General features: G+C 62.7%; 201 protein-coding genes and 4 pseudogenes (1 of these 205 only partly in view). 145 read left to right on the forward strand and 60 right to left on the reverse strand.

Annotation, left to right across the window (positions count from 1 at the left end; all coding sequences use genetic code 11):
* The 6 genes from N2602_RS08525 to N2602_RS08550 all read right to left on the reverse strand — a co-directional run.
* Window positions 1-572, reverse strand: the beginning of a protein-coding gene (locus N2602_RS08525) for an HlyD family type I secretion periplasmic adaptor subunit (protein WP_172788185.1). 901 nt of this gene lie to the left of the window's left edge; only the first 572 of its 1473 coding nucleotides appear in the window; it begins with the start codon at window positions 570-572; the stop codon falls past the left edge of the window.
* Window positions 569-2305 carry a type I secretion system permease/ATPase gene (locus tag N2602_RS08530; RefSeq protein ID WP_260382338.1) on the reverse strand — a complete coding sequence of 579 codons (1737 nt, stop codon included), beginning with the start codon at window positions 2303-2305 and terminating at the stop codon, window positions 569-571. Before N2602_RS08530 ends, N2602_RS08525 begins: the two co-directional genes overlap by 4 nt.
* A 136-nt stretch (window positions 2306-2441) precedes the next feature.
* The gene (locus N2602_RS08535; protein WP_035705682.1) at window positions 2442-2900 is read right to left on the reverse strand and encodes a hypothetical protein; all 459 of its coding nucleotides are present in this window, start codon (window positions 2898-2900) and stop codon (window positions 2442-2444) included.
* 251 nt (window positions 2901-3151) lie between these two features.
* Window positions 3152-4456, reverse strand: coding sequence for a hypothetical protein (locus N2602_RS08540; RefSeq protein WP_260382339.1), 1305 nt, complete (start codon window positions 4454-4456; stop codon window positions 3152-3154).
* 605 nt (window positions 4457-5061) lie between these two features.
* Window positions 5062-9399, reverse strand: a complete 4338-nt coding sequence (locus N2602_RS08545; RefSeq protein WP_260382340.1) for an NACHT domain-containing NTPase — start codon at window positions 9397-9399, stop codon at window positions 5062-5064.
* 1091 nt (window positions 9400-10490) lie between these two features.
* A complete protein-coding gene (locus tag N2602_RS08550; protein ID WP_260382341.1) occupies window positions 10491-10799 on the reverse strand; it encodes a pyocin activator PrtN family protein in 309 nt (102 codons plus the stop codon).
* 336 nt (window positions 10800-11135) lie between these two features.
* Here N2602_RS08550 and N2602_RS08555 point away from each other — a divergent pair, with 336 nt between their 5' ends.
* From N2602_RS08555 to N2602_RS08580, 6 genes are all read left to right on the forward strand, one after another.
* Window positions 11136-12407 (forward strand): DNA repair exonuclease, encoded by a 1272-nt coding sequence (locus tag N2602_RS08555; protein ID WP_260382342.1) that lies wholly within the window; start codon window positions 11136-11138, stop codon window positions 12405-12407.
* A 3-nt stretch (window positions 12408-12410) separates the two neighbouring features.
* Window positions 12411-15953 carry a YhaN family protein gene (locus N2602_RS08560; protein WP_260382343.1) on the forward strand — a complete coding sequence of 1181 codons (3543 nt, stop codon included), beginning with the start codon at window positions 12411-12413 and terminating at the stop codon, window positions 15951-15953.
* 530 nt (window positions 15954-16483) lie between these two features.
* The gene (locus tag N2602_RS08565) at window positions 16484-17464 is read left to right on the forward strand and encodes a hypothetical protein (RefSeq protein WP_260382344.1); all 981 of its coding nucleotides are present in this window, start codon (window positions 16484-16486) and stop codon (window positions 17462-17464) included.
* A gap of 281 nt (window positions 17465-17745) precedes the next feature.
* The gene (locus N2602_RS08570) at window positions 17746-19374 is read left to right on the forward strand and encodes a hypothetical protein (protein WP_260382345.1); all 1629 of its coding nucleotides are present in this window, start codon (window positions 17746-17748) and stop codon (window positions 19372-19374) included.
* Between the two features lie 179 nt (window positions 19375-19553).
* Entirely contained in the window at window positions 19554-22295 is a 2742-nt protein-coding gene (locus N2602_RS08575) for an AAA family ATPase (protein ID WP_260382346.1), read from the forward strand.
* Between the two features lie 299 nt (window positions 22296-22594).
* On the forward strand, window positions 22595-23653 hold the full coding sequence (locus N2602_RS08580) for a hypothetical protein (protein ID WP_260382347.1): 1059 nt from the start codon (window positions 22595-22597) through the stop codon (window positions 23651-23653).
* A 209-nt stretch (window positions 23654-23862) separates the two neighbouring features.
* Here N2602_RS08580 and N2602_RS08585 read toward each other — a convergent pair whose 3' ends face one another.
* The 9 genes and pseudogenes from N2602_RS08585 to N2602_RS08625 all read right to left on the reverse strand — a co-directional run bounded on the left by N2602_RS08585 (window position 23863) and on the right by N2602_RS08625 (window position 31396).
* On the reverse strand, window positions 23863-25623 hold the full coding sequence (locus N2602_RS08585) for a type ISP restriction/modification enzyme (protein WP_260382348.1): 1761 nt from the start codon (window positions 25621-25623) through the stop codon (window positions 23863-23865).
* Window positions 25620-26729, reverse strand: coding sequence for an N-6 DNA methylase (locus tag N2602_RS08590; protein ID WP_260382349.1), 1110 nt, complete (start codon window positions 26727-26729; stop codon window positions 25620-25622). Before N2602_RS08590 ends, N2602_RS08585 begins: the two co-directional genes overlap by 4 nt.
* A 153-nt stretch (window positions 26730-26882) precedes the next feature.
* Window positions 26883-27698 carry a restriction endonuclease gene (locus N2602_RS08595; RefSeq protein ID WP_260382350.1) on the reverse strand — a complete coding sequence of 272 codons (816 nt, stop codon included), beginning with the start codon at window positions 27696-27698 and terminating at the stop codon, window positions 26883-26885.
* Window positions 27695-28408, reverse strand: a complete 714-nt coding sequence (locus N2602_RS08600) for an RES family NAD+ phosphorylase (protein WP_260382351.1) — start codon at window positions 28406-28408, stop codon at window positions 27695-27697. Before N2602_RS08600 ends, N2602_RS08595 begins: the two co-directional genes overlap by 4 nt.
* Entirely contained in the window at window positions 28405-28851 is a 447-nt protein-coding gene (locus N2602_RS08605; RefSeq protein ID WP_260382352.1) for an MbcA/ParS/Xre antitoxin family protein, read from the reverse strand. Before N2602_RS08605 ends, N2602_RS08600 begins: the two co-directional genes overlap by 4 nt.
* Before the next feature lie 653 nt (window positions 28852-29504).
* Window positions 29505-29714: pseudogene (locus tag N2602_RS08610) on the reverse strand (DNA polymerase IV); the annotation flags it as partial.
* A 62-nt stretch (window positions 29715-29776) separates the two neighbouring features.
* Window positions 29777-30502: an SOS response-associated peptidase gene (locus N2602_RS08615; RefSeq protein ID WP_260382353.1), complete on the reverse strand. Its 726-nt coding sequence runs from the start codon at window positions 30500-30502 to the stop codon at window positions 29777-29779.
* A gap of 3 nt (window positions 30503-30505) precedes the next feature.
* A complete protein-coding gene (locus N2602_RS08620; protein ID WP_260382354.1) occupies window positions 30506-30955 on the reverse strand; it encodes a hypothetical protein in 450 nt (149 codons plus the stop codon).
* A gap of 45 nt (window positions 30956-31000) precedes the next feature.
* Window positions 31001-31396, reverse strand: coding sequence for a hypothetical protein (locus tag N2602_RS08625; protein ID WP_260382355.1), 396 nt, complete (start codon window positions 31394-31396; stop codon window positions 31001-31003).
* A 144-nt stretch (window positions 31397-31540) separates the two neighbouring features.
* On the opposite strand from N2602_RS08625, the gene N2602_RS08630 reads away from it, so the two are divergent.
* The 3 genes from N2602_RS08630 (at window position 31541) to N2602_RS08640 (ending at window position 33662) form a co-directional block, all read left to right on the forward strand.
* Window positions 31541-32473, forward strand: coding sequence for a Ku protein (locus N2602_RS08630; protein ID WP_260382356.1), 933 nt, complete (start codon window positions 31541-31543; stop codon window positions 32471-32473).
* 224 nt (window positions 32474-32697) lie between these two features.
* The gene (locus tag N2602_RS08635) at window positions 32698-33201 is read left to right on the forward strand and encodes an NUDIX domain-containing protein (RefSeq protein ID WP_260382357.1); all 504 of its coding nucleotides are present in this window, start codon (window positions 32698-32700) and stop codon (window positions 33199-33201) included.
* Window positions 33198-33662, forward strand: coding sequence for a metallophosphoesterase family protein (locus tag N2602_RS08640; protein WP_260383629.1), 465 nt, complete (start codon window positions 33198-33200; stop codon window positions 33660-33662). Before N2602_RS08635 ends, N2602_RS08640 begins: the two co-directional genes overlap by 4 nt.
* A 54-nt stretch (window positions 33663-33716) precedes the next feature.
* Here N2602_RS08640 and ligD read toward each other — a convergent pair whose 3' ends face one another.
* Window positions 33717-34664, reverse strand: coding sequence for a non-homologous end-joining DNA ligase (gene ligD / locus N2602_RS08645; protein WP_260382358.1), 948 nt, complete (start codon window positions 34662-34664; stop codon window positions 33717-33719).
* Between the two features lie 245 nt (window positions 34665-34909).
* On the opposite strand from ligD, the gene N2602_RS08650 reads away from it, so the two are divergent.
* The gene (locus N2602_RS08650; protein WP_260382359.1) at window positions 34910-35098 is read left to right on the forward strand and encodes a DUF3606 domain-containing protein; all 189 of its coding nucleotides are present in this window, start codon (window positions 34910-34912) and stop codon (window positions 35096-35098) included.
* A 25-nt stretch (window positions 35099-35123) separates the two neighbouring features.
* On the opposite strand, the gene N2602_RS08655 is transcribed toward N2602_RS08650, so the two are convergent.
* Entirely contained in the window at window positions 35124-35402 is a 279-nt protein-coding gene (locus tag N2602_RS08655; RefSeq protein ID WP_260382360.1) for a hypothetical protein, read from the reverse strand.
* Between the two features lie 1394 nt (window positions 35403-36796).
* Here N2602_RS08655 and N2602_RS08660 point away from each other — a divergent pair.
* The 7 genes and pseudogenes from N2602_RS08660 (at window position 36797) to N2602_RS08690 (ending at window position 48292) form a co-directional block, all read left to right on the forward strand.
* On the forward strand, window positions 36797-37759 hold the full coding sequence (locus N2602_RS08660) for an ArdC family protein (RefSeq protein ID WP_260382361.1): 963 nt from the start codon (window positions 36797-36799) through the stop codon (window positions 37757-37759).
* A 105-nt stretch (window positions 37760-37864) separates the two neighbouring features.
* Window positions 37865-39981 (forward strand): annotated as a pseudogene (locus N2602_RS08665) (ParB/RepB/Spo0J family partition protein).
* A 183-nt stretch (window positions 39982-40164) separates the two neighbouring features.
* Window positions 40165-44487, forward strand: a complete 4323-nt coding sequence (locus N2602_RS08670) for a bifunctional class I SAM-dependent methyltransferase/DEAD/DEAH box helicase (protein WP_260382362.1) — start codon at window positions 40165-40167, stop codon at window positions 44485-44487.
* The gene (locus N2602_RS08675; RefSeq protein ID WP_260382363.1) at window positions 44487-45548 is read left to right on the forward strand and encodes a toprim domain-containing protein; all 1062 of its coding nucleotides are present in this window, start codon (window positions 44487-44489) and stop codon (window positions 45546-45548) included. Before N2602_RS08670 ends, N2602_RS08675 begins: the two co-directional genes overlap by 1 nt.
* A gap of 331 nt (window positions 45549-45879) precedes the next feature.
* Window positions 45880-46803, forward strand: coding sequence for a DUF2493 domain-containing protein (locus N2602_RS08680; protein ID WP_260382364.1), 924 nt, complete (start codon window positions 45880-45882; stop codon window positions 46801-46803).
* Between the two features lie 141 nt (window positions 46804-46944).
* On the forward strand, window positions 46945-47394 hold the full coding sequence (locus N2602_RS08685) for a hypothetical protein (protein ID WP_260382365.1): 450 nt from the start codon (window positions 46945-46947) through the stop codon (window positions 47392-47394).
* A gap of 577 nt (window positions 47395-47971) precedes the next feature.
* Window positions 47972-48292 carry a DUF736 domain-containing protein gene (locus N2602_RS08690; RefSeq protein ID WP_260382366.1) on the forward strand — a complete coding sequence of 107 codons (321 nt, stop codon included), beginning with the start codon at window positions 47972-47974 and terminating at the stop codon, window positions 48290-48292.
* Window positions 48293-48385: 93 nt separating this feature from the next.
* Here the strand turns inward: N2602_RS08690 and N2602_RS08695 are convergent, their stop codons facing one another.
* The gene (locus N2602_RS08695; RefSeq protein ID WP_260382367.1) at window positions 48386-49153 is read right to left on the reverse strand and encodes a hypothetical protein; all 768 of its coding nucleotides are present in this window, start codon (window positions 49151-49153) and stop codon (window positions 48386-48388) included.
* A gap of 6 nt (window positions 49154-49159) precedes the next feature.
* Window positions 49160-50233 carry an MBL fold metallo-hydrolase gene (locus N2602_RS08700; protein ID WP_260382368.1) on the reverse strand — a complete coding sequence of 358 codons (1074 nt, stop codon included), beginning with the start codon at window positions 50231-50233 and terminating at the stop codon, window positions 49160-49162.
* Between the two features lie 150 nt (window positions 50234-50383).
* Between N2602_RS08700 and N2602_RS08705 the strand changes: the two genes are divergently transcribed.
* On the forward strand, window positions 50384-51109 hold the full coding sequence (locus tag N2602_RS08705) for a hypothetical protein (protein ID WP_260382369.1): 726 nt from the start codon (window positions 50384-50386) through the stop codon (window positions 51107-51109).
* 114 nt (window positions 51110-51223) lie between these two features.
* The gene (locus N2602_RS08710) at window positions 51224-52348 is read left to right on the forward strand and encodes an XRE family transcriptional regulator (protein WP_260382370.1); all 1125 of its coding nucleotides are present in this window, start codon (window positions 51224-51226) and stop codon (window positions 52346-52348) included.
* Between the two features lie 130 nt (window positions 52349-52478).
* Here N2602_RS08710 and N2602_RS08715 read toward each other — a convergent pair whose 3' ends face one another.
* Window positions 52479-52730 carry a helix-turn-helix domain-containing protein gene (locus N2602_RS08715; protein ID WP_260382371.1) on the reverse strand — a complete coding sequence of 84 codons (252 nt, stop codon included), beginning with the start codon at window positions 52728-52730 and terminating at the stop codon, window positions 52479-52481.
* A 162-nt stretch (window positions 52731-52892) separates the two neighbouring features.
* On the opposite strand from N2602_RS08715, the gene N2602_RS08720 reads away from it, so the two are divergent.
* The 23 genes from N2602_RS08720 to N2602_RS08830 all read left to right on the forward strand — a co-directional run bounded on the left by N2602_RS08720 (window position 52893) and on the right by N2602_RS08830 (window position 73493).
* Window positions 52893-53165, forward strand: coding sequence for a DUF2285 domain-containing protein (locus N2602_RS08720; protein WP_260382372.1), 273 nt, complete (start codon window positions 52893-52895; stop codon window positions 53163-53165).
* A gap of 166 nt (window positions 53166-53331) precedes the next feature.
* The gene (locus N2602_RS08725; RefSeq protein ID WP_260382373.1) at window positions 53332-53526 is read left to right on the forward strand and encodes a transcriptional regulator domain-containing protein; all 195 of its coding nucleotides are present in this window, start codon (window positions 53332-53334) and stop codon (window positions 53524-53526) included.
* A gap of 166 nt (window positions 53527-53692) precedes the next feature.
* A complete protein-coding gene (locus N2602_RS08730; RefSeq protein WP_260382374.1) occupies window positions 53693-54103 on the forward strand; it encodes a DUF2285 domain-containing protein in 411 nt (136 codons plus the stop codon).
* A 133-nt stretch (window positions 54104-54236) separates the two neighbouring features.
* Window positions 54237-54518: an AlpA family transcriptional regulator gene (locus N2602_RS08735; RefSeq protein WP_260382375.1), complete on the forward strand. Its 282-nt coding sequence runs from the start codon at window positions 54237-54239 to the stop codon at window positions 54516-54518.
* Between the two features lie 22 nt (window positions 54519-54540).
* Window positions 54541-55422, forward strand: a complete 882-nt coding sequence (locus N2602_RS08740; RefSeq protein WP_260382376.1) for a replication initiator protein A — start codon at window positions 54541-54543, stop codon at window positions 55420-55422.
* Window positions 55423-55711: 289 nt separating this feature from the next.
* Window positions 55712-56176: a DUF2840 domain-containing protein gene (locus tag N2602_RS08745; RefSeq protein ID WP_260382377.1), complete on the forward strand. Its 465-nt coding sequence runs from the start codon at window positions 55712-55714 to the stop codon at window positions 56174-56176.
* Entirely contained in the window at window positions 56173-56685 is a 513-nt protein-coding gene (locus N2602_RS08750; RefSeq protein WP_260382378.1) for a S26 family signal peptidase, read from the forward strand. Before N2602_RS08745 ends, N2602_RS08750 begins: the two co-directional genes overlap by 4 nt.
* 155 nt (window positions 56686-56840) lie before the next feature.
* A complete protein-coding gene (locus N2602_RS08755) occupies window positions 56841-57563 on the forward strand; it encodes a lytic transglycosylase domain-containing protein (RefSeq protein ID WP_260382379.1) in 723 nt (240 codons plus the stop codon).
* Between the two features lie 500 nt (window positions 57564-58063).
* The gene (locus N2602_RS08760) at window positions 58064-59827 is read left to right on the forward strand and encodes a DUF3363 domain-containing protein (protein WP_260382380.1); all 1764 of its coding nucleotides are present in this window, start codon (window positions 58064-58066) and stop codon (window positions 59825-59827) included.
* 36 nt (window positions 59828-59863) lie between these two features.
* Window positions 59864-61849 carry a conjugal transfer protein TraG gene (locus N2602_RS08765; RefSeq protein WP_260382381.1) on the forward strand — a complete coding sequence of 662 codons (1986 nt, stop codon included), beginning with the start codon at window positions 59864-59866 and terminating at the stop codon, window positions 61847-61849.
* Between the two features lie 6 nt (window positions 61850-61855).
* Complete coding sequence (locus N2602_RS08770) at window positions 61856-62278, forward strand: CopG family transcriptional regulator (protein WP_260382382.1); 423 nt, start codon at window positions 61856-61858, stop codon at window positions 62276-62278.
* 135 nt (window positions 62279-62413) lie between these two features.
* The gene (locus N2602_RS08775) at window positions 62414-63724 is read left to right on the forward strand and encodes a nitrate/nitrite transporter (RefSeq protein WP_260382383.1); all 1311 of its coding nucleotides are present in this window, start codon (window positions 62414-62416) and stop codon (window positions 63722-63724) included.
* A 226-nt stretch (window positions 63725-63950) separates the two neighbouring features.
* Window positions 63951-64865: a P-type conjugative transfer ATPase TrbB gene (gene trbB, locus N2602_RS08780; protein WP_260383630.1), complete on the forward strand. Its 915-nt coding sequence runs from the start codon at window positions 63951-63953 to the stop codon at window positions 64863-64865.
* Between the two features lies 1 nt (window position 64866).
* Window positions 64867-65190 carry a TrbC/VirB2 family protein gene (locus N2602_RS08785; protein ID WP_260382384.1) on the forward strand — a complete coding sequence of 108 codons (324 nt, stop codon included), beginning with the start codon at window positions 64867-64869 and terminating at the stop codon, window positions 65188-65190.
* Complete coding sequence (locus N2602_RS08790; RefSeq protein WP_260382385.1) at window positions 65190-65453, forward strand: VirB3 family type IV secretion system protein; 264 nt, start codon at window positions 65190-65192, stop codon at window positions 65451-65453. The genes N2602_RS08785 and N2602_RS08790 overlap by 1 nt, the downstream gene beginning before the upstream one ends.
* Window positions 65454-65462: 9 nt before the next feature.
* Window positions 65463-67904, forward strand: coding sequence for a conjugal transfer protein TrbE (gene trbE / locus N2602_RS08795; RefSeq protein WP_260382386.1), 2442 nt, complete (start codon window positions 65463-65465; stop codon window positions 67902-67904).
* Window positions 67901-68629 (forward strand): P-type conjugative transfer protein TrbJ, encoded by a 729-nt coding sequence (gene trbJ, locus N2602_RS08800; protein ID WP_260382387.1) that lies wholly within the window; start codon window positions 67901-67903, stop codon window positions 68627-68629. Before trbE ends, trbJ begins: the two co-directional genes overlap by 4 nt.
* A complete protein-coding gene (trbK-alt, locus tag N2602_RS08805) occupies window positions 68629-69000 on the forward strand; it encodes a putative entry exclusion protein TrbK-alt (protein WP_128263969.1) in 372 nt (123 codons plus the stop codon). Before trbJ ends, trbK-alt begins: the two co-directional genes overlap by 1 nt.
* Window positions 68997-70226, forward strand: coding sequence for a P-type conjugative transfer protein TrbL (gene trbL, locus N2602_RS08810; protein WP_260382388.1), 1230 nt, complete (start codon window positions 68997-68999; stop codon window positions 70224-70226). The genes trbK-alt and trbL overlap by 4 nt, the downstream gene beginning before the upstream one ends.
* Before the next feature lie 98 nt (window positions 70227-70324).
* The gene (gene trbF, locus N2602_RS08815; RefSeq protein WP_260382389.1) at window positions 70325-71008 is read left to right on the forward strand and encodes a conjugal transfer protein TrbF; all 684 of its coding nucleotides are present in this window, start codon (window positions 70325-70327) and stop codon (window positions 71006-71008) included.
* Window positions 71005-72039, forward strand: a complete 1035-nt coding sequence (gene trbG, locus N2602_RS08820; RefSeq protein ID WP_260382390.1) for a P-type conjugative transfer protein TrbG — start codon at window positions 71005-71007, stop codon at window positions 72037-72039. The genes trbF and trbG overlap by 4 nt, the downstream gene beginning before the upstream one ends.
* Window positions 72036-73241 carry a TrbI/VirB10 family protein gene (locus N2602_RS08825; RefSeq protein ID WP_260382391.1) on the forward strand — a complete coding sequence of 402 codons (1206 nt, stop codon included), beginning with the start codon at window positions 72036-72038 and terminating at the stop codon, window positions 73239-73241. The genes trbG and N2602_RS08825 overlap by 4 nt, the downstream gene beginning before the upstream one ends.
* 3 nt (window positions 73242-73244) lie before the next feature.
* Window positions 73245-73493, forward strand: coding sequence for a DUF2274 domain-containing protein (locus tag N2602_RS08830; RefSeq protein ID WP_128263965.1), 249 nt, complete (start codon window positions 73245-73247; stop codon window positions 73491-73493).
* A 1420-nt stretch (window positions 73494-74913) separates the two neighbouring features.
* Here the strand turns inward: N2602_RS08830 and N2602_RS08835 are convergent.
* Window positions 74914-76033: pseudogene (locus tag N2602_RS08835) on the reverse strand (IS630 family transposase).
* 93 nt (window positions 76034-76126) lie between these two features.
* Here N2602_RS08835 and N2602_RS08840 point away from each other — a divergent pair.
* Window positions 76127-76486 (forward strand): annotated as a pseudogene (locus tag N2602_RS08840) (transporter substrate-binding domain-containing protein); the annotation flags it as partial.
* A 94-nt stretch (window positions 76487-76580) separates the two neighbouring features.
* On the opposite strand, the gene N2602_RS08845 reads toward N2602_RS08840, so the two are convergent.
* Entirely contained in the window at window positions 76581-77477 is an 897-nt protein-coding gene (locus N2602_RS08845) for a LysR substrate-binding domain-containing protein (protein WP_260382392.1), read from the reverse strand.
* A 109-nt stretch (window positions 77478-77586) separates the two neighbouring features.
* Between N2602_RS08845 and N2602_RS08850 the strand changes: the two genes are divergently transcribed.
* The 5 genes from N2602_RS08850 (at window position 77587) to N2602_RS08870 (ending at window position 83307) form a co-directional block, all read left to right on the forward strand.
* A complete protein-coding gene (locus N2602_RS08850) occupies window positions 77587-78336 on the forward strand; it encodes an SDR family NAD(P)-dependent oxidoreductase (protein WP_260383631.1) in 750 nt (249 codons plus the stop codon).
* A 23-nt stretch (window positions 78337-78359) separates the two neighbouring features.
* The gene (locus N2602_RS08855) at window positions 78360-79211 is read left to right on the forward strand and encodes a transketolase (protein ID WP_128263963.1); all 852 of its coding nucleotides are present in this window, start codon (window positions 78360-78362) and stop codon (window positions 79209-79211) included.
* Window positions 79208-80218, forward strand: a complete 1011-nt coding sequence (locus tag N2602_RS08860) for a transketolase family protein (protein ID WP_260382393.1) — start codon at window positions 79208-79210, stop codon at window positions 80216-80218. Before N2602_RS08855 ends, N2602_RS08860 begins: the two co-directional genes overlap by 4 nt.
* 165 nt (window positions 80219-80383) lie before the next feature.
* On the forward strand, window positions 80384-81409 hold the full coding sequence (locus N2602_RS08865) for a TRAP transporter substrate-binding protein (protein WP_260382394.1): 1026 nt from the start codon (window positions 80384-80386) through the stop codon (window positions 81407-81409).
* A 35-nt stretch (window positions 81410-81444) separates the two neighbouring features.
* Window positions 81445-83307 (forward strand): TRAP transporter large permease subunit, encoded by a 1863-nt coding sequence (locus N2602_RS08870; RefSeq protein ID WP_260383632.1) that lies wholly within the window; start codon window positions 81445-81447, stop codon window positions 83305-83307.
* A gap of 44 nt (window positions 83308-83351) precedes the next feature.
* On the opposite strand, the gene N2602_RS08875 is transcribed toward N2602_RS08870, so the two are convergent.
* The 6 genes from N2602_RS08875 to N2602_RS08900 all read right to left on the reverse strand — a co-directional run bounded on the left by N2602_RS08875 (window position 83352) and on the right by N2602_RS08900 (window position 88836).
* Window positions 83352-84242, reverse strand: coding sequence for an SMP-30/gluconolactonase/LRE family protein (locus N2602_RS08875; RefSeq protein WP_260382395.1), 891 nt, complete (start codon window positions 84240-84242; stop codon window positions 83352-83354).
* A gap of 37 nt (window positions 84243-84279) precedes the next feature.
* Entirely contained in the window at window positions 84280-85383 is a 1104-nt protein-coding gene (locus tag N2602_RS08880) for an ABC transporter ATP-binding protein (RefSeq protein WP_260382396.1), read from the reverse strand.
* Between the two features lie 10 nt (window positions 85384-85393).
* Window positions 85394-86233 (reverse strand): carbohydrate ABC transporter permease, encoded by an 840-nt coding sequence (locus tag N2602_RS08885; RefSeq protein ID WP_260382397.1) that lies wholly within the window; start codon window positions 86231-86233, stop codon window positions 85394-85396.
* The gene (locus N2602_RS08890) at window positions 86230-87117 is read right to left on the reverse strand and encodes a carbohydrate ABC transporter permease (protein WP_260382398.1); all 888 of its coding nucleotides are present in this window, start codon (window positions 87115-87117) and stop codon (window positions 86230-86232) included. Before N2602_RS08890 ends, N2602_RS08885 begins: the two co-directional genes overlap by 4 nt.
* A 61-nt stretch (window positions 87118-87178) precedes the next feature.
* The gene (locus N2602_RS08895) at window positions 87179-88615 is read right to left on the reverse strand and encodes a sugar ABC transporter substrate-binding protein (protein WP_260382399.1); all 1437 of its coding nucleotides are present in this window, start codon (window positions 88613-88615) and stop codon (window positions 87179-87181) included.
* Between the two features lie 44 nt (window positions 88616-88659).
* Window positions 88660-88836 (reverse strand): hypothetical protein, encoded by a 177-nt coding sequence (locus N2602_RS08900; protein WP_157286332.1) that lies wholly within the window; start codon window positions 88834-88836, stop codon window positions 88660-88662.
* Between the two features lie 652 nt (window positions 88837-89488).
* Between N2602_RS08900 and N2602_RS08905 the strand changes: the two genes are divergently transcribed.
* Window positions 89489-90934, forward strand: coding sequence for an IS4 family transposase (locus N2602_RS08905; RefSeq protein WP_260382400.1), 1446 nt, complete (start codon window positions 89489-89491; stop codon window positions 90932-90934).
* Window positions 90935-90971: 37 nt separating this feature from the next.
* On the opposite strand, the gene N2602_RS08910 is transcribed toward N2602_RS08905, so the two are convergent.
* Both N2602_RS08910 and N2602_RS08915 read right to left on the reverse strand, forming a co-directional pair.
* On the reverse strand, window positions 90972-91562 hold the full coding sequence (locus N2602_RS08910) for a hypothetical protein (RefSeq protein ID WP_260382401.1): 591 nt from the start codon (window positions 91560-91562) through the stop codon (window positions 90972-90974).
* A gap of 363 nt (window positions 91563-91925) precedes the next feature.
* Entirely contained in the window at window positions 91926-92552 is a 627-nt protein-coding gene (locus N2602_RS08915; RefSeq protein WP_128263953.1) for a LysE family translocator, read from the reverse strand.
* A 250-nt stretch (window positions 92553-92802) separates the two neighbouring features.
* Here N2602_RS08915 and N2602_RS08920 point away from each other — a divergent pair, with 250 nt between their 5' ends.
* Window positions 92803-93066, forward strand: a complete 264-nt coding sequence (locus N2602_RS08920; protein ID WP_133408717.1) for a hypothetical protein — start codon at window positions 92803-92805, stop codon at window positions 93064-93066.
* A 937-nt stretch (window positions 93067-94003) separates the two neighbouring features.
* On the opposite strand, the gene N2602_RS08925 is transcribed toward N2602_RS08920, so the two are convergent.
* Complete coding sequence (locus N2602_RS08925) at window positions 94004-95209, reverse strand: IS481 family transposase (RefSeq protein ID WP_260379387.1); 1206 nt, start codon at window positions 95207-95209, stop codon at window positions 94004-94006.
* A 204-nt stretch (window positions 95210-95413) separates the two neighbouring features.
* Between N2602_RS08925 and N2602_RS08930 the strand changes: the two genes are divergently transcribed.
* Window positions 95414-95815: a VOC family protein gene (locus N2602_RS08930; RefSeq protein WP_172789671.1), complete on the forward strand. Its 402-nt coding sequence runs from the start codon at window positions 95414-95416 to the stop codon at window positions 95813-95815.
* Here N2602_RS08930 and N2602_RS08935 read toward each other — a convergent pair.
* Entirely contained in the window at window positions 95798-96664 is an 867-nt protein-coding gene (locus tag N2602_RS08935; RefSeq protein WP_260382402.1) for a hypothetical protein, read from the reverse strand. The two genes, N2602_RS08930 and N2602_RS08935, sit on opposite strands and share 18 nt — an antisense overlap.
* A 53-nt stretch (window positions 96665-96717) precedes the next feature.
* A complete protein-coding gene (locus N2602_RS08940) occupies window positions 96718-96900 on the reverse strand; it encodes a hypothetical protein (protein WP_260382403.1) in 183 nt (60 codons plus the stop codon).
* A 1027-nt stretch (window positions 96901-97927) separates the two neighbouring features.
* On the opposite strand from N2602_RS08940, the gene N2602_RS08945 reads away from it, so the two are divergent.
* The 5 genes from N2602_RS08945 (at window position 97928) to N2602_RS08965 (ending at window position 104981) form a co-directional block, all read left to right on the forward strand.
* Window positions 97928-99640 carry a tetratricopeptide repeat protein gene (locus tag N2602_RS08945; RefSeq protein ID WP_260382404.1) on the forward strand — a complete coding sequence of 571 codons (1713 nt, stop codon included), beginning with the start codon at window positions 97928-97930 and terminating at the stop codon, window positions 99638-99640.
* Window positions 99641-99856: 216 nt separating this feature from the next.
* Window positions 99857-101362, forward strand: a complete 1506-nt coding sequence (locus N2602_RS08950) for a glucan biosynthesis protein G (protein ID WP_260382405.1) — start codon at window positions 99857-99859, stop codon at window positions 101360-101362.
* The gene (mdoH, locus tag N2602_RS08955) at window positions 101350-103470 is read left to right on the forward strand and encodes a glucans biosynthesis glucosyltransferase MdoH (RefSeq protein WP_260382406.1); all 2121 of its coding nucleotides are present in this window, start codon (window positions 101350-101352) and stop codon (window positions 103468-103470) included. The genes N2602_RS08950 and mdoH overlap by 13 nt, the downstream gene beginning before the upstream one ends.
* 208 nt (window positions 103471-103678) lie before the next feature.
* Window positions 103679-103987, forward strand: a complete 309-nt coding sequence (locus N2602_RS08960; RefSeq protein ID WP_212254354.1) for a hypothetical protein — start codon at window positions 103679-103681, stop codon at window positions 103985-103987.
* Window positions 103988-104450: 463 nt separating this feature from the next.
* Complete coding sequence (locus tag N2602_RS08965) at window positions 104451-104981, forward strand: hypothetical protein (RefSeq protein WP_260382407.1); 531 nt, start codon at window positions 104451-104453, stop codon at window positions 104979-104981.
* Window positions 104982-105038: 57 nt separating this feature from the next.
* On the opposite strand, the gene N2602_RS08970 is transcribed toward N2602_RS08965, so the two are convergent.
* Complete coding sequence (locus N2602_RS08970; protein WP_212254355.1) at window positions 105039-105761, reverse strand: response regulator transcription factor; 723 nt, start codon at window positions 105759-105761, stop codon at window positions 105039-105041.
* Window positions 105762-105949: 188 nt separating this feature from the next.
* On the opposite strand from N2602_RS08970, the gene N2602_RS08975 reads away from it, so the two are divergent.
* Both N2602_RS08975 and N2602_RS08980 read left to right on the forward strand, forming a co-directional pair.
* On the forward strand, window positions 105950-106849 hold the full coding sequence (locus N2602_RS08975) for a DUF3313 domain-containing protein (protein ID WP_260382408.1): 900 nt from the start codon (window positions 105950-105952) through the stop codon (window positions 106847-106849).
* Complete coding sequence (locus N2602_RS08980; protein WP_260382409.1) at window positions 106849-108213, forward strand: patatin-like phospholipase family protein; 1365 nt, start codon at window positions 106849-106851, stop codon at window positions 108211-108213. Before N2602_RS08975 ends, N2602_RS08980 begins: the two co-directional genes overlap by 1 nt.
* Window positions 108214-108243: 30 nt before the next feature.
* Here the strand turns inward: N2602_RS08980 and N2602_RS08985 are convergent, their stop codons facing one another.
* Together N2602_RS08985 and N2602_RS08990 are read right to left on the reverse strand one after the other, a co-directional pair.
* Window positions 108244-109494 carry an ATP-binding protein gene (locus N2602_RS08985; RefSeq protein ID WP_260382410.1) on the reverse strand — a complete coding sequence of 417 codons (1251 nt, stop codon included), beginning with the start codon at window positions 109492-109494 and terminating at the stop codon, window positions 108244-108246.
* Window positions 109491-110219, reverse strand: coding sequence for a response regulator (locus tag N2602_RS08990; RefSeq protein WP_260382411.1), 729 nt, complete (start codon window positions 110217-110219; stop codon window positions 109491-109493). The genes N2602_RS08985 and N2602_RS08990 overlap by 4 nt, the downstream gene beginning before the upstream one ends.
* Window positions 110220-110508: 289 nt before the next feature.
* Here N2602_RS08990 and N2602_RS08995 point away from each other — a divergent pair, with 289 nt between their 5' ends.
* From N2602_RS08995 to N2602_RS09045, 11 genes are all read left to right on the forward strand, one after another.
* Window positions 110509-111564 carry an efflux RND transporter periplasmic adaptor subunit gene (locus N2602_RS08995; protein WP_260382412.1) on the forward strand — a complete coding sequence of 352 codons (1056 nt, stop codon included), beginning with the start codon at window positions 110509-110511 and terminating at the stop codon, window positions 111562-111564.
* Window positions 111561-114665, forward strand: a complete 3105-nt coding sequence (locus N2602_RS09000; protein ID WP_260382413.1) for an efflux RND transporter permease subunit — start codon at window positions 111561-111563, stop codon at window positions 114663-114665. Before N2602_RS08995 ends, N2602_RS09000 begins: the two co-directional genes overlap by 4 nt.
* 234 nt (window positions 114666-114899) lie before the next feature.
* Entirely contained in the window at window positions 114900-115739 is an 840-nt protein-coding gene (locus N2602_RS09005; protein WP_260382414.1) for a helix-turn-helix transcriptional regulator, read from the forward strand.
* A 143-nt stretch (window positions 115740-115882) separates the two neighbouring features.
* Window positions 115883-118885, forward strand: coding sequence for a molybdopterin cofactor-binding domain-containing protein (locus tag N2602_RS09010; RefSeq protein ID WP_260382415.1), 3003 nt, complete (start codon window positions 115883-115885; stop codon window positions 118883-118885).
* Complete coding sequence (locus N2602_RS09015) at window positions 118882-119697, forward strand: xanthine dehydrogenase family protein subunit M (RefSeq protein WP_260382416.1); 816 nt, start codon at window positions 118882-118884, stop codon at window positions 119695-119697. The genes N2602_RS09010 and N2602_RS09015 overlap by 4 nt, the downstream gene beginning before the upstream one ends.
* On the forward strand, window positions 119694-120212 hold the full coding sequence (locus N2602_RS09020; protein ID WP_260382417.1) for a (2Fe-2S)-binding protein: 519 nt from the start codon (window positions 119694-119696) through the stop codon (window positions 120210-120212). Before N2602_RS09015 ends, N2602_RS09020 begins: the two co-directional genes overlap by 4 nt.
* Entirely contained in the window at window positions 120205-121749 is a 1545-nt protein-coding gene (locus tag N2602_RS09025) for an AMP-binding protein (RefSeq protein WP_260382418.1), read from the forward strand. Before N2602_RS09020 ends, N2602_RS09025 begins: the two co-directional genes overlap by 8 nt.
* A 30-nt stretch (window positions 121750-121779) precedes the next feature.
* A complete protein-coding gene (locus tag N2602_RS09030; protein WP_172789267.1) occupies window positions 121780-122586 on the forward strand; it encodes an enoyl-CoA hydratase/isomerase family protein in 807 nt (268 codons plus the stop codon).
* A 75-nt stretch (window positions 122587-122661) separates the two neighbouring features.
* Window positions 122662-123993, forward strand: a complete 1332-nt coding sequence (locus N2602_RS09035) for an MFS transporter (RefSeq protein ID WP_260382419.1) — start codon at window positions 122662-122664, stop codon at window positions 123991-123993.
* 290 nt (window positions 123994-124283) lie between these two features.
* Window positions 124284-125339 carry a sugar phosphate isomerase/epimerase gene (locus N2602_RS09040; RefSeq protein WP_260382420.1) on the forward strand — a complete coding sequence of 352 codons (1056 nt, stop codon included), beginning with the start codon at window positions 124284-124286 and terminating at the stop codon, window positions 125337-125339.
* A gap of 14 nt (window positions 125340-125353) precedes the next feature.
* On the forward strand, window positions 125354-126529 hold the full coding sequence (locus N2602_RS09045) for a Gfo/Idh/MocA family protein (RefSeq protein WP_260382421.1): 1176 nt from the start codon (window positions 125354-125356) through the stop codon (window positions 126527-126529).
* A gap of 101 nt (window positions 126530-126630) precedes the next feature.
* Here N2602_RS09045 and N2602_RS09050 read toward each other — a convergent pair whose 3' ends face one another.
* Window positions 126631-127542 carry a sigma-70 family RNA polymerase sigma factor gene (locus tag N2602_RS09050; RefSeq protein WP_409241914.1) on the reverse strand — a complete coding sequence of 304 codons (912 nt, stop codon included), beginning with the start codon at window positions 127540-127542 and terminating at the stop codon, window positions 126631-126633.
* Between the two features lie 16 nt (window positions 127543-127558).
* Entirely contained in the window at window positions 127559-127867 is a 309-nt protein-coding gene (locus N2602_RS09055; protein ID WP_260382422.1) for a hypothetical protein, read from the reverse strand.
* A gap of 175 nt (window positions 127868-128042) precedes the next feature.
* Here N2602_RS09055 and N2602_RS09060 point away from each other — a divergent pair, with 175 nt between their 5' ends.
* Entirely contained in the window at window positions 128043-129467 is a 1425-nt protein-coding gene (locus N2602_RS09060; protein WP_260382423.1) for a DHA2 family efflux MFS transporter permease subunit, read from the forward strand.
* A gap of 78 nt (window positions 129468-129545) precedes the next feature.
* On the opposite strand, the gene N2602_RS09065 is transcribed toward N2602_RS09060, so the two are convergent.
* A complete protein-coding gene (locus N2602_RS09065) occupies window positions 129546-130424 on the reverse strand; it encodes an IclR family transcriptional regulator (RefSeq protein WP_260382424.1) in 879 nt (292 codons plus the stop codon).
* A 143-nt stretch (window positions 130425-130567) separates the two neighbouring features.
* Between N2602_RS09065 and N2602_RS09070 the strand changes: the two genes are divergently transcribed.
* The 6 genes from N2602_RS09070 (at window position 130568) to N2602_RS09095 (ending at window position 136450) form a co-directional block, all read left to right on the forward strand.
* On the forward strand, window positions 130568-131185 hold the full coding sequence (locus N2602_RS09070; protein WP_260382425.1) for a flavin reductase family protein: 618 nt from the start codon (window positions 130568-130570) through the stop codon (window positions 131183-131185).
* A gap of 106 nt (window positions 131186-131291) precedes the next feature.
* Window positions 131292-132242 (forward strand): PDR/VanB family oxidoreductase, encoded by a 951-nt coding sequence (locus tag N2602_RS09075; RefSeq protein WP_260382426.1) that lies wholly within the window; start codon window positions 131292-131294, stop codon window positions 132240-132242.
* Window positions 132243-132261: 19 nt separating this feature from the next.
* Window positions 132262-133602 carry a Rieske 2Fe-2S domain-containing protein gene (locus N2602_RS09080; protein WP_260382427.1) on the forward strand — a complete coding sequence of 447 codons (1341 nt, stop codon included), beginning with the start codon at window positions 132262-132264 and terminating at the stop codon, window positions 133600-133602.
* Entirely contained in the window at window positions 133599-134075 is a 477-nt protein-coding gene (locus N2602_RS09085; protein ID WP_260382428.1) for an aromatic-ring-hydroxylating dioxygenase subunit beta, read from the forward strand. Before N2602_RS09080 ends, N2602_RS09085 begins: the two co-directional genes overlap by 4 nt.
* 7 nt (window positions 134076-134082) lie before the next feature.
* Window positions 134083-135699, forward strand: a complete 1617-nt coding sequence (locus N2602_RS09090) for an ATP-dependent acyl-CoA ligase (protein ID WP_260382429.1) — start codon at window positions 134083-134085, stop codon at window positions 135697-135699.
* Between the two features lie 22 nt (window positions 135700-135721).
* Window positions 135722-136450: an SDR family NAD(P)-dependent oxidoreductase gene (locus N2602_RS09095; protein ID WP_260382430.1), complete on the forward strand. Its 729-nt coding sequence runs from the start codon at window positions 135722-135724 to the stop codon at window positions 136448-136450.
* Between the two features lie 44 nt (window positions 136451-136494).
* On the opposite strand, the gene N2602_RS09100 is transcribed toward N2602_RS09095, so the two are convergent.
* The 4 genes from N2602_RS09100 to N2602_RS09115 all read right to left on the reverse strand — a co-directional run bounded on the left by N2602_RS09100 (window position 136495) and on the right by N2602_RS09115 (window position 141359).
* Complete coding sequence (locus tag N2602_RS09100) at window positions 136495-136977, reverse strand: MarR family winged helix-turn-helix transcriptional regulator (protein ID WP_172789279.1); 483 nt, start codon at window positions 136975-136977, stop codon at window positions 136495-136497.
* Window positions 136977-137468 (reverse strand): MarR family winged helix-turn-helix transcriptional regulator, encoded by a 492-nt coding sequence (locus tag N2602_RS09105; protein WP_172789280.1) that lies wholly within the window; start codon window positions 137466-137468, stop codon window positions 136977-136979. Before N2602_RS09105 ends, N2602_RS09100 begins: the two co-directional genes overlap by 1 nt.
* A 155-nt stretch (window positions 137469-137623) precedes the next feature.
* The gene (locus N2602_RS09110; RefSeq protein ID WP_260382431.1) at window positions 137624-139189 is read right to left on the reverse strand and encodes an indolepyruvate oxidoreductase subunit beta family protein; all 1566 of its coding nucleotides are present in this window, start codon (window positions 139187-139189) and stop codon (window positions 137624-137626) included.
* Between the two features lie 10 nt (window positions 139190-139199).
* Window positions 139200-141359, reverse strand: a complete 2160-nt coding sequence (locus tag N2602_RS09115) for an indolepyruvate ferredoxin oxidoreductase subunit alpha (protein WP_260382432.1) — start codon at window positions 141357-141359, stop codon at window positions 139200-139202.
* 147 nt (window positions 141360-141506) lie between these two features.
* Between N2602_RS09115 and N2602_RS09120 the strand changes: the two genes are divergently transcribed.
* From N2602_RS09120 to N2602_RS09160, 9 genes are all read left to right on the forward strand, one after another.
* Complete coding sequence (locus tag N2602_RS09120; RefSeq protein ID WP_260382433.1) at window positions 141507-142613, forward strand: cupin domain-containing protein; 1107 nt, start codon at window positions 141507-141509, stop codon at window positions 142611-142613.
* A 45-nt stretch (window positions 142614-142658) separates the two neighbouring features.
* Complete coding sequence (locus tag N2602_RS09125; protein ID WP_260382434.1) at window positions 142659-143567, forward strand: fumarylacetoacetate hydrolase family protein; 909 nt, start codon at window positions 142659-142661, stop codon at window positions 143565-143567.
* Complete coding sequence (locus tag N2602_RS09130; RefSeq protein ID WP_260382435.1) at window positions 143567-144004, forward strand: thioesterase family protein; 438 nt, start codon at window positions 143567-143569, stop codon at window positions 144002-144004. The genes N2602_RS09125 and N2602_RS09130 overlap by 1 nt, the downstream gene beginning before the upstream one ends.
* Window positions 144001-144702, forward strand: a complete 702-nt coding sequence (locus tag N2602_RS09135) for a hypothetical protein (RefSeq protein ID WP_260382436.1) — start codon at window positions 144001-144003, stop codon at window positions 144700-144702. Before N2602_RS09130 ends, N2602_RS09135 begins: the two co-directional genes overlap by 4 nt.
* Window positions 144703-144995: 293 nt before the next feature.
* On the forward strand, window positions 144996-146441 hold the full coding sequence (locus N2602_RS09140; RefSeq protein WP_260379597.1) for an IS1182 family transposase: 1446 nt from the start codon (window positions 144996-144998) through the stop codon (window positions 146439-146441).
* A gap of 493 nt (window positions 146442-146934) precedes the next feature.
* A complete protein-coding gene (locus tag N2602_RS09145; RefSeq protein ID WP_260382437.1) occupies window positions 146935-147912 on the forward strand; it encodes an ABC transporter substrate-binding protein in 978 nt (325 codons plus the stop codon).
* Between the two features lie 210 nt (window positions 147913-148122).
* A complete protein-coding gene (locus N2602_RS09150; protein ID WP_260382438.1) occupies window positions 148123-152871 on the forward strand; it encodes a GAF domain-containing protein in 4749 nt (1582 codons plus the stop codon).
* Window positions 152872-153036: 165 nt separating this feature from the next.
* Window positions 153037-154482 (forward strand): IS1182 family transposase, encoded by a 1446-nt coding sequence (locus N2602_RS09155; RefSeq protein ID WP_260381920.1) that lies wholly within the window; start codon window positions 153037-153039, stop codon window positions 154480-154482.
* A gap of 258 nt (window positions 154483-154740) precedes the next feature.
* The gene (locus N2602_RS09160) at window positions 154741-155712 is read left to right on the forward strand and encodes an ABC transporter substrate-binding protein (protein ID WP_260382439.1); all 972 of its coding nucleotides are present in this window, start codon (window positions 154741-154743) and stop codon (window positions 155710-155712) included.
* A 318-nt stretch (window positions 155713-156030) separates the two neighbouring features.
* Here the strand turns inward: N2602_RS09160 and N2602_RS09165 are convergent, their stop codons facing one another.
* The 4 genes from N2602_RS09165 to N2602_RS09180 are packed head-to-tail and all read right to left on the reverse strand — an operon-like array spanning window position 156031 to window position 160736.
* The gene (locus N2602_RS09165; RefSeq protein WP_172789524.1) at window positions 156031-156744 is read right to left on the reverse strand and encodes an ABC transporter ATP-binding protein; all 714 of its coding nucleotides are present in this window, start codon (window positions 156742-156744) and stop codon (window positions 156031-156033) included.
* Window positions 156741-158510 (reverse strand): ABC transporter permease subunit, encoded by a 1770-nt coding sequence (locus N2602_RS09170; protein ID WP_260382440.1) that lies wholly within the window; start codon window positions 158508-158510, stop codon window positions 156741-156743. The genes N2602_RS09165 and N2602_RS09170 overlap by 4 nt, the downstream gene beginning before the upstream one ends.
* Complete coding sequence (locus N2602_RS09175) at window positions 158507-159550, reverse strand: branched-chain amino acid ABC transporter permease (RefSeq protein WP_260382441.1); 1044 nt, start codon at window positions 159548-159550, stop codon at window positions 158507-158509. The genes N2602_RS09170 and N2602_RS09175 overlap by 4 nt, the downstream gene beginning before the upstream one ends.
* 37 nt (window positions 159551-159587) lie before the next feature.
* Window positions 159588-160736 carry an ABC transporter substrate-binding protein gene (locus N2602_RS09180; RefSeq protein WP_260382442.1) on the reverse strand — a complete coding sequence of 383 codons (1149 nt, stop codon included), beginning with the start codon at window positions 160734-160736 and terminating at the stop codon, window positions 159588-159590.
* Window positions 160737-161322: 586 nt separating this feature from the next.
* Between N2602_RS09180 and N2602_RS09185 the strand changes: the two genes are divergently transcribed.
* Genes N2602_RS09185 through N2602_RS09215 form a run of 7 tightly spaced genes read left to right on the forward strand, consistent with a single transcriptional unit; the run spans window position 161323 to window position 168703 of the window.
* A complete protein-coding gene (locus N2602_RS09185) occupies window positions 161323-162105 on the forward strand; it encodes an aspartate/glutamate racemase family protein (RefSeq protein ID WP_260382443.1) in 783 nt (260 codons plus the stop codon).
* Between the two features lie 30 nt (window positions 162106-162135).
* Entirely contained in the window at window positions 162136-162564 is a 429-nt protein-coding gene (locus N2602_RS09190) for an organic hydroperoxide resistance protein (RefSeq protein WP_311739025.1), read from the forward strand.
* A gap of 25 nt (window positions 162565-162589) precedes the next feature.
* Complete coding sequence (locus N2602_RS09195; protein WP_260382444.1) at window positions 162590-163768, forward strand: thiolase family protein; 1179 nt, start codon at window positions 162590-162592, stop codon at window positions 163766-163768.
* Window positions 163765-165006, forward strand: coding sequence for an SDR family NAD(P)-dependent oxidoreductase (locus tag N2602_RS09200; RefSeq protein ID WP_260382445.1), 1242 nt, complete (start codon window positions 163765-163767; stop codon window positions 165004-165006). Before N2602_RS09195 ends, N2602_RS09200 begins: the two co-directional genes overlap by 4 nt.
* 35 nt (window positions 165007-165041) lie before the next feature.
* Window positions 165042-165824 (forward strand): cyclase family protein, encoded by a 783-nt coding sequence (locus N2602_RS09205; RefSeq protein WP_260382446.1) that lies wholly within the window; start codon window positions 165042-165044, stop codon window positions 165822-165824.
* Window positions 165825-165879: 55 nt separating this feature from the next.
* Window positions 165880-167037 (forward strand): ABC transporter substrate-binding protein, encoded by a 1158-nt coding sequence (locus N2602_RS09210; RefSeq protein WP_260382447.1) that lies wholly within the window; start codon window positions 165880-165882, stop codon window positions 167035-167037.
* 40 nt (window positions 167038-167077) lie between these two features.
* Complete coding sequence (locus tag N2602_RS09215; protein ID WP_260382448.1) at window positions 167078-168703, forward strand: ATP-dependent acyl-CoA ligase; 1626 nt, start codon at window positions 167078-167080, stop codon at window positions 168701-168703.
* 3 nt (window positions 168704-168706) lie between these two features.
* Here N2602_RS09215 and N2602_RS09220 read toward each other — a convergent pair whose 3' ends face one another.
* Window positions 168707-169222: a MarR family winged helix-turn-helix transcriptional regulator gene (locus tag N2602_RS09220; RefSeq protein WP_212254401.1), complete on the reverse strand. Its 516-nt coding sequence runs from the start codon at window positions 169220-169222 to the stop codon at window positions 168707-168709.
* A 320-nt stretch (window positions 169223-169542) separates the two neighbouring features.
* Between N2602_RS09220 and N2602_RS09225 the strand changes: the two genes are divergently transcribed.
* The 4 genes from N2602_RS09225 (at window position 169543) to N2602_RS09240 (ending at window position 171798) form a co-directional block, all read left to right on the forward strand.
* Complete coding sequence (locus N2602_RS09225) at window positions 169543-170721, forward strand: acyl-CoA dehydrogenase family protein (RefSeq protein WP_260382449.1); 1179 nt, start codon at window positions 169543-169545, stop codon at window positions 170719-170721.
* A gap of 311 nt (window positions 170722-171032) precedes the next feature.
* Window positions 171033-171194 (forward strand): DUF2934 domain-containing protein, encoded by a 162-nt coding sequence (locus tag N2602_RS09230; RefSeq protein ID WP_081493716.1) that lies wholly within the window; start codon window positions 171033-171035, stop codon window positions 171192-171194.
* Window positions 171191-171376, forward strand: a complete 186-nt coding sequence (locus N2602_RS09235) for a hypothetical protein (RefSeq protein ID WP_172789536.1) — start codon at window positions 171191-171193, stop codon at window positions 171374-171376. The genes N2602_RS09230 and N2602_RS09235 overlap by 4 nt, the downstream gene beginning before the upstream one ends.
* Window positions 171367-171798 (forward strand): DUF2934 domain-containing protein, encoded by a 432-nt coding sequence (locus tag N2602_RS09240; protein ID WP_257187575.1) that lies wholly within the window; start codon window positions 171367-171369, stop codon window positions 171796-171798. Before N2602_RS09235 ends, N2602_RS09240 begins: the two co-directional genes overlap by 10 nt.
* Before the next feature lie 589 nt (window positions 171799-172387).
* Here N2602_RS09240 and N2602_RS09245 read toward each other — a convergent pair.
* The gene (locus N2602_RS09245) at window positions 172388-174175 is read right to left on the reverse strand and encodes a peptide ABC transporter substrate-binding protein (protein WP_172786984.1); all 1788 of its coding nucleotides are present in this window, start codon (window positions 174173-174175) and stop codon (window positions 172388-172390) included.
* A gap of 308 nt (window positions 174176-174483) precedes the next feature.
* Here N2602_RS09245 and N2602_RS09250 point away from each other — a divergent pair, with 308 nt between their 5' ends.
* The 8 genes from N2602_RS09250 to N2602_RS09285 all read left to right on the forward strand — a co-directional run bounded on the left by N2602_RS09250 (window position 174484) and on the right by N2602_RS09285 (window position 182407).
* Entirely contained in the window at window positions 174484-175278 is a 795-nt protein-coding gene (locus tag N2602_RS09250) for a MetQ/NlpA family ABC transporter substrate-binding protein (protein ID WP_260382450.1), read from the forward strand.
* Between the two features lie 174 nt (window positions 175279-175452).
* A complete protein-coding gene (locus N2602_RS09255) occupies window positions 175453-176490 on the forward strand; it encodes a putative FMN-dependent luciferase-like monooxygenase (RefSeq protein WP_260382451.1) in 1038 nt (345 codons plus the stop codon).
* Window positions 176491-176527: 37 nt separating this feature from the next.
* Entirely contained in the window at window positions 176528-177127 is a 600-nt protein-coding gene (locus tag N2602_RS09260; protein WP_172786998.1) for a CMD domain protein, read from the forward strand.
* An 11-nt stretch (window positions 177128-177138) separates the two neighbouring features.
* Entirely contained in the window at window positions 177139-177714 is a 576-nt protein-coding gene (locus N2602_RS09265) for an alkylhydroperoxidase domain protein (RefSeq protein ID WP_260382452.1), read from the forward strand.
* A 71-nt stretch (window positions 177715-177785) separates the two neighbouring features.
* Window positions 177786-178943, forward strand: a complete 1158-nt coding sequence (locus tag N2602_RS09270; RefSeq protein ID WP_212254419.1) for an ABC transporter substrate-binding protein — start codon at window positions 177786-177788, stop codon at window positions 178941-178943.
* Window positions 178944-178998: 55 nt separating this feature from the next.
* Window positions 178999-180822 carry an ABC transporter permease gene (locus N2602_RS09275; protein WP_172786979.1) on the forward strand — a complete coding sequence of 608 codons (1824 nt, stop codon included), beginning with the start codon at window positions 178999-179001 and terminating at the stop codon, window positions 180820-180822.
* Window positions 180822-181670: an ABC transporter ATP-binding protein gene (locus tag N2602_RS09280; protein WP_260382453.1), complete on the forward strand. Its 849-nt coding sequence runs from the start codon at window positions 180822-180824 to the stop codon at window positions 181668-181670. Before N2602_RS09275 ends, N2602_RS09280 begins: the two co-directional genes overlap by 1 nt.
* Entirely contained in the window at window positions 181667-182407 is a 741-nt protein-coding gene (locus N2602_RS09285; protein ID WP_260382454.1) for an ABC transporter ATP-binding protein, read from the forward strand. The genes N2602_RS09280 and N2602_RS09285 overlap by 4 nt, the downstream gene beginning before the upstream one ends.
* Before the next feature lie 259 nt (window positions 182408-182666).
* On the opposite strand, the gene N2602_RS09290 is transcribed toward N2602_RS09285, so the two are convergent.
* Complete coding sequence (locus N2602_RS09290; RefSeq protein ID WP_260382455.1) at window positions 182667-184181, reverse strand: ATP-binding protein; 1515 nt, start codon at window positions 184179-184181, stop codon at window positions 182667-182669.
* 244 nt (window positions 184182-184425) lie between these two features.
* Between N2602_RS09290 and N2602_RS09295 the strand changes: the two genes are divergently transcribed.
* Window positions 184426-185010, forward strand: a complete 585-nt coding sequence (locus N2602_RS09295) for a LysE family translocator (protein WP_172786975.1) — start codon at window positions 184426-184428, stop codon at window positions 185008-185010.
* A 24-nt stretch (window positions 185011-185034) separates the two neighbouring features.
* Here N2602_RS09295 and N2602_RS09300 read toward each other — a convergent pair whose 3' ends face one another.
* The 5 genes from N2602_RS09300 to N2602_RS09320 all read right to left on the reverse strand — a co-directional run bounded on the left by N2602_RS09300 (window position 185035) and on the right by N2602_RS09320 (window position 191447).
* Complete coding sequence (locus N2602_RS09300) at window positions 185035-186099, reverse strand: ketopantoate reductase family protein (RefSeq protein ID WP_128263912.1); 1065 nt, start codon at window positions 186097-186099, stop codon at window positions 185035-185037.
* A 1015-nt stretch (window positions 186100-187114) separates the two neighbouring features.
* Window positions 187115-187750 (reverse strand): MarR family winged helix-turn-helix transcriptional regulator, encoded by a 636-nt coding sequence (locus N2602_RS09305; protein WP_172786973.1) that lies wholly within the window; start codon window positions 187748-187750, stop codon window positions 187115-187117.
* Window positions 187751-188564: 814 nt separating this feature from the next.
* On the reverse strand, window positions 188565-189890 hold the full coding sequence (gene fliI / locus N2602_RS09310) for a flagellar protein export ATPase FliI (RefSeq protein WP_260382456.1): 1326 nt from the start codon (window positions 189888-189890) through the stop codon (window positions 188565-188567).
* Window positions 189891-189926: 36 nt separating this feature from the next.
* Complete coding sequence (flgF, locus tag N2602_RS09315) at window positions 189927-190655, reverse strand: flagellar basal-body rod protein FlgF (RefSeq protein ID WP_260382457.1); 729 nt, start codon at window positions 190653-190655, stop codon at window positions 189927-189929.
* Window positions 190656-190658: 3 nt separating this feature from the next.
* A complete protein-coding gene (locus N2602_RS09320) occupies window positions 190659-191447 on the reverse strand; it encodes a DUF1217 domain-containing protein (protein WP_260382458.1) in 789 nt (262 codons plus the stop codon).
* 142 nt (window positions 191448-191589) lie between these two features.
* On the opposite strand from N2602_RS09320, the gene motA reads away from it, so the two are divergent.
* The 37 genes from motA (at window position 191590) to N2602_RS09505 (ending at window position 222243) form a co-directional block, all read left to right on the forward strand.
* On the forward strand, window positions 191590-192486 hold the full coding sequence (gene motA / locus N2602_RS09325) for a flagellar motor stator protein MotA (protein ID WP_172786969.1): 897 nt from the start codon (window positions 191590-191592) through the stop codon (window positions 192484-192486).
* The gene (locus tag N2602_RS09330; RefSeq protein ID WP_260382459.1) at window positions 192483-193424 is read left to right on the forward strand and encodes a flagellar motor switch protein FliM; all 942 of its coding nucleotides are present in this window, start codon (window positions 192483-192485) and stop codon (window positions 193422-193424) included. Before motA ends, N2602_RS09330 begins: the two co-directional genes overlap by 4 nt.
* On the forward strand, window positions 193405-193719 hold the full coding sequence (locus N2602_RS09335) for a hypothetical protein (protein ID WP_172786967.1): 315 nt from the start codon (window positions 193405-193407) through the stop codon (window positions 193717-193719). The genes N2602_RS09330 and N2602_RS09335 overlap by 20 nt, the downstream gene beginning before the upstream one ends.
* A 75-nt stretch (window positions 193720-193794) precedes the next feature.
* Window positions 193795-194169: a flagellar motor switch protein FliN gene (gene fliN / locus N2602_RS09340; RefSeq protein ID WP_172786966.1), complete on the forward strand. Its 375-nt coding sequence runs from the start codon at window positions 193795-193797 to the stop codon at window positions 194167-194169.
* A 2-nt stretch (window positions 194170-194171) separates the two neighbouring features.
* On the forward strand, window positions 194172-195212 hold the full coding sequence (locus tag N2602_RS09345) for a flagellar motor switch protein FliG (protein WP_172786965.1): 1041 nt from the start codon (window positions 194172-194174) through the stop codon (window positions 195210-195212).
* Window positions 195213-195225: 13 nt separating this feature from the next.
* Window positions 195226-196311, forward strand: coding sequence for a flagellar biosynthesis protein FlhB (flhB, locus tag N2602_RS09350; protein ID WP_260382460.1), 1086 nt, complete (start codon window positions 195226-195228; stop codon window positions 196309-196311).
* A gap of 64 nt (window positions 196312-196375) precedes the next feature.
* Window positions 196376-196777 (forward strand): flagellar basal body rod protein FlgB, encoded by a 402-nt coding sequence (flgB, locus tag N2602_RS09355; protein ID WP_172786963.1) that lies wholly within the window; start codon window positions 196376-196378, stop codon window positions 196775-196777.
* Window positions 196778-196788: 11 nt separating this feature from the next.
* Complete coding sequence (flgC, locus tag N2602_RS09360; protein WP_172786962.1) at window positions 196789-197205, forward strand: flagellar basal body rod protein FlgC; 417 nt, start codon at window positions 196789-196791, stop codon at window positions 197203-197205.
* 2 nt (window positions 197206-197207) lie between these two features.
* Window positions 197208-197537 carry a flagellar hook-basal body complex protein FliE gene (locus N2602_RS09365; protein ID WP_172786961.1) on the forward strand — a complete coding sequence of 110 codons (330 nt, stop codon included), beginning with the start codon at window positions 197208-197210 and terminating at the stop codon, window positions 197535-197537.
* Between the two features lie 18 nt (window positions 197538-197555).
* Window positions 197556-198344: a flagellar basal-body rod protein FlgG gene (gene flgG / locus N2602_RS09370; protein ID WP_172786960.1), complete on the forward strand. Its 789-nt coding sequence runs from the start codon at window positions 197556-197558 to the stop codon at window positions 198342-198344.
* A 13-nt stretch (window positions 198345-198357) separates the two neighbouring features.
* On the forward strand, window positions 198358-198834 hold the full coding sequence (flgA, locus tag N2602_RS09375; RefSeq protein ID WP_172786959.1) for a flagellar basal body P-ring formation chaperone FlgA: 477 nt from the start codon (window positions 198358-198360) through the stop codon (window positions 198832-198834).
* Window positions 198831-199961 (forward strand): flagellar basal body P-ring protein FlgI, encoded by a 1131-nt coding sequence (gene flgI, locus N2602_RS09380; protein WP_260382461.1) that lies wholly within the window; start codon window positions 198831-198833, stop codon window positions 199959-199961. The genes flgA and flgI overlap by 4 nt, the downstream gene beginning before the upstream one ends.
* A 67-nt stretch (window positions 199962-200028) precedes the next feature.
* The gene (locus tag N2602_RS09385; RefSeq protein ID WP_172786958.1) at window positions 200029-200793 is read left to right on the forward strand and encodes a MotE family protein; all 765 of its coding nucleotides are present in this window, start codon (window positions 200029-200031) and stop codon (window positions 200791-200793) included.
* Window positions 200794-201495, forward strand: a complete 702-nt coding sequence (gene flgH, locus N2602_RS09390) for a flagellar basal body L-ring protein FlgH (protein ID WP_172786957.1) — start codon at window positions 200794-200796, stop codon at window positions 201493-201495.
* A 33-nt stretch (window positions 201496-201528) separates the two neighbouring features.
* Entirely contained in the window at window positions 201529-201972 is a 444-nt protein-coding gene (locus tag N2602_RS09395; protein WP_172786956.1) for a flagellar basal body-associated FliL family protein, read from the forward strand.
* Window positions 201969-202709, forward strand: coding sequence for a flagellar type III secretion system pore protein FliP (gene fliP, locus N2602_RS09400; RefSeq protein WP_128263897.1), 741 nt, complete (start codon window positions 201969-201971; stop codon window positions 202707-202709). The genes N2602_RS09395 and fliP overlap by 4 nt, the downstream gene beginning before the upstream one ends.
* A 263-nt stretch (window positions 202710-202972) precedes the next feature.
* Complete coding sequence (locus N2602_RS09405; protein ID WP_172786955.1) at window positions 202973-203881, forward strand: flagellin; 909 nt, start codon at window positions 202973-202975, stop codon at window positions 203879-203881.
* A gap of 274 nt (window positions 203882-204155) precedes the next feature.
* The gene (locus tag N2602_RS09410; protein ID WP_172786954.1) at window positions 204156-205070 is read left to right on the forward strand and encodes a flagellin; all 915 of its coding nucleotides are present in this window, start codon (window positions 204156-204158) and stop codon (window positions 205068-205070) included.
* A 301-nt stretch (window positions 205071-205371) separates the two neighbouring features.
* A complete protein-coding gene (fliF, locus tag N2602_RS09415; RefSeq protein ID WP_260382462.1) occupies window positions 205372-206997 on the forward strand; it encodes a flagellar basal-body MS-ring/collar protein FliF in 1626 nt (541 codons plus the stop codon).
* A complete protein-coding gene (locus tag N2602_RS09420) occupies window positions 206994-207686 on the forward strand; it encodes a hypothetical protein (protein ID WP_172786952.1) in 693 nt (230 codons plus the stop codon). The genes fliF and N2602_RS09420 overlap by 4 nt, the downstream gene beginning before the upstream one ends.
* Before the next feature lie 6 nt (window positions 207687-207692).
* Window positions 207693-209006: a MotB family protein gene (locus tag N2602_RS09425; RefSeq protein WP_260382463.1), complete on the forward strand. Its 1314-nt coding sequence runs from the start codon at window positions 207693-207695 to the stop codon at window positions 209004-209006.
* Complete coding sequence (locus N2602_RS09430; RefSeq protein WP_260382464.1) at window positions 209003-210181, forward strand: chemotaxis protein; 1179 nt, start codon at window positions 209003-209005, stop codon at window positions 210179-210181. Before N2602_RS09425 ends, N2602_RS09430 begins: the two co-directional genes overlap by 4 nt.
* Complete coding sequence (locus tag N2602_RS09435) at window positions 210178-211515, forward strand: flagellar hook-length control protein FliK (RefSeq protein ID WP_260382465.1); 1338 nt, start codon at window positions 210178-210180, stop codon at window positions 211513-211515. The genes N2602_RS09430 and N2602_RS09435 overlap by 4 nt, the downstream gene beginning before the upstream one ends.
* On the forward strand, window positions 211466-212047 hold the full coding sequence (locus N2602_RS09440; RefSeq protein WP_260382466.1) for a transglycosylase SLT domain-containing protein: 582 nt from the start codon (window positions 211466-211468) through the stop codon (window positions 212045-212047). The genes N2602_RS09435 and N2602_RS09440 overlap by 50 nt, the downstream gene beginning before the upstream one ends.
* A 90-nt stretch (window positions 212048-212137) precedes the next feature.
* Window positions 212138-213367, forward strand: a complete 1230-nt coding sequence (locus N2602_RS09445; RefSeq protein ID WP_260382467.1) for a flagellar hook protein FlgE — start codon at window positions 212138-212140, stop codon at window positions 213365-213367.
* A gap of 34 nt (window positions 213368-213401) precedes the next feature.
* Complete coding sequence (flgK, locus tag N2602_RS09450; protein ID WP_260382468.1) at window positions 213402-214877, forward strand: flagellar hook-associated protein FlgK; 1476 nt, start codon at window positions 213402-213404, stop codon at window positions 214875-214877.
* 3 nt (window positions 214878-214880) lie between these two features.
* Window positions 214881-215927, forward strand: coding sequence for a flagellar hook-associated family protein (locus N2602_RS09455; RefSeq protein WP_212254443.1), 1047 nt, complete (start codon window positions 214881-214883; stop codon window positions 215925-215927).
* Between the two features lie 55 nt (window positions 215928-215982).
* Window positions 215983-216327 carry a flagellar biosynthesis regulator FlaF gene (gene flaF, locus N2602_RS09460; protein WP_172786944.1) on the forward strand — a complete coding sequence of 115 codons (345 nt, stop codon included), beginning with the start codon at window positions 215983-215985 and terminating at the stop codon, window positions 216325-216327.
* Window positions 216327-216737, forward strand: coding sequence for a flagellar biosynthesis repressor FlbT (gene flbT / locus N2602_RS09465; protein ID WP_172786943.1), 411 nt, complete (start codon window positions 216327-216329; stop codon window positions 216735-216737). Before flaF ends, flbT begins: the two co-directional genes overlap by 1 nt.
* Window positions 216738-216752: 15 nt before the next feature.
* Complete coding sequence (gene flgD / locus N2602_RS09470; RefSeq protein WP_172786942.1) at window positions 216753-217175, forward strand: flagellar hook assembly protein FlgD; 423 nt, start codon at window positions 216753-216755, stop codon at window positions 217173-217175.
* Window positions 217172-217438 carry a flagellar biosynthesis protein FliQ gene (fliQ, locus tag N2602_RS09475; RefSeq protein WP_025034323.1) on the forward strand — a complete coding sequence of 89 codons (267 nt, stop codon included), beginning with the start codon at window positions 217172-217174 and terminating at the stop codon, window positions 217436-217438. The genes flgD and fliQ overlap by 4 nt, the downstream gene beginning before the upstream one ends.
* A 76-nt stretch (window positions 217439-217514) precedes the next feature.
* Entirely contained in the window at window positions 217515-219596 is a 2082-nt protein-coding gene (gene flhA, locus N2602_RS09480; protein WP_260382469.1) for a flagellar biosynthesis protein FlhA, read from the forward strand.
* Window positions 219593-220345 (forward strand): flagellar biosynthesis protein FliR, encoded by a 753-nt coding sequence (gene fliR / locus N2602_RS09485; protein WP_172786940.1) that lies wholly within the window; start codon window positions 219593-219595, stop codon window positions 220343-220345. Before flhA ends, fliR begins: the two co-directional genes overlap by 4 nt.
* Window positions 220346-220349: 4 nt before the next feature.
* Window positions 220350-220769, forward strand: a complete 420-nt coding sequence (locus N2602_RS09490) for a hypothetical protein (RefSeq protein ID WP_260382470.1) — start codon at window positions 220350-220352, stop codon at window positions 220767-220769.
* Window positions 220766-221248: a rod-binding protein gene (locus tag N2602_RS09495; protein WP_212254449.1), complete on the forward strand. Its 483-nt coding sequence runs from the start codon at window positions 220766-220768 to the stop codon at window positions 221246-221248. The genes N2602_RS09490 and N2602_RS09495 overlap by 4 nt, the downstream gene beginning before the upstream one ends.
* 39 nt (window positions 221249-221287) lie before the next feature.
* Window positions 221288-221788 carry a flagellar biosynthesis protein FlgN gene (locus N2602_RS09500; protein WP_260382471.1) on the forward strand — a complete coding sequence of 167 codons (501 nt, stop codon included), beginning with the start codon at window positions 221288-221290 and terminating at the stop codon, window positions 221786-221788.
* On the forward strand, window positions 221785-222243 hold the full coding sequence (locus N2602_RS09505) for a hypothetical protein (protein ID WP_212254451.1): 459 nt from the start codon (window positions 221785-221787) through the stop codon (window positions 222241-222243). Before N2602_RS09500 ends, N2602_RS09505 begins: the two co-directional genes overlap by 4 nt.
* Window positions 222244-222378: 135 nt before the next feature.
* Here the strand turns inward: N2602_RS09505 and N2602_RS09510 are convergent, their stop codons facing one another.
* Window positions 222379-223149 (reverse strand): response regulator transcription factor, encoded by a 771-nt coding sequence (locus N2602_RS09510; RefSeq protein WP_311739347.1) that lies wholly within the window; start codon window positions 223147-223149, stop codon window positions 222379-222381.
* Between the two features lie 820 nt (window positions 223150-223969).
* On the opposite strand from N2602_RS09510, the gene N2602_RS09515 reads away from it, so the two are divergent.
* Window positions 223970-224920, forward strand: coding sequence for a hypothetical protein (locus N2602_RS09515; protein WP_172786934.1), 951 nt, complete (start codon window positions 223970-223972; stop codon window positions 224918-224920).
* A 12-nt stretch (window positions 224921-224932) separates the two neighbouring features.
* Here the strand turns inward: N2602_RS09515 and N2602_RS09520 are convergent, their stop codons facing one another.
* The gene (locus N2602_RS09520) at window positions 224933-225511 is read right to left on the reverse strand and encodes a MarR family winged helix-turn-helix transcriptional regulator (RefSeq protein WP_172786933.1); all 579 of its coding nucleotides are present in this window, start codon (window positions 225509-225511) and stop codon (window positions 224933-224935) included.
* Between the two features lie 612 nt (window positions 225512-226123).
* Here N2602_RS09520 and N2602_RS09525 point away from each other — a divergent pair.
* Entirely contained in the window at window positions 226124-227011 is an 888-nt protein-coding gene (locus N2602_RS09525) for a dienelactone hydrolase family protein (RefSeq protein WP_172786932.1), read from the forward strand.
* 58 nt (window positions 227012-227069) lie between these two features.
* Here the strand turns inward: N2602_RS09525 and N2602_RS09530 are convergent, their stop codons facing one another.
* A complete protein-coding gene (locus N2602_RS09530) occupies window positions 227070-228338 on the reverse strand; it encodes a serine hydrolase (protein WP_260382473.1) in 1269 nt (422 codons plus the stop codon).
* 121 nt (window positions 228339-228459) lie between these two features.
* On the reverse strand, window positions 228460-229308 hold the full coding sequence (locus tag N2602_RS09535) for an SDR family oxidoreductase (protein WP_260382474.1): 849 nt from the start codon (window positions 229306-229308) through the stop codon (window positions 228460-228462).
* A gap of 155 nt (window positions 229309-229463) precedes the next feature.
* Between N2602_RS09535 and N2602_RS09540 the strand changes: the two genes are divergently transcribed.
* A complete protein-coding gene (locus N2602_RS09540; RefSeq protein WP_260382475.1) occupies window positions 229464-230198 on the forward strand; it encodes an HAD family hydrolase in 735 nt (244 codons plus the stop codon).
* A gap of 46 nt (window positions 230199-230244) precedes the next feature.
* On the opposite strand, the gene N2602_RS09545 is transcribed toward N2602_RS09540, so the two are convergent.
* Window positions 230245-230652: a nuclear transport factor 2 family protein gene (locus N2602_RS09545; RefSeq protein ID WP_212254458.1), complete on the reverse strand. Its 408-nt coding sequence runs from the start codon at window positions 230650-230652 to the stop codon at window positions 230245-230247.
* Between the last annotated feature and the right edge of the window lie 34 nt (window positions 230653-230686).

The raw sequence follows: 230686 nt of genomic DNA on the forward strand, positions 1-230686 counted from the left end.
CCGCTCTGCCTGCTGTCCTGTTCCAGCGCGTCCGGAATTGCGATCCTCTCGAATCTCTGCTGCTCGGCCTGAAGCCGAGCGGCACGAGCAGCTGCATCCCACAATTGGCCTTGAAGGCTCTGCACCTCCGAGCTCGCCCGGGTGTCCTCCAGCGCGATCAGCGTTTGGCCGCTGCGCACGATGTCGCCATCCGAAACCAGGATCTTGCTGACGATACCGCCTTCCAGATGCTGGATCGTCTTGCGACTCGATTCCGATTCCACGACGCCGGACGCGATCGCGGCGCTTTCGAGAGGCGCGAGGCTCGCCCATGTACCAAGCCCCAGCATGAAGCAGAGCACCAGCAGATTGCCCGCGACGGTGATAGCGCGAAGCCTTCCGCGTGGCGAGGTCGGCGTAGGCGTCGAGCACCATGGAAATTCCAGAGGCTCGAAATCGTCGATTGCGGTTACCACGACGCCAGATCGTCGGGTCGGCGTGGGGCGCGACGGCCCTCGTACGAACCGGTCCCAGATCATGGGAAGTCTGGCGACGGCAGGATGCTTCCAGATGGTGAGAGAATTCCAGATCATGGCGCAACCTGTGAAGTAACCTGGGGTCGGCTCAGGTGCCGTTCAAAGATGTCCTCGCTGTCGCCGAACGCGGCGACCGCACCGTCTTCCATGATGGCAATCTTGTCCGTGGCGGCGAGGAGACCCATCCTGTGAGTGACGACGACAAGGATGACGCCCGCGAGCTTCATGCGCTCGATGGCATCCAGGAGCATTCGCTCGCCCCCGTAGTCGAGGCTGGCGTTGGGTTCGTCGAGAACGATGAGGCGTGGACTGCCGAAAAATGCGCGGGCAAGACCGAGGCGCTGCCGATACCCGCGTGAGAAGATGGTTTCACTGTGAACCACCGTGTCGTAACCCTGCGGCAGGCGCATGATCGCCCCATGGATTCCGGCGAGCTTGGCCGCTTCGACGACCTTTTGCCGGTCCGCATCTTCAAGGCGTGCGATGATGTCGTTGATGGTGTCGCCGATCAGATTGATGTCCTGGGGGAGATATCCGAGGCCGTCGCCGTTTCGGGTCTCGCGAAGCAGCGAGACGTCGGTATTGTCGAGGAGAACACGGCCATGCGTCGGCATCGACAGCCCGGCGATCACCTGGCCGAGCAAGGACTTGCCTGACCCGGACGGACCGATAATGCCAAGGCATTCTCCGGGCATGAGGCTGAAGGAGACGCCGTTCAGCAGAAGATGATCGGTCCCGGCAAGCCACACGGCCACATTGTCGACGACGAGGCCAGTTCGCGCCAGCGGCGGGAAAACCCCCGCGCTCTCCTGCCGGGTGACGGGGAATGCGGCGAGAAGCGCGCCGAGCCGCTGACAGGCGCTCACGGCCGTCACGAGTGATTTCCAGCCTGCGACCGCACTTTCGACCGGTGCGAGCGCCCGGCTGAACATCAGCGTAGAAGCAAAGATGATTGCCGGACTTTTGCCGTGATCGAGGACGAGCCACGCGGCAGCCCCCATGATCAAGACCTGCGACAGCGCGCGAACCGGCTTGGCGACGAGAGAAACGATCTCGCCTCGCCGGAGCGCCACATCGTGCTCTCTGCGCGCGTGCTGCGCGTCACGGTGGATCATGCGCGCGGCGCTATCGAACATTCCCATGGCGCGGATCATGTGGATGTTGCCCGCGGCAGTCTGAAGGCGACCGTAGCTTCTGGAGAGCGCGGCGCCGGACCTGAGCAAAACGTCTTCCGTGACCAGCTCTCCGGCGACCGTGAGTGCGAACAGGAAGGCGACGCAGCAGGCGCCCACCACGCCAAGCAGGGGATGGATCAGAACGAGGACAAGGAGGAACAAGGGCGCCCAGAGCGCGTCGAACAGCATCGTACATGAGCCGGACTCGACGAACTGGCGCAGCACGGTGAGGTCCCGATATGCGCCCGACGCTTGCGTCCAATCGCTGCGAAACGCCGATTCGAGGCCGGCCGAAAGCACGCAGGGACGAAGGCGATCGTCGAGCCAGGCGCCGAGGCGTCCAAGGACGGCGCGCCGCAATGCATCGAACACGCCGCCGACGACCACTGTGATCGCGACGATGAGCGTGAGCAGGAGCAACGTGTCGCCGCTCCGGCTCGACAACACCCGGTCGTAGATCTGAAGAAGATAGATGGAGGGCGCAAACAGTAGCAGATTGTAACTGCAGCTATATGCGAATACGAGACCTAGCGGTCCCACGCAGGACCGGAGGGCTGTGTGCAGTGGCGTCCGGATCTGCGGCAGGATGGGCAACCGAATGGGCGGCATCAGCATGATCGTCACCGCCTGAAATCGAGGTCCGGCGCACTTGAGGTCAACGCAATCCGGCAAACGCATCGGTAGATCTTTGGCGCGAAATCCGGGACCGGCGGCCGCGGCAGCCGGTCCCGCCAGTCGGACGAGCGGCTCGTCAGAGCGTGTCGAGATGGAAGGTCACTCCGCCACCCCATGCGAAGTTGCCGTCTCCGCCATCGCCGCCGATGCCGGCGACAACTTCCTGGTGCTGGTCCACCGCGAGCTTGTTGATCTGGGTGGCATCCGTATTAGCGTAGACCTTGGAAGTATCGTAGCCGCTGTAGGACTTCTGGCTGCCGTTCGACTCGGCGTCTCCGCCATGAGCCTTGGAGAACACCGAGGCCTTGGCGTTGGCGCCGCCGGCATCCCAATCCGCGGTCTGCTTGACGTGATCGCCGGTGCTCACGTGCACGTCGGCGCCTTCCGCCTTGTTGGTCGGATCGTAGTTGACAGTCGGCTTGCTGATGATGGCTCCCTTGAAAGTACCGTCGCCGCCATTTCCGGCACTTTGACCACCGGTGTCGATCGATTTGACCTTGATCGTATCCGAGATGTTGATTGCCTTTGGCATCATTTGAGGCCTCCGTCGTTTTGTTGGCTGTCGTGCAACATCCATCCCGATCAGGCGGACGCGCACGGCAAGTCTGATCCGCCCGTGCGCGGGAGCGATAGATGTCAAATCGAACATCATCCGGTTTGGTGGGCCTACCTACGAAAGTACGACATTTCGTCAGGGGAGGGCGCCTCTGCGCGGGATTTGCATGCGGCGAGTGGCGAGGCCGCGTGCCGCGATGCGATCGGCCATGTGAGCGATGCGACGTTTCGCTACGCCACCAGGTGAAGATCCGACAGGAGATGCGCGGCATCGCCACCTGGCGCGAGGTTGCCGTAGCCGCCGTCTCCGCCAACGCCGGCGATCTGGGTCGCACTCTGGTCGATGTGCACGTTGTTGACCTGATCGGCCACGGCCGTCGAATGTGGACCTGCGATTGCTATGTTGATGGGTGCATAGATCGCGACGCTGACGTCGATCAGACTGCCCGCAAAATAACCGTTGCCGCCATTGCCTGCGCTGTTCGAACCGGTCTCGATCGTATCGGACCCGCCCCACAGATGATGGGAGAGAAGGCTTGCATGGCCGCCCGCTGCGGCGTTGTCGTTGCCGCCGTGCCCGCCAATGCCGGCGATCTGAACCGCGGATTGATCCACGGAGACATCGTTTATCTGGACCGCGTAAGCACTGGAGCCATAGCCCGCGATTGCGATGTTGATCGGGTTGTACACGACAAACGAGGTATGGACGAGTTCCCCGTAGAACATGCCGTCACCGCCATTGCCGGCCTGGCCTCCGCCCGTTTGAACGTCAAAGACGCTCGATCCCCAGCTGGGGTCGAGCGTGATGACGCTGCCGCCGGCGGCCACATTGCCATGTCCGCCACTTCCGCCGACGCCCGCGATCTGCGTGGCCGATTGGTCGATGTCGACCGTGTTCGACTGACTTGCATGTGCAGTGCCGCCCGAGCTCGCCAACGCGATATTGATCGGATGATAGATCACCACGGGAGCGTCCACGATCGCACCCGAGAAATGGCCGCTGCCGCCGTTTCCGGCGCTGTTGTCGCCACTCGCAATCACGCCGGAGCCTGAAAACGTACCGATGCTCCCACCCGCTGCAATGTTGTCATTGCCGCCATGGCCGCCGACGCCGGCCATTTGAAAAGCGGATTGATCGACATTCAGATCGTTGGACTGGTTGGCCAGGGCGACCGAGCCGTATCCCGCGCTGATCGAAATGTTGATCGGTTCGTAGATCAACAGGGACGCGTGAATGATACCTCCGTAAAAATGGCCATCCCCGCCGTTCCCTGCCGTGTTCGCCCCACTCTCGACCGAAGCAATGCCCTTCTCGGCAAAGGATGCGCCGGCAGCAGGCTTCGTGGACGAAACATCCAGGCCTTCTGCGGCGTGGTTGCCGGCGTGGCCGCCCATCTCGCCCCCCGATTGGGGATGTTTGGATTGAACCGGGTCGGAGTCTTTATGCTGGGTATGCGCGCTCGCGGCGTATGCTCCAGGACCGGCAAACGGGCCGGGACGATGGACCAGGGCGTCACCGCCGACCGGGTCAGCCATGAACGGAGCTCTGGGTGCAGGGCCCAATTCGCCCGCGCCATCGTACCCATCGTGGTGATGAGAGGCGTGATGCAGCCGGATTGCATCCGACATCCGCGTAAAATCCATCGTAGCCTCCCTCATCGCAATCGCTCCACGCGATCGGACGGGTTCTGCACTCCGGAGAGAATGTCGTCCCGGGAAGGTCGAATGCCCAGCCGTCAGTTCGGATATAGCGCTCGTCCGGCAGCCGCAACATCGGCTACATCCGTTCGGGTGCGGTTACAGCCTTTGCATCAATTCCCCCGGGTCCGCGCACTCATCTCGCCTGCGGCCAAAATGAATCCGGCGCATTGCCGGAATTGAACCGTATTGCGACCTGGGTCGCGGCCAAAGATCGTGTCGCCCGCTTCAGCGGAAGTGGAGTGCTTGCCGCGGCCCGGCAAAGGATCGATTTATTGGTGGGCCCGGCAGGACTCGAACCTGCAACCAGACCGTAATGAGCGACGGGATATTGGTCAGCCTAGTTATTTTGCTGTGCTGTGTTTGGTTTCGATCGCGCTTGTTGTGGTTCATTCAGATTGCTTCTGGTGCGAAACTGGTGCGGTGGGGCGGTACCGCAGCCGCTAACGGATGACCGGCCAGCGCTGTCCCGAAGAGATATCGGGGTGACGTGGTTCGTCATCAATCCGGCCATGCTCATCGCGGAGCTCCTCGATCTCAACCAGGCACGCTTCCGCCAGTCGCGATTGCGGGCCGTTTGCCAACGCAAGCTTGAACAAGTCTCGGCGAAGCTCGGCGAGCGATACACTGAACTCCTCATAGGCGTCCGCGCTCAAGTCTTTGACAGGACGGCGCTTAAGCGCGGCGTTGCGTACGGCATTGGCGAGGCCTCCATCGTAAGGCCGGTGGTCGGCCGCGTAACCTTGCAACAGCGCGCGGATAACGCGCGCGTCGGCGAGCTCGACGAGCGCCGATTTGAGGATTGATTTTGCCCGCCCTGCGTTCAAGCCCTCATAGCTTCGCAGCATGTCTTGCTTGAGCACCGGGTATTCCCTCCCGAGGTGCGCGAGCTGTCTCGACAGGTGAAAGGAGTCAACACCACCGGCGTTGCCCAGCTCACCGTCGCAGAGGAGCTCCAGAAGGGTCTGGCCCGATTTCTCGGTGCCGACTTTAATCACGGCCTGCGCCCAATCATGTCGGGCCAGAAATCGGGGATCGCGGCGCGCGAGTGCGAGGAGGACATCGAGGGCACCCTCGTGCGCGCTCTTCGCGAGCGCCGACAGCAGGCGATCCAACGAGCTTGGATAACTGTATTGCTGGGGCAGCCGGTCAAGCACGCCAAGCACGGCCTCGGGATGGTCCGAGAGCGCGAACAGCTCGATCCAATTCATAAGCTCGCCGCGATTCTCCGTCAGACGCCACGGCTCGGTCTTTCCGGACTCAAGCAATTCGTCGAATCCAGCGACGATGATGTCGGACCGAATGACTTCGCCGGTCATCGCGCTCGCGATGAGCAGCCGCTGCTTCGCTGCGTAGGGCACGGGAAGGGCAAGCAGGTTGTCAATCTCGGCGCGCTTCGAGCCGTGCGGCAAGGCGAGCCCCACGACTGCGAGAGCGATGGCATGCAGTTGGATGCTGGATTCTGCTTCGTTGGTCCCGATAGACCTTGCGACGTTAAAGATAGCTTCTGCGTCCTCGCACGTCGGAAGTGTTTCCGGCGCCTCGCGGCGTTGTTTCTCAAGTTGCTTGGTGCGGGAATAGTCCTGCGCGAAAGCAGCGATAGGCGCTTTTCTTGATGGATGCTTGCGGTTCCATATCTCCAAGAGAGCGCCAGCTGCTTGCACCCCGAAGCGCAAATCCGGCAGATACTCCTTCAGGGTGGCGACCACGGCGTCGTTTCCGATTGCGACGAAGGCACTTCGGTATCCCTGCGTGTGGTCATGCGTTACGTCAGGCGAGGTGGGACCGCGATGAGGCGCTCTTGCGCGCTCCTCGCGTGCCTGTGCCCAGTCACTCAGGTCACGCTCCAACATCTGGCGCAATCCAGTAACTAATTGCGGATTGGGAAAACGGGCCACGGCCAGGGACACCGCAGCGAGTTGATGCCGGTTGGCTTGTGGCGCTTTCAGTAGCGTGTCCATCCACCGCTGAAGGGTCGTAGTCATGGCAGAACGTATCTCTTGGCCAATGTCGGGCCGTTCCTCGTCTCCGCCGCGCGAGCTGTGAGAGTAGTAGTAGTGCAGACGCTCAGCGAGAAACTCTATACGGACTGGATCATCAGTCTTCGCGCGTTCCAAAAGCGCCGTGAGAAACGAATCTTGGCGCGACGCATCGATGGCAGCCCACCATCGACCGTGCTCCTCGCCTTCACCCTGCTGTTCAGCACGTCCCCAAGTGTTGGGATTGCGTAGATAGGCTTGGTGCAGCTCAAAAAGCCGATCAATCGCCGCGCCGATGGTTTTGGGGCCGGCGACCACGAAGGCTACTCGCGTCACAACGTAAGGGACGCCAGAATCGAGCAGCGCTTCGACGACGGGACCCTCGTCGAGGGCGTCGCCGCCGGCCAGATATTCGCGCGCTAGGTACGGTAAGTCCAAGCGCGCGGTGATGCGGCGCTGAATCGCTCTTCGCACCGCCGCGGGATAGGAGGCCTGCGCCTCGTAGAGAGCACGCGTTGCCGCGTCGTCTTGTATGGGAAAGTTAGCAGCCGCGATGCTTTCCTCGATCTGAGTTTCGGTTTTGGCATCCTTGACCGGACGCGCGGTGAGGTTCCGGAGGCGGTTCACGGGATCGGTTTCCGCTTCGATCTGCATCCGTCGAATCCCTTCGAGCTTTTCGTTCTGTTTTGGATCAGCAACCTTGTCTGGATATTTGGCTCGAGCCGCAAGTTCCCAGACTTCGTCGGACGCAGTTTGCAGAATTTCCGTCACCATCCGGTCAGCGCGCCGGAATTGCAGCGCCTGGAGTACTTCGAGCACCGCATCCGAGCTTGGATCGGCCTTCGCGACACGCACAGCCAGCTCCATGCCATCGAAGCCGCCATACATCGCGATTTCCGCCACGACATGCTTGCGCGTTTCCAGCGGCAAGGCCGCGAGCCTTTGCTCGGCGCCGTCGCCCAAGACCGACGGCCGGAAGCGGGGGGGCGACCGCACGGCCGCCAGATAGACCTGTTGGTCGGGATTTGAAATCAGCGGCCAGATCTGCGGCGCGAAATCCGGCCGTCCGGTCGTCATCATGAGCCGCGCCGCGCGGTCCACTGTGCCAGCCGTGTGCCAACGCGCCGCGAAGGCCCTCGTTTCGGCACCGATGAGCGCCCAAACCTCGGGTGATGAGCGGAAGATGATTTCGGCAGCTAGCATCGGATCGATCCCGAGCGTTTCGCGGATCGCAGCCGCGACCGCCTGCACGCCCGTAGCGTTCTCGCGCGATAACCGCTCACAGGCGAATAGGACCGATTCCTCCCAAGCGGGCCAGTTCAAAATCTCCTCCCGAAGCTCCGTTCGCGTCTCCGCATCGCCATTCGCCGCAGCGCGAATAATTCGGCCGACATCGAGCGAAGCGTACCATTCCTGGAATTGCTGGTGCTGGAACGAAATGCCGCCGGAAGAGGCGCGGATCAGGAGGTGGCTGCTTACTAGAACTTCGATTGCAGTCGCAGGCTGCGGCGGGTTTGTGAACTGCCCTGCTGCGGTCAATTGCGCACCGACGTTCGCGATGACACGGTTGGCGGATGTGTCCGAGATCACCGTATTCGCGACGCGGTTTGCCTCGACGCCAAGGCCAGTCAACATGTTACTGTGAAAGCCGAGCAGTTCCTTTTGCAGGATCGCCGCCTTTTCGGGCTCCTCTTCGTGCTGCGTAACGAACAGTCGCAAGACTTCTTCCTTCGTCTGCGGGAATCTTACGCTCGGCGTGCTGCGAAGGAGCGCTGTCAGGTAGAGCGGGATGGTCACGAGATCGCGCACGCCCGATGTGCGCCAGGCCTGATCCAGCAGCGCTTCGCCTTCCTGGCCCCGTAATGCCCGCGCCAGTTCGAGTTGCTGGCTCTCGGAAAGCGGCTCCACTTCAAAGACTGCGCCGGAAATCGGCAGGAGATGCCGCCGCGTCCCGACCACTATGCCGAGCAGCGGGTAGTCGCGCCTCAGCGCTTTCAATAGACGCGTCGCGGCGACCCGCGCGGCCGGATCGAGTTCGTTCCATCCGTCCAGCAGCAGCGCAAAACGGCCGTGATAGGCAAGCTGCATGAAATGCTGCGCGCGAAACGTCCCGAAAGCGTTGCGTCGCGTGAGGAAGGTGAAAAAATCCTCGCGGCGGTCAGACCATTCGCCCAAGGGTACCAGTCCCGGGACCACGTCGCCAGCCTCAACAAGCGTTTCAGCCAGTTGGACCAGTGTCGTCGTCTTGCCCGTGCCAGGCGGCGCGACGAGATTCAAAGTTTCAGCGGCATCGAGGCCATTGGCCAGGCCTTTCATCATCACTGCGTGCGCACTTCCTCCGCTGCTGCGGAGTGTCAGGTTGAGCGACATGGCATGGGATGGCCATTCTTTCGTGTTTCGGAAAGTGACGATGTCGCGCCGGGCGGCAGGCAGCATGCGCGTCAGCACCGCGTCGAGCTGGTCTTCCTGCGGCAATGCTAGCGAGAGGAGGAACGCGCGGTCTTCCTCGTCGAGTTCGACGACGAGCACCGGGCGACGATAAGTTCCCGGCGCGGCGGTCGCTATGTCACGAAGTGCGCGCGCTTCCGCGTCCTGCTTCCACTTGCGCAATAGATCGACCCGGAAGCGCGCCTCATCGGTGTCGATCAGCTTGGCGCAGAGTTCGCACAGCCAGATACCATTGCTCGCAGCGCGGCGCTCCTCTGGCGTCAAGGAGGCGTCGTATCGTTTAGCGCCCGGTCCGGCCGCCGCGGCCGTGATATGCGCCGCCTCTCCGACATTGACGGACTTATCTTCGACCACTGCCGGACCTGAAGTCGGGCGTAGGCACTCCGGATTGGAACAGCGGTGACCCGCCCGGCTTGCCAGGGTTCGGATCGTTGTAGCTCGGAATTCGTCGCGTTTCGTCATTTCAAAACAAAAATGCAGTTTCGAAAGGCTAAAGCCTCAGATCGGAGACAGATGTCCTGCCTCCCGAAGCGCACGACGTCGAGGAGGAAAAGACCAGGAGTAGCCGAGCGCCGATCGCCGGCGGTCGATCGACGGCGTACTCCAGATCGTCGGCGCTCGCGCCGTTCATGCGCCTCCGCCTTTATGGAGGCCGTCGATCTGCACGTACCGCTCGCGGGTTCTCGACCGGTCAAAAGGCCGTTCCGGTGAGGTAAGTCCAGCCCGTTGCATCAAGTCTTAATGCGAAATTGTCGCCGAATCTACGATCACGCAGAGAAATCGTAGGCAGATCCGAAGCCGGAGAAGTTTGCGGACTGCTGGACCTCCACTCGGATCGATGAAGGCAGGCATTTCTGGTGTGGTGACCAATACGCTAGAAGGAAACGCAAGCTAACCCATTGATCTGCGAGTGGGCCCGGCAGGACTCGAACCTGCAACCAGACCGTTATGAGCGACGGACTATCGATCAGGTTCTCTGATTTTGCTGCGTTTTCGTTTGATTTTGATTGCGTTCGTTGTGGTCTGTTCACGTCGTTTCTGGTGCGAAACTGGTGCGGTCAGTGAGATTTAGGTAGGCATTTCACACTTGGCACGTTAGGGCCACAGTCTGTCCCATGATGGATTGGACCGGGACATCGCAAAAAGCAAAGCATCATCAGCACTTAAGCCGCAGCTCGATCGAGCATGTCGTACCAAATGTAGTACTGCCACCGCTCGGAGCTCGACGAGAAGGTGTCGTCGCGCGCCGGCGTCTGCCCTGCGGCTATAGCGTAGCGCGACGCACCTGCGCGCCGCAGTAGGCGATATGCGTCTGCGTCGGCGCGTGCAACGGTCTGCACGATCCATTCAGCTCGGACCTTTAGCGTGCGTCGTGGGCGAAGGCGCGCGCGAGTTTTAAGCAACTCGCCTGAGGGCACCAAATAAGACAGATGCGGGTTCGCCGCCTAGGTCGTCAAAGCTGCCATTTCTTTTCTGGCTACCTCGACTCTAGCATCAAGGTATTTGGCTAAATCCAGAAGGTGGATGCCTTTGGCGCATTTCTGGCTTGCTTCCATTCGTACCAGAGGGATGGCTATTTCGCCTGCGCTGATCTTCTGCACCAGCTTGGTTGGATTCAGGTGTGAGAAGTAATCCCGACATACATCTTCAATGGGGATGATGGCCTTATCTCGGTGCTCAAGGTCAACGAGCTGTACAGCTGGTTCAACGCTTGGCAGTTCATGGAGCGGTGCGGTTTCACCGATGCCGATCATAAGGACGGCTTGGAAAATGAAAGCGTGGAATAGCCATTAGCGCTTTCTCGGCGTCATGTGCTTCTTGAAGCTCGACGATCCCGGCTAATACAGACCCAAAGGACCTAGCCTTGACGGCAGGGGTAACACGCCTCTCAAACCCGCGTGGCTCCGTTTACGAGAGTCCGGCCGGGCGCCGGTGCGTCCACGGTCATGACCTCCAAGCTAGGTCGCCGGAAACTCCCGCCTTTCCGGTCATGGGCCTCAACTCTGGGGAAAAGGACACAGTTATCCACACCCATTGCGAGAACTTTATTTTCATGTTTTGTTCTCGGTGGTGATTCGAACGGGGCGAGGATGAGTTCCTTCCAATTTATTCATACCGGGGATATCCACCTCGACAGCCCTCTGAAAGGGGTGAGCGGCCAGGAGGGGGCTGCCGCCGAGCGCATCCGGACGGCAACCAGAACCGCTTTCGAAGATCTCGTTTCCGGGGCGATTGAAGAGCAGGTCGCCTTCATGATCATCGCCGGTGATCTTTATGACGGCGACTGGCGCGATTTTCAGACAGGTCTCTTTTTCGTCCGGCAGATGGGGCGTCTTCGCGCAGCGAACATCCCCGTATTCGTGCTCCACGGCAATCACGATGCCGAAAGCCAGATCACCCGGCGGCTCACCGTGCCGGACAACGTGCAGGTCTTCGGCTATCGGAAGCCGCAAACGTTTGAGCTGGAAGGATGCCGCGTCGCGCTGCATGGCCAAAGCTTCAGAGTGCCGGCGACAACAGACAATCTCGCGGCGGCTTATCCTCCGCCGCTCAAAGGCTGCTTCAACATCGGCGTGTTGCATACTGCGCTTGGAGGCGTGAATGGACCTCACCAGAATTACGCGCCGTGCAGCCTCGATGAGCTCGTGAACAAGGGCTATGATTATTGGGCGTTGGCGCATGTGCATCAGGCCAGCGTTCTGCACGAGAATCCTCATGTCGTTTTCTGCGGCAACCTGCAGGGCCGGCATATTCGCGAAACAGGTCCAAAGTCAGCTTACCTGAATACCGTTCAGGACGGCGTTCTGCAAAGCATTGAGCCGCTTCACACCGACGTCGTGCGCTGGGCGCAGATCGATGTGCCGGTCGGCGCGTGCGCGCAGTTTGGCGACGTCGTCGATGAAATCAAAAACAAGATTGATGCAGCCACGAGAAACGCAGAGGGGCGGCTGCTGGCATGCCGCATCCAGTTGACGGGTGCGAGCGCTCTCCATGGCGAGTTGCTGGCGTCAGAGACCCAGCTGCTGGCCGAGGCGCGGGCCGCTTCCCTGGCGCTCGGCGAAGAGATTGCGTGGATCGCGAGCGTGACGAATGCGACGCAGCCAGCATCGACAATGTCGGGAGCGATGAATCAGGAAGCTCTCAATGATCTGAACGTCTTGCTGTCGCAGGCAGCCGGCGATTCTGAATTGCAGGCTCAGATAGCGAATGAACTGGGCGAACTCATCCGCAAGCTTCCGCATGACGCTGCGCTCGATGTGGACGATACGCTTCTGCTGGCCGCCATCAACAAGGATTTTGCCGTGGTGATCGATCAGGCCGGCGCGTATCTAAACGCACGCCTGAGTGCAGGGAGGCGCTGAACAATGCGTTTGCGTTCTCTTGATCTCATTCGCTACGGCAATTTCACCGACCGGACGCTCGCTTTTCCGTCAGGCGGGCCGGATTTTCATATCGTGTACGGTGAGAACGAGGCTGGGAAATCGACGACAATGTCGGCGATTGAAGATTTGCTGTTCGGAATCCCCGGTCAGTCTCCTCGCAACTTTCTTCATGAAAACGCTGCACTTCGGATCGGTGCGACGTTGGAGCACGATGCGAATACGCTCGCCATCCGGCGTCGCAAGGGCAATAAAGATACCATCCTGGGATGGGACGATCTGCCCTTGAGCACAGGCGACGGGACGCTTGGGCCGCTGCTCGGAGGGATTGATCGCGCCTATTATTGCAGGATGTTCTGTCTCGATCATGAGCGCCTGCGCGTCGGCGGGCGTGACATTATCCAGGCCAAGGACGATGTCGGCGCCACCTTGTTCGCGGCCGGGGCAGGCGTGTCGGGACTTCGCGGCCGCCTTGCAGCGATGCAGGAAGAGGCCGAAGGGCTCTGGGCCAGCCGCAAAGCAGGGCATCGAAAATATTACCAGGCCGAAGACCGCCTCAAGGATGCGGAAACCGCCTTGCGGCAGCACACCGTGACGGCAAGCAAATGGCAGGAACTGAAATCGGCCTTCGATGATGCGCGCGAGCGCTGCGCCAGCATTGAAAAGGAGATTGAAGGTCAGGTTACTGAACTCGCCAAAATCGCGCGCATCCGGCGCGTTTATCGCGCCGTGCGGCGTTTGGCGGAAATCGAGCGTGACATCGCCGGGCTTGGCGGTGTTGCGGTTCTTCCCGCCGGCGCGGCGAGCGAATTCGAGAAAGCGGCCTCCGATAACGCCGCCGCAGAAGTGCGCATCAGCGCGTTTGGCGAACAGATCGCGGCCATCGGCGTGGAGTGCGATGGCCTGGTTATCGATGACAATCTCCTTCAGCACGGACCGGAAATAGAGCGGCTTTACGAACGCCGCATCCAGATAGCGTCGGGCAGGGCGGACCTGCCAAAGCGGCGCGCGGATCTTGCGGCTTCAGAAGAGGCGCTGAAACGCCTGGCCACCGAACTGGAATGGATGGCTCCAACAGTCGAGGATTTGATCGCCCGGATTCCCGTGCGCGCCAAGGTCTCGGTTGTCCGTGGGTTGTTGACCGCGCGCGGCAGCCGTTTCACGGCGGTGGGAAACGCACGGAAAGCGGTCGAGGACGCGCTTGAGAAGGTAGAAGATATTCGTGTCCGTATCGAATCGGTGGGCGCCGCGCAGGATGTTTCGGCGCTCGCGGGCGTCGTGAAATCCATCCGCGCCCTCGGTGACCTGGATGCGCGTCTGCAGGCGGCCGAAAGAGAGCGGCGGGACGCCAATGATCTCTGTCAGGAGCAAATGGCGACGATGAATCCCGCGGTTGCAGATGAGGCGCGTTTGCGCGCAATGCGGCCGCCGGTCAACGCAACAGTCAAAGCGCACCGTGATGCCGCCCGCGAATTGGAACGTCGCATCCATAGCCGCGAGGCGGCAATCCGTGAATCCGCCCGGATGGTCGAGAACAATCGCAAAGCTTACCTCCGGCTTGTCTCGGATGAAGGGATCGTGTCCGCAGGCGAGCTGACGAAATTGCGGGAGCTTCGTGATGCCGGCTGGTCCATCATAAAGCGGAAGCACATTGAGAACGTCGCCGTGCCGGATGCCGACGAACAGGCCTTCACGAAGGGCGGTTCCCTGCTGAGCGTATTTGAGGCGAGCATCGGCCATGCCGACGGAGCTGCCGATCAACGGTTTGAGAATGCGCAATCGACGGCCGAGGCGATGGTGTTGGCCCGGCAGATTACTGAACAGGAAGACGGACTGCACGCGCAAAAAGAAGAGCTGGAAGCGCTAACCCGGGAGCAGTCTGGACTGGCCGCTGCATGGGTGGGCATGTGGACCGGTGTTACGGACACGCCATCGACCCCGGATGAAATGCTCGAATGGATCGATGCAAGGACAGTGTTGCTTGGCCAGATCGCCAAGCGCGACGCTGCCCTCCGGTCGTCGGCATTGCTGCAGCAGGAGATTGCGGACGCCAGGAAGCAGCTTGTTGGCATACTGCAGGATCCTGCGGTTGCCGCCGCCGCAGAAAGCCTGCCGCTCAACGGCATTCTGACGACGGCGGAGCTGCGCATCCGGACGCAGGAAGCGATTGCGCAAAAGCGCGCCGAGCTCGAGCTTGAGCAACGCAAGATCAAGGCTGACGCGGAGCGCAAGAGCAAGGCCCTCGAAAGCGCCGAGAAAGAGCAGCGCGAGTGGGAAAAAGAATGGAAGGAGGCCTTGGCCGCGCTGAACTTGTCGGGCGAGGCGGCGGTCGAGACCATACAAGGCCAGATCGAAGCTCTGGAACAGATGCGCGACGTCGCTGCAAAAATTGCCGACCTGCAGCATGAGCGTATCGGCAAGATCGAGCGGGATATTACAGCATTTGAAAGCGAGGTAGCGAGACTCGCCGGGTCCGTAGCAACGGATTTGGCAGGCGCAGATGCTGACGACGTTGTCATCAAAATGCAGGCGCGGCTGGATGACGCGAAGCAAAGCCAGGCAACGCTCGGTGAGAAGAAAGCGGCCATCCACGGCCTTCAAAAGAAATTAGAGGAACGCGACAAGTCGAGAGAAGCCGCGCAGGAAATTATCCTGAAGCTGCAACAGGCGGCTTGCGTGACGCTCGATGCGTTGCGCGCAGCCATAAGGCAATCCGATTTGCTGCGCGGGCTTAAGGATGAACAAGCAAGCCTGCATATGACGCTCGAAGCGGACGGTGATGGTCTTGGCATTGACGCTCTTGCAGAGGAGTGCCGCAACAGCGACCTGGATCAGGCGGCGGCTCGCGAACAGACGCTAACGCAATCCCTGAAGGATCAAAGACAGCGCCAGCTTGAGGCCATCCAGCAGCGCAACGACGCGGCGCGCGCTTTCGAAGCACTTGGCGGCGACGCTGCCGCTGCAAAGGCCGCGTCCGACCGTCAGGCAGCGCTCGCGGATATGAGAGACGCCGCCAGCCAATATGCCCGTGTGCGCTCGGCATCGCTCATCCTGCAATGGGCGATCGAACGCTTCCGCCGAGAAAAGCAGGCGCCGCTGCTTAAGCGTGCGGGGGAGCTGTTTTCTATCCTGACCGGCGGATCCTTTGAGAGGCTCGCGCTCGAGTACGACGAGAAAGACGTTCCTCATCTCGCAGGTGTTCGGCGCGACGGGAGCGTAGTGGGGGTTTCCGGCCTCAGTGAGGGCACGGCCGATCAGTTGTTCTTGGCCCTTCGCGTCGCCGCCGTCGAAGAGTATCTCGCCCATGCCGGGTCAGCGCCGTTCATCGCTGATGATCTGTTTATCAATTATGACGATGAGCGCGCTGCTGCCGGGTTCAAAGTACTGCGCGAGCTCTCGGAAAAAACGCAGGTGCTGTTCTTTACCCACCATCAACACCTGATTGACGTGGCCCGCACTGCGTTCGGCGGGAATGTGTCGACAGCCGTGCTCGAGCATCACGATGATCCCCTGAAAAACGTGGCATAGCGTTCCTGCGATCAGTCGCGCAAAGACCGGCAATAGGATTCGATGTCGCTACCGTCTCCTCCTTGTTGGTCAGGGTCGCATCGGGTGATGCAGCCTTGGCCCTCGCCGAGAGCGGGATGTGCAAGCCGCAAGAAGAATCTGCGGAGTTTGGCGCGGGCGCAGGCGAAGCCGAGCCACGGAGAGCAGATTGTTCTTGGCGGCGCGCCGACGGGGGCAGCGACCGCGACGGGCGGTCATGAAAAGGCCTGCGGATTACGCGCCGGAAGGCGTAAGCGCTGGGCCGGTGAAATGGCACCCGTAGGAGCGTCAGCATAGCGCCGCCCGGAGTGGGGGCGCGGGACCGATTGCAGCCGCGAAACCGGCCTCCGCGAGCGGCTCGATATTCCCTTGCGAGAGGGATCGTCACCGGACCTCGGCGCCTTCGCTTCTTAGCATCCCCGAGCTGAATGCCAAAGTAATGAAAGCATCTGAATTCGCTTGTTCAATCCTTGATGCCGGAGTGCTAATTTCCCTCTATGTCAGAACCCACAGTGACACGCGCAAAAATCTCGAAGCTTGAGCTGGTATTTCCGCCGGTCTCCAACCAGGAAGCTGTGTGGTTCAGGGACGTCCCGGAAGTTGAGGAAATACTGCGGCAGAGTGACTTCTATATCATTGGCGGCCGACCGGAGATCAAGCTCAGCGATTTCCAGAGAGACGACGAAGAGGCCACTTTGAGTTTTGACGTCTCGGTCGAGGGTGGCCCTTCCGATCACGTGCTGCTGCGCATCAAAGACCTGCCCGGTATCGAGGAGGCCGACCCCGATAATTTATATATCGAGCTTGGCCCTAAATTCGTCCGTTTCTGGGATGGCCCCGTAAAGCAGGACGGCTCGGAAGTGCTGGAATGGTTCACCACTGAGAAGTTGCTTTGGAGCCGCGCGCATGAGTGGCCTGGAATCGAGGGGCTTGACCGGCACGCTGAGCTTGCGGTGTACGATCTTCTCTACGTTGGTATTGCCAAAACAGGGGATAGTTTCGATCGACTGATCGACAAGGGTCATCATGCGCGAACAGCGATTTTGGCCAATGAGCCTCAACGATTTCCCGGCGCGCGTGTCTCTGACGAGACGTATTTGTTTTTGTTCCGGACCGAGTCGCTCGTCATGCAAACCTTCGAGCCAGAACACGATTTTCAGGATAGCGACTTCGAGGATAATCTTGACCGAAAGCAGGTTGTAGCGGACGCCGAAAAAGCATTCGTGAGCATGCTTAAACCTGATTACAACAAGGTTCGGTTCGCTCGATACCCAAAAGGCTCCGATGGGCTCTACGGAGCTGGCTTCCTGCGCTACGGGTATCTCGTCAACGAAGACGTGACCTTCAACACGGCGCACGGCAGGGTGCGGGGCGCGCGTGATCCTCAGGGGTTTATTTCCAACGCGGCGGATTTCATTTTCGTGGACGGCGATGACGTCCGCCTTATGGTTTCCGGCGTGGACTTTCCAACCCAACCCTCGCGAACTCCTTGAGCGCTGAGGTACCATGCTCCTTTGCAGCGCCCGCAATGAGCGGTCCGATCAAATGGCACTCGCAAGAGTGTCGGCATAGCGCCGCCGTCAGGGGAATCGAGGGCAGCCCCGAGACGCAACGGGTAGCCTGGAGAGCGCAGGCGAGTAGAGCCCGGTCGGCAATACCGGCGCGCGTAAATTGAGAAGGGAAAAGAATACACGAATATCGATGGACCAGAAGCCGCGTGATATACTGGCGGTTGTGGATCGACTCAACCCAGGCCTGTGCGGATGTGACGGCGATGCGTTTCAGGAATCTTGAAAGCTACAGGAGCAGCGGGGCCGGCAGCGACATGCAACTCGCTATACCCTTACCTAGAACGCCGGATGGTCGGGTCTATCGCTATTCGCCCAACGAAAACGCGCATCCGCGGCATTTCCTGCTCGGCGGCCGCGTGGAAGGCGTTACCCTGCCGGAGGCGCCCACACCGCGCATGACCCATGCGCCGGGCACGCCGGGGACTATCTGCCCTTACAGCGGCGTAAAGGCCGAAGACGGTGCCTTCACGCACCCTGACGATATTGCGGCCGCGAAGGAAGTCGTTGCGCATGCCGCCGCGGCCGACGTCGCTGAAGTCTTTCACGGCATGTTCGCCGATTTAGGACGCAAGTTCGCGGGCAGTAAATTCGTCAAGATCAAACCGGGTCCGAAACCGCATCCCAAGCCCAGGCCCCGTTTTGCTCGACGCGATTTGCTGCGCGATTTGATCTGCGACGAATGCGGGCGCGACTACGGCGTCTTCGCAATCTCGCTGTTCTGTCCGGATTGCGGCGCGCCCAACATTCATCTGCACTTCGCGCGCGAGGCGACGCTCGTGCGGGAGCAGGTGGAACTTGCCGGCAAGCTGGACGCAGGCGCGGACGAGCTTGCCTACCGGCTGCTCGGCAATGCGCATGAAGATGTGCTCACGGCTTTCGAGGCGACGCTCAAGACGGTCTACCTTTACAAGCTCACCACGCGGCCCGCCGACGCGCCCGAGGTAAAGCCACCGGGAAATGCCTTTCAGAATATCGAGAGGGGCCGAAAGCGCTTTTCCGAATTCGATTTCGATCCGTTCGGGGCATTGAGCGCCGACGCGCTCGCGGTGCTGACGCTCAATATCCAAAAGCGCCATGTGATCGGGCATAATCTGGGTGTCGCCGATGCGGCTTTCGCGGAGCACGCGACGGATGCGCGCCTCGGCGAGACGGTGCCCTTGGTTGGCGAGGACATTCTCCAGTTCGCGGATATCTGCAAGACGATGATCGACCATATCGATGCGTGGCTCGCGAACGGCGTGTCGCCGCCGGGCCATGGGTCGCTGCCTGCCAGGCCGATTGTAGCGCCGCAAGCAAAGGAGCCGGCCGCATTGACGGTCGGCCAGCTGGGCAAGCTCGCGGTCAGCATCGGATTGTGGGTGTCGGAACGCTCCAAGAAAGGTTTCGATGATTTCATCGCCGAAGAAGATCTGAGGAAGGCTTTTCCGGACTCGACCATCGACGCTTTGGCGTTCGCGGTGGCGGAGCTTGCCAAGGACGGTTATCTGCGGACGAGCGCGGTGATTTCAAAGCGGATTCCACGCATGCGCACTACAGCCGAGCTGTTCATCACTTTCGATCCGCATGCCGTGAAGACCGACCCGGCATCGGATGTGGTCGTAATCGTTGATCTCGCGCTAACGAAAAGCGACACGGTCGGCGTCGAGGAATTGCACGCTGCGACCGGATGGCCGCTGCGCCGCTTCAATCCGGCCTTTGCCTATATGATCTCCCAGATCAACGAGCGGCGCGTGTTGGGGGGAGGGACCAACGATTACCCGGCCCGGGGCTTCTTCCTGATGGACGAGGACCGGGTGGATCTCAAGCGTTTCGCCGACCGCTTGCGGGGCTGACAGCAGATGCGGTTCTTTTTACCGGGGTCGTCATTCCAGTAGAACGTGGGCGGACCTCCTTCCAGTTGAAAAAACAGTCGTCGACAGTTGTGTCAACGACGCCCGCAGATTGCGGTCAGAGATGAAGACTGAGCCGCAAAGCGGCAGCCAATATTGATAAGAAATTTTGGGAGAAGGGCATGGCCCCAAGCGGAAAAAAATTCGAGTTTACCGAGCACGGGGTATTTGAAGCGAACATCGCGGCGTTCTTCGGGCACATGGCACAGGAGGACGCCGCGCTTGCCGGAGAACTGCAGTCCCACTTCAAAGCGTTGTCGCAGGGCACATACAGCCAGCAGGACATTCTGAACGGCTTGTTCGCCGCTGCCGGAAAGCCATCGCAGCCGCAAACCGCGAACCCGGTTTCAGGCGCCGCTAGCGGCCAAGGGGCGGCACCGGCCGCTGCTTTGCCGTCCGCAACCGGCTGGTTGCTTGAAGGACTTTCGATCGAAGGCTTTCGCGGCATTAACAATCAAGGCAAGCCGCTCGAGCTGAAGTTTCATACCGACAAGGTCAATAGCATCTCGGCGGTAAACGGGGTGGGCAAGAGCTCTGTCTACGATGCGGTCCGATATGCGATATGCGGTGCGGTAGCGTGGCTTGAAGACTTGCCCGCAAGCGAACGGGGCCCCGACTACTATCTAAACAAATTCAACTCATCCGGGTTGGCGACGATCACGCTCAAGCTGATCGCCGAGCCGGGCGGCCAGCAAGTAGCCATCACGGTGAAGCGGGACGCGCAAGGTAATCGCACCGTCTCGTCGGCGCCGGCGGCAGATGCCGAAGGCATTCTGCGATCGCTCAATCGCGAATTTGTTCTTCTGGACGGGCACACGTTTCAAAGCTTCATTTCAGCAAAACCCCTGGATCGGGGCCGGACGTTCTCGGGTCTGCTTGGTCTCGCCCAATACAGTGTAATGCGCCAGTCACTTGCGGCTGTCGCGAACACGCGGGCCTTTAACAACCATTTCGCGGTAGCAGAACATGCGCAGCTTCGCGGCCGCGAGGAGAAGGCAGCGGCCGATGCGCGCGCCGCCATTGCGGCCGACTATGCAGTGTTGGTAGGGCAGCCTTTGGCAGCCCTCAATGGAGCGGCAGCACAGGCGAAGTGTCACCATGCTCTGGAGCAGATCGGTCCTCTGAAGCCGCTCTGCGAGAACAAAGCTTTTCACGACATTGACATTAACGCCTGCATTGAGGCGGTGAAGGCGGCCGAGGGAGGGCCTAAGCGGGACCGCCTGAGCGAATGCATTCGCGAGCGGGCGGATCTAAAGAAGCTCAATGTCGAAGCGCCGAAACCCGAGCGTGCGGCAGTGCTTGTGGCCCTGGCAAAGGCACGCGATCAGGCGCTCGCTGAAACCGCAGGCGACGTCATGCTGACCCTGTTTCAGGCCGGGCAAAAGGCGCTTGGCTTGCCGGAATGGAGTGATCCCACGCTGTGCCCGCTTTGCGATCAGAAGGGCTCGCACGATCTGAAGGCGCATATCGCTTCCAAGCTTTCCCAATTCGATGCATTGGAGCAGGCAGGAACGGCGATTGCAAAAGAATGGGGCGAAGCCGGCTGGTCCGATCTTGGCGATCTTGAATCTAAGTTGGAGGAGGGCGCCGATAATCGGCTGATTGCGAAGCTGAAGGCGCGCGCGGAAAAAGGCGATATCACCTCTAACGACGCGGAGAGCCTCACGGAGTGGCTGAAAACGTTGCGCTCACGGGCCGACCAGAAAGAGCAGAGCCTGGCTGCCGAACAAGCCGATCTTGAGAAGGAACTGCCGCCGTCCTCCGTCGAGGTCACGCGCAAAGTCGAGGCGGCTCGTCGCCTCCAGGCCAATTGGAACAAGCTTGCCGAGGCTGAAAAAGCCGCGGGGCTGGAGCAAGGGCGGGAGGCGTTGGTCACGCAGGTGAAGCGCTTTCTTGATTCTGCTTCCAATTGCTTCGGCGCCGCGGAAGGCGCTCTCAGCAAGGCGCGGTTGGCCGCCGTCGAGCCGGTTTTCAGGGCGTACTTCGACAAGCTCTCGTTCTTCGGTGTCGTTCCGACGGTGGCTAAACGCGCCAACAGCGAGGACCTTCAAATCGCGCTCGCGGACTTCCACGGGCTGCAGAATCTTTCGCCGCAGGCGTTGCTTTCGGAGAGCTTCCGCAACGCGTTCGCGATTTCTCTCTATCTCGCGGCCGCCTCTCTTTATGGCGGGCTTCCGAAGTTCATCGTGCTTGACGACGTGACCTCAAGCTTTGATGCGGGTCATCAGAATTTCCTCGTTGAGCTGCTCAGGACGTCTTTCGCCCGTCCGGCGAACCCATCCGGCCTGCAGGTCATCCTGCTAAGCCACGACACCATGCTGGAGAAGCTGTTCAACAAGCACAGCAATACAGGGACCTGGTGGCATCAGCGGCTCGAAGGCGTTCCGCAAATCGCGGTTCTGCCGCAGGCCGGCGCCGTCAACAAGGTGCGCGATCAGACGATCTCGATGCTGCAGGCAGGGCAGGTGGATTTTGCCAAAGAGGGCGTGCGGCAATATCTGGAATACCGCCTTAGCGATCTCATCAGCCGCCTGCGCATCCCGGTGCCTGTCGACGTCGCGTTCAACGACAACAAACAGCTTGCGCATGAATTTCTGCAGGCTATCGAGGCGGCCGTCAAACTGCATCAAGCTGCCAATTCTCTCGTGCTCGATGCTACTCAAATCGCCGGGCTGAATGCCAACATGGCAACCATCGTTGGTAATTTCCTCAGTCACTGGGGGACGGGGCAAACGCTCAGTTTTTCGGGTCCATCGCTTCTGGGCGTAATGCAGTCGATCGATCAGTACTGTGAGTGCTTCAGATACGAGCCGAGTCCTGGTGCGCCGCGGCAGTTCTACAAATCATTGCACCAGCGAAGCTAAAGTGGCGGAGGATGGCAGATGAATATTGTGATCAAGGGTAATTTCCTTGGAAATCGCTCTTCTCAGCCGGGTGGGGTATTGAAGGGCTTTCTGAGGCGGGGAGTCCCGGCGGAAACCTGCACGTCCAGTTTTGGGCTAACGCTGTGTTTGGCCGCTCATTCAACTTAAATGCGACGGCGGCTACGCGCCCTTGAAATCGGCCGTTGAGGCCATCTTTTCGCAAGGCTTAAAGCCTGTCATTGGTTTACGCGGCTACAACTGCCGCCCAAAGCGGGCATTGGCGTGGAAAGTGACGACGCATGGGTTCGATGAAGGACCTCCAGATCGAGATCATGGGGCTGACGCAGGATTGGCACGAGCTGATCAGGCGAATTCTGAGTCAAGATAAAGTCGGTGCGGCCTACGTCATGCGACCGGACGAGGCGCCCGACGATGAGGAAAGATGGAACGAGCTCCGGCTTGTACCAGACCTAGTCTTTACACCGGCGGGTAAGAGCGAGCCGCTCGCCGTCGAGTTCAAGATGTACCGCTGGCAGAGCGAATGGCAACGGCGGCTGCGGGAAGCCGTAGTCCACATGCAGGAGATACTGGCGCAAGGACGTTATCAGCGAGGGATAATCATCCTCTCGTTCGACGTCGATGACCAAACCCTTGCTGCGACGCGATCGCGGGTAGCGGGAGCCATCGACATCTGGACTCTGCAGCACCTTCGCGAGCTCGCCGGCGAGGATAAAACGCTTGCCGAGCAGCTCGACGAACTTGCCGGCGACACAGCAATGGACACGCGTTCGATTGCACCGCGGGCCGAAACTCAAGTTCTCGCGAAGGGTACGGCGATCGCCGGCATTTTGCGGGCGACGCTTGCTGGTACGCATGGGTGGCAGGCGTTCGAACGCACATGCGCAGATGCGGTAAAGTTCCTATTCGGTCGGGAATTGCATCGGTCCACGTCCCAGAAGCGCAGCGGAGAAGGCCTGCATCGTATGGATCTGATCTGCCGCATTAGGTCGGAGGGGAACTCCTTTTGGTCAATGATCGCTCCCGATTTTTCGACACGCTACGTCGTCTTCGACGCCAAGAACTATGAGGCACCGGTCGGTCAGAACGAGATCGAGCTGACAAAGAAATATCTCTTGAGGGGCGGGCTTCGAACGGTAGCGATCATCCTCGCCCGCGAAGGGGCCTCGGCTCAGGCGAGGATCGCCGCCGAGCAAGCATTGCGCGAAGATCAAAAGCTGATCCTTGTGATCAGCATGGCCGAACTTTGCGCCATGTTGGAAGGAGCTGATGCCGGAGATCCGCCTGAGAATGTAATGTTCGAGAAGGTCGACGACATGCTGATGGGAATGGGGCGCTGATCTGTTCAGCGGAGCGAATCGCCACGATCGCCTGCTGCGGGGTGCTGTCGATCATTCGCGTTAAGCATCATTGGTGCGAAACGAGGTGTATGGCGCAACCTACAAATACGCACTTCCACAATAGCTGGACCTAACGTACTGAAATATAGAGAATATTTGCAGAGTGATAATATAGATTACGACAAGTCAGCCGGGCCGTGGGTGCTGGCCTATGAGTCCGTACCGCGTGCCGTGCTCATGATGGGGATTGCGGGGCGGTCCAGTTCTCGCATCGTAGTTACGATCTTCATCGTTTCGAGGCTTACGGTCGTCACGCGTCCCAACAACTCGATCATCGCTTCCTTGTGTGCGGCGAAGCGGTAAGAGTCGAACTTTTCACGGATCACGGGATCGCGTGGGGTTTTTTCCTTGTGCTGGTCAAGTACCCAATCAATGGCTGACCTGTTGCCAAGCACATACTCCCATGCCTGTGCTGGAATGCCGCTCAATGTCGTCTCGGTGTCCACGACAACGGTTCCGGCTTCGTGGTTGGACCTCAGGATTGCGCGAGGCTCGAGCTTCGCAGCTCGTGCCTTTTTGTCCGGTACGTCGACCCTGCCCAGCGTGTGTGGGTGTGCAGTTTCGAAATTTAGATGGAGATCCATCAACGCCTGGCCCCATTCTGCCCATGTCCAAAAATCGGGATAGAAAGGGATTCGAGCGAACTCACGCTTGAGATTGGATGCATACGAGGAGCGGTAGACCGGATCGTGGAGCACTGCGTACACATAGTGAAAGATAGCGTCCTTGGTGATGGGGCGCTTTCGCCTTCCTTTGCCCTTCTCGTAGTGATCGCTGAAGCGATTGAGCGACCAGTCCGTTATGTTGTCGATGCGTTCACCGTCAAAATATCGGAACCGGGCGACCTGCTGATAAGCGTCAATCGCTGCGCCGAAGTGCAGGTCCGCGGGTCCATCGACAGCCAGAACACAGTAGTTCGACCTGGATGCGACATCGCTAAAGCATATCGCGACGTTGGTTTGCCCTACCGGAAAGAACGCTTCCGATAAGCCTGGTCTGTCGATATAAAGTTCGGACAAGTAGAGCCACACAGGCGAAAACGGCCGATAGCTCGTCTTGCGAATCCTACCTTGGTCAAACGACTCTGCTGCGCCGCTCTTCTTGCGCCGCTTCAGGGTCTCCGACCACTTGATGGTGGTGGGGAATTGGTCGTCTTCTACGGGTTTGCGATACTCGGCTGCGAGTAGCCGCACCTTTGATGTAAGCGTCTGCCTATCTTCGTCGTACAGCCACTCGTCTCGATTCGTGGATATTCCGAGCGAGTATTGCTTAAAAATAGCGCGATCTTTTCCGCGGTTGTTGGTTGCCTTGGTCTCCTTGTCCGCCACAGGCAGGAACGACTCAAAGTCGTTTTCGTTCTGATTGATCCAGGTGTGATGCTTGTCAGGAACGATCTCTTCGAAATCGATTGTGTCGATGCGGTTGTTTGCGAGGAAGGCAAGCTTGTCTTCAGCGAGGTCCTCTTCACCGCGTCGCGCATAGCGTATGACGCAGCCCTTGCGCCCTTTGCGCCGGACGAAGAACGATATGGCGACGCCGGTCTGGATTCCGAAAACGTTATGGATGGTGCCGGATAGGCGCGGGTTAGCGCGGATGTCTCCACCAAGATCAACGATCCATATCTCGTTGAATTCCTGGGCAACCACCTTGCGAAAACCGTCGAACGTACGACGATCGATGAAGCTCCGGTTGGTGATGAATGCGATGATTCCGTCGCCATTGATGTCGAGGCGATCGGATGCCCATCGGAAGAAGCGGGCATACATATCGTATACCTTCGTCTTCTGTGCTTCCGATGCCTTGATGTAAGAGGCTTTGATCAGCTCGTCGATCTTCGGATATTCGCGGTTCTTGTTGTTGTCGTTTTCGTTCTGCTGATTGGCATTATAGGGCGGATTGCCGATGATCACGGAGATTTTACGGGCATTCTGCCGCTTGACAGGTTGGCCACATAGTAGGGGAGGATGGCGACCTCGTTTGCGTGCAGCTCTTCGGCGTACTTGTATGCAAGCTTCTTCTTGTCTCCGCGAAAGTGGTCGATCAATTCCGTGATGAAGGTTCCTGTTCCGGTGGCTGGATCGAGGATTTCAACGTTGCGATCGATCAGGCCTCGTTCGAAGTGTTTGATACAAAGCCACTCTGCGCCTTGGATCATGAAGCGCACGATTTCGTTGGGTGTGTAGACGACGCCAAGGCGATCGGCCGCCTTCGCGTTGTAGACTTTATAGAAGTTCTCGTAGATGACCTTGAGGAAGGTTTGTTTCTCGGCGTGGCTGGTGATTTGGGCCGCGGAAGAACGAATGGCCGCATAGTATGGATCTAGTGCGCGCAACGTCTGTTTCTTGAGCCCGCCGGTGAAGAATGTACCTTCCAGAGCGTAGAGCTCCTTGGCGATGTTGTTGTGCGTGTGGAAATCACTCTCATCGAAGACTTTGGCGAAGATCTCTTCTGTCAGGACGTGTTGGATAAGCATCTCACGCACGTCGGCGGTGCCGACCAACGTGTTGATCGTTTCCTGGGCATGCTTGAGGAATTTCGCTTCTGCCGCCTGATAAGCTGCGTTGGACTTGTGCGCATCATCGATTTTTGAGCGTAATGCGCCGAGTACGGCAGGCAGGTCGATCTTGAACTGCTCAACGGCGCGGCGGAATTCAGCGATCTCCTGTCGCTCATAGCTAAAGAAGAGGCCCATTAGCTTTTCAAAGCGAGGGGCATCTGCCATCTCGCAGCGCATGATCTCCTGGCGGTTCTGGATCAGAACAGCCTTTCGGCTGTCCTCGAAGATGATGTTGTCTTGAGGATATCCCTTACGCTTCTTCTTCTCGATCTCGGCATCGAGGTCGTCAGAAGTGTCCTTGGCTTCCCAATAGCCGAAGGGGACGCGAATTTCATGCAACAGGGCGCCGTCGACATAGCAACGATCCTTGGCAGGCGTGATGTGCTCGTGTTCTGCGATGAAGACCAGGTCGTGCTGCCGGCCCCATTGCTTGAGAAGGTCCTTGAATGCCTCGCGCACCACCGACTCCCTGGTGGCGCCTGATACGGAGCGTATCCGGTCAAGATTACTCAAATAATTCTGAATTAGAAACTGACTCAAATCGTGTCCCCCAGCCGGTTCGAGCGTACCAGTGCTGCAGAAGCGCACCAAGCTTCATAGTCGTTTATTATGTTAATAGCCCCGCTGCGGAGGCATCGGCGCATCGAGCTCCTCGACGATTGCGTCGGCAGGCTGTCCGCGCGTGAGCGGGTTGACCGCGCGCAATTCGTCGAGGCCGATCCTGCCGTAATGTTTGAGCAGCGCCAGCAATTCTCGATAGCCGGCCGCCTCACGCACCTCCTGCGGTACCGGCAAGCCGCGTCCATCCAGTTCTGTTACATCGAACGGAAGCGGCGGCAGTGGGGGAGCATTGCCGAGCAGGCGAAGATAGGGCGAAAAATGCATCAGCATAATGCCGGCGAACGCATAACGCTCCCATACGGCGTCATAGGCCGCACGCTCTTCATCGTTGGCCAACAAGTGATAGCCCGGCTGGCCGAGTGGCTCGTAGTAGACATTGAAATTGCCGATCGCATCTTCAATGTCGCGGCAACGCCGCGCGATCCACTTGTCGAAGTAGCGTTCCTGGAACTGTTCGAAGGTCAGCAGTTCGACATTGGTCGCGTTCGCCGCCTCTATTGCGCCCATCTGGAAGCCGACGCGGGAGATGATATAGCCGCGGTTCGCACCGGTCTCGTCCATCACCGTGCGAAACGCATGGACCTTCTCGCGAGGCACGTTGGTGCGCCAGTCCTTGCATTCGCACACGATCTTGCTGCGGATGCCTTCGATGGTCTCCTCTGCCAGCACGTCAAGATCGACCGATCCGCGTGGCAAAGGAACGTTGACCTGCTGCTGTACGGTCATGCCACACTCGCGAAGGATGTCTGCGACTGCGTTTTCGAGATCCCGCCAGCCGTTGGGCGTAACGCGTGTGATGAGGGTCATGGCCGTGACCCCTGCTCGACATTTGTAATCTTCAGGACGCGCACGTCACCGCGGGCATCCCACCGGTTTTCATAATGGTCCGCCTGTGTGACGGGCAGGCGGACTTGCGAGGGCTTGTAGACACAGACGTTGATGCCCTCCGGGTCACGCACGCTGTCATAGACAATACCGTTCGCCCCCTCGCCGGATTTGGGCCAGCGAAGGGCAACGCCGAGCGCCTGGGACTGGACGTAATCCTCCGCGTCATACAGCTCGGGACGTTCCTGGCGGAGGCCGCGCACGTCGATCAGGGTGCAATCGATGCGCGCGACAAGGCTGCGCATCTGGATACTTGATGGGAACGCGCCCTCGGAAAGTTTTAGCCGGCGCGTGCTGTGGTGGACGGTTTCGGCAATGGCGGTGTCAACGTCCGTTGCTGCGTACCAGGCGCCCAGACGCCCGTCGGTGAAACGTCCACCGGCAGGATCGGCGTGAAGGAACGCGCCCATGACGAGCGTCGCGCCGGCCCCCTGTACGATTTCATCAGGCGGGAGGAGATTGAGACGGCCGGCGATGATGCCCAGCCGGTCGTTTGTCGCTGACTCAAGAAGGAAGGCGACCGCGATCTCGTCCTTGTCCTGGGTCAGGTCGTCGAACACGCCGACAGGCGGATAACGGCTGGCGATGAGGCGGTGCGTCGTGGCGCGGACGCGGGACGTAGTCTCCGTCATTTCATGCCGCGCCACGCGTCGATGTAACGGCGCACTGCGTAGAGATCGTCGATGCTGCCCTGCAATGCTCGGTCGAGCGGAGAACGCCCGCCGAAGGGCAGGTCACGGTTGGGGCTTGTGAACCATCGGTTCGCGCTCGCCTCGTCCGCGAAGAGCAGCTTGAGGCCCTTGTGAATTCCAAGAACCAGGGAAATCCGCTCCAGCTGGTCGCGGCTGAGCGTGCCGATCTTGCCGCCCTGCCAGTTGTGATAAGTCGGACGGGAGATGTCGCCAAGCAAGGCACGGCGCTGATCGACGGCCAATTTCCAGAGGTCAGCCAGCCTGAAGAACATGCGCACGGCAGCCGGGGACATCCGTTCCCGGACCTTCACGTCCCGAAGCGCATCCGGGGCCAGAACGCCGGGCGCTGACGTGGGAAGCTCGAAGTCGGTGTGGGCGCTCATTATTATGTATATATCTATAGATGGTATCTAATTATAGACATAGCAGCGCGCCGCTGTCAAATTTGGTTCGGAAGGGGGGCGAAAGACCGGCCGCGCCGGGAGGGCAGCCGAAAACGGCCGTTCAGGCCGCTTTTGGGCTGGTTCGCAGGGGCTCAGGCAGCCAGGTCGTTTCGGAAACCAGCTGGGACGCACGAGTGGCGAGCTCGGCCTTCTTGAGCTTTTCAAGCGCAGGCGCATGCGAACCAGTGGCTTCGTCAACCGCCGCGAGCTGCGCGTCCGGCTGACACGGCCGAAGTAGTTGTCGGCCCCGGGGACGAACCAGCTGCGCATGTTGAACGACAGCGCTCTCGCGAGTGGGCCTTCATGCGCCGTCGCGCCAACGCCTATCCGCAAGAGGCTCACGCTGACACCGGCAATAAACGCGAGCACGTCCAGGAGTTCGTCGTGGCTGCGTTCAAGACACCAATCCCACAGATCGGCGGGATCGGAGGGAAGGCTAGCCGCAAGCTCAGTGCGCTTTTCTTCGATGGACGTGAGCCCGGTGGAACGGTCGGGCGTAGCCATCACACGGTCCAACGCAGGAACATGCACCGAAACGTGCAGCACACTCGACTCGCCGCCATGCGGATAGAGTGCCTGAAGCGTCAGCGTGTATAGACCTCGAAGCGCGGCTTCACGAAAATCAGGTCCGGACACTGGCGCTTTGCCGTCACCGACGGCATCGCCGATCTGACGCCGAACTTCCGGGCTTCGTAACTCGCGGCGGCGACGACACGGCGCTCGCGCGATCCGCCTACCGCGACCGGCTTGCCGCGGAGGTCCGGATTATCCCGCTGCTCGACCGATACGTAGAATGCATCCATGTCAACGTGGATGATCTTGCGCTGGCGGGGCGGGCCCGATCCCTGATCGTCGTCTTCGTCCGTCACGCCGGCGGCCCGGCCGGGTCTTCCTTGAGGCCGCGGGCGACGATCCGTAGCGAGCCATCCGGCAGGGGCCGCTGCAGCTTCAAGGCCTCGTCTAGAGGAGCGGTCATCCAGGTCTCGACTTCATCCGGCGTCGTAAGGATCACCGGCATCGCCTTCGGGTGGATGGCGCCGACTTCGGCGTTCGGCTCCGTCGTGAGGAAGGCGTAGAGGTCGTTCGTGGTCTCGCCTTCCTTGACCTTCCGGACGGATGTCCAGTTAGTCCAGATGCCGGCGAAGCAGGCGAGGGAACGAGTCTCATCGAGCGCGAACCAGATATCACCGCCCTCAGGCTTGTTGAACTCGCTGAACGAGTTGAATGGCACGACGCAGCGATGCTCGGGGCCGAGCCAGCGGGCCCAGTGTTTGCTCTTCACGTTGCGGATGTTGGTTGTGCCACCGTCCGGCTCCATTCTGAGCAATTCCTTGAAATCGACCGTCTTGCCCTTGGCCTGCAGCTTTTCGGCTCGTTTCTTCGTGGCGTCCATGAGTGCCTTCGATGACGATGGCATGCCCCACCGCGCCGTGGCGAGCTCGCGGCCCTCGGCCCCGTTGCGCACGATCGGTGCCTGATAGTCCGGAAACACGCCGGGCATGGGAGCCAGATTGCCCACGTATCGGTTCACGACGCGAAACAGCGCGCTGATCGCGGCCTGGTTTGTCGTGATCGAATAAAGATTGCACATCAGTCAGGCTTCGGTTCGAGGGTGACGAGGCTGCCAAGCCAGTTGTAGCAGAGTCGCAGACGGACGCCGGCCCGCCTTGGCGCATTTGCGGCAGCATAGCCGGCTGGCGAGATCATGCACGAAGGTGGTTGGCGGCTGCTTCATCGCCGCAAGGTCGACGTCGCTCGGCGTCTTGCAGCGCGTGCACCTGATCTCGAGCCAAGGGAAGCCTCCATTCACAGCCTGGTCGATGCTGGGCGACGGATCGATCGGTTCGCCGACGCTCCACATGCGCTCATTCCAGCTTTCGCAAAGCAACCTGTCGGCTTGCTGGATCATGGCCTTGCCTTTGGCGCGCAACTCCGCCGATTGGGCAGCAAGCATGTTGGCCATCGCGCGTGCCTTGCCGAGCTCTTTTGCCAGAGCCTTGCGATCGCCGCCCGACAACGGCGTAGGGTGATACTTCGGGGCCATCCGGATATCCAGGCGCTAAGGGTTCGGAACGGCAATCCGGAGCGGTTACGGCGCCTCGAACGCCGGCCAGCACCCGTCTTCCTCATGCCTGCCGGTGCGCTGCTGGCAGGTGTTGTCGAGCAACCGCTGCGCCACGTCCTTCCAAAGCGCGTTCTCGCCATACAATCGGACCGCATCGGCCTTCCGGATTTCCACGGTCCGCTCGCAGCGGCGGCAGGAGATGCGCAGCACGTGACGTTGAATCTCGGAAAGACGTCGCTGCCGCCTCTCGGCTCCACTCTCGTCGGCGCGGGGGTCTTTCAGGACCGATTCCCAATATTCCGCCGGGAGTGGCGCATCCGGAGCCGCCGTGGACGGGCCCGGTCTACGGGCAGCTTCGGCGGCCAGTTTTTCCATCTGCTTTGGGGTCGGCATGCGCCAGCTCGCGGGTCGATCGGTCATTCCGAATTAGAACATAACAAGAACAAATGTCGAGTCCGCCCGAACCCTCGTCGTGAAAAAATCATCCTTTTGGAAGGGGCGCGGTGTCGGAACCAAGCCGGTCCGTTCGTCTTGAATCCGGCGTCAGTAATGGAGTTCCCCGCGATGGCCCCGCGCGCTAACTGGAAAGGCTTCCTGCGTCTTTCCCTCGTCACCTGTCCGGTAGCGCTCTATCCGGCCGCGTCGGAATCCGAAAAGGTCTCGTTCAACCAGCTGAACCGAAAGACCGGTCACCGCATCAAATACGCCAAGGTGGACGCTGATACCGGCGAGGAGGTCGACAACGAGGACATCGTCAAGGGCTACAAGGTCGATATCGATACATTCATCGAGGTGACGAAGGAGGAGCTCGAGAACGTCGCGCTGGAATCGACGCGAACGATCGAGATCGACGAATTCGTCGATCGCAGCGAGATCGATCCGCGATATCTCATTCGCCCCTATTACCTGTGTCCTGACGGCAAAGTCGGGCACGATGCCTTCGCCGTCATCCGGGAAACCATCCGCGAGATGAACAAGGTCGCGATCGGCCGTGTGGTGCTGACCAATCGCGAGCATATCATCGCGCTCGAGCCGCTTGATAAGGGGCTGATGGGCACGCTGCTGCGCTACCCCTACGAAGTCCGTTCTGCGGATGAGTATTTCGACGATATCCAGGATGTAAAAGTCACCAAGGACATGCTTGATCTCGCCAAGCACATCGTCAATCAGAAGGCGGGTCATTTCGAGCCGGACAAGTTCGAAGACCAGTACGAAACCGCCCTTATCGATCTCATCAATCAGAAGCGCGCCGGCAAGCCCATCGCCGCGAAAGCCCGTCCTCGAGGTGAGAACGTCGTGGACCTGATGGACGCGCTGCGCAAGAGCATTGGAAGAGAAGGGGCGGCCGCGACAGAGGCACCCAAGAAGTCAGGCAAAAAGCCGCGCAAGGCAGCGGCCGGGCAAAAGGAAATGCTGATGCCGATCGCAGGCAAGAAGCCGGCGAAAGAGGCCGCGGCGAAGAAACCGGCGGCCAAACCGCAGCGGAAGTCGGCTTAGGTATTGTGGCGGTGACGCCGGACGGCCGCTACTTCGTCGTCCGCGGGAGGCTTTGGCGGATGGCAAGTCTCGATCTCGGCGAGGTTTTACGAAAGGCGGTACAACGGGGGCCCGCTGCGCTACTGGCCTGTTACGAACGATCTTTGCTGTGCAACTAGCCGGTCGTCGCGCCTCAGTGCTCCTCGCCTGCTCAGCTTTGGATTGCTCGGCAAAATAGGAGCGATATGGCTGCGGTGAACAAGACTTCCAGGAGATCGACCTTGAGCGCGGGCATTCTCGCATACCGCAAGGGCGCTCGTGGGCTCGAGGTACTGCTCGTTCATCCCGGCGGTCCGTTCTGGCGCAACAAGGATGATGGCGCCTGGTCCATTCCTAAGGGTGAAATCGATGCCAATGATGCTCCGGAGATCGTCGCTCGACGGGAATTTGCCGAAGAACTCGGCCCGAGTGCTTCGATTGGTCCACTCAAGGCGCTGGGGGAAGTCCGACAGCGAGGAGGCAAGCGCGTCATCGCATTCGCCGGCGAGGGCCATTTTGACCCGGCGGCGCTGACCAGCAATACCTTCGATGTCGAATGGCCACCTCGAAGCGGTCGACGGCAGAGCTTTCCCGAAGTCGACCGCGCGGAATGGTTCGATATCGAGTTAGCGCGGACCAAGATGCTGTCCGCTCAAGTTGAGTTTCTTGATCGTCTTTTCGCGATCGCGGTTGAGAGCGTCGTGAAATAATGTTCAGGATTGGAATCATTTCGGATACGCACGGCCTGTTGAGGCCCGAGGCGGAACGAGGCCTGGCGGGCGTCGATCACATCATCCATGCCGGCGACATTGGGCGGCCCGAGATCGTCGACGCGCTTCGCGGGATCGCGCCCGTCACGGCCATTCGTGGAAACGTGGATAGTGGCGAGTGGGCTCGCGACTACCCCGATACGAAACTCGTACGTCTGGCGGGTAAGTCGATCTACGTTCTGCACGACCTGAAGACGCTGAAGGTTGATCCCGGCGCCGGCATCGACGTCATCATCTCCGGGCATTCCCACGTGCCGAAGATCGACATGGTCGGTGGCATTCTCTACCTGAATCCCGGCAGCGCGGGACCTCGCCGTTTCAAGCTGCCGATCACGTTTGCGACGCTCGAACTCACGCCTGATGGCATGCGACCGGAAATCCACGACCTTGAATGCGAGTGAGTGTCGGCCGAGGGTGCGTCAATCCTTTTTGCCGGCATTCGCCGAAGGGAAGCTCTACTTGCGCGGACGTTCTCGCTCACGCACGACGTCCTTCGCCCGCTTGTCGGACCTGAGCCCGAGGTAGACGGGCTGGCGCAGTTCGCCCTTACTCGTCCACTCCGCAAATTTGACCTCGGCAACCAACGAGGGCTTGACCCAGGTCGTGACGGCCTCGTCCTTCACTTTGGCAGGGAAGGGTGATTTCGGGGTCCTCAGCTTCATGAGCTTGGTGTGGAGGTCTTCCAGGACCTTGTGGCTAAAGCCAGTGCCAACATGTCCGATATAGCGCCATGTGTCGTCTTCCCGCACGGCGAGGACCAGGGCGCCGAAGTATGGTCTTGTACGCCTCGGCGCCGTGAAGCCCGCGATCACCACTTCCTGCCGCTTTGCTGTCTTGATCTTCAGCCAGTCCGCCGTCCGGCTTCCGGACGCATACGCGCTGTCGGCGCGCTTCGCCATGACGCCTTCCAAACCCTTCCGCTCGGCCTCGGCGAAGAATTTCGTACCGTTCGCTTTGCGGTCACGGCTGAAGGCGATCAGCCGGTGACGCGGCAAGATCGCTTTCAGCCGCTCCTTGCGGTTGAGAAGAGGCTGTTTGCGCAAGTCGACTGTGTTCTGAAACATGAGATCGAAGGCGCAATACAGGAGCTTCGCTTCATGGCGCAGCGCGTTCTGAAGCAGCTGGAAATGCGAGACGCCGTCCTTTCCGATCGCGACGAGCTCGCCGTCGATCACGGCGTCGCCCTTCACGCCCTCCAGCGCTTTGGCGACCTCGATATAGTTGCGGCTGACGATCTTGCCGTTGCGGCTGTAGAGCGAAACCTTGCCCCGCCGGATTTCCGCGATCATCCGGAAGCCATCGTACTTATCCTCGAAAACCCAGTCGGGGTCGTCGAACGGCCCGTCGGTGAGCGTAGCAAGCATTGGCTGTAAGCGCTTGGGCAGGGTCGACGTCCGGCTCATTCAAGGGCCAATCCTTCAGTGCGTGTTGCGTAATGCAGGGACGGCACCTTATCGCTCGAGGTGGCCAGGGCTGGTTCGATGAAGCCGCGGAGAAGCGCCTTGTCGCCGAAAGCTGCCGACCTATTACGCGCGAAACGCCACTGGAGAACTCTACGCTACAGCCGATTCAAATTGGCACTGTTCGAATCGTTCCGGAACCTGCGAATCCCTGTCGCGTTGCTTCCATGTCACAACAGGAGGCACCCATGGCGGAAGCGAAAAAGAGCAAGACGGCCCGTGGAAGGAAGCAGGACCGGGCGCGGGTGGCAGGCGGGCAGGACTACGAAGTGCAGTACGAGGCAAAGAAAACCGGAAGGTCGGCGCCAGCGGTGAAGAAGGCCATCAAAAAGGTCGGCAACGCGCGCAAGCGCGTGGAGAAACGGCTGGGCCGCTGAGGCGGCGAAGGGGCGGGGTCGGGGCCTAGAGCCGGTTCTCCTCGTCAGGAGGGCATTCTGGGCAGGTGTCACCAATCGAATCCAGCACGTCGCGAACCGCGGCCTCCGCTTCTTGACGAGATACGTCTGCTGGCGGATCTCGACGGGCGATGTCGAAGGCCCGCTCTCGTGCATGCGGATCGGCACGGTCTTGCATCCAACCGTGCTCCTCGCACTCGCGGATGGCGCCGGCTTCGTTCAGCACGTTGATCGCCCAACCGCGCAAGGTGCGGATCGCCGGCCGTCTCTGCTTGGTCATCAGCATTGAAAGGTTCTCCCACGCTGAGACGAATCGTTTAGTCCCGCAGACGTTCCCCATTGCTAACACACGACTGGGATTCCGGATCGTGGGATCTCGTGGTCCTTCAAAGGCCGAATTTTCCGCCCGGCCAGATGCTAGGGTGGGCAAGAACGAACAGAAGAACCGTTTTCCGATGCTTCAGACGTCCGAGCTCAGGTGGTCGCTCCTTGTCCGTTTTGCGCGTGCGGCCGTCGCCGCACCGGGCTCTCGTGAACCGAGCCGCGCAGCGTCTTGGCCTTGCGGCTTCGATCCCTCGCGCACGAGCAGTTCACGACCTTCGTGGGGGGAGAAACGAAAAACCGGACCTTTATGCAGCAGCCACCTGCACAAAGGTCCGGCCTTATCTCAGCGTGCCGCGATACCAACGGCTGCAAAGGACGCTTCATATCCTTTGGGAGGTCTCGCTTTTCATCCGGGTTGCGACCCGGAGGCGGCAATAATCAGTAGCCGACGACTACTTCTTTTTCTTTGAAGTCTTCTTTGCCACCTTCTTGGTGGCTGCCTTCGCGGTTTTCTTTGCCTTCTTCGCTTTCTTGGCCATGTCGTCCTCTGTAAGAATTGGCTCTCAGTGAACATGCCCACGCCGTGCATCGACATGCGCACGAGTGAGACGATATCACAAAAGCAAAATTGATACCAAGGAGACGTAGATCCGCATTGAGTCGCTCGCCGGAGGCACTCGCCCTCGGGCCCGCCGTCATTGCGTGCCGGCGTCGCTATCACTGCCCTTCGGGTCGGGTGCCTTGTTAACCGGTCTCGCGACTGCACTCGGTCCCGGGTCCCGCCGCTACGCGTCGTCGCTATGCTGACCTCCTGCGGGTGCATCTTTCGCCGCGTCCGCGAGTGGTCTTCGCTTTCGCTCCGCCCACAGGCCTCTCCGCCATAATTGTGAGACTCCTGTGAAAATGCCGGACGGTTCTCGTATCATTGCCTGCATCACGTTCGCTCAGGTTTTTGGCGCGTGTGGCCAGGGCCACAGCGGGCTCTCGTGAACCGAGCCGCGCAGCGTCTCGGCCTTGCGGCTTCGATCCCTCGCGCTAGAGCTTTGGTGCTCCTCGCCGGGGGCACTCGGGAAAGGGGCTCGCCTGCGGCGATCGCTATCACTGCCCCGTTCCCGGGTGCCGCTATTGAACCGGTCTCGTCGCTGCACTCGGACCCGCGTGCCCCTTCGGGTCGCTATGCTCACGCTCTCCGGGTGCCATTTCTCGAAGGCGATGCGCCCTGGCGCACGCCTGATCAGGGCCTGCGGCCCTGAGGCAGATTGCGAAGAGGCGGAGAGTAAGAGTGCAGGCTGGGTTTTTCCGTGACGGGTTACAAGCTGCGAGAGAGGCTCGCGGTGCCCGTCGCGGAGACCCGCGATGTCAAACCCTAATGCCTGCGCGCGCGCCGGGCAGGAACGCGCGAACCTCTATAACGAAATCACCGACAAGATCATCGCCGAGCTTGAGGCCGGACGCGTCCCCTGGGTTCAGCCGTGGGGTACGGCCGCGGCGAAAGCGCCGTTGGCCATGCCGAAAAACGCTTCGACCGATCGCTCGTACAGCGGGATCAACATCCTTCTGCTCTGGGGAAGCACGATCGAGCATGGTTACAGCGGTCAAAGCTGGCTCACATTCCGGCAAGCGCTGTCGCTTGGAGCGCATGTGCGTAAGGGGGAGCGCGGTACCACGGTGGTCTACGCCGACCGTTTCGTCCCGCGTGATGAGAAGCGGCGTGCCGCCGACACCGGCGACGAAGCGCAGGCCATTCCATTTCTCAAGCGATTTACCGTCTTCAACACGGACCAATGCGCCGGACTCCCCGATGAGATCGCGACCGCGGCTCCGCCACCGCCGCCAGGGCTGATCGAGCCGACGGTGGAGGCTTTGATCAAGGCCACCGGGGTCACCTTTCGGATTGGTGGCGATCGCGCATTCTACGCACCGGCCGAGGATTTCGTGCAGGTCCCGCCGCCGCAGGCCTATTTCGAACCCATCAATTGGCACCGCACGGCGTTGCATGAACTCGGTCATGCGACCGGGCATCCCTCGCGCCTCAACCGCGACCAGAGCGGGTCCTACGGTACAAAGAAATATGCCTTCGAAGAACTGGTCGCGGAGCTGAGCTCCGCGTTCAGCTGCGCGTCGCTCGGGATCGTGCCGACCGTTCGCCATGCTGACTATATCGGCTCCTGGCTCGAAGTCCTGCGTGAAGACGTCAGGGCCATCGTGCGGGCCGCCTCGCAGGCGAGCAAAGCCACGGACTATTTGCTCGGCTTCGTTCCCGGGTCCGAGGAGCCCGCGTCGCTGGATTCGGCTGTCGCCGATCATGAGGCGGCGTGATGCTTCGCCTCGTGTGGCCGCGCGAGAGTGAGAGGAGAGGAGGTTATTCGCGACGGGTTGGTGGCCGAGAGAGAGTCTCACGGCCTCCCGTCGTGGAGAGCCAAAATGACGAAAGCCGTACAAAAGATCACGCTGTCGCCTTCCCGGGACATCCCCTTCAACAAGCTCGTGCTCAGCCAGTCGAACGTTCGCCGGGTCAAGGCCGGCGTTTCAATCGAGCAGCTAGCCGAAAGCATCGCGCAGCGCACGCTTCTGCAAAGTCTGAGTGTCCGGGCCGTCGTTGATGCAGACGGCCACGAGACCGGCATGTTCGAGGTGCCGGCGGGTGGCAGGCGCTATCGCGCTCTCGAACTCCTGGTGAAACAGAAGCGGATGTCCAAGACGCAGGCGGTGCCGTGCGTCGTTCGGGAGGGGGGCATTGCCGCGGACGACTCCGTGGCAGAGAACGATGAACGGGTCGGTTTACACCCGCTCGACCAGTTTCGGGCCTTCCAGACACTCCGCGATCTCGGCATGACCGAGGAAGACGTCGCCGCCCGGCACTTCGTGAGCCCAGCAATCGTGAAGCAGCGGCTGCGGCTGGCCTCGGTGTCGCCGAAGCTGCATGAGGTCTATGCCAAGACGAAATGACTCTCGAGCAGCTCATGGCGTTCTCGGTAACGGCCGATCACACCCGCCAGGAGCAAGTCTGGGAGAATGTCAGCCGTTCGGGCTATGACGAGCCTTACCAGATCCGGCGCTTGCTCACCGAGAACACCGTGCGCGGGTCCGATCGGCGGGCCCAATTTGTGGGCCTTGATGCGTATCAGCACGCGGGTGGCGGCGTCTTAAGGGATCTGTTCGAGCACGACGACGGCGGCTGGCTTCAGGACGTCGTGCTGCTCGACCGCCTCGTAACCGAAAAGCTCAAGGCCGAGGCTGAGGCGATTGCCGCCGAAGGTTGGAAGTGGATGTCGGTCGCCGTAGAGTTCCCCTACGGTCACACCCAAGGCCTAAGAGAAATCGAGGGCAGACCTGTCGATCTCTCGCCTGAGGAGCAGGCCACCATCGACGCCCTGAACGCCGAGCAGGCCAAGCTTGAAGCCGATTATCAGGATGCCGACGAATTGCCCGACGAGGTCGATCAGCGTCTCGGCGCAATCGAGTCGGCACTGGCGGCATTCGAAGACCGGCCGATGCTTTATGATCAGTCCGAGATCGCCCGAGCCGGCGTCTTCATCAGCATCGATTCCGAAGGGCGTCTCTCCGTGGACCGGGGTTACGTCCGGCCAGAGGACGAGGTGCCGGCAGTCGATCCTGGTGCCGAGCAGAGCGCCGATGCGTCGTCGACCGAAGGTCAAGGAAGGGGCTCTTCCGTCCAGCGCTCGGTCATAGCGGTCGCAGGTAGTGCTCCTGATGCTGAAGAAGATGACGAGGACGCGGCCAGGCCTCTGCCGGATCGGCTGATTATCGAGCTGACGGCGCATCGTACGCTGGCATTGCGTGATGCGCTGGCAGAGAATCCTGCGATCGCGTTCCAGGCGGTCCTCCACAACTTCGTGCTGACGGCCTTTTACCGGTTCGCATCGTCCGGGAGCTGTCTTGAGATCGGCCTTCGCACGCCGAACTTTCCCGCTCAAGCTCCCGGGTTGAGAGAAAGCGTCTCCGCCAAGGCCGTCGAGGCGCGGCATGAGGCTTGGAAGGCACGGTTGCCGAAGAGCGAGAACGATCTCTGGGATGCTCTGACGGCTCTCAATGGTGGTGCACAGGCGTCGCTGTTCGCCCACTGTGCATCATTTGCGGTCAACGCCGTCTATGAACCGGCTAACCGCTACAATCAGGGCCGTGTCTCCGCTCACGGTGTCCGCACCCGTCTCGACCAAGCCGATGTGCTGGCGCGCGCGATCGGACTCGACATGGTGCAGGCCGGCTGGAGACCGACCGTCGACAACTATTTCGGCCGGGTCACCAAGCCTCGTATTCTCGACGCGGTGCGGGAAGGCAAAGGCGAGTCGTCGGCCCAACTGATCGACCACCCGAAGAAGGCCGACATGGCCAAGGAGGCCGAGCGTCTTCTGGATGGCTCGGGCTGGTTGCCGGAGCCGCTGCGCTTCATCGATTCCAGCCCGTCTTCGGCGGAGCCGGAAGGTGAAGCCGGCCCACTGCCAGAATTCCTCGCTGATGAAGAGGATCAGGAGAACGCCAGCGACGAGGATCCGCAACAGCTCGACGCGGCTGAGTAGCATCGCCGACCGGATGGCTGCAGCCGTCCGGCACTTGCTTGGGACCGGTGTGCAGCGCCGGTCCCCATTTTTATTGGGAGACGGCTGAGAGGGAGAGTGGGGCCGGGAAGGGTTTGGATCGCCGTGGTGTTGAGGAGAGCGCCGGGCGGTTCGACCCGTTCCTGCTCTCCGAAAGAAATCCCCATGACCGAATCTCTTGCCGGCGGCGCTGCCGCTGCGCCGCTCTCGATGAGTGCCGCTGCAACTGTCACCTCCGCTGCGGTCAGGGCTGCGCGACAGCTCTTGACCGACCTCGAACGCGGCCGACGCATCGATGCCGCCATCTTGCGCAACGCCATGGAGGTTGCTTTTGGTGCCTCCGACGCGGCCGGCGCCTGGAATTGGAAGACCGCCTACGACGCCTGCGAGGCGGCCAGCGTTCTATTCCTTCGCAAGTTCGGTCCCGCCATGCGGACCAAGGCGAGCTCAACGGCCGCGATGCTCCCGATGCTCGCGAGAGTCGCCAGTCTCCTGCCGACCCATACGCGGCGTTCCGAGGACAGCCAGGCGCTTCAACAATTCTCGACGCCGATCCCGCTGGGGCTCGCCGCATGTACCGCAGCCACGATTACACCCGCCGACTGCGTTCTGGAGCCCTCCGCGGGGACAGGCTTGCTCGCCATCTTCGCCGAGCTCGCCGGCGGCAGCCTGATATTGAACGAGTTGGCCGAACCTCGTGCGGAGTTGCTCGATCATCTGTTCGCCGGCGTTGAGGTCACGCGGTTCGACGCTGCGCAGATCAACGATCACCTCGATGGAAGTGTCGCACCGAGCGTGGTCCTGATGAACCCGCCGTTTTCGGCGCTGGCGAATGTCGATCGGCGGATGGCGGATGCGGCGCTCCGGCACATTGCTTCGGCCTTGGTGCGCCTTTGCGACGGTGGTCGTCTGGTCGTCATCACCGGCGCAAGCTTCGGGCCGGATAATCCGGCATGGCGAGATGCCTTCGTTCGCCTTCAGGAACGCGGGAGCATTGTGTTTTCTGCCGCGATTGACGGCGCTGTCTACGCGAAGCACGGGACCCAGATCGACACAAGGCTGCTTGTGATTGACGAGCAGCCCGCGGCGGACCCAAACGCCTTGCCGGACTCGCTCGGCATGGCGGGCAATGTCGCCACCTTGCTCGGCTGGGTGAGCCAACATGTGCCTCCGAGGTTGCCGATTGCCACTCCCGTCGTGATCGACGTCGCCAGGCGCCCTGCGACGTCACGATCGTTTGGCGCCTCTGCACCGCGCCTGACCTCTACTTCGGGCGGCGCCGCGTCAGAAGGCGTCGTACTTTCATACGAGACGGTCGAGTGGTCGCCGCCGGAAGGCGCCCGGCTCACCGATGCGCTCTATGAGGATTATGGATTGCAATCGATCCGTATTGCCGGCGCGCACGCGCATCCGACTAAGCTCGTGCAGTCGACCGCAATGGCATCCGTCGCACCGCCAAGGCCTTCCTATCGGCCCCACCTGCCGGGCAATCTCGTGGCGGATGGTCTCCTGTCGGACGCCCAGCTGGAGAGCGTCATCTCCGCTGGCGAAGCGCATCCCGAATTTCTCGCGGGCTCCTGGACGGTCGACGCAACCTTTGACGTCGTGGCGGCTGCGCGCGATGAGGCAGAGAATGCCGTCCGGTTTCGCCGCGGCTGGTTCTTGGGTGACGGCACCGGCGCGGGCAAGGGGCGCCAGGTCGCCGGCATCCTGCTCGACAACTGGCTCAAAGGTCGCCGGCAGGCAGTCTGGATCAGCAAGTCCGACAAGCTGATCGAGGACGCGCAGCGCGATTGGTCGTCGCTCGGCATGGAGCGGCTGCTTGTTACGCCGTTGTCGCGTTTCCGGCAGGGCACACCGATCAGGCTCTCGGAAGGCATCCTATTTACCACCTACGCTACGCTACGGACCGACGACCGCGGCGAAAAGCTTTCGCGCGTGAAGCAGATAGTCGAATGGTTGGACTCGGACTTCGACGGAGTGATCGTCTTCGACGAGAGCCACGCCATGCAGAATGCGGTCGGGGGCAAGGGCGAGCGCGGCGATCAAGCGGCGTCTCAGCAGGAGCGCGCGGGACTCCGGCTCCAGCACGCTTTGCCGAATGCGCGTGTTGTCTATGTGTCGGCAACGGGCGCCACCACGGTGCACAATCTTGCTTATGCACAGCGGCTTGGATTGTGGGGCGGTGCTGATTTCCCGTTCGCCACCAGGGCCGAATTCGTCGAGGCGATCGAGGAGGGCGGGGTCGCGGCGATGGAGGTGCTGGCGCGCGACCTCAAGGCGCTCGGGCTCTACGCGGCCCGCTCACTCTCCTACGAGGGCGTCGAGTACGAGCTCATCGAACACCAGCTCACGCCGGAGCAGGTCCGCATCTACGACGCCTATGCCGGGGCGTTCAGCATCATCCACAACAATCTCGACGCCGCGATGCGGGCCGCCAACATCACCGGTGAGACCGGAACGCTGAACGGGCAGGCTAAATCCGCAACACGATCGGCCTTCGAGAGTGCGAAGCAGCGCTTCTTCGGCCATCTCCTAACCTCGATTAAAACGCCGTCGCTGATCCGCTCGATTGAGCGCGATCTCGACGCTGGCCATGCCACAGTCATCCAGATCGTCTCCACCGGTGAAGCGCTGATGGAACGCCGGCTGGCCGAGATCCCGACTGAGGAGTGGGGCGATGTCCGTGTCGACATCACGCCGCGTGAGTATGTGCTCGACTATCTCGCCCATTCCTTCCCGGTTCAGCTCTACGAGCCCTTCACCGACCAGGAGGGCAACCTGTGCTCTCGGCCTGTCTATCGTGACGGCCAGCCGGTCGAGAGCCGGGAGGCAGTCGCTCGCCGCGACCGCTTGATCGAGAAGCTCGCCTCGCTTTCTCCGGTACCTGGCGCGCTCGACCAGGTCGTCCAGCGCTTCGGCACCGACATGGTCGCCGAAGTGACCGGCCGCTCGCGCCGCATCGTTCGCAAGGGCGACCGGCTCGTCGTCGAAAACCGGGCCGGCTCGGCCAACCTCGCGGAGACCTCGGCCTTTATGGATGACGCCAAGCGCATTTTGGTGTTCTCCGACGCCGGCGGCACCGGAAGGAGCTACCATGCCGAACTATCGGCCCGGAATCGGCGCCTGCGGGTTCATTATCTGCTCGAGTCCGGCTGGAAGGCGGACGCTGCGATCCAGGGCCTCGGCCGGACCAATCGGACCAACCAGGCGCAACCGCCGCTGTTTCGTCCCATCGCGACCGACGTGAAGGCCGAGAAGCGCTTTCTCAGCACGATTGCACGGCGGCTCGACACGTTGGGAGCCATCACGCGCGGCCAGCGCCAGACCGGGGGGCAGGGCCTGTTCCGCCCCGAGGACAATCTCGAAAGCCAGTATGGCCGTGACGCATTGCGTCAGCTCTACATGCTGCTCGCTCGCGGCAAGGTCGACGGCTGCTCGCTCGAGAGGTTCGAGGATTCGACCGGCCTGAAGCTGACCGACACCAACGGTCTCAGGGATGACCTGCCGCCGATCACGACCTTCCTGAACAGGCTGCTGGCCCTCACCATCGAGCTACAGAATGTCCTCTTCACGGCCTTCGAGCAGCTCTTGACCGCTCGGATCGAGGGCGCCGTCGCATCTGGTATCTACGACGTCGGACTGGAAACCCTCCGTGCCGAGAGCTTCGTCGTCACCGATCGGCGGACGATCTATGACCATCCGGGGACCGGCGCCGAGACCCGGCTGCTCACGGTCGCCCAGCGCCAGCGCAATCATCCGGTGAGCCTGGATGACGCTCTTGCACGTCTTTCCGATCGTCAGGCCGTCCTGCTCGTCAATGAGCGCTCGGGAAGAGCCGCCGTGCAGGTCCCTGCGACGAGCATCATGCTCGACGATGGCGAGATTGAGCGGCGCGTCCGTCTGATCCGGCCGATGGATCAGCACACGGTCCCCTTGACCACCATGGCCGAAAGTCATTGGGAGGAAGCGGATCGTCAACGCTTTACCTCGGCCTGGCTGGCGGAGCTTGCCGAGATTCCCGAGTTCACGGAAAGCACGATCCACGTTGTGGCGGGCTTGCTGCTCCCCATCTGGAAGCGGCTGCCAAACGAATCGACCCGCGTCTATCGGCTTCAGACCGACGCGGGCGAGCGCATCATCGGCCGCAAGGTTTCGGCCACGTGGGTCGCAACCGTCCTTGCGACCGACGCGCCTGCGTTGACACCGGGCGCTGCCTTTGCCGCGCTGATGGAGGGACGGACCGTCCTCGATCTTGCGGAGGGGCTCCAGCTTCGCCGCGTCCGGGTGATGGGCGCACATCGCATCGAGCTGTCGGGATTCAACGAAACGATGCGCGATCGCCTCCGTGCTTACGGCCTCTTTGGGGAGATCGTCTCCTGGAAGCTGCGGATGTTCGTGCCCACGGACGGGAGCGGCGTGGAGGTCCTGTCGAGGGTGCTCGACACCTATCCGGTTACGGGCGTCAGTGAGCGGGGAGCCGCGTGATGTCCCGCGATGCTTCCGAACTGGCACGCCGTCTCGCGCGAGAGGCTGAGGCGGTGTGCCGACACTATCTCTCCAATGGTAGGCGGGCGGGGCGGTACTGGCTGGTCGGCGACGTCCACAACACGCCGGGCCGCTCGTTGTTCGTGCGGCTGCAGGAATCGCCGAAGGGACCCGCCGGGAAATGGACCGACGCCGCGACCGGAGAACATGGTGATCTCCTCGACATCATCCGCGAAAGGCTGGCCTTGCGAGACTTTCGCGAGGTCGCCGAGGAGGCGAGGCGGTTTCTGAAGCTGCCTCGTTCAGAACTGCAATTCGCTCCGAAACCCATTCATTCAGTCGCGCCGGCCGGATCGCAGGAAGCCGCTCGTCGGCTCTTTGCGATATCAAGCCCGATTGAACGGACGCTAGCCGAGACGTACTTGCAAGGCCGCGGAATAGGCCAAATCCATCATGGTGGCAGCCTTCGTTTCCACCCGCGTTGTTACTACCGACCGGACGAACATTTACCGACCGAAACATGGCCGGCGATGATAGGCTCTGTCACGGACCTCGAGGGACTGATCACCGGCGTGCATCGCACCTGGCTAGATCCACACGGCTTCGATCGTGTGCGGCTCGGCAAGGCCCCGATCGACACGCCACGACGGGCCATGGGCGACCTGCTTGGCAACGCCGTTCGCTTCGGAGTGGTGGACGACGTGCTCGCTGCGGGCGAGGGGATCGAGACCATGCTGTCGCTGCGTTATGTACTGCCGACCTTGCCCATGACCGCTGCTCTCTCGGCCAATCACCTTTCAGCGATGTTGCTGCCGTCTGGCCTGCGACGTCTCTATATCGCCCGCGACGACGATGCCGCGGGAGATGCCGGACAGGCTATTCTCGCCCAGCGCGCGGAAGCCGTCGGCATTGAAGTGATCCCGCTGTCGCCTCGACTGGGCGACTTCAACGAAGATCTGCACATCTTCGGCCTCGAGGCCCTCCGAGCAGCGTTGCGGCTTCAACTCGTGCCAGAAGACGTCGTCCGCTTCCTGCATTCGTCGGCGGTAGCCGCGGAATAGCCCGGGCAATTCGACGGGCGTCGACAGGCCGGTCGCGGTGCGGCCACTGCCGGAAGAAGACGCGACCACGGCCTTCTAGAGGGCGATCGGACGGCAAGCGGCTCGGGCCGGCAATGGCGGCGTCCGGCTATTTTCTGCCGCGCGCCGGCAATGAGAGGACATTATTATTTATCTAGCCGGCGCGCTTTGCATCGCGAAGCAAAATAGCCGGCCTCCGCCATCCTCCGCTGCCGCTTCGGCCCTTTCGGGTTCTGGCCCGTTCCGCCCGCCGTCTGAGTGATCGCCACGAAGGCCGCGATGGGCGCGGCCGATCCGGCAAAGGATCGCCTCCATGACCGACCACGATGACATCGAACCGCCGCACGCCGCATCTGCGACCGAACACGTTCTTACCGAATTGCAGCTCTTTGGTTACCGCCCCTTCGACGACCAGCCCGATCCACGGCCGCTTCCCGAAGGTAGGATCATTACCGGTGCTGTCGCTGACATCTTCGATGCCCTGGTCGCCACGTTGAGCGAAACGCGGCTCGAGCCGGACCTCGACGATCTGCTCTGGTCGACTGTCAACCTGTTCCATCGTGCCGTCGACCGCATCGGTCGCCAACTCGACGACAACGAACAGGCGCAACAGAAGGGTCAGCGCGAGCAGGACGGCTCCGAGGTGCGATCCGTCGAACTCGAGCGCATTACGGCGGAAGGCATCACGCTGATTGAGCGCCGCAACTGCTTGGAACTCTTCCGAGACCAGGCCATCGAGCGCTTTGAGACACACACCGGCTCATTCTGGCGTCCCCGATCGGGATCGCTGGTGAACCACCGCACGCTCACCGCAGCGATGATCGACTCCCGCGACTTCGTCGCAGCCAAGCGCCGCACTGAGACCGAGGTCATGTTGCCGGCGGGCCCGAAGATCGCACTCACCGGAGGGCTCGACTTCAACGACCACCATCTTATCTGGGATCGTCTCGACAAGGTTCATGTCAAGCATCCCGACATGGTTCTGCTCCATGGCGGCTCCCCGAAGGGTGCCGAACTGATCGCATCCAAATGGGCGACGATCCGCAAGGTGCCTCAGATCGCCTTCAAGCCCGATTGGACAAAGCACGCCAAGGCGGCACCGTTTAAGCGCAACGACGCCATGCTCGAACTCCTACCGATCGGCGTCATGCACTTCCCGGGCACGGGAATTCAGGACAACCTTGCCGATAAGGCGAAGCGCCTCGGCATCCCCGTCTGGAGGTTCGGCGGCGCGTGAACGCCGTCTTCTCGACTCCGAGCCTTCGAGGCGGAATGGCTCACGCCGCAACTCCGCCTCGTTTCGGTCTCATATCCAGAGTTGCGCCGTGGTGGTGGTGGAAGGCGCAACTGGTAGATCTATGCACATGGAGCCACCACCATGCTTGCCCTTGGGCTTGTTCTCAACACACTCGGCATCGGCTTGTTCTGCTGGGCGATCTTTGCGCTCGCTGTGTATGCCCTGCCGTTTTGCGTCGCACTGAGTATCGGGGTGATGACGTTTCAGAGCGGAGCCGGCCTCGTTGGCGCGCTGCTTATTGCAACGGCCGGCGGTGCGCTGACGCTCGTCCTCATCCAGGTCGCCGTCGCTGTTACTCGGTCCTTGGCCTTGCGCATCGCGATCGCGACAGCATTCGCTGTTCCCGCCGCCGTCGCCGGCTATCATGTGGTGTTCGCCGTGTCCCATATCGGGGTGCCTTCGCTGGCTTGGCGTGAGGTCTTCGCGTGCCTCGGCGCAGTTTGCATTGGCCTTACGTCATGGACGCGCTTGATGGTTTTGGCGGAGACCCGCCCGTTGGAGCCGGGCGGGGTGGTTGAGAACCCTTCCTAAGCAGTTCTTACGGCCGCATGGCCCGAGGGATGACCGTTTCGAGCCCTTCATCGTCGAGCAGGTTCGCGTAGATCGGCGCGGCGAGCGGGGTGATCGAAACTTGAGCACGGGCGAGGCAGTCCTCTTCGGATCTCCTCGATCAAGCTTGCCGGCATTCGGCCTGGCCCACGCAGCCGCGACACGGCGATGTTATCTCGATCGGTTCTTGGGAGACGATGCCGCCCTTTGCAGGAGATTGTTTCTGTTTCCCCGCTGAATCGTTCCGGCCTCTTGTTCATCAAAGCCGAGATAGCCAGGCTTCTCCAGATATCGTGGTTCAGCACGCGGACGCACGTGGCCTCGTTGATGGCTTGATCTGGCCGAAGACCGGCTACGCCTCGATCGTCTGAGCCGCAACGCCGTTGATGCGACTTTCTTCCCCTGGGCTTCGCCCATTCCTCGCGAGACAAGAAAGTCGCCACAACGACGTCCTCCGCTGCGCTCCGGCCCGAGCGGGTGCGTCGCCGATCGTCCTCGGCCCTAGATCGCCATCGAGGCCGCGGTGGTCGCGGGCTCGAAACACAACAGGAGAAGTGACATGGCTAACATTGGTTCTTTCAAGAAGGTCGGCAACGAATTCCAGGGCGAGATCGTGACCCTGAGCCTGCAAGCCAAGGGCGTCCGCATCGTCGCCGAGACCAGCCGCTCCAACGACAACGCTCCCAGCCACCGCATCTACGTAGGCCGGGCCGAGATCGGGGCCGCCTGGTCGAAACGTTCCGAAGAAGGGCGCGACTACCTCTCGCTCAAGCTCGACGATCCCTCGTTCAACGCGCCGATCTACGCGAACCTGTTCGATGACGAAGGTGGGGAGGGCTACACCTTGCTCTGGTCGCGGCCGCGCAAAACCGGCGAGTAAGGCGCCCACCAAGCCCCGTCCGACCAAATCGGGCGGGGCTTCTAAAAGCCCGCCTACAATCTTTACGTCGTGCACCGAAGAATGCATCCGCGCTTAGGATCGATCCATCGTCGCCAACAAGACCTCAGCGTACTGCTCTGCGCCGGCCTTCACCCAGGCGTCGGTGACAGCGCAGGCCCAGGCGAGGCAAGCCAGAAGGTCAAAGATAATCGAGCCCCAGATTGCCGGATTGGCCGCCTCACGGAGCTTCGTCACGAAGGGCCGGACGTCGCCGAGAGTGTGGGGCCAGGACTCGATCTCCAGCCCTATGGACGTCAGCGAGGCAAGCAAGGCGATGACGGCGCCGAGAAGACCAAATGCCTTCATTCCTCGCATATTGCGTCGAAAGCCGTATTGGGCGTTTTCCTTGTCAACCAGCGACGCCTTCCCGCGGACATGCTCCTTCAACCATTTGATAGCCGAGGCGTAGGCTGCATCAGCCGCATCTGGGTTTGAGCGCTCAGCGGCCGGAGAAGGCAGCACCAGATTGGGAGCGTGATGCCGGAGGTAACGGTGATACCGATCTCTCGTGTGGGGATCGAGCCGGCTCGCGTGACGCAGCAGATAGGTGGTCGGCCAACCACCCCATTCTTGCAACAAGCGGAGCTCAACCCGCTTCCCGCGGCTGCGTGCGATTGAGCTCACCCAATACAACAAGCCGCATGATGTCGCGATCGTCAGCAAGGTAGAGCCGATATGGGAGGTCAGAAGTTCGGGAAACCACGCCAGCGCCGTCACCAACGGCGCGAAGATCGTCAAGAGGGCCGGAAACAGCCGCGCCTGTCGGCTGTAGCTGTCGAAAAGGTTCTTGAGGTCCTCCATGTCGGCTCAGGCCTCCTGGTCTTCCGGATAAGCCACGGGAATAGCCGCCGACCAGCCGCGGTTCGGCGCTCCCTTGTGCGTCCGCTTGCCCTGGCCTTCTGTTGTAAGCACCTTGCCACCGCGATGAATCATCGCTCGGACAACCGACTTCCGTGGATGATCCGGGTCAGCTGCAGCGGAACTGATGATTGCAGTGAAAGTGCTCGGCTGACCACTTGCGGGCAAACGTGGTCCCAGAAGCTCATCAAGAAGCTGCGTGGTTACATTGTGCCGACCCCCATGATGCGGCACCTGAAAGCGATCAATGCCGGGCAGGACAAGCCCGATATAGGGCGCATAGTCGATCACCTCTCTCAGGCCAGCCCGCCCCGTATCCCCGGTGAGCATGATGCGCTCCCCGTTGAGCAGCGCATACTGAACCACGCTCATCTCGTTCTCGGCGCTGGTGTCTGAGCCCGGAAAATATTCGTCGCCCCAAGCGGCACGCACCAGTGCCGTCGCCTGGCGTGCAGCATCGACGATGAAGCTGGTCGCCTTCGCGAGCAAGCCATCCTCGGCGCCTTCAGGCGTCTTGTTCGACTCGACGACCAGGTCCTTGAAGCGCGCCGGCGTCGGCGCCATCACATGGAAGGCGCCGATGAGCGCGCCTTGGAACGGCTCATAGATCGGGATGCCGCGCTTGATCGCAATATCTTCGAGCGCGGCGAGGTTGCTGTAAGCCGAACGAAGGCGACTGCGGAGACGGTCGACGTTGTTGTAGGTCGGAAAGCGCGGCAGCAATTCCTGGGCGTACATCCACGGCCGCAGCATCCAGAGAGCGCCGACATCGAAGCTCTCGAGCACGGACTGCAGCCCGCCGGCATGGTCGCCGTCATTGTGGGTGCAGACGACGTTGTCGATGAGGATGGGATTGCCGTAATACTTGTTGATGTGGTCGACCACCGACTGGCCGGTCTTCTGATAGCCGCCATCGACCACGTGGATGCAGGTATCCCCGCCGAGCTGATAGCGGAGGCAGATGGCGTCGCCGCTGTCTTTCGCTTCGACGTCCAAAAAATCGATCTCAAAAAAATCCGACAAAGGAACCCTCCGCGGCTGTGGACAGACGGCCGCTAGGACAGCCGCCGCGCTGCTGGGGAGAGCGTTATAGGGTATAATCGACCGATTTTTCTTGCTTTGCGCAAAATTTTTCGATCAAAATCGTGTTATGTGCAAGAATCGAGGAACCGCATGATCGCTCCCCTTCGCCTCCGGCTGCGCCGCGTGTTGCCGAGTTCTTTGATCCTTGATCTTGAGGATCGCATCAAAGCCGATGCGCTACAGGCGCACGAAGTCGTCCGCGACGGCTTTGAAGGGCTGACGCCGGTGCGCGCCCGCGCCATCGAAGGCCAGGCCCGTTTCCGCATCTGTGAGCAGGGCTTCGAGGAAGTCTGCGCCGAGCACGGCGGCCACCTGCTCGAGGGCGGCGTCATCCCGAAGACGGATTTGCGGGTGCACCAGCCGTTCATGCGCTTTGAGCATGAAGGGCAGGGGGTCATCTTGGCGCTGGCCAGCATGCCGGAGAGCGGGATGCTGCCGGCGAAGAACAAGTCGCGCCTGGCGGGCGTGACGGTCAACTACGAGCTCTCGCTGCGACTGGATTTCGACGGCAAGGGGCCGAAGATCGGCGACATCTTTGTCACCCTGTTGGTTGCCCGCGATCGCGAACGCGCCGGCAAGATCGAGGAAATCGCGGTCGGCGTGATCGAGTCCAACTACGAGGGATTCCTTTACTACGAGGACGTAAACTCGTTCCTGGCCGGTGACGGCGATGTGGAACCGGATGCTCCGGCGCCGACGCCCATTGCGCCGCCGACGGTTGACCAACCGAAGGTTACGTTGAAGAAGGGTGTGAAACCGTTTGTGCCGCCTGAGGCACCCTCGGTCAACAATGAGGAGGGTGATGCCCAAGGCTGATTTCTCCTTCGGGCAAAAGCAACGTTCGACATTGGTGAATAAATGCGAGTAGGGACCCCCGGATTCGTGCCGGCGCGTCTGACCGAAATTCGGGCAGCGCGGCGGCTAACAAGTATGTCCGCATTGGCGCGACGTCTTGGCGTTAATTCGAGCAGCGTCACGCGCTGGGAAGACGGCACCAGCGCGCCGGACGCCGACGCCATGGCCGCGCTGACGGAGACGCTCCAGGTTCGCCGGGAATTTTTCCTTCGTCCAACCTACGAGAACGACAACGCTCTCTTCTACCGCTCGTTATCCTCGACACTTGTTCGTGACATCAATTACCAAGAGTCGCAGCTGCGATGGTTGCAGGAAATCAGCTCGATCCTGCAGCACTATGTAGACTTCCCGGCGGTCGATATTCCCGATGTGCTCGCTGGCGCAAGCTACAAGCAGCTGCGCGACGAAGATATCGAACGTATCGCACTTGATCTGCGCAGACATTGGAAGATCGGCGAGGGACCATGCACGGATATGGTCGCTTTGCTGGAACGAATCGGGGTTGTCGTCGGCTCGATTGAAATGGGCACCGCCAAGCTTGATGGCGTTTGCACCTGGTCTGCATCAGAGGGACGGCCGCATATACTCTTGGCGACCGACAAGATGTCATTTCCGCGCCGCCAGATGGATGCGGCCCACGAGCTAGCGCATGCCGTTTTGCACAGGCACGTCTCTCCCGAAGAGCTACGCAAGGACCTCAAGCAGATCGAAGTGCAGGCTTTCCGTCTCGCAAGTGCGTTCTTGTTGCCGTCGACCACTTACCCACGCGAAGTAAAGCGGCCGTCGCTCGCCGTGCTGGAGACCTTGAAGGAGCGATGGCGCGTTTCCATCAAGGCGCAGATCAAACGGCTCAAAGATCTCGAACTTATTCCCGAAGGATATGACGTCGATCTGTACAAACTCTATTCCGCCAAAGGCTGGAATCGAGAAGAGCCACTTGATTGTGCCTGGCCACTTACAGAGCCTCGCATTCTCGCAAATGCCTTGAATCTCATTGCGGATGCGGGCGTTCGGACGAAGTCTGATTTGCTTGCGGTCGAATTCACGATGTCCGCCGGCGACATCGAAAATTTGGCTTCGTTGCCCCCCGGTTGGTTTTCTGCGCCTGCGGCTGAAGTTGTTCAACTTAAAGCGCCAGCTGACCGTGAAGCGCCCTTCGAGCGAGGGCAAGGCATCGTCGTCCCCTTTGCACGGAAGTAGATCTCAGCCGATCAATGAGTAGACAGTCTCGCTAGCTCCATGTCGCGCTTCCATGCGCAACACTGGTTTTGTACCCGTCGCTAACACCTTCGAACTGTTCCGAAGCGACATAGCGACGGGTGCAAATCAATCATCGTCGTTTGCCAAGTCTTGGTCGCTCGTCTCGTACCTCATCATCGGGCAGGACTAGATCGACATGACTAACGCCCAACGTGCTGGCGAGTTCGAATAGAGTGACGACAGTTGGATTGCGACGGCCACGCTCGAGGTCACTAATGTACTGCTGGGTGAATCCGGACACTTCGGCGAATTTCTCCTGCGTGAAGCGCTTCTGCTTCCGCAGTCTTGCGAAATTCCGACCGACCAACTTGCGCATGTCCATGGGCGCAAATTGCGTCTTTACATACTAAGAGGTTTATCTCCTATAGTATGTATTCCGACCTGGCTGCTGGCCGGCTAGTCCGCAATGAGGCTAAAGTGAGACGTGCGGACGATCTCGGCCAACCAGGGAGGTTAGAATCATTCGCTGTTTGTTGGGATGCTTATGACAAAACCGCAACTGGATCCTGACGTCGCGGATGTCGCGCCGGACGAGCCGGCGCTGTCGGCTTATGACGAACAGCATGTCGTCACGTATATGCGCCTTCTGCAGGCGGAAGGTGAGGGGGCAGACTGGCGCGAAGTGGCTCGATTGATCTTGCATATGGACCCAGAGCGAGAGCCGGACCGTGCGCGGCGCGCATATCAGAGTCATCTTGCGCGCGCCAAATGGGTGACGGAGCAAGGGCGCCTCTTACGCGGCACTGGCTTGAAATAGAAGAAACTTGGCGGCCGGCGACTTGCGGGCAGAACTATTTTCTTTTGCTAACCAGTGGTCATTCTGGAGCACCACGTGGTGCCAAAGTAGGGGCTTCCTACAACCGTCTCGTTCATACCTATTGCGCCGCAATCGTTGTTAGCAGCGTGCAATGGGGACGGAAGCAATGCCTGAATTCGACTGGCGGTCGCCGGAATCCTACAAGAGCCTACAAGACGCGGAAGTCACCGACATCGCCTGGGAATGTCTCCGCCGCAACGCCGACTATCGGCGTGAGTACGAGGTGATGATTGCCAACAGTCCGAACGGCGAAGTGACCGAGGAATTCAGGAAGAAATGGGGTATCTGCTTTCGCCCATGACCCGCAGAGGTCCTTTGACGAGCAGACGATCTTTTGGGCGCCTGAGGTTCTAGCGGCGGTCGTTCCGGTCAAGGTTGTCTCGATCGCCGATCGCAGTTCAGCGTCTCGACCTCTGCTCGACCTTTCAGCAGGTCAGGTGCGGTGCGCCGCCGACGGCTGGCACGCCGTGCTGCGCATCGGTGCAGTGGATCACCGTGTCTGGTCCAAGGACCCGCCGGTGCTTGGCGCGAGATATGCAGCCGAACTGCCATTCAATGGCGATTTTGAAGCGCGCGCCTATGCCGCCCGGCGGCTCTGGCGCGTGATGAATGGACGCGCGTCCGGTCCAGCCTTTCACCAACTGTCTAAACAGCGGCGCGAGCGCCTGAGCGCCGCTATTCGCGCGCTCGATGCGCACGGCGTTGGCGGTAGCTATCGCACGACCGCCGAGGCGCTGTTCGGCAAAAAGCGGATCCCCGATCGCGCCTGGAAGACGCACGACCTGCGCAATCGAACGGTTCGCCTGGTACAGGGCGGCCTCGCTTTGGTGCGCGGAGGCTATCGCAAACTTCTTCGTCCCGGGCGCAGGCACGAATAGCCCTTCCGCCGAGGGGTATCGAAAATCGTACCCCCAATCTTCGGCATCCCCCTCCGAGGGCGTGCTTCTCCATGATGACCGCATACACGCCGACGCCGCCATTTACGGCGCGCGGTCATCCTGGAGTTCTCAAATGCCCGATCCGATGGCCGGTCTCCCCCCGCGATTCCTGCGTACACCTGAGGCCGCTCGATATCTTGGCCTGTCCGGTCGCACGCTGGAGAAGCACCGCACGTACGGTACTGGACCGACGTATCGGAAGATCGGCGGACGTGTCGTCTACGCCGTGGATGACCTGAAAGCGTGGGCTGATCGCGGCGCCAAGACGTCGACCTCCGATCCCGGCAAGGGCACCGTGCTGCCCGCCAAGAAGCAGCCAGTCCTGCGCCCGTATGCGGGCCAGGAACGTCGCTGATCGCCGTGCGAGTGCAGTGGTCATGCGGCGCAAACAGCATTCCGAGCGCGACCAGCTTGAGCTCTTTCGGGCGTTGCCCGGCGATCTCGCGCCGCGCGACGCGCAGGATCTGATGGCCTATCCGTTCTTTTCGCTGGCGAAGACCAGGCGGGTTGTGCCGATCGATTTCCGTGCGGGTGCGATCGCAATTCGGGTCGAAGCTGTGCCGGAACACGGCATGGCGACCATCTGGGATGCAGACGTTCTGATCTGGGCTGCTTCCCAGATCGTCCAAGCCCGTGACGCCGGCCTGAAGACGTCGCGCCTGATGGCTGCAACGCCTTACGAGATTCTGACGTTTGTCGGCCGCGGCACCAGCGCACGCGACTATGACCGGCTGAAGGCTGGTCTCGACCGACTTCAGTCAACGACCGTGATGACATCGATCCGCCAGCCGACAGAACGGCGGCGGCATCGCTTCTCCTGGATCAACGAGTGGAAGGAGATGGCCGATGCAAATGGTCGCCCATTTGGGCTCGAGCTGATTTTGCCGGATTGGTTCTATGCCGGTGTGATCGATGACGCGCTCGTGCTCACGATCGACCGCGCCTATTTCGATCTAACGGGCGGACTTGAGCGCTGGCTCTACCGTCTCGTGCGCAAACATGGCGGCCGCCAGGACGGCGGCTGGAGCTTTGACCTTGTGCACCTCCATGCCAAGTCCGGCATCCTCTCGCCGCTCAAGCACTTTGCTTACGACGTCCGTCAGATCGTCCAGCGCCAGACATTGCCCGGGTATCGGCTCGTGCTCACGCGCGATCCGAACGGCACCGAGCGCCTGAACTTCGCACCAACGCCTGTCGATCCCTTAACGGCACGCCTGCGTCGGCGCGGTCTCATTCGAAATTCGGAGGACAACCTGTGAATCAGCTCGTGCTATCGGGGACCGCAACCCTCGTGCTATCGGGGACCCGATCCTCGTGTTATCGGGGACCGGAATCGAGCTTAAGAGCTTGTTTCTTCGCGCTTTCCGGCCGCTCTAACTTTACTAACCAGAAATCCTTCGGATTTCTTCTAACGGAACAGACAACAAGCCCCATTGGAGGCGGCCGGCAAGGGCGGGCCATCAATCCTGCTTGCCGGCAGAAGGCGTGCCAGTCCGTCACCGCGCCCAAAGCTCACGGCTCTCCGTTCCAGCTTCAGCGAGCGGTGGCATGAGCGATCTCACCGAAGTGGAAGTGGTGTGGCTTGAGAAGCGGATCGAAAACCGGATTCGGTTCGGCCGTATCGTCAAGGAACGGAAGCTTGATCGTCACCGGCGGGTGCTGTCATTCGCAGCCGGCAGCGTCTTTGCCTTCGTCCGATGGACCTCCAACGACTTTGGCACGATCATTTCGCGGATCGATATCCTGCGCGCGGTTGCGCCTGGGCAGCGCTGCTCGACCGTCCCCTATGTGACACCCGGCGGAGAGATTCTGCTGCGCTTGTCTGGCTGGCCGAAGGTCGAGCGCGTGCTGCAAATGATCGACGCCGTCGAGGCCCTCGGCATCGAGCCCGCTGACGTCGCCCCCGATCATTGGCATCACGTTCACAACCGTCTGTCCGTCAACGAGAACCCGCGTCCGTATACCAAAGCACGCCATCAAGCCTGGCTTCACCGTCAGAGGGTGATGCGATGACGGGCCGACTGAAGACACTGGCAGCGACGTTTGGGACTGCTGCTGCGCTCAGCGCCACAATGGTCCTGGAGCCGCTTCCGCTCTACATCTGGAACGCATCCGCGAGCGTGCCGATCGGTCTCTATCGCCTGCGACCGACGGAGCACTTCCATGTCACCGAGCTGGTAGCCGTGCAGCCGCCGGAGCCGCTCGCGACCTTCCTTGACCTTAACGGCTATTTGCCGCTCGGCGTCCCTATGCTGAAGCGGGTGCTTGCCCTGCCGGGGCAGAGCGTTTGCAGAACCGGCCTCACGATTTCGGTTGATACCATCGCGGTCGGCGAGGCGAAGGATCACGACAGACGAGGCAGGCCGCTGCCGAAATGGCAGGGCTGCCGCGTTGTTGGGGAGGGCGAGCTCTTTCTCATGAACTGGCAGTCGGACGACTCTCTTGATGGCCGGTATTTTGGATTTCTTCCGGCATCGGCGGTAATCGGCCGTGTGCTCCCGGTGTGGACGTGGGAGGAGTGAACTTGCGTGTTCCACGTGTTCAGCTCGTCATTCCTCTGTGTTTCTCCGTCCCGGCCAATGCCCGCAAAGCGGTCGCGCGCAGCGGCCGTCCAGGGCGGCCGAAGGGCCGGCGCCAAGCAGCTGTACCAAGGAGCGGGGCGAGTACGACCGCATGCTTGGTTCGGCCCGGCGCGCGCATTTGGGCCTTCGCTTCGCTGCTGCTTATTTGCGCTGTGCCGTACGATGCTGCTGTCGCCGAGAGCCGAACGGTCGCGACTCGAGCGGTCACTCAAACGAGCAACCCATTCGCTGCTTTCATCGACGAAGCCTCAGAGCGCTTTTCAGTTCCGGTGAACTGGATTGGTTCAGTCATCACCATCGAAAGTGCTGGTGACGTGCACGCCAGATCGCCAAAGGGCGCAATGGGCCTGATGCAAATCATGCCGGCGACTTGGGCGGAACTTCGCGAGCGCTATAAATTCGGGAACGAGCCCTACGATCCGCGCGACAACATTCTGGCCGGCACGGCCTATCTGCGCGAACTGCTCGACCGATATGGTTCGCCTGGCGTGTTTGCCGCATACAACGCGGGACCAGTTCGGTACGAAGAGCATCTCGCGGGCGGCCCATTGCCAGACGAGACGCGAGCATATGTGGCCAAGCTTACAATTCGGCTTGGCATCGAGTTGCCTCCCAATTGGACTACCGGCCCGCAGTTATCGGCAGCTGCAACGATGTTCGTCGCGCGATCCGATCTGACAAAAGCACGCGATCGATCGCCGGTGCGCGTGCCTTCGAGCGGCGCCACGACTGCAATCTCAGTGCACGAGGTGTCGCGCATGGTCCCTCGGTCTATTGGCGTGTTCGTTCCTCGATGGGATGCGGGAGCACCACAATGATCAAGTGTGCAGGTCTGCATGCTGATGCCATACGGGCGATGCCTTCGGCCCGCGCTCTACTCGTCGCTTCGCTCCTCACCGAGCCACCCTACGGGTGTCTCGGCCCTTCGGGTAACGATCGCTATCGCAAGCGCTCGGAAACAGTGGGGCTTCGCAAGTCAACTGCCAAATCGTGGCGGCTTGTTTTGCAATGAATCGGCAACCACCCGACGTGTTCCGGCAGCCGCTGTTGGAGGATCTACTGCAATGACCCGAACTGCATTTTGTCGCAAATCGCCGCGAGTACCGAGAGGCTGTTGGCTTGGATGCAGCGACCGGGAGAACACGACGGCAGGACGGCGAGATAAAAGGGGCTCGCCGGTCGAACCGCAAGCCATTGGCATGGCTTGGGTTCTGGCGTGCCGGTCGGTCGGGGCGCGTGCCGCGCTTTGCATTTTGACGAATTCAATCAAAGGCTTTTTCGGCACCATGTGCGCTTTTGATCTTGGGGAGGCCCTGCCGTGAGCGCGGGCGACAGCGATCTGCGTGTTCGGCCCGGACGCATTCGCAGTACCCGCGCGCCGAAGCAAAAGAGCTTTATCAACCAGGTGCTGCGCGCCGCCAAGAAAGCAGGACACACGCCACGTCAGGGGGCCGCGGGCAGGCGTTCTGCGGCGTATGGACGCTCGACGTTTGGCCGCGGCAGGCTATCCTTTAGCCGCGCCAGATTGTTCAGCCCGACGCGCCGCGTTGTGGTGAAGGCGCGCGTGGTTCGTCATAAAGGGCGAATCTTCCGTTCAGCACCACTGACTGCCCATCTCTCTTACCTGAAGCGCGACGGCGTGACCCGGAGTGGTGAGCCGGCCAAGATGTTCGACGCCGGCAGCGACCGTGCCGACAGCGCGGCTTTCGCAGAACGCTGCAAGGACGACCGGCATCATTTCCGGTTCATCGTCTCGCCCGAGGAGGCAGGCGAGATGACCGACCTGAAGGCCTTCACCCGCGACCTCGCCAAGCAGATGGAGATCGATCTCGGCACGCGGCTCGATTGGATAGCCGCCGATCACTGGAATACGGACAACCCCCATATCCATCTTCTCGTTAGGGGAGTCGATCGGGAGGGAGCCGATCTCGTGATCTCCCGCGACTACATCAGCCAGGGCCTGCGCTCCCGCGCCGAGGAACTGGTCGCCATCGAACTGGGTCCGAAACCGGAGCATGAAATCCGCAATTCGCTGGAGAGGGAAATCACGGCAGAACGATGGACGCGGCTTGATCGGGAGATCCGGCTGGCAGCAGATGAGACTGGCTACATCGATCTCCGCCCCGAACATCCCAGCGGCTCCGATCCCGAGATACGGCGCCTGATGATTGGTCGCCTTCAACACCTGGAGAAGATGGGTCTTGCTGCCTCGGCCGCACCAGGCGATTGGATGGTAGGGCTTGAGGCCGAGCGTAGCTTGCGCGACCTCGGCATGCGCGGCGACATCATCAAGACCATGCACCGTGCCTTCACCGAGCGTGGGGAAGCGCGCGGCGTTGCCGACTTCGTCATCGAGGGTGGACGGCCGACAGCCCAGATTATCGGACGGCTGGTCGACCGCGGATTGCATGACGAACTGACCGGCGAGGCCTATGCCCTGATCGACGGAACAGACGGACGGGCCCACCACGTGCGCTTCCGCGGCGTCGAGGCCTTCGAACATGCACCGCCGGTCGGCGGGATCGTCGAAGTGCGACGGTTCGGTCAAGCTGGCGAGCCGAGTCCCACCGTGATGCTTGCGACCCGTTCCGATCTCGATCTCAGTGCGCAGGTCACCGCGAAAGGGGCGACCTGGCTCGACCATCGCTTGGTCGAGCGCGATCCGATGCCGATCGCCATGGGCGGATTCGGCCGCGAGGCCCGCGATGCCATGGAAGCTCGAACCGAGCATCTGATCCAGGAAGGTCTGGCACGGCGCCAGGGACAGCGCATCATCCTGCAGCGCGACCTCCTCAACACGTTGCGCCGGCGCGAGCTGGACGAGGTGGCCGCAAAGGTCTCGGCCGACACGGGGCTAGCTCATGTGGCGGCCGCGTCCGGGGAACACGTGGCAGGCACGTATCGCCAGCGGCTGACCCTCAGCTCGGGACGCTTCGCCATGATCGATAATGGGCTCGGCTTCCAGCTAGTGCCGTGGTCGCGCGCGCTCGAAAAGAGGCTCGAGCAACACGTCAGCGGCGTCGTGAAAGACGGCGGTGGCATCGAATGGGGCTTTGGCCGCAAGCGCGACCTCGGGCTCTAGCAATCTCTGCAATTCAGCTGCGGAAGGACGTTCGGGATGTCGGGAACCAAGATCCTCTGGGGACAGGTCATCGTTGTCGGCCTGATCGTCTTGCTCGCCATCTGGGGAGCAACCGAATGGACGGCCTGGCGGCTTGCCTATCAACCGGAGCTTGGGCGGCCATGGTTCAAACTCTTGGGCTTCAAGGTCTATTACCCCCCGGTCTTCTTCTGGTGGTGGTTCGTCTACGATGCCTATGCGCCTCAGGTCTTTGTTGAGGGAGCCTTCATAGCGGCGTCGGGGACCTTCGTTTCGATCGCGGTGGCGATCGGCATGTCGGTCTGGCGGGCGCGCGAGGCCAAGAACGTCGAGACCTATGGCTCGGCGCGCTGGGCCGGTGCGGAAGAGGTTCGAGCGGCCGGACTTCTCGGTCCCGATGGTGTGGTGCTCGGCAAGCTCGACCATGACTACCTCCGCCATAACGGACCGGAGCACGTCCTGTGTTTTGCGCCAACGCGATCGGGCAAAGGTGTCGGGCTCGTCGTTCCCTCGTTGCTGGCCTGGCCCGGTTCGGCCATTGTGCACGATATCAAGGGCGAGAACTGGCAGTTGACCGCCGGCTTTCGCTCTCATCACGGCCGCGTCCTGTTGTTCGATCCGACCAACCCAAAATCCTCGGCCTACAATCCGCTGCTCGAGGTCCGGCGTGGGGAGTGGGAGGTGCGCGACGTCCAGAATGTCGCCGACGTCCTGGTTGACCCCGAGGGTTCACTCGACAAACGGAACCATTGGGAGAAGACCAGTCATTCGCTCCTGGTCGGCGCCATCCTCCATGTTCTCTATGCCGAGGCGGACAAGACTTTGGCTGGCGTCGCCGCTTTTCTCTCCGACCCGAAGCGACCCATCGAGGCGACGCTGAAGGCGATGATGACCACGCGACACCTTGGCGAGCAGGGCGCTCATCCCGTGGTCGCTTCGACTGCGCGCGAACTCCTCAACAAATCGGAGAACGAACGTTCAGGCGTCCTGTCCACGGCGATGTCGTTCCTCGGGCTGTACCGCGATCCCGTCGTGGCCAAGGTGACCTGCCGATGCGATTGGCGGATCGCCGACCTGATCGCCGATCACCGACCGACGACGCTCTACCTGGTGGTGCCTCCCTCCGATATTTCGCGGACCAAGCCCCTCATCCGTCTGGTGTTGAACCAGATCGGCCGGCGCCTGACCGAGGACTTGCACGCCCGCGATCGTCGACATCGAGTCCTGATGATGCTTGACGAGTTCCCGGCGCTGGGGCGTCTCGATTTCTTCGAGTCCGCACTCGCCTTCATGGCGGGGTACGGCATCAAAAGTTTCCTGATCGCGCAATCGCTCAATCAGATCGAGAAGGCCTATGGGCCCAACAATGCGATCCTCGACAATTGTCACGTCCGAGTCAGCTTCGCGACCAATGACGAGCGAACCGCCAAACGCGTGTCCGACGCCTTGGGTACGGCGACGGAGATGCGCGCGATGAAAAACTATGCCGGGCACAGGTTGAACCCCTGGCTGGGGCACCTCATGGTCTCTCGGCAGGAGACGGCGAGACCGCTGCTGACCCCCGGCGAAGTCATGCAGCTTCCGCCGATGGACGAAATCGTGATGGTGGCAGGCACGCCACCGATCCGGGGGAAGAAGGTGCGCTACTTTGAGGATCGGCGGTTTAGCGAGCGGGTCTTGCCGCCGCCCGATCCGGCGACATCCGGTCGGTCATCGCGAACGGACGGATGGTCAACGGCCGGAACGCTGAGACCGGTGCCACTTCCAACTGACAGAGCGCAAGGAGAGGAAGACACGGCAAACAGCGGCCTTCGTCGCGAGCCCGAACTCCCCGATCACGTTGCGATCGCAAAGGAGACGACCGAGCCGACGCCGGCAGAGGAATTTGCCGTCGTTCTTGACGACGACGAGGATGCAGTCCGCCAGTCCCAGCTTATGCGTCAGCAGATGCGCGGCGTTGCCCGTCAGGTCGCCATGGACCCCTACGATGGTATGGAGCTCTGAGGCGACATGCGCGACCGGATGAACGTCTATTTCCCGCCAGAGCTTCTGAAGCAGATCTCGGATCTCGCCGACCGCAAGAAGCTTTCCCGGTCTGCGATCGTGGAAGCGGCCGTTGCTTCATTTCTGTCACCGGACGCAGCGGACAGGCGGGAAGCAGCATTCACGCGGCGCCTCGATCGGCTGTCGCGTCAGCTGCAGCGCTTGGAGCGTGATGTTGGTCTAACGGCTGAGACCTTGGCCCTCTTCATTCGCTTCTGGCTGACAATCACGCCGCCGTTGGCTAACGACGCGCAGGCGGCCGCGCAGATAAAGGGTAGGGAGCGCTTCGAAGGATTTGTCGAGGCGCTCGGACGCCGCTTGCAAAAAGGGCAAAGCTTTCTGCGCGAGATTCCAGAAGATATCCGTCAGGAACCGGCCGGCGAAACCTGACTGAGCGTTCTTGATGCGCCGACCGCGTCGGCTCTTCTTTTTCTACGCCAGCCTACGACCGCAGCAACTTAGCCGAACTGACAAAAAGCTGGACGCGCTATCCGCTCGAACGAGCCGATAGCGAAAAGGACCAGCATGCAAATCTCAATAGGATGGTGTCGAATTGCGCGCGTTTTCCTCCCCTTTGCTGCTGGATACTATCTTTCGTATCTGTTTCGAACGATCAACGCTTTGATCGGGAGTCATCTCAGCTCGGATGCCCGGCTTGGGACCGCCGACATCGGGTTGCTTACGTCAGTCTATTTCCTTGTTTTCGCAGCGGCTCAGATCCCCGTGGGCATAGTGTTGGACCGCTTTGGTCCGCGCCGAGTCCAGAGTGTTCTGCTCTTGGTCGCCGCCGCCGGCGCCGAACTGTTCGCGATATCGACCGGCTTCCTGTCACTTTTGATCGCGCGGGCGATGATCGGGCTTGGCGTGGCGGCGGCGCTGACAGCAGGACTGAAGTCCATCATCATCTGGAGTCCCAGGGAGCGAGTTGCCTTGCTGAACGGCTACATGGTCATGCTGGGCTCGCTTGGAGCGGTGACCGCTACGTCTCCCGTCGAACACCTTCTCGCCTGGATCGGCTGGCGGCAGCTCTTTGAGATCCTGGCGGCCGCTACTGGTGCGGTAGCCATTCTCATCTATGTCGTGGTGCCTGAGCGAGGCATTGTCCCATCAACAGCGCCCGCCACCCTTAGCTCCGTTTTCGGCGATCGGCGCTTCTGGCGAATGGCCCCGTTGTCGGCGACTTGCGTTGGATCGGCTTGGTCCCTGCAGGGATTGTGGGCATCGCCGTGGCTAGTGGACGTGGAGGGGTTTGACCGGGCGAGTCTTGTCAGACAGCTGTTTATGATGTCGCTTGTGCTTAGCGGCGGCGCTTGGCTGTTCGGGACGACCATCCATTGCATCGCACGAAGAGGAGGCAGGGCGGAGACGGTGTTAGCGATAGTCGCTCTGCTGTTCATCGTGGCACAAATCGCCTTGATCTTGCGCATGCCGTTGCCGTCCATTTTGCCGTGGTCCGTTGTAGCGATTGTCGGAACGGCAACCGTGGTCAGTTTCGCCATTATCGCTGATTACTATCCGCCAGAGCTTGCTGGCCGTGCCAACGGCGCCTTGAACGTTCTGCATTTCGGTTGGGCATTTCTGGCCCAATACGCGACGGGTGTGGTCCTGGAACAATGGTCCATAAATGATGGTCATAGATCCATTGTGGCCTATCAAGTCGCGTTCGGTCTCAACGTCGCACTTCAGATCGCGTCATTGGCCTGGTTCGCGCTACCTTGGCTCCAATCCGTCACTTTGCCGATGGCTTCTATTCCTTCCATCATGCCGATCGTTCCTTTCGATGCCGTCGAAGCAGGCATCTTCTGCGAGCAAACCGATGACCATACCGAGTGGTGAACTGCGCCTGCAACGAACCGATTCAGACTGACAGGCATCAATAGCCGTTCGCAGTCTTTCCTTTTGTACGCTGATCTACGATCGCTGAAAGCACTCGTTGCCTTTGATCGTTTGGTGCCTTTTCTAATCATCCCATCTGAGGACGCCCTTTGGACGTTCTCGTTCGGTGGGGTTGACGGTGACAATCTATTCCATTCAATCGGAAGCGAATTCGCGTGGCGCGCGAATGCTGCGCAGCGCGCTTGGTGCCGCGATTGCCGGCTACCTCGAAGATGAAACGATCGTCGAGGTGATGCTCAACCCAGATGGGAGGCTGTGGATCGACCGGTTGTCGAATGGCCTGATCGACACAGGCGAAACTCTGTCCGCGGCGGACGGCGAGCGCATCGTTCGCCTGGTGGCGCACCACGTAGGCGCCGAGGTGCACGCCGGCGCGCCACGTGTCTCGGCCGAGCTGCCCGGGACCGGCGAGCGCTTCGAGGGACTGTTGCCGCCGGTCGTTGCAGCTCCCGCTTTCGCTATTCGCAAGCCCGCAGTCGCCGTGTTCACGCTCGACGATTACGTTGCCAAGGGGATAATGACCTCGGAGCAGGCCCAGATCCTGAAGAACGCAGTCGCCGCACGCAAGAACATCCTCGTCGCGGGCGGGACATCGACAGGCAAGACAACGTTGACGAATGCGCTCTTGGCCGAGGTGGCCAAGACCTCTGATCGGGTCGTTCTGATTGAAGATACGCGCGAACTTCAGTGCAAGGCGCCCAATCTTGTAGCGCTACGGACCAAGGATGGCGTTGCCACGCTGTCGGACCTTGTCCGCTCCTCGCTGCGACTGCGCCCTGATCGCATTCCGGTTGGCGAGGTCCGCGGCGCGGAAGCGCTCGATCTGCTCAAGGCCTGGGGCACCGGTCACCCCGGCGGCATCGGCACGATTCATGCGGGCACCGCGCTCGGCGCGCTGCGGCGGCTCGAGCAACTCATCCAGGAAGCTGTCATCACGGTTCCACGCGCGCTGATTGCCGAGACCATCAACCTCATCGCCGTTCTTGCGGGCCGCGGCGCCGACCGCCGCCTCGCCGAGCTCGCAGCGGTCTCAGGGCTCGGGGCCGCTGGCGATTACAGCTTTTCATCAGCAGGAGACTGACATGCGTCAGCAATTTCGCTTTCTTCGAGGTGCATCGTTGGCCGCCTTCGGCGCAGTGCTTGTAGCAGCCCCGCCGGCATGGGCGGCTGGCTCGAACATGCCGTGGGAGCAACCGCTCAATCAGATTCTGCAATCGGTAGAAGGCCCGGTCGCCAAGATCATCGCCGTCATCATCATCGTTGTCACGGGGTTGACGCTTGCGTTCGGGGATTCGTCCGGTGGTTTCCGCAGGCTGATCCAGATCGTGTTCGGTCTGTCGATCGCATTTGCCGCTTCGAGCTTCTTCCTGTCGTTCTTCTCCTTCGGTGGCGGCGTGGTGATCTGATGGACGAGCAGGTCACAGGCTTTGTCGTGCCCGTTCATCGCGCACTCACCGAGCCAATCCTGATGGGCGGTGCGCCGCGGTCGGTCGCGATCGTTAATGGTACGCTTGCCGCGGCACTCGGACTTGGATTGCGGCTCTGGATCGCGGGCCTCGTCCTCTGGTTCATCGGCCACATGGCCGCCGTCTGGGCCGCCAAGCGCGATTCCGCTTTTGTCGATGTGGTGCGCCGACATCTGCGCATTCCAGGTCACCTCAACACCTGAGCCGGGGTCATGATGAATCTCGCCGAATATCGCCGTTCCAATACGCGTCTTGCCGACTTCCTGCCCTGGGCAGCACTCGTCGACGAAGGAATCATCCTGAACAAGGACGGCTCGTTCCAGAGGACAGCAAAGTTCCGGGGGCCTGACCTCGACAGCGCGGTACCGGCTGAACTCGTCGGCGTCACCGGTCGCTTGAATAATGCGTTGCGCCGTCTGGGATCTGGTTGGGCTGTATTTGTCGAAGCGCAGCGTCATTTTGCTGGGGCCTATCCTCCGAGTACATTTCCAGATGTCGCGTCCGCGCTGGTCGATGCCGAACGCAGGGCTCAGTTCGAAGAGGCCGGCGCTCACTATGAATCCAGCTTTTTCCTGACCTTCCTCTATCTGCCGCCCGAGGAGGGAGCCGCCAAGGCAGAGCGCCTGCTCTATGAGGGCCGCGATCGGACTGTTGGCGCTGACGCGCACGAGGTGCTTCGCGGGTTTATCGATCAAACGAACCGCGTGCTGCAGCTCCTCGAAGGATTCATGCCGGAATGCGCCTGGCTGGATGATCAGGACACCCTGACCTACCTGCACTCGACGATCTCGACTAAGCGTCATCGCGTTCGCGTGCCCGAAATTCCCATGTACATCGATGCGCTGTTGGCCGACCAGCCGCTGACCGGCGGCCTTGAGCCGATGCTGGGATCAGCCAACCTGCGTGTTCTGACAATCGTCGGCTTTCCGGGCGCGACGACGCCGGGAATTCTGGACGATTTGAATCGCCTGGCTGTCTCGTATCGCTGGTCGACACGCGCCATTATGCTCGACAAGACAGATGCCACGAAGCTGCTGACCAAGATTCGCCGGCAGTGGTTCGCGAAGCGAAAATCCATTGGCGCCATTCTCAAGGAGGTTATGACGAACGAGGCGTCGACGCTGCTCGATACCGATGCACACAACAAGGCGTTGGACGCCGACGCGGCGCTCCAGGAACTGGGGTCGGATCAAGTCGGACAAGCCTTTATCACAGCAACCATCACCGTCTGGGACCGCGATCCCAAAGCGGCCGATGAAAAACTCCGTCTCGTCGATAAGGTCATTCAGGGTCGCGATTTCACCTGCATGATCGAGACGGTGAACGCAGTAGAAGCCTGGCTCGGCAGTCTGCCGGGGCACGTCTACGCCAACGTACGGCAGCCACCGGTTTCGACGCTCAACCTTGCCCACATGATTCCGATGTCGGCCGTGTGGGCGGGCGAGGCGAGGGATCAGCACTTCAAGGGCCCGCCGCTCCTGTTCGGTAAGACCGAGGGATCGACCCCATTTCGATTCTCCCTCCACGTCGGCGACGTCGGCCATACCTTGGTGGTGGGACCGACCGGCGCCGGCAAATCGGTGTTGCTGGCCCTAATGGCGCTGCAGTTTCGCCGCTACCCCAACTCTCAGGTCTTTGCGTTCGATTTCGGCGGTTCGATCCGGGCGGCCGCGCTGGCCATGGACGGCGACTGGCACGATTTGGGCGGGGCCTTGTCCGACGGGGACCGAAAGCCCGTCGCGCTGCAGCCATTGGCCTGGATCGACGATCCTTCCGAGCGCGGATGGGCGACGGAATGGATCGGCGCGATCCTGGCGCGGGAGAAGATCGAGATCACCCCGGAGGTCAAGGATCACCTGTGGTCGGCGCTGACGTCACTCGCTTCGGCGCCGAGGGAGGAGCGCACCCTGACGGGCCTGTCAGTCCTCCTGCAATTGAACTCCCTGAAACGCGCGTTGCAACCTTATTGCCTCGGCGGTCCCTCCGGGCGCCTGCTCGATGCCGAATTCGAGCGGCTCGGCGGAGCCTCGGTCCAGGCGTTCGAAACCGAAGGGTTGATCGGGACGAGCGCGGCCCCGGCCGTGCTAGCCTACCTCTTCCATCGTATCGGCGATCGCCTCGACGGCCGGCCGACCCTTCTGATTGTCGATGAGGGCTGGCTTGCCCTCGACGACGAGGATTTTGCCGGCCAGCTCCGCGAATGGCTTAAGACGCTTCGGAAGAAGAACGCGTCCGTGATCTTTGCCACCCAATCGCTGTCAGACATCGATGGATCCGCGATCGCGCCCGCGATCATCGAAAGCTGCCCAACGCGTCTGTTGCTGCCGAACGAACGGGCGATCGAGCCGCAGATCACTGCCATCTATCGCCGCTTTGGCCTCAATGACCGCCAGATCGAGCTTCTGAGCCGGGCAACGCCGAAGCGCGACTACTACTGCCAGTCACGCCGCGGCAACCGGATGTTCGAACTGGGTCTTGGCGAGATTGCGCTCGCCTTCACCGCAGCCTCTTCCAAGACCGACCAGGCTGCCATCGCGCAGCTCCTCGGCGAACATGGGCCGAACGGCTTCTTACCGGCCTGGCTCCAGCACCGTGGCGTCGCCTGGGCCACCGACCTGATCCCCAATCTCGTCAATCTGGAGAAATCGCTATGAGGCGTCTTGCCGTATTGGCGACCGCTGGCACCGTCGCGCTGGTGCTTGGCGTCGTGACACCTGCACGGGCGCTGATCGTCTTCGATCCCAACAACTACGTCCAGAACGTCCTGACAGCCGCGCGGGAGCTCCAGCAGATCAACAACCAGATCACCTCGTTACAGAACGAGTCGCAAATGCTGATCAATCAGGCCAGGAATCTGTCAAACCTGCCGTACTCTTCGCTGCAGCAATTGCAATCCTCGATCCAGCGCACGCAGCAACTGCTGGCCCAGGCCCAACGCATCGCATACGACGTGCAGCAGATCGACCGGGCTTTTGCGACCAGCTATGCGCCGGTCACTGGAAGCCAATCGAGTCAGGCGTTGATCACCAACGCTCAATCGCGGTGGCAAAATTCTGTAGCCGCATTGCAGGATGCACTCCGTGTTCAGGCCGGCGTCGTCGGCAACCTCGACACCAACCGCGTCCAAACGTCAGCGCTTGTAACTTCAAGTCAGGGTGCCAGTGGCGCCTTGCAGGCAACTCAGGCCGGCAATCAGATCCTCGCGCTTCAAGCGCAACAGCTCGCTGACCTCACGGCTGCCGTGGCGGCGCAGGGCAGGGCACAAAGTCTCGAAGCGGCACAGCGCGCCTCGGCCCAGGACCAGGGGCGAGAGCAGCTTAGGCGCTTCCTGACGCCAGGACAGGGCTATCAATCCTCCAATGTGCAGATGTTCCACTGATGACCGACGTAAGGGCATTCAAGGCGCTGTCGCTGCTTACGACAATCGGCCTAGTGGCCGTCGCCGCCTGTACGATTCAGCTTCGTGGTGGAGAGGAGTCTCGGTCGTCGCCCAAGGCGGAGCAGACGACAGGGGTAACGAGCTCAGACCTCGCACGTTGCCGCAGCGTCACTTCGGAGGAACCGGCAGCCTATCAACATTGCAAGCAAGTTTGGGCCGAAAACCGGCGTCATTTCTTTGGCAGGAAAGATGGTGCGGCAGTTCCTGGCCATGATGATTCTGCCGCAACCTTGGCGCCGGCCCCAAAGGATCAGAGCCGGATGCCGCAAGGATATCCGCCCTTGGCGACACCTGACGCGAGCGAGCCATGACCGGCATGGGGATTATCGACCAGTTCCTGGAAACGTTCACGCGTTACATCGACAACGGCTTCGGGCTGTTGGGTAGCGATGTCGGATACCTCGCCACGACCCTTGCGGCGATCGACGTCACGCTTGCCGCATTGTTCTGGAGTTGGGGCACAGACGAGGACATCATCGCCCGTCTTGTCAAGAAGACGCTCTTCGTCGGCGTCTTTGCCTACCTCATCGGCAATTGGAATAGCCTGGCGCGCATCGTTTTCGAGAGCTTTGCCGGTCTCGGGCTGAAAGCGTCCGGCGCAAGCCTATCAGCGTCGGATTTCCTGCGACCGGGAAAGATCGCTCAAGTCGGACTCGATGCCGGCCGACCGTTGCTCGAGTCGATCTCGAACTTGATGGGCTATATCAGCTTCTTCGAGAATTTCGTCCAGATCGTCGTTCTCCTGTTCGCCTGGGTCGTGGTGCTGCTCGCTTTCTTCATTCTGGCGATCCAGCTCTTCGTGACCCTGATCGAGTTCAAGCTCACGACGCTCGCAGGCTTCGTCCTCATTCCCTTTGGCTTGTTTGGCAAGACTGCCTTCGCGGCAGAGCGGGTGCTGGGCAACGTTATATCTTCTGGAATCAAGGTCCTGGTCCTGGCCGTCATCGTCGGCATCGGCTCGACCTTATTCTCGCAGTTCACCGCAGGGTTCGGCGACGCGCAGCCGACTATCGAAGACGCGATGACGCTCGTCCTAGCGGCACTTTCCTTGCTGGGTCTGGGCATCTTTGGTCCCGGCATCGCAAACGGTTTGGTCTCTGGCGGACCCCAACTAGGCGCCGGTGCCGCAATTGGAACAGGCATCGCCGCAGGCGGCATTGCCGCGGCGGGTGCCGGCCTCGCCGCCGGCGGCGCCGGTCTCGCAGCAGGCGCAATGGTCAGCGCCGCGCGCGGTGGCGGCGCTGTCATCAGCGGAGCATCAGCCGCCTATCGAAGCGGCGGCCTTGCTGGCGTCGCGGAGGCGGGCGCTTCAGCTGCCATGAGCCCTTTACGTCGCGTAGCAGCTGCGCTCGGCGGAGGTAGGCAAGCGGGCGGGCAGACCGCGAGCTCCTTCGGGGAAGGGCAGCCCGACTGGGCGCGTCGCATGAGGCGCGCTCAGACCATTCGACACGGTGCATCCGCCGCTGGTCATGCGGTCCGCTCCGGTGATCACGGTGGCAGCGGCTCCTCTGTCGATTTGTCCGAAGGAGATCGCTGACGCTCAGTAAATAGGCGCTCACCACTGGCCGTGCGCGCACACGTTAAATCCAAGCACACGAGTTGAAACGACGACTTTGATCTCAGGGGCCATTATCGATGTTCAAACGACCTTCAGTTCACTACGGGCGCATGCCCGAGCCGATTACGCCTTATCAAAAGGCAGCACAGGTTTGGGACGAACGTATTGGATCGGCCCGCCTGCAAGCCAAGAACTGGCGTCTGATGGCGTTCGGCTGCTTGATGCTGTCCGCCGGCCTCGCGGGCGGACTTGTTTGGCAATCGAGCCGAGGATCGATCACGCCGTGGGTCGTCGAAGTCGATCATCTCGGTCAGGCTCAAAGGGTTGCGCCGGTCAATATAGACTATCAGCCCACTGACGCTCAGATCGCCTACCATCTGGCGCGCTTTATCGAGGATGTCAGAGGCCTTCCTGCCGACGGCATCGTTCTGCGCCAAAACTGGCTCAGGGCCTATGATTTTACGACCGATCGCGGAGCCGCTGCTCTCAACGAGTACGCGCGCAGCAATGATCCCTTTGCCAAGCTGGGCAAGGCTCAAATCTCGGTGGACGTATCGAGCGTCATTCGTGCGTCTTCAGAAAGCTTTCGGGTCGCGTGGACCCAGCGAACATACGACAACGGTTCGTTGAGTGCGACCGAGCGTTGGACAGCAATTCTCACAGTCGTGATCGAGACGCCGCGCAATGCCGAACGTCTGCGCAAGAATCCCCTTGGCGTCTACGTCCGCGCCATCAACTGGTCAAGGGAGTTGAGTCAGTGACCAAGACGCCGTCTGACATTCATTCGCAACGTTCCTTCCAGCAAAGCCGGCTCCCTTCGACTCCGCCCAAGTCTGGGACCGCCAAGCGAGCATGTCTTCACGCTCTCCTGCTTTGTGCATCGATGCTTGGTGGGTGCGCGACCTACATTCCGCCCGAGATCAGCTATGATGCTGAAGTCCCTCCGTTGCCGGCGCCGGCAGTTACTCTCGACGACAGACCACGACCGCTTCACGTGCCGCCGCTCTGGAAGCCGGCTCTCGGCGGCAGGTCCGCCGCGAAGGAAGAGCCCGAACCCGTGAGCCGGGTTGAGACGGCAAACAGCGCAGCCCGGGTTGAACCGCGCAAGCGGGGGTATTTCAACGCGGCGCAAATCTATGCCTATAGCCCGGGGGCGCTCTATCAGATTTACGCCGCGCCTGGACAGATCACGGATATCGCGCTCGAGGAAGGGGAACAGTTGACGGGATCAGGGCCCATTGCGGCCGGTGACACCGTGCGCTGGGTCGTCGGCGATACCGAGAGTGGGAGCGGGGACAAACGACGCGTCCATATCCTGGTCAAACCGACGCGCGCATCGATCGAGACCAACCTCGTCGTCAATACCGACCGGCGCACCTACCTGCTTGAGCTCCGTTCCCGCGAGCGGCCCTATATGCCATCAGTTGCCTGGTACTATCCGGAAACGTTGCGCGAACGATCGCGTGCAGTCGCCTTGAAGCCGGTCCTTCCGGAGCCGGCGCAGCGTATCTCTCGCTATGCGATCGAAGGGGACAACCCTCCCTGGCGGCCGCTTGCCGCATATGACGATGGCCGCAAGGTCTATGTCGAATTCCCGCAAGGAATCGTGCAAGGCGAAATGCCACCGCTGTTCGTGATCGGCCCTGATGGCAAGACCGAACTCGTCAACTATCGCGCCTACGGCAACGTATTGATCGTCGATCGGCTGTTCGCAGCCGCCGAACTCCGGCTCGGCGGTGAGCACCAGCAAAAGGTTAGGATTGTCAGAACCGACGGGAGGCAGCCGTCATGAACACTCGGAATGTAAACAAACACGAGCAAGCAGTTCCGCCGGAGACACAAGTGGAGCAGTCCGAGAGCTTCCGCTTGAGAGCCGAGCACCCGCGCGTGACGCGGTTGTCGCGGAAGGTCTTAGCCGGGGGGAGCGCAGTTGCGCTGCTTGTCATCGGCGTAGCGGTGCTTTGGTCGCTACAGAACAATCGCTCCCGTAATCAAGCGGCCGATGAGCTTTACAGTACCGACCACCACAATGTTGCTGACGGTATTACGACGCTGCCGAAGGACTATTCTGGCGTTCCGCGCCAACCAACCCCGCAGCTTGGTCCGCCGCTCCCGGGCGACCTCGGTCGACCGATACTTGCCGCTCAAGGGCAGTCGCCGGCGATCGGCACTGATCCGGGCCAGCAGGGCCGGGATCAAGAGACCGAGGCAGCCCGCATCAGCCATTTGTTCGCTGCGACCAATGGAGGAGCGCGTCCGCCGGCTGCGGCGATTGGAAGCGACCGAGTCGCGTCACCGAATGCAACGAGCACTGGCGAGGATGGATCTGCGCAGAACGGCCAGGACCGCAAGCTTGCCTTCGTGAACGCCTCTGTGGACCGCCGCACGGTAAGCCCTGACCGTATCGCCAGGCCCGCTTCACCATACATCGTGCAGGCTGGGACGGTGATTCCAGGGGCGCTGATTACGGGGATCCGATCGGACCTGCCAGGCCAAATTACCGCGCAGGTAACCGAGAATGTTTTCGACACGCCGACGGGTCGCTTTCTGCTTGTGCCTCAGGGGGCGCGTCTGATTGGCATCTACGATAGCCAGGTCACTTTCGGTCAGTCCCGCGTCCTGCTGGTCTGGACGCGGCTGATCATGCCGAATGGACGTTCCATCGTCCTTGACCGGCAGCCTGGTGATGACACCGCCGGCTATGCAGGTCTTGAAGACCAGGTCGACAATCACTGGAGCGAGTTGTTCAAGGCTGCCGCACTATCAACGTTTCTGGCAGTCGCGACCGAACTAGGTACCGGCTCTGACACCAACAACAACGACGGCGCAATCATTCAGGCGTTGCGGCATGGCGCCTCCGACTCTCTGAACCAGACTGGACAGCAGGTCGTACGGCGCAGCCTAAATATTCAACCTACTTTGACGGTACGACCTGGTTTCCCAGTTCGCGTTCTTGTCAACCGCGACCTCATACTTGCGCCATACGAAGGGTAATGCATGCCCAAGCTTAAAATAGGAGCCTTGCCCGACGATAGGCCGGTCAAGGTCACCACCGAGCTCTCAGCAAGAGTTCATCGAGATCTCGTCGCCTATGCAGAGGCTTTGGCACGCGAAAATGGGCAGCCCATCGATCCGCTAAAGCTGATCGCGCCTATGCTGGCGCGCTTTATGGCCTCGGACCGGGCCTTTGCAAAGGCGAGACGGGTCGGTCAGGCCCCGAGAGCCGGCGGAGACGGAACAGATTGAAGAAACGGTTCAGAGCCGGATTCTCATTGTTTTCGCGCGGGCGTGCTGCGTTGGAAAGCGAAGACCCGGTTTTTGTATCGGGGCGACGCGCCGCCGCTTACTCGAGGAGGTCGACCGACCGTCGCTCAAGCCAATCGCCGGGAGGAGAGCGCTGCGTCGTCCCGGAGTGGCGGCTCCATCGCAGCGGCCTCGATTACGCCGAGGTGAAGAAGCATTATTTCAGCGCCGCGCATCGCTTTGTGTGCGCCGAGGGCAAGGTGCGGTGCATTGTCTCAATCGTATCTCGCTCCCTTTGCGCTGATTGAGATTCATCGGGCCTTCCGCGCGCCAAATCTCGAAACGCTTGAAACTTGACTTTCTGCCCAGTGCGGCTGCGACCAAATGGCTCACTAGAATTAGCGCGTGATCTTCGGCCAATCAGAGGGCTGACCAACAACGCGCACACGCAGAGTGGCTTGATTCTAACGTAACGTCAGGATGTAGAGATCTTGCTCTTGAGCTACCCTTCGCACCCAGAGTTGTTGAGACCCAGCCCAGCGCAAATTTCAAGGACACACATACAGCAGGGGACGGAAGTGAACCGGCTTATTAAGGGGACGTCTTCGGCCGCTTGGCAGAAGGCGCGCGCTCACGAGATCTGGACTTCATGCTTCTCGCCACGTGAGAGGGTGAAGTATATCCGCCGAAATCGCTCGCAATTCGAGTTCAGCAGCTACGCCCAAATGTTCGACGTGGTGCGGCGGCGTCGGTTCAATGGTTGCGCATTGACGTTAATCCACTGGCGCAATCGACTAAGGACCACTACTTGGCGGGAGGCCGTGGTCTTCTGCATTGCTATCTGGGCGCTAATCATCTTCATCGGTGTCCGCGCCGTACAGGCTCTAGCCGGATAGTTTAGAGGAGCGAGTCTCTCAGCCGGAGAACGAATGCGCCCCCTGCGGTTCGCGGCGACGCCGCCGCCTTGATGCGATCCCTTCAACTGCTTTCCCTACGAAAAAGCAGCTGGGGCGCGTCCAGCTGTAAAGTCGGAGGCACAATGTCGGTCCGGTGAGGCCTTGATCACCAGTAAGTTTGCCCAATCGGACGGCTCCGCCGATCGACGAAATCTTGAATGAAAATCACTCGCTTGAAAGAGCTCCCGCCTACGTCGCGTAGCCATGGCCTTGCCCGGTGGTGATGGAAGCCGGTGTGCCAATATTGTTTCACCCTAAAGCCGGTGATCGCCAGTGATGATTGCCGCTGAACGGACCAGGCGCATGGGCTTCCGGCCCGGAGAGAAGATCGAGCGCGGAGCCACGGCGAGCCATTCCTTTATGATCGGGAGGAGTCGAGCATCGATGGCCAACGTGGCAAAGGCTTGAGCCGCACATAGCGGGGCCTCGACCAAGGGATCGACCTCCGAGCTCGCGATCAAGCTGAACTAGTGTCCTGAACCAGAAGTTCGCAACATCGGATCTTGCTTTGCCGGGGCATTGTAACGACAGAAGCGCTCGATGGAAGCAAGGATGTCATCGGCGGATTTGGTCCATCGGAACGGCTTGGGATCGGTGTTGTGTCGCTCGATGAACGAGGCGATATCGGCCCTGAGGGCGGCTACGCTGCGATAGACGCCGCGCCTGATCTTCTTATCGGTGAGGAGCGCAAAGAAGCGCTCGACCTGATTGAGCCATGACGAACTGGTCGGGGTCAGGTGCACATGCCATCGCGGCCTTTTAGCCAGCCATCGCCGGATCAGCGGGGTCTTGTGCGTGGCGTAGTTGTCCATGACGAGATGGACGTCGAGCCCGTGCGGCACGGCAGCCTCGATCTCGTCGAGGAACTTGCGGAATTCGGCGGCACGGTGGCGTCCGTAACACTTGCCGATGACCCGTCCGGTCGCAATGTCGAGGGCCGCAAACAGCGAGGTGGTGCCATGCCTTTTGTAGTCATGGCTCCTTCGGGCCGGCTGGCCGGGACGCATCGGCAACATCGGCTGGCTGCGGTCCAAAGCTTGTATTTGAGACTTTTCGTCCACGCACAGAACGATGGCGTGCTGCGGCGGCGAGACGTAAAGGCCGACAATGTCGCCGACCTTGGCCACAAAGTTCGGATCGGTCGAGAGCTTGAACGTCTCCATCCGATGCGGCTGGAGCCCGAAGGCCCGCCAGATGCGTTGCACCGTCGACACCGACAGGCCGCTGGCCTTCTGCCATGCCGCGGGAGCTCCAATGGGTGGCGTTCTCGGGGCAATTCTCCAGCGTTCGCACGATCACGGCTTCGATCCGGGCATCGTCAACCGTGCGCGGAGCCCCGGAACGCGGCTCATCGTGAAGCCCGGCCACGCGCTGCTCCATAAACCGACGCCGCCACTTGCCTACGGTCTGCCGGTCCAGCCCCAGCTCGGCCGCCACGTCCGTGTTCTGACCACCCTCCGCACAGGTCAGTACGATCCGGGCTCTCAGAGCCAGCGCCTGAGCCGTCTTCCGCCGCATCGTCAGCGACGCTAGTTCGGCCCGCTCATCATCGCTCAGTATCAGGGGGGCAAGTTGCCGGACCGCCATTGGAGACTCCGTCGCTGTTTGCCTCCATCCTTGGCACAGCGACACGAATCTAATGCGAATCTGTGATTGCGAACTTGTGACTCGGGACACTAGTCGGACCCGCTCACCTTCGTCGACACAGGCTCGGCCTACATGGCGGTCCAGCAGAACAAGGTGGTCGGAATCGTGGCCAACACCATGACCATCACCAAGCTCGTCAACGAATCCAAGAGCGCCGGCCAGCCGCTGAGGATGATCGAGGAGCCCATGGTGCTGCAGCCGATCGGTATCGGTATGAAGAAGGACGAGCCGGCGCTGCTCGCCAAGGTCAACGAGACGCTGCTCGCGCTCGATCAGGCGGGTGAGATCAACCAGCTGTGGGACAAGTGGCTCGGCCCGAACACCGAGTTGAAGATGACCCGCTCCGACAAGGTCGTGCCGCTCAGCGAGCTCAAGTTCACGTCGTTACCGTGAGCAGTGCCGCCGGGATCGGCGCCTCCTTCCGTCGAGACGCAGATCAGCCGTCCGCTTGTTCAGCTTCCGAGATGTTCGGTCAGACAGTTCGATCTCACCGCGACGACCCCGGCGTCTCGACTCCGAGTTGCGCTACGACCCAGTCTGCGAAAGCTCGCACCGCCGATCTCTGTCGGCTGGCGCGCGGGTAGATGAGGCGGTGACCAACATATCGAATATTGGTTGCGCGCTTCGCCAACGGAGCAACCAATCGTCCGCTGGCCAGTTCGCGTTCAGCCAGAAGCGTCGATTCCAGAGCAACCCCCAATCCCTCGGCCGCCGTCGCAATCGCCAGAAAGCTGCGATCGAATCTCATGCCGTGAAGTGCGGGAGCTTCCAATCCGTTTGCGGTAAACCATTGGTGCCACTGGACCTGTTTGACATCGGAGCGGATCAGCGTCTGATCGAGCAGATCGGCAGCCTTTTTTATCGACTTTGCGAGTGAGGGCGAGCAAAGCGGCGTGACCATCTCCTGGGCTAGAGGAACAACTTCGACACCCTCCGCACGCGATGGACCGTAGACGATGTCGACATCGAAGTCGTCGTTGCTGAAGCGCGCATATTCCGTGCTCGCAGCAAGCCGAACCTCGAGCTTCGGATAAGCGGCGAGAAATTGTGAAAGCCGTGGCGCCAGCCATTGCGCAGCAAAGCTCGGCGCGGAGTGGACGCGTACCAATTGCGGTCCGCGTGCGGCGACCTCTTCGAGCCCGCGGCGGATTTGATCGAAAGCGGCTCCGGTGTGACGCATCAGATTTTCGCCCTCAGGGGTCAGTCGCACCGAGCGCGTACTGCGTTCGAACAGAACGGTCCGAAGCGTATCCTCAAGCTTGCGGATCGCATGACTGACCGCACTCGGCGTCAGGTGAAGCTCATTCGCCGCATCACGGAAGGATCCCGTGCGGGCCGCAGCTTCAAAGACGCGAATTGCCGATATTGGGACGTTTGAAAGCATTTCATAAGTGAACCAGATTCATCGATCCGTGACAACTATGCGCTTGTCCGTTTTCGTCGCGCAGGTCATTCCTAATCTTGGCAAGCAGAATAATTTGAGGGAGGAACGGATGCTGCTCAGCGGTAAGACGGCCATCATCTCGGGCGCGGCGTCGCCGCGGGGAATCGGGCTTGCCACGGCACGGCGGTTCGCCGCTGAGGGTGCTCGGGTCGCCATCCTGGATATTGACGCCGGCGCTGCCGAGGAAGCTGCGGCTTTGCTTGGAAAGTCCCACATCGGGCTTCGGTGCGATGTTGCCGACAAATCGTCTTGCGAGCAGGCGGTCGCGAGCGTGGTCGAAGCGTTTGGGGGCATCGACATCCTGATCAACAATGCTGGAATCACCCAGCCGGTCAAGTTCCTAGACATCTCGCCGACCGATTGGGATCGCATTCAGGACGTCAATCTCAAGGGCATCCTGTTCCTTTCTCAAGCAGTAATTCCGGACATGCGCGCTCGGAAGGCCGGGTCGATTGCCTGCATGTCGTCGGTATCGGCCCAGCGCGGTGGCGGAATTTTCGGCGGCCCGCATTACTCTGCCGCCAAAGCCGGCGTTCTTGGTCTCGCCAAGGCGATGGCGCGGGAGTTCGGCCCGGACGGCATTCGTGTCAACTGCGTTACGCCCGGCCTGATCGGAACTGATATCACGTCAGGCAAGCTGACCGATGAGATGCGGGCGAAAATTCTGGAAGGCATTCCGCTCAATCGCCTCGGCACGGCGGAAGACGTCGCCGGCATCTACACCTTCCTCGCGTCTGATCTCTCCGCCTACGTCACGGGTGCCGTGATCGACGTCAATGGCGGGATGCTCATCCACTGACCCGCAAGACAAGGTCCAGTTCAATGGCAACCTCTACCAAGACGCTGACCAATACGCCTACCCTCGCGGATCGGGCGTACAACATTCGCCGCAATGCACTCCGCATGGGTGAAGTTCAAGGTCAAGGTTATATCGCGCAAGCGCTAGACATCTCCGACGTCCTTGCTGTGTCCTATTTCCATGCAATGCGCTACCGGCCCGAAGATCCGTCCTGGGAAGAGCGCGACCGCTTCCTGCTTTCAAACGGCCACTACGCCATCGCGCTTTACGCAGCTTTGATAGAGGCTGGCATCGTCCCCGAGGAGGAGCTCGAAACCTATGGCAGCGACGAAAGCCGCTTGCCAATGTCAGGCATGGCGTCCTACACGCCTGGAATGGAAATGTCGGGCGGCTCGCTCGGGCTTGGGCTCAGCATTGCAATCGGCATGGGCCTCGGGCTCAAGCGCAAGAAATCCGAGGCTCGGGTATACACCTTGTTCTCCGATGGTGAGCTTGATGAAGGCTCCGTCTGGGAGGCGATCCAGTCGGCAGGCCACTACAAGCTCGACAATCTGATCGGCATCGTCGACGTCAACAATCAGCAGGCGGACGGTCCTTCCACGCAGGTCATGGCATTCGAGCCGCTCGTCGAGAAGCTTCAGGCCTTCGGCTGGTTCGTGCAGCGTATCGACGGCAACGATCTGGAGGCGGTAATCGCAGCATTCGATAACGCCAAGTCACATCCCGAGCCAAAACCGAGGATGATCGTTGCAGACACGTTGATGGGGAAGGGAGTACCTTTCCTGGAACAGCGCGAGAAGAACCATTTCATCCGCGTCGAGCAGCACGAATGGCAGCTCGCGCTTGCGGCACTCGAAGCCGGGAGGCAGGCATGAAGACCGTCAGATCGGCACCACAACTGGGCAGGCCGCGCCTGACCACTTCGGCCATGATCGCTTCGATCGCAGCCGAGGGACAGAAGACGAAGCCGGCGCCCTTCGGGCATGCGCTGGTCGAGCTCGCTCGCACCCGCTCTGATGTGGTCGGCATGACAGCCGATCTCGGCAAATACACCGACCTGCACATCTTCGCCAAGGAATTCCCAGATCACTACTATCAGATGGGTATGGCCGAGCAGCTTCTGTTCGGAGCTGCCTCCGGCCTTGCGGCAGAAGGCTTCATGCCCTTCGCGACCACTTACGCGGTGTTCGCATCGCGTCGCGCCTACGATTTCATTCACCAGACGATCGCGGAGGAAGACCGCAACGTAAAAATCGTCTGCGCGCTGCCGGGGCTGACTTCGGGCTATGGCCCGAGCCATCAGGCCGCCGAGGATTTGGCGCTGTTTCGCGCTATGCCGAACATGACGGTGATCGATCCCTGCGATGCTCATGAAATCGCGCAACTGGTTCCCGCCATCGCGGCGCATCAGGGACCGGTCTACATGCGCCTATTGCGCGGCCAAGTGCCGGTCGTGCTGGACGAATACGGCTACAACTTCGAGCTCGGCAAGGCCAAGCTGATCCGGGACGGGAAGGATGCCCTGATCATTTCATCAGGCATCATGACGATGCGTGCGCTCGAGGCCGCACAAGCGCTGAAGAACGACAGCGTGGACGCCGCAGTGCTGCATGTTCCGACAATCAAGCCGCTCGATGCTGAGACCATCTTGCGGGAAGCCGGCAAGCCGGGCCGCCTTGTGGTGGTTGCCGAAAACCACACCGTCATCGGTGGCCTCGGTGAAGCAGTGGCCGCACTCCTCATGCGTTCAGGGATTCATCCGGCTTTCCGCCAGATTGCATTGCCTGACGAATTTCTCGACGCCGGCGCACTTCCGACCTTGCACGACCGTTACGGGATTTCCACGGCAGAGGTCGCAAGGCAGATCAAGCGGTGGCTTTAGTCTGCCGGCGCTAGGCGCCAAGCAAGCCAAGCCTCTGTGAGGACCTACGCCCGCCGCATGGTGCGGCGGCGAACGATGGCTCTTTGCCCAAACCCGAAGAGCCCGAATACCCGCGCGTCGGCGATGCAGCGGGAAGCAAATTCAAAGCAGGACCTGGAGGAACACATGACCGTCTCGAAGACAGGAAGCATCAACCGCCGTTCGTTATTGATGGCAGCCTCGGCCCTACCTCTTTGCGGGGTTCTGACCCGCCCGGCCTCTGCCGCCGAGTTCGTCTACAAGTTCGCGACGGGACAGGATCCGGCGCACCCGGTGAATGTCCGGGCGCAGGAGGCGATTGACCGCATCCGCGAAGCGACTGGCGGCCGGCTGGAGATCCGGTTGTTTCCGGCCAATCAGCTCGGCTCCGACACCGAGCTCCTGACCCAGGTTCGCAGCGGCGGAGTCGAGTTCTTCAACCAATCGTCCTCGATCCTTGCCACCCTGGTGCCCAGCGCGGGCATCGTGAATACCGGGTTCGCATTCGCCGACTACGACAGCGTATGGAAGGCCATGGACGGCGATCTCGGCACTTACATTCGGGCGCAGATTGCGAAAACGCCGATCATGGCGGTCTCGAAGGCCTGGGACAATGGCTTCCGGCAGGTGACCTCGTCCGGGCGCGAGGTGCGCACGCCGGAAGATCTGAAGAACTTCCAGATCCGCGTTCCGCCGGCGCCGCTCTTGACCTCGCTGTTCAAGGCTCTCGGGGCGGGGCCAACGCCGATCAATTTCAACGAGGTCTATTCCGCGTTGCAGACCAAGGTCGTCGATGGACAGGAGAATCCATTGCCGATCATCGCGACTGCGCGCCTCTATGAAGTGCAAAGCATGTGCAGCCTGACTGGGCACGTCTGGGACGGTTATTGGATCCTCGGCAACAAGCGCGCCTTCGAGCGTCTTCCGAAGGATGTGCAGGAAATAGTGACGCGTGAGCTCGACCGCTCCGCCATCGATCAGCGCGCCGACATCGCAAAGCTCAGCCAGTCGTTGCGAACCGATCTCTCGGCCAAGGGACTCAAGTTCATCGACGTCGATCGCGCCGCCTTCCGCCAGGCCTTGTCGAAAACTAGCTTCTATTCCGACTGGAAGGGCAAGTTCGGCGGGGAGGCGTGGTCCCAACTCGAAAAAGCCGCGGGACAGCTATCATGACCGGCATGAGCCGTACGCCGCACCTCGATGCCGGTATGGCGGCCGGCGCATCTCAAGGAGGCTTGCGCAGTTGGACAGTGAAAGCGAATGCGGTGCTCGGTCACGTCGTCGCAGTACCGGCGGCGTTACTCGTGCTGGCCGAGGTCGCGGTTCTATCCGCTGGCATTGTAGCCAGATACGTGTTCCGTTCGCCGATCGTCTGGTCGGACGAACTTGCCGGTATCCTCTTCCTCTGGCTCGCCATGTTTGGATCCGTGATTGCGTTCCAGCGGGGCGAGCATATGCGGATGACCGCCATCGTCGGGATTCTCAGGGCGGACGTTCGCGCGTTCCTGGATGTCGTGGCCGCCGCTGCATCGCTTGCATTCCTCGCGCTCGTCGTCTGGCCGGCCTATGAATTCGCGGCCGACGAGGCATTCGTGACAACGCCGGCGCTCGAGATCGTCAACAGCTGGCGCGCGGCAGCGCTACCCATCGGCATCGGACTGATGCTGGTCGCAGCGTCCCTTCGCCTCATTCGCATCGCGAGCCTGCGTAGCTTGCTGGGTTCCTTGGCCATCGTCGCAGGCATCATCGGGACGTTCGTTCTGCTGGCGCCGGTCCTGAAGCCGCTCGGCAATCTAAATCTTCTGATATTCTTCGTCTTCGTCGTCGGGGCGATGGTCTTTGCTGCCGTGCCGATCGCATTCGCATTCGGCCTTGCCACCGTCGGCTATCTCGCCCTGACCACCAGCACGCCTGACGTGGTGATGATCGGACGAATGGATGAGGGCATGAGCCACCTGATCCTGCTAGCCGTGCCGCTCTTCGTCTTTCTGGGCCTTCTCATCGAGATGACCGGGATGGCCCGCGCCATGGTCGGCTTCCTCGCGAGTATTCTGGGCCATGTGCGCGGCGGACTGCACTATGTGCTGGTCGGAGCGATGTATCTGGTTTCGGGCATTTCGGGTTCCAAGGCAGCGGACATGGCTGCTGTGGCTCCGGTGTTATTTCCCGAGATGCGGCAAAGGGGGGCCAAGCCGGGCGATCTCGTTGCGCTCCTGGCGGCGACCGGCGCGCAGACCGAAACGATCCCGCCCTCGCTCGTTCTGATCACGATCGGCTCGGTGACCGGCGTTTCGATCTCAGCGCTGTTCACCGGCGGTCTTCTTCCGGGCGTAGTCCTTGCCGTCATGCTCGCGGCCGTGGTGTGGTGGCGATATCGCCGGGAAGACCTGTCTCACGTCAAAAGGGCGACCGGACGGCAGATCGGCCGCGCCTTCGTTATCGCGGTCCCTGCCATCGCCCTGCCGTTCGTGATCCGGACCGCCGTCGTAGAAGGGGTTGCGACGGCAACGGAGGTCTCGACCATCGGCATACTATACTCGGCTTGTGCGGGTCTCTTTATCTACCGCCAGTTCGATTGGCGCCGGATCTATCCGATGCTGGTCGAAACAGCCTCGCTCTCGGGAGCGATCCTGCTCATTATCGGCGCGGCGACCGGCATGGCTTGGGCGCTTACCCAGTCTGGATTTTCTGCCTCTCTCGCGAAGATCATGACCAGCCTCCCGGGCGGGGTGCCCCTCTTCCTGGCCGTGACGATCGTGACTTTCGTGATCCTCGGCAGCGTGCTCGAAGGGATTCCGGCCATCGTCCTGTTCGGCCCGCTGCTGTTCCCGATTGCGCGGCAGGTTGGCGTGCACGATGTTCACTATGCGATGGTTGTCGTTCTCGCCATGGGCATTGGCTTGTTCGCGCCCCCGTTCGGGGTCGGCTACTATGCGGCCTGTGCCATCAGCCGCATCAACCCGGATGAAGGCATGAAACCAATCGTGGGCTACATGATCGCGCTCCTGATCGGGACACTGATTGTGGCCGCCGTGCCCTGGCTATCGATCGGATTTCTTGAGAAGCCGTAGCGATGATGTGCGATGCCTCGCGGGACAGGCCGCGAGGCTCCTCGTCAATCGAATTTAGGCAGATGCAGCGGCAGACCCTCACAGGGCACATCGATCTCCTCGACCTGGCCCTTGCCGACTTCAGTGACGCGAAGCTTCTTGCCCTCGAGCGTGAAGGCACAATTCGTTGGCTGTAGTCCGTCTAAGATCAGGCGGTCGACCACCTCTCCTCGGCGGTCTAGTACCGTGACGTTCTTCTGGTTGTACACCGTGCAATAAAGCCGGCCGTCCTTGCTGAAGGCCATTCCGTCTGGGCCCTTGAAATCGGGATTGGCATCGGGTTGCAGGACGTTGCCGAAGACCACGCGTTCCGGCGCGGTCTCGCCGAACACGTCGTATCGATAGACATCGCCAGTGAAGGATGCGTTAGCATAAAGGTGATTGTCAGGACCGAAGGCAATACCGTTGGTGAAACGGATCTTACGATCAAGGACGCGCAGCACCTTCATGGCCGCCGGATCGATCTCGTATACGCGGCCGTCCCAATCGAGGTCCCTGTAGCCGACTACAAAGGCCTGGCCATTGATGAAATCCTCGGCGGCCATGCCGGAATCTGTCATGTAGAGCAGTCCGTTCGGACCGAAGCAGAGGTCGTTCGGAAACAGAAAGCGATCGGCGCCTTCGCCCTGCATGCGTCGGATTTCGTTTCCGCTGTCATCGATGCAGATCAGCGCGCGGAGCCCGGCTTCGGCGATCCAGATCCGGCCATGGCCATCGATCGTCAGTCCGTTCGGACGACCGCCCGTTGTCCGGATCACCCTGCGGTTGCCGCGAGGGTCGAGCCGCGTGATGCAAAGGGTCGACGCCGACATTTCCGTGACATACATGGACCCGTCCGGCAGGCAAATCGGTCCCTCGGGTGCTCCAATTCCCCTCGCAAAAAGCTTCGGCGTCATTTCTGTCATCCTGTTCTCGATGTTGACCCGGCCCTTGCTATGCAATGACCAGCCCACTAGCCGGATCGATCAGGACCACGCGATTGAGGTCGATGGCGAGATCGATCCGCTCGCCATGCCTGCTGACGTCATGAGCCTGCAGCTCGGCAACCACATCCACTCCGCCTATCTTGATGGTGGTGAATGTACGGGTCCCTGTCGGCTGAATGAGATAAGCGACGGCCGAATAGGCGACCACTCCATCGCGGAGAGCTCCGCCGCCGGCCCGACTGAAATGCTGCGGACGAATGCCGACGAGAACCTGTCGCCCTTCCGCGCTGGTCAGTGACGTGGTCTTCGCGCTCGGAAGTGTCATCGTACCACCGGATTCAAACACAACCGCTGCGCCGCCGCCGTTGATCTTGAGGGTCGCTGGGATGAGGTTGATCGACGGGGAGCCGAGGAAGCCGGCCACGAAACCGGTTCGAGGCTGCTCGAATAGCTCGAGCGGAGCTCCCTGCTGCTCGATCTTCCCGTCGCGCAGCAGCACGATGCGGTCGGCGAGCGTCATCGCCTCAACCTGGTCATGGGTGACGTAGATCATCGTCGTCGTGATCTCGTGATGCAGACGCTTGATCTCAGTCCGCATCTCGTCGCGCAGCTGGGCGTCGAGATTCGAGAGCGGCTCGTCGAATAGAAACAGGTCCGCCTTGCGGACAATGGCGCGGCCGATGGCAACCCGCTGACGCTGTCCGCCGGAGAGCTGACGAGGATAGCGTTGGAGAAGACTGCCGATCCCGAGCATCTCGGCGGCTTCGCCGACCCGCTTCCTGATCTCGATCTCGGGCGTTTTGCGGGCACGCAGACCGAACGCGATGTTATCGTTGACAGTCAAATAGGGATAAAGCGCGTAGTTCTGGAATACCATGGCGATGTTCCGTTCGCGCGGGCGTAGATCGTTGACCACTGCGCCGCCGATCGTGATCGTTCCATCGTCCGGATCTTCGAGGCCGGCGATGGTGCGCAAGAGCGTGCTCTTGCCACAGCCAGACGGTCCCACGAGCACGGCGAATTCACCGTCGCCGATGGTCAGATCGAGACCTCGAACCGCGTGCACATTGCCGTAATATTTGTGCACCCCGGACAGCTTGACGTCAGCCACTCCGCTCTCCCTAACCTTTGACCGCGCCTAAGGAGATGCCGCGTACGAGATAGCGCTGCATCACCCAGACGGCCACGAAGATCGGCAAAGTTCCCAAGACAGACATGGCCGCGATCTTCCCCCAAAAATTCGATTGTCCGCCAAAATAGTGTGTCAACTGGACCGGGAAGGTGATGACCTCGGTACGTGTCAGCACGAGCGCAAAGAGAAAGTCATTCCAGGCGAATACGAAGGTGAACACCGATGTGGCCATAAGGCCGGAACGAACCATGGGGAAGACGACTTTCCAGATCACTTCCCATCGATTCAGTCCGTCGACGAGAGCGCTTTCCTCAAGCTCGAGCGGAACATCGACGATGTAACCGCGCATCATCCAGATGACGTAGGGAAGGTTGAATGCCGTGTAGAGCAGGATCAATCCGAAGAAGCCATCAACCATGCCGAAATGGACGTAGAGCAGGAATATCGGGAAGACGACCGCGATGGGTGGGATCATGCGCTGGGAGATGATCCACATCGCGAGGTTCTCACCACCGGTACCGAAGCGGGCAAGGCTGTAGGCGCAAAGTGTACCCAAAACGATTGCGATGCCGGAACTGACGCCGGCGACGATCAGGCTGTTCAGGATGGCTACAACGTCACCATCCTTGAACAGAACGTAGTAGTTCGAGAACTGGATCTGTGCAGGAACCCACAAGGGCGGCACGTGATAGATCTCGTCCGGTGTCTTGAACGAGATCATGAACAGCCAGTATACCGGAAACAGAAACAGCAGCGTCACGACGGTCGCGCCGAGATAGCGAAGGCCCAGGATGCGGACCTTTCTCGCTGGAAGTTTTCCGACTTTCATCGCGCAAGCTCCATGCGCTTGAGGACGAGAGTGGTGATGATCGTCAGCAGCGCGATTACGAGGAAGGAGATTGCGGCTGTGTAACTGATCTCGAACTGCGAAAAGCCTTGCACGTAGGTGTAGAGCGATATGGTTTCGGTCATCGAACCCGGACCGCCTTCGGTGAGGGCCCAGATGATGTCAAAGATGCGGACGAGGTCGAGGCCGCGGATCAGACAGGCAACAGCTATCACCGGCGCAATCGAAGGCAGAATGATCGCGCGAAGCACGCGGAGGTACGACGCCCCGTCGATTTCCGCAGCTTCGAGCTGCGACTGGTCCACGTTCGACAGGGCCGCAAGCAGCAGCAGGAACATGAATGGCGACCACTGCCAGACCTCGCAGATGATGATCGCCGGGTAGACGTAGGCGGGATTGACAGTCCACAAGATCCGGACCGGCTCGCCAGCGAAGAAGCTGAGGATCTGGCCTATCGGACCGAAGCGAACGTCGAACATCAACCGCCAGGTCGCTCCGGCGACAATCGGGGAAATCACGGTCGGAAGCACCAGGAGCGCGACGAAAAGTTGGCGGCCCGGCAGGCGGTCAATGAAAAGCTGCGCCATCAGAAAGCCGATCAGAAGCTCGAGGGGCAGGGCGACTGCGGTGATGATCGCAGTATGACCAAGCGATGCCCAGAGGCGGGTGTCCCTGAATAGCTCTGCATAGTTCAGCAGGCCGACAAAGGACGTGTCGTTGTCGGTCATCGTGATGCGCTGAAAGCTCACGACCAACGAGTAGATGAGTGGGAACAAGCCGACTAAAAGAAGAATGAAGATCGCGGGTGCGACGATGAGATAGGGTAGGCGGTCCTCGAGCATACGCTGACTTGTGGCAAGCGTCATCATCAATCCAGGAGACAGCGCTGCATGGGAGGAGGCGCCTCCCATGCGGCAACAAAGGCAGTTACTGTGGATAGGCGCCAGGCTTTGCCGCCCAGACCTTGTAAACGGCCCTTTGATTTTCGATGCCGACCTTCTCCGTGATGGCGTCGAATTGTTGTGCCAGGCGGTCGAGAATGGCCTTGGCATCTTCGCCCGCCCAGAGGCTGGAGATCGCCTTGGTCATTGCCTCGTCGTACTTGTCCTGTTGCAGCAGGGAGAGATCGAGCAGGCCCTTCTCACCGGATGTCTTGACGGTGTCGAGATAGGAGGGTGCATCGCGCCAGAGCGAACGATATTTCTCGCTCGCGTAGTGCGACAGGCGGAACGGGTCGCGCAGCGTATAGGGGAGCTGGACGCGCTCGAGGCTCGTCTTCTTGCTGTTCAGCCACTGGATGAACAGGTAGGCGGCTTCCTTGTTCTTGCTGGTGGCAGAGACCGCGAGGTCGAAGCCGACACCGAGTTCCGGCCGACCGAGCGGGTTGAGGGCATAGCCGACCTTGCCGGCCACCTGCGATTTTGGCACCCATTTCAGCGCCTCCTCGCCGGAGCCATAGCCTGCTGCCCAACGTCCATAGGGAGGCCAGGAGATCGTCATTGCCGTGGTGCCCTGGAGGAACGTCGCGAGATTGTCGACGAAATTCCACTGCTCCACGCCGGGCGGCATGAACTTGTTTTCCGCCAGCATCTGCTTGAACACTTTAAGGCCGACGTCACTGTTCACCGTCGCCTTCATGGTATCCGCATTGAAAAACTTGCCGCCTTCCATGCGGAAGCGTTCCTGAAACATGTACTGCGGATAGGGCGCGGTGCGAAAGAAGCCGGCGCCGTAAACCTTGGGCGCCATCTTGTCCGTGATGAACTGGCCGATCTCGTCGAACTGCTTCCAGTCTTTCGGTGGCGCCAGTTCGTAGCCGAACTTGGCCTTGAACTCGTCCTTCATCTTCGGATCTTCGAAGATGTCCTTCCGATAGTAGAGCAGCATCACGTCGCCGTCGTCCGGAAAACCGTAGATCTTGCCGTCATACTGCATCTGGTTGTCGCGGTAGGCGGCTGCAATGTCCTGCAACTCGTCGCGATAGCCGAATTTGTCGACATACTTATCGAGAGGCTCGAGTGCGCCGGCGCGTGCAAGGTCTGGCATCCAGGACGGAATGACGTTCAGCGCGTCATAAGCTCCTGCGCCCGATTTGAAATCCTGCATGATCTTGGTGAACATCTGGTCGGTAGGGACTTCGACCACCTTGACCTTTATGCCGGTGAGCTTCTCCCATTTGGGACCCGAATAGTTCAGCGGGTCGAGAGATTGGAGGCCGGCTTCCCAGACGATGCTGATCGTCGCGCCCGCATATTTCTTTGCGGCTTCGACGGCGGTGTCGGCCGCATCCTTATCGGCGGCATGCGCCGAGGCGCCGGTAAGCGCCAGCATGGCCGATGCACCAAGAAACGTCCTGAACTTCATCCCTTCTTCCTCCTCTTCTGAGCGTCCGCGGGCCGCCGGTCGGCTTAGGTGCGCTTCTCATGTGATTTTTCGCCGAGCAGCCAGCCGTGAGCGTCATCGGACGCCGTTTCGGCACGACGAGCGATCGAACAAACGGATTCAACTATGTCGAGATTTGCCGCGCGGGCCCAAAATGCCGGGTGACTTTGCGCCAACACGCCCGAAATACGCGATAGCTTCATTGAAGCGCCTGTATCCTCCCCAAAACGCTCGCAAGCTTTGATTTTGGAGCAGTCTGCGTCGTCGTGGGATGGACGGACAAATGAGAACTTTGCACGTATGGGTGATCTGGATTCACTTGTCTGTCTGCACCCGAAAGAAAGCCGGTTAGAGCATGGCCAACCCCATAGTCCGGACGCGGCTCGTGCCATGCATGGATCCAACAGGCCAGCTAAATCGATCGCCCAAGTTGCGGCGCGCTTCGAAGCCGGATTTCCACTTCGTGCGCGATGATTTAGCCGTGGGGCCGATTTCGTTCGCCGCTCAATACGCGAAGCGCTGACATCTAACCGGGCATCTATGCAAAAGCCGAGATCACGGTAATAGTGCGAAGCCGCAGACGACGGGCCACGATGGGAATCGCCCTGCAGAGACGTTGAGAAAGCGTTTGAGATTCGAACCGGCGCGCGAGCCGTCTCCGACTAGACGGATCTAACCCAGCGCCGCAGGCCTTCGATCGTGCGAAACCCGTCGGCAGCGTAGGACCAGCGATGACTCGGGATGACTCGGCTTACGATTACCCACATTCTTTGAGGTGTACTGAGCCGAAAAACTTGAGTCGCCAGAATCACTTGTGATTCTTTGATGGGCACCTGATTCGAGAAGAGGTGCTCTATGGGACTGACTTCACGCGCCCGGGATGAGAAGTCGCATCGTTTGGCGTCTGACGCGGTGACTTGGTTTGATCGTGAAGCTGCGCTGTGCGAATTCCAGGACGCTCGACTTGGCGAGAGATTTCGCATGCTGCTGAAGCAGATTGGTGGAGACATCGGACAGAGCATTCCGATGGTTTGCCAAGACTGGGCGAATACCAAGGCGGCCTATCGTTTCTTCTCCAATGAACGAGTAAGCGAGGCTGACATCCTGTCTGGTCATTTTAAATCGACGCGGGAACGTATCGCGGCTGCGAAAGGGCCTGTTCTTGTTCTGCATGATACGACCGAATTCACCTATCAAAGGGAGCGCCCGGATCTGATCGGGATGATTAAGCGCATCCCCAAAAGCAACTCTCGAAGATTGGACGGAAAACCTCAAACGTACACGACATGCGGAATATTGATGCATTCGAGCCTTGCGGTGACCCTTGAGGGGCTTCCACTGGGGCTCAGCGCCGTGAAGTTCTGGACCAGAAAGAAATTCAGAGGGGTCGCTGCGCTCAGGCGCGAGGTCAACCTGACACGGATCCCCATTGAAACCAAGGAGAGCATTCGTTGGCTGGAGAACCTCAAGCAATCCACGGAGCTTTTTGAGAAGCCATCGAAGTGCATCCATATCGGTGATCGTGAGGCCGATATTTATGAGTTGTTTTGCGCCGCCCAAGAGGTTGGCACGCATTTCGTGGTTAGGACCTGTGTCAATCGCCTGGCAGGCGATGGCGATCATACCGTTGCAACGATAATGGACGAGGTCGCGGTCAAAGGTCTCCACCGGATCGAAGTCCAGGATAGCAAGGGCAATCCAGACCAGGCTGTTCTTGAAATCCGGTATCGTAAAATCCGTATTCTGCCACCGATAGGCAAGCAGTCGCGGTATCCAGCTTTGACTTTGACAGTGATCCACGCTGATGAAAGAGGAGCGCCAAAGAACAGAAAGAAGATTGAATGGAAACTCCTGACCGATCTTCCGGTGCAATCGCGCGGGGACGCCATCGAGAAACTTGAATGGTATTCCCTGCGATGGAAGATCGAGGTCTTCCACAAGATACTTAAATCCGGCTGTAGGGCAGAGGACTCGCAACTGCGGACTGCTCAGCGATTGACGAATCTGATCTCGGTGTTCTGCATTGTGAGCTGGCGCATTTTTTGGATGACGATGCTCAATCGTTCAGCACCAAATGCCTCACCGGAATTTGCGCTGACCAAAGCTGAAATCCAATTGCTTGATCGGCTCGTCAAAGACAAGAATCCAGTCAGCAAACGAAAGACATTGTCGCATTATCTCATCAAGATCGCCAGGCTCGGCGGCTATCTCGCCCGCGCCAACGATCCGCCACCAGGGAATCTCATCATGTGGCGCGGATTATCGCGATTCATCGATATCGCAACGGGAGCGAAGCTCTGACTCAAAGATGTGGGTAATCGTAAGATGACTCGGAGGCTTACACCGTCTGGGCAGGCGCATGTGCTGGGTCGAGGTCTAGCACGGCCTTTGCACCCCGCTCTGCAACCGCTTTCAGAGTTGCCGTCCAGTCGATTTGGCGCGCGACCTGGTTTGCAAGTTTCGCAGGCCGCGGCGGCGGAGAAGATGCGTTCGCCCTCACGCCGGCAAGCAGAACGTGCTGGCCTGCGACGGCCGAGTGCTTGCCGGCATCAAGCGCTTGCTGCAGAGGCGCCCGCGCGAGCCTCGCAACAAGGCCTGTGCGCGCGCTCCCTTGGCAGCCCTCGTCGCGGAGAGCGCTGACATCCGGCTCCGCGCCCCCGCATACGAGCAGACCGGACTCTTTAAGCAGGCGACTTGGCGAGCCAACGGTCCCGTTCAACAATTTAGGCCAATTGTCGATGGAACTGTCGAAATTGATTTTCCTCGATAAATTCCGTTTCAACGGCGGGGTCAAAGATCGGGCCGGATTGTTGAAGCCATGGATTTTCAAGAATTTAACAACGGTCAGGTCAATAGTCAGCAGCGCTTCCGCGCCCTGAGGGACGCCAAAGAGGCTCCGCTGGAGCGCAGCCGTTTGATCGAGCTCCACGAAGGCTCGCAACCAGCCAGAGCCGGGCTGCGATCAAGAACACGATCATCTTCGCAACGAAGGGGGTGCCGATCATCACGATCACCGCCTTGAATACACCGCGGCTCAACACCGGCGTCCGCATCAGTTTAGACAAAGAGCGTTTGCGCTATAGTACAATCTTAGGAGAGAAAAATCTGGCTGGATCGCCTCGCAAGCTCATCCAAGTATTGCAGATGTCGTATTTTATGAGGGATCAATTTGGGCGCGCTTCGAAATCTTTTGCAATGCTGGCCCAGCTATCAACCACCATTTGCCCAGCCGCCCCGTTCTCATTTGACCGCCGAGCTAGATGAGAAGCACTACCTGAGTTATTTCGAATAGCTAGCTCGTGCGACGTGCTAGCAGCAGCGTCGCTCCCAGACCGCACATGACGGCGCCCGATGCCTGTCGCATCCTAACAACAAACGACGGGCGCTTCGCCAATCCATCTCTAGCTTTCGCAGCCCAATAGGTCACGATCAAGTCTACGCTCGTGTTGAGTGCAACCGAGATAAGGCCCAGCACGACGAACTGCTCTGCAACATTCGCCGATGGGTCGACGAACTGCGGGATGAAAGCAAGAAAGAATGCCGCCGTCTTCGGGTTGAGTGCTTCGACGACGATGCCCTCGCGAAACGCTCGACGCGCGCCGGTCGTGCGAACTTCGCCAGGTTCGACGAGACGCGCTTCGCGCCAACTTTTGATCCCCAACCAGACGAGATACAAGCCTCCCGCGATCTTCAGTACAGCAAAGGCCTCCGCGCTGGCCATGACAAGGGCTGATAAGCCGATGGCGCCCGCCAGGACGTGCACGAGGCCACCGAGGCCTAGGCCGACGCTTGACGTCAAGCCCTCAGTTCTGCCGCCCGCGAGTGTTCGTGCAACAATATAGAAGATCCCGGGTCCGGGCGTGACCGCCACCAGCAATGCTGCTGCCGAGAATAGGACGAAAGTCTGGTATCCGAACATGGCTTCTCCATATCGCATAAGGGCAAAGGAGATCTGCTCGTCTCCTTGCTACAAGGCCGGGGGTGGGCAGGGCTGCACGGCTAAGGCGTCTCGCGCTTGGCCTCGAACCTGATCATGGGGATACAACACGCGGACGACACGAAGCAACCGAGCGTTAAGGTTGTGCTTGACTGCTACGGCCTGGCCGCGAAGCTTCTGCGCGGCTTTCAATCGGGATCGCGGTACGGATCATACGATCAGTGTAGAGGATATGCCTGTCAACCTGCCGACGCACGGACATGGGCAAGGCTACGCCGACGTCAAGTTCCTGATCCCCGGGCTGGTCCAGCCGGTTGGTATCCGCAAGGTTCATACTTCGCAACTGTCCGCAATTCGCTACGCTTGCGCGGTCAGCATCGACGCCATTAACAGCCTGCCGACAACTATCGCGGAAATGACCTTGGCAATTTTGGGTGTCGCCGCGGCGGGTTCCACCGAGGCAGGCGGCGGCGCACTGATCGCCGGTCAAGAATAGCAGCAGGGACTATGCGTGGAAGGTGTCGCACAATGGGCGCAAAGATCAACAGAGCCCTGCGCTGTAGCCAAGATACCGCAACCGATTGGTTCACGCTCTCGACGCTGATTAGACGGCTCAGCGCGCCATTGATCCGGTATGTCATCTGCCGCTTCGGCTCGCTGGATCCACCGACGGCGCCACCTTCCGTCACTTCAGCCTCTCCGGCAGCTGTACGATAGTTTGCTCGGCGCACGCGACTAAGACGAGTACTCCTACGGTGCTCCTATCTTGTAGTTTTTTGCGTCTGCTCGCCTGTCGAGTTCAGAATCAATGAAATCAATGAGTTAGTAGGCGCCGTATGGTTCGAGACGCAGGGGGCGTCCACCGTCAGATCCCGACTTGAACCGATGCCAATCGGTGGTTGCGTCTTCCCGATTCGAACCTACAACCGAATTGTCTCAGCGGCCTCATCTCGGACCCGCAGTACGAGGCAGGACCCTAAGCGCGCTTGGCTTCCATTTTACACGACATTGCCCGCTTTCGTACAATCTGCGTTGGCGACCGTTAAACACTTCTCGTCAACGGCGTAAAGCAGCTTCTCGCTCAAGTCTCCCGAACTGCTTCATGCGAAGGAATGGATGAGATATCGTATGTTTTGGTGGTGTGGGGAAAAGCGGTAGCGCTCCCCCGCTACCAATCATCTCCCTGTCCAGCCCGGACACATAGGTAACAGAACGTACCTGAGACATGGGTGACAACCTCGTGCCGAACGGGTGTCGAGGGTTGCGGGGTCACTCCACGCACTCATGGCGCGGACCACTATTGCTCGGCCCGCACATTCGCCGTCAACCCCGCGCGCCAAGGGGCGCGCCCCTGCGGGCTTCGGGGGTTGACTGCTCAGTGCGGCCAAGCAAGTGGCTGCCATGCCAAGAATGAGCAAGAGTGCCTATCTCGGTCAGAGAGACGATGTCGTACCCGAGACATCGGTGACAGGCCTCGGACCAAACGGGTTGTCGAGGGGCTGCAAGGTCTTTTGCTCCAGGTCGAAGTATCCCAGGTCGTAGTGCATGAAGCTGACGAGCCAAATGCCGTCGTCGACTTCCTTGATACCGAGCTTCTGGCCGGCCAGCACGATGGAGATGTTGATTTTCTTGCGATGCAGGCAAAGGCGGCCGCAGGATGTGATGATGACGTCGCGATCGTGGAAGGGATAGGACAGTTCGGGCAGGCCATCGTAGTGGCGCGCTGAAGCGGTGTAGAGCTCGGCAGGGCACTTCATGTCGAGCGCCTCGTGGGGACGTTCCTCATTGAACTCGTGCAGGAAGCTGTCAAAGCGATCCTGCTGCTGGAGGCTGTTGAACCCAGGCGGTCTAGTCGCTTCCTTTTTGAGCGTGAGATGCATGCGCTCATGACGGCCGTTCTGTTGTGGATGGCCTGGCTTGATCCGCTCGATGGCAATGCCCAGCCGAAGCCACCACACCGACAGCTTGGAGAGATGGAACAAGGCGTTGGGGCTGGCAAAGGGCACGCCATTGTCGGAGCGGATGGCCAGCGGCAGACCGCGTTCGCGGAACAGCCGCTCGAAGGCGGTAATGGCAGGGTCTTCGCGCGTTGAGTCCAGCGCTTCACAGAGCAGCAGGAAGCGCGAGGCATGATCGCTGACGGTCAGTGGGTAACAGTACTGGCCATTGCCGAGCCTGAACTCGCCCTTGAAGTCGGCACACCACAGATCATTGGGAAGCGTGCCCTGCGACAGCGGCGTGCCGCGCGCGCGGTGGCGCGACCCGCCGCCGCGCTTGACTAGGCCATGGCGATCGAGCACCGCATGAATGGTGCTCTTGGCGGGAACCCTGACCTCGCCATCGAGCCGGCGCACCAGCAGTTCGCGGATCTTGCGGGCGCCCCAGTGCGGCTTCTCGCTCTTCAGCCGGACGATCAGGGTCTCGAGCTGCTGCGGGAGCTGGTTGGCATAGCGTATCGGCCGCCTGGAGCGGTCGCTCAACGCCTCCAGCCCGTGCTCCTTGTAGCGGTCGAAAATCTTGTAGCCGGTTTTGCGGGAGATGCCGAACTCCCGGCACACCTCGGTCATGGCTTCCCCATCTAGAAGCCGGGCGACAAATCGCAGGCGCTCTTCCATTACCGAACTCGCTTTCCACGGCATCCACACCTCCCGCAGAACAAAAGCGGAAAGTGTAACCCATGTGTCCGGTACGATTTGTCACCTATGTCTCGGGCCGCTCATCCCCAAGCTCCCATTTGATAGTTCGGTAGACCTCAGCCTGATTGCATGGCGCCGGGTCTATTTGGACGGCGCGCCGCTTGTGCCGTCTGCAAGCACGCGCCGTTACGGGGGGAGTGTGGAGACATGGTCGAAGGTCTGCCAAGCGAAGTTGAAGTCATCACGCTGTTCGTTGATGACATTGCCGCTTCGAAGGCGTTCTACGCCAAGGTCTTTGCAGCCGAGACCATCTGGGAGGATGACGTCTCGTCCGTGCTGAAATTCGGCGGCCTCTTGATCAATCTTCTCGACGCCTCTCAAGCGCCTGCGCTTGTTACGCCTTTGCCGGTTGGGCCGTCCGCCGCGGGGCCCCGCGCGATGTTGACGATCAGGGTCACGGATGTCGATGCGGTGTGCTTCGCCCTTCGGGGGATTGGTGTCGATCTGCTCAATGGCCCGATCGACCGTCCATGGGGACGGCGAACCGCATCCTTCGCCGATCCTTCAGGTCATGTCTGGGAGATCGCTCAGCTAATCGGGCGGACTTAGGGCGCAGGACGGGATAGCCCTTGCCAAACCCGTCATACCTCGTCCGAGCATAGAAGCTTGATGGATTTCGCTTCGCTCTATCCATCCCACGAGGTGCCGATGCCAGCATTGTATTTTGTGGTCGACCCGACAAAGAGGCCACGTGTGAGACCGTAGCCCAACATCACGACGACGATCAAACCGAAGAAGGCCCAACTGAGTTTTATCCCCGGCGTCACTGTATAGCTCTTTGTGCAGGAGTGTGGTCGCTAAGCCCGTGAAGAAGCCGCCGAAGGTCTTTACGATGTTATCCGCTGCCTTGATACGGGCTTGGTTCTCTTTCGTATCCTTCACCAGCAGGATCGTGCCGAGCGCTGCAAAGAAGGAAATTCCCATAAGACCGAGCACAGCCATTGCGACGTAGGGAATGAGCGGCGCGAGTTCGGTTTTCATGCCATCGGCGGCAATCGCCGGGGTGGTAAGAAGGCTCACCTTCTGCAGGCGAAGCAGCAGATCCCGTATGGTTTCGTAACTGTGATAGAGTAGAAACATAATTCCCGCCGTTCCGCCTGTCGCCGCCATAAGCAGCATTATCTTGTTGGAGCGGGCGACTTCTTCGTCGAGTTGATCCAGTTGTCTTGCGAAATTTCGGCCGATGCTTATTTCCGCCCGCACTCGTTCTGAGTCGGAAATATCAGTTTGTGCCTCAAGCTCTTTCATCGCCTCGTCGCGCATTAGACGGTACTCGGCGAATTTGCGCTTGTATCGATCAGTCCCAGTGAGCGTTCGAAAGAAGCGCGCTGCTATGATTACGATAAGATAGCCCCAGCCCAGCAGTGCGAGTATCTGGGCAACGTCATCAATCGTCATCTGAGCTCCCACCAAATAAGAACGGGCGGCCGAAGCCGCCCGCCGTAGTCGTCTTACGCTGAGCGCTTCGAAGCGGCAGCTTGCTTACTGCCGAGGTGCGCCTTTTCCTTCAGTACTTCGTTCACCCGACCGGCGTTGATCCGGTAGTCCGCGGCGATGTCGCTCTGGACTTGGCCGCTCCAGTACCGGAGCCACACGTCGATAGCCTCGTCGAAGGTGAACTTCGTCTTCCGCACAGTTGATAGTCCTTACGTAGGGCCTATCGAGCCTTTTCTCATATGACTTTCAGTGATACTGAAATCAGACGAAGAAGGCCTCAAGGCCTCAGGGAGACACACTTCATGGAAGCCGGGTGCCTGCCAGGGTGAACCCGGTTTTCTTTCATGGTCCGCCGACTCATTCGACCGACAGCGGAACAATACCGGGATCGGAAAGACTCGACCCGAGAAATGCACAAATACTTTTACCTATCCCGCTTTTCCCCAGCCTGTTCGCCCCCGTCAACCCCTCCCCGCAAAAATATTCCCCTTTACCGAAATTCGGAAATATCGTATGTATCGCCCCATCCCGGCTCATCTTGAGGGGCGATCGCGTCGTCGTCATGTTCGTGAGCCGGGCTTGCGGTGGACGCGGCAGCGTCGGGCGCGAGAGGTGCGGGCAGGGAGGGTAGTCCCCGGTGAGCTCGCGGCCGCGCGCGGACGAACGGCGCTGCTAGGTCTCGTCTCGTCTGTAAGTTTCCGGCTTCGTCGACGGAGCGGGGAATACTGCGGCGAAATGGCGGGCCGTGCGTACGGCAAAACCGTGTGGTCCTGGCCGTCGTTGCTACGGTCAAGCTCTTGCGGATGCGGCAGTCGCGTCAACCGGCGCGGGTGCCGGTGAATTCCGCAAGGCGCGAGGGAGGCCAGAGGGAACTCGGCTCCCGGGAGAGCGCGGCATAAGCCGTCCGACCATCGCGCAGGGAAGGCCGAGTGATCGGCACCACCTGTATGCTGCTGTGCGGTTTTCTGCGTGTGCATTTTGCGCAGCAGACCGCGGGTGCGATGTCGGCACCCGGCCTTCCCTGTGCCCTCTTGGCTTTCAGAGGGACGAAACATCTGGCAAAGCTCGGGCGAAATCAGCCGCGAGGCTGCGAAGGCGTGTCTGCGATGAAAAGCGCGTGGTGGCGGCCGCACTCGGGAAGCAAGCGACCGGTTCTGTGATCACCATCACAGGCATGGCCGTCTTCCCCGTCTATACTGCCGGCTCTGAAGCAGGGTGGCGACCATGCGGAATTGGATTGCACTGGTTTTCAGTTTCTTTTTTTTCACTTTCCTGGCAGCCGCGGATCTTGCGGCCGCAGACGACCGGACAATCTGCGCGCAGCGCGGCCATGAAGACCGCATCGCCGCGTGTTCGCGGCTGATCGCAAAGAGCGGCGGGCGCGACGCCTTGGCGTTCGACAATCGCGGTGCCGAATATGGCGACAAGGGCGACTACGATCGCGCAATCTCCGATTTCAGCGAGGCCATCCGCATCGATCCGAAATACGCGCTTGCCTGGCAGCATCGCGGCGCCGCCCTGCTTCGCCGGAACGAGATGGATCGGGCCATCGCCGACCTGACCGTGTCGATCCGGCTCGATGCAAACAATCTGAACGCCTTGAACGACCGCGGCATGGCCTATGCCGCTGCAGGTGATTCCGAGCGCGCGCTTTCGGATTACAATGCAGCGATCCGCATCAATCCGAGGTTCAAGTTCGCCTACTTCAATCGAGGGCGGCTCTATGCCGGCAAGGGCGACCACACCCGGGCGATCGCCGAATACTCCGAGGTCATTCGCATTGACCCGACCTACGGTTATGCGTTCAACAATCGCGGACTGTCCTATCAGCACACCGGCCAGTCCGAGCGTGCCGTGGCCGATTTCAGCGAGGCGATCCGGCTTTTGCCGAGGACGACGCTGGCCTACAACAACCGCGGCGACATCTATCTCCTTCAGGGCAGGTACGATCAAGCCCTCGCCGATTTCAACGAGTCGCTGCGCAATGATCCGCAACATCAGAGTGCGCTGGTAAACCGCGGAATGGTGTTCGAGAAGCTGGGCGAGGTCGCAAAGGCCCGCGCCGACTTCAACGCAGCTCTGGCTGCCCCGCAGAAGTACGACAGCGCGAAATGGTCGATGGACAAGGCACGCGAACGCCTCGCCGCGCTGGACGATACGTCCATCAAGACCGTTCCCGCCACCACCACGTCGGTCATCGCGCTGCCGGGACCGTCAAGCAGAAATGACAGGCGCATCGCGCTCGTGGTCGGAAACTCCGCTTATGAGAACGTCGCAGCGCTCGCCAATCCGGCGCGCGATGCGGCGCTCGTCGCCGAAACGCTCAAGCTCACCGGATTCGATTCCGTCACGCTGCTGACCGATCTGCGCAAGGATGCGTTGACCGCGGCGCTGCGCGACTTTGCAAGGCAGGCGGAAATCGCCGACTGGGCGATGGTATATTACGCCGGTCACGGCATGGAGGTCGGCGGCGTCAACTATCTGATCCCGATCGACGCGAAGATCGCCTCCGACCGCGACGTCAGCTTCGAAGCCGTGGCGCTGGACCAGGTGTTGAACGCGGCGGAACGCGCCAAGCGGCTGCGCCTCATCGTCCTCGATGCCTGCCGCGACAATCCCTTCGCCAACCAGATGAAGCGCACCATGACGCTGGCGTCGCGTTCGGTGTCGCGCGGCCTTGCGGCGATCGAGCCCGAGGCGGGCACGCTGGTGGTGTATGCCGCCAAGGACGGAGAGATGGCGCTCGACGGAGTGGGCAGGAACAGCCCGTTCGCCACGGCGTTCGTCGACAATATGCGCAAGCCCGGTCTCGAGGTGCGCCGGTTGTTCGACGTCGTGCGTGACGACGTCATGGAGGCGACCAATCGTGCACAAAAGCCGTTCAGCTACGGATCGGTGTCGGGCCGGCAGGATTTTTACTTCGTTGCCGGGAAATGAGACCTGAGGGGCCTTCCCTGTGCCCTCCTGGCTTTCAGAGGGTGGAGTGACGAAGCAAAGCTCGGGCGAAAGTCGTCGCGAGGATGCGAAACCGTGTCGCAATCAGCCGGCGGCCTCACGCTAGCGGCGTGCGAGGGTGGAACTGGGCCGGCTGGAACTCGTGGGCGTGATGGTCGTTTGCTTGGCCGGGGCAGCAGTAGCGAGCAGGGAGAGCACGTGAACCGACGCCAGCTTGTTCAAGGGTCGGCAGCGCTGCCGGCGCTGCTGCTTGCTTCCCGACGCAGTCTGGCCGCCCCTTCGGATGACATGTTCGGGCCGTCCACCGTGAGGGACCTGGCGCGGAGGTTGGCGGGCAAGCCGTACGAGGCGCCGGACGAGAAGCTGCCGAGCGGATTGAAGGACCTGGACTACGATCAGTATCGTTCGATCCGCTTTTTGCCCGAGCGCGCGCTCTGGCGCGGCAAGAATCTTCCGTTCGAGGCGCAGTTCTTCCACCGCGGCTTCTTTTACAAGAACAGGGTCAACATCTTCGAGGTCGCGGACGGAAAGGCGTCCGAGCTCAAGTACCGCAAGGCGGACTTCTCCTTTGGCGAGAAGGTCCCGGCGTTCGAGGACATCGATCTCGGGTTCGCAGGCTTCCGCATCCACGCGCCGATGAACCGTCCCGACTATTACGACGAGGTCTGCGTCTTCCTGGGCGCGAGCTATTTCCGCGCCGTGGCCAAGGGGCAGACATACGGGCTTTCCGCCCGGGGGCTCTCGATCGATACGGGCGAAGCCAAGGGCGAGGAATTTCCGCTCTTCAAGACGTTCTGGCTCGAGCGGCCGGCGCCGGGTGCGACCTCGCTGGTGATCCATGCCCTGCTCGACAGCAAGAGCTGCGCCGCGAGCTATCGGTTCACGGTGCGGCCCGGTGAGACGACGGTCTTCGACGTCGAAATGTCGGTCTACCCGCGCGTCGAGATGCCGCGGGCCGGTCTCGCGCCCATGACCAGCATGTTCTTCTACGGTCCGAACGACCGCAACGACATCGACGATTTCCGCCCCTCAGTCCACGATTCCGATGGCCTTGGGATCTTCAATGGGAAGGGCGAGAGCCTGTGGCGGCCGCTCAGCAATCCCCGCGATCTCCAGATCAGCACCTTCCAGGATCTCAATCCGCGTGGCTTCGGGCTGATGCAGCGGGAGAGAAACTTCTTCGCCTACCAGGACATCGAATCCAGCTTCGAAAAACGCCCAAGTCTCTGGATGGAGCCGATCGGGGATTGGGGCGAGGGCGGGGTCGTGCTGTTCGAGATCCCGACCAAGGAGGAGGTCCACGACAACATCGCCGCATTCTGGCGACCGAAAAACCCGCTGCAGGCCAAGGGCGAACACAACTACACCTATCGGCTGCATTGGGGGCCGGATAGCCCGAAGCCGCATTCGCTCGCCAGATTCACGCGAAGCGGGATCGGGGCGAGGGGTGAGGACGCGCGCCTGTTCGTGCTCGATCTGCTCGGCGACAACCTCAAGGGCATCGATCCTGCCGGTGTCAAAGGCGTGGTGACGGCGGAGAAGTCCGAAGTGAAGAACATCGTCACGCAGCCCAATCCCCACACAGGTGGGTGGCGGCTCAGCTTCCAGTACCAGGTGAAAAGCGAGCCGATCGAGCTGCGGGCGTTCCTGGCCCAAGGCGACAAGCCCTTGTCGGAAATCTGGGTCTACCGATGGGCGCCCTGAGCACGGCACCGCGGCCGATGGCCGGCGATATCGCGACCCAGCGCCTGCTGCCGGGCGAGTCCCCCCTTCCGATGGCTCCCGGCGACCTCGGAAAAAACCAGGTCGCCCACCGCATTCCTGCGCCGGTTGCTCCCGCGATGGCTTGGCGGCGCGGCCTCATCGTCGTCTCGACGGCGGCGCTCACGGCGGCCGGCGGATATGAGATGTATCGCGTGCTGCAGGTCGGCGGCGTCACCGTCCTTGAAGCCATGGTGCTGGCGCTCTTCCTGGTCCTGCTCGCCTGGGTCGCCTTCTCGTTCGCCTCCGCGCTGGCCGGCTTCTTCGTGCTGCTCGTCCATCGTCCGGGCGCCTTCGCGCCGGACGCGGAGCTGCCTGCGATCGCAAGCCGCACCGCCATGCTGCTTCCCACCTACAACGAAGACCCGCACCGATTGACGGCGCGGCTCCGCGCGATCATCGAATCCCTGGAGACGACCTCGCAAGGAAGGCTGTTCGACTGGTACGTTCTGAGCGACAGCACCGATCCGGACATCTGGGTCGCCGAAGAAAAGGCGCTCCTCGCGCTGCGACAGGCGGTGGGGACGCCACGGCTGTACTATCGACACCGAGGCGAGAATACGGCGCGCAAAGCCGGGAATATCTCCGAGTGGATCACGCGGTTCGGCGGCGCGTACGATTTCATGATCGTGCTCGATGCCGACAGTCTCATGAGCGGGCAGACCATCGTCCGACTGGTCCACGCCATGGAGAGCAATCCGAGCGCCGGCCTCGTCCAGACGCTCCCCATGGTCGTCAACGCGCGCAGCCTGTTCAGCCGGGTCCAGCAATTCGCGGGCCGCCTGTACGGGCCGTTGATCGCCGCCGGCGTCGCCTGGTGGCACGGCTCCGAAGGCAATTACTGGGGCCACAACGCGATCATCCGCGTGAAGGCGTTCGCGGAATCGGCCGCGCTGCCGCAGCTGCGCGGGCGCAAGCCATTCGGCGGGCACATCCTGAGCCACGATTTCGTCGAGGCTGCGCTGATGCGGCGCGCGGGCTGGGGCATCTACATGCTGCCGACGCTCGGCGGAAGCTACGAAGAGGTGCCGCCCTCGCTGCTCGATTTCGCAGCGCGCGACCGACGCTGGTGCCAGGGCAATCTTCAGCATCTGGCTGTCGTGCCGGCGCGGGGTCTCCACTGGGTGTCGCGCCTGCACTTCATGGTGGGGATAGGGGCATATCTGACGGCACCGCTCTGGCTGCTGTTCCTCTTGCTGGGCATGCTGATCTCGTTGCAGGCCCGCTTCGTGCGGCCGGAGTATTTTCCGAAGGGTTTCTCGTTGTTTCCAACGTGGCCCGCCCAGGATCCCGTGCTCGCCATCTGGGTGTTCGTCGCCACGATGGGTCTGCTGCTGTTGCCGAAGCTGCTCAGCCTCGTCCTCGTTTGGATGCGGGGCTCGGCGAGACGCCAGTTCGGCGGCGCGTTGCGAGCCTCGGCCGGAGTTCTCGCAGAGATCATAGTTTCCGCGCTGATGGCGCCGGTGATGATGATCTTTCAGTCGATCGCGGTGGTCGAGATTCTGGCCGGCCGCGATGCCGGCTGGCAGACGCAAAGGCGCGACGACGGCACGGTGGAGCGCCGCGAACTCTATCGGAAGTACGGCATTCCAACCATGTGCGGCGTCGCGATGGCCGCAAGCGCCTACGCCGTTTCGCTGCCCCTGCTGCTTTGGATGTCGCCGGTCATCGTTGGGCTGCTGTTCGCCGTTCCCATAGGCGCGCTGACCGCCATGCCCGTCTCCGGAAGATTGTTCGTCACCCCCGAAGAACGAGAGCCGCCTCCCGTGCTGCGGCGAGCGAACGAACTGAGCGCGTCGGCGGACGTAGGGGGCAACCGCGCGTTGCTGGAGCTGCGCCAAGACCCCGCGCTCCTGGCCTTCCACCTCGCTCAGCTGCCGCCGCCTCGGCCCACCAGGCCCGACACGGTCGACGCCAACCTGGCGGTCGGACGTGCCAAGATCGATGCCAGCGAGACTTTCGAGGAGGCCGCAGAGCATCTGTCCTCGCGGGAGATCTTCTCGATCTTGAACGACGGTTCGGCGCTCTCGACCGTGTTGCAGAAGCCATGACGTTTCGGCCTGCCGGGCGCGCCCATCGGCGAGCGGCGAGCATTGGGCACGGAGCCCTTGCTTCGATGGGGCCGCCCTGCAGCGCCGCCCGCCTTTCCGCGACCGCGCTGGACTATTGCGGGCGCCTTCGAGGTGATGTTGATGCTCCGCCCCACGGAACCGGCGAGCTTGGTTCGCTGTTTGCATCCGGGAAGTACGGTGAACCGCGATGAAATGGATGCTGGTGGTTCTGGTCGGCGGCGTGACGCCGGTCAACACAGACTTGCTGTTTGACAAGTTCGCTGATTGCCTTTCGGCGGAAGAGCAGATGCGCAAGCACTATGCTGACGCTTTCGAGGCTTGGGACAAGTGGGCGGCAGTGAACATCGAGCGGCGTCGCGACTATTCCAAAGCCCGGGAGGCGCAAGCCAAGCGCTTGTTGAGCAATGTTGGAACGTGCGTGCCTCATGGTGACGGCGCCGTCGTGAAGCCGGAGGCCAGCCCTTCACCGACGCCTTCGCCCAAGCCCAGCCCATGACGAGCAAACGAAGCGACCCCGAGCATGCTGCGGGGCTGGCTCGGATGCCGAGGCCGCTTCGACGCAAGCCTGCGCGCACGCCGTGGCATCCGCGCGGCCAGGAGGACGGGGGTCCTGCTGGATTGGCGAGCAAGAGTCTATGCCAGGCAGCTGTCGCCTGATGCACCCGGTTCGACAACTCGGCCGTTCTGACATCTTTTGACTCAACATGCCGACGCGCAGAAACGTTCAGTCACACACGGCCCAATTTGGATCCAGGTGCCCGGATAACGAGCGCGGGTCCGGAGAAGGGCGGCGCTCGATTTCATCAAGATCGCACGTTCGTCGGGTGGTTCAGCTTTGCAAGAGCGGAAAGCGGGGTCTGCCGCGTCGAAGGGCCTGATGTTCGCGCTGCGGTGCGCGGTGTGCAGCTGACCAATGGACGAAGCCTGGAGCGACGATCAATGGTCTAGAAGGAGCGCAGATGATTTTCGCAATGGTAAGCGCAATGAGAAGGCTGCCAATGTGCCGGTTGAAGATGTCACGGAGCCTCGGTTTCTCGGTGCTGATGGCCGTCGCCGTCGCATCGCCTGCATTAGCGCAGGCGAGCTTCAATAGCGTCGCCGGGTCATGGTCGGGCAGTGGTTGGATGAAGCCTAAGGACGGGCCCCGGGAGCGGGTCCGCTGTAAGGTCGACTACGTTCCCAAGAGCGAAGGTCAATCCGTCAAGATGAATGTGCGCTGCGCGAGCGACGCGTACAAGATGGATCTGGGCGCTACAATCGAACAAAGCGGCTCCGAGCTTTCAGGAAACTGGTTCGAAAGCCAGTACCGCGTCGGGGGCAAGGTCTATGGGCAAAATCAGAATGGCGTGATCGATGCCCGCATCGAGGGCGACAAGATCACAGCGTTGCTCGTCGTTCGTACGAAAGGAAGCCGCCAATCCTTCGTCATGGAGTCGCCGGGAGCCTGGGTGTCCGAGGTCTCCATCGATCTTACGCGTGATGCGCGATGAAGCGAACAAAGCGCCGACATTCGCATTCAGACGACAGCCGATTGAGCGGCAACAGGCTTAGGAGTGCTCGTCCAGATAGCTGACCGTGGCCGCGAGCTGATAGCCGCCGTTGCGCACCGTCTTGAAGATGTGATTTGCGCCGCCCTCTGCAAGTTTGCGCCGCAGTCGACTGATCAGCACATCAATGGAGCGGTCTAGGACGTCTCCATCGCGCCCGCGGGTCAGATCGAGCAATTGGTCGCGAGACAGAACGCGACCGGGACGGTCGAGAAACGTCAAGAGAAGATCAAACTCCGCCCCGGTCAAATCGATCGAGTCGCCTTGCGGAGCGACCACCGACCGGGCGGACGGATCGGCGACGAACCCTTCGAAGAGGTAGCGCCCCTTCCGGCCGTGAGAGGGGCGGTCATCGTCGCCGCGTCGGAGCACAGCACGAATCCGGGCGATCAGCTCACGCGGGTTGAACGGTTTGCCGAGATAGTCGTCGGCGCCGATCTCCAGACCGATGATCCGATCCACGTCTTCCTTCAGAGCAGTGAGCAGGATGATCGGAATCCGCGACCGCGTGGACCGGAGATCGCGACAAAGATCGAGTCCAGACCCGTCCGGCAGCATCACGTCCAGCACGATCAGATCGATCTGATTCGTGGCGATCCGTTCACGTACTTCCACGCAGCGGGACGCGAGTTGAACCCGGAAGCCCTGCTCCTTGATGTAGCGAGCAAGGAGCTTGCGGATCTCTAAGTCGTCATCGACGACAAGGATTTGGGGAATGTGCATGGGCGCCGGTTTAGTCCGGTTGGAACAGGCTGAAGGGTAATATTTGTAACGAAGGCTGTCCTCAATTCGGGCTGGACATCTTTCGACACAAATGGCGGTCGGCCAGCAACATTAGGTCATCCGCAGCCAGATTCCGAGCCATGTAGCCCGTTTATCAAGAGCGCAGGGTTCACAATAAGGGGGTCTGAATGCGCTCCGCCGCCGGTCTTAACCATCCTGGTTCATATCCGTCGTTTCCGTATCAACGCCGGTGGCCGCTCGGATATTGCGCTTCGGCCCTGCTCATCCTTGCACTGTTGCCGGGTTGCGCGACCCCCGCGCTGGTCCAGGGCAACGGGCTCTCCTCTTACGAGGGATTGAAGCAGTCGGACGGAAAGATCACCAAGTCCCGTCTTCAGGTGAAGAAAGAGCAGGTAGCGGCGGCGAAGACGATCAATATCGCACCGACGGCATTCCCTGCCCACGTTACGCCTGCCCTAACCCATGAACAGCGTATCCTTGTCGCCAACACGGTAAGCCGCGCCTTGTGCATCAATTTGAGCGACAGATTCAGGGTGGTGTCGCCCGATCAACGGGCGGATTTGACCGTGCGTGCGGCCATTACGCGTGCGACGCCGACTGATGAAGTCGCCGCGGGCGTCTCGGCCGCGGCGAAGCTCGGTTCAAGCTTCGTGGATACGGCCGTTCCGATTCCGGTGCCCCGCATTCCGGTTGGGCTCGGAGACTTGTCCATCGAAGCCGAGGCCGTCGACGCCACGGGGCGACAGCAAGCCGCCATGATCTGGGGAAGAGGGGCGAACGCCTTTTTCAGCACGCCGAGAGCATCGAAAGCCAGTGACGCTTACGATCTCGCTCGGGACTTCAGCGACGATTTCGCCAAGATGCTCAATAAGGGTGAAAGTCCCTTCGAAGGCTTTAGTATCGAGATCCCGTCCTTGGAAAAGGTCGGTTCGAATATTGGTCTCGCTCCCAAGTATGCGGCGTGCGAAAGCTACGGCCGCGCTCCTGGGATCGCCGGTCTCGTCGGCGGCAAACTGGGCCTTCCTCCTGAATGGACCGATGATGGTCCAGTGGAGACACGAAAGTAGTGGCGATCAAGGACGGCCGCATCGGCAGATACAGCCTTTGCGGCTCGACCGCGAAGAACGCCATGATGATGGTCATCCGCACCATCGAGTACGGCCCCGTCATGTATGCGTCCAGATCGGCGATGCGCGTGGCCGCGCTGTTTCTGATGACCGGCCTTCTTTGCGGATGCGCCTCCATGTTCCCGCGCGATGTGGTTCCGAAACGACTGATCGACGAGGCCGAACTCGCCGGGATGCCGAACGTCCGGGTATGGGGGGATGCTCCGCCTGAGGCGCTTGCCGCCCTGTCTACGATCAAACAAATCCGGAGGAAGCCGAATGCCGCTCATGGTCGTCTCGGCCAACAACCGGATGAGCTTAACATTCTCGCAATATCTGGCGGAGGCGACAACGGTGCCTTCGGCGCCGGTCTCTTGGCCGGTTGGGGTGATGCTGGCACGAGACCTGAGTTCGATCTGGTCACCGGGGTCAGTGCCGGCGCGTTGACTGCGCCGTTCGTCTACCTGGGGCGGACCAGAGATGCGGCATTGAAAGAGGTGTTCACGAGGTACGAGCGCAGCGATATCTACGATCCCGGCGTAGTAGCGCCATTGCTCGGATCGGGCCTGGTCGACAGCTCTCCGCTCGAGAGCCTGATAGCAAAGTATGTCGATGATCAATTCCTCCGCGATATCGCGATGGAGCGGCGCAAGGGCCGAGTATTGCTCATCGGAACGACGAATTTGGACGCGCAGCGTCCGGTTCTATGGGATGTGGGACGCATAGCCATGAGCAATCATCCCCAAGTCCTCCCCCTCTTCCGGAAGATCCTGCTGGCTTCCGCTTCTGTGCCGGGTGCCTTTCCTCCCGTCCGCATCAAGGTCAGTGTTGCAGATCGGACCTACGAGGAACTGCACGTCGATGGGGGCGTGACTCAGCAGGTTTTCGTGCCGCGACCTTCGACGATCATTCGCACCGACGTCCCAACCAAGAGAGCCGCTGCACGCCTCTTCATCATCCGAAACGGAAAGATCAACCCGGAATGGGAAGCCGTAGAACCGGGCATTTTCTCTATTTCTCTGAGATCGATCTCCACCCTGATCAAGAATCAAAGCATCGGCGACCTCTATCGCATCTATGCGAAGGCCGAGATCGACGGTACCGACTTCAACCTTGCGGCAATTCCGTCGACCTTTCGAGCGACGAGGGAGACGTCGTTTGAGCAGGGATATATGCAAGCGTTGTACAGCGAAGGCTATCGTTCGGGTTTCGAGGGCTACCAGTGGATGAAGGCACCCCCGGGGATCGCGAAGAATCCGAAGCCGCTGAGTCGCGTCTCCAGTTCGGCGTCGCCCCCCGCCAGCCAGAGTGCGGAGCTTCGGTAAGTGTGTCCCGTCGCTGTGAAAGGGGACCCGTCAGTGTGGCTCCGCCGGAAGCGATTGCGCAACCGGCAGCGTCACGGTCTGAATCAGCCCCCGGAGCGATCCGTTCTGGATTTTGATGCTGCCTCCGGCGCGCTGAACGATCTCTTTCGCGATCGTCAAACCGAGTCCGGCACCATCGAACTGCTTCGTGCGCGCCCGGTCGACGCGGAAGAACGGCTCGAAAACCTGCCCGATGAGATCGGGCGGAATCCCCGGACCGTCGTCGTCGATCACAACGACGACGTCGTTCACGCTGCTTTGGACGGCGACCCGGGCCCGCTTACCATGCGTGGATGCATTTATGAGCAAATTCCTGAAGGCGCGGCTCAGGCCCGTTCGATTCGCGAGCGCGGTCGCCGCCGCAGAGCTGGTCAGGGTGATGTCGTAAGATAGCGTTCGAAGCTCGTCCACGAGGTCGGAAACGAGAATGTCCAGCCGGATCGGCTCGGGCGCCGATTTGCCGGAGTCCTCTCTCACGAGAAGTATTGCGCTGTCCGCGATCCTTTCCAGCTCGTCCATATCCTTGAGCCACATTTGGCGGTCTTCTTCATCCGCGACGAACTCGGCGCGCAGGCGCATACGGGTGATCGGTGTCCGTAAGTCATGGCCCGCTGCCGCGACGAGCCGCATTCGGCTTTCCATTGCCGCCTTCAGCCGGGAAGACAGAGAATTCAGCGCTCTGGCTGCGACCCGTACCTCCGCCGGTCCTGTCACGGCCAGTTCGGGAAGAACACCGTCCGGGCCTACGGTCTCGATCGCGCGTTCGAGAAGTACGAGGGGTTTGACCATCCGGTTCGCGAAAAAGAGAGCGACCGCCATCGTGCCCAGCGTGGTCAGCGCAAGCCAAATCAAAAGGAGATGGAAGATGCCGCCCGCGGGAGGCAAGTCAGGGATTTGCGTGACGACCCATCCTTGATCAACCGGAATGGACAGGAGAGGAAGGTCGTCCTTGCGGGACACGATGACGTCGCGGGGGATCCCGCGGGCCGTCAGAGCGGCGCGCAGCCACGTGGTGAGATTGGTTTCGACTTCACCGCCCGCAGCGGCCTGTTGAACGATGACCAATTTGGGAGCGACCTGCCCAACTCGGGTCAATAACTCTACTTGGTCGACGAGTGGACTGATTGCCTCCCGTTCGTTGGGCGGATCAAACAGGTAGACGAGAATCCCGGTCAAAATGCAGACCACCGAGATGATCACGACGGTGAGAAGGACGGCGAGTTTGGCGCGCAGGGTGTTCACGCCGGAAAGTCCTGCACCCCGACCTTCGCGACGAGTTGATAACCGCCGTTGCGAACTGTCTTGAAGAGGGGCGGCATTCCGGAAGTGTCCAGTTTGCGCCTCAACCGGCTGACGAGGACATCGATGGAGCGATCGAAGACCTCTCCTTCCCGGCCGCGCGTAAGGTCGAGGAGTTGATCCCGCGAAAGCACGCGTCCCGGTCTGTCGAGGAAGACCTGCAACAGGTCGAATTCCGCGCCGGTCAGTTCCAGGGCATTGCCCTGCGCATCGGTTACGCTGCGCAACTGAGGATCGGCCGTAAGGCCGTCGAATCGGTACTTCCTCGTTTCTTGAGATCGAAGACTTCTTTCTGAGCGGCGTCGCAAGACGGCGCGAATTCTGGCGACCAGTTCTCTCGGATTGAACGGCTTGCCGAGATAATCGTCGGCTCCCATTTCCAGACCTACGATGCGATCGACATCCTCCTTGAGCGCCGTCAGAAGGATAACGGGGATCATGTTTCGCTTCGCTCGCAAATCGCGGCAGGCGTCGAGCCCGGAGCCGTCCGGAAGCATCACATCCAGAACCACGAGATCGACCTGCTCGGCCGCAAGGCGCTCGCGCATCTCGTTGCAGCTCGATGCCAGGACGACGCGAAGCGACTGGCTTTCGATGTAGCGGGCAAGCAGCTTACGAATCTCGGGATCGTCGTCGACGACCAGGATCTGAGGAGTGTGTTCGTTCATGGATGCCCTTCACGGTGGCTCGGAAGCACGGTTTTACCGGCAAGCAGGCTCGAAAAAAGCCGGAACTCGTAACGAAAGGCGCCAAGGCACCCATCTAGCAACATTTCGACACAAATGGGCACCCGCCCGAGACGATCCGACACAAATTGTACTACGCGAGCAAACCCCACGTCCTACCCGAGCAGTCGTCGGCCGTTCGAGGAAGGTGACGGCTGGCGAGGCGTTCGGGAATCGACGGGGCGCGGAGAAGGGTGCTGATATGAAAAGAATCCATCGCGGCCTGAGGTCGATGGCGCTCATGACGTCTCTGGTCTTCCATTCTACCGTCCATGCAGAAAGTCTCTCATTCGCGATGACCGTCGTGGCCGCATCGGTCGAGAGATCGGAGGTCACCAGAACGATCACGGCGACAGGCAACGTCGTCGCGTGGCGTGAAATCCCGGTCAGCTCTGAAGCGGGTGGGCTGGCGGTGATCGAGGTCGCCGTGGATGAAGGCGACCTCGTTGCGAAGGGGCAGGTACTGGCGCGCCTCAGCCAGGATCTGACGGCTGCGGCGATATCCAAGCAGAAAGCCGCGATCGACGAACTGGAAGCGAGCCTTGCCATTGCCAGATCGGATGCTGCGCGCGCGCATTCGGTGTCCTCGGGCGTGATGAGCGCGCAAGCCATCGAGCAGCGCGAGACGCTCGTCAAGACGACCGAGGCCAAGCTGGAAGCGGCTCGTGCCCAACTCGACGAAGCAGAGGCACGGCAACGTCAGACGGTCATCATCGCTCCCGCCGCGGGAACGATCGCCTCGAGATCCGTGGCGATCGGCCAGGTGGTCCAAGCCGGGGTCGAGATGTTCCGATTGATCCAGGACGATCGCATCGAGGTCGATGCCCGCGTGGTCGAAACCGACCTGCTCGCTGCTGCCGCGGGGCAGCATGTGATGGTGCTCGGCCCCGGCGGGAAATCCGAGCATGGATCGGTCCGCCTCGTCTCGCCGTTGGTCGATCCGAAGACGCGCTTGGGTACGGTTCGTGTCGCGCTGCCAAAGGGAACGAAACTCAAGCCGGGGATGTTCGCTCGGGTCGAGATTTCGGCCGAAAGAAAACTCGCGTTGACCGTTCCCCTGAAGGCGCTGGTCTGGCGCGAAGCGAAGGCGCACGTCTTCAAGATCGGGCGCGACAGCCTGGTGTCATTGGTCGAGATCGGTATAGGCGCCAAGGAATCGGATGACGTGGAGGTCCTGCGCGGACTGGAGGCTGGAGATCGCATTGTGACCCATGGTGCAGGTCTCCTCAGTGACGGCGATTTCGTGAATGTGAAGACTGCCTCGGTCAAAGGCGGCGCGCTGCGATGAACGGCATCTCCGGTTGGGCGATCCGCAATCCTGTCGCGACCATCATTCTGTTCGTGCTGCTCACCCTTGCAGGGGCCGTCGGCTTTTCGAAGCTCCGGCTCAACAATATGCCCGACATGGACATTCCGACGGTGACCGTCAGCGTTACCTGGCCTGGAGCTGCGCCGACTGAAATCGAGGCGCAAATCACCCGATTCGTCGAGGATGGCGTCGCAGGACTTGGTACCGTCAATCGCACTCGTTCGATCGTGAACGAGGGACTGTCCATGACCATGGTCGAGTTCGCGATCGGCACCGATATCGATCGGGCGACGAACGACGTCCGGGATGCTGTCGTATCGATCCGTTCGAAGCTCCCGCAAGCAACGCTCGATCCCACGGTCCGGCGCGTGGAGGCGACGGGACAGGCGATCCTCACGTTCATCGTCGACGCTCCGATGATGGCTCCGGACGCGTTGAGCTGGTTCATAGACAACGACATCGCCAAATCCGCGCTCGCAGTCCCCGGTGTCTCCAAGATCCTCAGATCCGGCGGTGTCGATGCGGAAATCACCGTTAAGCTCGATCCCGACCGATTGCTCGCTCTGGGACTGACCGCCGCGGAAGTTTCCGACCTTGTGAGAAACCGCAACATCACTCAGCCCGGCGGTCGTGCGACGCTCGGGGGATCCGAGCAAGTCATTCGTACCGTGGGAAGCGTTCCGGACGTCGCGGCCCTGAAGGAGATGCGGCTCGCCTTCAGCGACGGCCGCAGCGTCAAGCTGTCCGAAATCGCAACCGTCGAGCGCTCATGGGCCGAACCGCGACAGAGGTCCCGGTTCAATGATCGGGAAGTCGTGGGCTTCAGCGTCTACCGCGCCGTCGGGACCGGAGAGTTTGCAGTGACCCGAGCCGTCAGGAAGCGGATGGCCGAATTCGGCGCTGCGCACGCTGGCGTTCGGATCCTGGAAGTGACGTCCTCGACCGATGCGGTGATCGAGGGATACGACGCCGCCATCGAGGCGCTCCTGTTGGGAGCGTTGCTCGCAGTTCTGGTCGTATGGATCTTCCTGCGGGATATTCGGGCGACCTTGATCTCGAGTGCTGCGCTACCCTTGTCGTTGATGCCGACCTTCGCGGTGATGTATGCGCTGAACCAATCGCTGAACAACATCACTCTTCTGGCGATTGCCCTGGTCGTCGGCATTCTTGTCGACGACGCCATCGTGGAAATCGAGAACATCGTCCGGCATATTCGGCAGTCCGGAAAGACCGTTTACGAGGCCGCCATCGATGCGGCCGACGAGATTGGCCTGGCCGTGGTCGCGACGACGTTCGCCATCATCGTGGTTTTCGCGCCGGTCGGCCTGATGCCGGGCATTCCGGGGCAGTTCTTCAAGGCTTTCTCGATCGCCGTTTGCAGTTCTGTCTTCTTCTCTCTCGTGGTCGCTCGCCTTCTTACGCCATTGATGGCGGCCTTTCTCCTGAAGACGACCGGAAAAGAGCATCCCGAGCCGGCGTGGGTGCGGTACTATGGCTTGCTGTTGACCTGGACGCTGCGCTATCGATGGATCACCATCGTCGCCGGTGTCATAGTCTTCGTCGCGTCCTTATCTCTCATTCCGTCCCTTCCGACCGACTTCATGCCAGCGGCCGATCGAAGCCGCACGATCCTCAGCGTAGAGTTGGCGCCGGGTGCGACGTTGCAGGAAACGGACGCTGCCACGCAAAGGGTCGCGTTCCTGCTGAGGGCGAGACCAGAAGTCGCTTCCGTCTATGCCGCCGTCGGAACCGAGACCTCGACGCTTTCCGGCCCGGGAGACCTGTCGACCTCGGTGGGAGAGGTCAGAAGATCGACCGTTACGATCAATCTCGTTCCGAGAGCCGAGCGAACCCTCTCCCAACAGGCGTTCGAAGCCTCGATCGGCCGTCAACTGTCGATCATTCCGGGCGTCCGGATCCGCCTCGGCGAGGACGGGTCCTCCGGCGCGAAAATCCAGATATCCTTGTTGAGCGATGATGCCGCAGCACTTGCCGATGCGGCACGCCGATTGGCCCAGGATATGCGCGCAACTCCTGGATTCCAACGCGCGAGAGTCACAAGCAGTTTCGCCAAGCCTGAGCTCCAGATAACGCCTAAGGCGGACAAGGCCGCTCTCCTCGGAGTTTCCACGACTGCGATCGCCAAGACTGTCAATATCGCCACCGTAGGCGATATCGACCAGAACCTGTCGAAGTTCAGCCTGGGCGCACGGCAGATTCCGGTTCGCATTTTGCTGAACGACGCTGCTCGCTCCGACATGGCTGGCCTGTCGATGCTGCAGGTGCCGACTTTCGAGAAGCCGGTGCCTCTGTCGTCTGTCGCCGACATCAGCTTCGGCTCAGGTCCGCTCCAGATCGAGCGGACCGATCGCACCAGAAGCGAGACGGTCGAAGCGGAATTAAGTGGCTTGACGGTCGGCGAGGCGGAAGACCTGGTCGCCCGGATGCCTTCGATCAAGCGGCTGCCGGCAGGGGTGTTTTACAAGCCTGCGGGCGATTCCGAACGCATGCAGGAGCTGTTCGACGGCTTCAAGCTCGCGGTCGGGTCGGCCATCGTTCTGCTCTTCGTCGTCCTCGCGCTGCTCTTCAACGGGTTCGTTCAGCCGGTAACCATTCTCACCGCGCTACCGCTGTCGGTCGGAGGGGCTCTCGGCTCGTTGCTGATGACGCAGATGTCGATCTCCCTGCCGGTCATGATCGGGCTGCTCATGCTCATGGGAATTGCGGCGAAGAACTCGATTCTTCTCGTCGAGTACGCGATCGTCGCCAGACGCGATGGCGGCCTTGATCGCACGCAGGCTTTGTTGGACGCGGCCCGGAAACGAGCTCGGCCGATCGTCATGACCACGATAGCGATGAGCGCCGGCATGCTGCCCATAGCTTTGGGCATGGGAGCGGATGCCGAGAGGAGGGCGCCTATGGCAATCGCCGTGATCGGGGGATTGTTCAGCTCGACCCTTCTCAGTCTGATGTACGTGCCCGCTTTTTACACGGTGATGGACGATCTCCAGCGTTGGTTGGGAAAAGTCTTTCAGGCAGACGTTGCGCGAACCGGTGAGGTCGCTCGAAGCGCGCCGTGACGTCGCGGCGTGCCGGCTTCGTGCATCAAGCGATCAAGCGCATCCGCGTCAAGGCGAGGATGCCGATCTCGCCACCGCGTTGCGGCGATCCAAGCCCGGCGGACTGCTTGCAGAGCTATGGGCGTGAACGGCTTGCATCCGTTTGCGCGCTTGGAATATGAAGTGGGTGCTGCTTATAGTGCCGCACTCGACAAGGCAGCCATTTTGCGGTGCAACGCCGGGAGGGAGGAACTGATGTCGACGGCCCTGCGCATCGCTCATGGTGCTTTCGGCAGGGTCGCGCTGCTCGACATGGATCGATCGCTGGTCCGCCACGCTCATCATCATTGCCACGTCCTGCTCAAGGTCGAGGGGGCCGATACGCAGTTCATGGTCGGCGACCAGGTCACGCCGCTGACGGACACCGCCGCCGTACTGGTCGACGGCTGGAAGCCGCATGCCTATGTGCATGACGTCAACCGTCCGCGCACCCTGATCATGGCGCTCTATATCGAGCCGGAATGGCTGAAGGAGTTCCGTCCCGGCTGGGCCGCGAGCGGCGCGCCGGGCTTTTTCGAGCGGCCCTCGGGTGAGGTGTCGCCGCGCATCCGCCAGCTCACGCTGCACCTGGCGGCCGAAATGATGGCCAATCCGGATGCGGTGCGGACCCACGAGCAGACGCTGTCGGACCTGATGATCGCGGTGATCGAGCGCTTTACGCCCTGGCGCAGCTTTCCGACCTCGATCCGCGGCATGAGCGCGGTGAGCTGCGACTGGCGCATCCGCCGCGCGATGGATGCGATGCGCGGGCAGGATTCCTATGGCAACGTCGATCAGTTCGTGAAGGGCGCAGGGCTCTCGCGCGCGCAGTTCTTCCGCCTGTTCGAGACCTCGCTCGGCGTCTCGCCAAAGATCTATCTCAACGTGGTCCGCATGGAACGTGCGCTCGACGCTGTCATGCGAGAGGACACGCCGCTCGGCGAGCTCAGCGAGCGTTTTGGCTTTCCGGAGCCGGCGCATTTCACGCGCTTCTTCCGCGACCATGCCGGCGTCAGCCCGCGCGAGTTTCGCAACGTCTCGCGTCTCGCTGGTTGAGTCTCGCGGGCTGATATTGCGCTGCACGCGCTCGAATGAGACGATTTGGTAAGTCGTGAGAGCGGGCGGTATGGCCCGCGCAGCCCCTGTCCTGACAAGTGTCACCGCCGCGTCAAAGAACGCGTCGGGAGGTATGCCGGGACATGTTGCAGGCGGTCAGATCCGCAGATCCGGGACGAGGCGATGAGCCGTGGGTCGGGCGCTCGATCGAGCGCGTCGAGGACGCCGCGTTGCTCTCCGGCCGCGGTCGCTTCATCGACGATCTCGGTGTTGCGCCCGGCACGCTGCACGCGACCATCCTGCGCTCGCCGCATGCGCATGCCGATATTCTCTCGATCGATGCTGAAGCTGCAAAACGCCTGCCGGGCGTTGCGGCGGTTCTGACCGGCAGCGATGTCAAGGCGGTCACGACAAGTCTCGTCGTCGGCGTGAAGGCGCCGGTCGAATGCTGGCCGATCGCCATGGACCGCGTGCGTTATGTCGGCGAGCCGGTTGCCGTGGTCGTCGCGACTGATCGCGCGCATGCCGAGGATGCGGCCGAGATCATCAACGTCGAATATCGACCGCGCGGCGCCGTCGTCGATCCGCTGGGTGCGCTCGCGCCTGATGCTCCCGTGCTGCATGACGGCTTTCCCGGCAATCTCGCCAGCGATCGTTCCTTCCGCTATGGCGATCCGGAAAGTGCCTTTGCGGAGGCTCTGCTTCGCTTCTCGATCGACATCCGCTATCCCCGTAATTCCTGCACGCCGGTCGAGACCTATGGCGTCATCGCCTCGCATGATGCCGGCGAGGACGCCTATGAGGTTCTCGCCAATTTCCAGGGCCCGTTCAGCATTCACACCGTGATCGCGCGGGCGCTGAAAGTGCCGGGCAACCGCCTGCGGTTGCGCACGCCGCCGGATTCCGGCGGCAGCTTCGGCGTCAAGCAAGGCGTGTTTCCCTACATCGTGCTGATCGCCGCCGCCGCGCGTATCTCGGGCCGGCCGGTGAAGTGGATCGAGGACCGGCTCGAGCATCTCACCGCATCGGTGTCGGCGACCAACCGCGCGACGACGCTGTCGGCGGCGGTGGCGGCGGATGGAAAGATCCTCGCGCTGGATTGGGACCAGGTCGAGGATTGCGGCGCGCATTTGCGCGCGCCCGAGCCGGCGACGCTCTATCGCATGCACGGCAATCTGACCGGTGCCTACGACATTCGTCACGTCAAGGTCCGCAACCGCGTCGTCGTCACCAACAAGACGCCGACCGGCCTCAACCGCGGCTTTGGCGGCCCGCAGGTCTATTTCGCGCTGGAGCGATTGGTTCAGACGATTGCGATTGGCCTCGGCCTCGATCCGCTCGATGTGATCAAGCGCAATCTGATCGGCGCTGGCGCATTTCCCTATCCTACGGCAACTGGCGCGTTACTCGACTCCGGCAATTATCAGGAAGCTGTCGCGCGCGCGGTCGAGCAGGGCCGGCTCGCGGAGCTGAAAGCGCGGCGCGACGCGGCGCGGGCGCAAGGGCGTCTCTACGGCATCGGCTTTACCGCGGTGGTCGAGCCCAGCGTCTCCAACATGGGTTACATCACGACCGTGCTGACGGCGGCCGAGCGCCGCAAGGCAGGTCCCAAGAACGGCGCGCAGGCAACCGCAACCGTCGGGCTCGATCCGGTCGGCAGCGTCACCGTGCACGTCGCCTCCGTGCCGCAGGGGCAGGGCCATCGCACCGTGCTGTCGCAGGTCGTGGCCGACGTGTTTGGTCTGCAGCCGAAGGACATCCGCGTCAACACCGAGATCGACACGGCCAAGGATGCCTGGTCGATCGCGTCCGGCAACTACGCCAGCCGCTTCGCCGCGGCCGTGGCGGGCACCGCAAAACTTGCGGCCGAGCGCGTCGCTGGCCGGCTCGCGCGCATTGCTGCGAGCCAGCTCAACGTCGAGGCCGCGGACATCGTCTTCGCAAAGGGTTTTGTGGCCTCAAAGCATAATCCCGAGAACCGGATCGCGTTCTCGCGCGTCGCTGCGCTCAGCCATTGGTCACCGGGCTCGCTCCCTGGTGATGCCGGTCAGACCATCCGCGAGACCGCGTTCTGGACGCCGCCGGAGCTGACGCCGCCCGACGATGAGGATCGCATCAACTCCTCGCTCTGCCACGGCTTCATCTTCGACTTCTGCGGCGTCGAGATCGATCCCGTCACGCTGAAGACGCGGATCGACCGCTACGTCACCATGCACGACTGCGGCACCATTTTGCATCCCGGCATGGTCAACGGCCAGATCCGCGGCGGCTTCACCCAGGCGCTCGGCGCCGCGCTCCTCGAGGAATATGCCTACGCCGAGGACGGCAGCTTCCTGACGGGAACGTTCGCCGACTATCTGCTGCCGACCACAACCGAGGTGCCGGAGCCCGAGATCTTCCACATGGAGACGCCGTCGCCATTCACGCCGCTCGGTGCCAAGGGCGTGGGCGAGGGCAATTGCATGTCGACGCCGGTGTGCCTCGCCAATGCGGTTGCGGATGCCCTCGGCGTCGCCGACATCACCTTGCCGCTGGTGCCGGCGCGGCTCGCCGAGCTGGTGCGCGGCGTCGAGCCGCCGCCTCCGGCAGGCGGCGCCACCTCGGCCCCCGTTCGTGACGGCGACAGGCGGCTGCGCGGCGAAGGACAGGCCACGGTGAAGGGCTCGCCGGAGCAGGTCTGGGCGATGCTGCTCGATCCCGCCACGCTGCAATCGGTCATTCCCGGCTGCCAGCGCGTCGACAGGGTCACCGACACGCATTTCCGCGCGGACGTCACGCTCGGCATCGGCCCCGTCACCGGCCGCTATCGCGCGGATGTCGAGCTGTTCGATCTCGACCCGCCACGTGCGGTCACCTTGCGCGGTGGGGCCACCGGCGCGCTCGGTTTCGGCAGCGCGGAGGGGCGCATCACGCTTGCGCCCGACGGCAATGGCGGAACAAGCCTGACCTACAGCTATGACGCCGCTATCGGCGGCAAGGTCGCCAGCATCGGCGGCCGTCTGCTTGATGGCGCGACACGCGTGATCATCGGCCAGTTTTTCACCGCGCTGGCCCGCAAGGCCGGCGGCGGTGGTGCTTCGGGTGGAGGCTTCTCGCTGTTCGCGCTGCTGGCAAAGGTCGCCGGCTTGTTCGGGGGGCGCCGATGAAGCCGCCCGCATTCGACTATCTCCGCGCCGAGAGCATCGGTGACGTCCTCGAAGGCCTCGCGCAGCAGGGCGGCGATGCCCGCGTCCTTGCCGGCGGCCAGTCGCTGATGGCGATGCTCAACATGCGCCTCGCCAAGCCGAAGCTGCTGATCGACATCATGCGGATCAGGGAGCTGCGCCAGATCGAGCGGAAGGGCGGTAGCATCGTCATCGGCGCCGGCGTGCGGCAGGCCGATCTCCTGGCCTGGCCTGGTCTCGCCGAGGCGCTGCCGCTCGTGGCGCTGGCGCTGCCCTGGGTCGGTCACATGCAGACCCGCAGCCGCGGCACCATCTGCGGTTCGCTCGCGCATGCCGATCCCAGTGCCGAGATGCCGCTCGCGCTGGTCGCGCTTGATGGCGAGGTGCTGTTGCACAACGCTAAACGACGCCGTCGCGTCGCGGCCAAAGATTTCTTTGCCGGCATGATGCTGACCGCGCGCGCCGATGACGAGCTGATCGAGGGCATCTCGCTGCCGGCGGTGAAGGGATTGCGCGTCGCCTTCCGCGAGGTCGCGCGCCGGCACGGCGACTTCCCCATTGTTGCCTGCGCTGCGATGAAGACGCCGACAGGCGTACGGCTCGCCGTTGGCGGCGTCGCCGATGTGCCGGTCGCGCGCGACTGGCCGCGGCTGGAAGGAGGCGCGCTCGATGATGCCCTCAATGCCTTTGCCTGGGAGCTTGGCGCGCGCGACGACGTTCACGCCACGGCGCGCTATCGCCGCGATCTCGTGCGCATGATCGGCCGCGATCTGATCGACGAGGTGCTGCAATGACGCGCCTCGAGGCAGATCGCCGCCATCCCGTCCGCTTCACGCTCAACGGCAAGCCCGTCGAGGCGGAGGCCGAGCCGCGCATGCTGCTGTCCGATTTCCTGCGTCACCAGCTGGGCGCGACCGGTACCCATGTCGGCTGCGAGCACGGCGTCTGCGGTGCCTGCACTGTCGTCGTCGACGGCATGCTGACACGGTCCTGTCTGACGCTCGCCGCGCAGGTCGATGGCTGCGAGCTCAAGACCGTCGAAGGCCTCGCACCGTCGGCCGACAGGCTCGGCGTGCTGCAGCAGGCGTTCCGTCGCAACCACGCGCTCCAGTGCGGCTTCTGCACCGCCGGCATTTTGATGTCGCTCGATCATTATCTCGCGAAGAACCCGGCGCCGACCGAGGCGGAGATCCGCGATCTCCTTAGCGGCCATATCTGCCGCTGCACCGGCTACACCCCGATCGTCCAGGCGGCGCTGGATGCCGCCGCCGAGCTTGCTTCATCCAACAAAGAGACGTCCGATGCTTGATCTCGCCAGCAGCTTCATTGCCAGCGCCGCGCGCGATCCTCACGCCATTGCCCTGGTCGACGGCGAACTCCGCCTGACCTACCGGCAATGGTACGACAGAATTTCTGCCCTCGTCGCCTCGTTCGACCGCCTTCGCCTCAAGCCCGCCGATCACGTCGTCACGTTGCTGCAGAACCGCTGGGAAGCGGCGACGCTGCACTGGGCTTGCCAGTTCGCAGGCCTCGTGATCACGCCGATCAACTGGCGCGCCAAGGCCGACGAGCTCGACTATTGCATCGAGAATGCCGAGGCCTGCGCGGTCTTCCATCAGGACATCTCCGCCGAGGCCGTGCAGGGCTCGGCGCTGGCAGGCAAGCTGCTGCGCGTGTCCGTCGATCCCGGCACGGGCGATGCAACCAGCTTCGCCGATCTGATCAGGGACCGCGTCCCCGATGCCGAGGCGCGCGTCGGAGCCGATGCCTGGTCGATCATGCTCTATACGTCAGGCACGACGTCGCGTCCCAAGGGCGTGCCGCGGCGGCATCGCGCCGAACGCGCCGCCGCGATCGCCCATGTCGCGCAAAATCTCTACGGCCGAGGTGAGCGCACGCTCGGGGTGATGCCGCTCTATCACACCATGGGCGTCCGCTCGCTGCTGGCGATGTCGTTGATCGGCGGCACGTTCATCTGCCTGCCGCGCTATGACAGTCGCCAGGCGCTGGCGCTGATCGAGAAGGAAGCGATCACCAATCTTTATCTGGTGCCGACGCTTTATCACGATCTCGTCCATCACGAGGCCTTTGCCGGGACCAACGTCTCCAGCGTGCGCAAGCTCGGCTTCGCCGGCGCGTCGATGACCGATGGCCTGCTGAAGAAGCTGAACGAGGCGTTCAAGCCAAGCCTGTTCGTCAATCACTATGGCAGCTCCGAGATCTACACCTTTACGATCGACCAGAACGCGGCCGAAAAGCCCGGCTCGGCCGGCAAGGCGGGGCTCAACCAGCACGTCAAGGTCGTGCGCATCGGCGCGAAGTCGGTGGCGGAGCTTGCCGCGGTCGGCGAGGAGGGCGAGATCATCGCCACGCTCAAAGGCGACGAGGCCTTCGAAGGCTATTGGCGCCGTCCCGAAGCGGACGCCAAGTCGTTGCGCGAAGGCTGGTATTTCACCGGCGATACCGGCTTCGTCGATCCCGACGGCGATCTGTTCGTCACCGGCCGGGTCGACGACATGATCATCACCGGCGGCGAAAACGTCTCGCCGGTCGAGATCGAGAGTTGCCTGTCGCTGCATCCAGCCGTGGACGAGGTCGCGGTCGTCGGCGTCGCGGACGAGAAATGGGGCAAGGTCGTCGCCGCCTTCGTCAAGCGCAACCGCGCGGTGTCTGAAGTCGAGCTGGAGCAGTTCTGCCGCACTTCGGGCCTTGCCAATTTCAAGCGGCCGCGCCGCTACGTCTTCGTCGACGCGATCCCGAAATCGCCGGTCGGAAAGCTGCTGCGGCGACTGCTCGTCGCCGGAGAATACGAGGCCGAGCGCCTGCCGCCGTCGGACGCGGCCTGATCATCATCCATTCAACAGAAGGAAGCACAGATGCCGTCACCCTACACATTCGCCGATCCCCGGCTCGCAAAGCTCGACGGGTTCAAGGTCGAGATCGACGAGGCGCATGAGCGCGCCGACATCATCCTGGGACGTCCACCCTACAACGTCGTGGCGATGCCGCAGCGCGACCAGCTGCGCCTGACCTTCGAGACGCTTGACGAGGATCCGCGCGTGCGCGTCATCGTCGTGCGCGGCGAGGGCGAGCACTTCTCCAGCGGCGGCAACATCGGCGGCTTCATGGCGGCGAGCCCGGAGCACGTCTCCAAGCTCGCCTGGAACATCGCGGCGCCGGCGCGTTGCGCAAAACCCGTGGTCGTGGCCAATCGCGGCTATTGCTTCGGCGTCGGTTTCGAGCTGTCGCTCGCCTGCGACTTCCGCATCGCATCCGAGACCACGCAATACGCGCTGCCGGAGCAGAAGCTCGGCCAGATCCCGGGCTCGGGCGGTTCGGCCCGCCTGCAGAAGATGGTCGGTATCACCCGCACCAAGGACATCGTGATGCGCTCCAAGCGTATCTCGGCCAAGCAGGCCTATGAGTGGGGCATCGCCACCGAATGCGTGCCGGATGCCGAGCTCGAGAAGGCGACCGACAGACTGGTGGACGAGCTCCGCACCTTCTCGCCGCTGGCGCAGCGCACGGCCAAGAAGCTGCTCAACGACACCGAGGATTCGACGCTGGCGATCGCCATCGAGCTCGAAGGCCATTGCTACAGCCGCCTGCGCCAGTCGGAGGACTTCAAGGAGGGCGTCGAGGCCTTCAACGCCAAGCGTCCGCCGAAATTCGTCGGCCGCTGATACGCGATGCAACGAACTGCCGTGGTTCGCAATGGTGCGGACCGCGGCATTACTCAAGCGGGGAGGTAGGACAAAATGGCTGAGATGGATATGCCGGCCGCGGGTGCGCAAGCATCGGCCGATAACAAGCAGATGGTCAACGCGATCATCGCATCGGTGCTCGGATGGGCGCTCGATCTGTTTGATTTGTTCATTCTGCTCTACGTGGCGCCGGTCGTCGGCGCGCTGTTCTTTCCGTCGAGCAATGCGGCGCTGTCGCTCGCCGCAGTGTACGGCTCGTTCGCCGTCACGCTCCTGATGCGGCCGCTCGGCTCGGCAGTGTTCGGGCACTATGCCGACGTGCATGGACGCAAGCAGGCGATGCTGATCGCCATTGTCGGCGTCGGCCTCAGTACCGCGGCGTTCGGCCTGCTGCCGACCATCGCGCAGGCCGGAATTATCGCGCCGATTATCTTCCTGATCCTGCGTCTGGTACAGGGTGTGTTCGTCGGCGGCGTCGTGGCCTCGACCCACACGATCGGGACGGAATCGGTGCCGGCGCAATGGCGTGGCGCGATGTCAGGCCTGGTAGGCGGCGGTGGCGCCGGCATCGGCGCGTTGCTCGCATCCTTCGTCTTCCTGATCACGTCCTCGGTCTTTCCCGGCGATGCCTTCGCCGTGTGGGGCTGGCGCTTCATGTTCTTCTCGGGGCTGCTGAGCTCGCTGCTCGGCTGGTTCATCTTCAGGAACCTCGAGGAATCGCCGTACTTCAAGGAGCTCAAGTCCCAGCAGGGCAACAAGCAGGCGAAGGTGTCGAAAGCGCCGGTCAAGGACGTGTTTTCGGGCGAGTATCGCGGCGTCCTGCTGGTCAATCTGCTCATCACCTTCGGCGGCGGCGCCGGCTACTACCTGACCTCAGGCTACCTGCCGAGCTTCCTGAAGGTAATCAACGCGGTGCCGAACCAGACCTCGTCGCTGATCCTGATGGGCGCGAGCGTCTCGGCGTTCTTCTCGGCCGTGCTGATCGGCGCGCTGAGCGACTGGATCGGCCGCAAGAAGACCTTTCTGCTGATCGGCACGCTGGCGGCCGTGCTGCTGCCGCTGTGCTATCTCAACCTCGCGGCGACCAAGGACACGACTGAGATCACGCTTCTTGCGCTCGCCATCGCCTTCATCGGCAATGCCGGCTATGCGCCGGTGCTGATCTTCCTGAACGAGCGTTTCCCGACCGCGCTGCGCGCGAGCGGCACGGGCCTGTCCTGGAACATCGGCTTCGCGCTGGGCGGCATGATGCCGACCTTCGTTTCGCTGGTGAGCGGCAGCCCGGCGCAGATCCCGATGTCGCTGGCCTGGTTTGCGGTCGGCGTCTTCGCGATTTATCTGATCGGGGCGATCGTGATCCCCGAGACCAAAGGCGACTTTCGCTGACCAAGTCGACGCGGCTACCTTGGGGCCGCGTCGATTGATCGAACTGCGGAGCGAGATGGGCCGGTTCAGTCGCAGCCGCAATGGCTCCGGCCAGTTTGGCAAACGCGCAGCCTACCGTGCGCGCGGGCGCTCGCCATCTGTTGGAGCGTAGGATCATCGGTCCCGTCGCGATATAGAGCTTCATCCCGTCGCGTAGTCCGGTATTGCTCTCTTTCTCGATGGCCGGCATCCTCGCACCCATGATGCGGAAAAGCGATCGCCAAAACGTCCAAGGCAGAAGGAGGCATTCGATGAAGATGATCAAAGGGCCTGCGATATTCCTGGCTCAGTTCGCTGCCGACTCGGCGCCGTTCAACTCGCTCGATGCGATGTGCGGATGGGCGGCATCCCTGGGCTACAAGGGGATTCAGATTCCGAGTTGGGATGGGCGGCTGTTCGACCTGAACAAGGCCTCGGAGTCTCAGACCTATGCCGACGAGGTGAAGGGCATTGCGGCTCGCCACGGCCTTGCCATCACCGAGCTTTCGACCCATCTGCAAGGCCAGCTCGTCGCCGTTCACCCGGCCTATGACGCGGCATTCGACGGCTTCGCCGCGCCGGGGGTGCGTGGCAACCCCAAGGCCCGCACGGAATGGGCCGTCGATCAGGTCAAGCGCGCCATCCTGGCGTCCAGGCGGCTCGGGCTGACTGCCCAGGCGACTTTCTCCGGCGCGCTGGCCTGGCCCTATGTCTATCCCTGGCCACAGCGTCCCGCCGGCCTGATTGAGACCGCCTTCGACGAGCTCGCCAGGCGCTGGCGGCCCATCCTCGACCATGCCGACGAGCACGGCGTCGATCTCGCCTATGAGATCCACCCCGGCGAGGACCTCCACGACGGTGTTTCCTACGAAATGTTCCTGGAGCGGGTGAACAACCATCCGCGCGCGAACCTGCTCTACGATCCCTCGCACTTCGTGCTGCAGCAGCTCGACTATCTCGACTACATCGATATCTACCATCGGCGGATCAAGGCGTTTCACGTCAAGGACGCCGAGTTCAACCCGACCGGCCGCCAGGGCGTCTATGGCGGATTCCAGAGCTGGGTCGACCGTGCCGGCCGCTTCCGCTCGCTTGGCGATGGCCAGGTCAATTTCGGCGCCATCTTCTCCAAGCTCACGCAATACGACTACGACAGCTGGGCGGTGCTCGAGTGGGAGTGTGCCCTGAAACATCCCGAGCAAGGCGCGGCCGAGGGCGCCGAGTTCATCCGAAGCCACATCATCCGGGTGACGGAGAAGGCCTTCGACGATTTCGCAGGCAGCGGCACCGACGCGGCTGCCAACCGCAAGATGCTCGGCATCTCCTGAAGAGAGGGTGCAACATGGCTATCGAAGCAAGCAATGAAACCGGCGGCCATCGTCGTATCCGCCTCGGCATGGTCGGCGGTGGCCAGGGTGCCTTCATCGGTGCCGTCCACCGCATCGCCGCGCGCATCGACGACCAGTTCGAGCTGGTCGCCGGCGCGCTCGCGTCGGATCCGGTTCGAGCCAAAGCCTCCGCAAAGGAGCTCGGTATCGCTGACGACCGTGCCTATGGCTCGTTCGAGGAGATGGCGCGGGCAGAAGCGGCGAGAGCGGATGGCATCGAGGCGGTCTCGATCGTGACGCCCAATCACTTGCACAGCCCGGTCGCGAAAGCTTTCCTTGAAGCCGGCATTCACGTCATCTGCGACAAGCCGCTGACGACAACGGTTGCCGAGGCCGAGGAACTGGTGGCGCTGGTCAGGAAGACGGGCAGGATCTTCGTCGTCACGCACAATTACACCGGCTATCCCATGGTCCGGCAAGCACGCGCGATGATCGCAAATGGCGAACTCGGCGAGATCCGTCTCGTCAAGGTCGAGTATCTGCAGGATTGGCTGACCGAGCCATTGGAAACCACCGGCCAGAAGCAGGCGGCATGGCGCACGGACCCGGCCCGGTCCGGAGCCGGCGGATGCATCGGCGACATCGGCACCCATGCCTACAATCTGGCCTGCTTCGTCACCGGGCTCGCGCTCGACGAATTGCTCGCGCAATTGTCGACCTTCGTCGAGGGGCGGCGGCTCGATGACGATGTGCAGATTCTGCTCAGGTGGAAGGGCGGCGCGAAGGGCATGCTGTGGGCGAGCCAGGTTGCCGTCGGCAACGAGAACGGGCTCACGCTGCGCGTCTACGGCAGCAAAGGCGGTCTCGAATGGGCGCAGGAGAATCCGAACCATCTCTGGTTCACGCCGTACGGCCGGCCGAAGCAGCTCCTGACGCGCGGTGGGGCCGGCACATTGGCCGACGCCGCCCGCGTTAGCCGTATCCCCTCAGGTCACCCTGAAGGCTACCTCGAAGGTTTCGCGACTATCTATGCCGAAGCAGCGCGCGCCATCCGCGCGGCACAGGCCGGCCAAAAGCCGGATCCTGAGGTGATCTTCCCAACCGTCGAGGATGGTCTGGCAGGGGTGCAGTTCATCGATGCTGCTGTGAAGTCCGCAACAAGCAAGGGCGCTTGGGTTCGGATGACGTAGCTGCAGTGCCTTGGGGGCGTGCCTTGGGGCGCGGCACCGTTGGCAACTTCAATGGCCCGCTCCGTGACTGAACCCAGTGCATCGAAACGCTGGTCGGGCTCCTAACGCCCGATCTTGTCTTGGTCGACCAGGATGTCAGCGTCTTCGGCAACGTACGAGGCATGCCTGAAGTCCCGTATCCTGGCGACTTTGCCCGACGCCCAGCCGAGCAGGATGAAGTATTTGGGCTTTGAACCGGGGATCGCCGCGGGATCGAGCACCAGGACGGCCGGATGGCCTTCGACGAGACCCGGTACGAGGTGCCAGTCATTGATTGTTGCGTAGTTGCCGAAGTACCGGGACACCTCGGCCTTCCCGGTCAGTCGGGTCCTGTTGACCAGATCGAGCTTGACGTCCTCGGCGATCATGGCGCGTATCGCATCGAAATCCCGTGCATTGAAATGGTCGACATAATTGGCCAGCCGCGTGCGGTCGGCTGCCGACAGACGCGGAGGCGGCGCATCGTCGGGTTCCTCTGCAAGCTCGCGCAACTGCGTGCGCCCGCGATGCAGCGCAGCCTTTACTGCGGGCAGGCTCAAGTCCATGACATCGCAGATCTCCTGAAGCGAGCAGCCGAGCACGTCCATCAGGATCACGCTTGCGCGTTGGCCAACCGGCAGGCGCATGAAAGTGCGCAGGCTGGTCGCTGCGATTTGGCGGCTTGCGACCGTGTCGATCTCGTCAACGATCATGTCCACCTCCTGAAGCGAATGCAGTGCCTCTTGCCGGTTGCGCCGGCGCAGGAAATCGAGCGCCGTATTGTGAGCAATCCGGAACAGCCAGCCCTCCGGATTGCGGATCGGGCCGGCCGTAGGGGCCGCCTCCACGGCCTTGATCAGCGCGTCCTGCAGTACGTCTTCTCCGTCGATGGCGGATCCGACCATACGCGCGCAATAGCGGTGCAGCCGCGGCCGGATAGCCACCAGGAGCGCCGGAATGTCGTGGGCCGCGCCCTCCCGAGCTGAGTTCATCATGCCTCCACCACGAGCCCTATGGCTCCGCGAGCACGCGATAATTGCCGACGACAATAGCACCGTTGCGCACCGGCGGCTCGGCGCAGCGGTCACGCAAACCGCTCTGAAAGGCCTGAAAGGCCGCAAGCTTCGGCAGCGCTGACGAGCCGTCCTCGGCCGTGGTTTCGACGATGTGGATGAAGGTGTTGTCCTCGAGCCGCAGCGTCAAGTAACGCACCCCCTCCGGGTGCGCCGCCTTCAGCTCGGCAAACACCGCCTCGACCAGCTCGGCATTCTTGTCGGCCATGTCGGCCTTGGTCCTGTAGCGGATCACGTTTGGTTTCATCGTTGTCTCCTCATCTCACCGCAGCACGAACTTGCGGCTTCTCGATCAATAGGACGTCTGGCTGGGTCCAAAGGATGCGGCCCGCACAAGTTTTTTTCGGCCAGCATCCTTGGGCTCTCCTGCTTCGTCCTCTCCGCGACGGCGCCGTTCCGGCCCCAAGATGGAGATTGATGAGATGCAAGACGCTCCCACCCCCGCGGAGAAGACCTGGGTACTCGCCCTGACCTCGCTTGCCTCGTTCATGATGGCGCTGGATGCGATGGTACTTACGACGGCGTTCGCAGGTATCCGCATCGAGTTCTCGAGCTCGGTCGAGACACTGCAATGGACTGTTAACGGCTATAATCTCGCTTTCGCCGTGCTGCTGCTGTCCGGAGCCGCGCTCGGCGACCGATTCGGGCGGCGCAGGATGTTTGCTGGCGGCATCGCGCTGTTCACACTCGCCTCGGCCGCTTGCGCGCTGGCGCCGACGATCGGTTGGTTGATCGCGGCGCGTGCCGCGCAGGGTGCTGGAGCGGCGCTGGTGATGCCGCTTGCGATGGCGATCCTGAGTGGAACGTTCGGGCGGGAGGAGCGCGCCAAGGCGCTCGGCATCTTTTCAGGGATTACCGGCTTTGCATTGATCATCGGGCCCGCGATCGGCGGCCTTCTCACAGAGCAGCTTGGCTGGCGCTCCATCTTCTGGATCAACCTGCCGATCGGCGCGTTCGCGGCCACATTGGTGCGGGCGCGTTTGCGCGAGAGCTTTGGACCTGCGGCAACACTCGACGTCACCGGGCTGACACTGGTCGCGGTTGCCGCTTTGGCCTGGGTCTGGAGCCTCATGCGCGGCAACAATGTTGGCTGGACCAGCGCGGAAGTCGTAGGTTCGATGATCGTTGGTCTCGTCTTCGCGATCGCATTCCTGATCTGGGAAGCGCGCGTCGCTGCGCCGATGGTGCCGCTCCGGCTGTTCGTGTCGCGGTCGTTCTCGGCGGCGCTCTCGCTGAGCTTCTTGTTCTATGCTGCGATGTATGGCGTCGTATTCTTGCTGCCGCAGTTCCTGCAAGTGACCCTGCATTTCGGCGCCTTCGGGGGCGGCGTGCGCCTGCTGCCATGGACGGCGACGTTGTTTGTGACCGCTCCGATCGCGGGCGCCGTGGTCGGCAAGTTTGGCGAGCGGCCGCTCGTCGTGACGGGACTGATCATGCAGGCGATCGGGCTTGGTTGGATCGCCTTCATCGCTTCGCCCGATGTCGCCTACGGCGCGCTGATTGCTCCGCTGGTGATCGCCGGCGTTGGGGTGTCCATGGCGATGCCCGCGGCGCAGAACGCCATCCTGAGCTCGGTTTCATTGGCTGAAATGGCGAAGGCTTCGGGCATCTTCAACATGGGCCGATTTCTCGGCGGCATGTTCGGGATTGCGGCGCTGGTTGCCACCTTTTCGGCGAATGGCGCAATGGACAGCGCGGCTCGTTTCGCCGACGGTTTCGAGGCAGCGATGACATTGGCGGCGCTGTTGTCGCTGGTCGGCGCATGGATTGGCCTATTGCTGCCGGCCAGGAAACCGGTATCCACCGCGGCGGCGCCGCAAATGGTATCGAGAGCGCCGGGAGGTTGATCCCCAATCAGCTGATCGATGCAAGTCCGTGTGCCGAGATGCGGCCGCGCTGTTGCGTCGTGCCCGGTCGTGGAGCCGTCACGCCTCGGGCTGCCAGCCGGCGGTCGCGGAGATGGCGCGCGCATGGAGGATCAGCGCGGTTGCGGTCGGGCCTTTCAGGTCGTCGTCGAGAATGCCGATCGGCCCCATCATCGTGATGGCGGCGATCATGAATCCGGCCTGATCGAAGATCGGTGCGGATAGGGAGGTGAAGTTCGGCAGCAGCGCATCACGACAGCGGCTGATGCCGTCGCGCCGGATTGCGGCCATCATCTCTTCCACCTCGATCTTGGTGGTTGGCGCATCATCCATCCGCGGCTTGCGCGAGCGCTCCTCCTTGAGCTCTTGATCGAGCATCTCACCCGTCAGCGAGCGCGGCAGATGTGCGAGAAAGTTGCGTCCCAACGCGGACCGCAGCAGGCTGAGGACGCTTCCGACCCGCAGCTCGATGATGGGGCGGCTGGCCCCGCCCTCGACGCGATAGATGATGGTGGGACCGCGATTACCCCAAACGCCGAGAAACACCGTGTGGCCGATGGTCGTCGCGAGTTCGGTCATGGCCGGCCGTGCGACGGCAAACACGTCGAACTGCTCGATCGCCGCCATGCCGAGCTTCAACGCATAGGGCCCGAGGGCGTAGCAGCCGGTGTCGGTCTCCTGGCGGACGATGCCCACCGCCTGGAAGCTCACGAGATAATAGTGGACGTTCGCGGCCGACATTCCGGTGTTAGCCGCGATCATCTTCAGCGGCACCGGCCGCAGTTCGGTCCGGAGGTAATCGAGAATTCTGAAGCCGATCTCGATCGACTGGATACCGCGCCGGCCGGGGCGTTCTGGCGTGGTGTTCTTGCTGGATTTGGCCCCGCGTGCGGAGGCTTTCGCCGGATCCGGCGGACGGGGGCGGCGCGATTTCTTCACTGAATGTCCTTGTAAATCAGTTCGTTAAGTCGGGGGCGCTCCGATGCATTACGAGCGTATTTGATAAGATCATATGCATATGATCAAATAAAAACTAGACGGATCGCAATCCAAGCCGCTCGCACACGCAAACTGAGGGTTCGATGCTCTTCGATATGGGACAGCTTCCGGCGGATATCCGCTACAAGATCCTGACCGCGACGGTGACGCCGCGACCGATCGCGTGGGTCACCACGCGATCCCGGAACGGGGCCGCCAATGCCGCGCCGTTCAGCTTCTTCACCGTGCTGGGCCACGAGCCGCCGACGGTCGTGCTCGGTCTGCTGCGCCATCCGAAACGAGGCTTGAAGGACACGGCGCAGAATATCGTCGAGACGGGCGAGTTCGTCGTTCACCTGGTGCCGCATCGGATGGCTGAAGCGATGAACGCGACCGCAGTCGATGCTCCGGCCGAGATCGACGAGATCGAGCTTGCGGGGCTGGAGACGCTACCCTCCCAAATGGTCTCGCCTCCGCTCCTCAAGGGCTGCCCTGTCGCGTTCGAATGCCGCTCCCTCGTTGTTCAGGAAACCGGGCCGCGGCAAATCGCGGTGATCGGCGAGATCGTCTGTGCGCACGTCGCCGAGCAGTTCGTGATCGATGCACAGCGAGGGCATATCGACACGATCGGCCTCGACCTCATCGCCCGCATGCACGGCTCCGGCTGGTATGCGAGGCCTCGCGACCTCTTCCAGCTGGCGCGTCCGGCGCCGATCGAATAGCGGCCGCCGGCGTTCGGGCTGCAAACGTCCCGTCCGAGAGCCGATTGACATCGAATTGTTATATGTCTAAAAATATGCAAATTCATACATTATGCAGACCCCGCGAATGGACACGCGTCAGCTGAGGCTCAGGGTGCAGTCGGTCTCGGCGGAAACGCCGACGATACGAAGCCTCGTGTTCGACGTGGAGGGCGGCGCGGCACCGCGATGGCGGGCAGGGGCGCATATTCGTGTCTCGCTGCCGAGCGGGGGAGACCGGCCTTACTCCCTGATGGCCCTGCCGGGCCTGCCGGAAGGCCAGCTTGCGCTCGGGGTTCTGCGCGAGCGGATGTCGAGCGGCGGCTCGGCCTTCATGCATGCGCTCAAGGTCGGCGACGTCGTGACCGCCTCGGTGCCGGTCAACAATTTCCCGCTGCACGAGGACGCATCGCCCGCGCTTCTGTTCGCCGGCGGCATCGGCATCACGCCGATCCTGTCGATGGCGGCCGAGCTCGAAGCGCGGGGAGCGACCTACCGTCTCCATTATGCCGGGCGGGCACCGGGCGCGTTGGCGTTCCTGCCGCAGCTCGAGGCCGTCTGCGCGCGCGCGCTCTCGATCCATTACGACAGCGACGCCTCGTGTCTCGACATCGCCGCGGCGCTACACGCCTCGCCTGCGAGCTCCCACGTCTATGTCTGCGGTCCCGCAGGGATGATCGATGCGGTGAAGGCCGCCGCTCACGCCGGCGGCATCGCCGCCGATCGCATCCACTACGAGCTCTTCAAGGCCGAGACCTCGAGCGAGCCGAACCGTGCCTTCGAAGTCGAGCTCAAGTCGACGGGAGAGGTCATCGCCGTCGCGGCCGACCAGAGCATCATCGAGGCGCTGGAAGCTGCCGGCCACGAGGTTCTCTCCGACTGCCGGCGCGGCGATTGCGGCATCTGCCAGTGCGGCGTGATCTCCGGTGTCCCGGATCATCGCGACGTCATTCTCAGCGACGACGAGAAGGCGTCGAACACGGTGATGCAGATCTGCGTCTCGCGCGCGAAATCGGACCGACTGGTGCTGGATCTCTAGGACAAGGACTTAAGACACCATGGGCAAGCACGCAAGTGACAGGCGCTCGATCGCGGCGCTGGTACGCGAGGCCGAGGTGCACCGCGACGTCTACGTCGATCCCGAGATCTTCGATCTCGAGATGGAGCATCTGTTTCCCAACAGCTGGATCTATGTCGGCCATGCCAGCCAGCTGGGCAAGCCCGGCGACTTCATCACTGCCACGATCGGCCGGCAACCGGTGCTGGCGAGCCGCCACACCGACGGCTCGATCCATGTCTTCTACAACCGCTGCCCGCACAAGGGCGTCAAGATCGCCTCGGAGCCCTGCGGCAACACCGGCAAGTTCTTTCGCTGTCCCTACCATGCATGGTCGTTCAAGACCGACGGATCGCTGCTCGCGATTCCCTTAAAGAAGGGCTATGAGGCGACCGGCTTCGGCGACACCCAGGCCAATGAAGGCTTGTCGCGCGTGAGGAACGTCGCGATCTATCGCGACTTCATCTTCGCGCGGCTGAGTGAGCGCGGCCTGTCCTTCGAGGATTATTTCGGCGAAAGCCTCTCGACGATCGACAACATGGTCGACCGCTCGCCGGAGGGCAAGCTCGCGGTGATGGCGGCGCCGATCCGCTACATGCACACCTGCAATTGGAAGATGCTGGTCGAGAACCAGACCGACACCTGCCATCCCATGGTCGCGCACGAGAGCTCGGCCGGCACCGCGGTCAAGGTCTGGAAGCGCGAGCAGGGCGATTCGACCGAGACGCCGATGGCGGTTCAGCTCTACGGACCGTTCATGAGCCCCTACGAATTCTACGAGCAGAGCGGCATCAGGATCTGGCCCAACGGCCACGGCCACACCGGCGTCGCCAATTCGATCCACTCCAATTATTCCGACGTCGACGGCTATCTCGATCAGATGGTCGCCGCCTATGGCGAGATGCGGGCGCACGAAATCCTCGGCGAGGTCAGGCACAACACCGTCTATTTCCCGAACATCATGGTCAAGGGCGCCGTGCAGATCCTGCGCAACTTCATTCCGATCGCGGTCGACAGGACGCTGGTCGAGAGCTGGGTCTACCGCCTGGTCGGCGCACCCGACAAGCTCTACGAGCGCGCGCTGATGTACAATCGCTTCATCAACGCGCCGACCTCCATCGTCGGGCATGACGACCTGGAAATGTACGAGCGGGCGCAGGAAGGCCTCAAGTCCAACGGCAATCAGTGGATCAATCTGCGCCGTCTCTACGTAGCAGACGAACAGCCGGACGTCACCGCCGTCATCAACGGCACGTCCGAGCGGCAGATGCGCAACCAGTTCCATGCCTGGGCCAAATTCATGACGATGGGCATGGACGAGCACACCGAGGCGGCGCAATGATCGACGACAAGGCCATCATCGATTTCATCTATCGGGAGGCCGAGCTTCTCGACACGATGCAGTGGCAGAGCTGGCTCGATCTGTTTCACCCGGAAGGGCGCTATTGGATGCCGCTCGAATGGCAGCAACAGGATCCGGTGCTGCAGCCGTCCCTGATGTACGAGGACCTGTTGCTGCTCAAGGTCCGGGTCGAGCGCCTCGCCGGCGAGCGCACCTTCAGCCAGAAGCCGAAGAGCCGCTGCCACCATCTGCTCCAGGCCCCCAGGATCGTCGCCTGCGACGTCGCGGCGGGCGTGTTCAAGGCACGAACGTCCTATATCTACACCGAGACCCGCGGCGACCTGCTGGAGCGCTATTCGGGCTGGGCATCGCACGATCTGGTCCAGGCCGGCGATGGCCTGAAGATCAAGCTCAAGCGCCTCGATCTCGTCAATTTCGACGCGCCGTTCGGCAACATCCAGCTCTTCATGTGAGTGCGCCTTGATCGCTGCAACGACAGTCCATGCCCGCTTTCGCCAGACCGCGCTCCGCCGCGGCGAGGCCGGCTTCCTCAACGTGCTGCCTGAGACATCAGGCATCTACGGCATTCCGGCCGGCGAGATCTCCTACCGCGCGATGCTCGACCGGATCGAGGCCCGCCGCCAGGCGTTCGCCGAAAGCGGTTATGGCGAAGGCCACAGGGTGGGGCTCCTGCTCCAGAACCGGCCGGTGTTCATCGAGTTGTGGTTCGCGCTGAACGCGCTCGGCGTCTCCGTGGTGCCGATCAACCCCGATCTGCGGATGAGCGAGCTCGAATACATCATCGCGCATTCCGAGATGAACGCCGCCTTCGTGCTGGCCGAACGCCGTACTGAGGTGGAGACGGCGGCGCGCCAGGCGGGCCGGCCGATTCCTGTCGTGACCGATGACGCAGACGTGCCCGCGCCCTATGACGGTACGCGGCCGCTGCGGCCGGCGGACGGCGCAACGGAGTGCGCGCTGCTCTACACGTCGGGCACGACGGGACAGCCGAAGGGCTGCGTTCTCACCAACGAATACTTCCTGCACAGCGGAAACTGGTATCGCGACGCCGGCGGGCTGATCGGCCTGATGCCGGATGTCGAGCGCATGATCACGCCGCTGCCGCTGTTCCACATGAACGCGATGGCGGTCTCGCTGATGGCGATGGTTTCGGTCGGCGGCTGCCTGACCATGCTCGATCGTTTTCACCCGCGCAGCTGGTGGAGCTCGGTGCGGCAGAGCCGGGCCACGTGCCTGCATTATCTCGGCGTCATGCCGTCGATGCTGATGAGCGCCGCGCCCTCGCAAGAGGATCGGCAGCACGCGGTTCGCTTCGGCTTCGGCGCGGGTGTCGACAAGCTGCTTCACGCGCCGTTCGAGGCGCGCTTCGGCTTCCCCCTGCTCGAGGCCTGGGCGATGACCGAGACCGGCAGCGGCGGCGTGATCGCCGCCAATGTCGAGCCGCGCAAGGTCGGCACCAGCTGCTTCGGCCGCCCGGCTCCGGAGATCCACATTCGCATCGTCGATGACGGCGGGGATGACGTGCCGGCCGGGACGCCGGGGGAGCTGCTGGTGCGGCGGGCCGGCGCGGATTCGCGCTACGGCTTCTTCCGGGAGTACCTCAAAAACCCCGAGGCGACCGCGGAGGCCTGGGCCGGAGGCTGGCTGCATACCGGCGATATCGTGTCGCGCGATGCGGACGGCGATTTGCATTTCGTCGACCGCAAGAAGAACGTCATCCGCCGCTCCGGCGAGAATATCGCCGCGGTCGAGGTCGAATCCGTGCTCAATCGGCATCCGCAGGTTCGGCAGGCCGCCGTCGCCGCGACGCCGGACCCCGTGCGCGGCGACGAAGTGGCGGCCGTCATCATCGCCGAGCAGGCCGGCGCCGACCGCGCGCTCGCCGAGCAGATCGTCCGCTGGAGCCTGGAGCAGATGGCTTATTACAAGGCGCCCGGCTGGATCTGCTTCGTCGATGCCCTGCCGCTGACTGCGACCGAGAAGATCCAGCGCGGCGGCTTGAAGGATTTCGTCGCCAGGCTGATGCAGGACGGCGCCTTCTTCGATCTACGCGATTTGAAGCGGCGGCAGGTCTGACGAAACGCAGGGATAACCGAGCATGAGCCAGGTCCGCACCACCCTCATCACCGGCGGCAATTCCGGAATCGGCGAAGCGCTGGCGAAGAGCCTCGTGGACAAGGGCCAGCGCGTGGTCTCGGTTGGGCTGCACAGGCCGGACTGGACACACGATCTGCTCACGGCTTATTGCGCGGACCTGACCAGCCTCGAGCAGACGCGGGACGTTGCCCGGGAGATCGCCTCCAATCATGCGATCGATCGCCTCGTGCACAATGCCGGAATCATCCTGCCGAACCTGTTGCCCGACGCAAGGCCCGAAGACATCCTGGCGCTAGCGCAGCTGCATCTCGGCGCACCCATGCTCCTGACCCAGGCCGCGCTGGAGAGGATGAAATCGCGCCGTTTCGGCCGCATCGTGTTCGTCAGCTCGCGCGCGGCGATGGGCGCCGTGACGCGCTCGGCCTATTCCGCCACCAAGGCCGGCGTGCACGGCATGGCCCGGACATGGGCGCTGGAGCTTGCGTCCAGCGGCATTACCGTGAACGTCGTCGCGCCGGGCCCGATCCTGACCGACAATTTCTGGGGCATCATCCCCAAGGATTCCGAGCGGCAGGAAACAATGGCGCGTAACGTCCCGGTCGGCCGGCTCGGCGCACGCGAGGACGTCGCGCACGCGATCGAATTCTTTCTCGACGAACGCTCCGACTTCGTCACCGGGCAGGTGCTCTATGTCTGCGGCGGCACCAGCCTCGTTGGCCTCGGCCCATGACGCGTATCAATGACGCGCACCAACTGCGCATCGGATGACCCGCGTCAGATCTGGTTCTGCTTGACGTTTTCCATCATCTTGGCCAGCACGCGCGCGCAAGTCTCGATCTCGTCGGGATCGATGCCGGCGGTCAGGCGCTCGTAGTTCTTTGCCATGATCGGCCAGATCTTGCGCAGCAACGCTTCGCCCTCGGTGGTCAATGCCACGACCCGGCGGCGCTGGTCCTCCTCCGCGATCTCGCGCTTGACGAGACCGGCGGACACCATGGATTCGACCATGCGGCTCGCCGTCGATTGCTCGGTCACGGCGAGCACGGCGATCTCGTTGACCGTGAGCGTCTTGTAGATGAACAGCACCGACAGCGTACGAAACACGACGTTGTTGATGCCATGCTCGGTGAGATCGCGGTTCTGATCCAGGTTCCAGCGATTTGCCAGCCGATTGAACAGATAGGGAATGTAGGCGTAGAGCTGATCTCTCGACCTTGGCGGGCCGGATCTCCACCTGCTCCTGGATTCTCTTGCCATTAGCTTTTTCGACTTTGCTTCTTGCTGGGGGTTCGGATCTTGGCCGAAAGCGAGCGTAGCACCGACAGCGCCGCGTCGAGTTCCTTGGCCGAGATGTTCTCGAATTTTTGGCCGAGATGCTTCTTGTGCACGTCGGCGGCCTTCCTGAACAAAGCTTCGCCTTTCGGTGTGAGGCGCACGATGAACGACCTGCGGTCCTCACTCGACATTTCCCTGCTGATGAGGTCGTCAGCGAGGAGGCGCTGCACCAGGCCCGAGACGTTGCCGCCTGATACCTTCAGGTTCTGCGACAATTGTCCGAGCGCAAGGCCGTTCCTGTCGCGGTCGAGCTGGGCCAGGACGTCGAATTTCGCCAGCGACAAGCCGAACTCGGCGCCGAGGAGGGAATTCAACGACGCGAAGATGTCTCCGTGCAGCGACAACAGCTGCAGCCAGAGCCGGGTCTCGATCTGCCCGAGGGGAACGATATTCTCTTTGAGTGCTGCCGGCATCGCATGACCAGGAGGGCGGGTTGGTCTGACGGAGATATTCCAAAGCTCTTTTCGGAGGTGATCGGGCCCCGATTAGCGCACCGGTCAGCGCAGTCAAGCAGCCCGGTTCTGACCAGCGTCGGTTGAACCGCAATCCTTCGCCGACGCCGGTCTCATCAGGCGAAGCTCTTGATGGTCTGGATGACGCCGTCGAGCTCCTTGCCGGGGCCGTCCTTGAGCGCCGCTTCGCGCAGGCGCCGGGCCCAATCGGCGGCGTCCTCGCGCTGTGCAACCAGCTTGATCGTGGCCAGCGTCCGGTCGAACTTCGACAGGCCGCGGCTGTGGGTATCGGAATAGCCCTTCACCAGCCGGCGGCATTGCAGGATCTCGACGCCGAGCTGGTAGTTGGTCCTGATAGCCTCGGTGGCGGCCTTGAGCCATTCGTCGCGATGCGCCGTCTCGATCGCATGGCGCCGTGAGCGGCGGCGCATGCCGCGAAGCCCGCCGACGGCATAGAGCACGAGAAACCAGGGCAGCGAATAGGTCCGCACCCGTCGTCCCCTGTTGATGCGGCGATCGAGCCAGCCCATCAGGCGCGGCTTGGTGTCGAGCCAACGTCCAAAGGACACCGGCAGCATTCCCATGATCTCCTCGAGGCGAGGGTGCATGAACTCGGTGGTTTGGAGCACCTGGCCTTGCACCAGCTCCAGCTCGCCCTCGATCCGCGCGCGGCGACTGGTGCGCGTCTTCAGGTCGGCAACGCGGATGACGTCGTCATAGGTCATGGCATTGGCGAGGTATTTTGCGGCCGTTTGGGTGAAGGCAAAGCTTCTGTCGATGCCGCCGACACCACGATCGGCCGCGTGCAGCGCACCGAGAACGTCGAGATATTCGGCGCCGTAGGCGATGTCCTGGAAATCCACCACCTTTTTCAGGCCGGCCTGCGCCAGCGACAGCGCCGAGTCCGGCAGCTCCTGTTTCGCTCGTTCGAGCAGCTTGGCCAGCTCTGCATCCAGCGTCGCAGGCGCGCGGCTCTTCTCGCTCTCCTCGGCTCGCGGGAGCTCGACGGCCTCCGGCGCGCCGGCCCGGGTGCGATCGAAAGCGGCTTCGAAAGTCTCGACGCTGGCCTTGGCGCCTTTCCCGCCGGCGCGGATCACCGACAGATAGCTGTCGCGGTCGAACGGCAGCACGCCGATGGCCGCGAGCGCGCCGAACATCGCGGCCGAAATCACGCTCCCGTGCGCAATCGCCAGCGCGTTCATGTCGAAGATGATCTCGGTCTTGGCGGCGACGCCGATCGCGCCGGTGACGGCGCCGGGATCGGCAACGCCGTTGCCCGGCGCGATCTTCTCGCCGATGGCAAATGACCGGTGGTTGGACGCGATCAGCGTGGTGCGGTCCGGCGTCACCAGGCCGCGCAGGATCGAGCGCCCCGCCTCCATGAATTCGGCGGCCATCACCACGTCGACATCGCCGGGCGTCGGCATCAGCGAGAGGATCGGCTTGCGCCCATCGAGCGGCGGCATCGTTTCGATGTAGTAGATGGTCGCACCGGTGCGCTGCGCGACGCCGGGCACCGAAGTCGACTGCGCGACCCAGCCATGGTTCTCCGCAAGCTGGACGATCCAGTCGGTCAGCACGCCGCCGCCCTGACCGCCCATGGCCAGGATCGCGATCGAGATCGGGCGTTCGGTCGCTTCGCCGGCCGCGGGAAGCGCCAGCCGAACCGTCTCGTCCCTCATGCCAGGACCCTCATGCCAAGGCCCCGAATGTCGGCCGCCGGCGATCGCGCCGTCGCTGCAGCCAGCCGATCACCGCCATGGCGATCCTCGACTTGAGCGTGTCCCAGCGCGTCGGATTGTGAATGACGTCGGCGCGATAGAACGAGGGGCACAGCACGGCGGCCTCGGCGACCTCGCCGCAATTGCCGCAGCCGACGCAGGAATTGTCGATCGCGGCGACCGGATCGTCGCGCAGGGGATCGTCGAGCTGCTTCACCGAGAGCGACGGGCAGCCGGACAGGCGGATGCAGGCGTGGTCGCCGGTGCAGACGTCCTCGTCGACGCCGAAGCGTTCCTTGACGATCCGCTCCCCGTCCTTGATCGCCTTGCTCACTTGCGGCTTCACGCGGCGCTGCTTGTTCAGCATGCATTCGGAAGAGGCGACGATGACCTTGGGACCTTCCTCCTTCGTCGTCAGCGCTTCTTTCAGCGTGTCGCGCATCCTGGCGACGTCATAGGTGCGGTCGATCTGCCGGACCCATTGACCGCCGATGCCCTTCACGGCCTGCACGATCGAATTGTTGGTCTTGCGACGTTTGTTGAGAGCGCGCGAGGACAGGATGTCCTGTCCGCCGGTCGCCGAGGTGTAGAAATTGTCCACGATTACGAACACGCCGTCATGCTTGTTGAAAACGGCGTTGCCGATGCCGCTGGTCAGCCCGTTGTGCCAGAAGCCGCCGTCACCCATCACCGCGATCGAGCGTTTGTCGGCCTTGACGTTGAAGGCCGAGGTCGAGGCTGGACCGAGGCCGAAGCCCATCGTGGTTGCGCCGATGTTGAAGGGCGGCAGGATGGAGAACAGATGGCAACCGATGTCGGCCGAGACATGGTGCTGGCCAAGCTCCTCCTCGACCAGCTTCATGGCCGCGAAGATCGGTCGTTCCGGGCAGCCGGTGCAGAGCCCGGGCGGACGGGCCGGCACGACCTGCTTGAGCTTCTCGACCGCCGGATGACTCAGCACGGGAGCGGCGTCCGGCGCCGGCGGCCGGTTGCCGAGCAGGCGCGGCTCCGTCTTCTCCAGGAAGTCCCTGATGCCGCCGAGCAGGACCTGCGCGGTGTAGTCGCCGCCCATCGGCAGCACGTCCTTGCCGTGGACGCGCGCCTGGATGTCCTTGCGTCGCAGAACGGTGTTGATCGCCTGCTCCAGATATTCGGGCTGGCCCTCCTCGACGATCAGGACCGCGTCCTTGTCGATGCAGAAGTCCGCCACCTCGGCCTCGATCACCGGATAGGTGACGTTCATGACGTAGAGCGGGACTTGCGTGTTGCCGTAGGCATCCGACAGACCGAGATATTGCAGCGCGCGGATGACGTTGTTGTACATGCCGCCCTGCATGACGATGCCGACCTTGCCCCGCGCCGGTCCCATCCGTTCGTTCAGCTTGTTGTCCCGGATGAAGCCGATCGCGGCCGGCATGCGTGTCTTGATCTTCTCCTGCTCGTGCTCATACGCCGCCGGCGGCAGCACGATGCGATTGACGTCGCGCTTGGGATTGTTGAGCGCGTCCTTGATGGTGTGCGCCGGCTTGACGTTGTCCTTGCAGGCAAAGCTGCCATGCATGTGGCAGGCGCGGACGCGGACCTCGAGCATCACGGGTGTGTTCGAGGCTTCGGAGAGCTCGAAACCCTTTTCGATCAGGTTGACGATGCATTCATTGTCGGGACGCGGGTCGAGCAGCCACATCTGCGATTTCATGGCGAAGGCGTGGGTCCGCTCCTGCATGATGGAGGAGCCTTCGCCATAATCCTCGCCGACGATGATCATGGTGCCGCCAGTGACGCCGCCCGAGGCGAGATTGGCGAGTGCATCGGACGCGACATTGGTGCCGACCGTCGACTTCCAGGCCACGGCGCCGCGCAGCGGATACATCACGGAGGCCGAGAGCATGGCGGCGGCCGCCGCCTCGTTCGCCGAGCTCTGGAACACGACACCGAGATCGTCGAGCACGTCCTTGGCGTCGGCCAGCACGTCCATCAGGTGCGAGATCGGCGAGCCCTGATAGCCGCCGACATAGGCGACGCCTGATTGCAGCAGCGCCTTGGTGATCGCGAGGATGCCTTCGCCGCGAAAGGTGTCGCCGTCGCCGAGCCGAAGATCCTCGACCTCGCGCGCGAAAGACCGTTCAGCCATTGCGTCCTCCAGAAATATGCATTACCATACTTTTACATGTAAAGTAAGTCAACGCCCGGGCATGCCGCCGTCGTGATAAGGAAGCGGTCGTGACCGACGACAGGGCATCGATCGCACGATACCACGACACAGCACCTGGAGGATGAGATGCGGGAGAACGTGATCGGCCGCGCCAACGTCGAGGACACTCCGGAGCTGAAGGCCTATTACAAGGATCTCGAGAGATACGAAGCTGGCGCCTTATGGACCGTCGCCAACAAGATCGAGCCGTGGCAGCCGCAATCGGCGTCCGTTCCCGTGCTCTGGCGCTACCAGGATCTGCGCGAGCATGTGCTGCGGTCGGCCGAGCTGGTGTCGCCGGAGAAGGCCGGTCGCCGCGTCATCTATCTCAACAATCCCGGTCGTCGCGAGGTGTCGGCTGCCGTCGGCTGGCTCTACTCGGGCCTGCAGGTCATGCATCCCGGTGAGGTCGCCACGGCGCATGCGCACTCGGCCTCGGCGCTGCGCTTCATCATGGAAGGTTCGGGAGCCTACACCGTCGTCGACGGTCACAAGATGACCCTGGGGGCCCGCGACTTCGTGCTCACGCCGAACGGCACCTGGCATGAGCACGGCGTCGACGCCGGCGGCTCGGTGTGCATCTGGCAGGACGGGCTCGACATTCCTCTCGTCAACGCGCTCGAGGCAAATTTCTTCGTGGTGCATCCGAAGGTCCAGCAGGAGGAATCCGGCTATCCGGTCGACGACATGACCAGGACCTGGGGCAACCCGGGCCTTCGCCCGGTGAACGCGCCCTGGTCGAAAGGCTATTCGCCGATGTTCAAATATGAGTGGGAGCCGACCTACGAGGCCTTGAACAAATATGCCGCGGCAACCGACGGATCGCCTTACGACGGCATTCTCATGAACTACGTCAATCCGGTGACCGGCGGCCACGTGATGCAGACGATCGGCGCCAGCATGCAGTTGCTGCGGCCGGGCGAGACGACGAAATCGCATCGGCATACCGGAAGCTTCATCTACCAGGTCGCGAAGGGGCAGGGCTATTCCGTCATCGCTGGCAAACGCTTCGAATGGCGGGAGCGCGATATCTTCTGCGTTCCGTCCTGGGCCTGGCACGAACATGGCAATGCCTCGAAGAGCGAGGACGCCTGCCTGTTCTGCTTCAACGACCTGCCGGTCATCGAAGGCCTCGGTCTCTATCGCGAGGAGGCCTATGGCGACAATGCGGGCCATCAGCCGGTGGCCGCCTGACCACGCCTCATTCGCCCGGGATTTCAACAGACGGATCAAGCTTCAATGCGTCTCGTAACCTATACTCTCGGCGCCGCCGGCGCCCGCCTTGGTGTGCTCGTCAACGGATTGGTCGTCGATGTCGATCGCCTCGGCGCATCATTCGGCCTGGCGTGGCCGAACGACATGATCTCCTTCATCGATAACAACGCCACATTGCTGCCGGCGCTTAAGAGTGGCCTGGAAAGCGCCAATGGACGTCTGCCGGCCGGCGCCGCGGTTCCACTCGAAGACGTGAAGCTGCAGGCCCCGATCCCGCGGCCGCGCAAGAACATCTTCGGCATCGGGCTGAACTATCGCGCCCATGTCGCCGAATCCGCCAAGAGCCTGGATACCGACAAGGATTTGCCGAAACAGCCGGTCGTCTTCTCCAAGCCGCCGACCTCCGTGATCGGCCCGGGCGCGGCGATCCAGCACAATGCGAAGATGACGCAGCAGCTCGACTGGGAGGTCGAGCTTGCCGTCATCATCGGCAAGACCGCGACGCGTATCGTGCCCGAGAAGGCGATGGACCACGTGTTCGGCTATTCGGTGATGATCGACATCTCCGCGCGCGACAACCGCCGGGCCGGTCAGTGGATCTTCTCCAAAGGCATGGACACCTATGCGCCGTTCGGCCCCTGCATCGTGACTGCGGACGAGATTCCCGATCCGCATGATCTGCGGTTGTGGCTGACGAAAAACGGGGTCGTGAAGCAGGATTCCAACACCAAATACATGATCTTCGATATCCCGGTTTTGATCTCGGACATTTCGTCGGGCATGACGCTGGAGCCCGGCGACATCATCGCGACCGGTACGCCGGAAGGCGTGGGCGCGGGAATGAGCCCGCAGGAATGGCTGTGGCCGGGCGACGTGGTGGAAGCCGGGGTCGACGGCGTCGGTGTCATCCGGCATCCGGTCGTTGCGATCTGATGACCGAGTTCTCCTTCGAGCGCAGGCTGCGGTTTGCAGACTGCGACCCCTCCGGAATCGCTTACTTTCCCTCCTATCTGAACATGTTGAACGGGGTGGTCGAGGATTTCTGGGGCGACATCGGATTTCCCTGGCCCGAATTGATCGGAAGCCGGAAGATCGGCACACCGACGGTGCATCTGGCCTGCGATTTTTCCCGGCCGTCGATGTTCGGCGATCTCCTGACCTTCAAGCTGCGCATCGGCAAGGTCGGACGGGCCTCGCTTCACCTGGCGCACGTGGTCTCCGGCGCAGACGGCACGCGCTGGCGCGCTCGCCAGATTCTTGCTGCGACGTCGCTGGAAAATCATCATGCCATTCCCTGGCCCGATGACATTCGCGGCGCGCTCGAGCGACATCTTCACGCCGACGAGGGAACGCAGGCGGTATCGTCATGATTTCGCTGTTCGTGACATTCTCCGATCCGGCCGGCGAGCGGCGGCTCCGTCCGGAGGACGTGGCCGTCGCAGCCGAATTGGTCGGGTCGATCCCGGCGCTGACCGAGGCCTTGCTGTTTACGCCGCTGGAGCAGTCGGTCGATCATCCCTACGAGGCCGACGGCGCTGGTCCCGTGCTGGCGCTTCAGTTGCGGTTTGACGATCTGTTCGCATGCGAGGCGGCGATGAACGGCGAGGGCAACCTCGCCAGGCTCGTGGCGGCAGTCGGATTGCCGAGCCTCACCGGACTGGAGGTCACGCACCAGGTGATGCTCACGCGCACCTTTCCCGTCGATGTCGCCGCGCATCCGGAAGGCGCCGGCACGCCGTGCAGCTATCTCGTTCACTATCCCGGGCCCGCCGAAGACATGAACGCCTGGCATTTGCACTATCTCGCGCATCACCCGGCGATCATGCGGACCTTCCCGGATGTCCGCCAGATCGAGATCTATACGCGGATCGATTGGGTCGACCGCTTGCCGTCGCGGCGGGTGGAGCACATGCAGCGCAACAAGCTGGTGTTCGACAGCCCGGCCGCGCTCGCACGCGCCCTGAGCTCCGACGTCATCGCGCGCATGCGCGCCGACTTCGTCCAGTTCCCGCCATTTGCAGGCGGCAACAAGCATTTTCCGATGCTGACGCGGACGATCAGGCGCTAGCGGTGCGGCTCATAACGTGCGGCTAATGCACGCGGACAATAGACGTGTCGATCGTCTGCACGGCAGCATCGGCTTAGTGGCAAACCACTCGTAGTCCGTGAGTTCGCAGCGCATGATTCGGCCCCTTCCTTTGGGGGCCTTGAATCATGGCTCGGCTGTCAGGCTCAACAGGTCGCTAAGCACCCGGAAGCAGACCTATTATGCTCACCTTGAGTTTTGACGTTCATGACCCTGGCTGTGTGAAAAGCCGCGAGTCGGTTACGATTCCTCCGTTTCCTAATGGGGGGATACGGATGGGACGCTTCGTTGAAGGCGCGGACAGATCCCAGCTGACGCTCTTGCCGGAATGTCTGGAGGATTGGGTAGACGAGGGCAACGCGGTCCATGTGATCGACGTGTTTGTCGAGGCGCTCGACCTGCATGGAATGGGATTTGAGCGTGTGATCGCCAAGGAGACGGGCCGGCCTTCCTATCATCCGGCAGTCCTTCTGAAGCTTTACATCTACGGTTATCTCAATCGGGTGCAATCCAGTCGCCGCCTGGAACGTGAGGCGTGCCGCAATATCGAGGTGATGTGGCTGATCGGCCGCCTGGCTCCCGATCATAAGACGATCGCCGATTTCCGGAAGGACAATGGTGCGGCGCTTCGGAAGGTTTGTGCGAAGTTCGTTGCGCTATGCCGGCAAATGGGCCTGTTGCAGACCCCAAGCGTCGCAATCGATGGCAGCAAGTTCAAGGCAGTGAACAACCGCGATCGCAACTTCACACATGCCAAGATGGCGAGGCGGATGGCGCAGATCGAGGAAAGCGTCGGGCGATATCTGCGTCAACTGGATAGCGCCGATCGGCAGGAGCCATCGGAAGCGATCAGCATCAAGACAACGAGGATTAAGGAAAAGATCGCTCGACTGAAGCAGGAGATGGGCCGCCTGGAAGTGCTCGATGCGCAGATGCGCAAGACGCCGGATCAACAGATATCGCTGACCGATCCGGATGCCCGTTCGATGGCCACCAGTGGACGCGGATCGGGTGTCGTCGGCTACAATGTCCAGGTCGCGGTGGACACCGAACACCATCTGATTGTTACGCATGAGGTCATAAACGTCGGCAATGACCGTGGGCAGCTTGCTCGGATGTCGAAGCAAGCCAAAGAAGTGCTCGAAGTGGACAAACTCGAGGCGGTCGCCGACCGTGGCTACTTCGACGGAGAGGAGATATTGGCCTGCAAAGAGGCTGGCGTTGCAGTCACGCTGCCCAAGCCCATGACGTCGAACGCCAAGGCGGAGGGTCGGTTCGGCAAACAGGACTTCGCCTATCTACCTGACGAGGACGTCTACCGCTGCCCGTCCGGCCAGGTGCTGCCCTATCGCTATACCAACATCGAGCATGGAATGACGCTGCGCCGTTACTGGTCGACAGCAGCGTGCCAAGGCTGCGCAATCAAGAGCCAATGTACGCCGTCCAAGGAGCGCCGCATCACACGCTGGGAGCATGAGCATGTGGTCGAGGAGGTCCAGAGACGGCTCGATTCCGACCCCGACGCCATGCGGAGGCGGCGCGAGACGGTCGAGCATCCCTTCGGCACGATCAAGGCCCGTATGGGGGCGACCCACTTCCTGATGAAGCGCCTACGGAACGTCGCCGCCGAAATGGCGCTGCATGTTCTCGCCTATAACCTCACACGGGTGATGAACATCGTCGGCAAACCGCGCCTGATTGCAGCCATCCGCGCCGCCTGAAGCCCGGAAAGTGCGTCCAAAAGCGCAATACCGCGTCGCGATACCTACTTTGGCCGGTCATTGGACGATCCGACGCGAGAACATCGGCCGCCTGCAATGATTGGCGACCCACGGCCGCGTGCCGACCATCCGTTTGCACACAGCCAAGACCCGTTGCGGACATTTGGACGCAGCGACTGGGCCGATTGTTCTCATCGGCGTCCCGTCTTTTGAAGTGCTAGACTTCGACCATCGCTGCTCGCCCGCGCCGACGAGGTGATCGAATGAGGGCGTAGTTTGCTGCGGTGCATGAGTTCGAAGTCGGCACTTTTCGGACCTGCCGTGTCACCTGACGATTTACGCTTCCGAGGTAGACTGGACATCTCTGCTACGACGTCAGACTTCCGAAAGTGAGCCAGAGCGTTCATTTGTGATCGCTCGGAATGTCTCGAAGCTGCTATTAACGCTCGACCTGGCAGACCGAACGCCTTCCGTGCAGCGATACGGTGATCGCATGAGACGATTTGCCGTTACAGTGTCCGCGCTTCTGGTTGTGCTGCTGTTCTTCGGGTCGGCAGCCACAGCTCAATCGGTGCGAAGAGTGGCGCGGATCGGCATGCTTTGCGTCCCTGCTTGCAAGGTTCCCTATATTGAGGCGTTTTCGGACGAGCTTCAAAAGATTGGCTGGGTCGAGGGCACGACCATTGCGACTGAGCGGAAAGACCCGGATTATCACCTCGACAAGCTTCCGGCGCTCGCGGCCGACCTCGTGCGGTCGAGACCCGATCTAATCGTTGCCTTCACTCCTTTTGCCGCCCGCGCTGCCAAGAACGCCACCCCCGACATACCAATTGTAATAATTCTGGTCGCCGATCCGGTCGGTATGGGACTTGCGTCAGGTCTTGCCCGTCCTGGCGGAAACCTTACGGGCGTCGCTACGATGGATCGGACCGATTTTGGTGGGAAGTTTCTTGGTATTCTTCGAGAGGTTTTGCCACAGGCCAAACGCGTGGCAGTTTTCCTCAACACCTCAAACGAGATGCATCGGCTGGTGTTTCCGGAGACGCCAACCGCGGCCGCCAAGCTCGGCTTTCAGCTCGACGTAATCGATGTGCACGAAGTGGGGGAAGTGCCTCGCGCCGTTGCCGCCGCAAAAACCCGGGGAGCCGAGGCCTTGGACATATTTAGTGACCCAGTCTTTCCTCCGAACCGTGTGGCGGATCTCGCAGTACAAGCCGGTTTACCATCGATCTCCTTCGACGCCGGCTTTGCGCGAGCGGGCGGATTGATTTCCTACGGGCCGGACTTTCCTGCCTTGGCTCGAATTGGGGCTCACTATGTGGACCGAATTCTGAGGGGCGCCAAAACGGCCGAGCTTCCTATCGAGCAACCCACCAAATACCTGCTTGTCGTTAATCTCAAGACAGCGAAATCGCTCGGTATCGAAATCCCAGCTTCCCTTCTCGCGCGCGCGGACGAGGTGATTGAATAAGGCTTGTCACTTCCGGTGTTGGCCCATCGCTTCCGTTATGCCGACGCGGCGAGATGTCCGGCCTCGGGGGCAAAGCGGAAGCGCCCCACCAGTGGTCAAAACGGCACGTTGACCCAAGCGGACATCAGCGGCAGCCGCGATTCTCGCTCCTTTCACCCCTTCCAGAACAAGTTCCACTCGGTAAAATGGCCTCGTCACCCCGGAGGCGGAATGGCAGGGCCAGCGAAAACGGGCGGCAAGAGGAGCGCGGGAGAGACGCGCAAAGCCGGCTTCGCAAAGGGCCGCACCCGCTCTTGGGCCAAACGGCTACCCCGGTCTAAACCTTCCACCTCATTGGAGATCGAGCTAAAGGACGCCCGCGAGCAGCAGGCGGCGACGGCCGAGATATTGAAGGTCATTGCTAATTCGCCGTCCGACGTGCAGCCGGTGTTGGACGCAATCGCGGAAAGCGCCAACAAGCTTGTCGGGGCGCACGGGACTACCGTGCTCCGTATCATTGGAGATATGGTTGAATTAGCTGCGTTCACGCCAGTCAGTAAAGAGGCTGACACGGTGCTTCGCTCGTCATTCCCGCATCCGATCGCGGGGAATCCTCATTACGAAAAAATGTGTCGCGGCGAAATTGCGGAAGCCGCTGACACGGAGGTCGCTCATTCCCCACTGCGGGAAATTGCGCGGGCGCGCGGCTATCGAAGCAGGCTTCTCGTGCCGCTCAAGCACGACAGCGGAGTTGTTGGAGCGATCAGCGTTACACGTAAGGAGCCCGGTGCGTTTTCCGCTCATCACGTGCAGCTACTGCAAACGTTCGCCGATCAGGCCGTCATCGCGATTCGGAATGTGCGGCTGTTCAACGAGACAAAAGAGGCGCTTGAACGGCAGACCGCGACGTCGGAAGTGCTGGAGATCATCAGCTCATCCCCGGGCGACCTTTCGCCGGTGTTTGACAAGATGCTTGAGAACGCAACTCGCGTTTGCGGGGCCGAGTTTGGATCTATGAATCTTTTGGAAGGCGATATGCTGCGGCAGGTGGCGCTGTACAATGCGCCTTCTTCGTTTGCGGCCGCACGAATGAACAAGGCCTTTCGGATTCATCCGCGAACCTCACTCGCTGACGCCATTCGCGGCAAGCAAGTGGTTCAGGTTGAGGACATGCGTAAGCATCCGGCTTATCTTGAGCGCAATCCGTCATCGGTTGAGTTGACCGAACTTGCTGGTGCCCGAACGATCGTTGTCGTGCCAATGCTACGGCAGGATGAAGTGATCGGGGTGATCACTGTTTACCGCCAAGAGGTGCGCTCTTTCAATGACAAACAGATTGAGCTGCTGACCAACTTCGCCAGCCAAGCGGTAATTGCGATCGAGAATACCCGGCTGCTTCGGGAATTACGCCAGCGCACCGATGATCTCAGCGAATCCCTGCAGCAGCAGACGGCCACCGCCGACGTGCTGAAGGCCATCAGCCGCTCGGCCTTCGATCTCCAGATCGTGCTGGATGCGCTGCTTTCATCTGCCTGTCGATTGTGCGAGGCAGACATCGCAACAATAAGGTATCGGGATCAGGACGACGGTGATTTTCGGCTCGCTGCCACGTTCGGCGCCAAGCCCGAATGGATCGAACAATTCGCTAGACACTCGAGGAAGCCGGGCCGGGAATCGATATTCGGGCGAACGATCGTCGATGGTCATACGGTGCATATACCCGACGTCCTAGCCGATCCTGAGCTCCAGCGCTCGGAAGCGCAAAAACTGATGGGATTCAGGGCGGCACTCGGCGTGCCGCTCACGCGCGAGCGGCAGACGTTCGGCGTCATCACTGTGTTCCGATTTGCCGTCGGCCCGTTCGAGGCAAGGCAGATCGAGCTGGTGCAGACCTTCGCCGACCAGGCCGTCATTGCCATTGAAAATGTCCGCCTGTTCGATGAGGTGCAAGCGCGTACCGAGGAACTGAGCGAATCCCTGCAGCAGCAGACCGCGGTCGGCGACGTCCTCAAGACCATCAGCCGCTCGACCTTCGAGCTGCAGCCGGTCCTGGACACTCTCGTCAACACCGCGGCCATCCTGTGCAGCGCCGACATGGCCTTTATCATGCGCCGGGCGGGCGACGAATACCGCGCCGGAGCCGCGGTGGGCTACACCGAGGCCTATATCGATTTCCTCACCAACAATCCGCTGGCCGTCAACCGCGGCACAGTGACCGGCCGCGCCGTGCTCGAGCGGCGTCCGGTCCAGATTCTGGATGTCGCGGCCGATCCCGAATACACTCTGCATGAGACGACCTCGCTGGCAGGCCAGCGCACCACGCTTGGCGTGCCATTGTTGCGCGAGAACGAACCGATCGGCGTCATCGTGCTGGCGCGCTCACGTGTCGAGGCGTTCTCACAAAAGCAGATCGACCTCGTCGCCACCTTTGCGGACCAGGCGGTGATCGCGATCGAGAACGTGCGCCTGTTTGACGAGGTGCGCCAGCGCACCGAGGACCTCAGCGAGTCGTTGAAGCAGCAGACCGCAACCGGCGAGGTCTTGAAGGTAATCGCTTCTTCGCCGACCGACGTGAATCCCGCCCTGCAGGCCATTGTCGAGAGCGCCTGCGCGTTCTGCGATGCTTATGATGCCGGCGTGCTGCTTCGGGTTGGCGACAATCTGCATTTCAGTGCGCATCACGGGCCGATACGGTCCGGTGGAGCGCCACGTCCGATCAGCAGGGACTGGGTAGTCGGACGCTCGGTGGTCGACAAGGTACCGGTGCAGGTGTCCGACTTTCAAGCGCCCGAGGCCGCGGAGTTTCCGGAGGGACAACGGATGTCGCGCGAACAGGGGCACCGCTGCACGCTCAGCGTACCCCTGCTGCGCGAGGGCGAGGCCATCGGCGCGATCGTACTGCGTCGGCTGGAACCGATCGCATTCAGCCGCAAGCAGGTTGCGCTGCTGCAGACATTCGCCGACCAGGCCGTGATCGCCATCGGCAATGTGCGGCTGTTCGAGGAGGTACAGGCGCGAACACGGGAGCTCTCTGAGTCGCTGGAGCAGCAAACCGCAACCTCGGAGGTGCTGAGTGTCATCAGCCGGTCGGCGGGCGATCTCGCGCCCGTTTTCGATTCCATGCTAAGCAAGGCGATGCAGCTCTGCGGCGCCAATTTCGGCGTGCTGAATACTTACGACGGCGCTCGCTTCCACACGGAAGCCACGTACGGGCTTCCGCCCGCTTACGATGAATTCCGGCGCAGGCAGCCTTTAGAATACGGTCCGACCACGGCCCCCGCTCGTCTGTTGAGGGGCTACCCGTTCGTCGAAGTCAACGACCTGCTCGAGTCTGATGCTTATCGCAGCGGAGAGCCCAACCGCCGCGCGTTAGTTGACCTGGGGGGCGCCCGCTGCCTGCTCGCAGTGCCGCTAATGAAGGACGAGCGCGTCGTCGGTAACGTCCTCATCTTTCGCCAGGAGAACCGGCGATTTTCGCAGAAGCAGATCACGCTGCTGCAGCAGTTTGCGGCGCAGGCCGTGATTGCCATCGAGAATGCCCGCTTGCTTAATGAATTGCGCCAACGGACTGATGATTTGAGCGAATCCCTGCAGCAGCAGACGGCTACGGCTGATGTGCTCCAGGCCATCAGCTCATCGCCCGGCGATCTGGCGCCGGTATTCGACAAGATGCTTGAGAGCGCAACACGCGTCTGCGGCGCAGAGTTCGGCTCGATGCTGTTGGTTGAAGGCGGCGCGATGAGACCGGCGGCCCAATTCAACGTGCCGGCCGCATTTGCTGCCGCTCGAGGCGATCGTCTACTGACCCCGCATCCGAAAAGCGCCCTGGCCAGGGCGATAAGTACGAGGCAGGTGGTCCACGTTGCCGACATGCGAACAACGGAGGCGTATCTCGAGCGCTCCCCAGCGTCGATTGATCTCGTTGAACTTGGCGGAGCTCGGACCGTCGCTATTGTGCCGATGCTTCGCGACGAGGAGGTCATTGGCGCGATAACAGTCTATCGCAATCAGGTGCAGCTCTTCAGAGACAAGCAGATCGAGCTGCTAAGCAATTTTGCCAAGCAAGCCGTGATCGCCATTGAGAATGCGCGGCTGCTGAAGGAATTGCGCCAACGCACGGATGACCTTTCAAAGTCCCTCGACAACCTCCGCACTGCGCAGGGCCGCCTCGTGCAGACTGAAAAACTTGCCTCGCTGGGCCAACTCACCGCTGGCATTGCGCACGAGATCAAGAACCCGCTTAACTTCGTCAACAATTTCTCGGCGCTTTCGGCGGAGCTGACTGGCGAGTTGAGCGACCTGCTCAAGGATGCTGCGCTCCCGGACAAGATGCGGACGGAGGTGGAGGAGTTGACTCGGCTGTTGCATGACAACCTCGAAAAGGTCGTACAGCACGGCAAACGAGCCGACTCCATCGTCAAGAACATGCTGTTGCACTCGCGAGAGGGTTCTGGCGAGCGCCGGTCGGCGGAAGTCAACAGGCTCGTCGAGGAGAGCCTCAGCCTTGCTTATCATGGTGCGCGAGCGGAAAAGGCGGGGTTCAGCATAACCCTCAAGCATGACCTCGACCCGAATGCGGGTGCGCTCGATCTCTATCCGCAGGAAATGACCCGAGCGCTACTGAATCTCATTTCAAACGGCTTCTACGCAGCTACCAAGCGCAAGGCAGAGGCGGGCGATGAAACCTTTGAGCCGGTCCTCAGCGCAGCTACCAGAAATCTCGGCGAGGCCATCGAGATTCGCATACGAGACAACGGCACGGGTATTCCACCCGAAGTACGAGAAAAGATGTTCAATCCGTTTTTCACCACTAAACCGACCGGAGAGGGAACGGGACTTGGCCTCTCGATGACTCATGACATTATCGTCAAGCAACATGGCGGCCGGATCGATGTCGAGACCAAGCCCGGCGCATTCACCGAGTTCATCATCACCCTGCCGCGTGGCGACAGTGCTGCCGCTACATCGAAGCCGGAATGATTGCTTCTGGCGCATCTGCGAAGTTGCGCCTCGGCGGTCGGAAGTCCGCTCGTAGAGCCAGGGCGGACCGGATTTGCTCAACCTGAGTTCTTCGCATTTTGACCCTGGCTGTGTGAAAAGGCACGAGTCAGCTAGGATTCCTCCGTTTCCTGATGGGAGATACGGATGGGACGCTTCGTTGAAGGCGCGGACAGATCCCAGCTGACGCTCTTGCCGGAATGTCTGGAGGATTGGGTAGACGACGACAACCCGGTCCATGTGATCGATGTGTTTGTCGAGGCGCTCGACCTGCATGGAATGGGATTTGAGGGTGTGATCGCCAAGGAGACGGGCCGGCCTTCCTATCATCCAGCAGTCCTTCTGAAGCTTTACATCTACGGTTATCTCAATCGGGTGCAATCCAGTCGCCGCCTGGAACGTGAGGCGTGCCGCAATATCGAGGTGATGTGGCTGATCGGCCGCCTGGCTCCCGATCATAAGACGATCGCCGATTTCCGGAGGGACAATGGTGCGGCGCTTCGGAGGGTTTGTGCGAAGTTCGTTGCGCTATGCCGGCAAATGGGCCTGTTGCAGACCCCAAGCGTCGCAATCGACGGCAGCAAGTTCAAGGCAGTGAACAATCGCGATCGTAACTTCACGCATGCCAAGATGGCGAGGCGGATGGCGCAGATCGAGGAAAGCGTCGGTCGATATCTGCGTCAACTGGATAGCGCCGATCGGCAGGAGCCATCGGAAGCGATCAGCATCAAGACGACGAGGATCAAGGAAAAGATCGCTCGACTGAAGCAGGAGATGAGCCGCCTGGAAGTGCTTGATGCGCAGATGCGCAACACGCCGGATCAACAGATATCGCTGACCGATCCGGATGCTCGTTCGATGGCCACCAGCGGACGCGGATCGGGTGTCGTCGGCTACAATGTCCAGGTCGCGGTGGACACCGAACACCATCTGATTGTTACGCATGAGGTCATAAACGTCGGCAACGACCGTGGGCAGCTTGCTCGGATGTCGAAGCAGGCCAAAGAAGTGCTCGAAGTGGACAAACTCGAGGCGGTCGCCGACCGTGGCTACTTCGACGGAGAGGAGATATTGGCCTGCGAAGAGGCTGGCGTTGCAGTCACGCTGCCCAAGCCGATGACGTCGAACGCCAAGGCGGAGGGTCGGTTCGGCAAACAGGACTTCGCCTACCTGCCTGATGAGGACGTCTACCGCTGCCCGTCCGGCCAGCTGCTGCCCTATCGTTATACCAACATCGAGCATGGAATGACGCTGCGCCGTTACTGGTCGACAGCAGCGTGCCAAGGCTGCGCAATCAAGAGCCAATGTACGCCGTCCAAGGAGCGCCGCATCACTCGTTGGGAGCATGAGCATGTGGTCGAGGAGGTCCAGAGACGGCTCGATTCCAATCCCAAAGCCATGCGGACGCGGCGCGAGACGGTCGAGCATCCCTTCGGCACGATCAAAGCCCGTATGGGTGCGACCCATTTCCTGATGAAGCGCCTACGGAATGTTGCCGCTGAGATGGCGCTGCATGTTCTCGCTTATAACCTCACGCGGGTGATGAACATCGTCGGCAAACCGCGCCTGATTGCAGCCATCCGCGCCGTCTGAAGGCCGGAAAGTACGTCCAACAGCGCAATACCGCGTCCCGATACCCACTTTGGCCGTCATTGGGCGATCTGACGCGAGAACATCAGCCGCCTGCGGTGATTGGCGACCACGGCCGCGTGCCGGCCATCTGTTTGCACACAACCAAGACCCGTTGCGGACATTTGGACGCAGCGACCGGGCCGATTGTTCTCATCGGCGTCCCGTCTTTTGAAGTGCTAGACTTCGACATGCACGAGGCGTTTTCCATTGGGGGTTCCAATGAGACGGCGCGGTTTCATCACGCTTGTCGGCGGCGCGGTGGTGGCGCTGCCGCTCGCAGCGCTGGCCCAGAAACCGGGGCGGACCTATCGCCTGGGTTGCTTGTCTCCGCATCCTCGCGACATTCACTTTAACGTACGTTTTTTCGACAACCTCCGGCGCGCTGGTTTCATTGAAGGCCAAAACCTCACAATTGATTACCGCGCCTTTGCACCTCATATCGATCTGATTTCGCAACTTGCGGCGGAGCTGGTCATAGCCCAGCCCGATGTCATCTATGCTGCTGCACCCGAGGCAGTTGCCGCCGTACAGCAGGCGACCAAGAGCATTCCCATCGTTGGGATCACAGGCGATATGGTCGCGGAGGGCTTGGTAAAATCGTTCGCCCGGCCCAATGGCAATATCACGGGGATCAGCATTTTTTCCCCTGAGCTTAACGGCATGCGACAGGACATCCTGATCGAAGCCGTGCCCGGGATTCGCCGCATCGCGGCTCTCGCCGATCCCAGCACAACAACTGAGGCGAAGGCTCACGCTTTGCAAGAGGCGGCGCGCGCACGCAACGTGGAGCTTTCAATCTATCGCGTCGCCAGGGCTGAGGAGATTGCAGCGACTATTGATAAGGCACAGGCATCGGGGGCCACGGCGCTGAATATTCTTAATTCCGGGATGCTCGATGGCAATGGTCCGCTGATCATGGAACGAGTTGCAGCACTGCGCCTTCCAACCATGTATCAGTGGGGATTGCGGGCCGAGCAAGGTGGCTTTATCGGCTACGGCCCATCCCCCGATCACTTGGCAGATCTTACTGCTCGATTTGCGGCGAGCCTTTTGCGCGGCACGATGCCTGCCGATCTGCCGGTCGAACAGCCGACGAAATTCGAGCTGGTGATCAACCTCAAGACCGCTAAGGCGATGGGCGTTACGGTGCCCGAGTCTCTGTTGGCGCGCGCTGACAAGGTCATCGAGTGAGACGATGCTGTTTGCCGTGTTGCATGAGTCTGCACATGGCCCTTCTCGGAGGTCCGACAAGGTCCGCTTTCGCGCCGCTGTTGCGGGACAAGCCGTCATCAGGCGCACCTACTCTTGGCGACAGATCTTATGAGTACACACCCTCATCGCGCTTTAGCGGCCGGAGCGCTGCGAGGGTGGCATAATGCCATTGTTTTGCCCGACGGGTCAAATGCCTTTCGAAAAATCAGAAGACGTTGCACCTCCGACGCCAAGCCGTTGATATTGCTGTCGGCGGCTACTGTGCATGGGGTTGTTTTTCGATTTTGTCTGGCGGCGCTAATGTCCGCCGAGATAGGCGGTGATCAGCCGGGGATCGTGAATGAGATCCTTGGCGGGCCCGGACTGCACGATCTCGCCGGTTTCCAGGACGTAGCCGTAATCGGCCGTCTCCAGCGCGGCGCGGGCATTCTGCTCGACCAGCAGGATCGAAACGCCGAGATCGCGCAACGAGGCGATGGTGCGGAAGATCTCGCGCACGATCAGCGGCGCAAGTCCGAGACTCGGCTCGTCCAGCATCAGCAGCTTCGGCCGCGCCATCAGCGCGCGTCCGAGCGCGAGCATCTGGCGTTCGCCGCCGGACAGCGTGCCGGCCGCCTGGCGCTGCCGCTCCTTCAGCCGCGGGAAGCGGTCATAGACCTCGTCGAGCGTCTTCTCGACGCCGGACCGGTCGCGCAGGCTGTAGGAGCCGAGCAGAAGATTGTCGGCCACCGACATGTCGGAGAACAGCTCGCGCTTCTCCGGCACCAAGCACAATCTGCGCTCGACGCGGTCCTCGACCGAGAGCTTGCCGATCTCGCTGCCCTGGAAGACCATGCGGCCTTTCGACGACAGTAGTCCGATTGCCGCCATCAGCAGCGTGGTCTTGCCTGCACCGTTCGGGCCGATCACGGTGACGATCTGGCCCTCTTCGACCGACAGCGAGACGTTGCGGACCGCTTCGACATTGTCGTAGCAGACCGTGACGTCGGACAGGGAAAACATCGAGCTCACGCGACGCCTCCGAGATATGCTTCCTGCACCCGCGCATCGCTGCGGATCGCGGCCGGCGCGCCCTCGCAGAGCTTCGAGCCGAAATCCAGCACGACGATGCGATCGACCAGCGACATCACGAACTCCATGTCGTGCTCCACGATCAGGATGGTCAGGTGGTCCTCCCGCAGCGAGCGCAGCAGTTCGGCCAGCCTGAGCTTCTCCTGGCGACGCAGGCCCGCGGCGGGCTCGTCGAGCACCAGCAGGGTCGGATCCGCCGCGAGCGCCCGCGCGATTTCCAGGATGCGCTGGTTTCCGAGCGGCAGATTGCCGGCGAGCTCGAACGGCTTGTCGCCGAGACCGACGCGTTCGAGCTGAAGCAACGCCTCGTGGCGGGCACTCGCTTCCTCGCGCCGGTTGAGGCGGAAGGCTCCGCCGAACAGGCCGGCGGCGGTGCGGCCGTAGGTGCCGAGCATCACGTTCTCCAGAAGGCTCATGCGCGGCCGCAGCTTGACGTGCTGGAACGTGCGCGCGATGCCGGCCTTGGCGATGCGGGACTGAGCGTCATGCGTGATCGCGCGCCCGGCGAAGACGATCTCGCCCTTGTTGACCCTGAGCGCACCGGTGAGGCAGTTGAACATCGTGCTCTTGCCGGCGCCGTTCGGGCCGATCACCGCGAGGATCTCACCCGCGCGGACCTCGAAGCTGACATTGTTGACGGCGACGAGGCCGCCGAACCGGCGCTCGGCGCCATCAACCTTGAGGAGAAGCTCGCCCGGCTTGGGCTGGGAGCGGCGGGGCAGGGGCGGTGCGGGCGTCGGCCGCTCGCGCTTCAATTTCGGCAGGTAGCGTGCAAGATAGGGCACGATACCTTGGCGCGCCCATTGCAGGAACAGGATGAACAGCGCCGAGAACGCGACGATCTCGAGCTGCCCGGACGCACCCTTGGCGATCAAGGGCAGATAGTCCTGCACGCTGTTCTTCAGCAGGGTGACGATGGCGGCGCCGACGACGCCGCCGAGAAGGCTGCCGGCACCTCCGACCATCGACATCATCAGATATTCGATGCCCATGCCGGCATCGAATGGTCCCGGGCTGATGAACCGGCTCATATGGGCGTACAGCCATCCCGAGAGCGAGGCCAGGAACGCCGCGGTCACGAACGTCACCAGCTTGATGCGGAAGGCATTGATGCCGAGGCTTTCGACCAGCGTATTGCCGCCGCGCAGCGCGCGCATGGCGCGGCCGAGCCGCGAGTCCAGCAGATTGTAGCCGAGGAAGAGAATGACGGCGACGATCCCCCAGATCAGGAAGTAGATCTGCGCGCTGGAAACCAGGGCGAGCGATCCGAAGCTGATCGGCGGGATCGAGGAGATGCCGTTGAAGCGGCCGAGCCCGTCCAAATTGCCGAACAGGAAGCCGATCGCCAGACCCCAGGCGACGGTGCTGAGCGAGAGGAAGTGCCCTTGCAGGCGGAGGGTGACGAGGCCGAGAACGGTCGCGACGCCGCATGTGAGCGCCACGCCGAACAACAGGCCGAGCCAGGGCGAATGGCCGTTCAACGCGGAGACCCAGGCGGTCGCGTAGGCCGCGACGCCGACGAAAGCGGCCTGTCCGAACGAGACGATACCGCCAACCCCGGTCAGCAGCGCGAGCCCGATGGCGACCAGCGAATAGATCCCGATGTAGTTCATCAAGGTGATGCTGAACGGGCTGAGGACGAAGGGAGCCGCAGCGAGGCCCAACACGGCCGCGATGGCGGCGATCCGAACGTGAAGGCGCGTCATTCCTCGATCTCCTCCTCGGAATGCAGCGATGCGAGCGATCGCCAGATCAGGATCGGGATCAGCAGCGAGAACACGATGACGTCCTTCAGCGCGCTGCTCTCGAACGATGCGAAGCTTTCCAGGATGCCGACGCCGACGGCGCCGATCGCAGCCCCCGGGTAGCTGGTCATGCCGCCGACGATCGCGCCGACGAATGCCTTGAGGCCGATCAGGAAGCCGGAATCGTAGAACACCGTGTTGACAGGCGCGATCAGGATGCCCGATACGCCGGCCATCAGCGAGCCGAGCAGGTAAGCGATCGTGCCCGCGCGCGCCGGGCGGATTCCCATCAGCCGCGAGCCGGTCCGGTTCACGGCGGTGGCGCGAAGCGATTTGCCGACCAGCGAGAAGTCAAAGAAGAGATAGAGCAGGCCGCTGAAGACCAGTGCCGCAATTACGATCAGCATGGTCTGGCCCGAGATCAGGACGCCGGCGAATTCCATCGAGAGCGAGGTCAGCGGCTCGGTCCGGACGCCTTCGGGACCGAAGAACAGCAGACCCAGCCCGACGAGCGCAAAATGCAGCGCCACCGACACCGTCAGCAGCAGCAGCACCGTGCCGTCCGCGATCGGGCGGAAAACGATGCGGTCGAGCAGCGGAGAGATCGGCGTGATCAGCATCAGCGCGAGCACCAGCCTGACGGCGAGAGGCGGGTCCATGCGCGTGGCGAGCCAGGCGCAACCGACCACCGCAAGGGGGAGCACCAGATAGAAGAGAAGCGCGCGCGGGACGAGGCGAAGCTCGCCGGAGCGCGCCAGCGAAGCTATCTCGATCAGGGTCGCAAGGCAGGCCAGCACCACGACCAGCGCGCCCGTTCCGGGGAAGCGCTTTGCGTCGAGGGCCGCGAGCGTCAGTGCAGTGAAGGCCGCAATGTCGCCGAAGGGGATGAACACGACCCGCGTCACCGTGAATATGAGAACGGTGCCGATCGCCACCAGCGCATAGATGGCGCCGGTGGCGATGCCGTCGATCGCAAGAATGGCTGCGATATCGCTCGTCATTGAGCCGCTGTTCCCCCGTTGATGGCCGATCGTTTTCTTACGGCACGTACTTCCAGGCGCCGCCGGTCAGCCGGACGACGACGAGGGAGCGCTCGTCGACGCCCGTCGCGGCGCCTTGCTTGAAATTGTAGACGGCATGCACCCCCGGCAGCTCCTTGGTGCTGAGGATGGCATCCCGGAGTGCGGCGCGGAACTCGATCGTCCCCGGCTTTGCCGACTTGAGCGCGCGCTCGGCCGCGTTGGCGAAGATCAGCCAGGCGTCGAAGGAGTAAGCCGAGAAGCCGTCGGTGGTCGGAATGTTGTGGGTCTTCTGGTAGACGCTGCGGAAATCCAGTGCGATCTTCTTGGCAAAATGCTCATCCGGTAGCTGTTCGGCGACGATCACGGGCCCCGCCGAGACTTGAATCCCCTCGGCCGCCTTGCCGCCCACGTTGACGAAATCCGGATTGACCAGCGCCACCGTGCCGTAGGTGTTTCCTTTGAAGCCGCGCTCGGCAAGGCTGAGCAGAGGCAGTGCGCCCTGCGTGCCGGAGCCGCCGTCGAGCACGGCGTCGGGCCGAGCGGCCATGACCTTGAGGATCTGCGCGGTGACGGAGGTGTCGGTGCGGGCATAGCGTTCGTTGGTCTGGATCTTGATGCCGTCGGCCGATTCCGCCGCCTTGGCGCCGTTGTAGACGAGGTCGCCCCACGCATCCGAGAAGCCGATATAGCCGATGTTCTTCATGCCATCGCGCTTCATGCGATCGGCGATGATCTTGACGAGCAGCGAAGCCGGCTGCGGCACCGAGACCACCCATTGCTCCGGCGTATCGGGCAGCTTGACGATCGGTGAGACCGCGATCATCGGCACCTTCAGTTCGCTTGCGACGGCCGCCATCGCGATCGTCGAGGGCGCCGTTGCGGTGCCGATCAGCAGGTCGACCTTCTCCTCCTCCACGAGCTTGCGCGCGTTGCGCGTCGCTGCCGAGGGATCGGAGCCGTCGTCGAGCTGGATCAGGCGGATGGTCTCGCCATTGACCGATTTCTTGTACTCGTAGGCGGCGTTGATGCCGCGCCCATAGGGGATGCCGATCGAGGAGCCGTTGCCGCTCAACGAGGTGACGAAACCGATGGTGATGTCGGCCCGCGCTGCCGGCGCGACGGTAATTCCAACTGCAACTGCCAATAAGGCCAGGGTCTTGCGCATTGCCATCTCCTGCTTTGATACGCGTGCGAATGACGGGAAGCCGCCGGACCTCAATCGGGACTGACGGCAATCGGAAGCGCTATTGCGGCGCCGGAGGTCGGCGCGAATATGAAGACTTCGCCTGGTTGGCGGCGGCGTCATGCCGCTGCCCGTGGACGGAGGAGCGCGCCGCCGGGCGACTTCGCCTGGTGTATCGCGGGCGTCTCGAAATACGGGGCCGGGCCGCGCAGCCCTGCACGGGACATTGCTGCCCATCGTTCAGCTCGGAAGACTGCCCACACGATCGAGTCGCTCAAGAGCGGTGTCCTGCAACATCATCGTTACGCCGCCAGAGCGGCAGGAATTAGTTAAAGCCTAAAGTATATCCGGCGAGCCCGTCAACAGCGCCCGGCGGCTCTCTGCAAAAAAATGCTGATGCATACAATTCCGGCAGTTGGCGGCGGATTCTTGGGCGATGCGAACGACAAAACCGGCCGTGACGGCTGCGGCGTGCCAGCCCGCTTCCTTGGGTGCGCCGCACACATTTGACGCGCAAATTAGTTTGTGATTGAAATATTAGGGCCGGCGGTCCGGTGAGGAAGAGACGATGCGCATCTTCTGGCAAAGCTTCGTTGATGCGAGCGTGAACGCGCCTTACATGGCGCGGCTGTCGGAGTACCTCAACAGCATCGCGGCATCGGGTACGACGGTGCATGTCGAAGGCATATCCCCGCCCGATCGCGAATTTGGCCGGCTCGCCGAATTGCGCTGCGCCGTTCAGGCCATCGACAACGGCATCGCAGCGGAAGAGCAGGGCTTCGATGCATTCGTCATGGGCCACTTCCAGGATCCCGGTCTGTACGAGCTGCGTGCAACGCTCGATATTCCCGTGATCGGGGCCGGCGAGGCGACGCTGCTTGCTGCCTCGCAGCTTGGTCGGCGGCTCGGCCTCGTCACGCTCGATCCCGTTTTCGAGGTCTGGCACTATGAGCAGGCCGAACGTTACGGCCTCGACGGTCGCGTCGTTCACGTCACGGGCCTCGGCTGCAAGCCCGAGGATTTCGCGGATGCCTTCGCCGGCGATCAAGCCGCGCACGCCCGCATGGTCGAGGATTTCGTCGCCTGCGCGTTGCCGCTCGTCGAGCGCGGTGCCGACGTCGTGATACCTGCTGGCGTGCTGCCGGGTCTGTTGATCGGGCGGGAGCACGGTCTCAAGGTCGGGCACGCCCCAGTGGTCAATTGCGCGGCGGTGGCGCTGAAGAGCGCCGAGATGTGGGTGCAGCTCAGGCGCCTCAACGGAACCGAGCCGAGCCGGGGTCCGAGCTTCAGGCGCGCCAGCGCGCTTGCCCGCGACGATTTCCGCGCGCTGCTCGCGCGCAACCGACGTTAGAGCCAGCTAGCGCGTTTGGAGAAGACCAACATGATGACGCCCGAGAAGATCCTGTACGACACCGAAGTCACCGCGACCGGCGGCCGCGACGGCAAGGCCGCGAGCACGGATGGCCTGCTGTCGGTGTCGCTGTCGGTGCCGAAATCGCTCGGCGGCCCCGGCGGCGAGGGTACCAATCCGGAGCAGCTTTTTGCGGCGGGTTATGCCGCCTGTTTCCTCGGTGCGGTCAAACTTGTGGCGCGCACCAGGAAGGTGGTGCCGTCTGCGGAGCCCTCGGTCACGGCAAAGGTGGCGATGGGACCGGTGCCCGTCGGATACGCGCTGGCCGTCGAATTGAAGGTCGATCTGCCGGGCGTGGAGCGATCGGTGGCGGAAGCCGTCGTTGCCGGCGCGCACGAACGCTGCCCCTATTCGAACGCAACACGCGGCAATATCGACGTGAAGCTGACCGTGATCTGAGGCGAATGGACAAGGCGGACGATCGTTGACGCTCTCGCTTCGCACACCCTACGACGGCATCGTGATGGCGGCCCCCGTCACGATACCCTATGTACGTTATTCGATCGACAGCGCTCAATGGTGGATCGGCCGTGCCTTGAGCGCACTCGTTGCGCAAGCGGGCATCAGGCCTTCCGACATCGACGGATTGTGCGTCTCCAGCTTCACCTTGGGGACGGACAGCGGGATCGGCCTGACGCAGCATTTCGGACTGTGCGTGCGATGGCTCGATACCATTCCGCTCGGCGGCGCCAGCGCCATCGCGGCGGTGCGAAAGGCGGCCCGCGCGGTTCAGGCGCGCGATGCCGACATCGTGGCGTGCGTCGCCGGCGATACCAACCACGTCGATTCCTTCCGCTTGACGCTCGAGAATTTCTCCCGCTTCAACCAGGATGCGGTCTATCCTTACGGCGCGGGCGGCGCGAATTCGAGCTTCGCTCTCATCGCCCGCAACTACATGCGGACCTTCGGCGTGAGCCGTGAGGACGTCGGCAGGATCGCGGTTGCCCAGCGCACGAACGCCTTGCGCAATCCGCACGCGCTGATGAAGACGGCGCTGTCGATCGAGCAGTACCTCGCCGCGCGCCCCATTTCCGATCCCATTCATCTGTTCGACTGCGTGATGCCTTGCGCCGGCGCCGAGGCATTCCTCGTGATGCGGGAGGACACCGCCGCTTCGCTGCGGCTGCCCGCAGCAAGGTTGCTGTCGACGATCGAGCGGCACAACGCCTTTGCCGATGATCCGATGCAGGTTCGTGGCGGTTGGGCGATGGACGTCGGTGAGCTCTATGCGATGGCCGGCGTCAAGCCCGACGATCTCGACATCGTCCAGACCTACGACGACTATCCCGTCATCTCGATGATGCAGTTCGAGGATCTCGGCTTTTGCGAGAAGGGCGAGGGGGCCGAGTTCGTCCGCCAGCACGATCTCACCATCGACGGTGACTTTCCGCACAACACCTCCGGCGGGCAACTCTCGGTCGGGCAGGCCGGCGCAGCCGGCGCCTATCTCGGTCTCGTCGAAGGGCTGCGGCAGGTCCTGGGAATTGCAGGTCCGACTCAGGTCAGGGATGCGAGCCTGGGCCTCGCGTCCGGCTTCGGTATGATCAATTATGACCGCGGACTTGCCTCCGGTGCCGCGATCTTTGCCGGGCCTTCGCGATGATCGATCCGATTGAACCGCCTCGACGCAAGAACCCGCTGCTGCGGACGCGCCTGCCGACCGCGCCGCCGCGCGCCCGCAGCAGGACCTCGCACGGCTTTACGCGCGCTGCCGCCGAAGGGCGCTTTATGCTCCAGCGCTGCGAGGGCTGCGGCGCCTTCACCTATCCGGCGCGCGAGGCGTGCCCGTCGTGCCTGTCCGCCGCGCTTGCGTTCGTCGACGCGCCGGCCCGCGGCGTGCTGCTGGCGCACACCACGGCGCACGTGCCGAGTGACGTCTATTTCCGGGAGCGGGCGCCCTGGCGCGTCGGCCTCGTCAAGATGGATTGTGGTCCGACCGTCGTGGCGCATCTTCATGCCGATTGTATCGAGGGTGCTCCCGTCCGCATGTCGTTTCAGCTCGACAAGAGCGGTCAGGCGGTGGCCTTTGCCCGACCCGAAGGGGAGACGCCCAATATGGCTGACGACAGGCAGTGGCGCGAAATGACTGCCGATCCCAAATTTCGGCGCGTGCTCGTGACCAGCGGCCGCAGTGCCGTCGGGCGGGAGGTCGCCTTGGCGTTGAAGGCCGCGGGGACCAAGACCGTGTTCGTGGGCATCGCCGAGCCGTGGCGGCCGTTTGCCGGCGAAGAGCTGCTGCGCGGGCAGGAGGGCATCGAGCTCTTACCCCTCGACGCCGCCGATGAAAAATCAACCGGTGATCTCGCCGCCGACATCGGCGGCAAGGTCGACATCCTGGTGAATACGATCGACTATGTGAGGCCCGGCGGCTTGTTGGACCGCAAGGGCACGAGCATCGCGCGCGACGAGATCGATCAGGCCTATCTCGGCTTCATCAATCTCGCACAGGCCTTCGGACCCGCGATGCGGATGCGGGGAGCGGACGGCATCAACAACAGCGTTGCCTGGGTCAACATCCTGTCCGTCCACGCGTTGGCGAACTGGCCCGCCTTCGGCGCTTACTCCGCCTCGCAAGCCGCCTGCCTGTCGCTCTCGCATTGTCTTCGCGCCGAGCTTCGGCCCGGCGGCATCAAGTTGATGAACGTCTTCACGGGGCCAGTCGACACGGAGTGGTTTCAGACCGTGCCGCCGCCGAAGGTGGCGCCGCGGGCCATCGCGCAGGCGGTCGTGGCCGGGCTCAGGGGCGGACTCGAGGAAATGTATGTCGGAGACGTCGCCCAGGAGATTCGGCAACGTCTGGCGGCCAATCCGAAAGCGCTCGAGCGCGAGCTCGACCGGTAAGTGAGACCTTTTCGACCAAGCTGGAGGACGCGACAATGCACGGCAAGGCTCTCCTGGATCTCGCGGGCGCGATCGCTTCGGATGCGGTGCGCGTCATCGACCTGAGCTTCACGCTCAGCCCCGACTTTCCCGTGATCGTGCTGCCGCCCGAATTCGGCCAGGCGGCGCCGGTGCGCATCCAGGAGATCTCGCGCTATGACGCACGCGGCCCGGCCTGGTATTGGAACAACGTGACTTTCGGCGAGCATACCGGCACGCATTTCGACGCGCCGATACACTGGTTCACCGGCAAGGACCTCGCCAACAATGCGGTCGATACCATGCCGGCCAAGGACATGATCGCGCCCGCCTGCGTCATCGATTGCTCCGCGCAGGCCGCTCAGGATCCGGACTTCGTGCTCACGGTGCCGATCGTCGAGGCCTGGGAAGCCGAGCACGGCCGAATTCCGGCCCGGCACTGGGTGCTGCTGCGGACGGACTGGTCGAAGAAGGGCTGGCGCGATTATTCGAACCTCCGGGACGATGGGGCGCACACGCCGGGTCCGAATGCAGCCGTGATGAAATGGCTGGTGGAGGAGCGCGGCATCATCGGTTTCGGCACCGAGACGATCGGCACCGATGCAGGACAGGCCGGGCATTTCGAGCCGCCTTATCCGGCGCATCATTTCCTCCACGGCGCGGGCCGCTATGGGCTGCAATGCCTGTGCAACCTGGATCAGCTTCCTGCGACTGGAGCGATCATCGTCACCTCCCCGCTGAAGATCCAGAACGGCTCGGGCAGTCCGCTGCGCGTGATCGCGCTGGTTTCGTCCACGTGACATGCGCGTACGGCTTGCCGGAATTGACGCATCCAAACCACCAATGACAGGTGCCATGACTTCGGTGAAATCACTGCTGGGTTCAGCGCTGCTCCTTTTGGCGGCTCCGTGCTGCGCGCAAGCCGATATCCTCGTCGGCTTCGTCACCGGCCTCAGCGGGCCGGTATCCTCGATCGGCATTCCCAACGCAAAGGGGATCGCTGCGGGAGAGGCCTATGTCGGCGAGATCGGCGGCGAAAAGGTGCGCCTCATCCAGCTCGACGATGCCTCCGATGCAACCGCTTCGGCGCGCAACGCGCGCAAGCTCGTCGAGCAGGAGAAGGTCGACGTCCTGATCGGGACGTCGGGCGCGCCGCAGACGCTGGCGATGGCCACCGCCGCGATCGAGATGCAGGTGCCGATGATCGCGGTCTCCCCGATCGCGTCCGTTCCGGCCGGCGAAGGCGGCCCTTGGGTCGTTCAGACACCCCAACCGATGCCGCTGCTGGTCCAGGGCATCGTCGACCACATGAAGGCGCGCGGGCTGAAGACGGTCGCCTTCATCGGATTCTCGGATGCGCTCGGCGATCTCCTGTACGATTCGTTGTCGCACAGCGCCAAGGCGGCGGAAATCAAGGTCATCGCCAACGAACGCTATGCCCGATCCGATTCGTCGGTGACGGCGCAGGTGCTGCGTGCCTTGGCGGCGAGGCCCGATGCCATCATGCTCGGCGGCACCGGAACGCCGGGCGCGCTGCCCGCCATTGCCTTGTCCGAGCGTGGCTACAAGGGGCCGCTCTACGGCAACAACGGAATGATCAGCGCCGACTTCCTGCGTCTCGCCGGCAAGGCCGCCAATGGCATCATCTGCCCCACCGGGCCGGTGATCGCGGCCGAGCAGCTGCCGCCGAGCAATCCCATCCAGAAGGTCGCCCTGGCCTACCGGGCCGCCTACGAGAAGGCGAACGGCGAGCAGCCGACGGACGGGTTCTCCTCCTACTCGTTCGATGGTTGGGTCGTCTTCGTCGATGCTGCCAAGCGCGCGCTGGCGACCGGGGCCAAGCCAGGCTCGCCGGAATTCCGTAGCGCGCTGCGCCAGGCCCTGTTCGCCACCAAGGAAGTCGTAGGCACGCAAGCCGTCTACAATTTCACGCCGGCGGATCGTCATGGTGTCGACGCACGTTCGCGCGTCCTCGTCCAGATCGATGACGGTAAGTACAAGCTCCTGCCTTGATCTCGGGCAGGCCATGTCGGGCCGGATGACGGAGCATTGCATGCGGGATGACGCCGGGCAGGAGCAGGATACGCCGGCCTGGGCACGTGCGGTCGAGTTGTTTCCCCCGTCCGACCGCGTGCTTTCGACCATCCTCGCCAGGCAGGCGCGCCGCTACGGCGATCGTATCCTGCTGGTTGCGGGACAGGCGCGCTGGACCTACGCGCAGACTGCGGAGATTGCGGCTGCATCGGCGCAGACGCTGATCGAGGCCGGCATCAAGCCGGGAGACCGGGTCGCCTTGATGTGCTCGAACCGGCCCGAGTTTCTTCAAGTCTATCTCGGCTGCGCCTGGCTCGGCGCCATCACGGTGCCGATCAACACGGCGCTGCGCGGCCGCCAGCTCGCACACATCTTCCGCAACTCGCGCCCTGCGCTCCTCGTCGTCGAGGCCGGATTTCTGGACGCAATCGAGACGATCGGCATCGAGGCCGGCCTGCCGCCGCTGGTGTGGACCATCGATCAGGTCGCGGAGGGGACGGCGAAGGGATCCATGCCGCTGCCCGCGCTCGCATCCATGGCGCCGCCCGGTGCCGTGCGGCCGGGAGATATTGTTGCCATCCTCTACACATCCGGCACCACGGGGCCGGCCAAGGGCGTGTGCTGTCCGCAAGCGCAGCTGTTCTGGTGGGGCATCTGCTCGGCGCGGGCGCTCGGCATCCGCGAGGGCGACGTGCTGTTCACGACCTTGCCGCTGTTCCACACCAACGCGCTCAATGCATTCTATCAAGCGGTGCTGAACGGTTGCACTTACGTGCTCGAGCAAAAATTCTCCGCGTCGGGCTTCTGGGCCGCCGCGCGCCTCCACAATGCAAGCGTAGGTTACCTGCTCGGCGCCATGGCATCCATGCTCATGGCTCAGCCTCGCAAGGAGGAGGATCATGCTCACGGCCTTCGCGTCGCCTTGGGTGGAGGCGTGCCACCGCAGATCCATCGGCCGTTCCTCGAGCGGTTCGGCGTGACGCTGGTCGACGGCTATGGATCGACCGAGACCAATTTCGTGTTTGCCGGCGCAATCCCCTCCGACCGTCCGGGAACGATGGGCTATCTGGCCGATGGCTTCGAGGCGCGGATCGTCGACGACAACGATTCGGAGCTGCCCGACGGCCAGGCGGGCGAACTCGTCCTGCGCGCCAGGGAGCCGTTCGCCTTCGCCACCGGATATTTTGGCATGGCGGAGAAGACGGTCGAAGCCTGGCGGAATCTCTGGTTTCATTCCGGAGATCGCGTCGTCAGGGATGCCGACGGACATTACCGCTTCATCGATCGCATGAAGGACTCGATCCGCCGGCGCGGCGAGAACGTGTCATCCTGGGAGGTCGAGCAGATCATCCTTTCCCATCCGGCGGTTGCGGCGTGCGCGGTCTATCCGCTGCCCTCCGAACTGGGCGAAGACGAGGTTGCGGCGGCGATCTTGCTGGAGCCGGGGCAGTCGCTGGAGCCTGTGGATATCATCAGGCATTGCGAAGGGCAGATCGCCTATTTCGCAGTACCGCGCTATGTGCGCATCGTGAACGAGCTGCCGCTGACGGAGAACGGCAAGATCAAGAAGGGCGCGCTGCAACAGGCCGGCATAACGACGGAGACCTGGGATCGCGAAGCTGCCGGGATTCGAATTCGGCGTTGAGGCTCATGACCGCTCGCGCCGTTGCAGGGCGTCCCTCACGGCACTCTTCACGTCGTCGAGTTCGCCGACGAGGCCGTCGAGACGGTCGATTGGAAGATCGGCGAGCAATTCGGCGAGCCAGGCGCCGTGACTCTTCGCCATCCGCCTGAAGGTCTTTCGGCCCTCGACCGTCATGCAGACGATCTGGACGCGCCGGTCCAGATGCGAGGGCGTGCGGGTGATGTATCCATCCTCGACGAGGCGGTCGACGATCGGTGTCAGGTTGCCGGCCGACACCATCAGGCGCTTGGGCAGTTCCCCCAGGACCAATCCACTCGGCTCACGGTCGAGCTGGGCGAGGACGTCGAAGCGGGGCATCGTGAAGTCGTATTCCTCGCGAAACCGGCGCCGCAACTCTCCCTCGATCATGGACGTGCAGGCCAGCAGCCGAAGCCAGAGCCTTGTCTGAGCCCTGTACTCGGCCTCCGCGTCGGTCGCCTTCCTGCTGGAGGCCGGAGAGGACTCCTTTGCGAGTGCCAAATCGATCTCCTAAGCCTCGTTCGGGCTGCAAGCGAGTGGAATTCCGTTCAGCTCATAGAATAGTTCGTGCCAAAACTAAATTCAAGGCGTGACAGGATCAGGACTGGTCCTGATGTGGCGGAACCGTCAGCTTTTCTTCGCTAGTCCTGCCGCAACGAAGAGGTGTTCGAATATGGTCCGCGCCTGACGACTTGACAACGGCCCCGGCCGGGGAAATAGTTTATACTTGAAATAATTGATGGTGCTGACGGCTTGGGCGGTCGCTGGTGCGGCAGAGAGCATGCCGGGTCCGGCGGGCCCCCGACCTTGCGGAGCGACCGATGAACTCACCGGCACAGACAATCTCCCGCGACTGGCTGGACTGGCCGTTCTTCGAGCCGCGTCATCGTGTGACCTGCGACGCGCTCGATCGTTTCGTCGCACAGGGTGGTGTTCAGGCCGTCGATCACCGCGACATCGACGGCGCCTGCCGCAAGCTCGTGCGGGCGCTCGGTGCCGCGGGGCTGCTCGATTGCGCGGTCGCGGCGCCGGGCGGCGACGTGACCAGCATCGATTCCCGCTCGATCTGCCTGTCGCGTGAGACGCTGGCCTATGCCGATGGCCTTGCCGACTTCGCCTTTGCGATGCAGGGCCTGGGATCCGGCGCCATTGCGCTTGCGGGCTCGTCGGAGCTGCGACACGCCGTGCTGCCGAAAGTCCGTTCGGGCGAGTGGCTGGCCGCGTTCGCGCTTTCGGAGCAGGGGGCCGGCTCCGACGTGGCGGCCATGACCTGCGCGGCGCGCGAAGACGGCGACAGCTATGTTCTGAACGGCGAGAAGACCTGGATCTCCAACGGCGGCATCGCCGACGTCTACACGCTGTTTGCCCGAACCGGCGAGGCGCCCGGTGCGCGCGGCATCTCGGCGTTCGTCGTGTTTCCGGACGACCCCGGCTTCAGCGTGGCCGAGCGCATCGACATCGTCGCGCCGCATCCGCTCGCGACGCTGCGCCTGGACAATTGCCGCATTCCGAACAGCCGGCTACTCGGAGCGCCCGGTGGCGGCTTCAAGATCGCGATGCAGACCCTCGACATCTTCCGGGCTTCGGTTGCTGCAGCCGCCTTGGGCTTTGCCCGACGTGCGCTGGAGGAGGCGCGACTGCACGCACAAACGCGCCGCATGTTCGGGGCGACGCTGGCGGATCTGCAGCTCACCCAGGCCGCGCTCGGAGACATGGCGACCGAAACCGACGCCGCTTCGCTGCTGACCTACCGCGCCGCCTGGCGTCGCGACGTCCAGAAGCTTCCCACCACGCGTGAAGCTGCGATGGCAAAGCTGGCCGCCACCGAGACCGCCCAGCAGGTTGTCGATCGCGCCGTGCAGATGTTCGGCGGTCGCGGCGTGCGCAAGGGCGAAATCGTGGAGAGCCTGTATCGCGAGGTCCGCGCCCTTCGAATCTATGAAGGTGCGACCGAGGTGCAGAAGCTGATCGTCGCGCGCGAACTGCTCAAGCCGCGCTAAGCCGGCCCCGGGTATCTGTCACTCGCTCCGCCGGCGGAGCTAGCCTGGCCTGATCTCAGATCAGGCGCCTGCTCGACCTCCTGCGGCAGCACGGCGAGGAGGAGCGGCCGCGCTGATCGTCGGCCCCATGCCCATCCGGCGGAGGCGGAGCGGGTTCCGTCCGGCGCGATCAGACGCGGAGGAACCCTTGCACATGGTCGAAGCTTGACTCCGCGGGCCAGCCTCGCCGCCGATCGCTGGCCTGCACGGCCCCGCCTCCAAGCCCCCCATACCCCCCAGGGTGGGGCCGTGCTTCCAAGCAGGAGGTGCAATTGTCCGAGCCGACCGAGCAAGAGATCAGAGAACGCGCGCACCAATTGTGGGAGCAGGCGGGCAAGCCCGAAGGGCGCGAGGAGGAATTTTGGCACGCGGCGGAGCAGGAGCTGCGCAACGAGGACAAGTCGAACACGCTGCGGACGCCGGATACGCTGTGACCAACAAGACCTGCCCATTCTGCCAGGGTCTCGGATGGGTCTGCGAAAACCACCCGCTCCGGGTCTGGAGCGAGAAGCTCGGCGGCTGCCGCTGCGGCGAGGGCATGCCGTGCACCTGCAATACGGCCGAAGACCCCGAAATCAGAGTGGTGATCGTCGAAGCCGATACGACGTGGCATTAGCGGCGCCGGCTGCGCCGGTTCAAGCGATGCTGCGCAGCTGGTCATTTCCGAAAGCGCAACACCTGAAGGAACGGACCATCCGGGAAGCGAATTTAGTGTCTGCACGGCTCCGACAACGTTCCTTACCCACGGCAGTTTCGGCGGTGGACGAGCAGAAGAAGCTAGAGCACCAGATCGAACTCGCAACGCGAGCGGCCTCGCTCGTCAAGGACGAAACCACCGGACAACGCTTCAGGAGCTTCGCCGAGGAATTGAAACGAAAGCTGCTTCGCATGATGCGCCGTGGCAAGGTGCGCACACGCGCATATGAGCTCTGGGAGCAGGCCGGCCGTCCCAGCAATCGGGAGTTGGACTTCTGGCTCGAAGCCGAACGTCAGATCGAAGATGAACGCGAGGAGAAGAAGGGCGGGGGCGCTTCATAGCCAGTGCGTAGGATGAGTGGAGGCCTCGCGAAGCCCATCATGCACCCGCGTTCGGAAACATATTATTGATGGGTTTCGCTTCGCTCTACCCATCCTACCGAACCAGCAAAACGAAAAAGCCGCCAGGCTCTTCACCCTGACGGCTTTGCAAAGTCCGCAGCTGTTGATCGTCTTCCCAGCCTCGTGCGTACCGCCGTTACCTTGTTTGCGGCCATGCCCGATCCTTGTAGGCGATGGCGCGCGATTCCGCTGTGATCTGGAGCACACAGTGGAAGGGATTCGGTGTCACGTTCTAAAAGCCCGCGCTGCGCTGCAACCACAATTGCGCTCGCGAGCCCCCTCGGATCTCGTAGGGTGGGCAAAGCGCAGCGTGCCCACGCTCCTGTGGCTGTTTCGGACAGGTGGTGGGCACGGCGCAAGTGCGCCTTTGCCCACCCTACGGCACCGCTGCTCGGATGTGTACGGTGCGCTGTGGAGCCGAGGCCATGTCGTAGCGGGCCACGTCGCTCCTGGGTCCCGGCTCTGCGCTGCAACGCTGGCGCGTTGCAGCTTGTCCGGGACAAAAGAGCCTTAAATGCGTGGTGCCCCGTCAGGTCCGATACCACGCCGCCAGGTTCCACGTAATGGTGTCCCAGCCGGAGATATCGATCATCAAATTGTTGGCGCCGGCGTTGACGACGTGGCGCGAGAGCAGGGGCAGGAACACGTGGGCCTCGCAGAAGATCTCGTCGACCTTCATCAGCAGCGCGGCGCGCTTGACCGGATCGAGCTCGTTCTGCGCGGCCTTGTAGGCCTTGTCGGCTTCGGGATCGGAATAGCGCGAATTGTTGCGGCCGAGCCATTTGTTGTCCTTGGTGGCGATCTCCCAGGACACGCACTGGTTCAGCAAGCGCTCCGGATCGGGCTGCGGCTGCGTCGTGTTGTACATCTCCATGTCGGCATAGAATTTCGAGTACGTGTCGGGATTGCCGACATCGGAGGAGAAGAACACGGAGGCGGTGACCGCCTTGATCTCGATGTCGATGCCGGCCTTCTGGCACGCCTGCTTGATGATGGCCTGCGTCTTCTGGCGCGGGGCATTGGTCGAGGTCTGGAACACGTATTTGAGCTTCTTGCCCTCCTTCTCGCGGATGCCGTCCGCGCCCCTGGTCCAGCCGGCCTCGTCGAGGATCTTGTTGGCCTTGTCGATGTCGAACTCATATTTCAGCTTCGCCGACTTGAACTGCTTGGGCGCGTTGACGAAGCTCGCGGTCGCGATCGCGGCGCGTCCATAGATGAACTTCTGGATCGAATCGCGGTCGATCAGAAGATTGATCGCGCGGCGAACGGCGGGATCGGACAGCGTCGGGTGCTTGGTCTTGACGTTCGAACGCTCGCCGTCGAGCTCGGTCCAGGGGTCCGTCGTGTTGAGGATGATGAACTCGACATTGCCGGACGGCACGATGTCGAGCTTGCCCTTGCCGCCCGCCTCCATGCGCTTGAGGACCTCCTCCTCCACCTGCATGTTCCAGGCAAAGTCGTATTCGCCGGTCTGCAGCACGGCGCGCGCCGCAGACACCGCGTCGCCGCCGCCCTTGATCTCGACCGTGTCGAAATGCGGCTGGTTCTTGATGTGGTAGTCGGGATTGCGTTCGGCGCGGATCATGTCGCCCGGCTTGAACTCGACGAATTTGTACGGGCCGGTGCCGACCGGCTTCAGATTGCCCGGCGCTTCGCGCGACTTGGCGCCGACATAGTCGCCGAAATGATGCTTTGGCAGGATCATCCCGACCGAGCCGACGAACGGATCGGCCCAGAACGGCGTCGGCGCCCGGAAGATCACCTTGACGGAGTGGTCGTCGATCTTCTCGACCTTGATGTCCTTGTAGGAGCCCGTGGTGTAGGCCGCGGTGGCGAGATCCGCGGCGTATTGCCAGGTGAAGACGACGTCGTCGGCGGTGAAGGGCTTGCCGTCATGCCAGGTCACGCCCCGCTTCAGCTTCCAGATCACGCTCATGCCGTCGGCTGCAAGGCCGCCGTTCGCCTTGGTCGGAGCCTCGGCGGCGAGGCAGGGGATGAGGTTGCCCTCCTTGTCCCAGCCGGCGAGCGGCTCGAAGAAGATGCGCGAGGCGATCTGGTCCTTGGTGCCGAGCGCGAAATGCGGATTGAGCAAAGTGGGCGCCTGCCACAGCAGCATCTTGAGCGTGCCGCCGCCGCCGGCCTTGGCTGGCTTGTACGGCAGCGTGGCGTCGGCCATCGCCACGTCGTGCCAGACCAGGATCTGGCTCGCGATTGGCGCTGCCATTCCGACCGCGGCCATTGTCCTGATGAACGAGCGCCGCGACAGCGTGCCTTGTTTCACCTCCGCGACCAGATTGCGAATTTCGTTCTCGTTCATCGGGATCCCCACCTCGTCGCCACCGGCTCAGTGCGCGCTAACTCAGCACGTCGGGCGTGGTGGAGTCAAAGAGAAGGGCGCAGGCCCAGGTGCGCATGGAACGAAAGTGTAATCCGGGAATCTGCCACAAGCGGCAGTGGCCCCGGATCGCGCTGGACGACGTGCGCGCACTTTGTCGCACTCTGCATTCGTTTCCCGTTTGCGGCCGAATGGAGAAAGGCTGGCCTCGACCCGCGGCCAATTTGGATTTCCATTTCATTGATTTCGCACCGCAGAAAAGGGAATACGGTTCCGTTGCCGCAAGACCCATGGAGACCACGATGTCGTTTCGCCTTCCCCTGATTCTCTCCGCCGTGCTGGCCGCATGGTCCGCCGCAGCTGCGGCCGAGACCATCAAGATCGGCGTGACGCCGGGGCCGCATGCGCAGATCCTCGAAGCCGTGAAGCCGATCGCCGCCAAGCAGGGCCTCGACATCCAGCTGCTAGAATTCTCCGATTACGTGGTGCCGAACGCCGCGCTCGATGCCGGCGAGATCCAGGCCAACTCGTTTCAGAACCAGCCTTACCTGGACAACCAGAAGGCCGATCGCGGCTACAAGATCGAAGCCGTCGGCCTCACCGTGAACTTCCCGATCGGCGTCTATTCGAAGAAGCACAAGGCTTTCGCCGATATCCCCGAGGGCGGCAAGGTCTCGATCCCGAACGATCCGACCAATGGAGGCCGCGTGCTGCTGTTGCTGCGCGACAAGGGCGTGATCAAGCTGAAGGACGGCACGGGCTTCAAGCCGACGGTGCTCGACATCACCGAGAACCCCAAGAAGCTGAAGTTCATCGAGGTCGATGCGGCGCAGGCCCCGCGCGCGCTCGACGACGTCGACGCCGCCGCGATCAACACCAATTATGCAACCCAGGCGGGCCTCGATCCGGTCAAGGATCCGATCCTGCGCGAGGACCCGAAAGGCCCCTATGTCAACCTGATCGCGGTGCGCAGCGCCGACAAGGACAAGCCCTGGGTCAAGATCCTCGTGGACAGCTACCACACGCCTGAGGTCAAGGAGTTCGTCCTGACCAAGTTCAAGGGCGCGGTGCTGCCGAGCTGGTAGGCAGACTGCCCGCCCAGAGTCCAGGCAAGGGCGATCCGGCGGGCAGCCTTGCGCAGGAGCCTTGCGTATGAGCCTTGCGCAGAAATCTTGCGTACGTGCCCTGCGCAATGCCCGCTTGTCTGGAGCTGCGGCAACCGACATCATCGGGGCCCATCCTCGCCCGACAGGGATCGTATGAAACGCTTTGCCAACCTGAAACGCCTGGGCTTCTTCACGCGGCTGCTCGACGAGGCGCCGCCGGCGGACCGCTATCGCTTCGCCGCCGAGCAGATCGTCCGCGCCGAGCAGGCCGGGCTCGATTCCGCATGGATCGCGCAGCATCATTTTCATGAGCGCGAAGGCGGCCTGCCGTCGCCCTTCACCTTCCTGGGTTACGTCGCCGCCCAGACCTCGCGCATCCGCCTCGGCACCGGCATCGTCACCCTGCCGCTGGAGAACGCGGTGCGGGTGGCGGAGGATGCCGCGGTGCTCGATCTCCTCTGCAACGGCCGCTTCGAGCTCGGCGTCGGCACCGGCGGCAACCCGTCCGCCTTCGCCGCCTTCGGCCTCGACAGCGCCCAGCGCAACGAGATCTTTGCCCGCAATCTGGAGATCGTCCGCAAGGCCCTGACCGGCAAGCCGCTCGACGGCGGCGACACGCTCTATCCGCAGCGGCCGCAACTGGACAAGCGCATCTGGCAGGCGACGTTCTCCGTCGCCGGCGGCGCCCGGGCCGGCAAGGCGGGCGACGGCCTCCTGCTGTCGCGCACCCAGCCACGCGCCAAGGACGCTCCGAACGCGACCCTCGCCGAGATCCAGAACCCGATCATCGACGCCTATCTCGCCGCGCTGCCGCCGGGCTGCGAGCCGCGCATCATGGCCTCGCGCAGCGTCTTCGTCGCCGACGACCATCGCGAGGCGCTGCGCCTCGCCGACATCGGGCTGCGCCGCGCACTGCCGCAATTCATGAAAGGCGGACACCTTCCCCCGGGCGAGACGCTGGAGGAGATGATCACCGCGTTCGACACCCATGTCGGAGACGCCGATCACGTCATCGCCTCGCTCCGTACCGACGCCACGCTGGAGCGGGTGACCGATCTCGTCTTCCAGGTGCATTCGGTCGATGCGCCGCATCCTTACGTCCTGCGCTCGATCGAGCTCGTCGCCGACAAGGTCGCGCCGGCGCTGGGCTGGACCCGGACGGCCGCCAAGGACGTTGCCCTCGCAGGCTAGCCGGAATGAATGGAATCGCGTTGCACGAGGCTGAATGATGGCACCGAAGGATATCATCGACACGCTCGCCGGGATCGAGCCCGGCTCCACCCTGGATGCCATCCGCGCGCGCCGCCTGCAGGCGCGCGAGAATGCGCAGAAGAGCTATCTCTCGCTGTTCGAGCCGATCGACGCCGGCGATTTCTCGCTGGCCGAACGCGCCGCGGTCGCAGCCTTCGTGACCGGGCTGCATGGCGAATCCCCCGTCGCCGCCTTCTATCGCGACAAGCTTGCCGCGACTGCGGATGGCGCGCCGCTGTCTGATGCGATCAAGGCCGAGATCGAGCGCGGCAAGACCTCGGGCCCATACGGCGCCTATCCGGCCGGCCCGCTGTCGATCGAGAACAAGGCCGGCTTGGTCTATCGCGTCGGCGCGGAGCGCAAGCCTGTTCTCGGCGCCCGGCTGATCGCGGCGCTTGAGCACGCGCATCTCCTGGTGTTCCACCCGCGCGATTCCGCATCCGCCGACATGAAGGCGCTGCTGGCCGCCGGCTGGTCGAACACCGGCATCGTCACGTTCTCGCAGCTCGTTGCGTTCCTGTCGTTCCAGGTGCGCGTCGTCAGCGGCTTGCGCACGCTCGCCGCGGCAAGCGCCTAGGAGGCCCAATCATGAGCACAGTCAATCCGCCCGTCGTCTTCACCCAGGACGAGCTCGGCTGGGTCTCGTGGATCGACCCGCTGCCCGAGGCCGAGCTGACCGAGCGGCACTATGCCGGCCTCGTCGACCGCGCCCGCGCCAAGTCGGAATACTTTCGTCTCTTGGTGCGCGATCCCGAAGTGCTGGAGGCCCGCACCAAGACCGACAAGGACATCTTCTACAACGTCGCCGACGGCCTGCCGCGCGCCGAGCGCGAGCTCGCGGCGGCCGCCACCTCGCGCTACAACGGCTGCATCTATTGCGCCTCGGTGCATGCGCGCTTCGCCAGCACCTATTCCAAGCGCCGCGACGACGTGCAGCGCCTGCTCGACGAAGGCGTCAACGCCGATCTCGGCGAGCGCTGGAATGCGGTGGTCAAGGCGTCGGTGGCGCTGGCGGCCACGCCGATCGCATTCGGGCCCGATAATATCGCGGAGCTGCGCCGCGCCGGTCTCGACGACGCCGAGATCGTCGATGTCATCAACGGCGCCTCGTTCTTCAACTGGGCAAACCGGCTGATGCTGTCGCTCGGCGAGCCCTCGAAATAGGCAATCTCACCGGCACGAGAATTGCTGCCGTATCAACTAAAAACTATCAACTGAAATGGATGGAGCCGTGCATGAGCAACATCGATCGTCGTACCCTGGTCAAAGGCTCGCTCGCCGCCATGATGGCGGGCGCGGCCTTCTCGCGCAGCGCCTTTGCGCAATCCGCCGAGCCGATCCTGCTCGGCGTCAGCGGCCCCCTCACGGGACCGAACGCGCAATATGGCGCGCAGTGGAAGCAGGGCTTTGATCTCGCGCTCGACGAGATTCACGCCGCCGGCGGTATCAACGGCCGCAAGCTCGCCTACCAGTTCGAGGACAGCCAGAGCGATCCGCGCCAGTCGGTGGCGATCGCCCAGAAGTTCGTCTCCGATCCCCGCATCGTCATGGAGCTCGGCGATTTCTCCAGCCCCGCGTCGATGGCGGCCTCGCCGATCTATCAGCGCGGCGGCCTCGTGCAGTTCGGCTTCACCAATTCGCACCCCGACTTCACCAAGGGCGGCGACTTCATGTGGAGCACGTCGGTGAGCCAGGCCGACGAGCAGCCGCTGCTGGCGTCCTACGCCGTCAGGCGGCTCGGCCTGAAGAAGCTTGCGGTGCTGCACCTCAACACCGATTGGGGCCGTACCAGCCGCGACCATTTCGTCAAGGCGGCCAAGGAATACGGCGCCGAGATCGCGGTCACCGAGGGCTACATCGCCGAGGAGCGCGACTTCCGCTCCACCCTGGTGCGCGTGCGCGACGCCAGCCCGGACGGGCTGATCCTGATCTCCTATTATTCCGACGGTGCGCTGATCGCGCGCCAGGCCCGCCAGGTCGGCCTGAAGCAGACGATCTGCGCCGCAAGCTCGGTGTACTCGCCGAAATTCCTGGAGCTCGGCGGCGAGGCCGTCGAGGACGTCCATCTCGGCACGCGCTATTTCCCGCAAGATCCGCGGCCCGAGGTGAGGAAGTTCATCGACGGCTTCAAGGCCAAGTACAACGGGCAGGAGCCCGACGCCTTCAACGCCTATTCCTACGACGCGATGAACATGGCCGCTGCCGTGGTGAAGATCGGCGGCACCGACCGCCGCGCCATCCGCGATGCCTTCGCCAAGGTGAAGGACGTCTCCAGCGTCATCTTCGGAAAGGCGACGTTCGACGTCGAGAGCCGCCGCGTCAAAGGCGCCATGAACGCCGAGCTCGTCGTGCGCAAGGGCCAGTTCTTGCTGTGGGACGGCAAGCCGACCTGACCTGATGGCCGGAGCGCACCGCTCCGGCCGCTTCATCCCTCATTAGGAACGCTGCGTGTCCTCCTGGTTTGACTACACGATCAACGGGCTGATCATCGGCAATGTCTACGCCCTGGTCGCGGTCGGGCTGGCGCTGATCTTCGGCGTCAGCCGTCTCATCAACTTCGCGCAAGGCTCGATCTATCTGGTCGGCGCCTATATCGGCTGGGTCGCGGTGGTGCAGCTGCATACGCCGCTGCCGCTCACCATCATCGTGGTGGCGGCGGCCGCCGCGCTGGTCGGGCTGATCATCGAGCGGTTCGGCCTGCGGCCGCTGCAGAACTCGGTGCGCATCGCGCCGCTGCTCGCGACCATCGGCATCAGCTTCGTGCTCGATCAATTGGTGATGCTGACCTTCTCGCCCAATCCGCGCGCGCTGCCGAGCCAGCTGCCCGACGTGCGCTTCCAGCTCGGCGGCGGCACGATCGGGCCGCTCGATCTGCTCATCGCCGGCGTCGGCATCACCAGCGCGCTCTTGCTGTTCGTGTTCCTGCGCTACAGCAAGCTCGGCTGGGCCGTGCGCGCGGCGTCGCAGGACCGCGACGCCGCGATGCAGATGGGCGTCGACGTCAACCGCGTCAATCAGGCGGTGTTCGGCATCGCGGCGGCGCTCGGCGGCGTCTCCGGCATGCTGGTCGGAATGTACTACAACCAGATCGACACTGCGATGAGCCTGCAGGCGACGCTGAAGGGCGTCGTTGCCGAAGTGGTCGGCGGCGCCGGTAACGTGCCCGGCGCGGTGATCGGCAGCTTGCTGCTGGGCCTCGTCGAGAGCTACGGCGTTGCCGTGTTCGGCACCAGCTACCGCAACCTGTTCGCCTTCCTGCTGCTGGTCGTCGTCCTGGTGCTGCGGCCGAACGGCCTGTTCGTCAGCCCCCGGCAGGCGCCGCCCGAGCCGCTCACCGGCACCTTCATCGCGCCGAGCCGCCCGTTGCGCATTCCGCGCTGGGCGTTGGCCGTTGCAGCGGCGATCTTCGCGGTGCTGCCGCTGTTCCCGGTGTCCTTCTACGTGCTCCAGACCCTGATCAATGCCTGGCTGCTCGGCATGCTCGCGCTCAGCCTCACGCTGGTTGCGGGCACCATGGGCCAGGTCTCGCTCGGGCATGCCGCGCTGCTCGCGATCGGCGCCTACACGTCGGCGTTGCTGTCGCTGACCCTCAACGTCCCGGCCGGCCTCGCCATCATCGGTGGCGGCCTGATGAGCGCTGCGCTCGGCACGCTCTTGATCTCGCCGTCCTTTCGCCTGCGCGGGCACTATGTGTCGATCGCGACGCTCGCGATCGGCGAGATCGTGTCGCTGGTGATCCTGAACTGGGAGAGCGTCACGCGCGGCCCGATCGGCATCTCCGGCATCCCGCCGCTGACGCTGTTCGGCTATGACCTGATCAGCCCATCGTCCATCTACTGGTTCAGTTTTGCCGTGATGGTCGTGCTGGCGCTGCTGCAAGGACGCCTGCTCACCTCGCATCTCGGCCGCAGCTTTCGCGCCATCCGCGACGACGATATCGCCGCGCGCGCCTACGGCCTCAGCCTGAACCGCTACAAGTCGCTCGCCTTCATCTTCGGCGGCTTCGCCGCCGGCGTCAGCGGCGGCATCGCCGCGCATCTTTATTCCTACATCAACCACGAGACCTTCAACACGCAGCAATCGATCCTGGCGCTGACGGTCGTCATCCTCGGCGGCCTCGGCAACGTCGTCGGCGCCATCGTCGGGTCGGTCGCGCTGGTCGGCTTGCCCGAGGTGTTCCGGATCGCGGCGGAGTATCGCATCCTGATCTACGGCATCGTGCTGCTGCTGCTCGTGCGGTTCAGGCCGCAGGGCCTGCTGGGGACGATCTGATGGCGCAGCAGCTTCACCCCTTGCTGTCCCTGCGCGGACTGACGCGCCGTTTCGGCGGCCTCACAGCGGTCGACGCCATCGACCTCGATCTCGCCAAGGGCGAGCTGATCAGCATCATCGGCCCGAACGGCGCCGGGAAGACGACGCTGTTCAATCTCGTGACCGGGCTGGACCGGCCCGACGACGGCACCGTGAGCTTCGAAGGCCAGGACATCACCGGCCTGTCGCCGGAGCGGCTCGCGGCCGAGGGCATCGCGCGCACCTTCCAGCTCGGCCGCGTGTTCGGCAATCTCAGCGTCATGGACAACGTCCTGATCGGCGCACACACGCGGCTGCGCGCGGTCAAGCCTGCCGTGCCGGTGATCGGTCCGCTGCTAGAGTTGGGTCTGGCCTTGCTGCGTCCTTCCAGCGTCAAGGCGGAGGAAGAGCGGCTGCGCGAAGAGGTGAAAGCCATTCTCGCCCGTTTCGGCGAGCGGCTGCTGCCGCGCATCGACCAGCCCGCCTATAGCCTCTCCTACGCCAACCGCCGCCGGATCGAGATCGCCCGCGCACTCGCGCTGAAGCCGCGGCTCCTTCTGCTCGACGAGCCCACTGCCGGCATGAACCCGACCGAGACCGCGGAGATGCAGTCGCTCGTCGCCGAATTGAAAGCCGAAGGGCTGACCATCCTCCTGATCGAGCACAAGCTGGAGATGGTGATGCGCCTGTCCGACCGCGTCATCGTCATGGACGAGGGCAAGAAGATCGCGGAAGGACCGGGCGAACAGGTGCGAACCGATCCCAAGGTGATCGAGGCCTATCTCGGCCACGGGCTATCTGGGACGACCGAGCAGGAGAGCGCGGCATGACGAACTCTGCTCCCGAAGCACTGCTGGCTTTGTCGAACGTCAACACCTTCTACGGCCAGGCCCAGGTGCATTTCGACCTGTCGATCACGGTCGCGCGCGGCCACATCGTCTGCCTGCTCGGCGGCAACGCGAGCGGCAAGTCGACCACGATGAAGATCATCCTGGGCCTGGTAAAGCCGCGCTCGGGCGAGGTGACGTTCGATGGCGCCTCGCTGATCGGGCTTTCCACGCCGCAGATCGTCCGCCGCGGCATCGCCTCGGTGCCGGAGGCGCGGCGGCTGTTCGCCGACATGAGCGTGCGCGAGAACATCCTGATGGGCGCCTTCGTGCGCAACGACCGGGAGACGATCGCGCAGGATCTCGACAGGATGCTGACGCTGTTCCCGAAGCTCGGCCAGCGGCTGTCGCAACGCGCAGGCTCGCTCTCCGGCGGCGAGCAGCAGATGGTGGCGATGGCGCGCGCGCTGATGAGCCGTCCCCGCATGATCGTGATGGACGAGCCGACCATGGGCCTGTCGCCGCTCTACGTCGACCGTGTGCTGGAGCTGATCCGCACCATCAACCAGGAGGGCGTCTCTGTCTTCATGGTCGAGCAGAACGCCAGCCTCGCGCTCGAGATCGCGCACGAGGCCTATGTGCTGCAGACCGGCAAGATCGTGCTGTCAGGCCCCGCGCGCGCGCTGAAGGACGATCCCCGCATCCGCGACGCCTATCTCGGCGGCTCCGAGGCGGCGTAGGCGTCTCAACCTCTCCCCTACGCAGGCACGGCCATCGCATATGACGCAGCGGCCCGCGCGCACGCCTCGTCCTTCGAGACGGCGCTTACGCGCCTCCTCAGGATGAGGCTCATCAGCATCAGTGCGTGTGTTGCCGCGCACTCCGCCCTCATCCTGAGGAGCCCGCCTCAAGCGGGCGTCTCGAAGGATGGCCGCAGGGAAGAATTCTAAAATGCTATAGCCCTGCGCAAGGCGGGAGCGCATCTCAGTCGTGGTAACATCAAGCCGACGCCGCGCTCGCGACCTGCTCCACCGGCTGATCATCTCCGTTGGGATCGCCCGGCGCGGTTGCCCAGGCGAGCTCCACCAGCGTCACGATCCGGCGTCCGCCGCCGTCGAGCTGGACGACGATCAGGCCCTGCTCCTCCATGTAACCGAGCAGGCGTTGCGCGCGGCGCAGCGAGTGCGAGCCGTAGGCGCGGGCGATCGCGGCATCGCCGGGGCAGGGCCAGCCTTCCTTCGCCGCGCGCGCGATCATCATGAACACACCCTGCATGTCGTCAGGCAGGATCGAGGCGCGCAGCGACACCTCCTGCCAGGCGTCGTCTTCGGTGAGATCCGCCCCCAGCCCGGCGCGCGCATGCGTCAGCATGCGCCGGAATTCGTTGAGATCAGGGACTGCCGCCCCTAAGCCCTCGATGCGGCAGCGGACCACGAACTCCTGATAGAGCACGCCGATCGCGCGGAAGCCGGCATCGGGCTCGGCCAGCACGGCACGCAGCGTACGATCCACGCGCTCGCGCCGCTCGGCGAGCTCTTCGGCGCTGATGGGAGCCTCGACCGCCTCTGGCCGAATCTCCGGCACGGCGGCGGCCTTCGCCGCGCGAAGTTGTTCGAGCAGATCCGGCGCCGGCCGGCGTTGCGGCCGGCTGGCATCGGGCGGTGGCGCGGCGAGGATCACCGCGCGGGCGTCTTCAAGCGTGGCCTCCGGCAGCGGCATCAGCCGCGGCGTCGAATTGCGCGGGCTCGTCTCGGTCGGGCCGATGTTGAGACGCAGCGGCCGGCGCGACAGCGCAGGTCCGAGCGCCATGAACTGGCCGCGCTCGAGATCGCGGAAGGCTTCGGCCTGCCGCCGCTCCATGCCGAGCAGGTCGGCGGCGCGCGCCATGTCGATGTCGAGGAAGGTGCGGCCCATCAGGAAGTTCGAGGCTTCCGCCGCGACGTTCTTGGCGAGCTTGGCGAGGCGCTGGGTCGCGATGATGCCGGCAAGCCCGCGCTTGCGGCCGCGGCACATCAGATTGGTCATGGCGCCGAGCGAGAGTTTTCGGGCTTCGTCCGAGACTTCGCCCGCCACCGCCGGCGCAAACAGCTGGGCCTCGTCGACAACGACCAGCATCGGGTACCAATGATCGCGGTCGACGTCGAACATTCCGCCGAGGAAGGCAGCTGCGCGCCGCATCTGGTTCTCGGCATCGAGGCCTTCGAGATTGAGCACGGTGGAGACACGATGTAGCCGTGCGCGTTCGCCCGCGACCTGAAGGCCGCGCTCGGTGTGGTCCTCGGCCTCGATCACCAGATGGCCGAAGCGCTCGGCCAGCGTGACGAAATCGCCCTCGGGATCGATGATGGCCTGCTGTACCCAGGGCGCGCTCTGTTCCAGCAGCCGCCGCAAGAGATGCGACTTGCCGGAGCCCGAATTGCCCTGCACCAGGAGACGGGTCGCCAGCAGTTCCTCGAGGTCCATGGCGGCCGCGGCGCCCGCCGTGGTCTGCCCCATCTCGATCGCAACCGTCATGTCCCCGACTCAAGTCCCCGTCATTCGCGGACAGCGGCTTATCAATCCAGCGGTGGCGCGTCGAGCGCTCCAGCGCGAATCAGGCGGTGTTGCCCACGTCAAAACCGGAAAGTATTCACTGTGAGCGGCAGGAACCCGGTGCCGAACGGCGTCGGTTCGCCGACGATGGGGCCGCATCGGCGATCGCTCGGCCCGAAATGACGCAGATCAAGATCAGCGGGGCCGAGACCTGCTATCTGGCCGCATGACGTTTCTGACCTTCTTCACGGCGACCTATTTCCTGCTGGCGGTGCCGGGGCCGACCAACACCCTGCTCGCGACATCGGGGGCCGGAGCCGGCATCTCGCGATCCCTTCATCTGCTCGCGGCGGAGCTGTGCGGTTATCTGCTGGCGATCGCGGTGCTGCGGCTGGCGCTCGGTCCGGTCATCAGCGACATCCCGATTGCAGCGCTGGTGCTCCGCGTCGCCGTGACGATCTACATCCTGTGCCTCGCGGCCATGCTCTGGCGCGTCAACACGCGCGAGCTGCGCGACGGTGCTGCGGTGACGTTCGGTCAGGTGCTGCTGACGACCCTGTTGAACCCGAAAGCATTGGTCTTCGCGTTCCTGCTCCTGCCGCTTGGGGCCGGCCCGCTCGAACTGGTGCCGTGGCTCGGCGTGATCGCGCTTCAGATTCTCACCGCCGGCGCCGCATGGATCATTCTGGGCGCAACGCTCGGACGCGGCGCGCGTCGCCTCGGGCGCCCTGACCTCGTCACGCGCACCGGCGCGGTCACGCTGGTCGCGGTGACCGGCCTGATCTGGCTGCAATCGTTCCTGATCGCCTGAGCGCCGACGTCGCTTGAAGCGGCGCTACTGCGCGCCGGAGCCGCCCTGCACGATCTTCTCGTTCAGCTTCTGGTCCACGGTGTCGACGGTGCGGTCGATCTCGGCGTTGGGCACGCCGAGCTGGTGCGAGATCAGCTTCACCAGGAGGTCGACGCGCTCGATGAAGGGCGCGCCGCTCGCGACCGCGCGCGCGGCCGATGACGGCTTGAGCAAGCTCTCCGCGGCCTTGGCATATTTCGCGAACGGCACCTGGTCCTGCGGATCGGCGCCGAGGCGGCGGGCGATCGCGTCGACATGGTCGTAGATCGTCTGCGAGCGCTTGAGATCGCCGTGCACCGCATCGCGGATCGACTGCGGCTCGTTCGGCGTGATGCAGCGGTAATTGCCGGTGAGCAGCATCGACCATTTCGCCAGCGGCACGAACAGGGAATCGAACACTTTCAGTTTCACCGGCACGTCGTGGCCGTCGAGCGTCACCGCGTCGATGTCGGCCTCCAGCTCGCGCAGCAGCTTGTTGTGCTTCTCGTCGGCGAAGACCGACGCCTTGAAATTGGTGGGCAGGCCGACATGCAACACGTTGGCGGCTTCTTCCGGCGGACGGAAGGCCTGCGGGTCGGGCGAGCACAGCGTCACCAGCCCGGGCTCGAACCGCTCCCACACCTGCGCATTGGTGTAGGCCTCCTCGAGATCCATGTCGGCGAGTGCCGGAATCCGCTTCAGATAGGGCAAGGGCGGCATGTTCATGATCGACAGGCACGGCAGCTTCGCCGCGGCGATCTTGACCATGAGGACGCGCACCGTGTGGTTGGTGTATTGCGGCTCCTGCATCGCGAGGCCGACCAGATCGTAGCGGGAGAGGTCGACATTGGCCGGCGTCACCGCATCGAGCTTGCCGGGGAGGTTGCGGGAGAAGATCGCCCGGTGCACCGCCTCGTCACGCAACTTGATGCGGACCTCGGTACCGTCGCGGTTGATTAGCTCCGCCGTCTTGGCGCGGCAGACCAGGGTCACGTTGTGCCCGGCCATCAGCAGCTTCGTGCCCAGCAGGGAGCCGTAAGAAGCCCCGAGAATCAATATGTTGCGCGCCATGCTCCGTCCCTTTGGCAATGTGTGTGATTTTTCGGCCCCGGCCGTCATCCGCGGGGCGCGTTGGAGGGCATGTAAAGCGAACTGCGGAAGGATGGCAACTGGGATAATGCATACAAGGCGAGGCCGGGCTCCCGCCGCGCTCGCCGTCCCGCCCTTGTCCGGGACTGCGCTCCAACGCGCCTGCGCGATCGCTCCTGTTTCGCCCGCCGTCAAGTTGGTAAGGCAAAATATTCCTCTTTACCGAAATTCGGAAATATCGTATGTCTCACCACCTTGAGGGGCGATCGCGTCGTCGTCATGTTCGTGAGCCGGGGCTTGCGGTGGACGCGGCAGCGTCGGGCGCGAGAGGTGCGGGCAGGGAGGGTAGTCCCCGGTGAGCCCGCGGCCGCGCGCGGACGAACGGCGCTGCTAGGTTTCGTCTCGTCTGTAAGTTTCCGGCTCTGTCGACGGAGTTGGAAAAACTGCGGCGAAATGGCGGGCCGCGCGTACGGCAAAACCGTGTGGTCCTGGCCGTCGTTGCTACGGTCAAGCCTTGGCGAATGTGACATTGGCGTCAACCGGCGTCGTGTTAGCGACTTTCGCGAAGGTGAGGGAGGCCAGAAGGAATTCGGCTCCCGGGAGAGCGCGGCATAAGCCGTCCGGCCATCGCGCAGGGAAGGCCGAGTGTTTGGCTACACCTGTATGCTGCTGTGCGGTTCTTTCTGCGTGTGCTTTTCGCGCAGCGGACCGCGGGTGCCAGTCGGCACCCGGTCTTCCCTGCGCCCTCTTGCCTATGAGGGCGGCGAGACCAGTAAAGCTCGGGCGAAATGCGCCGCGAGGCTGTGAAGGCGTGTCTGCGTTCAAAATGCCAGGTGGAAGAGCGAAGCTGCACCCACATACTCCGTCATTGCGAGGAGCCCTTGCGACGAAGCAATCCAGAATCTCTCCGCCGAAAGACTCTGGATTGCTTCGCTTCGCTCGCAATGACGATGTTGATGGAGCGCATGCCGCTCCTTGGCGGCCGATCCGCTGCGCCTCAGCCCTGGCTCGCCACGCGGTCGCGGTCGAGATGCTGCTCGATCTTGGGACGGTCACGCGTGCGCTCGAAGCTGGTGCAGAGCAGCTCGGTCTCCTCGAGCGAGATCGGAGCACGATAGAGCCGGCACATGAACTCGGCGTTTCCACGTCCCTTGCCGGTGCCCGGGCCGCGCTCTGCGAGAAACATGCAGTCCCGGCAGATGCTCGCTTCGAGCCGCTGATGGGCCGCATCGAGGTGATTGAGGATCTCGCGGAGAGAGTCGCGCAGCTTGATGCACTCGTCGGTCCCGAGCGCCGTCACCGCGTTCACCACGTGATTGATCGGATCGTGCTGGCTCAGGCATTTCTCGCCCTGGGACGTGACATTCAGGACGACGGAACGCTTGTCCTCGTGCGACGGCTTTCGCACCAGGAACGACTTGCTCTCCAGAGTCTTGACGATCTGCGATGCAGTCGCTCGTGTGGCGCCGATGAAGCCGGCCAGCGCGGACGGCGTGCGCGAAAACCTGTTGGCGCGCCCGAGAAAGCGCAGCGCCATCCACTCCCGATCGCGCAATCCATGCTGATTGCCCTCGAAATACCAAGCCCTCGCCGCCTGAACCAGCAGCTCGACGGCTTCCCGCGCCAATGGCATGAATCTACCTCGTCCCCGGAACTTCGTCTGCGGCGTCCCGAAGCCGCTTTGCGCCCTGAGTGTCAGACGAGCATGTCGGATCGAACTCTTGCACAAAGGCACGGATCGCAACGCGCTCGACCTGGGCGGATGAGCGTCGCATCGTCCGGAGCGAGAAGCCGTATCGCTGATGGCATGCCGACAGCGTCGTCGTCGCGCGGGAGCTCGGGTTGCCGTCGCCGGCGAACGGTGGACCGGAATAGCTCAACCGAAGCCCCCAAAAGTTCAAGTCACAAGCAGACGTTTCTTCTACTCAACCAAAACGATGGATGAGCTTCTCAACAAAATCAAGTAGAGACCCTCTCGCAGACTGGATGTCGTTGCAGGCGAATGTAACGTTCAAGACAATTTCACTTCCAGGGACACATGATAGTGAACGCAATACGCTGCCCCGCGCGCAACATGCACGCAACTATACGACGGTTTGATTGCACGGCACGTTGTTGTCTGGCGTTGATGCAAATTGATCGAAGCTTGTGCATCACCACGGTGTTTGGCGGCACGTCATCCACAACTTGTGCGTTCTGCCGAGGAATCGTCGAGGGAACTCGTTGGAATTACACGTGACGGTTGTTCCCGCACTGCTTGCAGATCGACCCTTCGATTGCTTGCATCGCGTTTGCGGGCTTGTGCTCACCTGAACGGGTGAATTCGCTCAAGAGAAAAATCGGCGACCGGTGTGCATGCGCATGCGCTGGAAGCGTAGCGACATGCGCAATCTCCTGTCGAAAACCACGGCCACGGCGCGCGGCAGGCGCCTCGCCCTCTCAATCCGTCAGTCGCCCTTGAGCATGTCCCGAAGCTCGCGGAACGGATCGGCGCTCGGCGGGGCCGACGCGCCTTGCCGCATCGCGCTGTAGATTCGCGGGACCATCTCGACCGCCTGGTCGAGACTCGAATCACGTCCCGGCTGATAGCCGCCCATCAGGCGAAGGTCGCGCGTATCCTCGTATTTCGCGATCATGGCGCGCAGCTTGCTCACCAATTCGCGCTCCTCCGGGTCCCAGACGTTGTGGGCGAGGCGGGAGACCGAGGCCAGAACGTCGACTGCCGGATAGCGCGCCTGGTCTGCGATGTGCCTGGAGAGCACGATGTGCCCATCGAGCGTGCTGCGGATGGTGTCGGCGATGGGTTCGTTGTGATCGTCGCCGTCGACCAGCACGGAGAAGATCCCGGTGATGGTGCCGGATCCCTCCTCGCCCGGGCCGGCGCGCTCGAGCAGGCGCGGCAGATCGGTGAAGACCGTCGGCGCGTAGCCGCGCGCCACCGCGGGCTCGCCGGCGGCGAGCGCGACCTCGCGAGCGGCGTGGGCGAAGCGGGTGATCGAATCCACCATCAGCAGGACCGATTCGCCGCGGTCGCGGAAATATTCGGCGACCGCCATCGCCGTCTTCGGCGCCAGCCGCCGCATCATCGGGCTTTCGTCGCCCGTCGACACGATTGTGACGGCGCGGTGACGGTCGTTGCCCAGCACGTCCTCGATGAACTCGCGCACTTCGCGGCCGCGCTCGCCGACCAGGGCCAGCACGACGGTGTCGAAGCCCTGGCTGCGGGCGAGCATCGCGAGCAGCGTCGATTTGCCGACACCCGAGCCGGCAAAGATGCCGACGCGCTGGCCGGCGCAGATCGGCGCGAACAGGTCGATGACGCGCACGCCGGTGCGCAGCGGCTTGTGCACGCGTGCGCGCTTCATGGCCGACGGCGCTTCGGTCTCGGCCGAGACCGCCTGCGACCCTTGCGTGAGAGGCCCCAGTCCGTCCAGCGGCGCGCCGAGGGCGTTGATGACGCGGCCCTTCCAGCTCGGATCGGGCGCAAAGGACAGAGGCGGCATGCGGGAGGCGACCGAGCCGAGCCCGCCTGCGAACTGCCGGTCGAACGGCTTGGCAATGATGCCGTCGCTGTCGATCCGCACCACCTCGCCGATCTGGCGCTTGCCGCCGCAATCGACGCCGATGAGCTCGCCGAGCCTGACGAAGCGCGACAGGCCGGAGACGCGGAAATGCGTCGGCGCGATCTCGGAGATCGCGCCGCTGACGCTTGCCAGGGGAGTGCTCTGCTGAAGCTCCAGCAGCGCCCACTCGAGTTGCCGAAGAGCGTTCAAGGAAACCGTCCAACCTTATTGCGCACGCGGCACACTCTACTTGCCGGGTTCGCCGAGCGTCCGGATCGCGTTCTGCAGCGAGCTCTCGGTGCCCTCGATCATCGAGTTGGTGCCGTCGAAGGCGCGCGAGGCCGCGATCAGCTTGGTCAATTCCATCATCGGATTGGCGCCGGAGCCCTCGACATAGCCCTGCTTGAAGCCGTCGCGGGAGAAGTCCGCGATGGCGGTCGCGGGCCGGTCCGGCGTCACGCCGGAATTGCCGTAGCGTTCGAGATTGGCGTCGGCCGGGATGCTGAACAGGCCGATGGTGCCGATCTCGTTGTTGTCCTGGATGATCGCGCCGCTGCGCGCGATCGAGATCGGTCCGCCGTTCGGGTCGAGCGTGATCTGCGCGCCGCCGGAATCGACGACCGGAAAGCCGCTCACGGTCTGAAGATCGCCGTTGGGGGCGATCTGGAGCCTTCCGTCGCGCGTGTAGACCGTGCCGTTCGGACCGGCGAAGGCGATCCAGCCCTGGCCGACCACGGCGACGTCGAGCGGGTTGCCGCTCTCGGTGATGTTGCCCATCTCACGCGAGATGATGGAGTCGCCGGGCGAGGAGAACGCCACCGGCGTCGGGCCCGCCTTGGACAGCACGGTCTCGAACTTCACCACGTCGGTGCGGAACGCCGCGGTGTTGACGTTGGCGACGTTGTTGGCGATCGTCTGCAGGCGCTTTTCGAGGGCGACCTGCGCCGACAATCCCACATAGAGAGCCGATTGCATGACTTACCTGTTGAACTTGATGTTCTGAAGCGTCGCCAGCACGTTGGTATCCATGCTGACCGACGTCGCGGCGCCGGCGATCAGGACCAGCGCGGGATTGGTCGAGCTGTCGTTCTGGGCCTGGGTCGCATCCCACATCGCCGCAAAGCGCTGCACGAACTTCGTCACCTTGGCCGGGTCCTGGAAGTCGGCGAGATTGATCTTGTCCGCGATCATCTTGGCCTGGGCGTCGATGTCGGCCGAGCTGATCGTCGCCGGCAGGCCGAGCGCGGTCTGCACCACCTGCGTCAGCGCCTTGTCGGCCAGGACCTGGTAGGCGGTCGTGATGGTGGAAGCCTTGCGGGTGAAATACAGCGCCAGCCGCAGGCCCTCGTTCTGGTCCCCGGCCTTCTCCTCCATCGTCTGCGTGACGAACTGGGTCGCCGTCCCGGTCGTGGCCGCGGCGGTCTGAGTCGCCTTGTCGCCGAGCGCGGCGAAATTGAAAGCGGTTGCGAATTGCCGGTAGCGGACGTCGGTCAGCTTGTTGGCGAAGGCGTCCTTGCTCGCGACCCCCTCGGTCAGCACCTTGCGCATGAACGCTTTGGCGTAGGTCATGTCGCTGAGGCCATAGGCCTTCATCGCATAGGAGTAGAGACGATAGTCCTTCAGGAAGTCGTCGATGGTCTTCACCTTGCCGATATGGCTGAGGAAGTAGTCGGTCTCGCGGCTGACATCCGGCTGCTGCGCGACCTGCGTCAGCGACTTGCCCATGTCCTTGGTCAGCCTGGTGTAGTCCGCGATGGTGGATAGCATGACACGCGCCCCTCTGGCGCCGTTTGCGACGCCGCTTCAAGCTGCCGCCAATTGCTTGCGCGGGGCTGGCGACCTCGAAGCCAGCTTCGCGCAAGCGTCGCCGACTAGGTATTCCCGGTGGGATCGGCGATGGAGCGGCGCGTTGGGCAGTTTCGTGGGGATTTTCATCACGGTAGCGGCGCTGCTCGGCGGTTTTGCCGCCATGGGCGGGCATTTGGCCGTGCTCATGCAGCCGTGGGAATTCGTCATCATCATCGGCACCGCGGTCGGCACCTTCATCGTGGCCAATCCGTGGAAGACGGTCGTCGACAGCGGCGTCGCCTGCATGCAGGCCATCACCAACGCGGTGCCGGGACAGCGCTATTACCTCGACCTGCTCGGCGCGCTGCACGCCTTGATGCGCGAGCTGCGGGGCAAGGGCCGCAACGAGGTGGAGGCGCATATCGACGACCCCTCGAACTCCGAGATCTTCAAGGCATTCCCCAGCGTGCTCGGCGACCCCTCGCTGCTCCAGTTCATCTGCGATTACGTCCGTCTCATCATCATGGGCAATGCGCGCACGCACGAGATCGAGGCGCTGATGGACGAGGAGATCCACACCATCGTCAAGGGCAAGCTGGCTCCTTACCATGCACTGGTGACGGTGTCGGAGGCGATGCCGGCCCTCGGCATCGTCGCTGCGGTGCTCGGCGTCATCAAGGCGATGGGCGCGCTCGATCAGTCGCCGAAGCTGCTGGGCGGCTTCATCGGCGCCGCTCTCGTCGGCACCTTCGCCGGCATCTTCCTGTCCTACGGCATCATTTCGCCCTTCGCGATCAAGATCAAGATGATGCGCGAGAAGAAGTGCCGGCCCTACATCATCGTCAAGCAGACGCTGTTGGCGTTCATGAACGGCGCCATGCCCCAGATCGCGGTCGAGCACGGCCGCAAGATGATCTCGAGCAGCGAACGTCCCTCGATCGACGTCGTCGAGAACGAGACGATCGCAGGTCCCAAGGCCGTCGTTGCCGACGCTGAACCCAAGGCGGCGCGCGCATGATGATGGAAGACGCCGAAGTCGATCAGCGCAAGCAGCTGCCGAACTACCTGCTGGACGCTGCCGGCATATCGATCGACCGTATGCCGATGCTCAATGTGATCTTCGATCGCATGGCGGCATCGTGCACCGACAGCCTGCAGCCGATGGCCGGAACGCCCTGCTATTTCTCGGTCAACGGCATCACCAACGATCCGCTCGGCGACATCATCAAGGACTACGAGGGCAACGCGGTCGGGGCCGTCCTCTATGCCGAGCAGTGGGACTCTCGCGTCATCATCATGCTCGACCGCGACTTCGTGTTCACGATGGTCGAGGCGATGTTCGGCTCCGACGGAGCGGAACCGCCGCTTGACGTCGAACGCACGTTCTCGAACATTGAGATCCGGCTGGTCCAGGCGCTGTTCGAGCGGTTCGCCAAGGCGCTGCAGGGCGCCTTCGCCGGAACGTCCAACGTCACCTTCCGCGTCGAGCGTGTCGAGACCGCGATGGCGTCGCTGGCGATCGGACGCGCCAGCAACATGTCGATCTGCGCGAACATGATGGTGCAGGCGCTCTACCGCGGCGGTCAGATGTTCCTGATCATTCCGCACTCCGCGCTCAACCCGCTCAGGCAGAAGCTTGCAACCGTCACCGCCAGCGACGGCCGCACGACCGATCCGCGTTGGCGCGAGCAGATGGAGAGCGAGGTCCAGCGTACCGAGGTGACGCTGAGCGCGGTGCTCGACGAGAAGATGATCTCGCTCGAGGACGTCGTGAAGTTCAAGGTGGGGCAGGTGCTGGAGCTGGAGGCCACGCCGCGCACGCTGGCTCGCCTCGAGAGCAACAATCAGGTGCTGTTCTGGTGTCAGATCGGCCAGCTTGATGGCTATTACGCCATGCAGGTGTCCGATCCCGTCGATCAGAAGCGGGAGTTCGTCGATGATATCCTATCTCGTTGATGCCGTGCTGCTGATCGCGCTCGCCTTCACCAGCATGCGGGTGACCCGGATGCACCGCGAGCTGGCGCGGTTGCGCAGCTATCAGGGCGAATTCTCGACCATCGTGCACGAGACCGCGGGCGCCTTCGACACCGTGATTACCGCGGCGCACGATTCCACCGCAAATCTCGGACGCCTTGCCAACGTGCTGAGCACGAAGATCGATCAGGCCCACGAGGCGATCGCGGCGCTCGACGCGCGGAGCGGGCTCGCACCAATCGCGACGGCGGCGACCGCCGATCTGAACAAGCATTGAAGCGCGAACCGGCAGAAGAATACGACCGGAACGCCGCGGCGCTCCGGCAGCGGAAATACCAAGAGGCGATACCACATGGCGCAATCCTTCGACTATGAGTCTGCATCTGCATCGACTGAGGCCGAGACGTCACCGCTCGAACGCCTGGCCGAGATCGCCCAGCGCACGGCCGAGGAGACCGGCAAGTTCGCCAATGTCGACGCTATCCTGCGCATTCCCGTCACCATGCAGGTGGTGCTGGGATCGGCGACCATTCCGGTGGCGAACCTGATGAAGCTCGGACGCGGCGCGGTGGTTCCGCTCGATCACCGGGTCGGGGAGCCCGTCGATGTCGTCGTCAACGGCCGCATCGTCGCCCGCGGCGAGGTGGTCGTCGTCGAAGAGGACAATTCCCGCTTCGGCGTCTCGCTCACGGAGATCGTCGGGCCGCTGGGGCAGGGTGATACCTGACCATGGCGGCACCGGTCGGCATCGCTCCCGTCAAGCAGCGAGGCGTTACCACGCTGGGCGGCACGGAAAAGGTCGCCGCGCTCCTGCTGGCCATGGGCCGGCAGGCGGCCGCGAGCGTGCTGCAGCAGTTCGAGCCGCAGGAGATCCGCATCGTCACCAAGGCGGCGGCGGAGCTGCGGCCGATCACCGCGCAGGAGCTCGAGGGAATCGTCGAGGAGTTCGCCCAGCAATTCTCGATGGGCGCGAACATTCTCGGCACCCTCGGCGGTCTGGAGGCCGTGCTCGGCGACGTGCTTCCGGCTGATCAGGTTTCGGCGATCATGACGGACCTGCTCGGCAATTCGAGCCGCTCTGTGTGGGACCGCGTCTCGTCGGTGTCGGAAAATTCGCTGGCCACCTATCTGTCCAAGGAGCATCCGCAGACCGCGGCGCTCATCCTGTCCAAAGTCAAGCCGTCCTGCGCCGCCAAAGTGATGAGCCAGCTGCCGTCGAGCCTGCGCAACGAGTTGATGCGGCGCGTGCTCAGCCTCAAGCCGATCGTTGATGACGCGATGAAGGTCCTCGAGAAGACCCTGCACGAAGATCTGACGTTGAATTTCGCCCGCAACCTCGGCGCCGACACCTACGCTCGCGTCGCCGACATCATCAACAAGATGGAGCGCGGCCACATCGAGGACATCCTGAAGAGCCTGTCGGAGAAGCGTCCGAAGTCGGCCGAGGTGCTGAAGGAGTTGCTGTTCACCTTCGACGACGTCATCAACCTGGCGCCGAAGGCGCGCACCATGATCTTCGACCAGGTTCCGACCGACCGCATCGTGGTCGCGCTGAAGGGCACCGACAAGCATTTCCGCGAGGTGATCCTGTCCGCGGTCGCCTCGCGCGTCCGCCGCGTCGTCGAGGCCGAGCTCGCGATCGGCGAACCGTCGAACCAGCGCGACGTGCTCGAGGCGCGCCGTGTGATCACCGACCTCGCACTTGACCTCGCGGAGAAGGGCGAAATCGAGCTCAACCCCGACCAGGAGGATGAGCTGGTCTTCCGCTGACCGCTGAACGGGCATGGCAGAAACATCCGATCAGGAGAGCAAGACAGAAGAGCCGACCGAGAAGAAAGTCCGCGATGCGCTCGAACAGGGCAAGATTCCGGTCTCTCGGGAGGCCTCCATTTTCGCCTCGATGGCCGCGCTGATGGTGATCCAGGCGTTCCTGATCGGCCAGGGCGTGCAGCAATTGACGCCGACCCTGAAGAGCCTCCTCGACGATCCCGAGGGCTTCCCGCTCTCCAGCGGCGCGGACGCGCAGAACCTGCTCACCGTGGTCGGCCTGCAGGCCCTGCGGTTCCTGGTGCCGCTGGTCGTCATCCTCGTTGTGTTCGGGCTCGCCGCCTCGCTGCTGCAGAACGCGCCGCGCTTCGTGCTCGAGCGCATCAAGCCTGACCTGTCGCGAATCTCTCCCGTCAGCGGCTGGAGCCGTTTGTTCGGAACGCAGGGCCTGATCGAGTTCGCCAAGTCGCTGTTCAAGCTTGGTGCGGTGACCGCCGTCGTCGCCTTCGTGCTGCGCGCGTCCGAAGCGAAGGCATTCGAGGCGATGTACACCGATCCGGTCGCGCTGCCGGAGATGATCCTCAACATCGCGATGCGCATAGTCTCGGCGATCTGCATCGCCACCATCGTCCTGGTGGCGATCGATCTCGCCTGGGCGCGCTTCCATTGGCGGCGCGAGCTGCGCATGACCAAGCAGGAGATCAAGGACGAGCACAAGCAGGCGGAAGGCGATCCGTTGATCAAGGCGCGCCTGCGCTCGCTGGCGCGCGACCGTTCGCGCCAACGCATGATCGCCTCGGCCTCGCGCGCGACGCTGGTGATTGCCAACCCGACGCACTTCGCGATCGCGCTGCGCTACAAGCGCGAGGAAAGCGCCGCGCCGCTCGTCGTGGCCAAGGGCATGGACGTGATCGCGCTGAAGATCCGCGAGGTCGCCGAGCAGAACCGAATCCCCGTCATCGAAAACAGGGCGCTGGCACGCGCGCTCTACGAGGCGGTTCAGGTCGATCAGGTGATTCCGGCGGAATTCTTCCGGCCCGTCGCGGAGATCATCTACTTCCTCCAATCCAAGCAGGCGCCGCGGCCCGAGAACGTCCGATAGATTTCCGCGGATGGTGCTTCGCGCAACAGCTTGACGAAAGCTTAACGCCCTAGGCTCGTCCCGAATGGATCAGAATGGGGCCGTCGTGGGACCGCTTTATCTCTTCGAACTCGCATCGTCGCAGGCGCGCTATCTCGAGCTGCGTCAGTCGACCATCGCCACCAACGTCGCCAACGCCAACACGCCGGGCTTTCGGGCCCGCGACGTCGAGCCGTTCAACAAGGTGCTCGACGGCATGCCGGTCAGGCTTGCGACGACGTCGCCCTCGCACATGCAATTGTCCGCAGCCGAGACCGATACGCGGGCGACCGCGAAGAAGGACAGTTGGGAAGTGGTTCACTCCGGCAACTCCGTCAGCCTCGAGCAGGAAATGATCAAGGGCAACGACGTCAATCGCGACTATTCGATGAACGCGGCGATCGTGCGGTCGTTTCACCGCATGGTCCTGTCGAGTGCAAAAGCCTGAGGTGAACTGAGATGCTGGACTCACTGAGCGCCTCTCTGACGGTCGCAAGCTCCGGGCTCGAAGCGCAGTCGACGCGCATGCGCATCGTCTCGGAAAATCTCGCGAACGCCACCTCGACGGGACGCGCCGCCGGCGCCGATCCGTATCAGCGCAAGACCATCACCTTCGACGCCGCGATGGACCGCGCCTCGGGCGCGCAGCTCGCGAAGGTCAAGGAGATCGGAGTCGACACCACGCCCTATCGGGTCGAGTACGATCCGGGGCATCCCGCCGCCGACAAGGCCGGCTACGTCAAGCTGCCGAACGTGAACATGATGATCGAGATGGCCGACATGCGGGAAGTCAACCGCTCCTATGAAGCCAATCTCCAGGTCGTAAAGCAGGTGAGGTCCATGCTCGGCATGAGCATCGACCTCCTGAGGAGCTGACCATGCTTGAAGCGATTTCATCCACCGCGATTTCCGCAGGGCAAGCGGCGAGCCGCGCGACGGAGACGCAGGCCGTCTCGCCTGCCGCGAGAACGTCTGTCCAGGCCGGTGACGATGTCGGCTTCGAATCGGTGATGAAGCAGGTGACGTCCGACGCGATCGGGACGCTGAAGGCGGGCGAAGCCGCATCGATCTCGGCAATGCAGGGCAAGGAATCGACGCGCCGCGTCGTGGAGGCGCTGATGTCGGCCGAGCAGGCCCTGCAGACGGCGGTCGCGGTTCGCGACAAGGTCGTGCAGGCCTACCAGGAAGTCGTTCGGATGTCGATTTGATCTGAAGGAGTGAGACAAGTGAAATCGCTCGCCATTGCGGCCACGGGCATGAACGCCCAGCAGACCAACATCGAAGTCATCGCGAACAACATCGCCAACATCAACTCGACGTCGTACAAGCGGGCGCGCGCCGAGTTCACCGATCTGTTCTACCAGATGGACCGCATGCAGGGCGTCGCGAACACCAACGGCTCCTCGCCGATTCCGGAAGGCGCCAATCTCGGCCTCGGCGTCAAGTCCGCGGCGATCCGCAAGCTGCACATCCAGGGCGCGCTGACGCAGACCGGAAACCCCTACGATCTCGCGATCAACGGCCGCGGCTGGTTTCAGGTGCTCGGCCCCAACAACGAGGTGCAATACACCCGTGCGGGCTCGTTCAACACCAATGCCAACGGCCAGCTCGTCACCATTGACGGTTACCTGCTGGACCCCGCGATCACGGTGCCGCAGGGAACGGTGGAGGTCACCGTCAATGCCACCGGCCAGGTGTTTGCCAAGCTCGATACGGAAGTGAATCCGCGGCAGATCGGCCAGCTCAACCTCGCCAATTTCGCCAACGAAGCAGGCCTCGAGCCGCTGGGCGGCAATCTCTACAAGGAGACCACGGCGTCCGGCACGCCGGTCGTCGGGCTGCCGGGCGATGCCGGCTACGGCAAGATCAACCAGAAATATCTCGAGGCCTCGAACGTCGACCCGGTCAAGGAAATCACCGAGCTGATCTCGGCGCAGCGTGCCTACGAAATGAATGCCAAGGTCATCCAGGCCTCGGATGAAATGGCCCAGACGGTCTCGAAGGGCATGCGCTAGTTCCGGTGTCTCGATGTTGAACAGGGTGGGCCTGATCGTGCGCGGGTTGGCCGCCGTACTGCTGGTACTCGTCGCGGCGCGGGGCGCCGCGGCCGAGGAGAAGCGGCTTCCCGTGCCGGCCGTCTCGATCCGCGCCGGCGAGCTGATCCGCGAAGAGATGATCACCGAGCGCGCCTTCGCGCCGAGCCTGCTCGGCGTTGCCATGTTCATCGAGGGACGTCAGGTCCTGGTCGGCCGCATGGCGCGGCGCGCGCTGTTGCCGGGCCAGCCCATTCCAACCAATGCGGTGGAGGATCCCTGGACCGTCGCGCGCGGCGCCATGGTCAAGGTCGTGGTCGAGGACAGCGGCCTGTCCATCGTCACTTACGGCTCGGCGATGCAGTCGGGTGCGGCCGGTGCGCTGATCCCGGTGCGCAACACGGACACCGGCGTGATCATCAGGGGCGTCGTCCAGCCGGACGGCACCGTCAAGGTCGTGGACGGGTCATGACCAGACTCCTGCTTGCGCTCATCCTGCTGGTGTCTGCCGCCAGCGCCCAGGCCGCCGTCCGCATCAAGGACATCGCGGACATCAAGGGTCTGCGCGAAAACCAGATCGTCGGCTACGGCCTCGTCATCGGCCTCAATGGCACCGGCGACACGCTGCGTAACGCGCCGTTCACCGAACAGTCCCTGCAGTCGATGCTCGAGAACATGGGCATCAACGTCAGGAACGAGACCACGAGCACGAACAATCCCCCGCGGCCGACCACGCTGCGCACCCGCAACGTCGCAGCGGTGATGGTAACGGCGGACCTTCCGCCTTCGATCGGGCCCGGCGAGCGCATGGACGTCACCGTCTCGTCGCTCGGCGATGCGACGTCGCTGCTCGGCGGCACGCTGGTGATGACGTCGCTGCGCGCGGCGGACGGCGCGGTCTATGCAGTGGCACAGGGCGCGATCACGGTTGCCGGTTACAGCGTCGGAGGCCAGGCGCAGAACGTCAGCCAGGGCACGCCGACGGCCGGACGCATCCCGAACGGTGCGCTGGTCGAACGCGAGGTGCAGGGAAGCCTCCACGAGATGGAGTTCCTGGTGCTCCAGCTGAAGAATCCCGACTTCGTCACCGCAACGCGCATCCTCGACGCCGTCAACCGCTACGCCGGCGGTCGCTACCGCGCGCAGATCGCGTTCGAGCGCGACTACCGCACCATCGTGCTGTCGAAGCCGCGTCATGTCGGCCCTGTCCGCTTCCTTGCCGAGATCGGCGAATTGGTGGTCGAGCCGGACACGCCGGCGCGGGTCGTGATCAACGAGCGCACCGGCACGGTCGTGATCGGGCGCGACGTGCGGATATCGACCGTTGCCGTGACCCACGGCAATCTGACGGTTCGCGTCACGGAGATGCCGGTTGTGTCGCAGCCGGCGCCGTTCTCGCGAGGACAGACGATGGTCGTCCCGCAGACCGTGGTCGAAGCCAACGAGGCCGGATCGCAGGTGGCAATCCTGAGCGGGGTCGATCTCCAGCGCCTGGTGCGCGGGCTGAACCAGATCGGCCTCAAGCCATCAGGGATCATCGCGATCCTCCAGGCGATCAAGACGGCAGGCGCGCTGCAGGCCGACGTCATCGTGCAATGATGCGCAAGCGTCGTGCAAGCTTGGTCGCTCAATGCTCAGGTCTGAAGCGAGAATCGCACGCGGCCCGATGCTGAAGCTGTATCACAAAGCCAAACTACTCCTGCTGGCCGCGGCAACAATGCTCGCGAGCGTCTCGCCGGTGCTCGCCCTGGACGAGGCCAAGCCCTCGAAACCGCTCAACCTGCTCTCCTTCGCCCGTGCTCGTGCGGGCGGACCGCAGAAGCCGCAGCCGCCGGCCACCGCGACACCTGGCGAGAATGCGTCGGTCCGGGCCACGGCATGGGCGGCTGAAGATTCGGGCCCCGTCGTCACCGGCGCGGTGCCGGCTCCGGAAACGCCGACACCTGCGCCCGCGCCGGTCCGTCCGGCCAAGCCCGGCAGCGTCACGGCGCCGCCGAAGCCTGCGCTGCCGCAGGCCGCGCCGGCTCCCGACAACGAAATCGCCCTGTTCTGCAGCAACGTCGCCGATCCCGCCGTCGACGCAAGGCTGGCTTGGCAGCTCAAGGAGCTCGAGAAGGCCGAGAGCCTGCTGCGCGAGCGCATCGCCGAAGTCGAGGCCAAGCGCGTCGAATACGAGAAGTGGATGGCGCTGCGCGACGACTTCCTGAAAAAGGCCGAAGCCAGCGTCGTCGAGATCTATTCGCGCATGAAGCCCGAAGCTGCGGCGACCCAGATCGCCGGCATGGCCGACGAGACCGCCGCCGCCGTGCTCGCCAAGCTCAGCCCGCGCAGCTCGAGCGCGATCTTCAACGAGATGGACACGGCACGCGCGGCGCACCTCGCCGACCTGCTCGGCGGCATGCGTCGCGTGGACGACGGAAAGAGCAAATAGATGAACAAGCCGATCCTCTCCCTCCTCGCGGCGTCCGTGCTCCTGGCCGGGTGCTATCATGATCCGGCCGAAGTCCTGATCGGTCCGCAGATGTCGCCCGTCGGCAGCGGCCTGCGGATGCAGGCCGATCCGATCCCGGTGACGCCGCGCATGCGCACGCCCGTCAGCTACCGCTCCACCTGGGACGACGGCACCGATCTCTACCGCGATCCCCGCGCCCGCCGCACCGGCGACGTCGTGACGGTGATAATCTCGATGCAGGACAAGGCCAAGCTGGACAACAAGACCGGCCGTTCGCGCGATTCGCAGGTGAAGTTCGGGCTCGACTGGCTGATGGACGTCGCCGGATGGAAAGACACGGGTTCGGCCAACGCCAATCTCAGCACCAACACCCAGATCAAGGGCAACGGCCAGATCGACCGCACCGAAGACATCAAGCTGTCCATCGCGGCCATCGTCACCGACGTGCTGCCGAACGGCAACATGATGATCAGCGGTTCGCAGGAATTTCGCGTCAACACGGAGATGCGCGTGCTCAACGTCGGCGGCATCGTACGTCCGCGCGATATCTCGCGGGCCAACACGATCTCCTACGACAAGATCGCCGAGGCGCGCGTGTCCTATGGCGGGCGCGGAAATCTGTCGGACGTGCAGCAGCCTGGATGGGGACACCGGATCTATGATGCCGTGGCACCGTTCTGAGACCGGCACCGCGTCGCGATGGCAGGGGACGCCATGCGCCTGATCGCCGCCATCGTCGTGCTGACCCTGATCGCGATCGGCGCGGGCGCGGTTGCCGGCCTGCATCTGATCGCAACCGCCGAGCGCGTTGCCGACGCGAAGAAGAGCGCCACCCCGCCGCCGATCGCGTCGAGCTACGCCGGCAGCGCGCGGCTCAGGAAATTGTCCCCGATCGTGACCAATCTCGCCGCGCCGGCCAACAATTGGGCGCGCATCGAAGCCTCGATGGTGACCGACAGCATGAGCGACGAGGATGCCGGCATTCTGGCCGCCCATATCAGCGAGGACATCGTGACCTATCTTCGGTCGGCGACCGTTACCCAGTTCGAGGGATCGCGCGGGCTCCAGCATCTGCGCGACGACCTGACCGAGCGCGCCAATATCCGCTCGTCGGGCAAGGTCCGTGAATTGATCATCGAGACGCTGGTGATCCAGTGAGGGTGAAAGTCCTGCTGCTCGCGCTGGTTCTGGTCGTGCTGCCCGAGGCGGCGCTGGCCCAGATTCCGGACCTGAATTCCCTGCTGCCGCCCGGAAACGGCTCGACCAGCGGCCGGATCATCCAGCTGATGGCGCTGATCACGGTGCTGTCGGTGGCGCCGGGGCTGCTCATCATGGTGACGAGCTTCACGCGATTTGCGGTGGCGTTGTCGTTCCTGCGCGCCGGTCTCGGCCTCCAGACCACACCTGCCAACCTGGTGCTGATCAGTCTCGCGCTGTTCATGACCTTCTACGTGATGGCGCCGACCTTCGACCGGGCCTGGGAGAGCGGCGTCCAGCCGCTGATGAAGAACGAGATATCGGAGGAGGAGGCCTATCTGAAGATCACGGATCCGTTCCGCGAGTTCATGCTGGCCCATGTCCGCGACAAGGATCTCCAGACCTTCGAGGCGCTCGCCGCGGAAAGCTTCCGCAGGAAGTTCGACGACAAGCGGATCGATCTGCGCGTCATCATTCCGGCCTTCATGATCTCCGAGCTCCGGCGCTCGTTCGAGATCGGATTCCTCATCATCCTGCCGTTCCTGGTGATCGACATGATCGTGGCGACGCTGACCATGTCGATGGGCATGATGATGATGCCGCCGACGATCCTCGCGCTGCCGTTCAAGATGCTGTTCTTCGTGCTGATCGACGGCTGGAATCTGCTGGCCTCCGGCCTGGTCCGCTCGTTCTCGTGAGCGCCGCGATCGCCGGCCGGCCGTTATGGTTAAGCGAAACGCACTGGTTATGGTTAGCGGGGCGTAATGTTAACCATATGATTTCACTGTTGAATTCAAGCCCATCTTAATCCGGAAGCAAGATTCGGCGTGCTAGCAATGCGGCACGGCGGGTTGGACCCATACTGATCGGTCCAAAGGCATGATGCCGCCCTTCCGTACCGGTGAAAGCCCGGTATGTCCCCTCGTGAAAATGTAAACGCGTACATAAAGGGACATTCGCAATGTCAAGCCTGCTTACGAACTCGACCGCCATGACCGCACTCCAGACGCTGCGGTCTGTGGGTTCGCAACTCTCCACCACGCAGAACCGGATCTCCACCGGTCAGCGCGTGGCCACCGCTTCGGACAACGCCGCCTATTGGTCGATCGCCACCTCGATGCGCGCCGACAACGCCGCGCTCTCCGCCGTCTCCGACTCGCTCGGTCTGTCGGCTGCGACCGTCGACACCGAATATACCGCTCTGACCACGGTCATCGGTGACAAGGACTCCGGTCTGACCAAGCTCCAGTCGCTGCTGGTGCAAGCCAAGACCGCGGGTATCGACCGCACCAAGATCCAGGCGGACGTCACCCAGATCCAGCAGCAGATGAAGAGCACGGCCAATGCCGCGACCTTCAACGGCATCAACTGGCTGAGCACGACGACCGGCACCACGCCGACGAGCTTCAGCCTGGTGTCGTCGTATTCTCGCGTCGGCGGCACGCCCACCATCGGCTCGATCACCGTGACGACCGCCAACTACACGCTCTACTCGACCACCCAGACCGGCATTCTGGACACCGTGGCCGGCAGCGCCTCGGTCGACACGATCAACATCTCCGCGCTGACGGACTCGGCAGCCGACCAGACCACGCTCGATGGCTACATCGCGCAGGTCACGACCGCCATCAACTCGGTGGCCGCGTCCGCCGCCAATCTCGGTGCCGTCAAGAACCGTATTTCGACCAACACGGAGTTCGTGAAGTCGCTGATGGACTCGGTTGACCGCGGTGTCGGCCAGCTCGTCGACGCGGACATGAATGCGGAATCCACCCGCCTTGCCGCGCTTCAGGTTCAGCAGCAGCTCGGCGTTCAGGCGCTTTCGATCGCCAACAACAGCAGCCAGAGCATCCTGTCGCTGTTCCGCTAAGGCTTGGATCATCGGGGGAGGGCCGCGCTTCTCGCGAAGCGCGGCCCTTTCGTTTGGCGTTACGCTGCGCACGCCGTCATTTCGGCTGCCAGTTGCAGGCAGAGCACAGAGCCACAAGCCTCGCACAAGCTTCGCTCGTTAACCTCGCCGCTACGACAGATTGGGCCTTGAACCCGCGTTTGCGGCACGCCCAAAGGCATGACGCCGCTCTGTCGTACCGGTGCAAGCCCGGTATGTCCCCTAAGCTCGTTTCAATCTTCAAAGGGACATCAAAATGGGTTCTAGCCTTCTCACCAACTCCTCCGCCATGACCGCGCTCCAGACCCTGCGGTCTGTCAGCGCGCAACTCGCCACCACGCAGAACCGGATCTCCACCGGTCAGCGCGTGTCCACTGCTTCGGACAACGCCGCCTACTGGTCGATCGCGACCTCGATGCGCTCCGACAACGCCGCACTGTCCGCGGTCTCCGACTCGCTCGGTCTGTCGGCTGCGACCGTCGACACCGAATACACCGCTCTGACCTCGGTGATCGGGGACAAGGAATCCGGCCTGACCAAGCTGCAGGCGCTGCTGGTCGAAGCCAAGACCGCGGGTATCGACCGCACCAAGATCCAGGCGGACATCACCCAGATCCAGCAGGACATGAAGCTCAAGGCCAATTCGGCCACCTTCAACGGCATCAACTGGCTGAGCACCACGACGGGTACCACCCCGACGAGCTTCAACCTCGTCTCGTCCTACTCGCGTGTCGGCGGCACCCCGACGATCGGTTCGATCACCATCACGACCGCCAACTACACGCTCTACTCCACCACGCAGACCGGCATTCTGGACACCGTGGCCGCCAGCGCCTCGGTCGACACGATCAACATCTCCGCGCTGACCGACTCGGCGGCCGACCAGACCACGCTCGATGGCTACATCTCGAAGGTCACCGCTGCGATCAACTCGGTGGCCTCGGCCGCTGCCGATCTCGGTGCGGTCAAGAACCGCATCTCGACCAATACGGAATTCGTCAAGACGCTGATGGACTCCGTGGATCGCGGTGTCGGCCAGCTCGTCGACGCCGACATGAACGCGGAATCGACCCGGCTCCAGGCGCTGCAGACCCAGCAGCAGCTCGGCGTTCAGGCGCTCTCGATCGCCAACCAGAACAGCCAGAGCATCCTGTCGCTGTTCCGCGGCTAAGCGGCGCTTTCGAAAACGACCGTGCTCCCTCAGGGAGCACGGTCCCCGCCGTGATGGTGGGCGCCCCGACACGCGATGTGCCGGCAATCGACCTCCCGACGTCATACTTCTGGCGCCACGCCGCAGCCGGTCGGGCTGCCGTGCGCCCGAGCGCTCGCTCGCGGTTGCCAGACCGATTGCGTCGTCCAGCCTTGTAAAATTGCAACGCCGCGCCAGCGAACCCGCACATTCGCGCATCGCGCAACCTTCAGACAAGGTTGGCAGCTGAGTGTCCTCACCATTCGCATTGGTACGAGGTCATATGCTCAGTCGTGCGCAGGTACAGCAACTGCTCAACAATCTGCTGGAGCTTGGGCCGCGACGCCTGATGGCCTTGGGACTGATCGGCTTTGCGGTTCTCGTCACCGTCGTCGGCGGCGCCTATTATCTCAGCCGCCCCGAGTTCGAAACGCTCTACACCGGCCTCACCCGCGAAGACGTGACGCGCATCGGCGCGGCGCTGCGCGAGCAGAACATCACCTTCGACGTCAATTCCGCCGGTGATGCGGTCTCGGTGCGTCCGAGCCAGACCATGCAGGCGCGGATGCTGCTCGCCGAGAAGGGGCTGCCGACCAGCGCCAATTCCGGTTACGAGCTGTTCGACAAGATCGGCTCGCTCGGGCTGACCTCGTTCATGCAGGAGGTCACCAAGCTGCGCGCGCTCGAGGGCGAGATCGCCCGCACCGTCCAGCTGATGAAGGGCGTGAAGGCGGCGCGCGTGCATATCGTGCTGCCGGTGCGCGGATCGTTCCGCGCGACGCAGCAGCCGCCTTCGGCCTCGGTCGTGCTGCGCACCGACGGCGCGATCGAGGCGCGCACGGCGCAGTCGATCCGGCATCTCGTCGCCGCCGCCATTCCCGGCATGAGCCGCGACAAGGTGACGGTGCTCGATGCCGACGGCTCGATGCTGCTCGCTGAAGAGGACGAGGCCAGCGCCGCGCCGACCAAGATGGCGAGCCTGCAGAAGACGGTCAGCGGCATGGTGCAGGAGAACATCCGCAAGGCGCTGACGCCGTATCTCGGCCTCGACAATTTCGAGGTGAGCGTCGCTCCGCAACTGTCGACCGACAAGCGGCATATCAACGAGACGGTCTACGATCCCGAGAGCCGCGCCGAGCGCTCGGTGCGGGCCGTGCGCGAGAAGGAATCCTCGCAGAACGCCGACCGTTCGTCGCCGACCACGGTGCAGCAGAACCTCCCCGACCAGCAGGTGAATGCGGGCGGCGGCAAGAACTCCAGCGAGGACAAGACCCGCCGCGAGGACGTCACCAATTTCGAGGTCTCGTCCAAGACCACGACGACGGTCAGCGATGGCTATTCGGTCAAGAAGCTGTTCATCGCCGTGCTGGTGAACCGCGCGCGGCTGGTCGCCGATCTCGGCGACAAGAGCAACCAGGCCATCATCGACAGCAAGCTCGCCGAGATCAGCCAGCTCGCGGCGACGGCGGGCGGGCTGGACAAGGCGCGTGGCGATCAGATCCAGGTGACGGCCGTCGACTTCATCGAAGGTTCGCGCGAGCTGGCGCCGGTGCCGCCGATCAGCTTCGTCGAGATGATCAACAAGCAGCTCGGCAGCGTCATCAACGCGATCACGATCCTGGCCGTGGCCTCGATGCTGGTCTGGTTCGGGCTGCGGCCGGCGGTCAACGGCATTCTGACCCATCGCGCGCAGCAGGAGCAGGTCGAGGCGACCGAGGCCGCCCAGCTCGAAGCTTCGGCGGCCCTTGCGCTGGCCGACAGCGAGGAGGCCGAGCTCAACCTCGTCGAAGACCTCGAAGGCAAGATGCAGCGAACGCCGCAGAAGCGGCTGGAGCAGATCGTCCGGCTCGATCAGATGCAGGCGGCGGCGATCCTTAAAGACTGGATGCGACGCGAGGAGGCGGCATGAACGCGGCAATCGGAAAACTCCTGACGCAGTTCGACGCGAATGGCCGGGTCAAGTCGCCGCCGCCTCCGCCGCCGAAAATCCAGGACGTGCTGACCAGGCCGAAGGAGGCGAGGCGCGATCCGCAGCCTCAAGCGCAGCCGCAGGCCCAGACGCAGCTTCAGGCGCCGTCTCCGGTGCCTGCGACGGAAGCGCCGCCGGTCAATCTGCTGGACGATGCCTATCGACGCGGCCATGCCGCGGGCGTCGCGGAAGCCGACGCCAAGCTGGCCGAGGAGCGCGTCCGCAGTGCGATCCGGCTCGGCGAGGAGCGGGCCAAATGGTCCGACCAGCAGGCGGTCGCGATCGTCAGCGGCTTCGAGGCGGCGTGCCGCGAGATCGAAACCAACATCGCAAGCTCGGTGGCGCGGATCCTGCTGCCGTTCCTCACCGATGCGGTGCGCGACAAGGCGATCGGATCGCTGGTCGAGCAGATCGCGGTGCTGACCGGCAACTCGTCGGTGCCGGCCTTCAAGGTCACCGGCCCGAGCGAGCTGCTGGATCTCGTGAAGACGCAGCTCGAGGCATCCAGGCGAACGGGCATCGCATACGAGGCCGCCGAGACGCTCGAGGTTCGCGTCGTGGCCGACCAGACCGTGATCGAGACGCAGATCACGGCCTGGAGCGAACGCCTCAAGGAAGCGCGCCGGTAGTCCGTCATGGAGGAGGTCAAGCATGAGATCGTGATCGTCCGCCGCCGCAGCGCCTTCGCCGAGGAGGCGCATCACGGCGGCGTCTGGAAGATCGCCTATGCGGACTTCATGACCGCGATGATGGCGTTCTTCCTGGTCATGTGGCTGCTCAACGCGCTCAACCAGGACCAGAAGCAGGTGGTCGCGAGTTATTTCAACCCGATCCAGCTCGCGGAAAATGCCCCCGCGCCGAAGGGCCTGAAGAATCTCTCCAAGAAGGAGCCGACCTCGTTCGAAGGTCAGGACGGCAAGCGCCAGCCGGCTGGCACGAACGAAGAACGTCGTGGTGACTCTCCGACCGCCGAGAAGCCGGCCTCCTTCGAGGAGAAGGTCCTGTTCCGCGATCCCTATGCGACGCTCGCCGAGATCGCCAATAGCGCGAACCAGTCTAGTGGCCAGCGGCGCGCCGGCGCTCTGACCTCCGCCGAAGAGGACGGCCTCAAGGGGGGCGATGCCTATCGCGATCCCTTCGATCCCGGCTATTGGAAGCTGGCGCCGCAGGCGTCCAAGGACGCCGATCGCTTCATCGAGAACGAGCCGAAGCCGAATGCCTCCGCGCGGGACGGCGCAGCCGGCGCGAATCCGGGCGAGCCGCAGGCGCGCCGGACCAGGACGGATGATGCCGGCGGCAGCGTGGCTCCGAACCCGGAGAGCCCGTACGCAAGCCTGTCGCCTCTGCTACCGCCGGGCTCCGCACCGACGCAGTCGGCACGCGAGGGCAGCGTCCAAGCCGGCGTTCAGGCCAACGCCGCCCCGCAGGCGCGTCTTAACGATACGGCGAAGGAGTCGGAAACGCGCGAGGTGGCGCAAACGCAGCAGCCGACCCTCAAGCAGCTTCAGTCCGCGATCGCAGAGGCGCTGTCGGACATCAAGGTAGGGGCGGGACCGGCGGCCGAGGTGCGTCAAGTCGAGGAGGGGCTCCTGATCAGCCTGACCGACGATGCGAGCTTCGGAATGTTCGCGGTCGGCTCGGCGGAGCCGCGTCCCGAGCTGATCCGCGCGATCGACAAGATCGGGCCGCTGCTGATGAAGCGCCAGGGCATGATCATCGTCCGCGGCCATACCGACAATCGGCCGTATCGGTCGGAGGCTTACGACAATTGGCGACTGTCGACCGCGCGTGCGCAGATGGCCTACTACATGCTGGTTCGCTCCGGCGTCGATGTGCGGCGGATCGAGCATATCGAAGGTTACGCCGATCGGCGGCCGAAGCTTCCGAACGACCCGGCGGCCGCCCAGAACCGCCGGATCGAGATCCTGATCCGGGAGAAGCGCCCTTGATCAGGCTGCTGCGCCGCGCCGCTTGGCTGCTGCTGCCCTTCATGGCGGCAAATGCGCTTGCCCAGCCTGCGCCCCAGGGCGGGGAACCCTATGAGCTCGTCCGCGCGCTGCAAGCGGTGCAGGACGGCATCGCCAACGGCGACACTGCTGCACATGGCAGCCATATCGCGCTGATCCGGCAGATCGGGGAGAAGTTTCTCGCGGCCGATCCCGCCGTGTGGAGCAATCCGCAGAACGGCCAGGCGGTCGTCATCTACCTGCTCAGCGGCGGTGCGCCGCAAATCGTCCGCAAGCTGCCGCGGGACAAGATGAACGTCGACGAGCGGCTGTTCAATGGTGCGCTCGCCTATGTCGAGGGTCGTCAGGAGGAAGCGCGGGAGCTGCTCAAGGAGATCAAGCCGCGGACCATTCCCTCAGGACTGGGCGGACAGGTCGCGCTGGTTCAGGGCGCGCTGTTCGCGCGCGCCGAGGCCTCGCTCGCGATCGAGCGTCTGGACGATGCGCGCCTGCTGTTGCCGGGCACGCTGGTCGAGGAGGCGGCGCTGCGGCGCGAGATCCTGCTGGTGGGGCAGGCGGAGGATTTCGAGAAGTTCGAGTTCCTGACGCTGGCCTATATCCGCCATTACCGCAATTCGATCTATGCCGGCGATTTCTGGCAGCGCTTCTCCGCGGGGCTGACGCAGTCGAGCCTGGCACTCGACGAGCGCCGCTTTGCGCGGATCTCCGCCCTGCTGGAGCAGATCGATCGCGCCAGCCGCCTCAAGCTCTATCTCGTGATCGCGCGCGCCGCGATGGTGCGCGGACGGCTGGCCATGACCCGACTTGCGGGCGAGCGGGCATTGACGCTCAGCGCGGACGCATCAGCGGAACGCGAGCGCGCCCATTTCTTCCGCGGCGCCTCGCGGGTGCTCACCGACGAATATGACGGCGGTCTCGCCGAACTCAAGGCGCTCGACCGGTCGAAGCTGCCCGAGCGCGACGTCCCCCTTCTCAATGCCGCCGTGCAGCTCGCGCTCGACGTCCGCAAGCCGTTCGCGGGCGGATCCGCCGCAGCAGCGGACAAGCCTCCGGCAACGCCGGCGCGGCTCGATCTGGCGTCATCGACCGCGACGCTCGCACGCGCGCAGAAGCAGCTCGGCGAACTCGAACTCCTGACCAAGGACCGCCGTCCATGACCAAGCTCAATGGAACCTCCGGACAGCTCTTCTCCGGTCTCGCCGAGAGTCTCAACGTGCGCGGATCGCGCTCGGCAAAGGGCGCCGGAACCAAACCGCAGGCGAATTCGTCGTTCAACGATCTGCTCCACACGGTCTCGAACCTCGCCAAGCAGGCACTGAGCGAAGATGGCAGCGAGACGGCCGCGAAGACCGGAACGTTGCGCACGCGCCTGATCCACCCGACCGAGCAGGAGAAGCCGAAGGAGGCGACGCCGCGCGAACGTGTGGCGACAACTGCACATCCAAAGTCCATGGACGAGGCCTCCGACAACAAGTCCGAAAAGTCGACGGAGAAACCACGTCCGGTCGACGATGTCGCCGGGACGGATCGCCAGGACCAATCCGGCATCGCTGTCATGGTCGGCCAGGAGATCGCTACCGCGCCTGCCACGAAGCCGCAGATGCAATTGCCGTCCGCAGACAAGGGCGCGCCCGCGCGCGACGAGCGGCCCCCCTCGGCGAAGCACGAGGCGCCAAGCACCGTGAAGGTGGCGACCGCCGATACCGTTCCATCCGGTGCTGCCCAAGCCGGCGCACGCTCGCAGGCCGCGGCGCCGCAGGCGATGGCCACGCCGCAGCCGGCACCGACGCAAGGTGCGGAGGCTTCGAGCGCAATGCCGGCATCACCTGGCTTCGAGGCGGTTACGGCCGATGTCGAGCGCGCTGCCAAGGCCTCAGTGCGCGCCGCGCTGCCCGAGACGACCAAGGTCACCGTGGTCCAGCAGGAAACCCATCTGCCACCGGCGCACTTCAACGCTCCGCAGCAGGTCGCCAACGCAGTCGTCGCCGAGCTGAAGGAACCGTCGGCAGCGGCGGCGTCCGCGGCGCCCGATCTCGCCCAGACCAACGCACCGGATCAGCCGCTCAGGATCCTGACCGTCAATCTCGAACCGCCCGCGCTCGGCAACGTCACGGTGCGCCTGCGCCTCGTCGGTACCGAAGTGTCCGTCCAGCTCGCGGCCGAGCGCAAGGACACCAGCCAGATGCTCGACCAGCAGCGCGACCAGATCCGCGATCTCATGCAGTCGGCGGGCTATGTCGCCGACGTCGCGCCGGTCCAGCACGGCTCGCTGGATGGATTTCAGAGCGGCTCGGGCCAGTCGCAGCCGCAGCTCTCGGGCCAGCAACAATCCTCGCCGCAGTCGCAAGGCGCGTTCGGCGGTGGGGGCACGTCGTCGGGGCAGTCCGACGGCGGCGCGAAGCAGGCTCGCCAGGAGCGCCCGTTCAGCCAGGAGACGCGTCATGATCAGGATGTGGCGGCGCATCATCGTCGCGGCCCTGTTTATCTCTAGTGCGAGCGCGGCCCAGGCGGCCGCCGAAACTGCGCGCCCCTGCGAGCGCGAGATGGCGCGCGCGGCGCAGCAGCACGGGATTCCGCTCGGCATTCTCTATGCGGTCGGGCTCACCGAGACCGGACGGCGCGGCGCGCTCCATCCCTATGCTCTCGGTGCCGACGGCCAGACCGTGTTCGCCAAGGACATGGATGATGCAATCGCGAATTTCGAGACCATGCGCACCAAGGGGATCAAATTGATCGACCTCGGATGCATGCAGATCAACCATTATTACCACGGCGACAAGTTCGTTTCGGTGCGGGCGATGTTCGATCCCGCCAGGAACGTCCAATACGCCGCGCGCTTCCTCAAGGAGTTGAAGCAGCGCGAAGGCAGCTGGACCATGGCCGTCGCCCGCTACAACGCAGGTCCCAACAATCAGCCGGCGCAGAAGCGCTACGTCTGTCACATCGTCGCGCACCTCGTCTCGAGCGGCTTCGGCGCGTGGACCGACAAGGCTCGCTCCTTCTGTCAGCCGAAAACGACCTGACAACATGAAGTTGTGCATCGCGCCCAATCATCAGCCCCGCGCAAGCAAGACCCCGCATTGTAGCTGCAACCTGACCAAGGAGTCCAATTCATGAGCCTGTATGGTGTTATGCGCACCGGCGTTTCCGGGATGAACGCGCAGTCCAACAAGCTGTCGACGGTCTCGGACAACATCGCCAACGTCAACACGACGGGCTACAAGCGGGCTTCGACGGAGTTCTCCTCGCTGATCCTGAAGAGCGGCTCCGGCAATTACGATTCCGGCGCGGTCGAAACCACCGTCCGTTATGCCATCTCCGACGCCGGCAACTATCACTTCACGACATCGACGACGGATCTTGCGGTCCAGGGCAACGGATTCTTCGTCGTGCAGGACGCGAACGGAAATAACTTCCTCACCCGTGCGGGCGCGTTCGTGCCCGACGAAACCGGCAACCTCGTCAACACAGCCGGCTTCCAGCTGATGGGCTACAACATCGCGAACGGTGCCGTGCCCAACGTCGCCGCCAACGGTTTCGGCGGTCTTCAGGTCATCAACGTCAACCAGATGGCGCTGCAGGCCGCGCCATCGACCAAGGCGACCGTGGCCGCCAATCTCGATCCGAGCGCAACCGCGATCGCAGCGCCGGCAGGGCCCGCCAACTACACGTCGAAGACGTCGATGGTGACCTACGATAATATCGGCAATGCCGTGACGCTCGACGTCTACGCTGCCAAGACGGGCGCCAATACCTGGGATATCCAGGTCTACAACGGCGCCACTGCGTTGACGACGCCGGGCCCCGCAACCACGTTCACCTTCGACGTCACCGCGACCGGCAAGGGCAAATTGGCCGCTGCGAGCCCGACGGCGCTCTCGGTCGCGATCCCGGGCGGTTCCGCCGCCTTCAATATCGATATGTCGGCCATGACCCAGGTCGCTGCCGCCTTCGATTTCAAGGCGACGGTCGACGGCAATGCTCCGTCCGCCGTGGAGAAGGTGAACATCGACGACAAGGGCGTCGTCACCGCCGTCCTCAAGAACGGCACCACGCTACCGAGCTTCCAGATCGCGCTCGCCACGGTGCCGAGCCCGGACCATCTGACGCCCGAAGTCGGCAACGTCTATTCGCCGAACCTGGAGTCCGGAAACGTGCAGGTTGGCCTCGCCGGCCAGGGCGGTCTCGGCACCGTCAAATCCGGCGCGCTGGAAGATTCCAACGTCGATCTCGCGGACGAACTGACCTCGATGATCGAAGCCCAGCGCGGCTTCACGGCGAACTCGAAATCGTTCCAGACCGGCGCGGATCTGCTGGACGTCGTCGTCAACCTGAAGCGCTGAATTCTTCGGCGCTCGTTTCGGGCAAGAGCACGCCATGTCGCTTACCGCCGCTCTCAACTCGGCTCGCTCCTCGCTCATGGCGTCGAGCATCCAGTCGTCGGTCATCTCGCGCAACATCGCCGGTGCCAGCGCCACCGGCTATTCGCGCAAGCTCACCGTGCTGGACAATCTGCCCGGCACCGGCGTCTATGTCGCGGCGATCCAGCGCGCCGCCAGCTCGGGCCTCTACAACAACGTCCTGATCGCGACCTCGTCGTCCGCCAAGCAAACCGCGATCTATGACGGCCTGCAGAAGATCGCCACCGCGACGGTGGACGATCCCGAGCTCGACCAGTCGCCGACGGCGCAGCTCAATGCGCTGAAGCAGGCATTGCAGAAATATGCCAACGCCCCTGACAACACCACGCTGGCACAGGCGGCGGTCGCGTCCGCCAAGGACATGGCGACCGCGCTCAACCAGGCGACCCGGACCGTGCAGTCGGTCCGCGAGAGCGCCGATGCCGACATGAAGACGTCGGTTCAGAACATCAACCAGCTGCTCTCCCAGTTCGAGACCGTGAACACGGCGATCGTGAAGGGCACGATCTCCGGCGACGACATCACCGACTACCTCGATCAGCGCGACAGCATCGTCTCGCAGCTGTCGCAGGAGGTCGGCGTCACCATGTCGATCCGGCCCAACGGCGACGCGGCGCTCTACGCCGACAGCGGCGTCGTGCTGTTCGACAAGACGGCGCGGTCGGTGAGCTTTGCGCCGACGACCGCCTACACCGCCGGCACCACGGGCAATGCCGTCTACATCGACGGCGTACCCGTGACCGGGGCCAATTCGGTGATGCCGCTGAAGTCGGGCAAGCTCGCAGGGCTGGCTCAGCTGCGCGACCAGGACACCGTCACCTATCAGAGCCAGCTCGACGAAATCGCGCGCGGCCTGATCAATACGTTTAGGGAAAGCGATCAGACCGCCGCGGCACTGCCCGACGTTCCCGGTCTCTTCACCTATCCGGGCGCGCCGGCGATGCCGGCGAGCGCAACCGTCTCGGTGGGCCTCGCCGGCACGATCTCGGTCGCCGCATCGGTCGATCCGGCCCTGGGCGGCAACCCGAATCTGCTGCGCGACGGTGCGATCAGCGGCAACCCCGCCTATCAATACAACACCGCCGGCAACGGCGGTTATTCGACCCGGCTGCAGCAGCTCATCGGCGGCATGGATGCCTCGCAGCCGTTCGATGCAACGACGCAAGGCAAGCCGAGCGGCAGCCTGATCGACTTCGCATCGTCCTCGGCAAGCTGGATCGAAAACCAGCGCAAGGCCGCCAACGACAACTCCGAGTACCAGAGCACGCTGCTCAACCGCAGCATCACGGCGTTGTCCAACGTCAACGGCGTCAACATGGACGACGAGATGGCCTTGATGCTCCAGGTCGAGCGCACCTATTCGGCCTCGTCGAAGATCATCTCGACCGTCGATGAAATGCTGCAGAGCCTGCTCGCTGCCGTAGGGAACTAAGTCATGATGAGCGCGAACTACATTTCCACCCTGATGTTGTCCTCCTCGTTGAGGTATTCGATCACGAACAACCAGGCGGCGCTGAGCAAGGCCTCGACCGAGGCGACCACCGGCCGCTTCGCCGATATCGGCCTCGAACTCGGTGCAACGACGGGAAGCGACCTCACGCTGCGGGCGGACTTCAGCTTCGCCGATCAGCTCGTCGACACCAACGGGCTCGTCTCGGGGCGCCTGGACGTGACGCAGAACCGGATCACCCAGCTCAGCAAGACCGCGACGGATTTCCTCAAGGACCTGATCGCGGCCCGCAGCACCGACGGCGGCGGGCGGGTCATCCTGCCGCCTGCATCCTCCAATCTCCAGGATCTGATCGGCGCCCTGAACGTCTCCTATAACGGCTCCTATCTGTTCTCGGGCATCAACACGCAGAACGCGCCGATCACGCCTTACGCCGCGGGCTCGGCCAGCAAGAACCAGGTCGATGCGGATTTTCTCGCGGCCTTCGGCTTCTCGCAATCCTCAGCCAGCGTCGCCACCATTACCCCGGCCCAGATGCAGACCTTCCTCGACACCACCTTCGATGCCGAGTTTGCCAGCCCGGCCTGGAACACCAACTGGTCGTCGGCGACCGACCAGACCATGCAAAGCCGGATCTCCACCACCGAGATCGCCGATACGTCCGTGAGCGCCAACCAGACCGGCTTCCGCAAGCTCGCCGAGGCCTACACCATGATGGCCGACCTCGGGAACGTGAAGCTGAGCCAGGAGACGTTCCAGGTCGTGGTGGACAAGGCCATCGGGCTCGTCGGCAACGCCATCAACGACCTCGCTGCGCTCGGCGGCAGCGTCGGCACGGTCCAGCAGCGGATCACCACAGCAACCACCAAGCTCAAGACGCAGCAGGACATCCTGAACAATCAGATCGTCGGCATGGAGAAGGTCGACCCGACCGAAGCCTCGGTCCGGGTCAACACGCTGCAGACACAGATCCAGACGGCGCTGGCGCTCACTTCGCAGCTCCAGAAGATCAGCCTCATCAATTATCTCTGAATAGGGGCTCGTAACCTTTGTCCAGTTGTTCGGTCTCCTGCGAAGAGTGGTCCTGATGACGTTTGAAGCCTATGAAGCGGTCGTCGACGAAAGTGGCTATGAGGCGCGCAGCCGCGAGCGGCAGGCGCTCAGCCTCGGCATCGACCGGCTCGAGCGGATCCAGAAGGGGCGTTTCAGCCTCGAGGACCAGGTCGAGAGCCTGCTCTATGTGCGGCGGCTGTGGACGATCTTCATCGAGGATCTCGCACACCCCGAGAACGGGCTGCCGGACAAGCTGCGCGCCGACATCATCTCGATCGGGCTGTGGGTGGTCAAGGAAGCCGACCGCCTCCGCGAGCAGAGGTCGAGCGACGTGGTGCAGCTCATCGAAATCAACCGCCTGATCCGAGACGCGCTTTAATGAAGATCTCCTTGCGCGCGGGCGAACGGATCTACATCAACGGCGCGGTGCTCCGCGTCGACCGCAAGGTCTCCGTCGAGCTCGTCAACGACGTGATGTTCCTGCTTGAAGGGCAGGTCATGCAGGCGTCAGACGCCACCACGGCGCTGCGACAGCTCTATTTCATCGTCCAGCTCATGCTGATGAACCCGACCGACGTCCGCGACGCCGCCGCGCTCTACGCGCAGCATTACGCGGCCCTGTGTGCCGTTTGCGAGAGCCGCGAGATGCTCGACGGGCTCGGCGCGATCCACGAGCTGGTCGGGGCGACCCGCTATTTCGAGGCGCTCAAGCGGATTCGGGCGCTGTTTCCGGTGGAGCAGGCCATCCTGGCTGGCGCCGCCAATGTTTCCCCAGTCGAAGCTGCCTGACAGCGGAGAGACAAGATGAACGTCAACAGCGCGACCGACACGACCGGCAAGTCGTCCAGCTCGAACGCGACCAACTCGCCGACGTCGAGCAACAGCGTGGACTACAACACGTTTCTCCAGCTCCTCATTGCCGAGATGAAGAATCAGGATCCGACCAATCCAATGGATACCTCGCAATATATGAGCCAGTTCGCCCAGCTCTCGACCGTCGAGCAGGCGATGCAGACGAATTCGAAGCTCGACGCGCTGCTGTCCTCGCAGTCCTTGTCGCAGGCCAACGGGTTGATCGGGAAGACGGTCAGCTTCACCGACTCGACCGGCGCCACCTTCAGCGGCAAGGTCGTCTCGGTCTCCATCAACAGCGATGGCTCCATCGCGACCCTTCAGGACGGCACGAAGGTCGCGGTCGGACCGGGGCTCACGATCAGCCAGTCATGAACGAGCGGGACGCCCTCGATATCGTCCAGGCGGCGATCTGGACCATCATCGTCGCCTCCGGGCCGGCAGTCGGCGCAGCCATGCTGGTCGGCACCGTCATCGCGCTGATCCAGGCGCTGACCCAGATCCAGGAGGTGACGCTGACCTTCGTTCCGAAGATCATCGTCATTCTCCTGGTCGTAGCCGTCTCCGGCTCCTTCATCGGCGCGCATCTGTCGACCTTCACCGAGATGGTCTATTCGCGGATCGAACGCGGCTTCTGATCCGGACGGCCCCGGCACCATCCCCGCGTAAGCTTTGCGCGGCAGATTGCGAACCGGACCCCTCTGCCGGTGACCCATGGCCGATACGTTAGCTGCTAGCCTGCCCAATCCGCGCCGCCTCGGAACGGATGCCTTCTTCGCCGGCGGCATCGTGACCATGCTCACGATCCTGTTCCTGCCGATTCCTCCGATCCTGATCGACCTCGGCCTCGCGTTCTCGATCGCGCTGTCGGCGCTGATCCTGATGGTCGCGCTGTGGATTCAGCGGCCGCTCGACTTCTCGGCCTTCCCGACCGTGCTGCTGATCGCGACGATCCTGCGCCTGGCGCTGAACATCGCGACGACGCGCCTGATCCTGTCGCGGGGTGGGGAGGGCGAACAGGCGGCAGGCCATGTCGTTGCCGGCTTCTCGAAGTTCGTCATGGGCGGCGACTTCGTCATCGGCCTCATCATCTTCGCGATCCTGGTGACGGTGAATTTCGTCGTGATCACCAAGGGCGCGACGCGTATCGCCGAGGTCGGCGCCCGCTTCACCTTGGACGCCATTCCCGGCAAGCAGATGGCGATCGACGCGGACCTGTCCGCCGGCCTGATCGACGACAAGGAGGCCCAGCGCCGGCGCCGCGAGCTCGAAGAGGAGAGCGCGTTCTTCGGCGCCATGGACGGCGCCTCGAAATTCGTCCGCGGCGACGCCATTGCCGCCCTCATCATTACCGCGATCAACATCTTCGGCGGCATCGTCATCGGCGTCACTCATCACGGATTGACTCTGTCCCGCGCCGCCGACGTCTACACCAAGCTTTCCGTCGGCGACGGTCTGGTGTCGCAGATGCCGGCGCTGATCGTCTCGCTGTCGGCGGGCCTCCTGGTCTCCAAGGGCGGTACCAGGGGCTCGGCGGAGCAAGCGGTGCTGCGGCAGCTCGGCGGCTATCCGCGCGCGGTGTCGGCGGCCGCGCTGATGATGTTCGTGCTTGCTCTGATGCCGGGGCTGCCGATGGCTCCGTTCGTGCTGCTTGGGGGCGTCATGGCCTTCGTCGGCTACTCGCTGCCGAAGCGCCAAGCCGCGCGGGAGCGCAAGGAGGCGGCCTCCAAGGCCGACGAGCGCGCCCAGGCCGAGGCCAAGGAATCCGTCAAGGAGCAGCTCAAGACCGCCGAGATCGAGCTGGCGCTCGGCGGCCACCTTTCGGTCCATCTGTTGGGCTCGCGCAACGAGCTTGCCCACCGCGTGGCCAAGATCCGCAAGAAATTCGCCAAGCAGTACGGCTTCGTCATTCCCGAGATCAAGCTGACCGACAATCTGTCGATCGATCCCAAGAGCTATCAGATCCGGATTCACGACACGCGCGTTGCCCATGGCGAGCTCAGGCTCGGCGAGGTGCTGGTGCTGGTCGACAAGGACGGCAAGCCCGACGTGCCGGGCGACGAGGTGATCGAGCCTGCGTTCGGCATGAAGGCGCTGTGGGTGACGGAAGCCTTCACCGACGAGGTCAAGCGGCAGGGCTGCAAGCCGGTCGACAATCTGTCGGTGCTGCTCACGCATTTGAGCGAAGTGATCAGGGCGAACCTCGCCCAGCTGCTGTCCTACAAGGATATGCGTGCCCTGCTCGACCGGCTCGATCCCGAATACAAGCGCCTGGTCGAGGATCTCTGCCCGTCGCAGATCTCCTATTCGGGCCTGCTGGCGATCCTGAAGATCCTGCTGGCCGAGCGCGTGTCGATCCGCAACCTCCATCTGATCCTCGAGGCGATCGCCGAGATCGCGCCGCATGTGCGGCGCTCCGAGCTGGTCGCAGAGCACGTGCGGACGCGGCTCGCCCAGCAGATCTGCGGCGATCTCTCCGACAATGGCGTGCTCAACGTGGTCCGTCTCGGCAACCGCTGGGACCTCGCCTTCCACCAGAGCCTGAAGCGCGATGCCAAGGGTGACGTCGTCGAGTTCGATGCCGACCCGCGCCTGATCGAGCAGTTCGCGACCGAAGCCAGCGCCGCGATCCGGAAGTTCACCGAAAGCGGCACCAGCGTGGTGCTGGCCGTCACGCCGGAAGCGCGGCCCTATGTCCGGATGATCCTGGAGCGGGTGTTCCCGACATTGCCGATCCTGTCGCATGTCGAAGTCGCACGCAGCGCCGAGATCAGGGCACTCGGAGCCATATCGTGATCTCCGGTCTCGCTGACAGCGTGCTGGTGACGTTCATCGTGTTCTGCCGCATCGGTGCCTGCCTGATGCTGGTGCCCGGCTATTCCAGCGTCAACGTGCCGCCCCAGGTGCGCCTGTTCGTCGCCCTGGTCACCACGTTTGCGCTGACGCCGATCCTGATCGCCGTCCTGAAGCCGCTCACGGACAACGCGGCGCCGCTGACGCTGGCGCTCCTGATCTGCTCCGAGCTCGTGGTCGGCAGCGTCATCGGGCTCGGCGGGCGCGTGTTCTTCCTCGCCCTCCAGACCATGGCGACCATGATGGCGGGCGCGATCGGCCTGAGCAACATCCCGGGCACGCCGGTCGCCGACACCGATCCGGCACCGGCCCTGGTGCCGCTGATCATGGCGGCCGTCACCACTTTGTTCTTCATGACCGACCAGCACTGGCAGGTGCTGCGGGGGCTGATGAACTCCTACGACGTCTGGAAGCCCGGCAACAGGCTGGGCGGCGGCGTGGCGCTCGACCTGCTCGTCGGCCGCCTTTCGGAAGCGTTCGTGCTGACGCTGCGGATCTCGAGCCCCTTCATCGTCTATTCGGTCATCGTCAACCTGGCGGTCGGCCTGATCAACAAGCTGACGCCGGCCATTCCGGTCTATTTCATCTCGGTGCCCTTCGTGCTGTTCGGCGGCTTCCTGCTGCTCTACCTCACCAGCGACGAGCTGCTGACGCAGTTCATGCTGGGCGTGTCGTCGTGGCTGGCGGAGTGACGTCATGACGTCGCGCGCGGACAAGCTCGGCCGGATGGTCTCGCTGGTGAAGCTTCAGCTCCGGCTCTCCGAATGGCAGCTCGCACAATTGCGGCAGCAGGAGCGCAGCCTGCAGGACGAGCAGGAATGGTTGGTCGGAGCCTTGAACGATGGAAAGCCGCCGGCGGGATCGTCGAACGAATCGATCGCCCGGCGGCTCAACAGGACGAGCGTCGGCGCCCGCGCGGTGCAGGCGCAGGCCGCGCAGCAGCTCGACCAGGTTCGCCGCGAGACCCGCCGCGTGAAACAGCTCGAGGAGGTCGCCAAGGCCGCGCTCGCCGACAAGCTCCGCGATGCCGAGAAGCGCTCGCTCGAGGACATGACGGGAACGAGCCTTACCGTGCGCGCGTGGACGCCACTGCCAGCCAACCGGAACAAGACATGATCGTGACAGCGACGCCCGACCTCGTCCTCGACGTCCTCGAAGCCGCCGACCCCGTGGCGCAGCGCGCCGCGACCGCGAAGCTCGATGCGCTGAAATCATCGGACGCCGATTTCGCCGCCACGATGGAGGCGGAAGTCGGCAAGGCCAAAGCGGCGACTGCCGACCAAGTCGCGGCGAAAGTCGCCGAAGCGCAGTCGGGAGCGGTGAACGGGGCGCCAGTGCAGGTAATCAAGGCGCCGGCATCCGGCGAGGTCTACCGGAAGTTCGAAGCCTTCATCCTCCAGACCTTCGTCGAGACGATGTTGCCGAAGGACTCGGAGGAGGTCTTCGGCAAGGGCACGGCTGGCGGCGTCTGGAAGTCGATGCTTGCAGAGCAGCTCGGCAATCAGCTGGCAAAGGGCAAGGGCGTCGGCATCGCCCGGCAGCTCGCCGCCGCACATCCGGCCGGACCGGACGCTGCGGGGAAGGCCGGATCGTGATCGGCGAACGGGTGACAGAAGTTGAGAGGTGAATTTCCAATGCAGGCACAAGAAGGCGCGGTGGCCGTGGCGATGGACCAGGCGGTCGCGGACACCGAGATGATGACGACGGAAGCCGCGCTGCTGCCCGTGCTGCTGCCGATCGGGGGTGGCGAGGCGATGGTCGACGCCGCGGATGCGGTGAGATCGGACGAGATGCGTGGCCTGCTGGCTGCAATCCGCCGGCTCGCGAGTATCGTCGAGGAGGAGACGACCGCACTCGCGACGGGCCAGAAGATCGATTTCGACGACTTCAGCGCGCGGAAGAGCCGGAGCATGCTCGAGTTCGTCCGCCTGATGCGGGCGCGGATGCACCTCGGCGGCGAGGTCGAGATCACCGAGGAGATTCAGCGGCTGCGGGAGAAGCTCGAACGGAATCGTTCCATTCTGGAAATGCACTACGACGCGGTCCGCGAGGTCGCGAGCATCATCGTCAAGGCGGTCAAGGACGCCGAGTCGGACGGCACCTATACCGGTCGCACAGCGCAGGACGGAAAATGATCAGACTGGTGCTGGCCGGGCTCTGGGTATGCATCCTGACGGCGGGCACGAGCTATGCCGTCGCCTATTGGAAGGAGAAGGGCAGCCTGCTGCCGGCGAAGGACGAATATCTCGAAGGGCTGCAATATCACAAGACGCGGGCGCTGAGCGTGCCGATGGTCGAGAACGGCAATGTGCAGGGCTACATCGTCGCGCGCTTCGTCTACACCATGGAGGGACGGACCATGCACCAGCTGAACGTTCCACCGGAGCCGTTCGTCGTCGACGAGGCCTTCCGCAGGATCTATGCCGACGATCGTCTCGACTTCAGGAAGCTCGCCCGCTACGACCTCGCCGTCCTGACCACGGCCATCAAGCAACGCGTCAACGAACGGATGCAGGGTGACATCGTCCAGGACGTCCTGGTCGAGGACTTCAACTACGTCTCCAAGGAAGAATTCCAGCAGAAGCCGTAGGGCATGTTGTTCGGAATAGCGCGGCGCTTGCGCCGCCACGGCAAGCCCGCGTGCTGCCGTCTCTGCCGCTGAAAGCGCAACGGCCTCTGCTGCTCGCAGAGGCCGTTACCGGTTTGGTGGCGATGTCCTGCCGCGTCAGTTGCTGGCCGGGTATGCGGCCGGGGCGGCCTGCGCCCGGTTCAGGAGGATGCCGACGTCGTCGAGCTCCTGCACCGGCTCGTCGAGGGTTTCGCCCGCCGGGATGTTGAGGCGGTATCCGACGTAACGCCGGGCCACGATCGCGTCGAAGCCGAGGCGGTCGCGGAGCTTCTTGCGCAGCTTGCTGACGTGGCTCTCGATCACGCTCTCGTCGAAGGTGGATTCGAAGATGCCGTAGACCGCGTTGAAGATCTGCGTCTTGGTGATCCACTTGCCGTGGTTGGCCACCATATATTCGAGAATGCGCAGTTCGCGGCGGGGCAGGGTGAGGGCGTGGCCCGCGATTTCGGGGTCACGGCCGTTGAAGAAGACCTGGATCCTGCTCTCGCATGGCCTCGGCAGCTCGCCCACCCGGCGGCGCGCGATCGCGGCCGTTCGGGCGAGGATCTCGCGCAGGTGTATAGGCACGTGCACGACGTCGTCCACGCCCGATTCGAACAGCTCCAGCGTGTTCTTGAGCATCTTCTGGCCGCTCATGGCGATGATGGGAGCCGATGAGCGCTTGCGCATCGCCCGCGGCAGGCTTCCGCGGGCATCGCAATCCCCGAGGAGAAAGGCGTCCACCGCCGCCAGATCGGATTCGCTCGCAGATTGCAACCAGTCCCAGAATTCTCCGGAGGAGAAGCCGATCGACGATACGCCTTCGCGAACGAGCCCTCCGACGTAGCCGTTCGCGACGCTCTCGCGATCATCAACGATAATATACATCAGTCTTTCGCCCCTGTTTCGCACTTGTTGCGGCCGGTTGGGTTGTTGTGATGCCCCGGCTCGGCAACGATGCTGTTTGACGACATTCCATCCCGCGAACCGTTGTTATGGTTTCGATATTCGCGGGCAGCCCTACGCGTTCAGTGCCTGCGTCTCGCGGGCCTGTTACTTCAACTCGATACTGAAACGCTTACTGCGTGAGGCTCGGCGGGCGTCTTACGGATCACCTCGCGGAGCAGATTGAGAAACGACCTAGAACAGTTGCGCCAAGTTGCTCATCGCGTCCGAACACTGCTGAACTGTGTCGATCTCCTCGCCAACTGGCGAGAATCACTTGAGTAGGACCGTAACAATTGCCGATTCCCGATCAAGCGTGCGTAAGAAAGCGATTGCTACGTGTGCTTGATACTGTTGATTCGTCTCGGGTTGTTTCTTGATATATCCAATCGTATCAGTTGATTTGAATCCTAAACTAGTTTTGCACCGTCGTGGTTGTATGGTTCCGCATCCCCGTACAATTACAGCCGTTTTGGGTGGTGCTCCGGGTCATGCAAATTGTGGGGTTTTCAACCCCGGATTGACACTGGAACCCGCTTTACCGCGTGCGACAATTCGACTCACGTCTGCGCCGCGACTCCAGCTTGGTGAAATCTTGGCGAGTGTGTGTCTTTCGAGTCGCACTCTCGCCACGTGTATGACGCGATCGACTCATGCGACGCCTCATCGCGCGTGATGAAAAGCTTTCGACACGCACGTTTCAGGCAAGCTTCGGCAAATAGCGTCACCGCTCGACAGACCGAACCGAACGGAGCATTTGCATATGTTGTCCGATGGACAAGCTCGTCCCAACGCGACCGCGGATGTTTTCGCGGCGGCGAAGCCGGCGCCGGAGGCGAGCGATACAATGGACAACGCGGCGCGAACGCCCAAGCCTGCCGCGAGCGCAAAGCGTGTATCGGCCGCGGCGAGCGACGAAGCTCTCGCAAAGGAGGCACTCGAGGGCTTGAAGCGCATTCGTGCCAAGGCACGGCTCGACAAGATGGCTATCCCGAAACCTGCGCCGGTCGCGATCAAGCCGGCCGTGATCGTGGCGAAGCCGCCGCCGCCTCGTCCGACATGGGTCGTGCCGCTCGCAACGCTGGCGGTCGCTGCCATGTTGGTGGTCTGCGCCTGCACCGGCGTGATCGCCTATCTCACCACCCAGCCGGCGCCGAACAACGTTGCGGCCAATGCGGAGATCAGGAATCTGCGCGAGACCGTCGCGCAGCTGCGCAAGCAGGTGTCGGGCGTGTCTGAAAATCTCGACGGCTTGCGCACCGCGGTCGATCAATCCAGCAAGGTCACGAACGATCGCTTCGGCAGGTTTGCGGAGAATCTGGACCGGATCGAGCGGGTGAGCTCGTCCTCGACGGCAAAGCTCGACAAGCTCGCTCAGGTGCAGGCCCAGGCTCCTGCGCCGGCGACGGTGCAAACGCAGCCGGTGTCGCCGCAAGGGCCGATGATGGCCGCAGTCGCCGCGCCCGAATTCACGGGATCGGTGCCTGCACCCGAGCGGGCGTCGGCGCCGCGCAAGGCAATCAAGGGCTGGTCGGTCCGTCAGGCCTATGAGGGGATCGCGATCCTGCAAGGCCCGAACGGCGTCATCGAAGCCGTGCTGGGACAGCAGGTGCCCGGTCTTGGCCGCATCGAAGAGATCAGGAACGAGAACGGGCGCCTGGTGGTGGAAGCCAGCGGCGGCGTCATCTATTCGTCGCGCAAGGCAACGCCCTGATCGAGCGGCCTACTATTGGCGGTGATGCTCGAAGCTGGTGCACAGCAGATCGACCTCCGCCTCGGCAATCGGCGCGCGAAACAGGCGGCAGCTGAACTCGGCCGCCGTCTTGCTGTCGGTACCGGCGCGATCCTCCCGCAGGAAGATGCACCGCTTGCAGACGTCGGTGTGGTGCCGTTGCTCGGCGGCATCGGAGTGGTCAAGCACGTGCCGGAACGTGTCGCGGAAGCGGATCTTGACCTCGTCACCGAGAACGGCAATCGCTTCGACGAGGACGTTGACGGGGTCGCGCACCAGAAACTTCTTGCCCTGCTGGGTCACGCTCAACGTCACCGACCGCTTGTCGGTGGCCGAGCGCTTCCGCTCGAGATAGCCGAGCCGCTCGAGCTCGCCGATGATGAACGAGGCGGTGCCGCGCGTGGTGCCGACGTAGCTCGCCAGCGCCGAGGGGGTTCGGGAAAACCGGTTGGCGCGGGAGAGGAAGCGCAGCGCCATCCATTCGCGGTCGCGCAAACCATGCTTGGTGCCTTCGAACCACAGGATGCGTGCGGCCTGCTCCAACAGTTCTATCGATTCGCGCGCCAAATTCATTTCAGTTCCAGGTCGGATAAACTTTATTCAATTGAGCCTTGATTAGCGCAATCGGGGCGGACGGGAATGAACCCGCTTGCGCTTCGTCGTCCGTTGCCGGCGAGCGTCGCGCGTCGCGGGAAGAAGCCTCTGCGTTTCCGAAGATGGAACTTCCGGCCGTGGAACTAGGGTGTCACAAAGAAAGACCGGGTAAATCGCGCGGCCCAGATCCTCCGAAAATTTCAATCAAATGACGTCGGTTTGCACGTGAATTGGTGATGACGCACGGTGCACGAACAACATGATGTGTCACCATCGTCACCGGGATTGCAATTTGTTGCGGCAGAGCCTGTCGGGTGCGCGAATAGGAGCATTCTCTGCAGCGACGGCAGGCCTGGCGCCAGGGAAAGAACCGCTTCTTTCGGTTAATGGATGTTGCGATGCAGTGCAGCTAGACGGTTAAGTCCGGCACACGATCGGGCTCCGGCGGACGGCGGACACCGGTGCTCGCCAACGAAGGGGTGAGGCGGTGAGCCGTGTCCTCGCAGGCTGGTGAGTTGCCTTTGTCCCGCAATTATTGGCGAATGCGGCGCCCGAGGGGCATCAGCATGGGAATCAGGAATGGGAAGATCGATGAGCTTTGAAAACACCATCACATCCGACGTCATTGGACTGACGAAAGTCGCCCCGCTCTCGCGCCGCGGATTCATGAGCGCCACCGCAGCCGTCGCCGCGGGCTACACGCTCGCGGCCGGTCCGGTCCGGGCCGATATCGTCACGACGGATACCAGCGGCCTCCAGGCCGGTGATGCCAAGATCAAGGTCGGCTCCGAGGAAATGCCCGCCTATTTCGCCCGCCCGGCCGGCAATACCAAGGCGCCGGTGATCATCGTGGCGATGGAGATCTTCGGCCTGCACGAATACATCAGGGACGTGACGCGGCGTCTCGCCAAGCTCGGCGCATTCGCGGTCGCGCCCGACTATTATTTCCGCAAGGGCGTCGACCTGACCAAGGTCGCGGACGTCAAGGAGCTGCTGCCGGTGGTGAATGCGAAGCCGGACGCGGAGTTGTTGTCGGATCTGGATGCTGTGGTCGCCTGGGCAGGATCGCAAGGCGGCGACGCAACGCGGCTCGGCACCATCGGCTTCTGCCGGGGCGGCCGCACGGTCTGGGAATATGCCGCCCACAGCGGTGCGCTCAAGGCGGGCGTTGCCTTCTATGGGACCCTGGTCGATCCCGCCAACCCGTTGTGGCCGAGGAGCCCGCTGCAGCTCGCGCCCGAGATGAAGGCGCCGGTGCTCGGCCTCTATGGCGGCGCCGATACCGGCATTCCCGTCGCCCAGGTCGAGCAGATGAAGGCAGCGCTCGAGCAGAGCAAAAAGCCGGCCGACTTCAAGATCTACCCCGAAGCGCCGCACGGCTTCCATGCCGACTATCGCGGCAGCTACCGCAAGGACGCCGCCGAAGATGCCTGGAAGCAGGCAGAGGCCTGGTTCAAGAAATACGGCGTGTTGAGCTGACGCTCAATCAAGAGGGCGGCCAGAGCGGCCGCCCTTTCTCTTTCAGGGCGTGACGATCTCACTTCGTCATCGCGCCGTAGACGATGTCCTGGACCTGCTCGCGATAATATTTCCTGAGCTCACCCGGCGCCGCCGTCCCCACCACGACGACGAGACGTTCCTTGGGATCGCAGAAGAACTGCGTCCCGTAAGCTCCGTTCCAGGTGAACTCGCCGGGATTGCCGGGGACCGACGATAATCCTTCGGCCGTCCGGACCGCGACCGAAAGGCCGAAGCCGAAGCCACCGCGATGCGGCTCGACATTGGCGACGTTGTTCTTGATCTCGGGGCCGAGATGGTTCGTCGTCATGTGACGGACCGTCTTCGGACCGAGGATGCGCTGACCGTCGAGCTCGCCGCCGTTGAGCAGCATCTGTCCGAAGCGGATGTAGTCGCCGACCGTCGCGAACGAGCAGGCGCCGCCGCAGTCGAACTTGGTCGGGGTGTCCAGGAGCTTGATGGCCTGCGGCTTGCCCGTCAGCGGATCGTTCGCGAAGGGGCGGGCGAGGCGCGGGCGCTGCGCGTCGGTCGGATGGAAGGTCGCGTCCTTCATGCCGAGCGGCTGCCAGACATTGGCGGCGAGATAGTCGCTGAGCTTCTGCTCGCTGACCTTCTCGACGACGGCGCCGAGCACGTCGATCGAAAAGCCGTATTCGAACTCGGTCGAGGGCTGATGCGCCAGCGGCAGCTTGGTGAGGCGATCGATGAAGGCCTGGGTGTCGCCTTCGATCGCCGGCGCTGTGCCATCGGGATATTGCCGCGCCACCGGGCTCGACGAGTCCGGACGACCGCCATACATCAACCCCGACGTATGCCGGTAGAGATCGTGGATGAAGATCGGCCAGGCCTGCGGCTCGAGCTTGAGCGAACCGTCGGCCTGGGGAACGCCGACCTTCATGTCGGCGAAGCCCGGGTAGTAATCGGACAGCTTGGCCTGGAGCGGCAGCCGTCCCTGCTCCATCAGCGTCAGGCCGGCGACCGCTGCCATCGGCTTGGTCATCGACGCCAGCGCGAAGATCGCATCGATCGGCATCGGCGTGCCCTTGGCCGGGTCGAGCTGGCCATAGGCCTTGTAATGGACGAGCTTGCCGTCACGGGCGATGGCGACCACTGCGCCGGGCACGCGCTTGGCCGCGATCTCGCGCGCGAAGAAATCATCGAGGCGTGCAAGGCCCTGTTTCGAAAATCCGACATCGTCGGGATTGGCTTCGGGCAGCGGCGCGGCGCGCGCGGCGCTGAGCGTGACGACGGCAATCGTCGCCGCGATCATGGCGATCGTCTTGTTCATGCATCCTCCCAAGGGGCGAGCTCGTTGTGTGGTGGCTCGCTCGACGCCTAGATCATGACCGCGCAGGCACGAAGTCAAGCGCGGGCAAGGCATGTCTGGCAGGCATCGGAGCGCAGGAACCCTATGGTCCTTCGCCCGCGCGCCAGAGAGCGTCGAGGCCGTGCCGATAGGTGGGATGGACAAGCGTGACGCCGAGCTCGCGCTTCAATTTCGCATTGGAGACCCGCGCGCTGCTGGCATAGAAGCTGCGGGCCATCGCCGACATCTCGGCGGTGGCGAACGCTTCTTCCGGCGGCGGCGCCACGCCGATCAGTTGTGCGGCATAGGCGATCACGTCCTGCGGCGGCGCGGGCTCGTCGTCGCAGATGTTCCAGGTGCCGCCGCGCACGTGGTGGATGGCGGCCATGATCGTGCTCGCGATGTCGTCGACGTGGATGCGGTTGAAGACCTGTCCCGGCTTGATGATGCGCCTCGCCGTTCCCGCGCGCAGCGTCGCCAGCGCGTTGCGGCCGGGACCATAGATGCCGGCAAGCCGCAGGATCGCCGCATCGCCGCCCGTCGCATCCGTCCAGGCCTGCTCTGCCGCGATCCGCATCCGTGTGCGGTCGAGGACGGCCTGCGGCGGCGTGCTCTCGTCGACCCAGCTGCCCGCGTGATCGCCATACACGCCGATAGTGGAGAGATAGACGACCTTGCAGCGGTTTCCCTTGAGCACGCCGCCGAACGCCGCGATCGCGGGATCGCCGGTGCTGCCGGGCGGGATCGACACCAGGAGGACGTCGGCGTCGCGAACCCGTTCAACCGTCTCGGGCGACGGATCGCTACCGGAAAACGGATGCACCTCGATGCCGGCGAGATCGTTCCGCTGCGCGGGATCGCGCACGGTGCCGGCGACATGCGAGAAGCTGTCGCCGTGCTTGCGGACGAAGTGCCGGGCACTGTAGCCGAGGCCGAGAATGAAGAGCCGCATGCGCCTCCTGTGCAGGTCGAAGGTTCCCGTTCGCGCCGTCATGCGCAGTTCGCTCATAAGAGATTTTTGGGTCCGGCAAAAGATATTGCGATTTGTCTCCCCCACAGGCTCGGTCGATGCTCGCTTCTCGCAGCATCGGAAGGGAGGGATCGATCATGCAGGCCGAAGCGTTGGTTCAGTCGCCAGCAGGCGCCGCCGAATTGATCCGCCGCGCGGCCGCGCTGATCTTCGACGTTGACGGCACCCTGGCCGAAACCGAGGAGCTGCATCGGCAGGCCTTCAACCTTGCCTTCGCCCGCCGCGGTCTCGATTGGCAATGGGACCGCGCCGTCTACAAGGACCTGCTGCGGGTGACGGGCGGCAAGGAACGCATGCGCGCCTACCACAAGAGGCTCAAGACCGCTCCGCCGTTGTCGGATATGGACATCGCAGAGCTTCACCGCATCAAGACCGCGCACTATGCCGAGCTGGTCGAGACTGGTCGTTGCCCCTTGCGGCCGGGCGTGACGGATCTGCTCACGACCGCGAAGGCGCGCGGCCAGCGGCTTGCGATCGCGACCACCACATCGCACGGCAATATCGATGCGCTGCTGTCGCGGGCGCTGGGCAAACGCTGGGCTGCGGATTTCGACGCGATCGTCGCCGGCGATGACGTCAGGCACAAGAAGCCGGCGCCGGACGTCTATTGCGAGATCCTGGCGCGGCTGAAGCTCGAGGCATCCGATTGCGTTGCGATCGAGGATTCCGCCAACGGTCTGGTCGCGGCCTCGCGCGCCGGCATCCCGGTTCTGATCACCCGCAGCATGTTCTTTGGCGACGATGACTTCACCGGGGCACATGGCGTGCTGGACGATCTGTCGGAACTTTCGGACCGTCAAACAAAAAACTGAAAAACAACCCCATGCACAGTAGATCACGCTCGCGTGATCGCCGCGCTCAGTGGACGCGGTGACTGGCTCTATCGTCCTCAGCCTGCTCGACAATCTGCGCGATCGGGCTGGACTGATGGTGCACCAGGCGCCAGTCGTTGCCGACGCGGCGAAAATGGTTGGCGGCAGCCAACGCAGTGCCATCCACGATCTCGATGCAGAGCACGCGGGCGCTGTCGCCGTCGATGATGGCCTGCGGCTCGGCGCAGACGATCTGCGGCCGCTGCGGGTTTTGCAGGATGTCGCGCCAGCTTCCGATCACGGTGGCGCGTCCGATGATCGCCGGCCAGCCGGGATGGATGCAGGAGATGCCGTCGTCGTCCGCCCACATCCGTTCCATGCCGGCGAAGTCGCCGGTTGAAAAAGCGGCGTAGAAGGCCGCGTTGGCGGCGATGACCTTGGTGTCGTTTCCCATCGCTCTCGGGTGGGGCAACGACGGGCAAAAATCA

The sequence above is a fragment of the Bradyrhizobium sp. NC92 genome (assembly GCF_025200865.1).
Taxonomy (GTDB): Bacteria; Pseudomonadota; Alphaproteobacteria; order Rhizobiales; family Xanthobacteraceae; genus Bradyrhizobium.

Coding starts and splice junctions, on each gene's coding strand:
- N2602_RS08530 (WP_260382338.1), bottom strand. CDS start 2,305: ATGCTGATGCCGCCCATTCGGTTGCCCATCCTGCCGCAGATCCGGACG.
- N2602_RS08535 (WP_035705682.1), bottom strand. CDS start 2,900: ATGATGCCAAAGGCAATCAACATCTCGGATACGATCAAGGTCAAATCG.
- N2602_RS08540 (WP_260382339.1), bottom strand. CDS start 4,456: ATGGCTGACCCGGTCGGCGGTGACGCCCTGGTCCATCGTCCCGGCCCG.
- N2602_RS08550 (WP_260382341.1), bottom strand. CDS start 10,799: ATGATCGGCATCGGTGAAACCGCACCGCTCCATGAACTGCCAAGCGTT.
- N2602_RS08555 (WP_260382342.1), top strand. CDS start 11,136: ATGAGTTCCTTCCAATTTATTCATACCGGGGATATCCACCTCGACAGC.
- N2602_RS08560 (WP_260382343.1), top strand. CDS start 12,411: ATGCGTTTGCGTTCTCTTGATCTCATTCGCTACGGCAATTTCACCGAC.
- N2602_RS08570 (WP_260382345.1), top strand. CDS start 17,746: ATGCGTTTCAGGAATCTTGAAAGCTACAGGAGCAGCGGGGCCGGCAGC.
- N2602_RS08575 (WP_260382346.1), top strand. CDS start 19,554: ATGGCCCCAAGCGGAAAAAAATTCGAGTTTACCGAGCACGGGGTATTT.
- N2602_RS08580 (WP_260382347.1), top strand. CDS start 22,595: ATGGGTTCGATGAAGGACCTCCAGATCGAGATCATGGGGCTGACGCAG.
- N2602_RS08595 (WP_260382350.1), bottom strand. CDS start 27,698: ATGACCCTCATCACACGCGTTACGCCCAACGGCTGGCGGGATCTCGAA.
- N2602_RS08600 (WP_260382351.1), bottom strand. CDS start 28,408: ATGACGGAGACTACGTCCCGCGTCCGCGCCACGACGCACCGCCTCATC.
- N2602_RS08605 (WP_260382352.1), bottom strand. CDS start 28,851: ATGAGCGCCCACACCGACTTCGAGCTTCCCACGTCAGCGCCCGGCGTT.
- N2602_RS08615 (WP_260382353.1), bottom strand. CDS start 30,502: ATGTGCAATCTTTATTCGATCACGACAAACCAGGCCGCGATCAGCGCG.
- N2602_RS08620 (WP_260382354.1), bottom strand. CDS start 30,955: ATGGCCCCGAAGTATCACCCTACGCCGTTGTCGGGCGGCGATCGCAAG.
- N2602_RS08625 (WP_260382355.1), bottom strand. CDS start 31,396: ATGACCGATCGACCCGCGAGCTGGCGCATGCCGACCCCAAAGCAGATG.
- N2602_RS08630 (WP_260382356.1), top strand. CDS start 31,541: ATGGCCCCGCGCGCTAACTGGAAAGGCTTCCTGCGTCTTTCCCTCGTC.
- N2602_RS08635 (WP_260382357.1), top strand. CDS start 32,698: ATGGCTGCGGTGAACAAGACTTCCAGGAGATCGACCTTGAGCGCGGGC.
- ligD (WP_260382358.1), bottom strand. CDS start 34,664: ATGAGCCGGACGTCGACCCTGCCCAAGCGCTTACAGCCAATGCTTGCT.
- N2602_RS08650 (WP_260382359.1), top strand. CDS start 34,910: ATGGCGGAAGCGAAAAAGAGCAAGACGGCCCGTGGAAGGAAGCAGGAC.
- N2602_RS08655 (WP_260382360.1), bottom strand. CDS start 35,402: ATGCTGATGACCAAGCAGAGACGGCCGGCGATCCGCACCTTGCGCGGT.
- N2602_RS08660 (WP_260382361.1), top strand. CDS start 36,797: ATGTCAAACCCTAATGCCTGCGCGCGCGCCGGGCAGGAACGCGCGAAC.
- N2602_RS08670 (WP_260382362.1), top strand. CDS start 40,165: ATGACCGAATCTCTTGCCGGCGGCGCTGCCGCTGCGCCGCTCTCGATG.
- N2602_RS08675 (WP_260382363.1), top strand. CDS start 44,487: ATGTCCCGCGATGCTTCCGAACTGGCACGCCGTCTCGCGCGAGAGGCT.
- N2602_RS08680 (WP_260382364.1), top strand. CDS start 45,880: ATGACCGACCACGATGACATCGAACCGCCGCACGCCGCATCTGCGACC.
- N2602_RS08685 (WP_260382365.1), top strand. CDS start 46,945: ATGCTTGCCCTTGGGCTTGTTCTCAACACACTCGGCATCGGCTTGTTC.
- N2602_RS08690 (WP_260382366.1), top strand. CDS start 47,972: ATGGCTAACATTGGTTCTTTCAAGAAGGTCGGCAACGAATTCCAGGGC.
- N2602_RS08695 (WP_260382367.1), bottom strand. CDS start 49,153: ATGGAGGACCTCAAGAACCTTTTCGACAGCTACAGCCGACAGGCGCGG.
- N2602_RS08705 (WP_260382369.1), top strand. CDS start 50,384: ATGATCGCTCCCCTTCGCCTCCGGCTGCGCCGCGTGTTGCCGAGTTCT.
- N2602_RS08710 (WP_260382370.1), top strand. CDS start 51,224: ATGTCCGCATTGGCGCGACGTCTTGGCGTTAATTCGAGCAGCGTCACG.
- N2602_RS08715 (WP_260382371.1), bottom strand. CDS start 52,730: ATGGACATGCGCAAGTTGGTCGGTCGGAATTTCGCAAGACTGCGGAAG.
- N2602_RS08720 (WP_260382372.1), top strand. CDS start 52,893: ATGACAAAACCGCAACTGGATCCTGACGTCGCGGATGTCGCGCCGGAC.
- N2602_RS08725 (WP_260382373.1), top strand. CDS start 53,332: ATGCCTGAATTCGACTGGCGGTCGCCGGAATCCTACAAGAGCCTACAA.
- N2602_RS08735 (WP_260382375.1), top strand. CDS start 54,237: ATGCCCGATCCGATGGCCGGTCTCCCCCCGCGATTCCTGCGTACACCT.
- N2602_RS08740 (WP_260382376.1), top strand. CDS start 54,541: ATGCGGCGCAAACAGCATTCCGAGCGCGACCAGCTTGAGCTCTTTCGG.
- N2602_RS08745 (WP_260382377.1), top strand. CDS start 55,712: ATGAGCGATCTCACCGAAGTGGAAGTGGTGTGGCTTGAGAAGCGGATC.
- N2602_RS08750 (WP_260382378.1), top strand. CDS start 56,173: ATGACGGGCCGACTGAAGACACTGGCAGCGACGTTTGGGACTGCTGCT.
- N2602_RS08765 (WP_260382381.1), top strand. CDS start 59,864: ATGTCGGGAACCAAGATCCTCTGGGGACAGGTCATCGTTGTCGGCCTG.
- N2602_RS08770 (WP_260382382.1), top strand. CDS start 61,856: ATGCGCGACCGGATGAACGTCTATTTCCCGCCAGAGCTTCTGAAGCAG.
- N2602_RS08775 (WP_260382383.1), top strand. CDS start 62,414: ATGCAAATCTCAATAGGATGGTGTCGAATTGCGCGCGTTTTCCTCCCC.
- trbB (WP_260383630.1), top strand. CDS start 63,951: ATGCTGCGCAGCGCGCTTGGTGCCGCGATTGCCGGCTACCTCGAAGAT.
- N2602_RS08785 (WP_260382384.1), top strand. CDS start 64,867: ATGCGTCAGCAATTTCGCTTTCTTCGAGGTGCATCGTTGGCCGCCTTC.
- N2602_RS08790 (WP_260382385.1), top strand. CDS start 65,190: ATGGACGAGCAGGTCACAGGCTTTGTCGTGCCCGTTCATCGCGCACTC.
- trbE (WP_260382386.1), top strand. CDS start 65,463: ATGATGAATCTCGCCGAATATCGCCGTTCCAATACGCGTCTTGCCGAC.
- trbJ (WP_260382387.1), top strand. CDS start 67,901: ATGAGGCGTCTTGCCGTATTGGCGACCGCTGGCACCGTCGCGCTGGTG.
- trbK-alt (WP_128263969.1), top strand. CDS start 68,629: ATGACCGACGTAAGGGCATTCAAGGCGCTGTCGCTGCTTACGACAATC.
- trbL (WP_260382388.1), top strand. CDS start 68,997: ATGACCGGCATGGGGATTATCGACCAGTTCCTGGAAACGTTCACGCGT.
- trbF (WP_260382389.1), top strand. CDS start 70,325: ATGTTCAAACGACCTTCAGTTCACTACGGGCGCATGCCCGAGCCGATT.
- N2602_RS08825 (WP_260382391.1), top strand. CDS start 72,036: ATGAACACTCGGAATGTAAACAAACACGAGCAAGCAGTTCCGCCGGAG.
- N2602_RS08830 (WP_128263965.1), top strand. CDS start 73,245: ATGCCCAAGCTTAAAATAGGAGCCTTGCCCGACGATAGGCCGGTCAAG.
- N2602_RS08845 (WP_260382392.1), bottom strand. CDS start 77,477: ATGCTTTCAAACGTCCCAATATCGGCAATTCGCGTCTTTGAAGCTGCG.
- N2602_RS08850 (WP_260383631.1), top strand. CDS start 77,587: ATGCTGCTCAGCGGTAAGACGGCCATCATCTCGGGCGCGGCGTCGCCG.
- N2602_RS08855 (WP_128263963.1), top strand. CDS start 78,360: ATGGCAACCTCTACCAAGACGCTGACCAATACGCCTACCCTCGCGGAT.
- N2602_RS08860 (WP_260382393.1), top strand. CDS start 79,208: ATGAAGACCGTCAGATCGGCACCACAACTGGGCAGGCCGCGCCTGACC.
- N2602_RS08865 (WP_260382394.1), top strand. CDS start 80,384: ATGACCGTCTCGAAGACAGGAAGCATCAACCGCCGTTCGTTATTGATG.
- N2602_RS08870 (WP_260383632.1), top strand. CDS start 81,445: ATGGCGGCCGGCGCATCTCAAGGAGGCTTGCGCAGTTGGACAGTGAAA.
- N2602_RS08875 (WP_260382395.1), bottom strand. CDS start 84,242: ATGACGCCGAAGCTTTTTGCGAGGGGAATTGGAGCACCCGAGGGACCG.
- N2602_RS08885 (WP_260382397.1), bottom strand. CDS start 86,233: ATGAAAGTCGGAAAACTTCCAGCGAGAAAGGTCCGCATCCTGGGCCTT.
- N2602_RS08890 (WP_260382398.1), bottom strand. CDS start 87,117: ATGACGCTTGCCACAAGTCAGCGTATGCTCGAGGACCGCCTACCCTAT.
- N2602_RS08895 (WP_260382399.1), bottom strand. CDS start 88,615: ATGAAGTTCAGGACGTTTCTTGGTGCATCGGCCATGCTGGCGCTTACC.
- N2602_RS08900 (WP_157286332.1), bottom strand. CDS start 88,836: ATGAAGCTATCGCGTATTTCGGGCGTGTTGGCGCAAAGTCACCCGGCA.
- N2602_RS08905 (WP_260382400.1), top strand. CDS start 89,489: ATGGGACTGACTTCACGCGCCCGGGATGAGAAGTCGCATCGTTTGGCG.
- N2602_RS08915 (WP_128263953.1), bottom strand. CDS start 92,552: ATGTTCGGATACCAGACTTTCGTCCTATTCTCGGCAGCAGCATTGCTG.
- N2602_RS08920 (WP_133408717.1), top strand. CDS start 92,803: ATGCCTGTCAACCTGCCGACGCACGGACATGGGCAAGGCTACGCCGAC.
- N2602_RS08925 (WP_260379387.1), bottom strand. CDS start 95,209: ATGCCGTGGAAAGCGAGTTCGGTAATGGAAGAGCGCCTGCGATTTGTC.
- N2602_RS08930 (WP_172789671.1), top strand. CDS start 95,414: ATGGTCGAAGGTCTGCCAAGCGAAGTTGAAGTCATCACGCTGTTCGTT.
- N2602_RS08935 (WP_260382402.1), bottom strand. CDS start 96,664: ATGACGATTGATGACGTTGCCCAGATACTCGCACTGCTGGGCTGGGGC.
- N2602_RS08945 (WP_260382404.1), top strand. CDS start 97,928: ATGCGGAATTGGATTGCACTGGTTTTCAGTTTCTTTTTTTTCACTTTC.
- mdoH (WP_260382406.1), top strand. CDS start 101,350: ATGGGCGCCCTGAGCACGGCACCGCGGCCGATGGCCGGCGATATCGCG.
- N2602_RS08960 (WP_212254354.1), top strand. CDS start 103,679: ATGAAATGGATGCTGGTGGTTCTGGTCGGCGGCGTGACGCCGGTCAAC.
- N2602_RS08965 (WP_260382407.1), top strand. CDS start 104,451: ATGATTTTCGCAATGGTAAGCGCAATGAGAAGGCTGCCAATGTGCCGG.
- N2602_RS08970 (WP_212254355.1), bottom strand. CDS start 105,761: ATGCACATTCCCCAAATCCTTGTCGTCGATGACGACTTAGAGATCCGC.
- N2602_RS08975 (WP_260382408.1), top strand. CDS start 105,950: ATGCGCTCCGCCGCCGGTCTTAACCATCCTGGTTCATATCCGTCGTTT.
- N2602_RS08990 (WP_260382411.1), bottom strand. CDS start 110,219: ATGAACGAACACACTCCTCAGATCCTGGTCGTCGACGACGATCCCGAG.
- N2602_RS08995 (WP_260382412.1), top strand. CDS start 110,509: ATGGCGCTCATGACGTCTCTGGTCTTCCATTCTACCGTCCATGCAGAA.
- N2602_RS09000 (WP_260382413.1), top strand. CDS start 111,561: ATGAACGGCATCTCCGGTTGGGCGATCCGCAATCCTGTCGCGACCATC.
- N2602_RS09005 (WP_260382414.1), top strand. CDS start 114,900: ATGTCGACGGCCCTGCGCATCGCTCATGGTGCTTTCGGCAGGGTCGCG.
- N2602_RS09010 (WP_260382415.1), top strand. CDS start 115,883: ATGTTGCAGGCGGTCAGATCCGCAGATCCGGGACGAGGCGATGAGCCG.
- N2602_RS09015 (WP_260382416.1), top strand. CDS start 118,882: ATGAAGCCGCCCGCATTCGACTATCTCCGCGCCGAGAGCATCGGTGAC.
- N2602_RS09020 (WP_260382417.1), top strand. CDS start 119,694: ATGACGCGCCTCGAGGCAGATCGCCGCCATCCCGTCCGCTTCACGCTC.
- N2602_RS09025 (WP_260382418.1), top strand. CDS start 120,205: ATGCTTGATCTCGCCAGCAGCTTCATTGCCAGCGCCGCGCGCGATCCT.
- N2602_RS09030 (WP_172789267.1), top strand. CDS start 121,780: ATGCCGTCACCCTACACATTCGCCGATCCCCGGCTCGCAAAGCTCGAC.
- N2602_RS09035 (WP_260382419.1), top strand. CDS start 122,662: ATGGCTGAGATGGATATGCCGGCCGCGGGTGCGCAAGCATCGGCCGAT.
- N2602_RS09040 (WP_260382420.1), top strand. CDS start 124,284: ATGAAGATGATCAAAGGGCCTGCGATATTCCTGGCTCAGTTCGCTGCC.
- N2602_RS09045 (WP_260382421.1), top strand. CDS start 125,354: ATGGCTATCGAAGCAAGCAATGAAACCGGCGGCCATCGTCGTATCCGC.
- N2602_RS09050 (WP_409241914.1), bottom strand. CDS start 127,542: ATGATGAACTCAGCTCGGGAGGGCGCGGCCCACGACATTCCGGCGCTC.
- N2602_RS09055 (WP_260382422.1), bottom strand. CDS start 127,867: ATGAAACCAAACGTGATCCGCTACAGGACCAAGGCCGACATGGCCGAC.
- N2602_RS09060 (WP_260382423.1), top strand. CDS start 128,043: ATGCAAGACGCTCCCACCCCCGCGGAGAAGACCTGGGTACTCGCCCTG.
- N2602_RS09070 (WP_260382425.1), top strand. CDS start 130,568: ATGCTCTTCGATATGGGACAGCTTCCGGCGGATATCCGCTACAAGATC.
- N2602_RS09075 (WP_260382426.1), top strand. CDS start 131,292: ATGGACACGCGTCAGCTGAGGCTCAGGGTGCAGTCGGTCTCGGCGGAA.
- N2602_RS09080 (WP_260382427.1), top strand. CDS start 132,262: ATGGGCAAGCACGCAAGTGACAGGCGCTCGATCGCGGCGCTGGTACGC.
- N2602_RS09085 (WP_260382428.1), top strand. CDS start 133,599: ATGATCGACGACAAGGCCATCATCGATTTCATCTATCGGGAGGCCGAG.
- N2602_RS09095 (WP_260382430.1), top strand. CDS start 135,722: ATGAGCCAGGTCCGCACCACCCTCATCACCGGCGGCAATTCCGGAATC.
- N2602_RS09100 (WP_172789279.1), bottom strand. CDS start 136,977: ATGGCAAGAGAATCCAGGAGCAGGTGGAGATCCGGCCCGCCAAGGTCG.
- N2602_RS09105 (WP_172789280.1), bottom strand. CDS start 137,468: ATGCCGGCAGCACTCAAAGAGAATATCGTTCCCCTCGGGCAGATCGAG.
- N2602_RS09110 (WP_260382431.1), bottom strand. CDS start 139,189: ATGAGGGACGAGACGGTTCGGCTGGCGCTTCCCGCGGCCGGCGAAGCG.
- N2602_RS09115 (WP_260382432.1), bottom strand. CDS start 141,359: ATGGCTGAACGGTCTTTCGCGCGCGAGGTCGAGGATCTTCGGCTCGGC.
- N2602_RS09120 (WP_260382433.1), top strand. CDS start 141,507: ATGCGGGAGAACGTGATCGGCCGCGCCAACGTCGAGGACACTCCGGAG.
- N2602_RS09125 (WP_260382434.1), top strand. CDS start 142,659: ATGCGTCTCGTAACCTATACTCTCGGCGCCGCCGGCGCCCGCCTTGGT.
- N2602_RS09130 (WP_260382435.1), top strand. CDS start 143,567: ATGACCGAGTTCTCCTTCGAGCGCAGGCTGCGGTTTGCAGACTGCGAC.
- N2602_RS09135 (WP_260382436.1), top strand. CDS start 144,001: ATGATTTCGCTGTTCGTGACATTCTCCGATCCGGCCGGCGAGCGGCGG.
- N2602_RS09140 (WP_260379597.1), top strand. CDS start 144,996: ATGGGACGCTTCGTTGAAGGCGCGGACAGATCCCAGCTGACGCTCTTG.
- N2602_RS09145 (WP_260382437.1), top strand. CDS start 146,935: ATGAGACGATTTGCCGTTACAGTGTCCGCGCTTCTGGTTGTGCTGCTG.
- N2602_RS09150 (WP_260382438.1), top strand. CDS start 148,123: ATGGCAGGGCCAGCGAAAACGGGCGGCAAGAGGAGCGCGGGAGAGACG.
- N2602_RS09155 (WP_260381920.1), top strand. CDS start 153,037: ATGGGACGCTTCGTTGAAGGCGCGGACAGATCCCAGCTGACGCTCTTG.
- N2602_RS09160 (WP_260382439.1), top strand. CDS start 154,741: ATGAGACGGCGCGGTTTCATCACGCTTGTCGGCGGCGCGGTGGTGGCG.
- N2602_RS09170 (WP_260382440.1), bottom strand. CDS start 158,510: ATGACGCGCCTTCACGTTCGGATCGCCGCCATCGCGGCCGTGTTGGGC.
- N2602_RS09175 (WP_260382441.1), bottom strand. CDS start 159,550: ATGACGAGCGATATCGCAGCCATTCTTGCGATCGACGGCATCGCCACC.
- N2602_RS09180 (WP_260382442.1), bottom strand. CDS start 160,736: ATGCGCAAGACCCTGGCCTTATTGGCAGTTGCAGTTGGAATTACCGTC.
- N2602_RS09185 (WP_260382443.1), top strand. CDS start 161,323: ATGCGCATCTTCTGGCAAAGCTTCGTTGATGCGAGCGTGAACGCGCCT.
- N2602_RS09190 (WP_311739025.1), top strand. CDS start 162,136: ATGATGACGCCCGAGAAGATCCTGTACGACACCGAAGTCACCGCGACC.
- N2602_RS09200 (WP_260382445.1), top strand. CDS start 163,765: ATGATCGATCCGATTGAACCGCCTCGACGCAAGAACCCGCTGCTGCGG.
- N2602_RS09205 (WP_260382446.1), top strand. CDS start 165,042: ATGCACGGCAAGGCTCTCCTGGATCTCGCGGGCGCGATCGCTTCGGAT.
- N2602_RS09210 (WP_260382447.1), top strand. CDS start 165,880: ATGACTTCGGTGAAATCACTGCTGGGTTCAGCGCTGCTCCTTTTGGCG.
- N2602_RS09215 (WP_260382448.1), top strand. CDS start 167,078: ATGCGGGATGACGCCGGGCAGGAGCAGGATACGCCGGCCTGGGCACGT.
- N2602_RS09225 (WP_260382449.1), top strand. CDS start 169,543: ATGAACTCACCGGCACAGACAATCTCCCGCGACTGGCTGGACTGGCCG.
- N2602_RS09245 (WP_172786984.1), bottom strand. CDS start 174,175: ATGAACGAGAACGAAATTCGCAATCTGGTCGCGGAGGTGAAACAAGGC.
- N2602_RS09250 (WP_260382450.1), top strand. CDS start 174,484: ATGGAGACCACGATGTCGTTTCGCCTTCCCCTGATTCTCTCCGCCGTG.
- N2602_RS09255 (WP_260382451.1), top strand. CDS start 175,453: ATGAAACGCTTTGCCAACCTGAAACGCCTGGGCTTCTTCACGCGGCTG.
- N2602_RS09260 (WP_172786998.1), top strand. CDS start 176,528: ATGGCACCGAAGGATATCATCGACACGCTCGCCGGGATCGAGCCCGGC.
- N2602_RS09265 (WP_260382452.1), top strand. CDS start 177,139: ATGAGCACAGTCAATCCGCCCGTCGTCTTCACCCAGGACGAGCTCGGC.
- N2602_RS09270 (WP_212254419.1), top strand. CDS start 177,786: ATGAGCAACATCGATCGTCGTACCCTGGTCAAAGGCTCGCTCGCCGCC.
- N2602_RS09280 (WP_260382453.1), top strand. CDS start 180,822: ATGGCGCAGCAGCTTCACCCCTTGCTGTCCCTGCGCGGACTGACGCGC.
- N2602_RS09285 (WP_260382454.1), top strand. CDS start 181,667: ATGACGAACTCTGCTCCCGAAGCACTGCTGGCTTTGTCGAACGTCAAC.
- N2602_RS09290 (WP_260382455.1), bottom strand. CDS start 184,181: ATGACGGTTGCGATCGAGATGGGGCAGACCACGGCGGGCGCCGCGGCC.
- N2602_RS09295 (WP_172786975.1), top strand. CDS start 184,426: ATGACGTTTCTGACCTTCTTCACGGCGACCTATTTCCTGCTGGCGGTG.
- N2602_RS09300 (WP_128263912.1), bottom strand. CDS start 186,099: ATGGCGCGCAACATATTGATTCTCGGGGCTTCTTACGGCTCCCTGCTG.
- N2602_RS09305 (WP_172786973.1), bottom strand. CDS start 187,750: ATGCCATTGGCGCGGGAAGCCGTCGAGCTGCTGGTTCAGGCGGCGAGG.
- flgF (WP_260382457.1), bottom strand. CDS start 190,655: ATGCAATCGGCTCTCTATGTGGGATTGTCGGCGCAGGTCGCCCTCGAA.
- N2602_RS09320 (WP_260382458.1), bottom strand. CDS start 191,447: ATGCTATCCACCATCGCGGACTACACCAGGCTGACCAAGGACATGGGC.
- N2602_RS09330 (WP_260382459.1), top strand. CDS start 192,483: ATGATGATGGAAGACGCCGAAGTCGATCAGCGCAAGCAGCTGCCGAAC.
- N2602_RS09335 (WP_172786967.1), top strand. CDS start 193,405: ATGATATCCTATCTCGTTGATGCCGTGCTGCTGATCGCGCTCGCCTTC.
- fliN (WP_172786966.1), top strand. CDS start 193,795: ATGGCGCAATCCTTCGACTATGAGTCTGCATCTGCATCGACTGAGGCC.
- N2602_RS09345 (WP_172786965.1), top strand. CDS start 194,172: ATGGCGGCACCGGTCGGCATCGCTCCCGTCAAGCAGCGAGGCGTTACC.
- flhB (WP_260382460.1), top strand. CDS start 195,226: ATGGCAGAAACATCCGATCAGGAGAGCAAGACAGAAGAGCCGACCGAG.
- flgB (WP_172786963.1), top strand. CDS start 196,376: ATGGATCAGAATGGGGCCGTCGTGGGACCGCTTTATCTCTTCGAACTC.
- flgC (WP_172786962.1), top strand. CDS start 196,789: ATGCTGGACTCACTGAGCGCCTCTCTGACGGTCGCAAGCTCCGGGCTC.
- N2602_RS09365 (WP_172786961.1), top strand. CDS start 197,208: ATGCTTGAAGCGATTTCATCCACCGCGATTTCCGCAGGGCAAGCGGCG.
- flgA (WP_172786959.1), top strand. CDS start 198,358: ATGTTGAACAGGGTGGGCCTGATCGTGCGCGGGTTGGCCGCCGTACTG.
- flgI (WP_260382461.1), top strand. CDS start 198,831: ATGACCAGACTCCTGCTTGCGCTCATCCTGCTGGTGTCTGCCGCCAGC.
- N2602_RS09385 (WP_172786958.1), top strand. CDS start 200,029: ATGCTGAAGCTGTATCACAAAGCCAAACTACTCCTGCTGGCCGCGGCA.
- flgH (WP_172786957.1), top strand. CDS start 200,794: ATGAACAAGCCGATCCTCTCCCTCCTCGCGGCGTCCGTGCTCCTGGCC.
- N2602_RS09395 (WP_172786956.1), top strand. CDS start 201,529: ATGCGCCTGATCGCCGCCATCGTCGTGCTGACCCTGATCGCGATCGGC.
- N2602_RS09405 (WP_172786955.1), top strand. CDS start 202,973: ATGTCAAGCCTGCTTACGAACTCGACCGCCATGACCGCACTCCAGACG.
- N2602_RS09410 (WP_172786954.1), top strand. CDS start 204,156: ATGGGTTCTAGCCTTCTCACCAACTCCTCCGCCATGACCGCGCTCCAG.
- fliF (WP_260382462.1), top strand. CDS start 205,372: ATGCTCAGTCGTGCGCAGGTACAGCAACTGCTCAACAATCTGCTGGAG.
- N2602_RS09420 (WP_172786952.1), top strand. CDS start 206,994: ATGAACGCGGCAATCGGAAAACTCCTGACGCAGTTCGACGCGAATGGC.
- N2602_RS09425 (WP_260382463.1), top strand. CDS start 207,693: ATGGAGGAGGTCAAGCATGAGATCGTGATCGTCCGCCGCCGCAGCGCC.
- N2602_RS09435 (WP_260382465.1), top strand. CDS start 210,178: ATGACCAAGCTCAATGGAACCTCCGGACAGCTCTTCTCCGGTCTCGCC.
- N2602_RS09440 (WP_260382466.1), top strand. CDS start 211,466: ATGATCAGGATGTGGCGGCGCATCATCGTCGCGGCCCTGTTTATCTCT.
- N2602_RS09445 (WP_260382467.1), top strand. CDS start 212,138: ATGAGCCTGTATGGTGTTATGCGCACCGGCGTTTCCGGGATGAACGCG.
- flgK (WP_260382468.1), top strand. CDS start 213,402: ATGTCGCTTACCGCCGCTCTCAACTCGGCTCGCTCCTCGCTCATGGCG.
- N2602_RS09455 (WP_212254443.1), top strand. CDS start 214,881: ATGATGAGCGCGAACTACATTTCCACCCTGATGTTGTCCTCCTCGTTG.
- flaF (WP_172786944.1), top strand. CDS start 215,983: ATGACGTTTGAAGCCTATGAAGCGGTCGTCGACGAAAGTGGCTATGAG.
- flbT (WP_172786943.1), top strand. CDS start 216,327: ATGAAGATCTCCTTGCGCGCGGGCGAACGGATCTACATCAACGGCGCG.
- flgD (WP_172786942.1), top strand. CDS start 216,753: ATGAACGTCAACAGCGCGACCGACACGACCGGCAAGTCGTCCAGCTCG.
- fliQ (WP_025034323.1), top strand. CDS start 217,172: ATGAACGAGCGGGACGCCCTCGATATCGTCCAGGCGGCGATCTGGACC.
- flhA (WP_260382469.1), top strand. CDS start 217,515: ATGGCCGATACGTTAGCTGCTAGCCTGCCCAATCCGCGCCGCCTCGGA.
- N2602_RS09490 (WP_260382470.1), top strand. CDS start 220,350: ATGACGTCGCGCGCGGACAAGCTCGGCCGGATGGTCTCGCTGGTGAAG.
- N2602_RS09495 (WP_212254449.1), top strand. CDS start 220,766: ATGATCGTGACAGCGACGCCCGACCTCGTCCTCGACGTCCTCGAAGCC.
- N2602_RS09500 (WP_260382471.1), top strand. CDS start 221,288: ATGCAGGCACAAGAAGGCGCGGTGGCCGTGGCGATGGACCAGGCGGTC.
- N2602_RS09505 (WP_212254451.1), top strand. CDS start 221,785: ATGATCAGACTGGTGCTGGCCGGGCTCTGGGTATGCATCCTGACGGCG.
- N2602_RS09510 (WP_311739347.1), bottom strand. CDS start 223,149: ATGTATATTATCGTTGATGATCGCGAGAGCGTCGCGAACGGCTACGTC.
- N2602_RS09515 (WP_172786934.1), top strand. CDS start 223,970: ATGTTGTCCGATGGACAAGCTCGTCCCAACGCGACCGCGGATGTTTTC.
- N2602_RS09520 (WP_172786933.1), bottom strand. CDS start 225,511: ATGAATTTGGCGCGCGAATCGATAGAACTGTTGGAGCAGGCCGCACGC.
- N2602_RS09525 (WP_172786932.1), top strand. CDS start 226,124: ATGAGCTTTGAAAACACCATCACATCCGACGTCATTGGACTGACGAAA.
- N2602_RS09530 (WP_260382473.1), bottom strand. CDS start 228,338: ATGAACAAGACGATCGCCATGATCGCGGCGACGATTGCCGTCGTCACG.
- N2602_RS09535 (WP_260382474.1), bottom strand. CDS start 229,308: ATGCGGCTCTTCATTCTCGGCCTCGGCTACAGTGCCCGGCACTTCGTC.
- N2602_RS09540 (WP_260382475.1), top strand. CDS start 229,464: ATGCAGGCCGAAGCGTTGGTTCAGTCGCCAGCAGGCGCCGCCGAATTG.
- N2602_RS09545 (WP_212254458.1), bottom strand. CDS start 230,652: ATGGGAAACGACACCAAGGTCATCGCCGCCAACGCGGCCTTCTACGCC.